The 230686-nt window shown below is 36.1% G+C and carries 227 protein-coding genes, 2 tRNA genes and 1 other RNA gene (2 of these 230 only partly in view); 116 read left to right on the top strand and 114 right to left on the bottom strand.

Annotated elements, in window-relative coordinates; genetic code table 11:
- The 3 genes in view from recO to acpS are tightly spaced (at most 8 nt apart) and all read left to right on the top strand, a layout consistent with a single transcriptional unit that may run on beyond the window.
- On the top strand, window positions 1–537 hold the 3' portion of the coding sequence (recO, locus tag W908_RS04390) for a DNA repair protein RecO (protein WP_053820084.1). The gene continues 150 nt to the left of window position 1, outside the view; the window shows 537 of its 687 coding nt (coding positions 151–687); its start codon lies beyond the left edge, outside the window; it ends in the stop codon at window positions 535–537.
- Window positions 538–545: 8 nt separating this feature from the next.
- The gene (gene pdxJ / locus W908_RS04385; RefSeq protein ID WP_053820083.1) at window positions 546–1277 is read left to right on the top strand and encodes a pyridoxine 5'-phosphate synthase; all 732 of its coding nucleotides are present in this window, start codon (window positions 546–548) and stop codon (window positions 1275–1277) included.
- Window positions 1274–1663, top strand: a complete 390-nt coding sequence (gene acpS / locus W908_RS04380; RefSeq protein ID WP_020024333.1) for a holo-ACP synthase — start codon at window positions 1274–1276, stop codon at window positions 1661–1663. The genes pdxJ and acpS overlap by 4 nt, the downstream gene beginning before the upstream one ends.
- Before the next feature lie 3 nt (window positions 1664–1666).
- Here the strand turns inward: acpS and ssb are convergent, their stop codons facing one another.
- Genes ssb through W908_RS04365 form a run of 3 tightly spaced genes read right to left on the bottom strand, consistent with a single transcriptional unit; the run spans window position 1667 to window position 4101 of the window.
- Window positions 1667–2134 carry a single-stranded DNA-binding protein gene (gene ssb, locus W908_RS04375; protein WP_020024334.1) on the bottom strand — a complete coding sequence of 156 codons (468 nt, stop codon included), beginning with the start codon at window positions 2132–2134 and terminating at the stop codon, window positions 1667–1669.
- A gap of 17 nt (window positions 2135–2151) precedes the next feature.
- Window positions 2152–3309 carry an MFS transporter gene (locus tag W908_RS04370; protein ID WP_053820082.1) on the bottom strand — a complete coding sequence of 386 codons (1158 nt, stop codon included), beginning with the start codon at window positions 3307–3309 and terminating at the stop codon, window positions 2152–2154.
- An 18-nt stretch (window positions 3310–3327) separates the two neighbouring features.
- Complete coding sequence (locus W908_RS04365) at window positions 3328–4101, bottom strand: outer membrane protein assembly factor BamD (protein ID WP_082345012.1); 774 nt, start codon at window positions 4099–4101, stop codon at window positions 3328–3330.
- Between the two features lie 141 nt (window positions 4102–4242).
- Here W908_RS04365 and W908_RS04360 point away from each other — a divergent pair, with 141 nt between their 5' ends.
- From W908_RS04360 to W908_RS04335, 6 genes are all read left to right on the top strand, one after another.
- A complete protein-coding gene (locus W908_RS04360) occupies window positions 4243–6348 on the top strand; it encodes a RelA/SpoT family protein (protein WP_053820080.1) in 2106 nt (701 codons plus the stop codon).
- Between the two features lie 76 nt (window positions 6349–6424).
- Window positions 6425–6622 carry a Fe-S cluster assembly protein IscX gene (gene iscX, locus W908_RS04355; RefSeq protein WP_020024338.1) on the top strand — a complete coding sequence of 66 codons (198 nt, stop codon included), beginning with the start codon at window positions 6425–6427 and terminating at the stop codon, window positions 6620–6622.
- Window positions 6619–7893, top strand: a complete 1275-nt coding sequence (gene tolB, locus W908_RS04350) for a Tol-Pal system beta propeller repeat protein TolB (RefSeq protein WP_053820079.1) — start codon at window positions 6619–6621, stop codon at window positions 7891–7893. The genes iscX and tolB overlap by 4 nt, the downstream gene beginning before the upstream one ends.
- A 10-nt stretch (window positions 7894–7903) precedes the next feature.
- Window positions 7904–8752, top strand: a complete 849-nt coding sequence (locus W908_RS04345) for an OmpA family protein (protein ID WP_053820078.1) — start codon at window positions 7904–7906, stop codon at window positions 8750–8752.
- Between the two features lie 46 nt (window positions 8753–8798).
- Complete coding sequence (locus tag W908_RS04340) at window positions 8799–9446, top strand: tetratricopeptide repeat protein (protein WP_236849171.1); 648 nt, start codon at window positions 8799–8801, stop codon at window positions 9444–9446.
- Window positions 9447–9450: 4 nt separating this feature from the next.
- Window positions 9451–10743: an aminodeoxychorismate synthase component I gene (locus W908_RS04335; RefSeq protein WP_053820077.1), complete on the top strand. Its 1293-nt coding sequence runs from the start codon at window positions 9451–9453 to the stop codon at window positions 10741–10743.
- 4 nt (window positions 10744–10747) lie between these two features.
- On the opposite strand, the gene W908_RS04330 is transcribed toward W908_RS04335, so the two are convergent.
- Entirely contained in the window at window positions 10748–12622 is a 1875-nt protein-coding gene (locus W908_RS04330) for an NAD+ synthase (RefSeq protein ID WP_053820076.1), read from the bottom strand.
- Window positions 12623–13057: 435 nt separating this feature from the next.
- Here W908_RS04330 and W908_RS04325 point away from each other — a divergent pair, with 435 nt between their 5' ends.
- The 10 genes from W908_RS04325 (at window position 13058) to W908_RS04280 (ending at window position 23518) form a co-directional block, all read left to right on the top strand.
- Complete coding sequence (locus W908_RS04325) at window positions 13058–14065, top strand: amino acid ABC transporter substrate-binding protein (RefSeq protein ID WP_020024344.1); 1008 nt, start codon at window positions 13058–13060, stop codon at window positions 14063–14065.
- Between the two features lie 124 nt (window positions 14066–14189).
- Complete coding sequence (locus tag W908_RS04320) at window positions 14190–15410, top strand: amino acid ABC transporter permease (protein WP_053820075.1); 1221 nt, start codon at window positions 14190–14192, stop codon at window positions 15408–15410.
- A gap of 2 nt (window positions 15411–15412) precedes the next feature.
- Window positions 15413–16561: an amino acid ABC transporter permease gene (locus W908_RS04315; RefSeq protein ID WP_053820074.1), complete on the top strand. Its 1149-nt coding sequence runs from the start codon at window positions 15413–15415 to the stop codon at window positions 16559–16561.
- A gap of 13 nt (window positions 16562–16574) precedes the next feature.
- Complete coding sequence (locus W908_RS04310; protein WP_020024347.1) at window positions 16575–17330, top strand: amino acid ABC transporter ATP-binding protein; 756 nt, start codon at window positions 16575–16577, stop codon at window positions 17328–17330.
- A 206-nt stretch (window positions 17331–17536) separates the two neighbouring features.
- Entirely contained in the window at window positions 17537–17920 is a 384-nt protein-coding gene (locus W908_RS04305) for an MORN repeat-containing protein (protein ID WP_053820073.1), read from the top strand.
- A gap of 51 nt (window positions 17921–17971) precedes the next feature.
- Complete coding sequence (locus tag W908_RS04300) at window positions 17972–18370, top strand: Fic family protein (RefSeq protein WP_053820072.1); 399 nt, start codon at window positions 17972–17974, stop codon at window positions 18368–18370.
- A gap of 370 nt (window positions 18371–18740) precedes the next feature.
- The gene (locus W908_RS04295) at window positions 18741–19610 is read left to right on the top strand and encodes a DMT family transporter (protein WP_053820071.1); all 870 of its coding nucleotides are present in this window, start codon (window positions 18741–18743) and stop codon (window positions 19608–19610) included.
- Window positions 19611–19775: 165 nt separating this feature from the next.
- Window positions 19776–22091, top strand: coding sequence for a class 1a ribonucleoside-diphosphate reductase subunit alpha (gene nrdA / locus W908_RS04290; protein WP_053820070.1), 2316 nt, complete (start codon window positions 19776–19778; stop codon window positions 22089–22091).
- Window positions 22092–22103: 12 nt separating this feature from the next.
- Complete coding sequence (gene nrdB, locus W908_RS04285; RefSeq protein WP_053820069.1) at window positions 22104–23240, top strand: class Ia ribonucleoside-diphosphate reductase subunit beta; 1137 nt, start codon at window positions 22104–22106, stop codon at window positions 23238–23240.
- A gap of 14 nt (window positions 23241–23254) precedes the next feature.
- Window positions 23255–23518, top strand: coding sequence for a 2Fe-2S iron-sulfur cluster-binding protein (locus W908_RS04280; RefSeq protein ID WP_020024353.1), 264 nt, complete (start codon window positions 23255–23257; stop codon window positions 23516–23518).
- Here the strand turns inward: W908_RS04280 and mnmH are convergent.
- The 4 genes from mnmH to W908_RS04260 all read right to left on the bottom strand — a co-directional run bounded on the left by mnmH (window position 23515) and on the right by W908_RS04260 (window position 26675).
- Window positions 23515–24603, bottom strand: a complete 1089-nt coding sequence (mnmH, locus tag W908_RS04275) for a tRNA 2-selenouridine(34) synthase MnmH (protein ID WP_053820068.1) — start codon at window positions 24601–24603, stop codon at window positions 23515–23517. The genes W908_RS04280 and mnmH overlap by 4 nt on opposite strands.
- Window positions 24600–25643, bottom strand: coding sequence for a selenide, water dikinase SelD (gene selD, locus W908_RS04270; RefSeq protein WP_053820067.1), 1044 nt, complete (start codon window positions 25641–25643; stop codon window positions 24600–24602). The genes mnmH and selD overlap by 4 nt, the downstream gene beginning before the upstream one ends.
- Window positions 25644–26294: a dUTP diphosphatase gene (locus W908_RS04265; protein WP_053820066.1), complete on the bottom strand. Its 651-nt coding sequence runs from the start codon at window positions 26292–26294 to the stop codon at window positions 25644–25646.
- Window positions 26295–26357: 63 nt separating this feature from the next.
- Window positions 26358–26675 (bottom strand): rhodanese-like domain-containing protein, encoded by a 318-nt coding sequence (locus W908_RS04260; protein WP_020028090.1) that lies wholly within the window; start codon window positions 26673–26675, stop codon window positions 26358–26360.
- 97 nt (window positions 26676–26772) lie between these two features.
- Between W908_RS04260 and W908_RS04255 the strand changes: the two genes are divergently transcribed.
- From W908_RS04255 to W908_RS04220, 8 genes are read left to right on the top strand one after another with little or no spacing between them, the layout of a single operon-like run.
- Window positions 26773–27033 carry a YbeD family protein gene (locus W908_RS04255; RefSeq protein ID WP_053820065.1) on the top strand — a complete coding sequence of 87 codons (261 nt, stop codon included), beginning with the start codon at window positions 26773–26775 and terminating at the stop codon, window positions 27031–27033.
- A 6-nt stretch (window positions 27034–27039) separates the two neighbouring features.
- Complete coding sequence (gene lipB, locus W908_RS04250) at window positions 27040–27651, top strand: lipoyl(octanoyl) transferase LipB (protein WP_053820064.1); 612 nt, start codon at window positions 27040–27042, stop codon at window positions 27649–27651.
- Window positions 27635–28582 carry a lipoyl synthase gene (gene lipA / locus W908_RS04245; RefSeq protein ID WP_053820063.1) on the top strand — a complete coding sequence of 316 codons (948 nt, stop codon included), beginning with the start codon at window positions 27635–27637 and terminating at the stop codon, window positions 28580–28582. The genes lipB and lipA overlap by 17 nt, the downstream gene beginning before the upstream one ends.
- 49 nt (window positions 28583–28631) lie before the next feature.
- Window positions 28632–29015 (top strand): DUF2177 family protein, encoded by a 384-nt coding sequence (locus tag W908_RS04240; protein ID WP_082345011.1) that lies wholly within the window; start codon window positions 28632–28634, stop codon window positions 29013–29015.
- A 7-nt stretch (window positions 29016–29022) separates the two neighbouring features.
- Window positions 29023–29979, top strand: coding sequence for a 4-hydroxythreonine-4-phosphate dehydrogenase PdxA (pdxA, locus tag W908_RS04235; RefSeq protein ID WP_053820062.1), 957 nt, complete (start codon window positions 29023–29025; stop codon window positions 29977–29979).
- Window positions 29969–30724 (top strand): 16S rRNA (adenine(1518)-N(6)/adenine(1519)-N(6))-dimethyltransferase RsmA, encoded by a 756-nt coding sequence (gene rsmA / locus W908_RS04230; protein WP_053820061.1) that lies wholly within the window; start codon window positions 29969–29971, stop codon window positions 30722–30724. Before pdxA ends, rsmA begins: the two co-directional genes overlap by 11 nt.
- Window positions 30702–31079: a Co2+/Mg2+ efflux facilitator ApaG/CorD gene (gene apaG / locus W908_RS04225; protein WP_020025433.1), complete on the top strand. Its 378-nt coding sequence runs from the start codon at window positions 30702–30704 to the stop codon at window positions 31077–31079. The genes rsmA and apaG overlap by 23 nt, the downstream gene beginning before the upstream one ends.
- A gap of 8 nt (window positions 31080–31087) precedes the next feature.
- Window positions 31088–31891, top strand: coding sequence for a symmetrical bis(5'-nucleosyl)-tetraphosphatase (locus W908_RS04220; protein WP_053820060.1), 804 nt, complete (start codon window positions 31088–31090; stop codon window positions 31889–31891).
- On the opposite strand, the gene dapF is transcribed toward W908_RS04220, so the two are convergent.
- Complete coding sequence (gene dapF / locus W908_RS04215; protein WP_053820059.1) at window positions 31888–32706, bottom strand: diaminopimelate epimerase; 819 nt, start codon at window positions 32704–32706, stop codon at window positions 31888–31890. The genes W908_RS04220 and dapF overlap by 4 nt on opposite strands.
- Window positions 32707–32791: 85 nt before the next feature.
- Here dapF and W908_RS04210 point away from each other — a divergent pair, with 85 nt between their 5' ends.
- The 15 genes from W908_RS04210 (at window position 32792) to fabF (ending at window position 47441) form a co-directional block, all read left to right on the top strand.
- On the top strand, window positions 32792–33160 hold the full coding sequence (locus W908_RS04210; protein ID WP_053820058.1) for a gamma-butyrobetaine hydroxylase family protein: 369 nt from the start codon (window positions 32792–32794) through the stop codon (window positions 33158–33160).
- 152 nt (window positions 33161–33312) lie between these two features.
- Window positions 33313–35628, top strand: coding sequence for an outer membrane protein assembly factor BamA (gene bamA, locus W908_RS04205; protein ID WP_053820057.1), 2316 nt, complete (start codon window positions 33313–33315; stop codon window positions 35626–35628).
- Window positions 35629–35635: 7 nt separating this feature from the next.
- On the top strand, window positions 35636–36133 hold the full coding sequence (locus W908_RS04200; protein WP_053820056.1) for an OmpH/Skp family outer membrane protein: 498 nt from the start codon (window positions 35636–35638) through the stop codon (window positions 36131–36133).
- Window positions 36130–37128 carry a UDP-3-O-(3-hydroxymyristoyl)glucosamine N-acyltransferase gene (gene lpxD, locus W908_RS04195; protein ID WP_053820055.1) on the top strand — a complete coding sequence of 333 codons (999 nt, stop codon included), beginning with the start codon at window positions 36130–36132 and terminating at the stop codon, window positions 37126–37128. Before W908_RS04200 ends, lpxD begins: the two co-directional genes overlap by 4 nt.
- Before the next feature lie 4 nt (window positions 37129–37132).
- Entirely contained in the window at window positions 37133–37579 is a 447-nt protein-coding gene (gene fabZ, locus W908_RS04190) for a 3-hydroxyacyl-ACP dehydratase FabZ (protein WP_053820054.1), read from the top strand.
- A 2-nt stretch (window positions 37580–37581) separates the two neighbouring features.
- Complete coding sequence (gene lpxA, locus W908_RS04185) at window positions 37582–38379, top strand: acyl-ACP--UDP-N-acetylglucosamine O-acyltransferase (RefSeq protein ID WP_053820053.1); 798 nt, start codon at window positions 37582–37584, stop codon at window positions 38377–38379.
- 16 nt (window positions 38380–38395) lie between these two features.
- Window positions 38396–39925, top strand: coding sequence for a murein biosynthesis integral membrane protein MurJ (gene murJ, locus W908_RS04180; protein ID WP_053820052.1), 1530 nt, complete (start codon window positions 38396–38398; stop codon window positions 39923–39925).
- Entirely contained in the window at window positions 39922–40188 is a 267-nt protein-coding gene (locus tag W908_RS04175) for an oxidative damage protection protein (RefSeq protein ID WP_053820051.1), read from the top strand. The genes murJ and W908_RS04175 overlap by 4 nt, the downstream gene beginning before the upstream one ends.
- Window positions 40189–40210: 22 nt before the next feature.
- A complete protein-coding gene (gene gmk, locus W908_RS04170; RefSeq protein WP_053820784.1) occupies window positions 40211–40834 on the top strand; it encodes a guanylate kinase in 624 nt (207 codons plus the stop codon).
- A 50-nt stretch (window positions 40835–40884) separates the two neighbouring features.
- On the top strand, window positions 40885–41712 hold the full coding sequence (gene rpoH, locus W908_RS04165) for an RNA polymerase sigma factor RpoH (protein ID WP_053820050.1): 828 nt from the start codon (window positions 40885–40887) through the stop codon (window positions 41710–41712).
- Window positions 41713–41755: 43 nt separating this feature from the next.
- Window positions 41756–42046, top strand: coding sequence for a co-chaperone GroES (locus W908_RS04160; protein ID WP_053820049.1), 291 nt, complete (start codon window positions 41756–41758; stop codon window positions 42044–42046).
- Between the two features lie 12 nt (window positions 42047–42058).
- Window positions 42059–43699, top strand: a complete 1641-nt coding sequence (gene groL / locus W908_RS04155; protein WP_020028069.1) for a chaperonin GroEL — start codon at window positions 42059–42061, stop codon at window positions 43697–43699.
- An 83-nt stretch (window positions 43700–43782) separates the two neighbouring features.
- Entirely contained in the window at window positions 43783–45666 is a 1884-nt protein-coding gene (parE, locus tag W908_RS04150; protein ID WP_053820048.1) for a DNA topoisomerase IV subunit B, read from the top strand.
- A gap of 183 nt (window positions 45667–45849) precedes the next feature.
- Complete coding sequence (acpP, locus tag W908_RS04145) at window positions 45850–46077, top strand: acyl carrier protein (protein WP_020024381.1); 228 nt, start codon at window positions 45850–45852, stop codon at window positions 46075–46077.
- A gap of 122 nt (window positions 46078–46199) precedes the next feature.
- Window positions 46200–47441 (top strand): beta-ketoacyl-ACP synthase II, encoded by a 1242-nt coding sequence (fabF, locus tag W908_RS04140; RefSeq protein WP_053820047.1) that lies wholly within the window; start codon window positions 46200–46202, stop codon window positions 47439–47441.
- Between the two features lie 6 nt (window positions 47442–47447).
- On the opposite strand, the gene W908_RS04135 is transcribed toward fabF, so the two are convergent.
- From W908_RS04135 to W908_RS04105, 7 genes are all read right to left on the bottom strand, one after another.
- Complete coding sequence (locus W908_RS04135; protein ID WP_053820046.1) at window positions 47448–47666, bottom strand: hypothetical protein; 219 nt, start codon at window positions 47664–47666, stop codon at window positions 47448–47450.
- A gap of 52 nt (window positions 47667–47718) precedes the next feature.
- Entirely contained in the window at window positions 47719–49647 is a 1929-nt protein-coding gene (locus W908_RS04130) for a M3 family metallopeptidase (RefSeq protein WP_053820045.1), read from the bottom strand.
- A gap of 93 nt (window positions 49648–49740) precedes the next feature.
- Window positions 49741–50706 (bottom strand): NAD(P)-dependent oxidoreductase, encoded by a 966-nt coding sequence (locus W908_RS04125; protein ID WP_053820044.1) that lies wholly within the window; start codon window positions 50704–50706, stop codon window positions 49741–49743.
- A 21-nt stretch (window positions 50707–50727) separates the two neighbouring features.
- Window positions 50728–51930 carry a mandelate racemase/muconate lactonizing enzyme family protein gene (locus W908_RS04120; protein ID WP_053820043.1) on the bottom strand — a complete coding sequence of 401 codons (1203 nt, stop codon included), beginning with the start codon at window positions 51928–51930 and terminating at the stop codon, window positions 50728–50730.
- An 85-nt stretch (window positions 51931–52015) separates the two neighbouring features.
- A complete protein-coding gene (betA, locus tag W908_RS04115) occupies window positions 52016–53713 on the bottom strand; it encodes a choline dehydrogenase (RefSeq protein ID WP_053820042.1) in 1698 nt (565 codons plus the stop codon).
- A 13-nt stretch (window positions 53714–53726) separates the two neighbouring features.
- A complete protein-coding gene (gene betB / locus W908_RS04110) occupies window positions 53727–55181 on the bottom strand; it encodes a betaine-aldehyde dehydrogenase (RefSeq protein WP_053820041.1) in 1455 nt (484 codons plus the stop codon).
- 175 nt (window positions 55182–55356) lie between these two features.
- The gene (locus W908_RS04105) at window positions 55357–56046 is read right to left on the bottom strand and encodes an IclR family transcriptional regulator (RefSeq protein ID WP_053820040.1); all 690 of its coding nucleotides are present in this window, start codon (window positions 56044–56046) and stop codon (window positions 55357–55359) included.
- A 212-nt stretch (window positions 56047–56258) separates the two neighbouring features.
- Between W908_RS04105 and aceA the strand changes: the two genes are divergently transcribed.
- From aceA to W908_RS04080, 5 genes are all read left to right on the top strand, one after another.
- On the top strand, window positions 56259–57566 hold the full coding sequence (gene aceA, locus W908_RS04100) for an isocitrate lyase (protein ID WP_020025409.1): 1308 nt from the start codon (window positions 56259–56261) through the stop codon (window positions 57564–57566).
- Window positions 57567–57633: 67 nt separating this feature from the next.
- Entirely contained in the window at window positions 57634–59427 is a 1794-nt protein-coding gene (gene aceK, locus W908_RS04095) for a bifunctional isocitrate dehydrogenase kinase/phosphatase (protein ID WP_053820039.1), read from the top strand.
- Complete coding sequence (gene rraA, locus W908_RS04090) at window positions 59428–59907, top strand: ribonuclease E activity regulator RraA (RefSeq protein WP_053820038.1); 480 nt, start codon at window positions 59428–59430, stop codon at window positions 59905–59907.
- Window positions 59904–62054: a malate synthase G gene (locus tag W908_RS04085; RefSeq protein WP_053820037.1), complete on the top strand. Its 2151-nt coding sequence runs from the start codon at window positions 59904–59906 to the stop codon at window positions 62052–62054. The genes rraA and W908_RS04085 overlap by 4 nt, the downstream gene beginning before the upstream one ends.
- A gap of 261 nt (window positions 62055–62315) precedes the next feature.
- On the top strand, window positions 62316–62738 hold the full coding sequence (locus W908_RS04080; RefSeq protein ID WP_020025405.1) for a GlcG/HbpS family heme-binding protein: 423 nt from the start codon (window positions 62316–62318) through the stop codon (window positions 62736–62738).
- A 10-nt stretch (window positions 62739–62748) separates the two neighbouring features.
- On the opposite strand, the gene W908_RS04075 is transcribed toward W908_RS04080, so the two are convergent.
- From W908_RS04075 to W908_RS04060, 4 genes are all read right to left on the bottom strand, one after another.
- A complete protein-coding gene (locus W908_RS04075) occupies window positions 62749–63300 on the bottom strand; it encodes a DUF924 family protein (RefSeq protein ID WP_053820036.1) in 552 nt (183 codons plus the stop codon).
- Between the two features lie 64 nt (window positions 63301–63364).
- On the bottom strand, window positions 63365–65137 hold the full coding sequence (gene xsc / locus W908_RS04070; RefSeq protein WP_082345010.1) for a sulfoacetaldehyde acetyltransferase: 1773 nt from the start codon (window positions 65135–65137) through the stop codon (window positions 63365–63367).
- A 24-nt stretch (window positions 65138–65161) separates the two neighbouring features.
- Window positions 65162–66280 carry an alanine dehydrogenase gene (ald, locus tag W908_RS04065; protein WP_020025402.1) on the bottom strand — a complete coding sequence of 373 codons (1119 nt, stop codon included), beginning with the start codon at window positions 66278–66280 and terminating at the stop codon, window positions 65162–65164.
- A gap of 34 nt (window positions 66281–66314) precedes the next feature.
- Window positions 66315–67676: an aminotransferase family protein gene (locus W908_RS04060; RefSeq protein WP_053820035.1), complete on the bottom strand. Its 1362-nt coding sequence runs from the start codon at window positions 67674–67676 to the stop codon at window positions 66315–66317.
- Window positions 67677–67791: 115 nt separating this feature from the next.
- Between W908_RS04060 and pdxR the strand changes: the two genes are divergently transcribed.
- Together pdxR and W908_RS04050 are read left to right on the top strand one after the other, a co-directional pair.
- Entirely contained in the window at window positions 67792–69276 is a 1485-nt protein-coding gene (pdxR, locus tag W908_RS04055) for a MocR-like pyridoxine biosynthesis transcription factor PdxR (protein ID WP_053820034.1), read from the top strand.
- Between the two features lie 5 nt (window positions 69277–69281).
- On the top strand, window positions 69282–70037 hold the full coding sequence (locus tag W908_RS04050; protein WP_053820033.1) for a sulfite exporter TauE/SafE family protein: 756 nt from the start codon (window positions 69282–69284) through the stop codon (window positions 70035–70037).
- 3 nt (window positions 70038–70040) lie between these two features.
- Here W908_RS04050 and W908_RS04045 read toward each other — a convergent pair whose 3' ends face one another.
- The 9 genes from W908_RS04045 to W908_RS04005 all read right to left on the bottom strand — a co-directional run bounded on the left by W908_RS04045 (window position 70041) and on the right by W908_RS04005 (window position 80285).
- A complete protein-coding gene (locus W908_RS04045) occupies window positions 70041–72509 on the bottom strand; it encodes a GcvT family protein (protein WP_053820032.1) in 2469 nt (822 codons plus the stop codon).
- Between the two features lie 39 nt (window positions 72510–72548).
- A complete protein-coding gene (locus W908_RS04040) occupies window positions 72549–73817 on the bottom strand; it encodes an ABC transporter permease (RefSeq protein ID WP_053820031.1) in 1269 nt (422 codons plus the stop codon).
- On the bottom strand, window positions 73817–74620 hold the full coding sequence (locus tag W908_RS04035; protein ID WP_020025396.1) for an ABC transporter ATP-binding protein: 804 nt from the start codon (window positions 74618–74620) through the stop codon (window positions 73817–73819). Before W908_RS04035 ends, W908_RS04040 begins: the two co-directional genes overlap by 1 nt.
- Before the next feature lie 114 nt (window positions 74621–74734).
- Window positions 74735–75730: a taurine ABC transporter substrate-binding protein gene (locus W908_RS04030; protein WP_053820030.1), complete on the bottom strand. Its 996-nt coding sequence runs from the start codon at window positions 75728–75730 to the stop codon at window positions 74735–74737.
- Window positions 75731–76028: 298 nt separating this feature from the next.
- Complete coding sequence (gene nusB, locus W908_RS04025; protein WP_053820029.1) at window positions 76029–76442, bottom strand: transcription antitermination factor NusB; 414 nt, start codon at window positions 76440–76442, stop codon at window positions 76029–76031.
- Entirely contained in the window at window positions 76439–76897 is a 459-nt protein-coding gene (gene ribH / locus W908_RS04020) for a 6,7-dimethyl-8-ribityllumazine synthase (RefSeq protein ID WP_020024403.1), read from the bottom strand. The genes nusB and ribH overlap by 4 nt, the downstream gene beginning before the upstream one ends.
- On the bottom strand, window positions 76897–77973 hold the full coding sequence (gene ribB / locus W908_RS04015; RefSeq protein ID WP_053820028.1) for a 3,4-dihydroxy-2-butanone-4-phosphate synthase: 1077 nt from the start codon (window positions 77971–77973) through the stop codon (window positions 76897–76899). Before ribB ends, ribH begins: the two co-directional genes overlap by 1 nt.
- Before the next feature lie 13 nt (window positions 77974–77986).
- On the bottom strand, window positions 77987–78580 hold the full coding sequence (locus W908_RS04010) for a riboflavin synthase (protein WP_053820027.1): 594 nt from the start codon (window positions 78578–78580) through the stop codon (window positions 77987–77989).
- A gap of 118 nt (window positions 78581–78698) precedes the next feature.
- A complete protein-coding gene (locus W908_RS04005) occupies window positions 78699–80285 on the bottom strand; it encodes an ABC-F family ATPase (RefSeq protein ID WP_053820026.1) in 1587 nt (528 codons plus the stop codon).
- Window positions 80286–80427: 142 nt separating this feature from the next.
- On the opposite strand from W908_RS04005, the gene ftsW reads away from it, so the two are divergent.
- On the top strand, window positions 80428–81555 hold the full coding sequence (gene ftsW, locus W908_RS04000) for a putative lipid II flippase FtsW (protein ID WP_082345009.1): 1128 nt from the start codon (window positions 80428–80430) through the stop codon (window positions 81553–81555).
- Entirely contained in the window at window positions 81548–82573 is a 1026-nt protein-coding gene (murG, locus tag W908_RS03995) for an undecaprenyldiphospho-muramoylpentapeptide beta-N-acetylglucosaminyltransferase (protein WP_053820024.1), read from the top strand. Before ftsW ends, murG begins: the two co-directional genes overlap by 8 nt.
- Here the strand turns inward: murG and bioB are convergent.
- From bioB to xerA, 5 genes are all read right to left on the bottom strand, one after another.
- Complete coding sequence (gene bioB, locus W908_RS03990; RefSeq protein WP_053820023.1) at window positions 82524–83507, bottom strand: biotin synthase BioB; 984 nt, start codon at window positions 83505–83507, stop codon at window positions 82524–82526. The genes murG and bioB overlap by 50 nt on opposite strands.
- Before the next feature lie 110 nt (window positions 83508–83617).
- Window positions 83618–85024 carry a type I glutamate--ammonia ligase gene (gene glnA, locus W908_RS03985; protein WP_020024396.1) on the bottom strand — a complete coding sequence of 469 codons (1407 nt, stop codon included), beginning with the start codon at window positions 85022–85024 and terminating at the stop codon, window positions 83618–83620.
- Window positions 85025–85200: 176 nt separating this feature from the next.
- Entirely contained in the window at window positions 85201–86100 is a 900-nt protein-coding gene (gene hemF, locus W908_RS03980; protein ID WP_053820022.1) for an oxygen-dependent coproporphyrinogen oxidase, read from the bottom strand.
- 37 nt (window positions 86101–86137) lie between these two features.
- The gene (locus W908_RS03975; protein ID WP_020025385.1) at window positions 86138–86689 is read right to left on the bottom strand and encodes an L-threonylcarbamoyladenylate synthase; all 552 of its coding nucleotides are present in this window, start codon (window positions 86687–86689) and stop codon (window positions 86138–86140) included.
- Window positions 86686–87600, bottom strand: a complete 915-nt coding sequence (gene xerA, locus W908_RS03970) for a site-specific tyrosine recombinase/integron integrase (RefSeq protein WP_053820782.1) — start codon at window positions 87598–87600, stop codon at window positions 86686–86688. Before xerA ends, W908_RS03975 begins: the two co-directional genes overlap by 4 nt.
- Window positions 87601–87638: 38 nt before the next feature.
- Here xerA and htpG point away from each other — a divergent pair, with 38 nt between their 5' ends.
- Window positions 87639–89495, top strand: coding sequence for a molecular chaperone HtpG (gene htpG / locus W908_RS03965; RefSeq protein ID WP_053820021.1), 1857 nt, complete (start codon window positions 87639–87641; stop codon window positions 89493–89495).
- A 46-nt stretch (window positions 89496–89541) separates the two neighbouring features.
- On the opposite strand, the gene W908_RS03960 is transcribed toward htpG, so the two are convergent.
- Window positions 89542–90300: an RNA methyltransferase gene (locus tag W908_RS03960; RefSeq protein WP_053820020.1), complete on the bottom strand. Its 759-nt coding sequence runs from the start codon at window positions 90298–90300 to the stop codon at window positions 89542–89544.
- A 5-nt stretch (window positions 90301–90305) separates the two neighbouring features.
- Here W908_RS03960 and W908_RS03955 point away from each other — a divergent pair, with 5 nt between their 5' ends.
- Window positions 90306–91106: an inositol monophosphatase family protein gene (locus W908_RS03955; protein WP_053820019.1), complete on the top strand. Its 801-nt coding sequence runs from the start codon at window positions 90306–90308 to the stop codon at window positions 91104–91106.
- Window position 91107: 1 nt separating this feature from the next.
- On the opposite strand, the gene W908_RS03950 is transcribed toward W908_RS03955, so the two are convergent.
- Both W908_RS03950 and W908_RS03945 read right to left on the bottom strand, forming a co-directional pair.
- Window positions 91108–91857, bottom strand: coding sequence for a YciK family oxidoreductase (locus W908_RS03950; RefSeq protein WP_053820018.1), 750 nt, complete (start codon window positions 91855–91857; stop codon window positions 91108–91110).
- Complete coding sequence (locus tag W908_RS03945; protein ID WP_020024630.1) at window positions 91854–92993, bottom strand: DNA recombination protein RmuC; 1140 nt, start codon at window positions 92991–92993, stop codon at window positions 91854–91856. Before W908_RS03945 ends, W908_RS03950 begins: the two co-directional genes overlap by 4 nt.
- Before the next feature lie 122 nt (window positions 92994–93115).
- Here W908_RS03945 and W908_RS03940 point away from each other — a divergent pair, with 122 nt between their 5' ends.
- A complete protein-coding gene (locus tag W908_RS03940) occupies window positions 93116–93820 on the top strand; it encodes a lysophospholipid acyltransferase family protein (protein WP_053820017.1) in 705 nt (234 codons plus the stop codon).
- 2 nt (window positions 93821–93822) lie between these two features.
- The gene (locus tag W908_RS03935; RefSeq protein ID WP_236849170.1) at window positions 93823–94335 is read left to right on the top strand and encodes a hypothetical protein; all 513 of its coding nucleotides are present in this window, start codon (window positions 93823–93825) and stop codon (window positions 94333–94335) included.
- Here W908_RS03935 and rnt read toward each other — a convergent pair.
- Complete coding sequence (rnt, locus tag W908_RS03930; protein ID WP_053820016.1) at window positions 94332–94931, bottom strand: ribonuclease T; 600 nt, start codon at window positions 94929–94931, stop codon at window positions 94332–94334. The genes W908_RS03935 and rnt overlap by 4 nt on opposite strands.
- 41 nt (window positions 94932–94972) lie before the next feature.
- Entirely contained in the window at window positions 94973–95365 is a 393-nt protein-coding gene (locus W908_RS03925; protein ID WP_053820015.1) for a GNAT family N-acetyltransferase, read from the bottom strand.
- 104 nt (window positions 95366–95469) lie between these two features.
- Between W908_RS03925 and ilvD the strand changes: the two genes are divergently transcribed.
- Window positions 95470–97134: a dihydroxy-acid dehydratase gene (ilvD, locus tag W908_RS03920; RefSeq protein ID WP_053820780.1), complete on the top strand. Its 1665-nt coding sequence runs from the start codon at window positions 95470–95472 to the stop codon at window positions 97132–97134.
- A 12-nt stretch (window positions 97135–97146) separates the two neighbouring features.
- Here the strand turns inward: ilvD and rnr are convergent, their stop codons facing one another.
- The 5 genes from rnr to hflK are packed head-to-tail and all read right to left on the bottom strand — an operon-like array spanning window position 97147 to window position 103781.
- The gene (gene rnr, locus W908_RS03915) at window positions 97147–99261 is read right to left on the bottom strand and encodes a ribonuclease R (protein WP_053820014.1); all 2115 of its coding nucleotides are present in this window, start codon (window positions 99259–99261) and stop codon (window positions 97147–97149) included.
- Between the two features lie 39 nt (window positions 99262–99300).
- The gene (locus tag W908_RS03910) at window positions 99301–100617 is read right to left on the bottom strand and encodes an adenylosuccinate synthase (RefSeq protein WP_053820013.1); all 1317 of its coding nucleotides are present in this window, start codon (window positions 100615–100617) and stop codon (window positions 99301–99303) included.
- Window position 100618: 1 nt separating this feature from the next.
- Window positions 100619–101746 (bottom strand): ATP phosphoribosyltransferase regulatory subunit, encoded by a 1128-nt coding sequence (locus W908_RS03905; RefSeq protein WP_053820012.1) that lies wholly within the window; start codon window positions 101744–101746, stop codon window positions 100619–100621.
- A gap of 8 nt (window positions 101747–101754) precedes the next feature.
- Window positions 101755–102612, bottom strand: coding sequence for a protease modulator HflC (gene hflC, locus W908_RS03900; protein WP_020024639.1), 858 nt, complete (start codon window positions 102610–102612; stop codon window positions 101755–101757).
- Entirely contained in the window at window positions 102612–103781 is a 1170-nt protein-coding gene (hflK, locus tag W908_RS03895) for an FtsH protease activity modulator HflK (RefSeq protein WP_053820011.1), read from the bottom strand. Before hflK ends, hflC begins: the two co-directional genes overlap by 1 nt.
- Before the next feature lie 231 nt (window positions 103782–104012).
- Here hflK and W908_RS03890 point away from each other — a divergent pair, with 231 nt between their 5' ends.
- Genes W908_RS03890 through W908_RS03860 form a run of 7 tightly spaced genes read left to right on the top strand, consistent with a single transcriptional unit; the run spans window position 104013 to window position 110663 of the window.
- A complete protein-coding gene (locus W908_RS03890) occupies window positions 104013–106265 on the top strand; it encodes an LPS-assembly protein LptD (protein WP_053820010.1) in 2253 nt (750 codons plus the stop codon).
- Window positions 106265–107143 carry a peptidylprolyl isomerase gene (locus W908_RS03885; RefSeq protein ID WP_053820009.1) on the top strand — a complete coding sequence of 293 codons (879 nt, stop codon included), beginning with the start codon at window positions 106265–106267 and terminating at the stop codon, window positions 107141–107143. Before W908_RS03890 ends, W908_RS03885 begins: the two co-directional genes overlap by 1 nt.
- Window positions 107144–107155: 12 nt before the next feature.
- Window positions 107156–107902 carry a 23S rRNA (guanosine(2251)-2'-O)-methyltransferase RlmB gene (gene rlmB / locus W908_RS03880; protein WP_053820008.1) on the top strand — a complete coding sequence of 249 codons (747 nt, stop codon included), beginning with the start codon at window positions 107156–107158 and terminating at the stop codon, window positions 107900–107902.
- A gap of 47 nt (window positions 107903–107949) precedes the next feature.
- The gene (locus tag W908_RS03875; RefSeq protein WP_053820007.1) at window positions 107950–108474 is read left to right on the top strand and encodes a YceD family protein; all 525 of its coding nucleotides are present in this window, start codon (window positions 107950–107952) and stop codon (window positions 108472–108474) included.
- A 3-nt stretch (window positions 108475–108477) separates the two neighbouring features.
- A complete protein-coding gene (gene rpmF, locus W908_RS03870) occupies window positions 108478–108678 on the top strand; it encodes a 50S ribosomal protein L32 (RefSeq protein WP_020025363.1) in 201 nt (66 codons plus the stop codon).
- A 7-nt stretch (window positions 108679–108685) separates the two neighbouring features.
- Window positions 108686–109708 carry a phosphate acyltransferase PlsX gene (gene plsX / locus W908_RS03865; RefSeq protein WP_053820006.1) on the top strand — a complete coding sequence of 341 codons (1023 nt, stop codon included), beginning with the start codon at window positions 108686–108688 and terminating at the stop codon, window positions 109706–109708.
- A 10-nt stretch (window positions 109709–109718) separates the two neighbouring features.
- A complete protein-coding gene (locus W908_RS03860; RefSeq protein ID WP_053820005.1) occupies window positions 109719–110663 on the top strand; it encodes a beta-ketoacyl-ACP synthase III in 945 nt (314 codons plus the stop codon).
- On the opposite strand, the gene W908_RS03855 is transcribed toward W908_RS03860, so the two are convergent.
- The 10 genes from W908_RS03855 to gltX form a co-directional block, all read right to left on the bottom strand.
- Window positions 110660–111535 (bottom strand): polyprenyl synthetase family protein, encoded by an 876-nt coding sequence (locus tag W908_RS03855; RefSeq protein WP_053820004.1) that lies wholly within the window; start codon window positions 111533–111535, stop codon window positions 110660–110662. The genes W908_RS03860 and W908_RS03855 overlap by 4 nt on opposite strands.
- Window positions 111522–111749, bottom strand: a complete 228-nt coding sequence (locus W908_RS03850) for an exodeoxyribonuclease VII small subunit (RefSeq protein ID WP_053820003.1) — start codon at window positions 111747–111749, stop codon at window positions 111522–111524. Before W908_RS03850 ends, W908_RS03855 begins: the two co-directional genes overlap by 14 nt.
- Window positions 111750–111762: 13 nt before the next feature.
- Window positions 111763–112578 (bottom strand): SDR family NAD(P)-dependent oxidoreductase, encoded by an 816-nt coding sequence (locus W908_RS03845; RefSeq protein WP_053820002.1) that lies wholly within the window; start codon window positions 112576–112578, stop codon window positions 111763–111765.
- Window positions 112575–113714, bottom strand: a complete 1140-nt coding sequence (gene pcnB / locus W908_RS03840; protein WP_053820001.1) for a polynucleotide adenylyltransferase PcnB — start codon at window positions 113712–113714, stop codon at window positions 112575–112577. Before pcnB ends, W908_RS03845 begins: the two co-directional genes overlap by 4 nt.
- Window positions 113711–114097: a preQ(1) synthase gene (queF, locus tag W908_RS03835; RefSeq protein ID WP_053820000.1), complete on the bottom strand. Its 387-nt coding sequence runs from the start codon at window positions 114095–114097 to the stop codon at window positions 113711–113713. The genes pcnB and queF overlap by 4 nt, the downstream gene beginning before the upstream one ends.
- Entirely contained in the window at window positions 114090–115256 is a 1167-nt protein-coding gene (gene lptF, locus W908_RS03830) for an LPS export ABC transporter permease LptF (protein WP_053819999.1), read from the bottom strand. The genes queF and lptF overlap by 8 nt, the downstream gene beginning before the upstream one ends.
- A gap of 39 nt (window positions 115257–115295) precedes the next feature.
- Window positions 115296–116558 (bottom strand): transcription termination factor Rho, encoded by a 1263-nt coding sequence (rho, locus tag W908_RS03825; protein WP_020027654.1) that lies wholly within the window; start codon window positions 116556–116558, stop codon window positions 115296–115298.
- Window positions 116559–116684: 126 nt separating this feature from the next.
- Window positions 116685–117011, bottom strand: a complete 327-nt coding sequence (gene trxA, locus W908_RS03820; RefSeq protein WP_053819998.1) for a thioredoxin TrxA — start codon at window positions 117009–117011, stop codon at window positions 116685–116687.
- Window positions 117012–117125: 114 nt separating this feature from the next.
- Window positions 117126–118064: an AEC family transporter gene (locus W908_RS03815; RefSeq protein WP_053819997.1), complete on the bottom strand. Its 939-nt coding sequence runs from the start codon at window positions 118062–118064 to the stop codon at window positions 117126–117128.
- Window positions 118065–118091: 27 nt separating this feature from the next.
- Entirely contained in the window at window positions 118092–119477 is a 1386-nt protein-coding gene (gene gltX / locus W908_RS03810; RefSeq protein ID WP_053819996.1) for a glutamate--tRNA ligase, read from the bottom strand.
- 148 nt (window positions 119478–119625) lie between these two features.
- On the opposite strand from gltX, the gene W908_RS03805 reads away from it, so the two are divergent.
- The 15 genes from W908_RS03805 (at window position 119626) to guaB (ending at window position 134235) form a co-directional block, all read left to right on the top strand.
- Complete coding sequence (locus W908_RS03805; RefSeq protein WP_053819995.1) at window positions 119626–119988, top strand: Mth938-like domain-containing protein; 363 nt, start codon at window positions 119626–119628, stop codon at window positions 119986–119988.
- The gene (gene rodA, locus W908_RS03800; RefSeq protein ID WP_053819994.1) at window positions 119985–121121 is read left to right on the top strand and encodes a rod shape-determining protein RodA; all 1137 of its coding nucleotides are present in this window, start codon (window positions 119985–119987) and stop codon (window positions 121119–121121) included. Before W908_RS03805 ends, rodA begins: the two co-directional genes overlap by 4 nt.
- An 83-nt stretch (window positions 121122–121204) precedes the next feature.
- Entirely contained in the window at window positions 121205–122347 is a 1143-nt protein-coding gene (locus tag W908_RS03795) for a D-alanyl-D-alanine carboxypeptidase family protein (protein WP_053819993.1), read from the top strand.
- A gap of 203 nt (window positions 122348–122550) precedes the next feature.
- Complete coding sequence (locus W908_RS03790) at window positions 122551–123435, top strand: amino acid ABC transporter substrate-binding protein (RefSeq protein WP_053819992.1); 885 nt, start codon at window positions 122551–122553, stop codon at window positions 123433–123435.
- Window positions 123436–123511: 76 nt separating this feature from the next.
- A complete protein-coding gene (locus W908_RS03785) occupies window positions 123512–124234 on the top strand; it encodes an amino acid ABC transporter permease (RefSeq protein WP_053819991.1) in 723 nt (240 codons plus the stop codon).
- Window positions 124234–124896 (top strand): amino acid ABC transporter permease, encoded by a 663-nt coding sequence (locus tag W908_RS03780; protein ID WP_053819990.1) that lies wholly within the window; start codon window positions 124234–124236, stop codon window positions 124894–124896. The genes W908_RS03785 and W908_RS03780 overlap by 1 nt, the downstream gene beginning before the upstream one ends.
- Window positions 124897–124910: 14 nt before the next feature.
- Window positions 124911–125639 carry an amino acid ABC transporter ATP-binding protein gene (locus W908_RS03775; RefSeq protein ID WP_053820779.1) on the top strand — a complete coding sequence of 243 codons (729 nt, stop codon included), beginning with the start codon at window positions 124911–124913 and terminating at the stop codon, window positions 125637–125639.
- 60 nt (window positions 125640–125699) lie between these two features.
- On the top strand, window positions 125700–126479 hold the full coding sequence (locus W908_RS03770) for an aminotransferase class IV (RefSeq protein ID WP_053819989.1): 780 nt from the start codon (window positions 125700–125702) through the stop codon (window positions 126477–126479).
- Window positions 126480–126556: 77 nt separating this feature from the next.
- Window positions 126557–126652: signal recognition particle sRNA small type (gene ffs / locus W908_RS08695), an RNA gene on the top strand.
- Window positions 126653–126680: 28 nt separating this feature from the next.
- On the top strand, window positions 126681–128300 hold the full coding sequence (dnaX, locus tag W908_RS03765) for a DNA polymerase III subunit gamma/tau (protein WP_053819988.1): 1620 nt from the start codon (window positions 126681–126683) through the stop codon (window positions 128298–128300).
- Window positions 128293–128598: a YbaB/EbfC family nucleoid-associated protein gene (locus tag W908_RS03760; RefSeq protein WP_053819987.1), complete on the top strand. Its 306-nt coding sequence runs from the start codon at window positions 128293–128295 to the stop codon at window positions 128596–128598. Before dnaX ends, W908_RS03760 begins: the two co-directional genes overlap by 8 nt.
- Before the next feature lie 20 nt (window positions 128599–128618).
- Window positions 128619–129203 (top strand): recombination mediator RecR, encoded by a 585-nt coding sequence (gene recR / locus W908_RS03755; protein ID WP_053819986.1) that lies wholly within the window; start codon window positions 128619–128621, stop codon window positions 129201–129203.
- Window positions 129204–129277: 74 nt separating this feature from the next.
- Window positions 129278–132025 (top strand): valine--tRNA ligase, encoded by a 2748-nt coding sequence (locus W908_RS03750; protein ID WP_053819985.1) that lies wholly within the window; start codon window positions 129278–129280, stop codon window positions 132023–132025.
- Window positions 132026–132107: 82 nt separating this feature from the next.
- Window positions 132108–132758 (top strand): TIGR04211 family SH3 domain-containing protein, encoded by a 651-nt coding sequence (locus tag W908_RS03745; protein WP_020027666.1) that lies wholly within the window; start codon window positions 132108–132110, stop codon window positions 132756–132758.
- Window positions 132759–132774: 16 nt separating this feature from the next.
- The gene (gene guaB / locus W908_RS03740) at window positions 132775–134235 is read left to right on the top strand and encodes an IMP dehydrogenase (protein ID WP_020025346.1); all 1461 of its coding nucleotides are present in this window, start codon (window positions 132775–132777) and stop codon (window positions 134233–134235) included.
- A 9-nt stretch (window positions 134236–134244) separates the two neighbouring features.
- Here the strand turns inward: guaB and W908_RS03735 are convergent, their stop codons facing one another.
- The 3 genes from W908_RS03735 to W908_RS03725 are packed head-to-tail and all read right to left on the bottom strand — an operon-like array spanning window position 134245 to window position 136042.
- On the bottom strand, window positions 134245–134556 hold the full coding sequence (locus tag W908_RS03735; RefSeq protein ID WP_020027667.1) for a DUF6172 family protein: 312 nt from the start codon (window positions 134554–134556) through the stop codon (window positions 134245–134247).
- Window positions 134557–134605: 49 nt separating this feature from the next.
- The gene (locus W908_RS03730) at window positions 134606–135241 is read right to left on the bottom strand and encodes a class I SAM-dependent DNA methyltransferase (protein WP_053819984.1); all 636 of its coding nucleotides are present in this window, start codon (window positions 135239–135241) and stop codon (window positions 134606–134608) included.
- A gap of 3 nt (window positions 135242–135244) precedes the next feature.
- Window positions 135245–136042: a HalD/BesD family halogenase gene (locus W908_RS03725; RefSeq protein ID WP_053819983.1), complete on the bottom strand. Its 798-nt coding sequence runs from the start codon at window positions 136040–136042 to the stop codon at window positions 135245–135247.
- Between the two features lie 106 nt (window positions 136043–136148).
- On the opposite strand from W908_RS03725, the gene W908_RS03720 reads away from it, so the two are divergent.
- The 3 genes from W908_RS03720 (at window position 136149) to W908_RS03710 (ending at window position 139813) form a co-directional block, all read left to right on the top strand.
- Window positions 136149–137267: a cupin domain-containing protein gene (locus W908_RS03720; protein ID WP_020027670.1), complete on the top strand. Its 1119-nt coding sequence runs from the start codon at window positions 136149–136151 to the stop codon at window positions 137265–137267.
- A 200-nt stretch (window positions 137268–137467) separates the two neighbouring features.
- A complete protein-coding gene (gene pnp, locus W908_RS03715) occupies window positions 137468–139558 on the top strand; it encodes a polyribonucleotide nucleotidyltransferase (protein WP_020027671.1) in 2091 nt (696 codons plus the stop codon).
- A 45-nt stretch (window positions 139559–139603) separates the two neighbouring features.
- Window positions 139604–139813 (top strand): SlyX family protein, encoded by a 210-nt coding sequence (locus tag W908_RS03710; RefSeq protein WP_020027672.1) that lies wholly within the window; start codon window positions 139604–139606, stop codon window positions 139811–139813.
- Here the strand turns inward: W908_RS03710 and W908_RS03705 are convergent.
- The 3 genes from W908_RS03705 to aceE are packed head-to-tail and all read right to left on the bottom strand — an operon-like array spanning window position 139810 to window position 143996.
- A complete protein-coding gene (locus W908_RS03705; RefSeq protein WP_020027673.1) occupies window positions 139810–140988 on the bottom strand; it encodes an MFS transporter in 1179 nt (392 codons plus the stop codon). The two genes, W908_RS03710 and W908_RS03705, sit on opposite strands and share 4 nt — an antisense overlap.
- Before the next feature lie 5 nt (window positions 140989–140993).
- Window positions 140994–141338 carry a HopJ type III effector protein gene (locus tag W908_RS03700; RefSeq protein ID WP_020027674.1) on the bottom strand — a complete coding sequence of 115 codons (345 nt, stop codon included), beginning with the start codon at window positions 141336–141338 and terminating at the stop codon, window positions 140994–140996.
- A 6-nt stretch (window positions 141339–141344) separates the two neighbouring features.
- Window positions 141345–143996 (bottom strand): pyruvate dehydrogenase (acetyl-transferring), homodimeric type, encoded by a 2652-nt coding sequence (gene aceE / locus W908_RS03695; protein ID WP_053819982.1) that lies wholly within the window; start codon window positions 143994–143996, stop codon window positions 141345–141347.
- Between the two features lie 133 nt (window positions 143997–144129).
- Here aceE and W908_RS03690 point away from each other — a divergent pair, with 133 nt between their 5' ends.
- Both W908_RS03690 and W908_RS03685 read left to right on the top strand, forming a co-directional pair.
- Window positions 144130–145503 (top strand): phosphomannomutase/phosphoglucomutase, encoded by a 1374-nt coding sequence (locus W908_RS03690; RefSeq protein WP_053819981.1) that lies wholly within the window; start codon window positions 144130–144132, stop codon window positions 145501–145503.
- 89 nt (window positions 145504–145592) lie between these two features.
- Entirely contained in the window at window positions 145593–146708 is a 1116-nt protein-coding gene (locus W908_RS03685; RefSeq protein WP_053819980.1) for a dimethylsulfoniopropionate demethylase, read from the top strand.
- Between the two features lie 2 nt (window positions 146709–146710).
- On the opposite strand, the gene W908_RS03680 is transcribed toward W908_RS03685, so the two are convergent.
- The gene (locus tag W908_RS03680; RefSeq protein WP_053819979.1) at window positions 146711–147724 is read right to left on the bottom strand and encodes an NADP-dependent oxidoreductase; all 1014 of its coding nucleotides are present in this window, start codon (window positions 147722–147724) and stop codon (window positions 146711–146713) included.
- A 111-nt stretch (window positions 147725–147835) separates the two neighbouring features.
- Here W908_RS03680 and W908_RS03675 point away from each other — a divergent pair, with 111 nt between their 5' ends.
- The 8 genes from W908_RS03675 (at window position 147836) to ehuA (ending at window position 156860) form a co-directional block, all read left to right on the top strand.
- Window positions 147836–148144: a winged helix-turn-helix transcriptional regulator gene (locus tag W908_RS03675; protein WP_053819978.1), complete on the top strand. Its 309-nt coding sequence runs from the start codon at window positions 147836–147838 to the stop codon at window positions 148142–148144.
- Window positions 148145–148306: 162 nt separating this feature from the next.
- Window positions 148307–149455, top strand: a complete 1149-nt coding sequence (locus W908_RS03670) for an ABC transporter substrate-binding protein (RefSeq protein WP_053819977.1) — start codon at window positions 148307–148309, stop codon at window positions 149453–149455.
- A 60-nt stretch (window positions 149456–149515) separates the two neighbouring features.
- On the top strand, window positions 149516–150547 hold the full coding sequence (locus tag W908_RS03665; RefSeq protein WP_053819976.1) for an ABC transporter ATP-binding protein: 1032 nt from the start codon (window positions 149516–149518) through the stop codon (window positions 150545–150547).
- Window positions 150540–151457 carry an ABC transporter permease gene (locus W908_RS03660; RefSeq protein WP_053819975.1) on the top strand — a complete coding sequence of 306 codons (918 nt, stop codon included), beginning with the start codon at window positions 150540–150542 and terminating at the stop codon, window positions 151455–151457. The genes W908_RS03665 and W908_RS03660 overlap by 8 nt, the downstream gene beginning before the upstream one ends.
- Window positions 151447–152277, top strand: a complete 831-nt coding sequence (locus W908_RS03655; RefSeq protein ID WP_053819974.1) for an ABC transporter permease — start codon at window positions 151447–151449, stop codon at window positions 152275–152277. Before W908_RS03660 ends, W908_RS03655 begins: the two co-directional genes overlap by 11 nt.
- A gap of 20 nt (window positions 152278–152297) precedes the next feature.
- Entirely contained in the window at window positions 152298–153728 is a 1431-nt protein-coding gene (locus tag W908_RS03650; RefSeq protein WP_053819973.1) for a gamma-aminobutyraldehyde dehydrogenase, read from the top strand.
- A gap of 35 nt (window positions 153729–153763) precedes the next feature.
- Window positions 153764–156049, top strand: a complete 2286-nt coding sequence (locus tag W908_RS03645; protein WP_053819972.1) for a molybdopterin-dependent oxidoreductase — start codon at window positions 153764–153766, stop codon at window positions 156047–156049.
- Between the two features lie 34 nt (window positions 156050–156083).
- Window positions 156084–156860: an ectoine/hydroxyectoine ABC transporter ATP-binding protein EhuA gene (ehuA, locus tag W908_RS03640; protein WP_053819971.1), complete on the top strand. Its 777-nt coding sequence runs from the start codon at window positions 156084–156086 to the stop codon at window positions 156858–156860.
- Here the strand turns inward: ehuA and W908_RS03635 are convergent.
- Entirely contained in the window at window positions 156853–157317 is a 465-nt protein-coding gene (locus W908_RS03635) for an Lrp/AsnC family transcriptional regulator (RefSeq protein ID WP_053819970.1), read from the bottom strand. The genes ehuA and W908_RS03635 overlap by 8 nt on opposite strands.
- A 138-nt stretch (window positions 157318–157455) precedes the next feature.
- Between W908_RS03635 and ehuB the strand changes: the two genes are divergently transcribed.
- From ehuB to ehuD, 3 genes are all read left to right on the top strand, one after another.
- Window positions 157456–158298 carry an ectoine/hydroxyectoine ABC transporter substrate-binding protein EhuB gene (gene ehuB, locus W908_RS03630; RefSeq protein ID WP_020027682.1) on the top strand — a complete coding sequence of 281 codons (843 nt, stop codon included), beginning with the start codon at window positions 157456–157458 and terminating at the stop codon, window positions 158296–158298.
- Between the two features lie 121 nt (window positions 158299–158419).
- Window positions 158420–159088 carry an ectoine/hydroxyectoine ABC transporter permease subunit EhuC gene (gene ehuC / locus W908_RS03625; protein WP_020025330.1) on the top strand — a complete coding sequence of 223 codons (669 nt, stop codon included), beginning with the start codon at window positions 158420–158422 and terminating at the stop codon, window positions 159086–159088.
- 2 nt (window positions 159089–159090) lie between these two features.
- A complete protein-coding gene (gene ehuD, locus W908_RS03620) occupies window positions 159091–159753 on the top strand; it encodes an ectoine/hydroxyectoine ABC transporter permease subunit EhuD (protein WP_053819969.1) in 663 nt (220 codons plus the stop codon).
- 37 nt (window positions 159754–159790) lie between these two features.
- Here ehuD and W908_RS03615 read toward each other — a convergent pair whose 3' ends face one another.
- The 7 genes from W908_RS03615 to hpf all read right to left on the bottom strand — a co-directional run bounded on the left by W908_RS03615 (window position 159791) and on the right by hpf (window position 163997).
- Window positions 159791–160210, bottom strand: coding sequence for a GNAT family N-acetyltransferase (locus tag W908_RS03615; RefSeq protein WP_026364821.1), 420 nt, complete (start codon window positions 160208–160210; stop codon window positions 159791–159793).
- 16 nt (window positions 160211–160226) lie between these two features.
- Window positions 160227–160856 (bottom strand): LysE family translocator, encoded by a 630-nt coding sequence (locus W908_RS03610; RefSeq protein WP_053819968.1) that lies wholly within the window; start codon window positions 160854–160856, stop codon window positions 160227–160229.
- A 19-nt stretch (window positions 160857–160875) separates the two neighbouring features.
- The gene (locus W908_RS03605) at window positions 160876–161286 is read right to left on the bottom strand and encodes a VOC family protein (protein ID WP_053819967.1); all 411 of its coding nucleotides are present in this window, start codon (window positions 161284–161286) and stop codon (window positions 160876–160878) included.
- Between the two features lie 13 nt (window positions 161287–161299).
- Window positions 161300–161920, bottom strand: a complete 621-nt coding sequence (locus tag W908_RS03600; RefSeq protein ID WP_053819966.1) for a LysE family translocator — start codon at window positions 161918–161920, stop codon at window positions 161300–161302.
- Between the two features lie 24 nt (window positions 161921–161944).
- Entirely contained in the window at window positions 161945–162250 is a 306-nt protein-coding gene (locus tag W908_RS03595; protein WP_082345007.1) for a putative signal transducing protein, read from the bottom strand.
- Window positions 162251–162267: 17 nt separating this feature from the next.
- On the bottom strand, window positions 162268–163623 hold the full coding sequence (gene mgtE / locus W908_RS03590) for a magnesium transporter (protein ID WP_053819964.1): 1356 nt from the start codon (window positions 163621–163623) through the stop codon (window positions 162268–162270).
- An 80-nt stretch (window positions 163624–163703) separates the two neighbouring features.
- Window positions 163704–163997, bottom strand: a complete 294-nt coding sequence (gene hpf / locus W908_RS03585; protein ID WP_020024694.1) for a ribosome hibernation-promoting factor, HPF/YfiA family — start codon at window positions 163995–163997, stop codon at window positions 163704–163706.
- A gap of 326 nt (window positions 163998–164323) precedes the next feature.
- Here hpf and W908_RS03580 point away from each other — a divergent pair, with 326 nt between their 5' ends.
- Together W908_RS03580 and argF are read left to right on the top strand one after the other, a co-directional pair.
- Complete coding sequence (locus tag W908_RS03580; RefSeq protein WP_020027689.1) at window positions 164324–165487, top strand: aspartate aminotransferase family protein; 1164 nt, start codon at window positions 164324–164326, stop codon at window positions 165485–165487.
- Window positions 165488–165496: 9 nt separating this feature from the next.
- The gene (gene argF, locus W908_RS03575; protein WP_053819963.1) at window positions 165497–166399 is read left to right on the top strand and encodes an ornithine carbamoyltransferase; all 903 of its coding nucleotides are present in this window, start codon (window positions 165497–165499) and stop codon (window positions 166397–166399) included.
- On the opposite strand, the gene W908_RS03570 is transcribed toward argF, so the two are convergent.
- From W908_RS03570 to W908_RS03505, 14 genes are all read right to left on the bottom strand, one after another.
- On the bottom strand, window positions 166396–167088 hold the full coding sequence (locus W908_RS03570; protein ID WP_020025321.1) for an epoxyqueuosine reductase QueH: 693 nt from the start codon (window positions 167086–167088) through the stop codon (window positions 166396–166398). The genes argF and W908_RS03570 overlap by 4 nt on opposite strands.
- On the bottom strand, window positions 167076–167483 hold the full coding sequence (locus W908_RS03565; protein WP_053819962.1) for a uracil-DNA glycosylase family protein: 408 nt from the start codon (window positions 167481–167483) through the stop codon (window positions 167076–167078). Before W908_RS03565 ends, W908_RS03570 begins: the two co-directional genes overlap by 13 nt.
- 2 nt (window positions 167484–167485) lie before the next feature.
- Window positions 167486–169018, bottom strand: a complete 1533-nt coding sequence (locus tag W908_RS03560; RefSeq protein WP_053819961.1) for a 2-isopropylmalate synthase — start codon at window positions 169016–169018, stop codon at window positions 167486–167488.
- A gap of 173 nt (window positions 169019–169191) precedes the next feature.
- Entirely contained in the window at window positions 169192–169950 is a 759-nt protein-coding gene (pssA, locus tag W908_RS03555; protein ID WP_053819960.1) for a CDP-diacylglycerol--serine O-phosphatidyltransferase, read from the bottom strand.
- Between the two features lie 33 nt (window positions 169951–169983).
- Window positions 169984–170988 (bottom strand): ketol-acid reductoisomerase, encoded by a 1005-nt coding sequence (ilvC, locus tag W908_RS03550; RefSeq protein WP_053819959.1) that lies wholly within the window; start codon window positions 170986–170988, stop codon window positions 169984–169986.
- A gap of 15 nt (window positions 170989–171003) precedes the next feature.
- Window positions 171004–171489 carry an acetolactate synthase small subunit gene (gene ilvN, locus W908_RS03545; RefSeq protein WP_020025316.1) on the bottom strand — a complete coding sequence of 162 codons (486 nt, stop codon included), beginning with the start codon at window positions 171487–171489 and terminating at the stop codon, window positions 171004–171006.
- Between the two features lie 3 nt (window positions 171490–171492).
- Window positions 171493–173226, bottom strand: a complete 1734-nt coding sequence (ilvB, locus tag W908_RS03540; protein ID WP_053819958.1) for a biosynthetic-type acetolactate synthase large subunit — start codon at window positions 173224–173226, stop codon at window positions 171493–171495.
- A gap of 122 nt (window positions 173227–173348) precedes the next feature.
- Window positions 173349–174260 (bottom strand): UDP-3-O-acyl-N-acetylglucosamine deacetylase, encoded by a 912-nt coding sequence (gene lpxC / locus W908_RS03535; RefSeq protein WP_053819957.1) that lies wholly within the window; start codon window positions 174258–174260, stop codon window positions 173349–173351.
- A gap of 3 nt (window positions 174261–174263) precedes the next feature.
- A complete protein-coding gene (ftsA, locus tag W908_RS03530; RefSeq protein ID WP_053819956.1) occupies window positions 174264–175478 on the bottom strand; it encodes a cell division protein FtsA in 1215 nt (404 codons plus the stop codon).
- Between the two features lie 10 nt (window positions 175479–175488).
- Entirely contained in the window at window positions 175489–176496 is a 1008-nt protein-coding gene (gene dusA, locus W908_RS03525; protein WP_053819955.1) for a tRNA dihydrouridine(20/20a) synthase DusA, read from the bottom strand.
- Window positions 176493–176966 carry a CinA family protein gene (locus tag W908_RS03520; RefSeq protein ID WP_053819954.1) on the bottom strand — a complete coding sequence of 158 codons (474 nt, stop codon included), beginning with the start codon at window positions 176964–176966 and terminating at the stop codon, window positions 176493–176495. Before W908_RS03520 ends, dusA begins: the two co-directional genes overlap by 4 nt.
- Complete coding sequence (gene pepN, locus W908_RS03515; RefSeq protein WP_053819953.1) at window positions 176966–179479, bottom strand: aminopeptidase N; 2514 nt, start codon at window positions 179477–179479, stop codon at window positions 176966–176968. The genes W908_RS03520 and pepN overlap by 1 nt, the downstream gene beginning before the upstream one ends.
- The gene (locus W908_RS03510) at window positions 179479–180273 is read right to left on the bottom strand and encodes an undecaprenyl-diphosphate phosphatase (protein ID WP_053819952.1); all 795 of its coding nucleotides are present in this window, start codon (window positions 180271–180273) and stop codon (window positions 179479–179481) included. The genes pepN and W908_RS03510 overlap by 1 nt, the downstream gene beginning before the upstream one ends.
- An 8-nt stretch (window positions 180274–180281) precedes the next feature.
- Window positions 180282–181373: a class I SAM-dependent methyltransferase gene (locus tag W908_RS03505; RefSeq protein ID WP_053819951.1), complete on the bottom strand. Its 1092-nt coding sequence runs from the start codon at window positions 181371–181373 to the stop codon at window positions 180282–180284.
- A gap of 74 nt (window positions 181374–181447) precedes the next feature.
- On the opposite strand from W908_RS03505, the gene W908_RS03500 reads away from it, so the two are divergent.
- The 3 genes from W908_RS03500 to aroE all read left to right on the top strand — a co-directional run bounded on the left by W908_RS03500 (window position 181448) and on the right by aroE (window position 185448).
- The gene (locus W908_RS03500; protein ID WP_053819950.1) at window positions 181448–182167 is read left to right on the top strand and encodes a pteridine reductase; all 720 of its coding nucleotides are present in this window, start codon (window positions 181448–181450) and stop codon (window positions 182165–182167) included.
- 260 nt (window positions 182168–182427) lie between these two features.
- A complete protein-coding gene (locus W908_RS03495) occupies window positions 182428–184626 on the top strand; it encodes an Rne/Rng family ribonuclease (RefSeq protein WP_053819949.1) in 2199 nt (732 codons plus the stop codon).
- Between the two features lie 6 nt (window positions 184627–184632).
- Window positions 184633–185448: a shikimate dehydrogenase gene (gene aroE, locus W908_RS03490; protein WP_053819948.1), complete on the top strand. Its 816-nt coding sequence runs from the start codon at window positions 184633–184635 to the stop codon at window positions 185446–185448.
- On the opposite strand, the gene pdxH is transcribed toward aroE, so the two are convergent.
- From pdxH to W908_RS03445, 9 genes are all read right to left on the bottom strand, one after another.
- A complete protein-coding gene (gene pdxH / locus W908_RS03485) occupies window positions 185426–186067 on the bottom strand; it encodes a pyridoxamine 5'-phosphate oxidase (RefSeq protein ID WP_053819947.1) in 642 nt (213 codons plus the stop codon). The genes aroE and pdxH overlap by 23 nt on opposite strands.
- A 10-nt stretch (window positions 186068–186077) precedes the next feature.
- Window positions 186078–187292 carry a 5-demethoxyubiquinol-8 5-hydroxylase UbiM gene (ubiM, locus tag W908_RS03480; protein ID WP_053819946.1) on the bottom strand — a complete coding sequence of 405 codons (1215 nt, stop codon included), beginning with the start codon at window positions 187290–187292 and terminating at the stop codon, window positions 186078–186080.
- Between the two features lie 28 nt (window positions 187293–187320).
- On the bottom strand, window positions 187321–187950 hold the full coding sequence (locus tag W908_RS03475; protein WP_053819945.1) for a tetratricopeptide repeat protein: 630 nt from the start codon (window positions 187948–187950) through the stop codon (window positions 187321–187323).
- A gap of 63 nt (window positions 187951–188013) precedes the next feature.
- Window positions 188014–189273: a peptide-methionine (S)-S-oxide reductase MsrA gene (gene msrA / locus W908_RS03470; protein WP_053819944.1), complete on the bottom strand. Its 1260-nt coding sequence runs from the start codon at window positions 189271–189273 to the stop codon at window positions 188014–188016.
- A 260-nt stretch (window positions 189274–189533) separates the two neighbouring features.
- A complete protein-coding gene (locus W908_RS03465; RefSeq protein WP_053819943.1) occupies window positions 189534–190253 on the bottom strand; it encodes a hypothetical protein in 720 nt (239 codons plus the stop codon).
- 106 nt (window positions 190254–190359) lie between these two features.
- Window positions 190360–190436 (bottom strand) — tRNA-Val (locus W908_RS03460).
- Window positions 190437–190448: 12 nt separating this feature from the next.
- Window positions 190449–191153: an orotidine-5'-phosphate decarboxylase gene (gene pyrF, locus W908_RS03455; protein WP_053819942.1), complete on the bottom strand. Its 705-nt coding sequence runs from the start codon at window positions 191151–191153 to the stop codon at window positions 190449–190451.
- A 45-nt stretch (window positions 191154–191198) separates the two neighbouring features.
- Entirely contained in the window at window positions 191199–192047 is an 849-nt protein-coding gene (locus W908_RS03450; protein ID WP_053819941.1) for an SGNH/GDSL hydrolase family protein, read from the bottom strand.
- A 19-nt stretch (window positions 192048–192066) separates the two neighbouring features.
- A complete protein-coding gene (locus tag W908_RS03445) occupies window positions 192067–192579 on the bottom strand; it encodes a hypothetical protein (RefSeq protein WP_053819940.1) in 513 nt (170 codons plus the stop codon).
- A gap of 140 nt (window positions 192580–192719) precedes the next feature.
- On the opposite strand from W908_RS03445, the gene W908_RS03440 reads away from it, so the two are divergent.
- The 3 genes from W908_RS03440 to W908_RS03430 all read left to right on the top strand — a co-directional run bounded on the left by W908_RS03440 (window position 192720) and on the right by W908_RS03430 (window position 194833).
- Window positions 192720–193340 (top strand): DsbA family protein, encoded by a 621-nt coding sequence (locus W908_RS03440; RefSeq protein ID WP_236849168.1) that lies wholly within the window; start codon window positions 192720–192722, stop codon window positions 193338–193340.
- Between the two features lie 34 nt (window positions 193341–193374).
- Window positions 193375–193451: transfer RNA gene (locus W908_RS03435), tRNA-Arg, on the top strand.
- A 185-nt stretch (window positions 193452–193636) separates the two neighbouring features.
- A complete protein-coding gene (locus tag W908_RS03430) occupies window positions 193637–194833 on the top strand; it encodes a tyrosine-type recombinase/integrase (RefSeq protein ID WP_053819938.1) in 1197 nt (398 codons plus the stop codon).
- On the opposite strand, the gene W908_RS03425 is transcribed toward W908_RS03430, so the two are convergent.
- From W908_RS03425 to serC, 8 genes are all read right to left on the bottom strand, one after another.
- Window positions 194806–195390 carry a YagK/YfjJ domain-containing protein gene (locus W908_RS03425; RefSeq protein ID WP_053819937.1) on the bottom strand — a complete coding sequence of 195 codons (585 nt, stop codon included), beginning with the start codon at window positions 195388–195390 and terminating at the stop codon, window positions 194806–194808. The two genes, W908_RS03430 and W908_RS03425, sit on opposite strands and share 28 nt — an antisense overlap.
- A gap of 127 nt (window positions 195391–195517) precedes the next feature.
- Entirely contained in the window at window positions 195518–195808 is a 291-nt protein-coding gene (locus W908_RS03420; protein WP_053819936.1) for a hypothetical protein, read from the bottom strand.
- Window positions 195801–195998, bottom strand: a complete 198-nt coding sequence (locus W908_RS03415) for a helix-turn-helix transcriptional regulator (protein WP_053819935.1) — start codon at window positions 195996–195998, stop codon at window positions 195801–195803. The genes W908_RS03420 and W908_RS03415 overlap by 8 nt, the downstream gene beginning before the upstream one ends.
- A 356-nt stretch (window positions 195999–196354) precedes the next feature.
- Entirely contained in the window at window positions 196355–196744 is a 390-nt protein-coding gene (locus tag W908_RS03410; protein ID WP_053819934.1) for a surface-adhesin E family protein, read from the bottom strand.
- A gap of 16 nt (window positions 196745–196760) precedes the next feature.
- On the bottom strand, window positions 196761–197279 hold the full coding sequence (locus W908_RS03405; protein ID WP_053819933.1) for a tetratricopeptide repeat protein: 519 nt from the start codon (window positions 197277–197279) through the stop codon (window positions 196761–196763).
- A 41-nt stretch (window positions 197280–197320) separates the two neighbouring features.
- Window positions 197321–198154 (bottom strand): SHOCT domain-containing protein, encoded by an 834-nt coding sequence (locus tag W908_RS03400; protein ID WP_053819932.1) that lies wholly within the window; start codon window positions 198152–198154, stop codon window positions 197321–197323.
- 316 nt (window positions 198155–198470) lie between these two features.
- Window positions 198471–199628 carry a phosphoglycerate dehydrogenase gene (locus W908_RS03395; RefSeq protein ID WP_053819931.1) on the bottom strand — a complete coding sequence of 386 codons (1158 nt, stop codon included), beginning with the start codon at window positions 199626–199628 and terminating at the stop codon, window positions 198471–198473.
- Window positions 199628–200707 (bottom strand): 3-phosphoserine/phosphohydroxythreonine transaminase, encoded by a 1080-nt coding sequence (gene serC, locus W908_RS03390; RefSeq protein ID WP_053819930.1) that lies wholly within the window; start codon window positions 200705–200707, stop codon window positions 199628–199630. The genes W908_RS03395 and serC overlap by 1 nt, the downstream gene beginning before the upstream one ends.
- A gap of 280 nt (window positions 200708–200987) precedes the next feature.
- On the opposite strand from serC, the gene serB reads away from it, so the two are divergent.
- The 5 genes from serB (at window position 200988) to W908_RS03365 (ending at window position 205820) form a co-directional block, all read left to right on the top strand.
- Complete coding sequence (gene serB / locus W908_RS03385; protein ID WP_053819929.1) at window positions 200988–201812, top strand: phosphoserine phosphatase SerB; 825 nt, start codon at window positions 200988–200990, stop codon at window positions 201810–201812.
- A gap of 120 nt (window positions 201813–201932) precedes the next feature.
- Window positions 201933–202367 (top strand): DUF2141 domain-containing protein, encoded by a 435-nt coding sequence (locus tag W908_RS03380; RefSeq protein WP_053819928.1) that lies wholly within the window; start codon window positions 201933–201935, stop codon window positions 202365–202367.
- Between the two features lie 28 nt (window positions 202368–202395).
- A complete protein-coding gene (locus W908_RS03375; protein WP_053819927.1) occupies window positions 202396–203040 on the top strand; it encodes an NAD(P)H-binding protein in 645 nt (214 codons plus the stop codon).
- A 112-nt stretch (window positions 203041–203152) separates the two neighbouring features.
- The gene (gene aroC / locus W908_RS03370) at window positions 203153–204253 is read left to right on the top strand and encodes a chorismate synthase (RefSeq protein ID WP_053819926.1); all 1101 of its coding nucleotides are present in this window, start codon (window positions 203153–203155) and stop codon (window positions 204251–204253) included.
- 25 nt (window positions 204254–204278) lie between these two features.
- Window positions 204279–205820: a SulP family inorganic anion transporter gene (locus W908_RS03365; RefSeq protein WP_053819925.1), complete on the top strand. Its 1542-nt coding sequence runs from the start codon at window positions 204279–204281 to the stop codon at window positions 205818–205820.
- A gap of 26 nt (window positions 205821–205846) precedes the next feature.
- Here W908_RS03365 and W908_RS03360 read toward each other — a convergent pair whose 3' ends face one another.
- Entirely contained in the window at window positions 205847–206515 is a 669-nt protein-coding gene (locus tag W908_RS03360) for a hypothetical protein (protein ID WP_053819924.1), read from the bottom strand.
- A 41-nt stretch (window positions 206516–206556) separates the two neighbouring features.
- Entirely contained in the window at window positions 206557–208542 is a 1986-nt protein-coding gene (gene uvrB, locus W908_RS03355; RefSeq protein ID WP_053819923.1) for an excinuclease ABC subunit UvrB, read from the bottom strand.
- 61 nt (window positions 208543–208603) lie between these two features.
- On the opposite strand from uvrB, the gene W908_RS03350 reads away from it, so the two are divergent.
- The 3 genes from W908_RS03350 to W908_RS03340 all read left to right on the top strand — a co-directional run bounded on the left by W908_RS03350 (window position 208604) and on the right by W908_RS03340 (window position 212710).
- Window positions 208604–209779 carry a pyridoxal phosphate-dependent aminotransferase gene (locus tag W908_RS03350; protein ID WP_053819922.1) on the top strand — a complete coding sequence of 392 codons (1176 nt, stop codon included), beginning with the start codon at window positions 208604–208606 and terminating at the stop codon, window positions 209777–209779.
- Window positions 209780–209858: 79 nt separating this feature from the next.
- The gene (locus tag W908_RS03345) at window positions 209859–211286 is read left to right on the top strand and encodes an aldehyde dehydrogenase family protein (RefSeq protein ID WP_020025287.1); all 1428 of its coding nucleotides are present in this window, start codon (window positions 209859–209861) and stop codon (window positions 211284–211286) included.
- A gap of 20 nt (window positions 211287–211306) precedes the next feature.
- The gene (locus tag W908_RS03340) at window positions 211307–212710 is read left to right on the top strand and encodes a M81 family metallopeptidase (protein ID WP_053819921.1); all 1404 of its coding nucleotides are present in this window, start codon (window positions 211307–211309) and stop codon (window positions 212708–212710) included.
- Here the strand turns inward: W908_RS03340 and W908_RS03335 are convergent.
- On the bottom strand, window positions 212700–213635 hold the full coding sequence (locus W908_RS03335; protein ID WP_236849167.1) for a serine hydrolase domain-containing protein: 936 nt from the start codon (window positions 213633–213635) through the stop codon (window positions 212700–212702). The genes W908_RS03340 and W908_RS03335 overlap by 11 nt on opposite strands.
- Window positions 213636–213935: 300 nt before the next feature.
- On the opposite strand from W908_RS03335, the gene W908_RS03330 reads away from it, so the two are divergent.
- Both W908_RS03330 and W908_RS03325 read left to right on the top strand, forming a co-directional pair.
- Complete coding sequence (locus tag W908_RS03330; RefSeq protein WP_020025284.1) at window positions 213936–214304, top strand: hypothetical protein; 369 nt, start codon at window positions 213936–213938, stop codon at window positions 214302–214304.
- A gap of 87 nt (window positions 214305–214391) precedes the next feature.
- Window positions 214392–215264, top strand: a complete 873-nt coding sequence (locus tag W908_RS03325; protein WP_053819920.1) for a DMT family transporter — start codon at window positions 214392–214394, stop codon at window positions 215262–215264.
- A 9-nt stretch (window positions 215265–215273) separates the two neighbouring features.
- Here W908_RS03325 and W908_RS03320 read toward each other — a convergent pair whose 3' ends face one another.
- Window positions 215274–215498, bottom strand: coding sequence for a hypothetical protein (locus tag W908_RS03320; RefSeq protein WP_020025282.1), 225 nt, complete (start codon window positions 215496–215498; stop codon window positions 215274–215276).
- 30 nt (window positions 215499–215528) lie between these two features.
- Entirely contained in the window at window positions 215529–215831 is a 303-nt protein-coding gene (locus W908_RS03315) for a hypothetical protein (RefSeq protein WP_053819919.1), read from the bottom strand.
- Window positions 215832–215991: 160 nt separating this feature from the next.
- Here W908_RS03315 and W908_RS03310 point away from each other — a divergent pair, with 160 nt between their 5' ends.
- Window positions 215992–216849, top strand: a complete 858-nt coding sequence (locus W908_RS03310; protein ID WP_053819918.1) for an alpha/beta hydrolase — start codon at window positions 215992–215994, stop codon at window positions 216847–216849.
- On the opposite strand, the gene W908_RS03305 is transcribed toward W908_RS03310, so the two are convergent.
- A complete protein-coding gene (locus W908_RS03305; RefSeq protein WP_053819917.1) occupies window positions 216846–217679 on the bottom strand; it encodes a phytanoyl-CoA dioxygenase family protein in 834 nt (277 codons plus the stop codon). The two genes, W908_RS03310 and W908_RS03305, sit on opposite strands and share 4 nt — an antisense overlap.
- Window positions 217679–218185, bottom strand: coding sequence for an RDD family protein (locus tag W908_RS03300; RefSeq protein ID WP_053819916.1), 507 nt, complete (start codon window positions 218183–218185; stop codon window positions 217679–217681). The genes W908_RS03305 and W908_RS03300 overlap by 1 nt, the downstream gene beginning before the upstream one ends.
- A gap of 72 nt (window positions 218186–218257) precedes the next feature.
- Here W908_RS03300 and W908_RS03295 point away from each other — a divergent pair, with 72 nt between their 5' ends.
- From W908_RS03295 to W908_RS03285, 3 genes are all read left to right on the top strand, one after another.
- Complete coding sequence (locus tag W908_RS03295) at window positions 218258–218674, top strand: tetratricopeptide repeat protein (RefSeq protein WP_053819915.1); 417 nt, start codon at window positions 218258–218260, stop codon at window positions 218672–218674.
- Window positions 218675–218820: 146 nt separating this feature from the next.
- Window positions 218821–219300, top strand: coding sequence for a pilin (locus tag W908_RS03290; RefSeq protein ID WP_236849166.1), 480 nt, complete (start codon window positions 218821–218823; stop codon window positions 219298–219300).
- Window positions 219278–219718 carry a type IV pilin protein gene (locus W908_RS03285; protein ID WP_020025275.1) on the top strand — a complete coding sequence of 147 codons (441 nt, stop codon included), beginning with the start codon at window positions 219278–219280 and terminating at the stop codon, window positions 219716–219718. The genes W908_RS03290 and W908_RS03285 overlap by 23 nt, the downstream gene beginning before the upstream one ends.
- A 35-nt stretch (window positions 219719–219753) precedes the next feature.
- On the opposite strand, the gene W908_RS03280 is transcribed toward W908_RS03285, so the two are convergent.
- The 7 genes from W908_RS03280 to W908_RS03250 form a co-directional block, all read right to left on the bottom strand.
- Window positions 219754–221004 carry a type II secretion system F family protein gene (locus W908_RS03280; RefSeq protein WP_053819913.1) on the bottom strand — a complete coding sequence of 417 codons (1251 nt, stop codon included), beginning with the start codon at window positions 221002–221004 and terminating at the stop codon, window positions 219754–219756.
- 13 nt (window positions 221005–221017) lie between these two features.
- Window positions 221018–222865, bottom strand: coding sequence for a GspE/PulE family protein (locus W908_RS03275; protein WP_053819912.1), 1848 nt, complete (start codon window positions 222863–222865; stop codon window positions 221018–221020).
- A 12-nt stretch (window positions 222866–222877) separates the two neighbouring features.
- Window positions 222878–224431 (bottom strand): type IV pilus secretin PilQ, encoded by a 1554-nt coding sequence (gene pilQ / locus W908_RS03270; RefSeq protein ID WP_158404001.1) that lies wholly within the window; start codon window positions 224429–224431, stop codon window positions 222878–222880.
- Complete coding sequence (locus tag W908_RS03265) at window positions 224421–224837, bottom strand: pilus assembly protein PilP (RefSeq protein WP_053819910.1); 417 nt, start codon at window positions 224835–224837, stop codon at window positions 224421–224423. Before W908_RS03265 ends, pilQ begins: the two co-directional genes overlap by 11 nt.
- Window positions 224827–225609, bottom strand: coding sequence for a type IV pilus inner membrane component PilO (locus W908_RS03260; RefSeq protein ID WP_053819909.1), 783 nt, complete (start codon window positions 225607–225609; stop codon window positions 224827–224829). Before W908_RS03260 ends, W908_RS03265 begins: the two co-directional genes overlap by 11 nt.
- Window positions 225599–227251 carry a pilus assembly protein PilM gene (gene pilM / locus W908_RS03255; RefSeq protein ID WP_053819908.1) on the bottom strand — a complete coding sequence of 551 codons (1653 nt, stop codon included), beginning with the start codon at window positions 227249–227251 and terminating at the stop codon, window positions 225599–225601. The genes W908_RS03260 and pilM overlap by 11 nt, the downstream gene beginning before the upstream one ends.
- Window positions 227252–227341: 90 nt before the next feature.
- On the bottom strand, window positions 227342–230686 hold the 3' portion of the coding sequence (locus W908_RS03250) for a PilC/PilY family type IV pilus protein (protein ID WP_053819907.1). The gene runs 159 nt beyond the window's last position; only the last 3345 of its 3504 coding nucleotides appear in the window; its start codon lies beyond the right edge, outside the window; it ends in the stop codon at window positions 227342–227344.

The raw sequence follows: 230686 nt of genomic DNA, 5'->3' as shown, positions 1-230686 counted from the left end.
TTTCAATGTTTAAGCATATCATACAAAGGAAAAGGCGATTTAAAAAGCCTGTCTCAATGGGAAATTTCAGACGAGCCAAGGCGCCTAATGGGTAACGATCTTGTTATGGCAATGTATGTCAATGAACTTATACAAAGACTTCTTCCCGAAGGTGATGAGCATAGTGAAATATTTGAATCCTATTGGTCTTATATTAGGAGTATTAGCTCATTAGATTCAAGTGCAAAAGAGTATACCCTTCGTGTATTTGAAAACCAATTGTTACAAGATTTAGGCTATGGTCTTGACTTTGAAGATGATATTGATGGCAATATCATTAATGACAATCTCCATTATGACTATATTGAGGATCAAGGCTTTGCGCTTAATGTTGAAGGAGAAATTCAAGGCAGTACACTTATTCACCTTTCAAAATCTAATGAGCCTATTTCTTCAACAAAAGAGTTAAGTATTTTAAAAAAAATGAATCGAAAAAGATTAAAATCCTTACTTGGGGATAAGCCCCTTAAAAGTAAAGAATTGTTTTTTGTGAATTAGGTTTAATGATGGATATATTTTTAGGTGTAAATATTGACCACATTGCTACATTAAGACAAGCAAGAGGTACTCGTTACCCCAGCCTGATTGATGCTGCAAAAATATGTGAGAGCTCAGGTGCAGATAGTATTACTCTTCACTTAAGAGAAGATAGACGCCATATTCAGGACCAGGATGTAGAGGAATTAAAATCTAGCCTCACAACCAAAATGAACTTAGAGATGGCTGCGACAGATGAAATGTTAGAAATAGCAACTAAAATTTTGCCTGAAGACTGCTGCCTTGTTCCAGAGAAGAGGCAAGAGCTGACGACTGAAGGAGGCTTAGATGTTCTAACTCAATTAGGCAGAATTAAAGAGGTTTGCTCTGAATTAAGCACAAACAACATTAAAGCCTCTTTATTCATCGATGCTGATAATTATCAGATTGAGGCGGCTATTGAATGCGGCGCACCAATTATTGAAATTCATACAGGTCATTATGCAGACGCCTCATCTGCTGCTGAAAAGCTTAAAGAGCTTCAAAAAATCTCAGAAGCTTGTGCTTATGCACATAGTCTTGGTTTACAGGTCAATGCAGGTCACGGTTTAACTCTTGAGAATACAAAAGCTATTGCTGAAATTAACAGTGTCGTAGAGCTAAATATTGGTCACTCAATTATCTCAAGAGCGCTTTTTGTTGGCTTAGGAGCTGCTACATCTGAAATGAAACAGTTAATACAAGAGGCAAGAGGGTTGTGATTTACGGTATTGGGACAGATATAGTAAACATAGAGAGAGTCCAAAAGATTTTGATCAAAAACCGTGATGGTTTTATCAATCGAGTGTTAACAGAGCACGAGAGAGCTCTATTTACTAATAAAGCTGACAGTGCGGCCTTTTGCGCAAAGAGGTTTGCAGCTAAGGAGGCATTTGCTAAATCCTTGGGAACTGGAATAGGAAGGGTGGTTAGCTTCCAAGATCTTACAATAAGAAACAACGAAAATGGCAAGCCTTACTTTATGCCAAGTGAAAAACTCAGACTATACCTTCTAGAAAAAGGAATTAAGCAGGGTCATTTGAGTATTTCTGATGAAAGTAATCATGCAGTAGCATTTGTTGTACTCGAGTCAGAATCAAGCTCTTAAGAACTAAAAAGGAATATCATCCTCAAATTCATCAGGTGCAACTGGAGTGATTGCAGGCGCCGGCTGAGAAGCTTGCTGCGCTTGAGGCTGAGATTGCTGCATTGGAGCACTTGAATTCATATCATCTCTTCTATCTAACATTTGAAGAGTCCCGCTATAACCACTAATAACAACCTCTGTAGTGTAGCGATCTTGTCCACTTTGATCTTGCCATTTTCTTGTCTGGAGCTTACCTTCTACATAGACCTTTGAGCCTTTATCAAGATATTGACCAGCTATTTCAGCTACCTTGCCAAACAAACTAACTCTATGCCATTCAGTTCTTTCTTGCTTTTGACCAGAACTTTTATCTGTCCAGGATTCACTTGTTGCGATAGATAAATTACTAATTGCGTTTCCATTTGAAGCATATTTAATCTCTGGTTTTGCTCCCAAATTACCTACCAAAATTACTTTATTTATCCCGGCCATTCTATTAATTTCTCCTGTTAAGTTTTAGATTTCAGTGGCATAAAAAGAATCAAAAGCCACCAGATTATTGCTACAAATATGGTAAATAAGAATACACTATTTAAATTGTAAATGTCATAAATAACACCGCCAATTGCTCCGCCAGTAAAGGTGCCAAGAAATTGTGATGTAGAGAAAATTCCCATGGCTAAACCTCTCTTTGAAGAGCTTGCAGTTCTTGATAATAGAGAAGGTAGCAAAGCCTCAATTGTGTTAAATGCTACAAAAAATATAGTTAAGGTAATTAAGAAAACCTTGAAGTTTAAATTTAAACTAAAGAAGATAATTTGACTTGATATAAGTAACAAAATACTAATTAATAATATGTACTTTGTCTTTTTAAATTTTTCAGAGATAATAATTAAAGGAATCATTCCTAAAAATGATAATAGGACAGCTGGAAGGTAAAGCTGCCAATTATCTAACATACTTACAATTTGATTTTCCATTATGAGAAGAGGCATCACAATAAATCCAGCAGCAAGAATTAAATGCAGTGAAAAAATACTAAAATCAAGGGCAAGTAGGTCTTTTGTAAAAGTCTCTTTAAATGCTTCAAAAGATAGCTTGTAGTATGTAATAGATTTAGTATGCTTTAAAGAGAGAACAATAAACATAGCAATCAAAGATAGAAGGGCAATTACCCAAAAAAGGCCTGAAAGCCCAATTCTTGATGAAATGATTGGCCCGATTAGAAGTGAGAGCATAAAAGCGACCCCTATTTGAAACCCAACGAATGCATTCGCCATTGCTCTGTTTTCTTCACTAATTGAATCAGCTAAAAACGCCATAAGAACTGCTGATATAGCGCCTCCACCTTGAAATGCACGACCAATTACAACAATGATAATATTTGAAGTATTAGCTGCTAAAATGCTGCCAAGAAGAAAGACTAGAAGGCCAACTAAAAGAATTGGCTTTCTACCAAACCGATCTGAGAGATAGCCAAAAGGAATTTGAAAGATAGCCTGTGTTAGGCCATATATGCCAATTGCCATTCCAATAAGAATAGGAGTTGCATTTTCATAATCACCGGCATAAACACTCATGACTGGAAACAGCATAAATAAACCCAGCATTCTTACCGCCATAACCAGTGAAATCTTAAATGCAAAGAGCCTTTCAGCAGAATTCATAAGTTAAAAAACTGACTATTATTCTTTAACTGAATAACCTGGCGAGTAATTTGGATAACTCGAGGCTAAAACTTTTCTAACATCAATTGCAAGCTGACCTGCATTAATCTTGTCATAATTATATGCCATAAGATGAAGGCTATCTGGAATTGAGGCGCTATTTGGATAATTTTCAATGATATATTTACTTCGATTAATTGCTGCAATATGAGCGTTAATTTCAGTATAGTAAATTGCTATATAAAATTCATGTCTTGCAAGAGTATTTCGAAGACCAACTAATTTAACTTTGGCGTCTTCTGAATATTTGGAATTAGGAAAAGCTTCAATTAAGTCAACAAAGTATTGATAAGCATTACTGACGCTTTCAACATCCCTTTGAGCACTATCAGTAACTAATTTATCAAGTATAGAGCTCGACTTGGCTTCAGCAACAACACCTCTTAAATAATAAGCATAAGGGGTAGGAGGAAGACTAGGATATCTTTCAATAAAGTCATCTAATACTAATATCGCTCTATTGTATTTTTTTTGCTTAAGCAAGTTATAGGCAATATCTAATCTTGCTTGAATGGCATATTTAGAACCAGGATATGATGATAAGATTATTTCATATTGATCAATGGCTTGCTCGATCAATCCACCATCCAACTTATCCTCGGCTTTTTCATACAGTTCTTTTGGAGTTAAGCCGTCAGCAACAAGCTTTCTTGTGTCCTTGTCGCCGCCCAAAAAAGAACAACCTGACAATAACACGATTAATGTTAGGGAAAATATAGAACGTCTATTCATTTTAAGTTTTGGTTAGTAACTGTAGAAAAGGAAATTATACTAGTGTTTTTTTATCTGGAAACCTTCATGCAAAGAACTTATAGCTCTCAACAACATGATTATATAATTACCATGTTACATCTTATTTAAGAATTAATTTTAATGGCTACTAATTTTTTTCAAATTCAATCTCAAGCAACCTTTTTGTATGGTGTTTTAGGTGACTACCTATCTCAAGAAGAAGTTAAATTAGTTAAAAAGGCCTATAAGATTGCAGATAAAGCGCATTCTGGCCAATTCAGAAAATCAGGAGAAGCCTATATTAGCCATCCATTATCAGTAGCTCTAATCCTAGCAGACCTAAAGTTAGACTATTTATGTATTGTTGCTGCGATTCTTCATGATTGTATAGAAGATACTTCTGTTACTAAGGATGAAGTTAGAAAACAATTTGGTGACCAGGTTGCGCATATAGTTGAAGGTGTATCAAAGCTTACAAACCTTGAATTTACTTCTAGCTCTCAAAAGCAAGCTCAAAATTTTCAAAAACTCATCTTAGCAATGTCTAAAGATATGAGGGTAATGATTATTAAGCTCGCAGATAGACTCCACAATATGAGGACCATTGATTCAATGACTGAAGAAAAAAAGATTCTTAAGGCAAAAGAGACTTCTGAACTGCATGCGCCTATTGCCAGACGCTTAGGACTTCATAGTATTGGAGTTGAGCTAGATGATCTTTGCTTTAAAACACTTCACCCAAGAAAACACTTAGTTATTGAAAGAAAAATAAAAAAACAATATGGCAATCAAAGAAAAACAATTAGTCTTATTAAATCTGAAATAGAGAGTAGATTAAAGTTTGAACAAATTAATGCAACAGTAGAAGGGCGTCAAAAGGAGCCATCAAGTATCTATAACAAAATGAAAATTAAGTCACGAAAATTTTCAGAAGTTTTAGATATGCATGCATTTCGTGTTGTAGTAGAAAATACGAATGCATGTTATCAAGCATTAGGTCATATTCATAGTTTATATAAACCAATCCCTCTAAAGTTTAAAGATTATATTTCAGCGCCTAAACCAAATGGGTATCAGTCTCTTCATACTGTATTAATAGGCCCAAGAAAAATGTTTATTGAGGTCCAAATTCGATCACAAGAGATGGATTTTATATCTGAATATGGCATCGCAGCCCACTGGCACTATAAAAATAAGGATGAGCCTTCAAAAAAATTAGCGCGCAATTGGATGGGCTCTTTGTTAGATATTCAGCAAAATACTGACACATCAATCGATTTTTTAGAAAGCACAAAATCAGATTTATTCTCTGATGAAGTGTTTGTTTTTACTCCAGGTGGAAAAATTATTCAGTTACCTTTAAGAGCTACAGTCCTTGATTTTGCTTATGCAGTTCATACAAATATTGGCAAAAAGGCTCAAAAAGCAACAATTAATGGTAATGAAGTAGAACTGTTAACGCGTCTCAAATCAGGACAAACAGTGGAAATTATTACTGGCAGATTTGTAAAGCCAAAGCCAAGCTGGTTAGATATTGTTGTGACTTCAAAAGCAAAAACTGCCATTAAAGCACACTTAAAAGATAACTCTAAAGTGGAACTTGCTAGACTCGGAAAACTGTTAATAGCTGATGCTTTAAAATTTCAAAATATTAAGATAAATGACGTTCCATTAGATAAATGGAATAAATGTTTTAAAGAGCTCAATTGTGTTGATTTTGAAGATTTATATATCAGGGTAGGTCTTTCTGAGATTTTTGTTGCTGTTGTTATAAATAAATTACTTCAAGACATAAATAATGAAACAATAAACACCCTAGCTATTAAGAAAACAAAGGGTATGGCTATTAATTTTGCACAGTGCTGCTATCCGATACCTGGGGATGAAGTCACTGGAGTCTTAACCTCGATACGAGGCTTAGTATTACATCGAACAAACTGCTCACAACTTGGACATATCAAAGAAAAAAATGCACAATGGATGGAAGTTGATTGGAAGTCAGATGGGAGTGAGCAATTTGAAGTAGCAATAAGCTGTTTAGTAGAAAATCGAAGTGGAAGGTTAGCAGCTATTGCAAATACGCTCGCAAATCTTGGAGTCAATATTGAAAATATAGAACAGCAACAAAGACCAGGATCAGATAGACTATTTTATATTACCCTTGTTGTGAGTAATATTATTGAACTTAATAGCGTTCTTAATAAGCTAAATAAGCTACCTCACCTTATTTCAGTAGGCAGACTTTAATTTAAAAAAATGTTTAAATCTAACACTTGAATTGATTAAAATTACTTAATTAAATTTAACTGTCCTTAAAAATATAATGATCTGTTGGACCGATTCATTAGAAATAGCAATCTCTCTGGCGGATAACTTTCCTGAAATTGACCCAAAAACAATTAACTTTGTCGATCTTCGTGCACTTGTATTAAATCTTGAGGATTTTGAAGAAGCTGATAGTAAATGTGGTGAAAGGGTTTTAGAGGCAATACAAATGAACTGGATTGAGGAAATCGAGTGAAAATTATCAAGTTTATAATCACTCTGAGTGTTTTTATTTCTTTATCGGCAAATGCACTTCTAGAAGTCAACATTATCAAATCAAGAGAAGCCGCTTTTCCAATAGTTATAGCCCCATTTGAGATTGTTGGAAATTCTAACAATGTTGATATTTCAAAAATTATTAGAGACAATCTAAATCGATCCGGACAATTTAACGCCTTAAGTACAGAAGCCCTGATAACTAATCAAATCGACTTTAGTTTTTGGCAAGAACATAAAAAAGATGCAGTGGTATTTGGAAAGATTGAACAAGTAAGCAATAAAGTTTATAACGTTTATATTTATATTTATGATGTATTTTCAGAGAAAAGTCTCTATCAAAAGAAAATAAGAGTCCACAATAGCGGTTTTAGAAGAATTGCGCATTTTTTAAGTGACAAAATTTATTATGTATTATTGGGGCAAAAAGGCTCTTTCGACACCAGGCTTTCTTATGTAACAGTAACTGAAAATAGCAATGGCGGTCGAACATATAAGCTACAAATTTCAGACTCTGACGGATTCAATCCTCAAACAGTAGTTAGATCCTCAAATCCTATTCTCTCGCCTGCATGGTCAAAAGACCAAAAGAAACTTGCATACGTCTCTTTCAAAAATAATAGATCAGAAGTTTTTGTAATGACTCCATTTTTAAAAACAATTCCAATTAAATTACCAAAATTTGATGGAATAGCATCATCACCAACCTGGCATCCTGATGGTGAGAGTATTGCACTAACTCTATCTAAAAATGGTAATAAGGATATATATTTGTATGATTTTAAGTCTAAACCAATTCCATTGACTACAAATATTGCTATTGATACTGAAGCTAGCTTTTCTCCTGATGGAACCAAAATTGCATTTACCTCCAATCGAACTGGGCAGGTGCAGATCTATATTAAAGATCTTAAATCAGGAAAAATTTCTAGGGCAACTTTTGAGGGCCGCTACAACGCAAAACCAGTTTTCTCTCCTGATGGTAAAGATTTAGCTCTTATTCATAGAGTTGGAAAAGACTATAGATTGGCTCTTCTTGACATAGCATCAAGAGACTTGACAGTTATGACGCAAAATAAATCAGATGAGTCACCCTATTTTTCTCCAAATGGTGGTATGATTATTTACTCAACTAATAGGGATAACAAAGGAATATTGTCTATAATTTCACTACATAATAATCAAGTTGTTGAGTTAATGCAAAAAGAAGGTGAAGTAAGAGAGCCTAGCTGGTCAAACTATTCAAATTAAGGAACCTAAAATGTCAAAAAAAATTCTATTATTATCAAGTGTAATTTTTCTAAGTTCATGTGCTGCAACCAATATATCTGAACTGGGAGATAAATTTCTTGATCTAATCAACCCATCAGACGATGCAACTGAAGTTGCTATGCTAAGTGGCGAGGAAAATCTTATTGCAATGGATGAAGCTGGAGGATTCACAATAGATGAACTTGAAGAATTATCCAATGATGAATTAATTGCGATTGCAAAAGAAAAAGGCCTAGAAGACCTAATACTTCTTGATGAAGATGGAAACCTTCTAAATAGAGACCAAATTATTAATGCAATTGTTGAAAGTGCTGCATTACTTGAAAGTAAATCTGAAGAATTAGAGTCAATGTCAGATGATGAACTTATTGAGGTGGCTGTTTCTAAGGGTTTAACTGAACTGATTGTATTAGATGCTGATGGCAACCTTGCAAATCGAGATGAGCTGGTTGAAGCATTATTAGAAAGCGCTGCTGCAACAGAGGCTGCAATTAGTGAGTTTGGCAATAATGCAGATTCATTTACGCTATATTTTGCCTATGATGATACTGAAATTGATGAAGTAGCGACAAGAACAATCATTCAACATGCAAACTTTATGCAAGAAAATCCATCTGTTAACCTTCGCTTAGAAGGGCATGCAGATGAGAGAGGAACTCGTGAATATAATCTTGCTCTAGGTGAGAATCGTGCACTAAGTGTAAAAGAAGTTCTTGGCCTGTATAACCTAGACGATAGAATCATCGTTGTAAGTTATGGAGAGGAATCGCCGATCCTAACTGGCAGCAATGAGGAGGCCTGGGAGAAAAACCGAAGAGTAGAATTCTCTTACTACTAAAAGCAATTTGTTTAAAAGCTACCTTAAATAGTTGTTTTATCGTCTGATGAAAAACTTTTCCTATAGTTCTGTACTTTGTGTTTCATTATTATCGATGTCGTTTGGAGCTTTCTCTGCTGAAGGCTTAAATGTAGATCTTGCAATACTTAAAATCAATAAAGAGGCAAAGTCCCTAAACAAAGAAATTCTTACTTTAAAGGATGAGATTGAAATCTTACGAGAAAATCAAAGACTTAATTCTGAAAAAATTGACGAACTTCTTCAGATGATTGAATTAAGCCAGACAACCAACAAGCAATTAGAAAAATCAGTTGAAATTAATCCGCAGCCCTCTAAGCTTTTTAGAGATGGAAAGAGTAGTTTTGTTCTTGGGAATTATGATAAAGCTATTGAGCTCTTTTTAAGTCATCTAAATTACTCTCCAAACGATAAAAGTTTGATAGACACACAACTATGGCTAGGGCGCTCTTACTTTTACAGCGAGTCTTATCTAGAGTCCAAAAATTCATATTTAGATTTTCAAGCTCTAGGGACTGAACATCCAAAGTATGCTGACTCCTTATATGAATTGTCTAGAGTTTATATAGAGCTCAATGAAGCCAGTGAAGCCAAGATGCTTTTAACCCAAATGCTTGAAGATTATCCAAATCACATTCTTTTCAATAAAGCTTCTGCACTCATTCAAAGCCTTTAAATAAGTGGCAACTATAGAAATTCAAAAAGTTGACTTGGCATCTTTTTGTTATCTAAACAAAGAAAGATATCCGTTTTTACTCGAAAGTGTAAATCATAATGAAAATAATAGGTATTCAATATTATTTGCTTTTCCAGAAGAAAATATTGTACTGAGAAATTTTGCAGATTTTGATTTTTTGAGTGAACTAGAAAATCAGTGTAAACAAATAAGTGATAATTTAAACCTCCCTTTTAACGGTGGGTGGTTTGTTTACTTATCATATGAGCTAATAGGGCAAATTGAACCTACTTTAGCATCCAAACTTCACAAATCTAGAATTCCAATTGCTTATGCAGTAAAAATACCATGTGCAGTCATAACTGACCACAAGCTCAAAAAAACATATGTCGTTGATGAGGATAATGATCGCACTCGCATTAATCAAATATTATCAGATATTAAAGCTATTGAAAACATCCCAGATGCGCCTCTAGATGGAGAAATTTCAGAGGAAAATAATGAAAAGTTTACTGATGGCGTCAAGAGAAGTCTGGATTATATTGTTGCGGGTGATGTCTTTCAGGTTAACTTATCGAGAAAATGGTCATACGCTCTAAGCTCAAAAGAAGATTCAGCAATAATATACAAACAACTTAAAAAGGCTAATCCAGCTCCTTTTTCAGCACTTGTTCAATATGAAAATTTTAGTATTATCTCATCCTCACCTGAGAGATTATTTAGTGTGAATGATGGTGTATTAGAGACAAGGCCAATTGCTGGAACACACCCAAGAGGAGAAGGGCGCTCAGATGACGCTCAAAAAGAGAACCTGATTAGCCATCCTAAAGAAATAGCTGAGCACGTTATGCTTTTAGATCTCGAAAGAAATGATATGGGAAGGGTGTGTGAATATGGAAGCGTTTATGTTAATGAGATAATGACTTTAGAGACCTACCCTTATGTTCATCATATCGTCTCAAACATAAAAGGTAATCTTCGAAAGCATGTAGGAGTTAAGCAAATTGTCAAAGCATTATTTCCAGGTGGAACAATAACAGGATGTCCTAAAGTTCGATGTATGGAAATTATTAATGAACTTGAGCAAATGCCTAGGGAGGCTTATACTGGTTCAGTCGGGTATGTGAGTCAAAATGGTAAAATGGACTTCAATATTCTTATTAGAAGCTTTATCCATCAGGGCGACAATCTAACTTTTAGAGCTGGTGCGGGAATTGTATTCGACTCTGATCCTTTGAGAGAGCTTGCTGAGACTCGTCATAAAGCCCAAGGATTGATTAAGGTTTTTGAGAAATAATATTCTAAGGTTTAAACTTTGACGTCATAGGGTAACGCCTTTCTTTTCCAAAGGCATTGCTACTTATTTTGGGCCCAGGGGCAGACTGTCTTCTTTTATATTCATTTCTTAAGATTAAAGAAGTAATCTTATTGACATCTTCTGAGTTATGGCCATTTTCTATAATTTCATTAACAGACTGTTTTTGTTCTACAAATCTCATCAAAATATCATCCAAGATATCATAAGACGGAAGTGAATCTTGATCAACCTGGTCGGGCGCAAGCTCTGCAGAAGGGGGCCTAGTTATTACCCTTTCAGGAATGACATCAGATAGGGTATTTCGATATTTTGCTAGTTGATAAACCATAGTTTTTGATATATCTTTGAGAGGTGCAAATCCGCCACACATGTCACCATACAATGTAGCATAACCAACAGCCATTTCAGACTTATTACCTGTTGCAAGAACAAGCTTATGAGATTTGTTAGATAAAGCCATTAAAAGGGTTCCACGGACACGTGACTGAATATTTTCTTCAGTAGTATCTCTAGAAGTATTTCTAAATTGATCACTCAGTGATAAGTTGAATGAGTCAACCATTGAATGGATATCGATACTAGAAAACTCAACACCCTGAGTTTCAGCTTGAAGCTCAGAGTCAGTTAAACTCATATCAGAGGTAAATTGATATGGCATCATAACTGCATGGACATTTTCTGCACCAATTGCATCAACAGCAATAGCTAAAGTTAAAGCAGAATCAATGCCTCCAGATAAACCGATTAAAGCACCGCCAAAAGTATTTTTTTGAATATAGTCCTTTGTTGCTAAAACAATGGCAGAATAGATTAAAGATACATTGCTAACCAAAGAAGGGGTAAATGTTGTGTCAATATGAGAAACGCTCAGCTCTTTAAAGGCTGGGAGTTGAAGGGACACATCTCCCTGATTATTAACTATGAAGGAGTTACCGTCAAATACAACCTCATCCTGGCCACCCACCATATTCACATAAATAAAAGTAATATCAAACTTTAAAGCATAATTTTTACAGATATTTATGCGCTCACTTTGCTTATTAAGTTGAAATGGTGAGGCATTAAGCGAAACCACAATATCAATATTCGACTGGCATAAACTTGAAATGGGACCTTCGACCCATTGATCTTCGCAAATTAACACACCTATTTTGGTATTTTGACATTCAAATACAAAAGAATCGACACCAGATGAAAAATAACGTTTTTCATCAAAAACACCATAATTTGGTAATTCCTGCTTGTTGTAAATATTAAAGATTCGATTATTTTGAATAAGATAGGCGCTATTAAAAAGAAAGTCATCAGTTTTGTTCGGTGCACCAAATAAAATTGAAATGTCTGAAGGCACCAAATTACAGAAATTTGTTATTTCCTCTTTGACCTGATTAGTAAATCCATCTCGAAACAATAAATCTTCAGGAGGATAGCCAGTCAAGGCCAACTCTGGAAATATAATTAAATGAGCTCCAGCATTATTAGCCTCAATAGACAAATCAAGCATTTTTTGTGCATTCAACTTAATATCCCCAACAATAGGGTTAAATTGTGCGATTTGTATTCTGATTGGTGAGGTTTCAGAAAATATTTTATTTAACTGTTCTTGCCAAAATTTGGCCTTCGAGTTATTACCTGTATTTATTGCGTGTTCAAATTTAGTATTTGCAACAACCTCAGCAGGGTCTATATCAAGGATATTAGCGATCAACCAAGCGTGTGTTTCGCTTAAAGCAGCCTTTCCAGAGCTATATTTACTAAGATTTGACTGATTAATGTCATATTCTTTAGCTATTTTATAATCAGAATAACCTGTTTTATCACGCACCATTGCTAGGTATTCGGTAGTTTTGATGATCATTGTGTTTCATTAATTAAACTATATATTAGTTATTTTATACCACTATAGGTAAAAAATAACTAAAATTACTTATAATAACAAAAATAATACATGTAAGATTTAACTAATTTATATATAACTCATTGAATTAAAACAATTTAATTTATAATGAATACATTAAGATTGTTAGCATTATCTAATCAAATTCTTTATAAAAACAATTTGTCAGCTAAATAAAAAGAATCTAATTACTTGAATTTAATTCAACTTTTCTAGATCTGAATTAGAGGATATTATCGCTTTAATAGCAAAAATCAAGCCATACTAGTTGAATTGATTTAAATTTTTTTTTAATAATTAATTTGTATTACTTGTTTAACTAGTGTTAAAATTTTCTGTGAACCTCATTCAATTGTGAAGGTTTTTTATACTTTGAAACTCATTAAGGAGATATATATGAAACAATTATTAAAATTGTCTGCTGCTTCATTGTTAGTTGTTGGTGCACTTAGTGTACAGGCTTCTACTTTGAGCGACGTTCAGGCTAAAGGACACGTATCTTGTGGTGTCTCTAAAGGTCTTGCTGGTTTTTCTTCAGCTGACTCGTCTGGTACATGGACTGGTATTGACGTTGATGTTTGTCGTGCTGTTGCTGCTGCAACGCTTGGTGATGCAACTAAAGTTAAATTTGTACCATTAACTGCTAAGGAAAGATTCACTGCGCTACAATCTGGTGAGATCGATATGTTGTCTAGAAATACGACTTGGACAATTACTCGTGACGCTTCATTAGGATTGAACTTTGCTGGTGTTAACTACTATGACGGACAAGGCTTTATGGTTAAGTCTTCTCTAGGTGTTTCTAGTGCTATGGAATTAAGTGGTGCTGCAATTTGTATTCAAGCAGGTACTACTACTGAATTGAACTTAGCTGACTGGGGTAAAGCAAATGGAATCGAGTACAACTCAGTTGTATCAGATACTAATGCTCAAACTCTAACTAACTATGACGCTGGACGTTGTGATGTATTAACAACTGATGCTTCTGGTCTTTACTCAATGCGTGCAGGTGCAAATGATCCTTCAGAGCATGTAGTACTTCCAGAAATCATTTCTAAAGAGCCTCTAGGTCCTGTTGTTCGTCAAGGTGACGATCAATGGTTCAACATTGTAAGATGGTCTTTAAACGCTATGATTACTGCAGAAGAAATTGGTGTTAACAGTGGTAACGTTGATGATGTTTCTAACAACCCAGAGCGTGAGCGCTTAATGGGTCGTTCAGGAAGCACTCATGAGTATGTTGGTCTGACTCCAGACTGGACTTACCAAATCGTTAAGCAAGTAGGTAACTATGCTGAAAGCTTCGAGCGTAACATTGGACTTTCTACTCCAATTGGTATTGCTCGTGGTGTTAACGCACTATGGTCGCAAGGTGGTATTCTTTACTCACCTCCATTTAGATAAGTAATTATCTAGTTAGAACCTAAACCAGACTGCTATACTTTAGCAGTCTGGTTTTTTTTTGATTTTTTCTAACTTAGAAACACTATATTTAGTAAAATATTCATATTCAAATTTTTAGCAATTTATGAAAAAACTTATCCTCGAATCCTTAGGAAAATCTCAACACAGAGGATCAAACTTTCGAGATCTACTTTATAACAACGAAGTCAGGTCTTTTTTATTCCAAGTCATTACCTTTGTTCTGGTAATAGGGCTTTTTTATACAGCAATAGGAAACCTCTTTCAAAATATTGAAGATAGAGGCATCCAAACTGGATTTACATTCCTAAAAAATAGAGCAGGCTTTGACATACTCCCTTTTTTAGGCAATATTGCGGTTGACTACACCCCTGAATCTTCAAACTTAACTGTTTTTTATGTGGGATTAATTAACACACTTGTTGTCGCCTTTATTGGAATCATTTTATCGACGCTAATAGGACTTCTTATTGGTATCGCAAGACTTTCAAATAATTATCTTGTTGCTAAGCTAGCAGGGAGCTACATAGAGCTCTTTAGAAACATTCCTATACTTCTTCAAATTTTATTTTGGTATAACTTATTTATTAATGTTTTTCCGCACCCAAAGCAAAGTCTATCATTTTTTGATCTTGCATTTCTAAATCAACGAGGTTTGTATCTGCCCAAACCAATCCCTGAAGAGGGTTTCTTATACGTAGTATTTGCATTCATCATTGGAATCATTGCAGCTTATTTTATTAAGAAATCCTATAAGAAGAAGCATGAACTAACTGGTATTCACACCAGTACATGGCCATATTCAATTGGTTTAATTCTTGGTCTGCCAATTCTTGTTTATCTGGTATTTGGATCTCCACTGGCATTTGACTTTGCCGTTCTAGGTAAATTTAACTTAAAGGGTGGAATGGCAGTTGTACCAGAGTTTTTAGCATTAACGTTTGCTCTTAGTGTTTATACTGCAACCTATATTGCTGAGGCCATTCGATCAGGTATTGAGGCAGTTGACAAGGGACAAAAAGAGGCTGCAGCTGCGATTGGCTTGACACCCGTTCAATCACTTAAACTTATTATTTTGCCACAAGCCCTTAGGGTTGCAATACCGCCAACAATTAACCAGTATTTGAATCTTACAAAAAACTCTTCTTTAGCTACCGTAATTGGCTATCCAGAGTTAATGAGTACTTTTGGAGGAACTGTTTTAAATCAAGTTGGCCAGGCAGTAGAAATTCTAGCCATGGCGATGCTTGTTTATCTAGTCATTTCACTATTTATCTCTTTATTGCTGAACTATGTCAATAAAAAGATGGAAATTCAGGGAAGATAATTATGCCAGTATTTGACCAACAAGCTACTAGAAAGCCGCCAATATCACAAATTGGTGCACTTGTATGGCTTAGAACCAATCTCTTCTCTTCATGGGTAAATTCAGCCCTTACCCTTGCATCGCTATATTTGCTTTACATTATGATTCCTCCATTGCTTGACTGGATGTTCTTTAATGCAAGCTTTAGTTTTGGAACTGTAAACCTTTTTGGCTTTGAAATAAAGTTTAGTGAGGAAATGGCAACTAATCAAAACTGTGGCAGAGTTGGGGCTTGTTGGCCCTATATTTATGAAAAGCTTTACATGTATACCTATGGATTCTATCCTCGAACAGAGACCTGGAGGCCTAATACAGTATTTGCACTAACTGGCCTGCTATTTGTCATAGTCCCGCTAGTAAAAAACTATAAGTACAAAAATAGAGTCACTTTATCATTAATCATCTTTTACCCATTGGTTTCCTATGTTTTAATTGCTGGTGGGTTTGGAATATTAATGCCTGTTTCAACTGATCAATGGGGTGGCTTATTGCTGACATTAATTATTGCATCAGTAGGGATTATCGTTTCTTTTCCAATAGGAGTACTTCTAGCCCTAGGAAGACAATCAGATTTAAAGGTAATCAAGCTATTCTCTACTTTGTTTATTGAGTTTATTAGAGCTGTGCCATTAATCACTATTTTGTTTATGGCCTCTTTTGTTCTCCCACTATTTTTAGAATCAGGAAATTATTTTGATAAGCTCTTAAGAGCGCTTATCGGTATTGCTCTTTTTCAAGCTGCATATTTTGCTGAAGTAGTAAGGGGAGGGCTCCAGGCTATCCCAAGAGGTCAATATGAGGCAGCTGATGCAATAGGCTTGAGTTATTTCCAAAAAAACGCACTAATTATTCTTCCACAAGCATTAAAAATATCAATACCAAATATTGTTGGCTCATCAATTTCTTTATTTAAAGATACAACGCTTGTTCTGATTATTGGACTATTCGATATGCTTGCTATGGTCAATCTAACTAGTAATGACCCATATTGGCTTGCCAGAGAAACAGAAGGCTTTGTATTCGTTACTATTGTTATGTGGGCTATACTATATACAATGTCCCGCTACTCAAAAAAATTAGAAATACGATTCAATACTGAAAATAAAAACTAAAGGTTATAAGAAAATGAGCAACGATAAAAATAAAACCAATATCATAGAAATATCTGACTTAAATAAGTGGTATGGAGACTTTCATGCCCTCAAGAACATCAATCTAGAGATAAAGGAAGGTGAAATAATTGTTGTCTGTGGACCCTCAGGAAGTGGTAAATCAACTCTGATAAGGTGCGTTAACTTCTTAGAAAAATTCCAAGAGGGCTCTATAGTGGTATCTGGTACAGAGTTGACCGATGATGCACAAAAAATTAGACAAATTAGAAGTGAAGTGTCTATGGTATTCCAGCACTTTAACCTTTTTCCTCATTTAACCATTGTTGATAATCTTACTTTAGCACCAATCTGGGTTCATAACGAAACAAAGCAAGAGGCTAGAGAAAAAGCCTTAAAGCTTCTAGATAGAGTAGGCATCAAAGACCAAGCAGAAAAATACCCAAATCAGCTGAGCGGTGGACAACAGCAAAGGGTAGCAATAGCGAGATCCCTATGTACCAACCCAAAAATTATGTTATTTGATGAGCCTACCTCTGCTTTAGACCCTGAAATGATATCTGAGGTATTAGATGTTATGGTAGAGCTTGCTAAAGAAGGAATAACAATGATTTGTGTTACCCATGAAATGGGCTTTGCAAGAAAGGTGGCAAACAGAATTATATTTATGGACGATGGTCAAATTGTAGAAGAAAATGATCCTGAAAAATTCTTTAATAACGCTGAATCTGACAGGCTACAACTATTTTTAGACCAAATATTAACGCACTAGTTTTAATTAAACCAGCTCTAGAATCAATTAGAGTAAGTCAAGCTGTAATATTTGCATCATTCCTGATCCTATCAGGCTCTGCTGACGCTGAGTCAAATATAGCTCTCAAAATAGAAAATAATCCAACTGAGCTCAAATTCCAGGATGGCAGTAAATATAGCGGCAATACTACTAAATGCACTATTAAATCGATAATTAAGAACTGTATGCAGGGAAAAGGGATATACACAACATCAAGTGGATATCGATATACAGGATCATTTATAAATAACAAGCCAGAGGGCTACGGTGAATTAATATCGCCGACTGGGCAAGTATATAAGGGGGAATTTAAGTCAGGTAGTCTGGAGGGAGAGGGGGAGATGCTATATCCAGATGGGAGACGCTATATAGGCTCATTTAAGGAAAACAATAGAGAAGGGCAAGGCACAATGAACTATCCTGCTGGAGAGCAATTTGGAGAAGGAAGTCAATACAATGGATTTTGGAAACTGAATAAAAGAAATGGTAGAGGAAAAATCATCTATTTTGATGATGGCAGGATATTAAAAGGGGAATTCAAAGAAAATATACTCGTTAAAAGGTATTAAAAAGAAGTGAATCAGTTATATAATTTAATTATTAAATAAAAACAATATCAAATGTTTAAGTTTTTAAAGAAGGAAGAGTCTAAAGAAGCCCCAGAAGTCACACAATCCGAAGACTGGACCAAGGATATAAAGCGCAGTAAAAAGATTGGCCAAGAAGTTGAGCAATTAACATTTATGTATGACTCTGAAAGTCATATTGATACTAAAGGGACTAAGCAGGGACTAAGTAGGGACCATCTAATAATTTTAAAAAAATGTAAGAATGAAAGTACTGCTTTAGAATTAATGAAGATTCTCAAAAGAACCAATAAGTCTAAGTTTAAAACTGCGATAATAAATCCACTTATCGATCATAAATTCTTAGAGTTAACTATTCCTGAAAGTCCTAAAAGTCCAAGTCAAAAATATAGGACAACTGGTAAGTTTGTTAAGAGAAGAGTCAAAGAGTAAGTAAAAAGAGCTCTAGTATTGTAGAAAAAGGGTTTTTTTATATCAGAACACCCTTTCACTCTAAATATTCGATTCAAGCTACTTTTATAATTTTAATGATAACTTTCCTGTGTTAGTTAATGAAGTGCTCTATATTTGTAAATTTGGGACTTATTATGTAACTCATTGTTTTTTAAGGATATTCTATTAAATTCCATGTTTTTTTTACGTATTATGTTCGTATAATTTATATTATGTTAAATAATACTTATTTTTTTCAACTTCAACATACTTAAACCCTATATTAAGAAATATGGATAATATATTTCTTAGTCCCACCCTACTAGTTCTTATATTGTCTTTTTTTTAACTTGGTCCCAATGTTTCTAATATGTCTATAAATAAAAGAAGTTATCAGCTTTTAGGCTTGCTTGTTATTGTGTGGGGATCCTCCTTTCTTCTTATTGATCGTGCGCTTTTATTTTTCACACCAGAGCAAGTTGTTGGTTACAGACTCGTCATTGGTGCTATTACTATGTTCGCTATTGCGCTTTATTATGGAAAATCTTTTCCAAGAACGATAACACCCTGGCTGCACTTTATTGTCTATGCAGTGATTGGAAACATTTTGCCATATCTGCTTATCGCAACTGGTCAATTAACTATTACATCTGGTATGGCTGGCTTACTTATGGCTTTTATGCCTCTAGTTACACTTGTCTTGGCTCACATTTTTCTTCCCAACGACAAACTCACTAGATTTAAAATTTTGGGCTTTATCATTGGTATTTCTGGAGTCCTTTTTATACTTGGACCTTCTATTAATAATGGCAACAATACTCTTTTTGGAGTTTTATTAGTTCTTGGTGCTGCTTGTGCTTATGCTATAAACACTATTATCGCCTCTCGACTTCCTTCTTATGACCCCTTAGTGTCAAGTGCTAGCGTTCTATTAGTTGCGAGCTTGCTTTCTTTCTTTATTTGGCCCAACATCTTCTTCATTAATTTTTCTAATATCCCATTTATTAGTGGTGTGAGTATTATACTATTAGGTGCCCTACCAACTGGGATTGCTGCTTTTCTTTACTTTATCATTATTAATACTGCTGGCGCTACATTTCTATCTAATATTAATTATTTAATACCCGTAGTTGCTTTTTTTCTTGGGGCTTTATTGCTTGGTGAAGACATTCTTTGGCAAAATATTTTGGCACTTCTCCTTATTATTTCTGGTATTTTCATTTCAAGAAAAAATACTTAGTTCTAGATTTTTTTCTCTTATAAATTTCTTGTTTTTTTTCAATTAGTTAGATATAAATTCAACATAATTAGCTTAATTAAATTTCATCTATATTATTTATTTTCTATATTTAGTGTATATTTATCACCGTAAGCACTAAATGTAGTACCTTTTTAGGAGTTGAGTTTGAACCAGGAAATCCAGGCAGTCAAAGACCAAGCTGTTGATCAAGAAATATTAGTTACCAAAAGAGATGGTTCAAAAGAGTCAATTGATTTTGAAAAAATCCATCGTGTTGTTCATTGGGCCTCCCAAGACTTGGAAAATATTTCTGTCTCTCAGGTTGAAATCAATGCTCAATTAGCATTTTTTGATGGTATTAAAACTGAAGATATACATGAGACTATTATTAAGTCTGCAGCAGATTTAATTTCGACAGATGTTCCTGATTATCAGTATTTAGCAGCTCGTCTAGCAATTTTTCATCTTAGAAAAAAAGCATTTAAATCTTTCACTCCACCCTCTTTAATTGATCATGTTACTAAGCTTACAAATTTAGGGATTTATGATAAAGATATACTAAATAAATATAACGCTTCTGAGTTTGAAGAGTTTAATAATTATATTGATCATTGGCGTGATATGAACTTTTCGTATGCTGCAGTTAAGCAACTTGAGGGTAAATATTTAGTTCAAAACCGTGTGACTGGTGAGATTCATGAGTCTCCTCAGATGTTGTACATGCTTGTTGGAATGTGCTTGTTTCAAGAATATAAAGGTAAGGCTAGAATTAAAATTGTTAAGCGTTTTTATGATGCCTCATCTAACTTCAAAATTTCACTACCAACTCCAATTATGGCTGGTGTGAGAACGCCTACTCGTCAATTTTCCTCTTGTGTTTTAATTGAAACAGATGATGATTTAGACTCTATTAGTGCTGCTTCTGGTGCAATTGTTAAATATGTATCTCAACGAGCTGGTATAGGGATTAATGCTGGAAAAATTCGTGCTCTAGGTAGCCCAATTAGAGGTGGAGAAGCAACTCATACTGGATGCATACCTTTCTTTAAGCACTTTCATACAGCGGTTAAATCTTGTTCTCAAGGTGGAGTTAGAGGTGGCGCTGCAACACTTTTTTATCCTTTGTGGCATTTAGAAGTTGAAGGCCTAATTGTTTTAAAAAATAATACCGGTACCGATGAAAATAGAATCAGACATCTTGACTACGGTGTCCAATTTAATGGCTTGATGTATGAACGTTTTTTAAAAGATGAAAATATAACCTTATTCTCGCCTAATGATGTTCCTGGCCTCTATGATTCCTTTTTTGCTGATCAAAAAAAGTTTAAAAAACTTTATGAAAAGTACGAGAAAGATGACTCTATTCGTAAACAGCAAATTAGTGCTCGTGAACTATTTGCAATGTTTATGAAGGAGAGAGCCAATACAGGTCGTATATATCTACAAAATGTTGATCATTGCAACACTCATGGTGCTTTTGACCCTTCACAAGCCCCAATTAAGCAATCTAATCTTTGCATGGAAATTACATTGCCCACAAAACCTTTATACTCTGTTCAAGATAAAGAAGGTGAAGTAGCCCTCTGTACGCTTTCTGCAGTTAACTTAGGGGCTCTTGAGAGTCTTGATGAACTTGAAGATATTACTGATATTATTGTGCGCTCTCTTGACTCTTTGCTTGACTATCAAGATTACCCACTAAAAGCTGCAGAGATTGCTAGTAATAATCGAAGAACACTTGGTATTGGAGTAACAAATTTAGCTTACTATCTAGCCAAGAATGGCGCTAAATACTCTGATGGATCTGGCAATGAATTAATCCATAAAACATTTGAAGCGCTTCAATATTACTCATTGAAAGCGTCAAATGAAATCGCAGAAGAGTTTGGCCCCTGCCCTCTTTTCTCAGAGACGCAGTATGCAAAAGGCATAATGCCAACCGATAGCTATAAAAAAGATATTGATGAATTCTGTAATACTGAGCTTGAGCTTGATTGGGACACTTTAAGAAAAAATATAAAAGCTAAAGGCCTCAGAAACTCAACCTTAACTGCTCTTATGCCTTGTGAAAGCTCGTCTCAAATTTCTAATTCCACCAATGGTATTGAGCCGCCCAGAGGCTTTATATCTGTCAAGCAATCTAAAGATGGAATTCTTAAACAGGTTGTTCCTGAGTATGAAAAACTTCATAAAAGTTATGAGCTGCTTTGGGATATCAAAGACAATGAAGGCTACCTTCAATTGTGTGCAATTATGCAAAAATTTGTTGATCAATCTATCTCAACAAATACTCACTATGATCCTTCGCAATATGATGGCAATAGAGTGCCAATGAAGCTTTTCTTAATGGACCTCTTAAAGGCTTACAAGTATGGCATTAAGACGCTTTATTACCATACAACTAGAGATGGAGCCAGTGATGATCAAAATGCTGCTATAAAAGGCGATGATGACTGTGAAGATGGTGTTTGTAAACTATAAAATTTATTAATTATGTCCTATAGTATATTTAATCAAAAAATTAATGACACGCTCAAACAGCCAATGTTCTTTGGTGATGCTGTAAATGTTGCACGCTTTGATCAACAAAAATTTGAGATGTTTGAAAAGCTTACTGAAAAACAACTTTCTTTTTTTTGGCGACCCGAAGAAATTGATGTGTCAAAAGACAAAATTGATTTTGGTAAGTTATTGCCAAACGAAAAGCATATTTTTATATCTAACCTTCAATATCAGATTTTATTAGACTCTGTTCAAGGACGCTCACCTAACATTGCCTTTCTACCGATTGTTTCTCTCCCTGAGTTAGAAAATTGGATTGAAACTTGGGCTTTTTCAGAGACCATCCATTCTCGCTCATATACTCACATTATTAGAGCAATTGTTAATGAACCAGGCGCAGTTTTTGATGAAATCATGAAAACTGAAGAAATTATTCAAAGAGCGACAAGCGTTTCTAAACATTATGATAAGTTAATTAATCATACGCAGGCCTACCTCCTCAACGGTGAAGGTGAGCATCAAATTGATGGAAAAACTCTTAACATTAATATGTATTCTCTTAAGAGACTTCTCTATTTAACAATAATGTCTGTAAATATTCTAGAAGCTATCCGCTTCTATGTAAGTTTTGCATGTTCATTTGCTTTTGCGGAAAGAAAGGTAATGGAAGGTAATGCAAAAATTATTAAGCTAATTGCTAGAGATGAAGCGCTTCATCTCACAGGCACTCAGCACATGCTTAATTTAATGCGTGATGGCAAGGATGACCCTGATATGCAAGCCATTGCCATTGAGTGTGAAGCAGAAGTTATTCAGATGTTTAAAGATGCTGCGAATCAGGAAAAAGAGTGGGCCGAGTATCTTTTCAGGGATGGCTCTATGATTGGACTTAATGCACAAATTCTTAAGCAATACCTTGAATATATTACCAATATTCGTATGTCGGCTCTCAATATGCAGCCGATTTTTGAACAAACTACGAACCCACTGCCATGGCTAAACCACTGGCTTGATTCTGATAATGTCCAAGTTGCCCCACAAGAGACTGAGATTACCTCTTATCTTGTAAGTGCGATTGACAATACTATTGACTCTGAAGACGAAGATTTTAGTGACTTTAAGCTTTAAGTGCTTAGCATCAAATGTTCAAAATTGATGTCGATAATATTAATGGAAAAACAGAGTCGCTCTATGTCTATGGAGAAGATTCTATACTCACTGAACTTGAGGCAAACAACGTCTTAGTTAATCATAGCTGTAGACAGGGTCATTGTGGTAGCTGTATTTTAAAACTTGTTAAAGGTGATGTAGTTCATCAAGAGTGTCTTGTACCATTATCTCAGGGTGAAATCTTAGCATGCCAATCAAGGCCAGTTTCTGACATAAAAATAACAACAAAGATTTAATTCTTTTCTAAAAATTTTTTCACTTCTTTGGAGTTTCCTTTAAATATAACTCTATGTTTTTTATTGTTTATTTGAAAATTATACATGGGGTCATAATAGTCAACTAAAAGTGATTCAATAAGTGGTAAATAATCATTGATATCAGCATTATTTTGATGATTTTTAAGGGCTAACTTTAACTGTGTTAAGAGTGATTGATATCTATCACCCCCTAGCCTCTTCTGGATTTTATATAGGCTCGTAAGCCAATAGTTTGAAAAATTTTCAAAACCTTTTTCTAAATTTATTGCTTTAAATTGTATTTCCATATCAATAACATAACTTTTTAGACTAATTCGCAATCTATCCTCAAGTGAAGCAGTCAATAAAATAATTTTAGAATCACGTGATTTTAATTTGATGGAATCAGGTATATGAATCATTCCAATATTGTTACCCTCATCTTCAATTAACAATTGACTAAAAGACTCTTTTTTAATTAATTCAATACTTAAATTATTTTCAAAATCAATTTGCTTAGGTTGAGGTGATACGTTATTCCCAAATGCAGATCCTCTATGGTTGGCAAGACCCTCTAAATCAATACTATTATCAATCTCATTCAATAGCATTGTCTTTCCACAGCCAGTTTGGCCACCGATCACAATAAACTCTTTATTGTTAGTAATTCTAACCATTTCATGAAGAAGAAATGATCTTAGAGCCTTGTATCCCCCCTTAATTCTTGGATAAGAGACCCCAGATTCCTCATAAATCCACTCTTGAGTTATCTTTGAGCGTAAGCCACCCCTAAAACAATAAAGTGCCCCTTTTGGGTTCTTACTAACAAAATCAAGCCACTTCTCAACTCTTTCTTGTTTTAATGTTCCATTGATTAACTCATGTCCAAGTTGAATAGCTGAATTTTGACCTTTTTCTTTGTAACAAATGCCAATTTGATGTCTTTCACTATCATTCATTAAGGGAAAGTTCTCCGCTTGAGGGAAAGAACCTCCAGAGAACTCGATTGGGGCTCTTACATCTAGTAAAGGGAGATTGGCTTTAAAGATTTTAGAAAAATTATCAATTTCTTCAAGATTACTCATTTCAAAACAATTGTTTTAGACTCATCATTCTTTTGAGTGATTTTTCCAATAGGATTTAAATTAAGTCCATTTAACTCCATAAGCTTATCAAATTCACCTAAAGCCTCATTTGAAACAGAAACAAGGAGACCGCCACTAGTTTGAGGATCACAAATAATTGATCTTTCAAGATTTGATATTCTGCTGAGCTGATCTCCATAACTATCAAAGTTTCTTTGCGTCCCACCAGGAACGCAATCATTTTCAATATATTTCAAAATATTTGGAAGCAATGGAAGCTTATCGAAACTTATCTCTGCAGATGTATTGCTTCCTTTGCAAACCTCTAGGAGGTGGCCAGCTAAACCAAAACCTGTAACATCTGTAACTGCATTAACCCCATGGATGGCTGCTAATTTATAGCCAATATCATTTAAAGTGCACATTTGTTTGACTGCAGTAGCATGATCATTAGTGCCCACAATCTTCTTTTTTTGCGCAGTCGATAAAATACCAATTCCTAATGGCTTAGTCAAAAACAAGGTGTCATTAACCTGTGCACCAATATTTCTTTTCAAATTTTTAATTTCTACAATACCAGATACCGATAGACCAAAAATTGGCTCTGGTGAGTCAATGCTATGACCCCCTGCAAGATTAATACCTGCTTGCTTGCATATCTCTCGGCCACCATCAATGACTTTTGCACCAACATCTGTGGAGAGCATATTAATGGGCCATCCAAAGATTGAAATGGCCATTAAAGGTTTACCGCCCATTGCATAAACGTCACTTAGAGCATTACTGCCAGCAATCATTCCAAAATCGAAAGGATCATCCACAATTGGCATAAAAAAATCAGTAGTACTTATGAGTGCCCTACCATCCCCTAGATCATAAACTGCAGCATCATCGCTTGATTCATGCCCTACCAATAAATTTGAATCGACAAAGCTATCCAGTTTGGTTCCTAAAATTTCTTTTAAAAGTTTTGGTGAAATCTTGCAGCCACATCCAGCGCCATGGCTGAATTCAGTTAGTTTTATATGTTCAGTAGTCATCTAGAGTTTAGAGTAAGCAGAATCCAGCTCATCATAAAGTTCAGTTGGGGTAATTTTAGGATTCATATTCATAATATCAAAAGCAACTACATTGTCTTCAACACCCCCCCAAATCTTTATATATGAGCCTTCTTTATAGCCATTTTGCTGTCTAAAGGTATTCAATTGATTCTTGACAACATAGCGCTTGTATAAATCCTCAACATCGATACCTAAGTGTGAAATTATGATGAAGAATATATCCGTGATCTCCCTAATATTATTAATTTCTTTATCGATACTAGAGGTAACAGATAATTTCAGCATCTTTTCCAATGAGGCTATCAATGCATCAGTATCATAATCTCCCTTAGCCTTCATATGCAGATGTTTATTGGCATAAGATTGATCTTTGATACGAATCGACTCAGACATAATAAAATGCCAAATATCAACCAGCTCTACCCTTATATTATCCCAATCTGGCTCATCATTAATGTTTTTCCAGTGCTTCCAATTAAACGAGTCAATTGCTTCAGCAACCTCCATATAAATCCCTCTATACCAGGATATTTCCCGGTTTTCTTTAGTATATCCTTTAATCCATACTTGGCCATTTGTTTGATCATTTAATTGCATTTGAAGCAAAAACATTTGTTCAATTTGATTCATATTTTTTTTAATTGGGGGATGTATAAATTATAAGAGTTTAATATTAGATAGTATCAAGAAAACTTAGTATCTTTCAACAGCATTATCAACCTCTCTGGACCAGGCATCAATTCCACCTCTAAGATTAGAAAGAGATTGGAAGCCTTTAGATAATAAGAAATTAGCAACTTGCATGGAGCGCATTCCATGATGACAATAAAGAGAATAACTTAAACTTGGATCTAGGTCAGAAAAAGTTTCAGTAATGGAACTCATAGGCATATTGATTGCGCCATTAATCTTGCAAATATCTAATTCGGATTTCTCTCTAACGTCAATGAGAATATTACCTTCATTTTCTATCGATTGTTGAAATTCTTGGGGAGTTAAGTCTTCTATCATTATTGTATTTATTTGATATTAAAAATATTAATTATATTTTATTATTAACAATTATGTCTAGGTAACTTTAATGGGTAAAATTTAGGTTGTGACTAACATGAATCAAGACGTTTTTAAATTTCCTTGTGATTATCCAATCAAAGTTTTTGGGCTAAGTCAACCTAATTTGATAGATACAGTCAGCACTATCGTGGAAAGATACGTTGGAAAACTCCACAGCAATCAAATCACTCTTAAGAAAAGCTCAAAGGGTAAGTATGTTTCTGTGACCATTAGAATTATTGCAACAAGTAGAAAACAGCTTGATTCAATAAATGAAGACCTTCAAAACTGCCCTCTGGTGTCTTATCTTTTATAAATTATCATGATTCAAATTCGTGAAAAAGGCTTACAAGATTACACCACAATCTGGAAAGAAATGGTCTCTTTTACTAATTCTAGAAATGCTGAGACTCCTGATGAAATTTGGCTTTTGGAGCATTACAGTGTATTCACTCAAGGCCTGACAGGCAGATCCGAAAATCTATTAGAGGAAACTGATATATCAGTGATTCAATCAGATAGAGGCGGTCAAATCACTTATCATGCTCCAGGTCAATTGATTGTCTACTGTTTAATTGACATAAAAAGACTTGGGATTGGAATAAAAAAAATGGTCAGTTTGATTGAACAATCAATCATTGACCTACTTGAAGAGTACTCGATCTCGACTCATAAGGTTAGCGGCGCTCCAGGTGTATATGTTGATGGGTCCAAAATTGCAGCGTTAGGACTAAAAGTCAGGCATGGAAGAACATATCATGGATTGAGCTTAAATATCGATATGGATCTCTCTCCATATAAGCTGATTAACCCCTGTGGTTTCAGGGATTTAAATGTTACCCAGATGTCAAATCTAACGGATAATACCCTTAAATTATCTGAGATCAAAAAACAACTAACTCGTCATCTTTCAAATTATGTCTCAAGAACTTGAAATTAAAGCCTTAAAAGGTGAATCCAAAATCAGTAGGCTGAAGATCAAGCCAGACTCTAAAAGAGAACCACTAAAAAAACCAAGCTGGATAAGAATTCGACATACAAACTCAAAAAAAGTTAATGAGTTAAAGAGTACCCTTCGAAGTCAGGAATTGTTCACGGTCTGTGAAGAGGCTCAGTGCCCGAACCTTAGTGAATGCTTTAACCATGGAACGGCAACCTTCATGATTATGGGTCAGATCTGCACAAGACGTTGCCCCTTTTGTGACGTTGCGCACGGCAGACCAAAGCCATTAGATACTAGTGAACCTAATCATTTAGCTGATACAATTTCTAAAATGGCATTAAAGTATGTTGTCATTACATCAGTAGATCGTGATGATCTTAGAGATGGAGGAGCTCTGCACTTTAAAGAATGTATCGACGCTATCAGACAAAAAACGCCTAAAGTTAAAATTGAAATACTAACCCCTGACTTTCGTGGAAGAGTTGAAAAAGCCTTAGATATTTTTCAAGATTGTCCGCCTGATGTTTTTAATCACAATTTAGAGACCGTTCCAAGCTTATATCCTAAAGTGAGACCTGGTTCAGACTATAAGCAATCTTTGGAGCTACTTAAAAACTTTAAAGAAAAACATCCATCTGTCAAAACTAAGTCAGGATTAATGCTCGGTGTTGGAGAGACAAAAAAGCAAGTCATAGACGTACTCAAAGACTTAAGAAAACATAAAGTTGATATGCTTACTCTTGGTCAGTATCTGCAGCCTAGTCGTCATCATTTGGCCGTTGAAAAGTATATTTCACCAGAACAATTTGAACACTACAAAACTATAGCTGAAGAACTCGGCTTTTCGCAGGTAGCAAGCGGACCAATGGTTCGATCCTCCTACCATGCAGATCTCCAAGCTAAAGGGGAGCTTGTTAACTAAACAAAATAAAATTGACCTTTCTCTAAACCTTTAAAAGTATACTAATATTATGATTAAAACATTCTTTATAGCGCTAATCTTTTTCTTCATTATCGATGTTTTTTGGATTTATTTTGTGGCGACTCCTATGTACAAACAAGAGGTATCGTCGCTTATGGAGCTCAAAATTCCTCCAGCACTCCTTTTTTATGTGATTTTCTTACTGGGACTCATATTTTTTGTCGTCAATCCTAATCTAGATAATACACTTTTAAACGTGTTTTTAATTGGTGCTTTTTTTGGCTTAGTAACCTATGGAACCTATGATTTAACCGTTTACGCCTCAATGAATATATTTAGTTTAAAGCTAGTTGTAGCAGATATCCTTTGGGGAATGTTCCTTTCAGGCGCAGTGGCAACACTTACCGTATTTACAATAAATAAATTAAACTGATTTTCCTATGACAATTGCACTTACTTCAGGCGAACCCTCTGGAATTGGGCCCGATATTGCAATCATTTATGCTCAAAAAGAAAGGACTGAAAATCTAAGGGTCTACGCAGACCCAGATGCTCTCATTGAAAGGGCTAAATTACTTAAATTACCACTTATTCTTAAAGAGAGTAGTACTAATAAGGCTGGTGAATTAAGTATTTTTCCAATTAAATCTAAAGAAAAAACCGTACCTGGACAGCTTAATCCAAATAACGCTGAGTATGTACTATCTATCATTAAACAGGCCACTCATGACTGCTTAAATAAGACGTGTAATGGCATTCTAACAGGCCCAATAAATAAAGCAGTGATTAACCAAGCAGGCATAAAATTTAGTGGGCATACAGAGTATTTAGCAGAATTATCTAATTGCCCAAAAACTGTCATGCTGCTCGCAACCACAAAACTTAAAGTAGCTCTTGCCACAACGCATTTAGCGCTCAAAGATGTTCCAAAAAATATTACTAAAGAATCACTGACGGAAGTGATTTCAATTATTAATAATGATTTTAAATATTTAGGGGTTAATAATCCAAGCATTCTAGTGTGTGGACTTAATCCGCATGCTGGTGAAAATGGATATCTTGGAGATGAAGAAATAAAGACAATAACGCCTGTGATTCAAACACTGAGTAAAAATGGTTTCAGGCTTTCTGGCCCTGTTCCAGCAGATACTGCTTTTACTGTTGACTCACTAAAAGATATTGATGTCGTCCTGGCAATGTACCATGACCAAGGCTTACCCGTTTTAAAAGCAAGTGGATTTAAGAATGCAGCCAATATTACGCTTGGTCTTCCTTTTATTAGAACCTCAGTTGATCATGGGACTGCGCTGGACTTAGCGGGGAGTGGCAATATTAGTCTTGGCAGTTTTAACTGTGCCTTGTCATTCTTTCAAAAACTAACTAGTAATGCCTCATAAACCTCGAAAAAGATTTGGCCAAAATTTTTTAGTTGATCAACAGATCATTAACCAAATTGTTTCAACAATCTCTCCTAAAAAAAATGATCATATCATTGAAATAGGGCCTGGAAAAGGCGCCTTAACATTCCCATTAATAGATTATTTGGAAAACATTCATGTCATTGAAATTGATCGAGACTTAATAGCCCTTCTTCAAAAAAAGAATAATATAAAAATAACTATTCATGAGTCTGATGCTTTGGTTTTTAATTTTGATCAATTTAAGCAGAAGGTTAGAATTGTAGGCAATCTTCCATACAATATATCATCTCCTTTGTTGTTTCATTTACTTAACTATAGGGATAATATTATTGATATGACATTTATGCTTCAAAAAGAAGTTGTAGATCGAATAGTAGCCCCTCCTGGAAGTAAAGTCTATGGAAGGATAAGCGTCATTATGCAAGCTTTTTTTGATACCGAGCTTATGTTTGTTGTGCCTAAAGAATCTTTCGATCCACAACCCAAAATTGAATCTGCTATACTTTATTTAAAAACTAAAAAACAGTCGCTCGTTCAAAACTCTAAGCCTCTTGAGGAGATCGTTAAAATAGCATTTTCTCAAAGACGAAAAACACTAAAAAATTGTTTAAAATTAGTTCTAAATCAATCTCAAACTGACATTGATCTATCTCAAAGAGCTGAAATGTTAAGTGTTGAAAACTTTGTAACTCTTATGAATGATTATGAAAAACAAAATTGAAATTAATGTAGAAGTAACCTACCTTTCGGATCAATCAGATATCCTTAATAAACAATATGCCTATGCCTATACCATTACGATTACTAATCAAGGTGATACTGGCGCTCAACTTAGGACAAGGCGTTGGCTCATTCAGGACGAATCAGGCGAAACTGAAGAGGTAATTGGTGAGGGTGTTATTGGTCAACAGCCACATTTATCACCTGGTGAAAGCTTTAAATATAGCTCTGGAGCAATTATTAGTACTGAGACAGGGACTATGAAAGGTTCTTATGGAATGATTAGCGACATAGGCCAAAGGTTTGATGCAGATATCCCTGAATTTACATTGAGCGAACCTCATACGCTGCATTAGAAAGTTATATGGATTATGCCATTGGAGATGTTCAGGGCTGCTTTAATAGCCTAAATGCACTGCTAAAAAAAATTAACTTTAATATTGATAGAGATCGTTTATATTTCTTAGGTGATGTTGTCAACCGTGGTTCTCATTCATTAGAAACACTAAGGTTTCTTCACTCGAATAAAGATAATGCAGAAATGGTCCTAGGAAATCATGATTTTCATCTATTGGTTTGCGCTCTTACAGATAGACATCCAAATAAAAAAGATACCTTTCATGACATTCTTGAAGCTAATGATAAAAATACTTTGCTAGATTATCTTATTGAGAGGCCTTTAGTAATCGAGTATGAGGACTCCTTAATGGTTCATGCTGGTGTTCCACCAAACTGGTCTCAATCAGATGTCATCAATAATGCTGCATTAGTTCACAGCCAGCTTCGAAATGAAAATCTAATTGAATTTTTATCTCAGATGTATGGTAATTTACCTCACACATGGTCAGAGACTCTTACAATCAAGGAAAAGTGTCGTTACACAATAAACGCCTTGATGAGGATGCGATTTTGCAAGGAAGATGGAGAGCTTGAGTTTGAACACAAGCTCAATGTTGATAAAAGTCCAGCAGGCTTTAAAGCCTGGTTTCTTCATAAAAATCGCTTAATGAAAGAGCAAAAAATCTTTTTTGGGCATTGGTCTTCACTAAAAAATGTAGATACCAAAAATATTTACCCTGTAGACCATGGATGCATCTGGGGCGGGCAGCTTACCGCATATAATTTAACAAACAATATTTATATTTCACAAGATTCAGTAGAAATCTAAGAGAATCCACTTCTAAGATTTACAGAGCCTTCATAAATAAACTTGCCAGGTCCAGTTAAATAGACCTTCTCTCCATCAAACTCTACAGTTGCATCCCCACCATTCAAGTGGACTATGACTTTAGAATCGAGTAGCCCCTGTCTTACTCCATGAATGACAGCAGCACAGGCTCCAGAGCCACAGGCATGTGTTTCTCCAACCCCCCTTTCTACCACTCTTAACTGAATTTCTCGTTTGTTTATAATCTTCATGAAACCAACATTGACGCCTTCAGGAAATAACTCGCTAGACTGAATTTTAGAGGCAATGCCATCAATATTATCAATTTCATCTTGAATCAAAATAGCATGAGGGTTCCCAATAGACAAGGATCCAATCATATGGCCTCCAACATTGTATTCTGATGATAATTGATTTAAGTTCAAAGGTATTTTAGAAGGCTCAAAATTAGGCATACCCATTTCAACTTTTACGGTGTCATCGCTATTTATATTGAGAACTAAAAGCCCTGCATTCGTTTCAACAGTTAAAGGATTTTTATAAGAAAGATTCTTTTTCTTTATATATAATGCAAAACACCTTGCTCCATTTCCACATTGACTGACTTCAGTACCATCAGAATTATATATAACATATCTAAAATCAGCACTTTTAGAAGTTGCTGGTTCAATCATCAAGAGCTGATCAAAGCCTATCCCAAAATGACGATCAGCCAATTGACGTATTTCTTCAACAGAAAGGCAAACATCCCCATCAAGATTATTCATCACAACAAAGTCATTTCCCAAACCATGCATTTTTGTAAAATTTATCATGAATATATTTTAACCGTTTGTATAGTAAATTTTTCAATTACTGCTATGATAAAATTTAGCTACTTTAAATTTCGATTAACTATAAATGACTCCTCCAAATAATATCACTCTTAGCAAGGATAAAAAGTTACTCACAGTTAGCTATAAAGATAATCATTATGCTTTGACTAGTGAGTTTTTAAGAGTGTATTCACCATCTGCAGAAGTCAGGGGTCATGGTCCTGGACAAGAAACATTACAACTAAACAAACAAGATGTATCTATATCATCACTTGTTCCAATGGGTAACTATGCTATCTCCATTCATTTTAATGATGGACATACTACTGGAATCTACTCATGGAGCTATTTACTTCATTTGGGGGCTGATAAAGAAGAGTTATGGTTGGATTATTGCAATCGGGTTAAAGAAAATAGTGACAATAATAAAAATTATCATAAAATTTCTATTTGAGCCAATAACTTATTTTTAATATTTTTTGTTAGATTAACAACTAACTAGGTTAATTTGTTAAAATCTTTTCTATAATATTTAATGTTTAATTTTTAATTTTTAATTATAAATTTTTTTGTAAAAGTGAAATTTAATTACTAGAGGTAAAAAAAATGAAAAATATATTAACTCAATTCTTAGCTCTTCTTTTCTTATTTTTTACAACTAAAGCATACTCAAATACAATAAATGAAATTAATTTTATTGGTCTAAATAATTCTTCAGAAAATACACTTTTAAATCAATTACCTTTACAAATTGGAGATGAATATACAGATTCTTCAAGTAATATTATTATTCAGTCACTTTATAAGACTGGGCTTTTTTCAGACATTAGTGTTATAAATTATGAAAACTCCTTAAAAATTACTTTAATAGAAAATCCTACTATCAAGTTTTTTGATATTAACCTTGATTCTGGCTCAGGGTTTTCAAACTGGATTAAAGGAGAAAAAATGCTAATTAGCAATGAACTCCTTGATGAAGAGCTTGAAAATAGTGAGCTTTCTACTGGTAATGCCTATACTAAGTATAAACTTGATGAATTTATACTTTTACTTGAGTCAAAGTATTCTAGCTCTGGTTATTACAATGCCGAAATAACTCCTAATATTTCTGTTGACTCTCAGAATAGAGTGGGGATAGAGCTTAATATCAATCAAGGGGATAGAGCTAAAATAGAATCATTTAGTATTAAAGGTGCTAACAAAATTTCTGAAGAAAACTTATTGGAATTATTCAAAATAGGTGAAGCTGATATGATGCTAGTAAATTACTTTACCAACAAAGACTTATTTACTGAAGCTGAGTTTTCGCAAGGAATAGATTCGATAACCAATACCTATTTTGATTCAGGTTACTTAGATTTTCAAATTTTAAATGTTGAAACATTACTAGATGAAAATAAAGAAAAAATCTCAATAACTATCGAAATTTTAGAAGGAATTCAGTATCAACTTGGCGAAATTACTTTTGATGGGGAGTATAGTGCTATTGGTCTAGAACAACTTAATGAGGCAATAAGTCTAAAAAAAGGTGATGTATTTAATCGTAACCTTGTAATCCAAGATATTCAAACACTCACTGATTTGTTTGCTGACGAAGGTTACGCATTTGTCAACATAAATCCTATAACTTCGGAATTTTTAAATTCAGTTAACATTAACTTTAATATCGCATTAAATAAAAAAGTATACATTAACAGAATAACTGTTTCTGGCAACACTAGAACTCAAGATGAGGTTGTTAGAAGAGAAATAGAGGTATCTGAAGGATCTCTTTATTCTAGAAGTACTTTAAGAGACTCTCTAGTTAAATTAAGACGACTTGGATATTTTTCAGATGTTCAAATTTCTACTTCAGAAGTTGAAGATATGCCTGATAAAATTGATATTAATTTTTCAGTGGAAGAAACACAAACAGGCTCAATAAGTTTTTCTGTATCTCATAGTAATAATTATGGAATTTCATTTGGAGCAGGAATTAAAGAAAAAAATGTTTTTGGCTCTGGAAATACCCTTAATGCTGATTTAAATGTTTCAGAATCATATAATAGAGTTAGCTTCTATTTTATGAATCCTAACTATAATGATGAAGGACACAGCGTTAGTATTGGTGCCTTCCGAAGTGAAATAAACGATGATGATATTGCAGCTAATTCATATGAAATTAATACAACTGGTGCAAGTATTGGCTATGGAATTCCTCTGAGCAATAATACAAGACTTAATACTGAGTTTGAATTCTCAACAAATGAGATTAAATGTAGTGCTTTATTTTCTGGATCGGGATATGAAGCTAGTCAATGTGCTTCTTCAGGAAATGATGAATTTAAACTCAATATTAACTGGAATGAAAACACTCTGAATGATTATCTTTACCCAACAAATGGTGTTAATAATTCTCTTTCTGCAGGTATAGCTCTTCCATTAGGAGATTATAGATATTTCGATTTAAATGCTGATCACACAAGCTACAGACCTGTAAGTAATTCCACAACCTTAAAATTTACAGGCAATCTTAATCTATCTAAAGGTTATAGTGGAAAAGCTCTGCCATTCTATAAAAGAAATTTTGGAGGTGGAAGTGGCTCAGTTAGAGGTTTTGGCAACAAAACACTTGGTCCACTTTATCCAAATGGTAAAGCTAAGGGTGGCGAAATTGCTATCCTTGGGAGTGCAAATTTAATATCACCAGCATTCTTTTTTGATAATAATGAAAAAATGAGAATGAGTGCTTTTATTGATGCTGGAAATATATATGAGAAAAGCTCAAATATCAAATTTGGTGACATAAGAATGTCTACTGGATTCGGTTTTGCTTATCTAAGTCCTATAGGTTCGATTGGAGCTTTTATATCAACGCCTATTATTAAAAAAGATGGTGACACTATTGAAGACTTCGGATTTTCTTTAGGAACAGGCTTCTAGATACCCTATGAGGGTTTTAGTAATATTCTGTTTAAGCGCTTTATGTTTTTCATCAAATGCACAAAGTTTAAAAATTGGTTTTATTGATACTGAGCAAATTGTATTTAACCTTAGTCAATATAAGCAGAGCATTGAAGAAATATCACGCGAATTTGATCCAAAAAAACAAGAGTTATTAGATTTATTCAGGCATATTGAGCTTCTAAGAATTAATATTGAGTCCAAAAATAATACTAACACTCTTGGTGCTAACGAAATAGAATTATCTAAACTTAGAGTCTTAGAAGAAAATTTTGAGACAGAAACTAAATTTTGGCAGCAGGAAATTAATAATAAAAAAATTAATCTTCTCAACAAGATTGAAACTCTTGTTAACAAAACTATAAATGAATTTGCCATAGAAGAGGGTTATGATCTCATTCTTTATAAAGACGTAGCCTTTGTGAGTAATGAGGTTAACATAACTCAAAAAATTATTGAAAAAATTGAAAAACTTTCACCATGATATTAACACTTAAAGAAGTTGCAGAGCTAGTTGGAGGGTCCATTGAAGGAGATTCCTCTAAATCTATTCAAGGCATTGGTACTCTTGATTCTGCCAATTCAAGGGAAATATCCTATGCAGTAAATTCAAAATATAAAGATTCTCTAAAAAACTCCAATGCTGGAGCTTTTATTATTAATAAAAGTCTTAAACTATTCTGTAAAGGAAACACTGTCATAGTTGAAGATGTTTATCTTGCTCTCTCAATCCTGTCACATAAATTTAAGGTTACTCAAAATATTGGACATTTTAAATATGGCCACCAATTAAGTTATCCTGATTCTAAGATTGCTGCAAGTAGCTTAATTGGTAAAAATGTGAAAATTGGCATTGGATCAATCATTGGAGTTAATTGTGTAATTGAAGATAATGTGAGTATTGGCTCTAACTCAATAATTGAGCCAAATGTTACTATTCAAAGAGAATGTCAGATTGGGAATAATTGTGTTATTTCTCCTGGTGCAGTTATTGGCTCTGAAGGATTTGGTAATGCCAGAGATGCTAATAAAAAATGGAGTCCTATTGCTCATCTTGGTTCAGTTCAAATTGGTGATAATGTATCAATTGGAGCTAACACAACAATTGATAGGGGCTCTATTTCAGATACAATAATTCATGAAGGTGTAAAACTTGATAATCTTATTCACATAGCTCACAACGTAGTTATTGGAGAAGGAACTGCTATTGCAGCTAAAACAGGCATTGCTGGGACAACAGTTATTGGAAAAAGATGTATGATAGGTGGTGCTGTAGGCATAGTTGACCACTTAAAGATTACAGATGATGTTGTTATAAATGCTACAAGCACTGTCAATAGAAATATTACTAAACCTGGTGTATATACTGGTTTCGTGCCCCTCATGCTTCATTCAGAATGGAAAAAGGTAAGTATATGGCTAACAAAACTTGATAAAATTGCTACCTTCATGAAAATAAAATTGAAAGATATTAGGTAATACTATGGATATGAATATAAACGAGGTTAAAAATTTTCTCCCTCATCGATACCCTTTTTTACTCATTGATAGGGTAATTAGTTTTGAATCAGGTAAAAATTTGACAGCCATTAAAAACATTTCTTTTAATGAACCACAATTTACTGGCCACTTTCCTGATCAGCCGATAATGCCCGGTGTTCTAATTATTGAGGCTATGGCTCAAGCAACTGGAATATTGGCTTTTAAATCAGAAGTAGGCAGACCTGAAATTGGTCAAATATATATGTTAGTTGGAGTCGATAAAGTTCGTTTTAAAAGAATTGTTGAGCCTGGTGACCAGCTTGAAATCTATGCAGAAGTTGTTACCGTTAAGCGTGGTATGTGGAAATTTAACTGCACGGCAAAAGTTGAAGGGGAGCTTGTAACATCAGCTGAAATCTTATGTACACAAAAAAAAGCAAATAGCTGATTATGCCTATAAATTCCTCAGCTATTGTTCATGAGAGTGCAAAAATTCATAAGGATGCCGTAATATCTGCATATGCCCTAGTTGGTGCTAACGTTGAAATTGGTCCTGGAACAGTCATTGAATCTCATGCAGTTATTGAAGGACCCACTAAAATTGGAAGAAATAATCATATCTACTCTTTTGCATCAATTGGAGGAGACCCCCAAGACATAACCTATCAAGAAGGTCAAGAAAGTAACCTAGTTATTGGCGATGACAACCTGATAAGAGAATTCTGTACAATCAATAGAGGCACTGAAAAAGAAAACTCTTTAACGAGGATTGGCTCAAACAATATGCTAATGTCATATGTTCATATTGCTCATGACTGCCAACTTGGAAATCATATCATTATGTCAAATAATGCCTCTTTAGCTGGACATGTTAGAATTTCTGATTGGGCTATTCTTGGTGGCTTTGCATTAGTAAAACAATTTTGTAATATTGGAAGACATACATATGCCGGTATGGGATGCCAAATAAATAAAGACATCCCTGATTATATGGTTGCTTCAGGAATTCATCCAAAAATTAGAAGCATTAACTCTGTAGGAATGAAACGAAGGGGCTTTAGTGCTAGTTCTATCTCTTCAATTAAAAGAGCCTTTAAGGTAGTTTATAGAGATTCTCAGGGAAGACTTCTGGATCAAGCTCTTAGTAAGCTTGAAGCATCAGAGTCTGATAACCCTGAAGTCATGCAATTCGTCAAATGCATCAGGAATTCAAGAGTGGGTATTATGCGTGGTCCAGCAGATGAGTAACTAATTACCATAAATCATGTCCAAATCATTTATAAGGTCAAGCAGCATCGTTTCTGCAATGACCTTTATTTCAAGGATATTAGGTCTAATCAGAGACTTTGTTATTGCAAGGCTTTTTGGGGCAAATGAGTTAACAGATGCATTTTTAGTCGCATTTAGAATTCCAAACTTTTTTAGGCGTTTGTTTGCTGAAGGTGCTTTTTCTCAAGCCTTTTTACCAATCTTAGCTGATACTAAAGCAAACCATAGTGAAGAAGAGGTTCAGCTAGTAATCAACCATATTGCGACTAAGCTCTTAAGTGTTCTAATGATTATTACTCTGGTAGCTGTAATTATTGCACCTCTTATTATCTTTTTATTTGCATGGGGATTCTACTTTAAGGCAGATCCTGAGCAGTTTCAGCTAGCTTCTGATATGCTAAGAATAACTTTTCCATATTTATTACTTATTTCTCTGACAGCTTTATCAGGATCAATTCTTAATACTTATGATAATTTTACTGTTCCCGCATTTACACCAGTTTTGCTAAATATTTCATTAATCTTAAGTGCAATTTTCTTATCAAAATATCTATCAACTCCAATTATAGCGCTTGCATGGGGCGTCTTAATAGGTGGTATCGCGCAGCTTGCATTTCAAATTCCTTTTTTAAGGAAAATTAAAAGACTACCAAAATTAAAATTTGGACATCATCAAGCTCTTATAACACTTAAAAAAAGAATGTTGCCTGCATTATTTGGAGTTTCAGTCTCTCAAATAAACCTTTTGGTTGATACTATGATTGCTTCAACACTTATTGCAGGTAGTGTTTCCTGGCTTTACTATTCAGATAGATTACTGGAGCTTCCATTGGCGTTAATTGGGATAGCACTTGCAACTGTTGCTTTAGCAAAACTAAGTAATTATCATGCTCAAAAAGATTCTAAGAGCTTTATCGAAACTATTGATAGAGCACTTATATTGGCAGTTTTATTTGGTATTCCAGCTTGTATTGGATTGGTTCTACTCTCAAAAGAATTGATTTTTACTCTTTTTCAATATGAAGCATTTGATATTAATTCAGCCATGAAAACCTCATACAGTCTTCAAGCATATGGTTCAGGATTAATGGCATTTATTGCTATTAAAATCTTTGCACCTATTTTTTTATCTAGAGGAGATACTAAAACACCTGTCAAGGCTGGAGTTGTTGCAATGGTTTCAAATATCATTTTAAACCTTATCTTAGTTCAATTTTATGGACATGTAGGCCTAGCTTTGGCAACCTCTATTTCAGCGCTGCTAAATGCCTTGATACTTTACTTTTTCTTAATCAAGCAGTCTATCTATAAGTTGCACACTAATCTATATAAAATGTTGTTTAAAGTTATATTTTCAGTCTTTATAATGTCCTTATACATTATCTATTTTGATTCGGATATTTATATTTATTATGAGTCCTCTATGATCGAAAGATCTGCACTCATTTTTAAGACGATAGTTATATCAATAGCTATCTATTTTTTGTCACTATTTATACTTGGAGTTAGATTAAAAAATTTATGAGTACAGTTTATTGCGTTAAATTAAAGATAGAATCAGAAGGTTTAGATAGGGCGCCCTACCCTGGTGAACTTGGAAAAAAAATATTAGATTCGGTTTCTAAGAATGCTTGGCAAATGTGGCTTGATCATCAAACAATGCTTATTAATGAAAATAACTTAAATTTATTTGAAGAGTCGTCTCAAGCCTACTTAAAAGAACAAATGGAAAAGTATTTTTTTTCGGATAATGATCTTGATCAAATCAAGGGATATATTCCAAAATAATGATAAAAAACTCTACCAAATAATGTCTAATTTATTCATTATTGCCGCTCCTTCAGGGTGTGGAAAAACAACCTTAGTTGATGCGTTACTCAACAACTCAGAACATTTATACTTGTCAGTCACTCACACTACGCGGAAACCAAGAGTTGGTGAAGTTGATGGCGTCAATTATCACTTTATCTCTAAAACTGACTTTAAAAAAATGATTCTTAATACAGAATTTGTTGAACATGCCGAAGTATTTGGAAACCTATACGGAAGCTCTCGAGAGAAAATTCAGGAAAATCTGAATAAAAATATTGATGTAATTCTCGAGATTGATTGGCAAGGAGCTCGTCAAGTTAAAGCAAATATGCCTAATGCCATTAGTATTTTTATATTGCCTCCTTCAAAAAAATCATTACTCGAAAGACTTAAGGGTCGTGGTCAGGATGATGATGAAACAATTAAAAATAGAATGTCTGATGCAGAAAATCAAATGAAACACTATGATGAATTTGATTATCTAGTGATTAATGATATCTTTGAAGACGCGTTATCAAATTTAAAAACCATCATTCATAATAATGAAAATTTCAATAAATCTGAATTTAAACTTGAAAAACAAGTTTTAAGACATAAATATTTACTTAAAGAATTGATATAAAACATTTTTTTGGTATAATTTAGCTCTGATTTATCGTACTTGGAAACTTAATGAGTGATTTAGCATTATCGATAAAAAAAGTATCTAGAGATCTAGAGGTACAAAAGTATCCGCCTATTCTCTCACCAGAAGAGGAATATAACCTTGCTCTCGAACTTTACGAAGATGGAAGCTTATCTGCAGCACAAAAGTTAGTCCTAGCTCACATGCGCTTTGTAGCGTTTGTTGCTCACGGCTATAAAGGCTATGGACTCGAGCAAGCAGATTTAATTCAAGAAGGCACAATCGGTTTAATGAAGGCAGTTAAACGCTTCAATCCTCATAAAAAAGTGAGGCTTTCATCATTTGCTGTTTACTGGATACGTGCTGAAATTCATGAATATATTTTCAAAAATTGGAAAATTGTGAAGGTTGCAACAACAAAAGCACAAAGAAAACTCTTTTTCAAACTCAAGCAAGCTAAGTCTAACATATTTCAATCTTTAACCAGTGAGCAGGCAAAAGTAATCGCAGAAGATTTAGGTGTTAGAGAAAAAGATGTTATTGAAATGGAATCAAGACTTCAGCTCAACGATGTTGCGTTTGAAGTAAACGATGATGAAGACACATACACTCCTGAGCACTACATATCTGACCCTGGTAAAAATCCAGAGCAATTAGTGGTCAGCAATAAAAGTCAAGAAGACCAACACAACAGGCTTTATCAAGCTCTTTCTTCTTTAGATGAGAGAAGTATCGATATTTTACAAGCTAGGTACTTGAAAGAAGAAAAATTGACCTTACATACTTTAGCAGACAAGTATGGTGTTTCCGCTGAAAGGGTTCGTCAACTTGAAAATAAAGCTATCAAAAAGCTTAAAGAACGTCTAGAAGAGTAATAACTTTTTTACGACAATTTTATGTGTAATACCAGGAGAAAACATGGAAATCCGTCCCCTACACGATCGTGTAATCGTTCGAAGAGTAGAAGAAAAGAAAACAACAGCTAGTGGTTTAATCATCCCTGATTCATCAACTGAAAAACCATCAAGAGGTGAAGTTGTTGCAGCTGGAAATGGAAGAATAAGTGCACAAGGAGACTTAATCCCTTTGGATGTTAAAGTTGGTGACACGGTAATGTTTGGTCAATATTCAGGTTCTGAAATCACTGTTGGAGAAGAAAAGCTCCTAGTGATGAGTGAAGATGAAATTGTCGCGGTAATTGAAGATTAAAGGAGATTTATAATGTCAGCGAAAGACGTAAAATTTAGCTCAGAAGCTAGAGATTTAATGATGTCAGGGGTAAACACCCTTGCAAATGCAGTGAAAGTAACACTTGGACCCAAAGGAAGAAATGTCGTTTTAGATAAATCATTTGGTGCTCCTTCCATCACTAAAGACGGAGTTTCAGTTGCTCAAGAAATTGAACTTGAAGGCAAATTTGAAAATATGGGTGCACAGATGGTTAAAGAAGTAGCATCTAAAACTAACGATATTGCAGGTGATGGAACAACTACTGCTACAGTATTAGCTCAAACATTAATATCTGAGGGTGTTAAGTCAGTAGCAGCTGGAATGAATCCCATGGATCTAAAAAGAGGCATTGATAAAGCTACTGCAGCAGTTGTCTCAAACCTACAAAAAGCATCCCAACCATGTAAAAACAGTGAAGCAATTGCGCAAGTTGCAACTATTTCAGCCAATTCAGACACGTCTGTTGGTTCAATTATTGCCGAGGCTATGGAAAAAGTTGGAAAAGAAGGTGTGATTACCGTAGAAGAAGGTTCAACTCTTGAAAACGAACTTGATGTCGTTGAAGGAATGCAGTTTGATCGCGGATACCTTTCACCTTATTTTATAAACAACCAGGAAAAAATGTCTGCAGACCTTGAGCATCCATATATTTTGTTACATGATTCAAAAATTGCAAATATTCGTGACTTATTGCCGGCACTTGAAGCAGTTCAAAAAGCTGGAAAACCTCTTCTCATTATTGCTGAAGATATTGAGGGGGAAGCGTTAGCAACTCTTGTTGTTAACAATATGCGCGGTATTGTTAAGGTGGCTGCTGTTAAAGCTCCAGGGTTTGGTGATCGTCGTAAAGCGATTCTTGAAGATATTGCAATCCTTACTGGTGGAACCGTTATTTCTGAAGAAGTTGGCTTGTCACTAGAAGCTATTACTGAAGAGCATTTAGGCACAGCTAAACGTATTGAAATCGGCAAGGACAATACTACAGTGATTGATGGTGCAGGTGCCAAAAAGAATATCACTTCTCGTATCGGTCAAATCAAAACTCAAATCGAAGCTACAAGCTCAGATTATGATAAAGAGAAGCTGCAAGAACGTTTAGCTAAACTTTCTGGCGGTGTTGCAGTGATTAAAGTAGGTGCGGCAACTGAAGTCGAAATGAAAGAGAAAAAAGATCGTGTTGATGATGCACTTCATGCAACTCGTGCGGCTGTTGAAGAAGGTGTTGTCCCTGGTGGAGGTGTCGCGTTTGTTCGCGCTATCTCATCATTGGATAAACTTAAAGGCGATAACAGTGATCAAGATGTAGGCATCAGCATTTGTAGACGCGCCTTAGAAGAACCTTTAAGACAAATCGTTACTAATGGTGGTGGTGAGGCCTCTGTTGTATTAAATGAAGTTTTAAAAGGCAAGGGTAATTATGGCTACAATGCTTCTTCAGAAGAGTATGGAGACATGCTTAAAATGGGTATCTTAGATCCTACTAAAGTATCGCGTGCAGCTCTTCAACATGCGGCAAGTATCTCTGGTTTAATGATTACAACTGAAGCAATGATAACTGATATGCCTCAAGAAAGCGGTCCTGCAATGCCTGATATGGGCGGCATGGGTGGTGGCATGCCAGGTATGATGTAATTCTATTTGTTTTATAGTGAAAAGCCCCATTTTTTGGGGCTTTTTTTTGGTATTATTATTGCCACTCAAACCCAATTCAAAATATGTCTAATTACGACGCATCTTCTATAGAAGTTCTTACTGGCCTGGAGCCAGTCAAAAAACGCCCAGGCATGTATACAGACACTGAAAACCCTAACCATCTTGCACAAGAAGTGGTTGATAATAGTGTCGATGAGGCAGTCTCGGGCTATGCTACCCAGATTAATGTTACGCTTCACACAGACAACTCTATGTCGGTCGAAGACAACGGTAGAGGAATACCAATAGATATTCATCCAAAAGAAGGAACACCTGCCGTTGAGGTCATCCTAACTAAACTCCACGCTGGTGGTAAATTTTCAAACGACTCGTACCAGTTCTCTGGTGGGCTTCACGGTGTTGGCATATCTGTCGTAAACGCCTTATCAAGCTCAATTGAAGTTTGGATTAAAAGAGATGCAAAGCAGTACTATATGAAATTTGAATCCAGTGTCAAATCCAATGATCTTGAGGAAATAGGCGCTGTTGGGAAGCGCAATACAGGAACTCTGATTAAATTTATGCCTGATGCGAAATTTTTTGATTCAGTAAAATTTTCAATAAAGAAGCTGCGACATAATCTTCGCTCTAAAGCTGTCTTGTGTCCTGGCCTAGAGGTTAATTTTAAAAATGAAATAGATGAAACTGAAGATACTTGGGTCTTTAAAGATGGCATAAAAGATTACTTGCAGGCTTCTTTGGATGCTCTTGAATGTATCCCTTCTATTCCATTTGTGATCTCTTTTGAAACCAAGGAAGAGCAACTAGATTGTGCTTTAACTTGGACTGAAAATACTAGTAATATTACTGCTGAAAGTTTTGTGAATCTTATTCCAACGATTGGTGGAGGAACCCATGTTAATGGTCTAAGATCAGGACTGACTGATGCACTTAAAGAATTCTGTGAATTTAGAAATCTTATTCCAAAAAATATTAAGCTTACTCCTGACGATGTTTGGCAAAGAATTGCTTATGTACTCTCAATAAAAATTTTAGATCCACAATTCTCAGGCCAAACAAAAGAAAGACTGTCCTCAAGAGAGTGCGCCTCATTTGTCTCTGGTATCGTGAAAGACTCCTTTAGTTTGTGGCTCAATCAGCATACCGATATTGCAGAAAAAATTGCTGAATTAGCCATCCTTAATGCTCAGTCAAGATTAAAAACTGCCAAAAAAGTTGTTAGAAAAAAAATTGTTAGCGGGCCAGCACTCCCCGGCAAGCTCTCAGATTGCACAAGTTCAGACCTTGAGCAAACAGAAGTTTTTTTAGTTGAGGGTGATTCTGCTGGCGGTTCAGCCAAGCAAGCAAGAGACAAGAATTATCAAGCAATACTTCCTCTAAGAGGTAAAATTCTTAATACGTGGGAGGTTGACTCATCACAAGTTCTTGCATCAAATGAAATTCACGATATAAGTATTGCAATTGGTCTCGAGCCAGATAACAATGATCTATCAGGATTGAGGTATGGAAAGGTATGCATCTTAGCTGATGCTGACTCAGATGGTCTTCATATTGCGACATTAATTTGCGCGCTCTTTGTCAAACATTTTCCTAAGTTAGTTAGCCAAGGGCATGTTTATGTTGCAATGCCTCCGCTTTATAGAATAGATGCTGGAAAACAAGTCTTTTATGCACTTGATGATAAAGAAAAAGAGCAGTTTGAAGCAAGGCTTTTAAAAGAAAATAAACGTCAAAAAATTCAGGTTCAAAGATTTAAGGGACTTGGTGAGATGAATCCTAAGCAGCTCCGAGAAACTACTATGCAGCCTGATACAAGGAGACTTATTCAGCTAACTCTAAATCACCCTCTGCAGATACAGGAGACCATGGATATGCTTCTTTCCAAAAAAAGAGCGTCTGACCGAAAATCTTGGCTAGAAACAAAAGGCAATCTTGCTAATGTCTAAATAATATCTAGTAACAGTGATTAGTGATATATTAAATTTAATTTCTTCTTAAAAACATAATTCCAAAATTCATCAATTTAACAGTACTAATAATTATCAATAAATATTTAAAAATTTAACGCTATTTAGTGTTTTTTGAAGATAAAATGTACACTTTTAAACAATTTAAGGATTTAACTCAAAATGAGTATTGAAGATAGAGTGCGAAAAGTTGTAAGTGAACAGTTAGATGTTAGTGGTGAAATTGATAACAATGCATCATTCATAGACGACTTAGGGGCGGATTCATTAGATACTGTAGAACTTGTAATGTCACTTGAAGAAGAGTTTGACTGTGAAATTGCAGATGAGGAAGCTGAAAATATTACAACCATTCAACAGGCAATCGATTACATCAACGCAAATACATAATATTCATCAATAAATCTATTAAGGCGTTTACTTTAAAAAGTAAAACGCCTTTTTTTTACTCAATTTTTTAATTTGTAAAAAACCTTAAAAATTAATTTATTAAATTTAATACTTAATCCATTATGAACAAAAGAAGAGTTGTGATCACAGGGTTGGGCATTGTATGTCCAGTTGGAAACAATGTAAATGATGCCTGGAAAAATATTATTAATGGCATTTCTGGTATTGCCCCAATTGACAATATTGACACTGAACTGCAAGCAGTTAAATTTGGTGGAGCTGTCAAAGACTTTGATGTCTCCAAATACCTAAGCCCAAAAGAAGCAAAAAAAATGGATGTTTTTATTCATTATGGAATGGCTGCTGGCATTCAAGCGTTTGAAGATAGTGGGCTTGAGGTTACAGAATTTAATGCTGAAAGAATTGGTGTTGCTATTGGAGCTGGGATTGGTGGTTTGACAACGATTGAAAAAACTGCAGACTTATTTAGAGAAAAAGGCCCAAAAAGGATTTCCCCATTCTTTGTGCCCTCCTCTATCATTAATATGGTCTCAGGTAATATGTCTATCAAATATGGCCTTAAAGGGCCTAATTTTGCCATTGTTACCGCTTGCACTACTGGAACTCATAATATTGGAGATGCTTCAAGAATCATTGAATATGGTGATGCTGACGTGATGATTGCTGGAGGAACTGAAATGTCTTCTACTAATTGCGGTTTAGGGGGATTTGCAGCTGCGCGCGCACTATCAACGAGAAATGATGACCCTGAAACAGCTTCAAGGCCCTGGGATGTTGACAGAGATGGGTTTGTTTTAGGTGATGGAGCTGGAGTTATTGTCTTAGAGGAATACGAACACGCTAAAAAACGAGGTGCAAGAATTTATGGTGAGCTTTCTGGATATGGAATGAGTAGTGATGCATACCACATGACGCTTCCTTCTGAAGGTGGTGAGGGAGCTGCAAGATGCATGAAGAACGCAATGAGAAATGCCAATATCAATGAAGACCAACTTGACTATATTAATGCCCATGGCACCTCAACACCTGCTGGTGATATAGCTGAAACAGATGCTGCCAAGTTGGCATTGGGCGCACATTCAAAAAATATTGTCATGAGCTCAACAAAATCGATGACTGGGCATCTTCTTGGAGCCGCAGGTGGAATTGAGGCAGTGTTTACGGCTTTAGCCATTAGAGACCAAATAGCGCCTCCAACGATTAATATTTTCAATCAAGATCCAAATTGTGACTTAGATTATGCAGCTAATGAAGCAAGAGAAATGAAAATAGATCATGCAATTTCAAATTCTTTTGGGTTTGGTGGTACAAACGGATCAATCTTGATTTCTAAAGGACCCTAGAGGCTCTTAACTTTCTTCCAATATAATTGAAGCCTTGTCAACTAGGTCTGTATCTGTAAAAAGACCTAATCCAATCTTATAAATTCTTAGGGCACCATTAGTGACGCTTTTGAAAGCCTCCTCTTTATGAACAATTATTTGCCAACTTTGATCATTAGACTGAAATGAAAAGGCGCCGCCAATAATGGCCAATGTAAGAATTGCACCTAATAAGTATTTAATCATTATTTTTTCCAGTTGAACTTTGCAAAAAAATTATATTTTACCAAGTTTCATATCATTTAATCGAAATTCCAGAAGCTTTTAAAAGTCCATCCATTTTGGGCCTGCTTCCTCTAAATTTTATATACTGGTCCATAAAATCTAAACTTCCCCCAATTTCAAGAATATGCCGCCTGAAATTATTGGATGATTTGGATCCAATTCCCCCACTCTCTTTAACAAATTCATAAGCATCTGCTGCCAAAACTTCTGCCCACTTATAACTAAAATAACCTGCTGCATAGCCTCCACTAAAGATGTGAGAAAATGAATTTAGAAAGCGATTTTCGGCTACTATAGGCATTAGGGCTGTTTTCTCTCTGACTTTACTGAGGATCTCATAAGTATCATCTTTTGATATGTGAGTACTAATATCCCATAAAGCAAACTCACACTGCCTAAGCATTTGAAGACCAGATTGAAAGTTTTTGGACTCAATTACCTTCTGAAATAGCTCTTCAGGCAGTTTTTCACCTGTCTCCCAGTGACCTGAAATTAAATTAACCACCTCCCTTTCATAACAAAAATTTTCCATGTACTGACTAGGAAGCTCAACGCCATCCCAAGGAACACCACTAATACCTGCAGCACAAGGAAAAGGAACTTTTGTTAAAAGATGATGAAGCGCATGACCAAATTCATGAAAGATAGTTACAATTTCATCAAAATCGAATAAAGCTGGCTTCCCCTCTGAGGGGGAGTTTAAGTTACAAACAACAAAAGCAACCGGCAATGATTCTTTGTAAAGACCCTGATAATCAGACATCCATGCGCCGCCCCTCTTATTCTCTCGAGCATAAACATCAAGATATACTCTTCCAATTACTCCATTATTATCCTCAAGCTTAATGACTCTTACATCTTCATGATAGGTCTTTTCATGAATTTCAGTTAGCTTAACATTGTAGAGATTTTGAATGGTTTCAAATAAACCATCAAAAACACTGCTTTCAGGAAAAAAAGGTTTTAAGTCAGAACTCTTAAATCTAAATGTTTTTTGTTTTAATTTTTCTGAGTAGTACATCAAATCCCAAGGCATTAAAGGATGGCCTGCAAAGCTTTCTAGATCTATTAATTCAGCTTTTGCTTGCGAGGTTGAAAGCTCTATAAGACTATTCAAAAACTCGATAACTGCATCTGGTGACTCAACCATTTTTGACTGGGTCGAGTATTCAGCATAATTTGAAAATCCAACTAATTCTGACATTTCTGATCGTAATTTTAAAATCTCATCCATAATAGGACGATTATTAAACTCTTTCGAAGTAATCCCAACATCTGAAGCCCTTGAAATATAGGCCTTATAAACCTCTTCTCTGAGATCATTACTATCAGCATAAGTCATAAGATCAATATAAACTGGCACTTGAAGACTGATCTCAAAGTGATCGCCCTTTTTAACCTTAGAAAACTCATCAGCGCCATACCCTTTTAAATCATTAGCTGAGACAGTTTTTTTCCATGAATTAGTTGATTGTAAAACATTTTTAGAAAACTGATTACTAAGAATACTTAACTGCTCTTTAATTTCTTTAAATCGCTCAGACTTAGCTCCATCTAGAGCAACACCAGAGAGTTCAAAGCTTCGCAAAGAATCATTCACAATATGCTGCTGTTGGACATTTAACTCAGTCTGACTAACTCTCTTAAATGCTTGGTAAAGATCTTTATTTGCACCAAGATCACTATAAAAATTTGAAATTAAAGGGAGTGTTTTTTCATACTGCGTGTTGAACTCATCTGTAAACCTAACTGAGTTCTCATGAGAGTTAACGCTCATCTCTTTTCCAATAAGATGCTCGGCCTCATCCAAAACTCCAACAACACTCTCCCAATCGACCCCATTGCTTGCTAGAGCTGAATAAGTCATTCCAATATTGATGACTTTGCTTATATTTTCAAAGATGTTATCAGGTTCAAAATTAGGTGTTAAGTCTGAATTCACAGGTTAGTTGTTTAATTAAAAAAGTCAATTATAAATAACAAGTTCGTTTATTAAATGAAGTTTTGAAGTTGATTCGAGAAAGATTGAGTGAAATTAGTTATCTTTCCTATTTTGAATCTCAACCTCGTAGCCTTTCTCTTCAGGCTCTTCATCGATCATCTCAGAAGGAAAACCACTACCCAAGACTTTAACATCTGCTCTCTCTTCAAGCCTTTTAATAATATTTGGAGATAGCTCACGTGATCCGTAACGTTTTTCGCCATCCTTAAAAATATTTACAATCATAGGTGCAATTTCCAATTCAAGCCCTTTTCGTTCAGCAAGCTCATTAAATATTCCTACGTCTTTAGATACTAGGTCCATCGTGAAGCTTATATCTCTACTTCCATTTAAAATGACCTGAGACTCTGTTTCATGAACAAACGAATTGCCTGACGAGGCTTTTATTGCTTCATAGGTGACATTCATATCCATACCAAGCACTTTCATCGTCGTAAGAGCTTCAGAAATTGACACTAGATTAACTGTAGCGAGGTAATTAGTCATTACTTTTAGTGTTGATGCTGTTCCCAAATCACCTGTATGAAGGACTCGTCTTCCCATTGTTTTAAGAATCGGCAAGGCTTTATCGAATGCCTCTCTTTTACAGCCAGCAAAAATTGAAATATTTCCAGTGTCTGCTCTATGACAACCACCAGACACAGGACAGTCAATTGGGAGGGCTCCTGTTGACTCAACGATTGTTCCTATTCTTCTTATTTCAGCCTCATCAGTTGTACTCATCTCCAGCCAAACCTTCCCTTCTTTGAGGCCAGCTATAACTCCATCTTCCGACTCCATGACCTCTGAACATGCCTTTGGTGATGGCAGACAAGTGATTACAACATCACAAAGCTCAGCCATCTCTCTTGGGGAGCTACTGCTCGATGCGCCACGATCTATAAATTCATTCACTAATGAGTTATCGAGATCTAGAACTGTAAGATCAAAACCATTTCTTAATAAGCTTCCTGCAAGCTTTCCACCTGCATTCCCCAGACCAATAAAACCTACCTTCATTCAATTCTCCTAAATACTAAATTAATCATCGTCAGCGTAATATGGCTTTTGATTCATAGAAAGGTGAAGTTTTTTTCCTTTGTAGGGTGAGTTTGAACTAACAACGTCAAAATTCAACTCGATACCTAAGCCAGGTTTATCTGATGGAATAATATTTCCATTACTCCACTGAATTGAATCTTTTAAAACTTCCGAGTGAAAACCATCCCAAGTCCTTACACTTTCCATAATTAAAAAATTTGGAGTTGCAGCAGAAAGCTGAATACTGGCTGCAGCACCAACTGGGCCATTGTAAATATGTGGAGCAATCTGAGCATAAAAAACTTCTGACAAACTCGCAATTTTTTTAGCCTCCAAGATTCCACCTACCCGACCTAGGTTCATTTGAATAATGGAGGCCGCATTATTTTTTAAAACATCATAAAACTCATACTTTGTTGTTAATCGCTCACCCGTTGCAACTGGAATCTTAGTTTTTTTAGCAACTTCACTCATTGCACTAGATTGCCCAGGTGGAACTGGCTCCTCAAACCATAGGGGATCAAATTTCTCAAGTCTCTTTGCAAGCCTTACAGCTGATGACGGAGAGAGTTGCCCATGCGTACCAATAAGGATGTCACAATTATCACCAACTGCTTCCCTAATTTTTAGAGTATAGTTTTCGCAGTGACTAAGTCTTTTTAGTGAAATTTGATGCCCAGAGTATGAAGAATAAGGGCCAGCAGGATCAAACTTAATTGCACTGAAGCCCTGCTCCATAAAACTAACGGCAGACTCTGCACCAAGCTCAGAGTCTTCATAATCAAGTACTCCATCTTTGTCTTTTGGATACAGGTAGGTATATGAACGAAGCTTATCATGTACTTTTCCTCCTATAAGCTCATAAATTGGCTTATTTGCAGCTTTTCCAATAATATCCCAACAAGCCATCTCAAGACCGCTTAAGACCCCCATCATCGTTAAATCAGGTCTCTGAGTAAAACCACTCGAGAAACACTCTCTATAAAAACGTTCAACGTGATGAGGATCATGGCCCTTGAGATATCTTTCAAACACATCTTTGATTCCTTTAACAACAACCTCAGGATGGAAAGATGCCGAGTAAACTTCACCAACTCCTAAAATTCCGCACTTAGTTTCAATAGACAAGAAAATCCAATACATCCCTCCAATGTGAGGTTCAGGTGTTGCAACAATATAAGTATTTAGTTTAGCTACTTTCATTGATGAAGAGGTTATGAGTAAGTTGAGTTAATTTTTATACGGATTTATACAAAGAAGCAAGTAATTTTTTCAACAATTGGAATAATTAATCCTGTGTTACTTTTCGCTTGGGATTACTCAGACGTTGAAGTTCCTTCCAGCTTGAATCAATCCATACATTCACATCGCTAGATATGAGGGGCTTTTTACCAAGGACTGAGTCTGCCATTTTTTCTGCCAACATTATGGTAGGGCCATTAAGATTACCATTTGGAATGGTTGGAAAAACTGAGGAATCAATGACCCTAAGACTCTCTATTCCATTAACCTGACCTTCATTATTGACGACCGTCATTGGATCATCAAGTGAACCCATTTTGCAAGAACATGATGGATGGTAAGCACTCTCAACATTTGCCCTCACCCAAACGTCAATTTCTTCATCACTGCTCACATCTATACCAGGACTTGCCTCTCCAGCATTAAAATCATCAAGTGCTGGCTGGCTTAAAATTTCTCTGGTGAGACGGATGCAGTCCCTCCAGTCCTGTCTATCTTGCTCAGTTTCCATATAGTTAAAAATAATTGTTGGCTTTGCTTTTGGATCTGAACTGTTTATCCGAACATGACCTCGACTAGTTACTTTATTAACGCCAGCATGAACCTGATAGCCATGCCCATCCATAGCCGCATTTCCATCATATCGCATGGCAGCTGGAAGAAAATGATATTGTATATTTGGCCATTTAAGGCCAGCACGAGAGCGAATAAAGCCACATGATTCAAAATGGTTAGTTGCGCCTAATCCGGTCTTTGCTAATATCCATTCAATGCCTATAAGCCCCTTACTGAAAAGGTTTAGCTTGCTGTTAAGAGTAATTGGTTTTTTACAATGATATTGGAAGTAAACCTCGAGATGGTCTTGAAGATTTTCCCCAACTCCTGGTAACTCATGCAAAACATCTACGCCTGCATCATCTAGAACTTTTTTTGCTCCAATGCCTGACAACTGAAGAAGCTGTGGCGATCCAATTGAACCTGCGCAAAGAATCACCTCTTTATTTGCCTTTAAAGCTTTTTTATTTCCATTTATTGAATACACAACGCCCGTAGCTATTTTATTTTCAAGTATGACTTTTTGAACAAGTACGTTAGTTAATATCTTGAGATTAGATCTATTTTTTGCTGGCTTAATGTAGGCATTAGATGCAGAAGAGCGAACTCCATCACCCACTGTCATATGCATTGGACCAAAACCTTCTTGCTGCTCTCCGTTATAGTCTTTAGTTTCTGGATACCCAGCCTCTTTTCCAGCCTCAATAAAGGCCTTATATAGCGGATTAAGCTTCATATTATTGCCATTCGAAGTTGAAACAGGACCATTTCCACCACGGTAATCATTCTCACCTTCGTGCCAACTTTCGCAGCGCTTAAAGTAAGGTAAGCAATCCTTATAAGCCCAGCCTTTAGCACCATGTTCCTCCCACTGGTTAAAATCTTCAGCATGTCCTCGAACATAAACCATTCCATTGATTGAGGAAGACCCTCCCATGACTCTGCCTCTTGGACAGTGCATTTTTCTGTTATCTAAAAATGGCTCTGGCTCAGTATGAAATTGCCAGGCATACTTATTAGTATTCATCGGATAAGAGAGCGCTGTTGGCATTTGAATCATGATATTTTTATCGCTACCACCGTTCTCTAGAAGAATCACACTGTGCTCACCTGATTCACTCAAACGATTAGCCAAAACGCACCCTGCAGAACCAGCGCCAACAACAATGTAATCAAAATTTATATTCATACTTTTTTATTATTTAGTAAGGACTATCAACATCATCAAGGCGAATAAAGACACTTTTGATTTGAGTATAGCTCTTTAAAGTTTCAGGGCCATTTTCTCGACCTATCCCTGACTCTTTGAATCCTCCAACTGGCATTTCAGCAGGAGAATCTCCCCAGCTGTTTATCCAGCAAATTCCGGCCTCAATTTCGTTAATGACTCTATGAGCACGACTAATATCTTGAGTAAAAACTCCAGCTGCAAGACCAAACCTAGTATTGTTTGCTCTTTGAATAACCTCAGACTCCTCTTCAAAGCGGAGTACAGACATTACAGGGCCAAAAATTTCATCTTTTACAAAACTTGCTTCATCTTCACAGTCAGCAAAAATGGTAGGTTCCACAAAGAATCCATTTTTTGTTTCATCCGATTTAAATCGGTTACCACCAGTTATAAGTCGTGCACCTGATTTTTTAGCATGATCGATATAACCCATAACCTTCTCAAGATGTTTAGAGCTAATTAATGCTCCCATTTGGGTCTCTATATTCGAGGGATTGCCAACTTTAATATTTTTAGTTCGCTGACATGCCAATTCAAGAAAACTGTCATAAATAGCAGACTGAACAAAAACTCTTGTTCCATTAGTACAGACTTCACCCTGCGTATAAAAATTTGCCAAAAGAGCTCCAGAAACGGCATTATCAAGGTTCGCGTCATTAAAGATAATTAAAGGTGACTTTCCTCCAAGCTCCAAGGTTAGCTCCTTTAATGAACCAGAGGCATCAGTCATTACCTTTTTCCCAGTCCCACTCTCACCAGTAAATGAAACTTTAGCAATTCTAGGGTGTCTTGTTAGGAATTGACCAACTCTATAGTCGCCCTGGACCACATTAAAGACACCTGGAGGCATTCCTGCCTCGGTATATATCTCAGCCAATTTTAGAGCACTGAGTGGTGTTTCTTCAGAAGGCTTAAAAACCATAGTGTTTCCAGCAGCAAGACATGCAGCGGACTTCCAGCAGGCAATTTGAATAGGGTAATTCCATGCTCCAATGCCAGCGCACACTCCTAAGGGCTCTCTTTTAGACATAAAAAAAGTATTCGAATCTAGGTCCTGCTGAGACCCTTGAAGAGTGGGTGCTAATCCAGCATAGTATTCAATGACATCAGCCCCAGTTTGAATATCAACACAGTTTGCCTCTTGGAGTGGCTTGCCGCTATCTAGAACTTCAAGTTCAGCAAGCTCATCATTTCTTTCTCGAAGAATAGAGACGGCTTTGAGAAGAATTCTACCTCTCTCAAATGCACTCATTTCACTCCAAACACTAAAAGCTTTCTCAGACGATAAAACTGCCTTTTCAACATCTTTTTCACTTGCCTGATCAACAATAGCAATCGTCTCTCCATTCGCAGGATTGATCGACATAAATGTTTCCCCAGAGGAAGACGCTAAATAATTGCCATCGATATATAGGTGGTGCTTCATAATTTAACAATAAGTAATAAAGTTATTCGGAAATAATCCAATAAGTAATGATACATATGAACAAGAGAAAATAAAAAAAATTAAGTGACTAAAATTAAGAAACTATTAGTTAATAATTCGTAGATATAAATAGAGAAATCACCTCTAACCAACTTAGTCCCATATCACCTATAGACTATGGCATTACAATATTGTCTAGTTGATCATTCAAAAGCTTTAATAATGATATTTTTTGTTGATCATCAAAGCGACTTATCGGCCCTGAAACTACAATCGCACCCACAAATTTATCACTGTTCGATAACACCGGTACTGCTAAAGCAAATAGAGATGCATTGTGTTCATTAATTGATAGGTAGTAACCTTGGTCACGAATATCTTTATAAAACCCTTTTTTATCTTTTTGTCTCCTGCCATAAGCCAAAATGATTCGTCCTGATGCTCCTCTATTGAGCTCTAATCGAGATCCTTGCTCAATATTATGTCTAATTTCATCACGAGAATGAGCCCTATACAAACAAATACGATTGTCATCCTCTTCTACAAAAAAGGATGATGTTTCACCAGATATATCCCTTATTCGATCAACAATAGGTCTGATTTGCTCAAGATGATTACTTTGAGTGTATATTGCACTCAAATAGAGTGCCTGAGTCCCAATGACATAGTCTTTATTTTTTAAGCGAGATACATAGCCATACTCCTCAAGAGTACACAGAATTCGATATGCAGTTGAAACGTTAAAGTTTAATTGAGTGCAAATCTCCTTGATAGAAAATTGAGTCTTGTCTAGAGAATACATAGATAGTATTTGTAAGCATTTTTCTATGGCATTGTAGTTCTTATCAATCGATCTTGGCTTCATTTAATTTCATATTATGAAAAATATATATTATATAGTGAAAAAAATAAACTTTCTAGATGTAATATTGGTATTATGAAAAGCTATGCAATTAGTAGTTTTATCAATACTTTAGGCCTGATATGTTAAACATGATATCTGTCTAAAAACTGACATAACACATAATATTTTAAAAGAATCTATTTCATAAAATAGTGATAACTAAGGAGAGAAAGGTGAACAGAAAAGAGCAAATTAAAGCATTAGAGAAAGACTGGCAGGATAACCCCAGATGGTCCAACGTCAAAAGAACTTATTCTGCTGAAGATGTTGTAAGGCTTCGTGGATCAGTTCAGCCTGAATGTACTTATGCTAGAAGAGGGGCTGAAAAGCTTTGGGATCTGGTTAATGGCTCATCCAAAAAAGGCTATGTCAACTGCATGGGAGCAATCACTGCAGGTCAAGCAATGCAGCAGGCAAAGGCTGGCATTGAGGCAATTTATCTTTCTGGGTGGCAAGTTGCTGCTGATGGAAATACCTCTGAAACAATGTACCCGGACCAATCACTCTACGCTTATGACTCTGTGCCTACAATGGTAAGAAGAATTAACAATACATTTAAAAGAGCAGATGAAATTCAGTGGTCCCAAGGTATCGACCCTAGTGATGATAAATATATTGATTTCTTTTTACCAATCGTTGCCGACGCAGAGGCTGGATTTGGCGGCGTATTGAATTCATTTGAGTTAATGAAGAATATGATTGCTAATGGTGCCGCTGGAGCTCACTTCGAAGATCAGCTGGCTGCAGTTAAGAAGTGCGGACATATGGGTGGTAAAGTTTTAGTGCCAACACAAGAAGCAGTTCAAAAACTGATTTCTGCTCGCTTGGCCTCAGATGTTATGGGTGTTCCTACACTTCTGCTTGCCAGGACTGATGCAGAAGCAGCAAATCTTCTTACTTCAGATGTTGATCCACATGATGCTGCCTTTATTACTGGAAAGAGAACTGCTGAGGGTTTTTATGTTGTTAAAAATGGCCTTGAACAATCCATCTCAAGAGGAGTTGCTTATGCCCCTTATGCTGACTTGGTATGGTGTGAAACGGGCAAACCTGATCTTGGATTTGCGCGCGAGTTTGCAGAAGCAGTTCTTGCAGAAAATCCCGGCCAACTACTAGCCTACAATTGCTCTCCATCGTTCAACTGGAAAAAGAATTTAAATGATAGTCAAATTGCCTCTTTTCAGGAAAAGATTTCTGAGATGGGTTATAAGTATCAATTTATCACTTTGGCTGGCATACACAATATGTGGTATAACATGTTTGACCTTGCTTATGAATATGCAAAAGGCGAAGGCATGAAACACTATGTTGAAAAGGTTCAAGAGCCAGAGTTTAATGCTGCAAAGAAAGGGTACACCTTTGCATCTCATCAGCAAGAAGTTGGAGCAGGTTATTTTGATGACGTCACAACTGTTATTCAGGGTGGAGAATCATCAGTAACTGCACTGAAAGGCTCAACTGAGGAAGAGCAGTTTAGTTAAGTCTTATCAGTAATAATTCTATGATGCCCTTCATATTTGAAGGGCTTCTACATATAACGAACTTAAAATGCTAAGCAGCTCATCTCAAAAAATCTCACTCTCAATTGCCAAGAAGATTTTGTTGGGATTCGAGCATCATTATCAAAACATTAAAAGTGCATCCATTGAAGCAAAAAGATGTTTTGAGGAAAAAGAATGGGAAAAAATTGAGAATGACTCTAAGCTGAGACTTAATTTCTATGATGAGCAGGTTGATGTTTTTTGTAAAAATCTATCCTCTGAGTTAAAAAAACAAACCCTTTATGGTGCAAAAGCTGAATTCAATGAGACTCAGAAGATGGATAAGTTTAATTCAGATTTTTGGAAAAACACTAAGCATGTTTATATTGAACTCATCACAGCACATAAGCAGCCTGAGCTTGCAGAAACCTTTTACAACTCAGTCTTTTGCAGGATATTTTCAAGAAGCTTTTACAATAATCAATATATATTTACTAAGCCCTGCGTCTCTCTTAACTATATCGACATGGATGAGCCAGTTATTGACAGCTATTTTGTTGATGATGGTCAACTTAAAGAGACTTTGACTTCAGTCCTTAATAACTATAAATTTAGATGTAAATTTGGGAATCTTGATCAAGACATCGAAAGGCTTCAAGAGCAACTTATCAAACAAATGCCAAGACTTCATTCTGAGGTATTTGAGCTTCAATTTATCAGCACTCCCTTTATCAGAGGAAAATGTGCCTATATTGTGGGAAAAATTGTCACCCAGCTCCATCCTGATGTTCCTGTTCTTATCGCACTATTGAATGATGAAAATAAAGGGCTGTATGTTGACAGTTTGCTGACTGATATTGGATCAATATCTATTATTTTTAGCTTTTCTAGATCCTATTTTTTTATAACTACTGATTACCCTTCTGCCATTGTAGAGTATCTAAAAGAACTTCTGCCGGGAAAAACAAGGGCTGTCCTCTATAGCGCAATTGGCCTTCACAAACAAGGTAAAACGCTTTTATATAGGCATTTCCTTAAATACTCAAAAATCACTAGTGAAAAATTAATTATTGCTCCGGGCATTAAAGGGATGGTCATGTCGGTTTTCACTTTTCCTATGTATCCTTATGTTTTTAAAGTAATCAATGATCAATTTGCACCGCCTAAGATGGGCACAAAAGAAATGGTCAAAGATAGATACTATTTCGTGAAAAATCATGTCAGAATTGGAAGGCTAGCTGATACCTGGGAATTTTCAAATGTTGCCTTTCCATTGAAAGATATCGATGATGCTTTACTTAAAGAATTAGAAAAAAAGGCGAGCTCCAATATTGAGATAGAGAATGACCTGCTCATAATCAAACATATGTACATTGAAAATAAAATGACGCCTCTAAATATGTATCTTGAAACTGCAAATAAAAAACAACAAAATCACATTATTAATGACTATGGAAAGGCTATTGACGAGCTAATTAATTCAAATATTTTCCCTGGAGACATGCTAACCAAAAATTTTGGTGTAACCCGCCAGAATAGAGTCGTGTTTTATGATTATGATGAAATTACATTAATGAGCACTCCTATCTTTAAAAAAATACCTAAAGCTAAAACATATGAACAAGAGATGGCCTCTGAGCCCTGGTATTACGTTGGTCAGAATGATGTATTTCCTGAAGAATTTAAATACTTTATGCTGCCAAATCCTTACATGAAGGAAGTATTCAATAAAAAGTATAAAAAATTACTAGATGCTGACTATTGGGTTTCAATTCAAGAAAAAATCAAACAAAATGGTGTGATGGATTATTACCCCTATGGTTCTGAAAAGCGTATGTGTGAAATTTATAAGGACAACTAAATGAAGTCAACCTGTGATATTTCAGATCAGCTGCATCCCCATGTTCAATACTTAGATCCCATATTTAAGAGCTATGGAGGTAAAACTGCTTTTTCAGGTCGCATTGTTACTATCAAATGCTTTGAAGATAATTCTCTCGTTGAAGAAGCTTTAAAAATGAATGGCAAAGGCTGCGTTTTAGTTGTCGATGCTGGTGAATCTTTGAGGTGTGCAATGCTCGGGGATAAAAGAGCATCAGACGCAATTAAAAATGAGTGGGAGGGGATTGTTGTAAATGGATCAATTAGGGATTCTGTAATGATTAATTCCATGGCTATTGGCATAAGAGCTCTAGGCGTTTGCCCTCGAAAAAGTATTAAAAAAGGAAATGGAAAAAGAAATTTAACTGTTGACTTTTCAAATGTAAAATTTATCCCAAATCATTATCTTTATGCTGATGAAGATGGTGTAATTGTAATTGAAAATAAGGTAAATTCATGAGCGCTGGCCAACAAATAATTCAAGATATTAAAGTTGATAAAATCTTCTTTGACTTTATTGATAACGAAGTATGTGATGGATTAGAAATCACTGCAACTGATTTCTTCGAATCGCTTTCGAAAATTTTGAGTGAACTTCAAGAGTCTAACCAATTACTCTTAGATAAACGTGATGAATTGCAATCACAAATAGATGAGTGGCATCTTCAAAATAAACGTATCGACCCTCAGAAATACAAAGAATTTTTGGAGAGTATTGGTTATGTCGCTGAAAAGCCAGATGAATTCTCTATTGAAGTAGAAGAGGTTGATGATGAAATTTCTCAAGTTGCAGGACCTCAACTCGTTGTCCCTATTACCAATCAAAGATTTGTCCTAAATGCTGTAAATGCAAGATGGGGTAGTCTCTTTGACTCACTTTATGGAACCAATGTCATACCTAATAAGGGTAGCATGAGTACCTCATTTGCGCATAATCTTCAAAGGGTTAATCGAACAGCAGAACTTGCTTGTGATTTTCTCGATGAAATTGCACCCCTTAAGGGCGCTTCATATCGACAAATTACAACTCAAGTTAAGTATAAGGGAACTTTAATTTTTAATTTGAATGACGGTGAAGTAGCAACCTTAATAAACCCTAGTCAATATATTGGGCTTACTGAAAATGGAAATATATTATTAAAGAACAATAATCTTCATATTGAGATTGTATGTGACCAAGAAAGGAGCCTTCATAAGAGTGGGATCTTTGATGTCATATTGGAGTCTGCTGTGACTACAATCGTTGACTTTGAGGATTCTGCATCCACTGTCTCAGACGAAGAAAAAATTCATGCATATCGAAACTATCTTGGACTCATGAAGCGTGAATTAAGCGCCTCTTTTGTAAAGGGTGGCGAAACTATTACGAGATCATTGAATAACGATAAGACCTATACTGATAGTCATGGAGCTATCTGTAAGCTTCCTGGAACAAGTTTAACGCTTGTTCGAAATGTAGGCATCCACATGACAACTGAAATGGTTACGAATAATGATGGATCACCAATCCCAGAAGGTATTTTGGATGCAATGGTTACTTCACTGATTGCCCTTCATGATTTAAAACTCAAAATGAATTCCAAAAAAGGTAGTATCTATATTGTCAAACCCAAGCTTCATGGCCCTAAAGAAGTTAAATTCACTATGGATTTATTTTCAGCAGTTGAGAAAGCACTGTCAATTAAGGAAAACACTCTTAAGATTGGGGTTATGGATGAAGAAAGAAGAACAACTCTAAACCTAAAAGCCTGTATTTACGAAGCTAGAAATCGCATCATTTTTATTAATACCGGATTTCTTGATAGAACGGGTGATGAAATACATACTTCTATGATGGCGGGAGCGATACGCTGTAAAAACCTCATCAAGGAAGAGGCATGGTTTTCTGCCTATGAAGAAAATAATGTCAGTTCAGGCCTTGAATCTGGTCTTTATAAAAGAGCACAAATTGGAAAAGGTATGTGGGCTCAGCCCGACCAAATGCGTCAAATGCTAGATAACAAAATGGTCCATTTAGAGGCTGGAGCAAGCTGTTCATGGGTTCCTTCACCAACAGCAGCAACTTTACATGCTACTCATTATCATCGTTTTAATGTATTTAGACAGCAACAAGAGCTCTTATCTAAGCACCAAAAACCAAACCAGGACGACCTGTATAAAATTCCATTTTTGAAGTTAGCTGATCAATTATCTGAAGAGAAAATTATTAAGGAAATCAATAACAATGCGCAGAGCATCTTAGGGTATGTCGTTAAATGGATTAACCAGGGGATTGGTTGCTCAAAAGTTCAAGATATCAATCATATTGGTCTAATGGAAGACCGAGCTACACTAAGAATTTCTTCACAACATATGGCAAATTGGCTTCATCATAAAATATGTACAAAAGATCAGGTAAATAAAGCATTTCAAGATATGGCTGTTATTGTTGATGATCAAAATAAACATGACCCTAACTATCTTGCATTGGCGCCAAACTTTGATAGTTTTGCTTATAAAGCCTCAATAGCGCTTGCATTTGAAGGTGCAGATCAGGCAAATGGATACACAGAAGATATATTAATAAGGTTCAGACGTAAATTTCTTGAAGCTAAGCAGGCAAAGTAGATAGATAGTCAATTTTCTTGGAAACAGGTAGCTCTTATCACCAATGGAACGCTACCTTAAAAGTAAATATAAAACCGCAATAGATGTGTCAGTTGATTTGACCTAAATCACCTTTGACAATTACTAAATCTACTCATTGAAAATGTAGCTATATTATTAAGAAAGTGATCAATATAAAGGGGTGATTATGTGTCATATTATCTATGAGCAAGTTAAACAGAGGTTGCAGCGAAATAAAGTAGCTGCTCTGCGAGTTATATTATGAAACAAGTACTAAAACTTACACTTGAAGACACAAAGAAAATGATGGACGGTGCGATTAATAAAGCAATTGAACTAGGTATAGACATGGATATCGCTATTGTGGACGATGGTGGCCACCTCATGTTATTTACAAGAATGGATAATGCAAAAATTACAAGCATTAATGTTTCTATCGATAAGGCATTTACTGCAGCGGCAGCTAGAAAGGCGACCTTAGATTATGGTAAATCTGTTATTAATCATGGGCCAGCATTTGGCATTCAAACCTCACATCAAGGTCGTTTTTGTGTAGTTGGTGGTGGCCTGCCTCTTTTTGTTGATGGTCAGATTGTTGGTGGGATTGGTTGCAGTTCTGGCAGCTCTGACCAAGATATAGTGGTTTCTCAAGCAGGGATTGACGCAATACTTTCTGTTAAATAAATACTAAGTCCTAACCTTTAAATGCGTTATCAGAGAGAAGATAGTCAAGCTCCTCCATGGTACTCATGCGCCCTAAAATTTCATTTCTATGTGGGAAGCGACCAAATTTTTTAACGAGATCTCTGTGATGCTTTGAAAACTCAAGGTTAAAGTTGTACTTATCAAACAAATAAACTTGTAAATTTTGATGATCAATATTTTCACTATGCATCAATGGCATAAACAGAAATAATAGCTTTTCATCATTGAGCTCCTCATCAAACCCATTATTGATTGCATTTAAAGCTACTTCAACTGCCATACTCTCTGTTTGAAAGCCTTTTGGATCTGATCTGAACATGTTTAGAGGTAGCTGATCCAAAATTACTATAAGAGCAACAGAGCCATCAGCTGTTTCTCTCCACTGACTATATTCTCCTTCCGCTGCTTTTTCCCAAACGCTTTCAAAACGTACTTTGATTTCGTTGTCTACTTGGGGGGTTGAAGCAAACCAGAATTGTTTGCTTTTTTCTGAAAACCAATAATCTAAAACATCAGATGGTGTTATCGAATTTTCATTCATTGTAAAAAAATTTATTCCCTCAGAGCGCAATAATATACCACTCTGAGGGATTGATAGTTAAGACTTATCGATGAGGAGATTTTTCACCAAAATCTTTATACTTGTCAAGGAATCTAACTGGCTTGCTTAATGCGTCTTTTCTGAACGGATCTCCAAGCTCCCTTGAGCACATAATTTCAATTATTGTTGTCTTTCTTTCATTCATTTGCATATCTATCGCTTTTTTAAGAGCTGGACCTACATCTTCAAGTTTATCAACTCGTATTCCTTCAGCACCCATTGATTCTGCAATATTAACAAAGTGCTGATCAGTAAGCTCAGCAGCAATAAAACGTCTGTCATAAAAATCTACTTGATTTTTCTTTTCAGCGCCCCAATGACGATTATGAAAAACAACTGCAGTCACTGGAATGTCATGACGCACACAAGTCATAGTTTCAACCATGCTCATTGCCCAAGCACCATCACCTGCATAAGAAACAGCGGGCCTGTGTTGAGCGGCTGCTTTGGCTCCAATAATTGTTGGAAAGGCATAACCACAGTTTCCAAAACTCATCGCTGCAAAAAAACTACGTGGCTTTTCAAATCTAAGGTAGCTGTTTGCTACAGAATTGATATTTCCAATATCAGTAGAGACCATGACATCCTCAGGCATAGCTTTTTCAAGTTCGCGTAGGACTTGTCTTGGATGAAGCCATCCTTCTTCTTTGTTAGCAATCATATCCATACTATAAGAGTCAGTTTCATGAATCCACTCATCAAGCTCGAGCTCCCAAGCTGATTTTTCCTCAGCAATTGTTGAGGCTCTTTCAGACTTAGTTGAATCACAGCTCAACGTTTCTAATTTTAGTTTTTGACATAGAACTTCAGCTACAGCTTTTGCATCACCACAGATACCAACATTGATAGGTTTTACTAAACCTAACATTTTGTGATCAGCATCAATTTGAATAATTTGAGCATCTTTAGGCCAATAATCCATCCCGTGCTGAGGTAGCGTACCAAAAGGACCAAGGCGAGTCCCTAGAGCAATAACCACGTCTGCTTTTGAGATTAACTTCATAGCTGCTTTTGAGCCTTGATAACCTAGTGGACCACACCATAAATCGTGACTCGCGGGGAAAGAATCATTGTGAAGATAACTATTAACGACCGGTGCACCAAGACGTTCTGCTAATGCAGCACATTCCTGAACGCCATCCGCCATAACAACACCACCACCTGAAACAATAACTGGAAACTTAGCCTTTGCAATTAAAGCAACAGCTTCGTTTAAAGTATCCTCGCCTCCAGATCCTCTATCAATTCTTCTTGGAGTAGGAATTGTAAACTCACCATCTGCATAAAAGTAATCTCTTGGAATGTTTAGCTGAGTAGGAGCCATTTCGCTCATAGCTCTATCAAAGCAACGACCCGTAAATTCAGCCATCCTCATCGGATTAACAACATGACCTTGGTACTTAGTAAACTCTTGGAACATAGGAAGCTGATTAGCTTCTTGAAAGCCTCCAAGGCCCATACCCATAGTTCCAGCTTCAGGAGTCACAATAACAACAGGACTATGAGCCCAGTAAGCAGCAGCAATAGCTGTTACGCAGTTGGAGATACCAGGACCATTCTGACCAATCACTACACCATGTCTACCACTAACTCTTGAGTACCCATCTGCCATATGCGCAGCGCCTTGTTCATGAACTACTGGAATAAATCTGATACCTGCTGGTTCAAAAATATCCATTGCATCCATAAAAGCTGAGCCCATGATGCCGAAGATATCAGTTACATCATTAGCGACCATTGTTTCAACGAAAGCCTCACTTGAGGTCATCTTTGCCATTTCTTTCTCTCCTATTTATATTATTTATTTATTGAGCATATCAAGCGCTGGGACATAATCATATCCCAAATCTTGAGCCACCTCAAGACAGGTTACTTGTCCGCTGTGGACATTCAATCCTGCTCTCAAATGTTCATCATCTAATAAAGCTTGCTTAACACCTTTATTTGCAATACTCAGCCCAAACGGCAATGTTACATTGTTCAGGGCATAAGTAGATGTCTTTGGAACGCCTCCAGGCATATTTGCCACACAATAATGAACCACATCATCAATAATATAAGTTGGCTCAGCATGTGTTGTTGCTTTCGAAGTTTCAAAGCAACCACCTTGGTCAATTGCAACATCAACAATCACAGATCCAGGCTTCATTGCCTTAATCATCTCTTTAGAAACTAATTTTGGTGCCTCAGCACCTGGGATTAAAACACCACCAATAACCAGGTCTGCCTGAAGCACATACTCTTCAACTGAGCTTTTTGTAGAGAAGACAGTATTTGTGCTTCTTCCAAACTGCTGCCAATGCTGCTCCAGAGTATCAGGATTGTTGTCCAGTACCCAAACATCAGCTCCCATTCCAACAGCCATATGGGCTGCGTGTGCACCAACAACACCACCACCTAGTATCACAACATTAAGTGGATCAACCCCTGGAACACCACCAAGTAGTGCACCCATGCCACCATTTGGATGCTCTAAAAAGTGGGCGCCAGCTTGGACTGCCATTCTTCCAGCAACCTTTGACATCGGCGCTAATAATGGAAGGCCCCCTCTTGGAGATGTGACTGTTTCATAGGCTATACAAATTGCACCACTTTCTACCAAACCCTTAGTTTGCTCTGGATCTGGAGCAAGATGAAGATAAGTGTATAGAATTTGACCTTCTCTAAGCATTGCAATTTCTTCTGCTTGTGGCTCTTTTACCTTTACAATCATTTCCGCTTTATCAAAAACTTCCTTCGCAGTAGATATGATTTCAGCCCCAGTATCTAAATATTCATCATCGCTTGCACCAATTCCAACACCTGCATTGGTTTGAACTAAAACTTTGTGGCCATGATTAATAAACTCCTTAACACTTCTAGGCGTTAATCCTACTCTGTACTCATGGTTTTTAATTTCTTTTGGAACACCAATAATCATAGTAATTCTCCTATAAATTTATTTATAAAGTTATTTATGTATTTGCTGAAATTGCATTATCAACAGCATTTACAATTAGATCAATTTCATTTTTAGAACATATGAAAGAAGGGCTAAAAAGCAGTACATTGTTATTAAATTCAAAACTACGATTGGTTCTTCCAATCATTACTTTATTTTTTAAACAATGCCCCGCAATAGCCATTGCAACGCTTTCATGAACTGGCTCTTTAGTTTGCCTATCTTTGACTAGCTCAACACCACAAAACAATCCTTTTCCTCTAACATCTCCAATAATTTCATACTTATCTTGAAGAGCGTTCAACTTATCCTTAAGATAGTTACCCATGTTTGTTACGTTTTCAAGGAGATTTTCTTTTTTGATAATATTCACCACCTCAAGCGCTGCTGCTGGACCAGCAGTACAGCCACCGAAAGTAGAAATATCTCTAAAGTAACTATCCGGATTAGTATGATCTTGCTTAAATCTTTGAAAAATTTCCTCAGATGTAATAGTTACAGATATTGCAGCATAACCCGCCGCCAAACCTTTTGCAGTTGTGACAATGTCAGGCTGCACATCAAAGTGCTGATAACCAAACCATTTTCCCGTTCTACCAAGTCCGCAAACTACCTCATCAATGTGAAGCAAAACGTCATATTTTTTACAGATCGACTGAATAATTGGGAAATACTCTGGAACTGGAGGAATCACGCCGCCACCAGCAGTAATAGGCTCAAGCACAACTGAACCAACAGTATCAGGGTCTTCTTTCAAAATAATATCTTCAAGAACTGTTGCACATTCAATATTGCATTCCCCATACTTTTTACCAAACGGACAACGATAGCAACAACAATTAGGCATTTCTACAAAACCTGGCGCAAAAGGCCCATACTGTTTCTTTCTTTGAATTTGAGCCGATGAACTCATAGCCCCAATAGTGGTGCCATGATAGTCACGATCACGAAAAATAATTTTATGTTTTTTTCCATCATTATCAAAATGTGCTAACTGACGGACCATTTTGTAACCCTTTTCATTCGCCTCAGAGCCTGAGTTTGAATAATAAACACGATTCATTCCAGGCATAAGAGATGTTATTTCTTGAGCATAATGAGACGCTGGCTCATTTCCAAAGGCACCAGCAAAGTATGGTATTTTTGAAAGTTGATCCGAGACTGTCTTAACCATGTCATCTCTTCCATAGCCGAGGTTAACGGTCCAAACACCTCCAGAGGTGGCGTCTAGATATTCATCACCCTTAGAATCTGTTATGATCATACCTTTTGCTTCAGTCATCACTAAAGGATCGTTCTCTTCAAAAGCTTTATGTTGGGTTAAATGGTGCCAGACGTGATCTTTAGCATTATCTACAACTGTAGTATTTGACATACTCCCTCCTCGTTCAAATTCAGTGCATTTTTCAAGAAACGAATTGTAAAATATAACTGGTCCTGATTTAATATATATATAGAACCAGGAAACTTACAATTAATAGGCCAGAATAATGGATGAAATGTGGAACCAGTTTTTTTCTCTTAGGCATGACAAGCCTCGGACCCTTCAACTTCAAATTCGCCAGCAGTTGATTGATGCAATTACAAATGGTTTAATTGGTCCAAATGAACCCCTCCCATCATCCAGAAATCTAGCAAGTGCTCTTAAAGTTGCTAGAAATACAGTCATTGCTGCCTACAAAGAGTTAGAGTTTGATGGCTATATTACTCCTCAAGAAAGGAGAGGGTATTATGTAAATGAGCAGTTTTATGAGAGCTACAATTCAAATGACAGCGAACAGTCAAGTAATGTTGAATCACCTATATGGCATGATAAGTTAATCACAAAAAAACCATCGACCCAAACAAATATTCATAATCCAGAGAACTGGCAAAATCTGCCCTATTCATTTACTATTGGTCAAATTGATAAAAGCCTAATTCCTTACTATGAATGGAGAGAAGTAGTCAGGCATTCATCGACACTTCCTGAAATTCAAAAATGGAATATAGATCATGTCGATAATGATGACCCCTCTTTAATTAAACAGATTCAATCTAAGGTACTTCCAAAGAGAGGTATTTGGGCAAATAAAGATCAAATTCTAATTACATCAGGAAGTCAGAATGCGATATATATAATCGCCAGCTTACTTACCAAGCAAGGCACTGTTGTGGGTATGGAAAACCCAGGATATCCAGATGTCAGAAATATATTTAGCTCAAAAACTGACAATATTTTCCCAATTAGTATTGATAAGGATGGAATTGTCATCAAAGATATCGACCCTAAAACTGATATTATTTTTACCACTCCAAGTCATCAATATCCAACCGGTGTCACTATGAGCATGGACAGACGAAATGAACTTCTATCAATTGCCAAAGAAAATCAAATGGTTATTATTGAGGATGATTATGAAGCTGAAATTAACTTTCAAAAAAAACCTCATCCTTCATTAAAAAGTCTTGATAAAGATAATAATGTCATCTATGTTGGCAGCTTCTCTAAAGCATTTGCGCCAGGCCTAAGGCTTGGATATATGGTAGCACCAGAGAGCTTCATAAAAGAGGCTAAAGCTCTAAGGCGTCTCATGATAAGACACATACCTGCAAATAATCAAAGGTCTGTTGCTCTATTTATTGGATTAGGTCATTACCATAATATGTTTACCAAAATACAAAAAACAAATAAAGAACGATGGGGGCTAATTAATGAAAAAATTCATCAAGAGCCACTATTGTCTTGTGCACCAACTCTTGGAGGCTCAACTTTTTGGGTTGAAATTCCTGAATCAGTTGATAGCGATATACTTTGCAAGAGACTATTAAAAAAAGGTGTTTCAGTAAGATCTGGAAATACACTATTTAATGAGAAAAACCCTCCTTCAAACTTTTTACACCTTGGGTATTCCGCTATAGATACAAACAAGATAAACAAGGGTATGGATATTATCATCAAAGAAATTAAATCTTTGATTCCTAAATCTCACTAAATTTAATGGAAGATTTCTTTAACTTTGTTCCTGATAATTATTTTTTAATTGTTATAGTTGTTGTTCTTTCTGGTTTTTTAAGAGGGTTCATTGGTTTTGGATCAGGGTTGCTAATGATCCCAATTCTATCCTATTTCTACTCACCAGTCTTTGCGATGGTTTTCAATATTGTCATCGAAATCCCTGCAACTATATACTTGACTTTTATTGGTGTTAAAAAATCTAATCTAAAGGAGATAACTCCTATGATGATAACCATGATGTTAAGTATCCCTTTTGGAATGATTTTTTTAGTTTCAGTAGACGAACAAATCATAAAAACCTTGATGTCTTCCTTCTTAATATTATTCGTTATTCTGATTGGCAGTGGTTGGCGAATCAAATCTTCAATAACTAGTCATGTTCTCACCTTAGGAGGTTTTATCAGTGGATTAATGCAAGGATCAACAGGGATGGGAGGTCCACCATATGTAACTGTTCTATTATCTAAGAATGACAGTGATGAGGTTACACGTGCAAATATTTTGGTTATAACCTCTGGTCTAGTAATAAGCGCTATTATTAGTCTTTACTTTTTTGGCCTATTTACAAAAAATATTCTCTTGACAGGCGCAATAACTGCCCCAATCTATGTCTTTTCTACATATTTAGGCACAAGGTTTTTTAATGTTTCTGGGAATAAATACTATAGAAACTCCTCTTTGATAGCACTTGGAATCGTTGGAGTAGCAACATTAATAGGCGTATTTATACAAAACTAACTATTAGATTCTAATTTTCTCATTTAGTGGATCATACATTGGCTTCAGAGAAACCTTACACTTCTCAATAACACCCTCTACCTCGATGGAGTAATCAGCGCTCAAGATATCCTCTTGGCTTTCATTAGGTTTACAGGGTATATAACCAAGACCGACAGCACTTCCCAGAGTATGGCTATATGTTCCGCTAGTTAAATGACCGACAATTTCCCCATTTTTTAGGATAGGCTCATTATGGTAAAGCATTAGATCTGAATTATTTAATAAAAATTGCATGACTCGCATATCATACCCAGCAGTTTTTTTTGATTGAACTGAGTCGTAGCCAATAAAATTTCCATATTTAGAAGGTTTTTTATCAAGCTTTACTGCAAATCCAAGGCCTGCATTAATGACATGGTCTTCATCAGTAATATCATGGCCAAAATGTCTATACGCTTTTTCAATTCTACAGCTATCAACCGTATGCATTCCAATCTGCCTGAGAGAGAACTCTATGCCTTTTTCATCTATTAACTCAGCAACATAGCTTGAAAATTCAATTGGAAAGTATAGCTCCCATCCTAATTCACCTACATAAGTAATTCTATGTGCTCTTACATTTGCCATACCTATCTCAATATTTCGAACATTTGCAAATGGGAAACTTTCGTTACTCATATCAGCATCTGTAAGGGATTGGAGTAAATCTCTCGAATTTGGCCCCATAATTGCAATACACCCCTCCGAACTTGTTGAATCAAACAATGAGCAGTTAGCGTCTTTCGGCATATTTTTTTGAAGCCAATGCATATCTCTATTAAGGCACACTGTTCCGCTCACTATAAGGTAATCATCAGATTCTAATCGGGTTACAGTTACATCCGCTTCAATACCGCCTTTGTCATTTAGCCACTGTGTGTAAACCATTTTACCTGGCTCAACATTAACATCATTCGCACAGACAAGCTGAAGGAAATCCATCGCGTCTGAACCCTTAACCCTAATTTTGGCGTATGAAGACATTTCATACATACCAACCGTTTCTCTAATAGCTAGTTGCTCAAGCTTGTGAAATTCAAACCAATTTTGCCTGCCCCAAGAATATTCATACTTTGGCTCAACTTTTCCAATCATTTCTTTAGGAACAAACCAATTAGGCCTCTCCCAACCTGCAACCTCTCCAAAACAAGCACCTCGTTCTTTAAAGAAATCATAAAGAGGTGTTTTTCTTAGTCCTCTTGCAGTCTCGTACTGGTGGTATGGAAAATGATTTTCATAAAGGTAACCCAGAGTCTCAGTTACTCTGTTGGCTAAATAAGTTTTATTGCTTTGAAAGGATTGATTTCTTCTGATATCAACATCCCATAAGTCACAAGGAGGCTCTTTTGCAATAATCCACTCTGCAAGATACTTTCCAGCTCCACCAGCAGCCTGAATACCTATTGAGTTAAATCCTGCTGCTACATAAAAGTTGCCTAACTCTGGAGACTCTCCAATTTGGAAATTATCATCTGGAGTAAAGCTTTCAGGTCCATTAAAAAGAGTTTCAATGCCAAGGCTTTCCATTACTGGAACCCTATTCATTGCTAACTCAAGATAAGGCATACAGTGATCTAAATCATCCTGAATTTGATCAAAACAAAAATCATCAGGGATTCCATTTTGAGCCCAAGGTTTTGCATTAGGCTCAAATAAACCAACCAGAATTTTTCCAGCATCTTCTTTGTAGTATGCTGACTCATCAGGGACTCTTACTACAGGCATATCTCCTAACCCTGGAACTGCTGAAGTTAGAAAATAAAAGTGCTCACATGCATGAAGTGGAACTGAAACACCAGCCATTTTTCCAACTTCTCTAGCCCACATTCCGCCGCAATTAACAACGACTTCAGATTGAATTTCCCCAAACTCGGTTTGAACACCAGTTGCTTTTCCATTCTCTTTAAGAATTCCAGTAACTTTTACATCCTCAAAAATTTTAACGCCTTTATTTTTTGCACCTTTGGCTAAAGCCATTGCAACATTTGCTGGATCAGCTTTTCCATCTTTTGGAATCCACGCACCACCAACTACATCATCAAGATTAAAGAAATTGACTTTATCTCTTAACTCATCAGTCGTTAAAATTTGAACATCTACACCATGCACTTTTGCAAGCGAGGCATTTCGCTTATATTCAGTAAGCCTTTCTTGATTAGTAGCGAGGCTCACAGAGCCAGTCCGTCTGTAGCCAGTTGCCATACCAGTTTCAGCCTCTAAAGTTTCATAAAGATTGCCTGAATACTTAACCATTTGAGTTAAATTGAGAGAAGAACGCATTTGACCAACAAGTCCCGCCGCATGCCACGTGGTACCAGAGGTCAATTTTTTACGTTCTAGAAGCACAACATCTGTATAGCCAAGTTTAGCGAGGTGATAGGCCACTGAACATCCAACAACTCCTCCTCCGATAATGACAGCTTGTGCTTGTTTGGGTAATATTTGCGACATTATTTATTCCAGTAAAAAAAAGTAAGAAATTATAAAAAGCTATTTACCTTTCCATGGGACAAGATAATTTTCTGAAATACGCATTAATATGTCAATTGCATATCCAATTACGCCAATGAGTACAATTCCCATAATAACTAGATCAGTCATCTGAAACTTAGAGGCATTAATAATCATCATGCCAGCACCCTTTTGAGCGGCAACAAGCTCTGCCGCAACAACAGTTCCCCAGCAGACACCCATAGACACTCGGGCGCCAGTAAATATCTCTGGCAAACTATTTGGAACAATAACTAATCTCATAATCTGCCACTTAGAGGCGCCTAAGGAGTATGCGGCATGTATTTTAGAAATTTTTACACCAGATACGCCTGCTCTAGCAGAAATTGTCATTATCCAAAGCGAAGCAAGGAATAGCAAAATAATCTTTCCTTGTTCACCAATTCCAAACCAGATGATGACCAATGGAATTAAAGCTAATGGAGGCACTGGTCTCATAAATTCAACTATCGGATCAAACCAACCACGAAACCATCCAGAAAGTCCCATTGCGTAACCTAAAGGAATTCCAACAATAGCTCCAGCCACAAAGCCAACAACAACCCTAAGCAAGGACCAACCTAGATGCTCAAAAAGTGTGAAGTTTTTAAAACCTTCATTATAAACTTTTAACAATCTTGAGCCGACAGCTTCTGGAGCAGGAAGCCAAACAGGCTGCATCTGCCATCCTTGTTCAGGTTTTACACTCAAGGTGCCCTTTGCAGTCATATAGATTCGGGCATTGTCAATAAAAAGCTCAGTACTTGGTGATATCTCTTGGCCATTAATAGCAATCACTTTGTAACCTTTTTCTTTGCCGCCAACATCATTTTTTTGGACTTTTACTAAACCACTTCTGTAAGTAATAATCTGGGCAGTATCGTTTAGAGCAAAACCTGAGCCAGGATCAACTTCTAGCTTATCTGGAATATCTCCAGACTGAACATCATAAACTGTAACTGTAACTTCAGCATCATCAGTTTGTCCTAATGCATTTATTGCAGTGTACTCAAACGAAAGTTCACCAATAAATGGCCCAGGAACATGAACTGGAATATATTTAGAGCCAGTAAACGCAGCCCAAATTGCAAAAATTGCAATAACTGAAATAATAGATGCAGCTCTATTGGGTGATACTGCACTTTCGTCACCAAATGTAACAGTCTTTAAACTTGTAAAATCATCTTTTACAGCTCTCATTGAACTGACTATCTTTACTAAGTAAAAAGCAGCTATGAAAATTAAAATATAAATAATTAAAATAGTCATTAGTTTTCGTCCGCCCTGCCCATAATTTCTTCTTCCATCTCCCAAATAATAGAGAGGATCTCATCTCGAGTTTCAGAATAGCCTTCAGATTTTTTAACCTCTCTCAAGTCCATATTGACTCCCATTTCAGCAAACGGCAACTTGTATTCTTTATGTATTCTTCCTGGTCTTGGAGCAAGAACCAAAAGTCTTTCGCCCAAAAGGACAGCCTCTTCAACTGAGTGAGTAATTAATAAAATTGTTTTTCCTGTTTCCTTCCAAAGTTTTAAAACCAAACCCTGCATTTTTTCTCTTGTTAGTGCGTCAAGAGCGCCTAAGGGTTCATCCATTAAAATGACATCAGGATCATTTGCGAGACATCTCGCCAAAGCGACTCTTTGTTGCATACCGCCCGATAACTCATAAACAGCTTTATCTTCAAAATCAGCTAATCCAACAATTTCTAAAAGGCGCTTAACCTTTTCATCTTGTTCTGCTTTTGGAGTTCCTTTCATACGAGGACCAAAAGCAACATTAGCACGAACATCCATCCACTCAAACAAAGCGCCCTGTTGAAAAACCATTCCACGCTCGGCTCCTGGACCTTGAACAGTTTGCCCATTAAGAACGACTTTTCCTTCCGTCGGCGCAAGAAAACCAGCAACGATATTTAATAATGTTGTTTTTCCACAACCTGAGGGACCAAGAACAGTAATAATTTGTCCTGCTTCAATGTCCAAAGATACGTCTTTGAGTGCTTGCACTGAAGAACCATTCTTCAAATCAAACCGCATCGATATATTTTCAATTGATAAACCTTTCAAAGTTAGCTCCGAATTCTTTAAATCATTAAAAAGGTGGCACACTAAAAGTGCGCCACCTTTTGTATAACTAATACATCATTAATAGACTTTAATTAAGCCTAATAACAAAGTACTTTATTGTTCTGCCAATCCTTCTAAACCATCAGTATTAATAGCATTAGCATATGAACCACGAGCACTTGGGATGTTTCCGCTACTAACGAATACATCTGCTACACCTTTAAGGAAAGCCGCACCTGAACCACCAAGCCAGTTATCACCAAGTTGGTTAGCAACTGAAGGGAATACAAAAGTAGCCATTGTTTCTGCTGTAGCATCTTCGTCCATACCAGCATCCTTAGCAATATGAGGTAGCATCAATGAAGTAAAACCTCCTGAGTTCCACATCGCGTTAGACGCTGCAGTAACACCTAAGAATGTTTGAAGAACTTCTGCATTTTCATCAGCAAATCCTGCTGGTACAGATGTAACGTCCCAAACTAAAATACCTAGTGCAGTTTTTTCAGCACCAGTTAGAAGTACATTACCATGATCTAGAGCACGACGAAGTGAACCACCCCATCCGCAAAACATATCAATACTTCCTTGAGCTAAAGCAGCCGCACCCTCTGGTGGAGCCATATCAACTACTTGCATCGAATCGACTGAAACACCAAAATGCTCCATTTGCTTTAAGAAACCATAGTGAGCAGCTGTTCCAATTGGAACTGACACTTTTTTACCAGCCAATTCTGAAGCATTGCTTGCATCAATTTCTAAACCTGAAGCTACAACACAGTTGTCGTTGTCTGCATAACTTACTGCCACATCAACGATTTGAATGTCTTGGCCAGTTGAAGCTGCCACGATAAACGGAGGAACACCTTGACTCACAGAGATATGAATATCACCAGAAGCCATTGCAGCCGACATTGCTGTACCTGTTCCAAAAGCCTTCCAGTTAACTTTCATTCCTAATGCTTCATCATATGCACCAATTTGCTTTGCATACTCAAAAGGCATTGGCCACTCTTCAAAATAAGCAACATTTAACTCATCTAGAGCCATTACATTGACTGTAGCCATAGCACTGACAATTGTTGCTCCAAGTTTTTTATAAATACTTTTCATTATTTCTCCTAAATTAATATTAACATTATTGTACCCTTTCTTTCATAAAAAAAATTTCACCAGGATATTAGTTAAACCTGTTAAAAAAATAGATAAATTTTTTATGGCCGAACTGAAATACTACCATGAAAAAAGATAAAATCAATCAATTTTTCAAGATCAGTTTAATTTATTTCAAGAGGGAATAAAAAAAGAACTATAGAACCAGCTTAAGATTTTTTAGTAGTCCATTTGAAAAAATTCATTTTTTCGCTTTGTATAAATTTACAAAAAAAATACTCTATTCAAATAAAGCAATTTAAGAAATCTCTAGTGATCTTAGCTCTGGGGCAATTTTATCAAGTGACGAATTAACAAGCTTATATGAACCATCTGCACCATAAAGTTTAGATAATTCGACAGCTTCATTAATAACTACTTTGTAAGGCACCTCTGGCTGGAACTTCAATTCATAAACACCTAAATATAAAATTGCCTTTTCTGTTGGGCCAAGTTCATCAATATCACGATCAAGTGATGGCTTAATAATTTCATCAAGAATAGTTATATTTTTTGGAATATTTAATAATAAATTTGAGAAAAAAGCTTTTGAAATCTTGCCTTCTTTTTGATTTAAGAATTGCAACTCTATGTCATTAATATTATCTCCAGAAACCAACCACTGATATAAAGCTTGGACTACTCTCGCTCTTGAACGCTGCTTAGGAGTCACAGTTTTTCTAGTAAATTGATCATTCTAATAATACTTTCTGCAGCCTCAGCGCCTTTATTTTCAGAAGTTCCAGAGCGCTCTATAGCCTGCTCAACTGTGTCAACAGTGAGCACACCAAAGGCAATTGGTATTTCATTCTCTAGTGAAATTTTGGATATACCTCTTACGCACTCTCCGGCAACGAATTCAAAGTGAGGAGTCCCGCCCCTAATTACTGCACCTAAAGCTACGATGGCATCATATTTACCAGTACTTGAGGCTTTTTTAAGGGCAAGTGGGATTTCAAAAGCACCTGGAACATAAATAAGATCAATATCTGACTCTTTAGTTCCACTCTTAAGTAAAGCCTCTTTGGCCCCACTAATTAAATGCTCAACTATAAAAGAATTAAATCGACCTGCGACTAAAGCCACTTTCTTATTGTTAATAGATAAATCACCCTCAATAGTCTTCATTACTTCTCCTTAATATTTACGTACTCAGTTATTGTGATACCAAAACCCTCTAGACCTGGCCATTTTCTTGGCTTTCCTAGTGACTTCATATTCGTAACACCTAAGTCAGAAAGAATTTGCGCACCGATTCCAAAAGTTTTTCCATCATCATTACTTCTATAGTCCTGGTTATCTATATTTTCAAGGATAGCCTGATTATCTTGTTTACGTAAAAGTAAGAAGACACCATTTTCAACCTCTGAAATCATGTCTAATGCACTATTGATACTAAAACCTCGATTATTTTCTTGTAAAACATCTTTAAAGATATTTTCCATATGGACCCTGACATATGGCTCAGTTGTTTCATTAATTTTTCCCTTTACAAGAGCAATATGAATATCGTTATGGATTGTATCTAAATATGAAAAAAGTTCAAATTGACCATACTTTGTTTTAAAAGGCCTTTGGCTTATTCTTTCAACTGTTTTTTCATTTTCAACTCTGTAATGAATTAAATCAGCAATATGGCCTACCTTAATACCATGCTTTTTCCCAAACTTATACAAATCATCGCTTCTAGCCATTGAGCCATCATCATTTAATATTTCCACAATCACTGATGAAGCTTCAAATCCTGCTAAACGAGCTAAGTCACAGCCCGCCTCAGTGTGGCCAGCGCGAATTAAAACACCACCTTGTTGGGCCATTAAAGGAAAAACATGGCCAGGCTGAACTATATCTATTGGCTTAGCATCTTTAGCAACAGCATCTAAAATTGTTTTAGCTCTATCTGCAGCTGAAATTCCTGTAGTGACACCTGATGCAGCCTCAATAGATACTGTAAAGTTTGTAGAATGAAGATCACTATTTTGAGACACCATTAAAGGCAAGTTTAGTTGTTGACAACGCTGCTGAGTCAAAGTAAGACAAATTAAACCTCGTCCATGCGTCGCCATGAAGTTAATATCTTCTTTTGTAACTTTTTCAGATGCAATTAATAAATCACCCTCATTTTCACGATTCTCATCGTCCATAAGAATTATCATTCTTCCTTGCTTATAATCTTCTATAAGTTCCTTTATTGAAGCATTCATAATTGTCTAATCTTTATCTGTAATTTTTAAGTTTTTCAACATATCTAGCAATTAGATCAATCTCTAAATTTACATTTGACTCAGTAGAAAGATCTCTTAGCGTAGTTACTGAAAAAGTATGGGGAACTATATTAACATCAAAAATATTATCCTTTACGCTATTGACAGTAAGGCTTACTCCATTGATACATATTGAGCCTTTTTTAGCAATATATTTAATAATATCACCCTCAACCAAAATCTTGAAGCGAAAACTATCTCCATCTTTATTAATGGATTGAATTAAACCAACTCCATCAATATGACCACTTACCAAGTGTCCATCAATCCCTTGATTCAGTCTAAGAGATTTTTCAAGATTAACATCATCACCTTGCGATAAATCTGAAAAAGTTGTGCAATTTATCGTTTCGTTTGAAACATCTGCAGAAAACCATTCACCTGAAATTTCGGTGACTGTTAAACATACCCCATTAACAGCAATACTATCTCCAATCTTAGAATCACTTATATCAAGGGTATTTGAATTAATTTTCAAATTAGCGCCATTATCAGAAGAATGAAACTCTTGAATACTTCCTATAGCTTGAATAATCCCTGTAAACATTTGACAAATATTTTTATAAGTTTAAGTATATTTATATTTAATATATTTCTAACAACTATTTAACCATCAATTAATAGATACAGTAATTAATAGATTTCTATGCACGCATTAATTTAATTCACACCTGAGTCAACAAGTAATCTTCATAATTTCCTGAATAGTAGTGAGCTCCATCATCTTTAAGCTCGATTACTTTAGTTGATAAAGAAGAAACAAACTCCCTGTCATGACTGACAAATACTAGAGTCCCTTTGTAATTGTCCAATGCCAAATTTAGGGCCTCAATAGATTCCATATCCAAGTGGTTTGTTGGCTCATCCATTAACAATATATTTGGCTTTTGCAACATAAGTCTTCCAAAAATCATTCTTCCTTTTTCACCGCCTGACAAAGATTTGACAGATTTTTTTACATCTTCCTTTCCAAAAAGCATTTTTCCAAGGACAGATCGCATAACTTGAATATCATCTTTTTCGTTTTTAAATTGTGTCATCCAATCTAAAACATTCATATCCTTCTCAAATTCTTCATTATGGTCTTGAGCATAATATCCAATATTTGAATTTTCACTCCATTTTGTAATTCCACCATCGGGCTCAATTTCACCAAATATGGTTTTAAGTAAAGTACTCTTTCCAATACCATTTTGTCCAATAATTGCAACCCGTTCACCAGTTTCAATCATAATATTAATATCTTTTAAAACTTGCTCATCATCAAAGCTTTTATTCAAACCTTGAACTTCTAGTACATTTCTAAATAATTCTTTGTTTTGATTAAAAATAATATATGGACTAACTCTTGAAGAAGGCTTAATATCATCTAATTCAATCTTATTTAGCTGTTTAAGACGGGATGTCGCCTGCTTCGATTTAGAAGCATTCGCAGAAAATCGCGACACAAAATGTTTTAAATCTTTAATTTTTTCTTCCTTTTTAGCATTATCGGAGCGCATCCTTTCTTGAATTGCAGTTGCGGCAACCATAAAATCATCATAACTTCCTGGGAATACATTTAGGGCACCATAATCTAGGTCAGCCATATGAGTACAAACACCATTTAAAAAATGACGATCATGCGAAATAATAACCATAGTTGATTTTCTTGCACTTAAAACTCCTTCAAGCCATCTGATAGAGTTTATGTCAAGGTTATTGGTAGGCTCGTCTAATAAAAGAATTTCTGGATCTGAAAACAGAGCTTGCGCTAAAAGAACTCGAAGCTTCCAGCCAGGAGCAATTTCACTCATTAACCCATAGTGCTGATCTAAAGGTATATCAAGACCTAGAAGTAACTCACTAGCTGATGATTCTGCTGAATAACCATCCATTTCAGCAAATTCCATTTCTAATTCAGCTACCTTTATTCCATCTTCCTCACTCATTTCAGGTAGACCATATATCCTGTCTCTTTCCTCTTTTATCTTCCATAGCTCTTTGTGACCCATGATTACAGTATCTACAACACGATACTTCTCAAAAGCAAACTGATCCTGAGATAGAACACCAAGTCTTTGGCCTTCTCCAACTAAAACAGAGCCATGAGTGGGCTTTAATTCTCTAGTCAATATTTTCATTAAGGTTGATTTTCCACAACCATTTGCGCCGATTAAGCCGTATCTATTACCAGCTTGAAATTTGACTGAAATATTCTCAAATAAAGGCTTTTCACCAAACTGCATGGTGATGTTAGCAGTAGAAATCATTGTTTAAATAAAAATTATAAAAAGACAAGATTATCCCATATAGACTCAAAAATAGCTCAACAATTAAACACATCAATATCTAGTAGAACTTTTCAATAAATAAAAGTATAAAATATATTTGCTTATGAGATTAAATCCGAAAATGCGAACAAGACAAATGCCTGACAAGTCATTATTGTTCACAATCTTGGCTTTGTTAATATTTGGTTGGATTATGTCCTTCTCCGCCTCATTGGCATATTTTTCAAGTTATTCTTATTTTTTTAAGCAAACCTTCTTTATTTGTGCTGGTTTATTTGCTGGATTCATTGTTCTAAATACACCCATTTCAGTCCTTCAAAAGTATTCTATTCCTTTATTTATACTATCCTTGTTTCTTCTTGCAGTTGTTTTTTTTCCTCCACCCATAGGTCATACAGTAAACGGTTCAACGAGGTGGATTAACCTAGTATTTTTTAAATTTCAGCCCTCAGAACTGATGAAACTATCCATGATACTTTTTATGGCGGGTTTTCTAATCCGCCAAGAAAAAGACATTAGAAAACCATGGAAGGGCTTTGTAAAAACACTAGTAATTATTGGTCTAGCTGATATTCTATTAATGCTTGAAACAGACTTTGGTGCTACTCTGATAATATCCTTAACTGCAATGTCAATGCTTTACGCTGCAGGGGTTTATCTAAAGCAACTAAGTATTGTCACATCTCTTTTATTTATTTTTGTTGGTATTTTTATTGCATTTAATCCAAATCGAATGGCTCGGTTGACATCCTTTTGGGTTGATGATTTTTGGGGAAGTACAGATCCTAAGGTACACCAAACTCAACAAGCCTTAATTGGGATTGCAAGAGGAGACTGGTTTGGAACTGGGATTGGCGCAGGTATTCAAAAATATGCTCTTCTTCCAGAAAGGCATACTGATATGATTTTTGCAGTTATTGGGGAGGAGTTAGGCTTTGTGGGAATGTTATTTGTTTTACTATCATTCCTTTTTATTCTCTTAAAAGGATTCTCTATTGCTAAAGTTGCTCTTCAAAAAGGGCGTCAATATAGCTCTTATGTTGTCTTTGGAATTTGTACTTGGTTTGCAATGCAAATAACAGTAAACATTGGAATGAATTTAGGTCTTTTGCCTCCTAAAGGCTTTACATTGCCTTTGTTAAGTTATGGAGGCACTTCTATGATTTTTGCAATTATTTCACTGGCGATTATTGTTCGAGTTGATATGGAAAATAGAACAAAGTATTCAAAACAAATAAATTATGTCTAAAAAAATTCTCATTATGGCTGGTGGTACCGGTGGTCATATTTTTCCTGCACTAGCTATTGCAAAAGAACTTAAAGAGAGAGGTGCAGTTGTAGAATGGCTTGGTGGCAAGAATGCTATGGAAAGTAGATTAGTTCCTAGGCACGGCTATAAATTCCATGGAGTCTCCAGTAGTGGCCTTAGAGGTAAAAATTTACTAGTTATTCTGAAAGCTTTTTTTCTTCTAGGCTGTGGGTTTTTTCAAACTGTTATTATTTTTATTAAGTATAGGCCAAACATTGTCATTGGAATGGGAGGATATGCCTCAGGAATTGGTGGTTTAATTTCTAAATTGTTTTTTGTACCTTTATTTATTCATGAACAAAACAGTGTTCCTGGAACAACAAACAGACTTTTGAGCAGACTTGCTTGCAAATGCTTTCAAGCTTTTGAAGATACTTTTCCTGAGAGTGCAGGCGCAATTACGACTGGAAATCCAATACTGTTTAATCCAATCCCTAAAAATAGGCCTAAATCAGTTAAAAACTTACTCGTTCTGGGCGGCTCTTTGGGTGCCAAAAAAATCAATCAAACCATTCCTAAGATTAAAACATGTGTAAACATTTGGCATCAGACTGGAGAAAATCATCTGGAAGAGGTAAGAGTATTGTATAAAAAATCACAGCATTATGGAGCAAAAATTGAGCCATTTATAGAAAATATGGCAGAAGCTTATGCTTGGGCAGACTTAGTAATTTCTAGAGCTGGAGCTATGACAATTTCTGAATTGATTGCTTCCAATTCACTAGCTATACTCATTCCATTTCCTTATGCCATAGACAATCATCAAAAAATTAATGCTGAGATTCTTTCTAAAAATGAAGCCGGTATTCTTTTAGAAGAAGAAAATCTTAATCCCGAAGCAATCGACAGAGAGTTAGAGGCTCTCAGTAAAGACAAGCTTCATGAGATGGCTAAAAAATTAGAATCACTTAAAGTGTCAACTCCTGAGCAACAGATTGCTGATAATCTTCTCCATTAATTCCAAGACGGCTAAAAAGGAGTTTGTCATTTGCGACCGTTGGGTTATCTGTTGTTAATAACTGCTCACCATAGAAGATTGAGTTTGCGCCAGCAAAAAAACATAACGCCTGCATACCCTCTCCCATATCGAGCCTTCCAGCTGAAAGTCTAACAACTGACTTAGGCATTAAAATTCTTGCTACAGCAATTGTTCGAACAAACTCACTTTCACTTGGTGGTTTAATATTTTCAAATGGAGTTCCTGGAATAGGAACAAGAAGATTTATTGGAACACTATCCGGATGTTGTTCAAGATTAGCTAAAGATTGAAGCATAGAAGCCCGATCCGTTTCAGTTTCTCCCATTCCTAGAATTCCACCGCTACAAACGCTAATATTGGCATCTTTAACCGCAGCTAGAGTGTCCAGTCTGTCTTGAAAAGTTCTACTCGTAATAACATTAGGGTAGTTTTCTTTTGATGTGTCAATATTATGATTATAGTAATCAAGGCCTGCCTCTTTTAGAGTGGAGGCTTGTTTTGGAGATAGCATACCTAAGGTAACACATGTCTCCATTCCCATAGCCTTTACACCTTGAATCATTGGTATGACTTTATCAAGACTCTTGTCTGTTGGGTTTCTCCAGGCAGCAGCACCCATACAGAATCTTGTCGCCCCCTTATTCTTTGCATTTTGAGCTTGCTGTAATACCTCATCAATTTCCATTAATTTTTCTCGCTCAAGGCCTGTGTCATATTTTGAGCTTTGGGAGCAATAAGAACAGTCTTCGGGGCATGCGCCCGTTTTAATATTAAGCAGAGAGCTCACTTGAACTTGATTTGGATCAAAGTTCTCTCTATGTATAGAATGTGCTTTAAAAAGAAGATCATTAAAAGGAATCTCAAATAGGGCTTTAATTTCGTCCAATTTCCAATCATTTCTTGCTTTAATCATTTTGTGTTTATATTAATTTTGAATAAATTAAATTTTACCGGATACCAACCAGCTTTTTAGATAATAAAAAAGCCGCAAGGAGCGGCTTTTTTTTCAAGATATTGATCTAATTAACAACTGTAATATAAATCAAATTCAAGTGGCTGAGGAGATGCCCTCATAGCAGTCACCTCTTCCATTTTGAGATTAATAAATGAATCAATAACTTCATCAGTAAATACACCACCCTGCTTAAGGAATTCACGATCATTATCAAGTTCTTCCAAAGCGATATGAAGCATTGAGCTTACTTTTGGTATCGAAGCATCATACTCTTCATATAAATCTTGGTCAGCTGGCTCACCAGGATGAATCTTATTCTTGATACCATCAAGGCCTGCCATCAATAAAGCCGCAAAAGCAAGATATGGATTTGCTGTTGAGTCGGGGAAGCGAACCTCGATACGTCTTCCTTTAGGATTTGTAACAAATGGAATTCTTATTGCTGCTGAACGGTTCTTAGCAGAATAAGCAAGCATTTCTGGCGCTTCAAACCCTGGAACTAAACGTTTATATGAGTTAGTTGATGGGTTTGTAAAAGCATTCAATGCTCTTGCATGTTTGATAATACCACCAATATAATAAAGAGCAGTTTCACTTAAGTTTCCGTATCCATCTCCATCAAATAAATTCTTACCATCTTTCGCAATCGACATGTGAACATGCATACCATTACCATTATCAACTGCAATTGGTTTTGGCATAAACGTTGCAGTCTTACCGTAAAGGTGAGCAACGTTGTGTACACAATATTTAAGAATTTGTGTTTCATCAGCTTTTTTAACCAATGTATTAAATAATGCACCTATTTCACATTGACCAGCTGTACCAACTTCATGGTGATGAACTTCTGTGGTGACACCCATTTCTTCAATTGCTAAACACATTTGAGAACGAAGGTCATGCAATGAATCAACTGGTGGGACTGGAAAATAACCCCCTTTCACTCTAGGACGGTGACCTTTGTTACCACCTTCTAAATCAATCTTTGAAGACCAAGCCGCTTCTTCCGAACTGATCTCATAGAAAGCTGTACCCATTCCAAAACCTGTATCCCATTTGACACTGTCAAAAACAAAAAACTCAGGCTCGTTACCAAAATAAGCTGTATCACCAACGCCTGAATCTTTTAAATAGGCTTCGGCTCTATGAGCTATAGAACGAGGATCTTTAACATAACCCTTCATATCTGAAGGTTCAATAATATTGCATCGAATGTTAAGTGTCACCTCTTCAGTGAAAGGATCAATAATCGCTGTATCACAATCTGGCATTAAAATCATGTCAGACTCGTTAATATCTTTCCAGCCTGAAATTGAAGAGCCGTCAAACATTTGACCTTCTCCAAGTTTTTCAGCATCAATTGTGTGTGCAGGAACACTTACATGTTGTTCCTTACCTTTTGTATCTGTAAAACGAAAATCTATAAACTTAACATTCTGTTCTTCGATTGTCTTCATTACATCTTTTGCAGACATAGCTATACTCCCTATAAAATAGTAAATTTAAAAAATGACAGGCATTGTCAGAAGTCTGCGTCGTTGCAAACGAATGTTGACTTACTTGAAATCAACATAAGATAATTCAAGCGTGGATTATATCCTAGTTTTTAAAACTTTAAAATAGAAATTAACTCAAGTCTAGTTGATCTGTATCAAATCCAATCTTTTGGTTTCAAAAAATAATTAGTTAGTTTGTCTTCTGCGCTTTTTGATTCAATTTTGTATTTGTAAGTCCACTTTACTGTTGGAGGTAATGACATCAGAATAGACTCAGTTCTTCCTCCACTTTGAAGCCCAAATAGTGTTCCTCTATCTTGAATTAGATTAAATTCAACATAGCGCCCTCGCCTAAAAAGCTGAAACTCTTTCTCTTTAGGAGTAAAAGGAAAATTCATTCTTTTTTCAACAATTGGAAGGTAGGCCTTGATGAAATGATTCCCAACACTTTGAAGAAATTCAAAGCATTTTTCAAAACTGCCTTCATTTAAATCGTCAAAGAATAGACCACCAATGCCTCGCTGCTCATCTCTATGGCTTAAGTAAAAGTAATCATCACACCACTTTTTATAATTACGGTATGTATTATCACCAAATGGCAGACAGGCATTTTTTGCAGTTTGATGCCAGTGAATTGCGTCTTCATCAAATCCATAATAAGGAGTTAAATCAAAACCTCCTCCAAACCACCAAATTGGATCCTTACCCACCTCCTCAGCAATGAAAAACCTTAGGTTAGCATGCGTTGTTGGAATGTAAGGATTATCTGGGTGGAGAACCAAAGAAAGACCTAGTGCAGTGAAATTTCTGCCTTCTAAATCTGGCCTAAGAGCTGTTGCTGATTTCGGCATTTTATCGCCGGATATAATAGAGTAATTCACCCCACCTTTCTCAAATAAGCTCCCATCTGAAATAACCCGTGTTATCCCACTCCCTCTTCCATCGTCCCTTTTCCATATATCGGTATCAAAATTAGAGATTGAATCTAATTTTCCAAACTCCTCACATATGTCAACCTGAAGATTAAGTAAGTATTTTTTAACTTGTTCAATCATTTACATTAAATTTTAATCAATAAAAATTCAGATAAACTCATCTTAATCGCTCACCAGTAATCAAATTAATAATTTTTGAAGGCTCTGAATTATACATATTAGGAGGAAGCTCGAATGCAAGGTCATTACCAAAGTACCTTTTTAACTCTAGCGTGCTTGAAGCAACCTTTCTACCCTGAAGATTGGCGCTTGTTGAAATTAATGCTGAGCCAGTATTTTCACAAAAGTAAGTAATAAGTGGGTCAGAGGTTATGCGAACAGCTAAGAGTTCATTATCCCCATTGAGTAGAGGTGATAATTCCTCTGACTTTGGAACCAAGTATGTAGTCGGAGTCTCTGTTGGTTTAGCTAGTTTTTTTAGAAGCTTGCTATTCATATTTGAATCAATATAAGGCATCAAAAAACTAATGTTTGAGGCTAAAAGAATGAATCCTTTTTTAATATCTCTTTTTTTTAGATTTACGATAGTTTGAATAGCGCCAGGATTATTTGCGAGACACCCTAGACCATAAATCGTATCTGTAGGATGAGCAATAACTCCAATCTTTAAATGATGCAAGGCAAGCTTTATTTTAGAGTTAATTATCATTTTTTTGCCCTTGGATGAAATTCATCATAAACTTTAGACAATTCTAAAAAATCAAGGTGCGTATAGACTTGGGTGCTTTTAATACTTTTGTGTCCCAAAAACTCTTGAACAGACCTTAAGTCATGGCTTGACTGCAAAAAATGTGTAGCTGCTGCATGTCGAAGCATATGTGGATGAACATTGATTGATACTCCCACCTCTAAAGCTCTTTTCTTAACAACATTCTGAACTGTTCTTGAAGAAATCCTTATATTCTTTTGATTTAAAAATAATGCATCTGAATTGCAACTAGGTCTCTTTTCTAGATATCTGTTAAGGACACCAATAGTTGTCTCTCCTACTGGAGAAAATCTTGCTTTTGCGCCCTTACCCATGACTTTAACAAAACCCTCATTCAGATCGAAGTCTGTAAGATTAATTCCTACTAGTTCAGATACGCGTAAACCGCAAGAATATAAAAGCTCTATCATTAAGACTGAGCGCAACTCTTTGTAGCTAGAAGTATTTAACGTCATCATGTTTGTTAAATCATCGAAGTTAATGGTTTTCGGTAATGAGCGTTCAAGCCTTGGAGTTTGAATAGACTGAGCAGGATTTTTTTGGAGAATATTATTGGCAATCAAGTAATTAAAAAAAACTCTTATTGATGATAAGTATCTTTTTAATGACTTGCCAGAAGCATTACCATGCCTAAGCTCCATGACAAAAATATTTAAGACGTCTGAATCAATTTCACTCCATTCTGATATGCTTCGGCCATTCAAGAAAGAACGAAACTTCAACAAATCCCTCTTGTAGGAAGAAATGGTATTTAAAGCATAATTTTTTTCTACCTCTAGGTACTCAGCAAATGCTTCAATTTGATCAATTAATATTTCTTGATCTGACTTGTTTTTTTCGTGACTGACCATATCTTTATATTTTAAGTTAAAACGATAGGGGATTTTGAATGAGTCAAAAACAAACACATGAATTTCAAACGGAAGTATCACAACTCTTACATTTGATGATTCACTCTCTTTATTCTAATAAAGAGATCTTTCTCAGAGAATTAGTATCTAACGCATCGGATGCGATTGATAAGCTCAAGTTTGAGTCTCTATCTAATGAATCACTTCTAGAGGGAAAAGAAGAGCCCAGCATCTATATTGACATCGATAAAGACGCAGGAACAATTAGCATTAGAGATAACGGTATCGGAATGACACAAGATGAAGTCATGGAAAATATTGGTACTATAGCTAATTCTGGAACTAGAAAATATCTTGAAAGTCTTGATAAAAATCAAACACAAGATTCTAATCTGATCGGACAATTCGGTGTTGGATTCTATTCCGCTTTTATTGTTTCAAATACTGTAACACTTCTCAGCAGAAAAGCTGGTGATGATAAAGCGAACGGAACTAAGTGGGTTTCCAAAGGTAAAGGTGAATACTCAATTGAAACCGTTGATATTGAAAATTATGGCACTACCATCATTCTTGATGTTAAGAAAGCTGAAAAAGAATTCGTTGATGATTATCGTCTACGTGGCATTGTTTCTAAATACTCAGATCACATTACCGTTCCAATAATGATGGTTAAGGCCTCAGAAGAAGATGAGAGTGAAATTGTCTATGAAACAATAAATAAAGCGACAGCTTTCTGGATGAAAGATAAAAAAGAATTATCTCAAAATGATTACGATGAATTCTATAAATCTTTAACCTATGACTTTGAGGGTCCATTGACGCAAATTCATAACAGAGTGGAGGGAAAACTAGACTACTCATCACTACTCTTTATACCCAAAAAAGCGCCCTTTGATATGTGGGAACCTAAAAGAAAAGGTGGTGTTAAGCTTTATGCTAAGAGAGTTTTTATCATGGAGGGTAATGAAGAGTTGCTTCCTCAGTACCTTAGGTTTATCAAAGGCGTAATTGACACTGCTGATCTTTCATTAAATGTTTCAAGAGAGATACTTCAAGGTAGTAAGGTTGTTGATACAATCAAGAAAGCCTCTGTTAAGCGTATTCTTTCTGAACTCGACAAAATGTCTAAAAACAAACCGGAAGATTATGCAACATTCTGGAAAGAATTTGGAATGGTTATTAAGGAAGGTGTGGTTGAGGACTTTGCGAATAAAGATAAAATTTCTAACCTTTTAAGATTTGCATCAACATCAACTGACTCCTCTGATCAAACAGTCTCCCTTAAAGACTATATTGGTCGAATGAATAAAGATCAAAAAAATATATACTATGTCACGGCTGATAATTATGATGCAGCTAAAGGCTCACCTCACCTTGAAATTTTTAAGCAAAAGGATATTGAAGTTTTATTGCTCTCAGACAGAGTTGATGAGTGGTTGGTGGCAAATTTTGGTGAATTTGAAGAACTCTCTCTGAAGTCAATTGCAAAGGGAGACCTTGAAGACCTTGATTCAAAAGAAGATAAGAAGAAAAAAGAGAAAACTGTTAAAGACTATGAAAAAGTTATCTCTAAAGCACAAGAAATTCTTGATAATCAAGTTAAAGAAGTTAAAGTTTCAAGTCGTTTGAGTGAATCACCCTCTTGTCTGGTTGCCGATGAAAATGAACTAGGTGGTAATATGGAAAGAATAATGAAGTCCCTTGGTCAAGATGTCCCAGATACAAAACCTATTCTTGAAATCAATCCTACCCACCCTTTGGTTATGAAGCTAAAAACAAAAGTAGACGAGGATGTTGTAAAAGTTCTATTTGACCAAGCTGTTCTCAGTGAAGGTGGTCAAATCAAAGAGCCTGCAGAGTTTGTCAAAAGGATGAACAAACTGATGCTTGGTTAAGCAAAGGCGATGTTAACGAAAAAGCCCGTTTTCGGGCTTTTTTCATTTATGGGTTATATGGGTTAATTTTATTAAGAATACCCCTTAAAATTGCAACTTCCTCTTTTTCAGGCATACTTCTTCCAAAAAGTCTCCTTAAGCGCCTCATTAACAAACTCTGTGGTTTCTTTGCATCAAAGTAATCAATATGCTCAAGTGCTTGCTCAAGATGCTTATAAAAGCTGTTTAAGTCATCAAAGTTTGCTAATTCTCCAGGAGTATTTTCAAACCCACCCTCTAGAGTGCTTACATAATTCTGATAGGCAAATACTTGAATTGCGGATGCTACATTTAGTGAGAAATACTCAGGATTTCCAGGAATTGTCATTAAAGTGGAACATAAATCTAGCTCTTCATTAGTAAGACCAGAATTTTCAGTTCCAAAAACAACAGCAACTTTCTGGTTTTCTTTGGAAGCGATCGATTGTATTTCACTGCATGTCTCAATAACATCCAGCTGCCTCCATTTAATATTTCTTTGACGTGCACTTGCACCAATTACGAGATTAACCCCCACCAAAGCCTCTTCGAGTGAAGAGCAAACTGTTGCGCTTGATAATACGTCGTCCGCACCACTTGCCCTAGCAGTTGCAACTGCTGATGGAAAATTAGATGGCGCAACAAGATATAACTCAGAGAGCATCATATTTTTCATGGCTCTAGCAGCAGCGCCAATATTCCCCGGTTCAGTCGTATTCACCATGACAATCCTTACTTTATCAAAACTCGTCAAGGTATAATTCCTCTCTTTATTTATTTCACTCATTTACCATGCATCCTACCGTCAATATTGCAGTTAGAGCTGCCAGAGCAGCTGGTGATGTTATTTTAAGGTATCACAATCAGGTCGACATACTTACCATCGAAAACAAGTCTATTAATGACTTTGTTTCAGAGGTTGATAAAACGGCCGAAAAAGCCATTATAAACGAGATTAAAAAGGCCTTTCCAAAACATTCTATTTTGGCTGAAGAGAGTGGTAAAACTCTTGGTGACGATGATTTTCTTTGGATTATTGACCCTTTAGATGGAACCACCAATTACCTGCATGGCTTTCCGCAGTATGCTGTCTCTATAGCGCTTCTTGAAAAAGGAGTGACTTCACACGCTGTCATCTATGACCCATTCAAGGAAGAGCTCTTTACAGCCTCTAAAGGAGAAGGCGCTTATCTCAATAATGAAAGAATTAGGGTGACCATATCAAAAGGATTAGAGGATACTCTCATTGGAACTGGCTTCCCATTCAAAAATCCGCAGCATTTAGATTGTTATCTTGACACATTTAAGGCAATTTTGCCTCACGTCTCTGACATTCGAAGAGCGGGAGCTGCTGCTTTAGATTTAGCTTATGTAGCTGCTGGCAGACTTGATGGCCATTGGGAGATTGGGCTTAACTCTTGGGACATGGCAGCTGGCGCTCTACTTGTTAAAGAGGCTGGAGGATTTATAGGAGATTTTTCTGGAAGAGATAAATACATGGAAACTGGGAACGTTGTCGCTGGAAATGCAGATGCCTATAAAGAAATTCTCAAGAAAATTCATCCACACCTTACGAGCGACCTTCAGAGGTAAATTAATCTGAGATTGTTAACTGTTCACCATTTATTTTTGGACTTGAGCTAGACAATAAGTGGACAATTGCTTGACTTTTTTCTTCTGGCAAAGGAACTGTTGAGGAGTCTTCAGCAGGGTATGCTGTCCTTCTCATCTCAGTTCTCAATTTTCCAGGGTTGACCGTGTTTACACTAATTTGGGTTTTTTCAAGCTCCTCTGAGAGAGTTTTTGCAAAACCTTCAATCCCAAACTTACTAACGCTGTAGGCACCCCAATAAGCCCTTGCCTTCCTGCCGACTGTTGAAGATAAAAAAATAATCCTGGCATCATCCGATTTTGATAGAGCAGGAATCAGGAACTGGGTCAGCATGAATGGAGCATTTAGATTAATCTGGATTGTTGAATACCATAATTTAATATCATACTGCTCGATCGGCATCTGAGTACCCAATATTGAAGCGTTATGGACCAGTCCATCTAACTTCCCAAACTCGTTAAGAAGGTTATCTTGAAGCTCTTGATAATTTTCAGGTGTTGCACCTTCTAAATCCAGAGGGTAAAGAATTGGCTCTTTCAGGCCAGAATCAACAACAGCGTCATAAGCATGCTCAAGTGAACCTAAATCCCTTCCTAGCATAATGACGGTGGCGCCAGCTCTAGCAAGGTCCATGGTTATGGCAAGCCCAAAACCCCTATTTGCACCCGTTACTAGAACGACTTTCCCCTCAAATTCATCTTTTTTTATATTGTGCTCTTTGGCAACTATCATTCACTAATTTCCTTATTTGATTTAACCCCAAGCGCTTTAAGTCTTTCTGCCCTGCTAATCAAATTACCCTTGCCTGTTGACAACTTATTCCTAGCACTTGAAAAGCCTTCCTTGGTTTTTTCAAGTTGATTCTCAATCTTATCTAGATCGTCAGTAAAAAGGGCGAGCTTGTCATACATTCCAGCAGCCTGTCGTGCAATCTCATCAGCATTTTTATTTTGTTTATCTGTTTGCCACATAAAGTTAACAGTTTTTAGACTCATACTCAGCATGGACGGTGAAACGAGCATAATGTTCTTCTTGAGGGCATCATCAAACAAACTATGTTTATGTTGAAGCGCAAGAAGAAGAGCCCCCTCAATAGGAATAAAAACAAAAATAAAGTCTAGACTCCTCACACCCTCAAGGTTCTCATACTCTTTGATACTAATGTTTTTTATTTGGTTTTCAATCGAGGCAATATGTTTCTTTAAAGCTAACTCATTTGATTGGTCTGCGACATAGTCGACATAATCTTTAAGCGACACCTTAGAGTCAATAACAACATCCTTTCCCTCTGGCAAATGAAGAATAACATCAGGCTTAAATTTTTCACCCATTTCATTTTTATATTGCTTTTGAAGATCAAACTCAACCCCCTCTTGGAATCCATAACTTGATAAAAGAGAGCTTAATATCTCTTCTCCCCAGTCACCCTGAATCTTATTGTCATAAGTGAGCGCATCTGTTAAATTCTTTGCCGACTGCTGTGTTTCAAGGTTTGCAACATGAAGAGACTTAATTTGCTCTTTTAAGGTCGTTCTCTCCTCAACCTGCTCCTTTGTAATTGTCTCAATCCTATCTCTAAAACTTTTAAGCTGAGTTTGAAGCGGCGTCAATAAGTCGGAATTATCGACCTTAAGCTTGTCACGGTCTGTCTTCAAAATTTCTGAGGCGATAGTCTTAAACTCACTATTTACTTGACTCTTTAGATGATCGACTAGCTGAATTTTTTCAGCATAATTCTTTTCTTTTTCATCCAGCTTTGTCTCGAGCTGAATATTTTTTTGAGAGATGGAAAACAATTTCTTATTCAGTACATAGTAGCTAAATGCAGCTCCCACGAGTAAAGAAACTATGCCAATGATAATATTCATAAGGTTAGATTTGAATCCATTATTAATGGGTGTTTTATAGCAATCATAAAATAGGCATACCGGTGTGTTGTAAACTTAGTAAAATTTTATATAGAATTATAACGCTTAGATATCTATAAGCCATGATACTTTTAAGATCACTATTGTACTTTGTTGGTTCAATTATTAGTTTAATTTTGATCACTTTGATTGGTTTTTTACTCGTTTTTTCAAGCTACCCAACTCGTCAAAAATTTCTATCTCAATGGGCTATATTTTGTATATGGTGGTTAAAAATAACTGTGAATATTAAAACTAAAGTCATTGGTCAAGAAAATATAATTAAATCTTCGTCCATCATAGTCTCTAACCACCAATCTACCTGGGAAACGTTAGCTTTTCAAACAATCTTCCCAGCCCATACTTGGGTCTTAAAACGTGAACTTTTATGGCTTCCTGTATTCGGATGGAGTCTTGCGCTACTAAAACCAATCATTATTAATCGTGGTGACAAACTAAACGCAATTAAAAAAGTCATAAATCAAGGGGCTGATCGACTAAACAAAGGCATCTCAGTAGTTATCTATCCTGAAGGAACCAGGCAGCCTTATGGTGAATTAGGAGCCTACCAAAATGGTGGCAGTGCGATAGCAAAGAAAACAGGACATAGCATTACGCCCGTGTATCATAATGCTGGAAGGCTTTGGCCTAAGGGCAGCTTTTTAAAAAAACCTGGAGTAATTACCGTCGTTATTGGTGAGGCAATACCCAATTCTAATTTAAAGACTTCAGAGGTTACAGATCAAATTAGGAAGTGGACCTTAGTACAAGAAAATAAATTTAAATAATCGTGATTAAAGAGTATAAAAATATGCCTGAAACAACCTATAAAATTTTCCATAATAGAACTGCTGAAAACATCAAGTTTGAAGTTACCAGATTAAGAGAATCCATTCTTAAAACGACCAACCAGTCAGATCAAAGTGATAACCTTGAATTCATCGAAACTTTGCTAAACGAACAAATCCTTGACTTTAAAGCGATAAACCCGTCTAAAGATCAATTAGCTACTAGAACAAATTGGCATGACTTTTTAATTAATAAAACCAAGTTAAGTTTTAATGAATGCCTTTTGATCCTTTTGGGCATTAATCCTATTCATGCTAAAAAGCTAGATTCTGATTTATTCAAAACTAAACTGAATGATGTAACCAATATGAAAAAAAGCTTATTAAATCTAATTTTTTTTCAAAGGGTAGAGAATCACCTTTTAAGGGAAAGATTCCAAAGTAACTCTATCAATAAAGAAGAGTTTATCAAGTGGGCTATGGATTACAAATATTTAAGAAAAATTGAAGACTAATCCTTCAGTTCAAACTTATGAGAATTAAATATTTGACAGAACAGCTCTGATGTTTTTTGCGTATCGTAGAGCGCTGAGTGTGCCTCATTATTATCCCACTCAATGTCCATTTTAGATATCGCTTTAGCGAGAACTGTTTCGCCGCAACAAAGGGCAGAAAGACTGACCGTATCGATCGTTGAAAATTGATGAAATGGACTTTTTAAGTTTGCTCTGAGCGTAGCCGCCTTTACAAACCCAAGATCAAAAAAAGCGTTGTGACCAACAAGGATAGCTCTCGAACACTCTTCAGTTTCTAGCTCCTTATTAATGTGATCAAATATTTCTGACAATGCCTTCTTTTCAGGAACAGCAAGCCTAAAGGGATTATCAATATCAATGCCATTAAATTTAATTGCCGAGGCTTCAATATTTGCCCCTTTAAAAGGCTCAACATGATAATGAAGAGTTGTTTTTGCAAAAAAAGAACCCTCTTCATCCATGCCCAGAATAATTGCACAAATTTCCAAGAGAGCGTCCGTTTGCTCATTAAATCCTGACGTTTCAACGTCTATGACAACAGGAAGGTATCCACGGATTCTATCTTTAAGTTTCATTAATTAGCAGGACTAAAATATATATTTAAATTAGAATAAATCTAGATTCGCCTAGAATAAATAATAGATTTTCTTAAGTCATCATAACTCTTTTGTCTTGAATCAGGAAGAAAACTTAATTCACTCTCAACAAACTCAAACCTAAAGAAGAATCTGCCGCCATACTTAGAGAGCGCAAAAATTGAACTTAGATTTAACTTAGAAGCTTTATCGATTAGTAACTCCATTAATCTTGTTGATGTATCTGTATTATGAAAACTCTTATTCACAACAAGTGCATATATTTCGCCAACGTTCTCATCTTGATATAGTTTTAGACCAGCACAGGCAATAATGTGATTATCTTTCTCTATGCAAACAAAGTCATCAATACGACTGTCAATGGTTTCATAGCTTCTTTCTAATAATCTACCTTCTTCAACAAAAGGTTGCATTAATTCGATAATTTGCCTTGCTTTACTCAACTTGAAGCCTTAATTGCTATTAGAAGCGGGTTATTTTAGTCTAAAATTTGTATTTTTTTGATAATTTAAAAGCAATGTCAAACACTAGAAAATATTCCTCAGTTGTAATTGATGGTTATGAGAGAGCTGCATCCAGAGCAATGCTTTACCCTGTTGGCTTTAAAAAAGAAGATTTTAAAAAGCCACAAGTTGGAATTGCATCAACCTGGTCAATGGTTACGCCATGCAATATGCATATCAATGATTTAGCTAGCGAAGCCGAAAAAGGCGTAAATAGTGCTGGAGGAAAAGCTGTTGTTTTCAATACAATCACTATTTCAGATGGCATCTCAATGGGGTCGGAAGGTATGAAATATTCACTTGTTTCTAGAGAGGTGATTGCTGATTCAATTGAAACAGTAACTGCCTGTCAAGGCTTTGATGGGGTTGTTGCAATTGGTGGATGTGATAAAAATATGCCTGGATGCCTCATGGGGCTTGCTAGACTGAACCGCCCTTCTGTTTTTGTTTATGGCGGAACCATTCAGCCTGGTGCTAATCATACTGATATTGTGAGTGTTTTTGAGGCTGTTGGTAAAAGAGCGAATAATGATATTAATGATATAGAACTTGAACAGATTGAGTCCACTGCCATTCCTGGCCCAGGCTCATGTGGCGGAATGTACACAGCTAATACTATGGCCTCTGCAATAGAGGCACTTGGAATGAGTCTTCCAAATTCGTCCTCTCAGGATGCAATATCTGATGACAAAAATATAGATTGCTCTAGGGCTGGTGAGGCTGTATTAAATCTATTAGAGAAAGATATAAAGCCGAGTGACATTATGACCAAGAAAGCCTTTGAAAACGCCATCACTCTCATTATTACACTTGGTGGATCAACGAATGCTGTGCTCCATTTAATCGCCATGGCGGATGCTATTAATGTTGACCTTACCATCGATGATTTTACGCGAATTGGTGCCAATGTCCCTGTTCTAGCAGATCTTAAGCCATCGGGCAAATACATGATGAGTGAACTGGTTCAAATTGGTGGAACATTGCCGTTAATGAAAATGCTTTTAGACGCGGGTATGCTTCATGGAGAATGCATGACAGTAACTGGTAAAACTTTAGCTGAAAACTTACAGAATGTTCAGTCGTATGATGCTGACCAAGAAATTATTATGCCTTTAGATAAGCCCATCAAAAAGGATTCTCACTTAAGAATTCTAAGGGGCAATCTTGCAACTGAAGGTGCTGTTGCTAAAATCACTGGCAAAGAAGGTTTAACTTTTAGAGGTAATGCTAAAACATTTGGATGTGAGGAGGACGCCCTTCAAGCTGTCCTGAAAGATCAAATTGTTGAAGGTGATGTGATTGTTATTCGATACGAGGGGCCTAAAGGAGGTCCAGGCATGAGAGAAATGTTAGCTCCTACTTCAGCTGTTATGGGGAAAGGTCTCGGCGGAAAAGTTGCGCTCATTACTGATGGAAGATTTTCAGGGGGAACTCACGGATTTGTAGTTGGGCATATTACACCTGAGGCATATACAGGTGGCACTCTTGCTGTTATAGAGGATGGCGATGAAATTCTAATTGATGCTGAAAATAATCGTCTTGAACTCATCGTGGACGAGTCCATTATCAGTCAAAGACTTTCAAATTGGAAGCAGCCCAAACCAAGGTACACAAAAGGTGTTCTTGCTAAATATGCAAAGCTTGCTCAATCGGCTTCTCGAGGCGCAATAACTGAATAACTTTGAAAATGATTAATGAACTGGAATGAATTCAATCTTCCTATCATCAAGATTGACTGAGGCCACTTTAACTTTAATCGTATCACCTAAACGATAAATTTTTCCGCCTCTTTGGCCCTTAAGTTGATGATGAACGTCGTCAAAATTAAAGTAGTCTTCCTTTAAATCGCGAACACTCACTAGGCCCTCAACAAAAATATCTGAAAGCTCTACAAATAGTCCAAATCCAGCAACACCAGAAATGACGCCGCTAAAGCTGTCTCCCACTTTATCTCTCATATATTCACACTTAAGCCACTGTTCAACATCACGTGAAGCATCATCTGCCCTTCTCTCAGTCATCGAAAGATGAGTACCCATTTCAGCCATTCTTTGAGATTGCTCACGTTTTTTATTTGATAAAGACCTTTTAATAGCCCTATGAACTAGAAGATCTGGGTAGCGACGAATTGGCGATGTGAAATGAGCATAATCTTCAAAAGCTAAACCAAAATGACCTTCGTTCTTGGGGGTATAGGTTGCCTGTTTCATGGTTCTTAAGACGACAGTTTTAATAATATTCTCATCTTCTCTGCCTACCGCCTTTTTAAGTAATTTGGCAAAGTCACTGGTGTCTGGCTCAAGCCCTCCATCCAGCCTAAGATCAATTGCAGTTAAAAATTGCCTAGTAATTTCTACCTTTTCAGGGGTTGGCTTTGGATGAACGCGATACAAAAAGTCTTCATTTTCAGTTTGAAGATATTTCGCAGCTGCCTGATTAGCCATCAACATACATTCTTCAATTAACTTGTGGGCATCATTCCTTTTGCGGGCAACAATGTTTTCAATTTTTCCTTTGTCATCAAATAGAATTTGGCTTTCAATTCTATCAAAATCCATGACACCTCTTTTTTGCCTTGAAATCCTGAGGGTTTGGTAAAGTCCATACAAATAGTCCACATTTTCTTTAATTCTGCTGTATTTCTTTCTGAGTGGACTCTCCTTATTCTCTAGCATCTCATTAACCTCTGTATAGGTTAAACGGGCATGGGATAGCATGACTGCTGGGTAAAACTTATAATTCAAAAGTGATCCTAAGGAATCAATCTCCATTTCACAGGCCATACATAGCCTTTCGACTTTTGGGTTAAGAGAGCATAGTCCATTAGAGATCGCCTCAGGCAGCATAGGGACAACCCTGTGGGGGAAATAAACAGAGTTTCCTCTCTCTAAAGACTCGCTATCAAGCTCAGTACCTTCTTTAACATAATGAGATACATCTGCGATAGCAACAATTAATTTCCATCCATTCTCTGATGGAATAGCATAAACAGCATCATCAAAGTCTCTTGAATCTTCGCCATCAATTGTGACCAGCTCTAAATTTGTAATATCAACTCGATTTTTTTTATCCTTTGGCATTACTTTAGTTGGAAGATTTGCTGACTCTTGTAGAGCTTTTTCTCCAAAAGTAGATGGAATTTGGTGGCGATGAATAGCAGAGTCAACCTCGACACCTTCATCTAAATAATTTCCAAGGATTGAAGTAACTTTTCCTGTGGCATTTTTTTCGAGGGTTGGAGAGGTTAATACTTCTATCACAACGACTTGGTTATCTTTACATCCCTCTAAAAGCTTCACAATCTGTATTTCGTGTTTGATACGCTTATCATCGACAATAACATAACTTCTTTGATGATCAATATGAAGTCTTCCAACGAGTGTACTAACCGTCTCTGTAACTTCAACAATTTCTGCATCGAGTTTTCGATTGAGAAGACGCACCTTGACCTTGTCCCCATGAAATGCCAACTTCATTTGTTGACTTGAAAGCCTCAAATCTTTGCCCCCTTTGTCCAATGCGACAAAACCAAATCCCTTAGGGTTAGCTATGACGGTTCCAGATAGAAGGCCTCTGTTAGAAAAAGGGCGATAAACGCCACTTTTGTTGCAACTTAACTGCTTATCCCTGACCATTGCCCTTAATCGTCTTTCAAAGGCTTTTTTTTGGTCATCCTCAAGAGACAGGAGTTCAAAAAGCTGACGTTTACTTTTGGGTTTTTCTTGAATAAAACTTAAAATATGTTCTCGAGATGGAATCGGGCTTTCATATTTTTCCGCTTCACGATGATAGTGAGGGTCTGACATAATGTGCTAAGTATAAAGCAAGCTTAGGATATTTGAAGATTATTCAAATGGATTTTTTAATATCAATGTTTCATCTCTATCAGGACCTGTTGAAAGGATGTCAACTGGAATTTGACTTAGCTCTTCAATTTTCTTAATATAGTTTTGTGCCTCCATAGGTAAATCATCAAAGGAATGTGTTCCAATGGTTGAAGTTTTCCAGCCTGGCATTTCTATATAAATTGGTTTTGCGGCATCATACCCTTCTGCAGAAAATGGAGGGATTGTAGTCTGCTGACCATCTATCTCATAAGCAATACAAATCTTAATTAAGTCTAAATCGTCCATTACATCAAGCTTAGTCAAGCAGATTCCGCTAACAGCATTAAGCTTGAATGAGCGATTTAATATGACTAAATCGAGCCATCCACATCGCCTTTGACGACCTGTTGTCGCTCCAAACTCATGCCCTTTTTTACAAAGCTCCCTTCCGATAGTGTCACCCTGGTCTGTATTTACATCATAATCAAGCTCTGTAGGAAATGGCCCCCCTCCAACTCGGGTTGTATAAGCCTTAACAATCCCCAATACATAGTCAATATCCCTAACGCCGACTCCAGAACCCGTTACAGCGCCTCCTGATGTGGTATTTGAAGACGTTACAAAGGGGTATGTTCCTTGATCAATATCCAAAAGCGCTCCCTGAGCTCCTTCAAATAGGATATTTTCAGAGTTTTTCATTTGTTGGTGAAGTTCATCAGCAACATCAATAATCATTGGTTTTATTGACTTTACCTGCTCCAGTGCTTCTGACAACACTGTCTCAAAATCAACCATTGATTGCTGATAATAATTTTTTAAACTGAAGTTATGATAGTCGACGACCTCTTTTAGTTTTACTGAAAACAACTCTTCGTCCAATAAATCGCCTACTCGAAGTCCCCTTCTAGCAACTTTGTCTTCATAAGCAGGACCAATTCCATTTCCTGTAGTTCCTATAGCAGCTTTACCTCTATGGGCTTCACGTGCGTTATCAAGTTCTATGTGATAAGGAAGAATTAATGGGCATCCTGGGCTTATTTTTAACCTAGACTTAACCTCAACGCCTGACTCTTCAAGCTCATTCATCTCTTTAAGAAGAGCAGTCATTGATAAAACTACGCCATGGCCAATATAGCAGTTAACATTACTCCTTAGAATGCCTGATGGAATAAGGTGCAATACTGTTTTCTTGCCATCTATCACCAAGGTATGTCCAGCATTATGTCCACCCTGAAAACGAACTACAGAGCTCACTTTGTCAGTAATCAAATCAACAATCTTCCCTTTACCTTCATCACCCCACTGAGTACCAATGATTACTACATTTTTTCCCATACTATTTCTTTAATCTCCATTTTCCATTTTCTTGAATAAAATCAACTTCAGTTGAACCATTTAAATCTGTTTTAATGATGTGTCCCTTTGATCTAAGGTCATTTATAAATTCAATAAAGTCTGGATTATCAATGTTTGGCGCATTTAGAGCCTTACTTTGATTAATTGAATGTTCTTGCTGATGAATTAAAAACTTAAGATCAAAAGAAAAGCCTGTAGCCTCTCTTTTAGAATCAAATGATTTACTTAGCGCATCGTATCTACCGCCTTGAGCAATCGCCTTAGAAAACTTATCACTGTATGCGGCAAATACAACTCCATCGTGATATTCATAGGCTTTCACTTCACCCAAATCAAACATTAAATCAAGGTTTTTATCTTTGAAAAAATCATTGAGTTTAACTAAATCATTAATTGCATCGACTATTGCTGGAATACTCTTAAATATATCATTAGCCGTTTCAAGTACTTTTTCATTGCCATCAAGAGAGATAAGGGATTTAAATTTATCAGCCTCTTTAATCTTTGTGCTGTGAAGAAAACTTTCAAGGTCTGGAAGTGACTTTCTTCTAAAAATATCTCTTAGCTCAGCAATCTCTTTACTTGGAAGATTTACAGAGGCGCATAGCGCATTAAAAATTGCTGTATTGCCAAGGCTTAATGTTATATTTTTTATATTTAAAAGCTCTAGAGATGAGAGCATTAAGACAATGACCTCTATATCTGCATCAATACCTTTGTGTCCATAAAGTTCTGCGCCTGCTTGAATGGGAGATCTGGATGCATAGAAGTCATCTGCCTTTGTTTGCAGAATTGCATTGATATAGCAGTAACGACTAATGCTATTAGGCGCTGCATGTTTAGAGTCAATTCTTGCAATTTGCGGGGTTATATCAGAGTGCACTCCAAGCATACGCGTTGAAGCTGAATCTAAAAATTTAAAAGTCTTATCATCTATAGACTTTGAATTTAAAACCAAGGTGTCTGAATACTCAATCATTGGAGGAACAACAATGTTGTACCCCCAACTTTGATATAAATCTAATAAATTTCTTCTAGTAGTTTCAAAAGCAATGGCTTCATCACCGGTGAGCTCGTCAATGCCCTCAGGTAATTGCCAATTACTCATAGCCCGAATTATTTAGATGGGTTGAAGTAACGGAAGAACTCAGAATCTGGATTAAGAACAAGGATATCTCCCTGATCACTAAACGATTTCTTATAAGACTCAAGTGAGCGATAGAAAGAGTAGAAATCCACATCTTGGCTATATGCCTCTGCATAATTACTCGCAGAGATAGCATCACCCTCACCACGAATCTTTTCAGAGTCACGATAAGCGTTGGCTAAGATGATTGTTCTTTCCTTGTCTGCAAAGGCTTGAATTTTTTCAGCCTCCTCAGCGCCCTCTGAACGGAATTTATTAGCAATACTTTTTCTCTCTGTTTCCATTCGACTATAGACCGAGTTTCTAACTTCCTGAGCAAGCTCAATTCGTTTAATACGAACGTCTATAACTTCAATACCAAATTCATCTTCAGCGATCGTTTTAAGCTTTGTTTTTACAGTTGCCATAATAGCTTCACGCTCGTCTGAGACTACCTCAATAATAGTTCGCTTTGAAAACTCAGTTCTTAGTGCATCCTGGTTGTTTTGAGCAAGCCTTAGGTTTGCTGAAGCCATTGCACCACCCGTTGAAATATAAAACTTCTCCGTATCGACAATACGCCATTTCACATAAGAATCCACAACAACGTTTTTCTTTTCAACGGTTAAGAATGATTCTGCTGCGGAATCTAGAGTTTGAATACGTTTATCAAACGAGACAACATTGTTGACAAATGGTGTCTTAAACTTCAGTCCAGGTTTATTTTCAACAGAGACAATTTCACCCAGTCTCAATTTAATTGCCACTTGAGTTTCATTAACCGTATAAAGACTCGATGAAAGAAGAATTACCAATAATGCAATTGCTATAATAATTAATTTTTTCATTATCTATTCTCCCTTGAACGTAAAACACCTTGATCATTTGAGCTTCCAGATGGTGTTTGCTGGAAAGAATTGCCTGTAGAAGAAGATTTAGGTGTTCTTGAAGAGTTAATAAGTTTATCAATTGGCAAATACATCATTGAATTTGAACTAGAATCAACAATCACTTTATTTGTAGAACTAAAGACATCTTCAAGTGTCTCTCTATATAAACGCTCTCTAGTAACATCAGGAGCTTTCGTATATTCAGTGAGTATTTGGTTGAAGCGATAAGCCTCACCTTCAGACTTTGAGACCACTTCAGACTTGTAAGCCTCTGCTTCTGCGAGAAGTCTTTGGCTAGCACCACGAGCTTTAGGAACAATATCATTTGCATAAGCCCTCGCTTCGTTTATGTATCTCTGCTCATCTTCCCTTGCCTTTACAACGTCATCAAATGCTGCTTTAAGTTGAATTGGGGGCTGAGCATCCTGCATAGTAACAGCAGTAATCATAAGTCCAGTATTGTATTCGTTTAACAGGGCTTGTGAAGCCACTTTAACTTCTTGAGCAACCTGCTCTCGTCCAGTTGTTAAAACATAATCCATTGTATTGTCACCCACAACCTGCCTGATAACGCTTTGAACCACATGACTAAGTGTCAATTCAGGTTGAAATACATTAAATAAGAATGCCTGAGCATCTGCAACCTTATATTGGACCGCTAACTTAACATCAACCATATTTTCATCTTTGGTAAGCATGAGTGATTCTGAACTTACACCACCACTGTAGGAATTTTGAACATTTCTAAAGCCGATTTCTGCAGAACGAATCTGTTCAACATTTATCTTGTATACCGATTCCACTGGATAAGGAATGTGCCAGTGAGGTCCTTGAGTAGCTGAAGTCTGAAAAGCACCAAAACGCAATACCACGCCTCTCTCAGCAGGATCAACAATATAAATTCCAGTTGCCATCCAAAGTATAAATGCAAGAATTATGATGTACTTAAAGCTTCCCTTTGCAGCTTTGCTAGCACCAGAATTACCTGATGAGCTCCCAGAAGATTTTCCGCCAAAAGCACTATTAAATTTGTTTTTAAAGTCTTTAATAACCTCATCAAGCTCAGGAGGAGTTTGATTATTGTTATCATTCCAAGCCATTGAGGCTCCTTTTTTATTATTATTCACGCAGTTTCCTTAAATAATTAAGTTAATGTAAAGATATGGTCAAAGATGAAAAAAACAAGTACTTTAATGTGTTAAACAAAAATTTATTAATCTCTTATTAAAACCAAAAATTTATTTTACCTAATAAAGGTTTCAAAAAGATAAATTTAGACTGCAATAAAGTTTGAAAATCTCATGTAGTTTCGAATTATATATAATGATAAAATAACATTTTCAATAGACGCTAACTTTATGAAGAAGCCCTTAATTTTTGTTTTTTTGATGTTAGCTCATTTATGTATTAATGCAGAAGGAGTAAACCTTAATTGTGCTCCAACTCAATCAGTTTGTGATAATTGTCCTCAATACCAGACACTTTTTCCGCTAGAGCAATTTTCAGAAAATACTGGTGCACTTGATATTGAGGCAGACAAAAGTGAAATTATTGAAGAAAAGTATCTTCTTTCAGGAAATGTAGAGGTAAATTCAGAAAACTTATATCTGTCAGCTAATGAAGTGGAAGTATCTTCAGCTGACCGCTCACTCTTAGCTGAAGGAAATGTAAGGTTTCAAGACGAATCTTATCTTATAACTAGCGCTACTCTCTCTTCATCAAGGAAAGATGATGAACTTATTGCTGTTGCTACTAACGCAAATTATCAAGATTATTCAGTTGGTCTTGGGGGTGCAAATGGCTATACAGAAGTTATTGAAAAAACGCCAACCAGCGTTCTATTAACTAACACAACTTACAGCCTATGCCCAGTAGATCAAAATGATTGGCAAATTGATGCAGATCAAATAGAATTAAATCTTAAAAAAAATAGAGGTGTTGCTGATAATGCAACAATCAAGTTTTATGGGGTGCCGATATTCTATACACCCAAGTATAGCTGGGTTCTTGCTGGTCGTGGCTCAGGATTTTTAACTCCAGAATACTCAACTTATAACGAGCCTGGTCAAAATGATGATGCTTATAGTCTTCGGGTTCCCTACTACTTCAATTTATCCCCTGATCGAGATTTATTAGTTGCACTGACTTATATGTCTAGTCGACGATTTATCTATGAAGGCAAATACCGTCAACTCATTGCACCAAAAATTTCTGCCGATCATCAAGACTCTATCTATTCAATTGAAGCAAAATATTTACCCGAAGATAAAATTACAGGTTTAAAAAGATGGCTTGTCAATTTTTCTGAAGAATTGGATTTATCTGACAATATTCATTTAAGTGCTCAATTTCATCGCGTATCTGATGCAAAGTATTTTAGAGAAATCTCTAAAACAGATACTGATTTAAAAACTCTTAAGTCATCATTAAAATATACTTATGAAGATAAAGAGAATAACTTTTCATTAGCAGTATTAACTGAAAATGAACAAATTGTTAATGCTGGAACTCCAGAATATACAAGAGCATTAGAGGGTTCAATGTCTAAAACGCTTAATGCAGATCAAAAAATACCTATACAGGTTGATTTAGTTAGTACGCGTTTTGCACATGAAACTGCCACTAAAGACTCAGGAACAAGAACTCATGGAAAATTTGGCATTTCTAGAGAACTCAATATTCAGTATCCAAAAATTACACCGCGTGCTAATATTGCTATTACTAATTATTCTTTAAAAAATAGCCCAAATATTAATAGAACTATTTTAGGCTCTGGATTGAATATTGACTTTACTGTCATTAATGAAACTAACCTTTTTAGTTATCAAGTTAACCATCGAATTAGCCCATTAATTACTTATAACTATAGGGCAAAAAAAGTACAAGGTAATATTCCACTATTTGATAGTACTGATAAATATGATGACATCATTAGTTTTTCTGATCTTACATCTGGAGAAAGATATACTGGTCTTGATAGAATAACTAATGCTAATGACATTACATTGAGTCTTGAATCAACTTATCGTAAAGTTGGTGCTTTGGAAGACGACAAAGATTTATTAAGTTTGAAAATTGCACAAACCTACTATACCGATGATGAAGTAGTAAGTAATATATCAAATACTAACTACGAAACAAGAAAATCATACTCAGATATTGCCGCTTCAATTGACATGTCGTTAAATAAATTCAATATTAGTTCAGCAGCTCAATTCAATCCAGATAAGTCTAAAGTAGTTAAAAAGGAAAATACAATTAGCTACAGCCCTTCCTCTAGACAATTTGTTTCTTTAAGTTTTATTGATGACGGCACAAAAGAAACAGAAAAATTTTATGGAGCTTATCCTCTAACTGACTCAATTCATGTCTTTGGAGGTATTGATAAAACCACTTCTACTGGCGTAACCAATGCTGAAACAACTGGAATAGCTTATGAATCCTGTTGCTGGGCATTTAGATTAGCTCATTTCAAAGAAGATAACTCCTCAGGTGGCCACAACTACAGCACTGGAATGGAGCTAGTTCTAACTGGTCTAGGGTCAACTTCATCTCCTCTTAAAGATAAAATAGAAAATAAAATTCAGGGGTATACAGCTAATCTAAGATAATGAAAAAAATCTTAGTTCTGCTCCTTTTTATATGTTCAAGTAGTGTTTTTTCAGAAAACACAATAATCGCCATAGCTAACAATAATGCTATTACATTAAATTCTTTAATAATTCATTTGGATAAAGCAAGCTCCAAGCAAGAAAAAATAAAGATTATTAATAATCACATTGACAATAAACTTCAAATACAAAAAGCTACTGAACTGAAATTAACTCCAACTAAGAGAGATATTGAAAACATATTAAATAATATTGCTCAAAGTAATAATCTCTCTTTGAAAGAATTAATGGGTTTTGAGAATTTTTCTTCAATTGAGAAAAAAGTTTTAGAGAATTTATCGATTTTAAATTTACAAAGATTTATTACTAAAGAGTTAAAGATTTCTGAAGAGCAAATTCTTACGTTATGCCCAGATAAGAAAGTTATTAAAGATGAAAAACAAATTAAGATTGCTCAAATAATTATTTCTGAAATAGATAATCAAAACATTGACTTAGCCAAAAAAAACCTATTGATAAAAGATTTTCTGAGCAAGCTTGCAGGTCATATTGAAAAAGGAGCTTCATTTGAAGCCTTTGCAAAACTCCACTCACAGCATCCAAGTTATTATAATGGTGGCATTACAGACTGGCTTAGAGTCGAAGGTCCAACTCTAAAGATGCTAGATTCACTTGGCATTAAAGAAGTTTCAGAAATTTATATGACTGATTTTGGACTTGCAATTGCAACAAAGGTTGATGAACGTTTTATTAGTAGTAAACTTAAAGAATGCAAAGAAAGAGCGATCTATGAGCATGCTGAAATGTATTATTCAGATTGGCTAACAAATCTCAGAGAAGAAGCCAATATAGAAATTTATTATGACAAATTACTTTAAAACATAATTTTAATGTCCAAATCTATTAATTTATTTGGCTTTCATAGCATTGAAAGCTTGCTTATAACTAATCCTGAATTGATTATCAAAGTTTCAATTCTAAATAATAGGAAAGATAAAAGAGTCAGTGATTTAGTCAAAATACTAACAATTCAGAAAATAGCATTTTCAATGACTGATAAAAATGATTTGAATCGTATTGCAAAAGGCGAAGTTCATCAGGGAGTTATTTCTGAGGTAATACTTCCTCCAGTTCTGACTGAAGAATTACTTTTTAAATCTATTAGTGAAAATTCATTAAAGCCTTTAATATTAGTTTTAGATTCAATTCAAGATCCAAGAAACTTGGGTGCCTGCCTAAGAAGTGCTAACGCTGCTGGTGTTGATTATGTGGTCATTAATAAAGATGGGTCTGCACCTATTAATGCGGTAGTTCATAAAACCTCCGCTGGAGCTGTAAATAGCCTTAAAATTTTTCATGTCACAAACCTATCACGAACAATCAAAGAGTTTCAAAAAAGAGGAATATGGGTTATTGGTTTAGATGGTTCATCTAAATCAACTATCTATGATGTAAATTTAACTGATGCAACTGCGATAGTAATGGGCGCAGAAGGCAAAGGTATAAGAAGATTAATTAAAGAAAACTGTGATCAAATTGTTACAATACCTATGTCTGGAACTATTGAAAGCCTTAACGTCTCTGTTGCCACAGGTATTGCTCTTTTCGAGAGTAAAAGACAAAGAGAATCCACTTAACATACATAAAAATTTTGGGTATAATTTTCGGCTTTAGAAATTAGATAATGGAAAAGAGTACGCAGCTTCCAAAAACTATAAAAGTATTTAACTTTGCTAAAAAAGAAGTTAATTTGCACGGTGAATATAAAATTGCAAACGTGCCTAGAGTTTCAGATCTAGCAAGGAATAATGAAGACAATTTAAAAGTGAATTTATCTTTTCATTTAGAAAATGGAAAAACCCCTTGCGTTAAGGGGATAATTAATTCTAAGATAGTTTTAGATTGTCAGCGCTGCTTAGACGCCCTAAATTTAGATTTAAAGGTGTTTTTTAATCTTGCCTTTGTAAGATATGAAAGCCAAGCAGAAGGACTAGATAAAGTTTACGAGGTATATGTTTTGGGAGAGGATGAAGAAATAAATACATTGGATTTAATATCTGATGAGCTTCTTTTGTCGCTTCCAATGGCACCATCTCATAAGTTTGATTGCAGTTTAAAAGTTGAATCAGAAATAAAGGTTGAAAAGGTTCATGAAAATCCTTTCGATGTTCTAAAAAATATTAAAATAGCCGATTTTGGCAAGGAGTAAAAAATGGCAGTTCAAAAAAGCAGAAAGACACCTTCTAAAAGAGGGATGCGTCGCTCTCACAATGCGTTAAAAAATCCTGCATTGTCTGAAGATCCAGAAACAGGCGAAACTCACCTTAGACATCATATTACCGCTGATGGATATTATCGTGGGAAGCAGGTAATTAAATCTGCTGCTGATGATATCGAAGAAGTAGAAGCCTAAACAATCCATGTCTATAAGGGTATCAATAGATGCCTCAGGTGGTGATTTTGGATTTTCAGTCACTATCAATGCTGGTATTAGTGCCTTAAAGACCTATGATGATCTTTTAATCAATTTTGTAGGTGATGAGGCTGGGATTAAGAATGAGCTGAATAAAAATTCTTCTTATTCAAATTTTGCTGATCGTATTGATGTCACTCATGCCTCAGAGGTTATCAATATGAGTGATTCTCCCTCTGTGGCTCTAAGACACAAAAAAGACTCCTCAATGAGGATTGCTATTAACCTAGTTAAAAATGGTGATGCTGATGCTTGCGTAAGTGCTGGCAATACAGGCGCACTCATGTCCATTGCACGGTTTGTACTTAAAACTATTGAAGGGGTTGATAGGCCTGCTATTATGTCAGCCGTTCCGACTCTAACTGGACCAACCCATGTTCTAGACTTAGGTGCCAATATTGACTCAAGACCTAGCACCCTTCTTCAATTTGCAATCATGGGCTCCATAGCAGTTCAAAATACTGAAAATATAGAAAATCCTTCAGTAGGACTTTTAAATGTTGGCTCTGAGGAATTAAAAGGAAATGAAAAAAGTCAAGAAACTTCAGAACTCTTAAAAAATTCATCCCTTAACTATATTGGATTTGTTGAGGGTGATGATATTTACAAAGGAAATATAGATGTCATAGTCTGTGATGGCTTTGAGGGAAATATTGCACTCAAGGCAAGTGAAGGAGTTGCAAAAATGTTCTCCTATTTCATCAAGAAGTCATTCAATAAAAACCTTTTTACCAAACTTGTCGCTCTAATAGCACAGCCAGTTATGAGAGACTTTAAATCCAAAGTTGATCCTGGAAAATATAATGGTGCAAGCCTACTTGGGTTAAAAGGTGTAGTTGTTAAGAGTCATGGTAATGCAGACATTGATTCATTTCTCCAAGCAATAAAAGAAGCCTATCTAGAGGCTCATGCTAAAATAACAGATAAAATCTCAACGCAATTAACGCGAGAATTAGAAGAGCATAAATAATTATTAGATCATGAAAAAATATGCAAGAATTACTGGAACTGGAAGTTATTTACCTACAAAAGTTGTCACTAATTTTGATCTTGAAAAAACCCTTGACACCTCTGACGAGTGGATTACTGCAAGAACAGGTATCAAGGAAAGAAGGATTGTAACTGGCCAAAATACTTGTGATCTTGCCCTTGAAGCAAGCATTAAAGCCCTTTCAATGGCGAAGATTGAGCCAGAAGAAATTGATCTTATTATTCTTTCAACAACAACGCCAGACAAAATTTTTCCTGCAACTGCAACAATGCTTCAAAATCGACTTGGGGCCTCATGCCCAGCCTTTGATCTTCAAGCAGTATGTGCAGGCTTTGTCTTCGCTTTAACAACCGCACAGCAATATATTGAAAATGGAAGTGCTAAAAATATTTTAGTAGTTGGCAGTGAAACGATGTCAAAAATTGTTGATTGGTCTGATCGATCAACGGCTATTTTATTTGCTGATGGGGCTGGAGCAGTAGTTTTAAGTGCAGATAACACAACAGGTATTAAACATTCAAAGCTTTTTAGTGATGGTAGCTACCTTTCTTCTCTTCACGTAAATAATAATGGTATTGATGAGCTTGGAACAATCCAGATGGAAGGTAATGAAGTTTTTAAAATTGCTGTTAATAGACTTTCAGACCTTGCAGAAGAGACCCTCAATGAATGCAATATGAGCTCAGAAGACTTGACTTGGATGGTTCCGCATCAGGCAAATATTCGAATCATCAAGGCTGTTGCAAAAAGAATCAAACTACCAATGGAAAAGGTGATTCAAACCCTTGATAAACATGGCAATACCTCAGCAGCGTCTATACCTCTTGCACTTGACGTTGGGGTTCGTGATGGAAGAATAAAAAAAGGAGATACACTGCTATTTGAAGGAATTGGTGGCGGCTTTAGCTGGGGAAGTGTACTCTTAGAGTATTAATATGACCTATTCATGAGTCTTGTTGTAAGCAAGCTTAATGGCCCACAATCAACGCTCAAATGAGACAATTCTTCTTGAGCATTTTGGTATAGATTTTCAAAAGTTTTGATGGACTCATTCAGGCCAATTATTGAAGGGTAGGAAGGTTTGTTTTTTACTGCATCTGAGTTTTGACGCTTACCCAATACTTCGTCAGAAGTAGTTACATCTAAAACATCATCTTGAATCTGATAGGCAAGCCCTAAATGACTTGCGAAAGACTCTAGTATTGATAAATCATTTTCACTTGCATTATGTAATAATGCACCAAATTTAATAGAACAATTTAGTAATGCGCCAGTTTTCTTTTGATGCATTTTATTAAGAATATTGAGATCAACTTTTTTGGAGACAACAGATAAATCAATTGATTGCCCCTCTGCCATAGCATAGGATGATTTAGCCATTAACTCTAAAAGCTTTATTTTTGTATCAGCATTAATAAGAGGGTCATTTGAAATTAAACTAAATGCCAAAGCCTGGAGACCATCGCCAGCAAGAATAGCTTGAGCCTCGCCAAAAACCTTGTGATTGGAAAGCTGATTGTGTCTTATGTCATCGTTATCCATTGCAGGTAAGTCATCATGGATTAGAGAGTAAATATGAATTAATTCAATTGCACTAGCGCATGAGTCAGCTTTTTCTATTTCTGAGTCATATAAACTAGCTACTGTATAGGTTAAGATTGGCCTAAACCTCTTTCCTCCAGCTAAAACGCTATACTTCATAACATCCCTAAGCTCTATATCAGAGTTAGGACTTGAAGGAATAGAGCCTAAAAAACTGTCCAAACAGGAGTTAACTCTCTCCCTATACTGGTCATGAATCTTCAAAAGACTTTTCTTCGTTGTAGTTATCGCTTTCACTTAAAACACTAATACGCTGCTCAGCATCCGTAAGCGCAGTATGGCATTGCCTATGGATTTTAACCCCCTCTTCAAAGTATTTAAGCGACTCCTCTAGGCTTAAATCACCCGACTCCATTTTGCTAATGATTTCCTCAAGCTTTAACAAGCCTTTATTGAAATTGAATTTTTCAGCCGCCATTAGAGTCTCTCGCTTATGATTGATTTAAGATATTATCCATCCATTTACTAGGGAATATTTTACCTAACAAAGAAAAAAGTTTTGTTGGAAAGGTGACTCGATAGTAATTTTTTGGATTGCTGGACTCTAATGCATGTATTGCACACTTTAAAACTGCCTCAGGAGGCAGAGTGAATTTAACATTTTGGCCTGACTTAAGCCTCTTTATCATTACTTTGTATTGAGTCTGGTAATGACTTTTAGAAATATCAATATTTTTCTTGAATGCCAAATAAGCGTTCTCTCTAAATTTTGATTCTATTGGACCTGGTTGTATTGAAGAAAGCTTGATATTTGTATCTCTCAGCTCTAATCGTAATGTGCCAACAAGCCCTTCAATAGCAAACTTTGATGCAACATATGCACCCCTTGAAGGCATTGCCACAAAACCCAGTACAGAGCTTATGTAGATAATTCTACCCGAATTAATATTTCTCATCCCAGGAAGGACTAAGTTTGTAAGCTCATGCCAACCAAAAACATTAGATTGAAACTGTTTTTCTAGAGTATCTCTCGAAATATCCTCAAGGGCGCCAGCTTGACCATAAGCCCCATTATTGATTAGTGCATAAACATTATCAGTCATTTCAAAAAGTTTAATTACTGCATCATTTATTGACTCTGATGAAGCTAAATCTAAAAGAAGAGACTCAAAACCAAGATTTTGAAGGTTTTTGACATCATCAGGAGATCTTGCTGAAGCAAAGACTCGATAACCTTTATCTTTAAGTCCTTTTGCTATACAAAGACCAATGCCACTTGAACAGCCTGTAATTAATACAGATTTCATTTTTGAATATTGGTCCAATACTCTGCTTTAGCTCTTAAATCTTTATCAATACTTTCAGATCTTAACACAAGAAAATCATAAGCCATCCTAAAACGAGGGTTTCTAATAAGTGCTTTTGATTTTTTTGGATTATAGTTCTCTAACTGATATTGCATTAACCATATGTCCTTGACTCGAGATGAGAGCCATCTAGGCATCATCACTTGCTGTGTTTGTTTCTTAATGACATCTTCAGAAGCCTGAAGCATTAACTCAATTCGAGATTTGTTTTTTTTACTTATTTGATTAAACCTTTTATTCACTGCAGACCACAGGAAAACTGCAAATAAAAAAGCAGGTGTAACACTGTTGCCATTCCTGATTCTTTCAGAGGTATTGATTAAAGAGGAATCAACAAATGGGTTTTCTTTAGTTTGTGAAAAAAGATGTCTTAAAAGACCCAGTCGATCAAGCTCATGGAATATTTCAATCGAATTTTCATTATGAAAAAGCTTAATAACCTCCTCATAAAGTCTTGCTGGAGGGATTTTTACAAGTAACTGAGAGTTTGCTTGAATTGCTTCAATAAGCTGAGATTCAATATTCGCATTCAATTTTGCCTGAAAACGAACTGCTCGAATCATCCTAACTGGATCTTCCTCAAAACGCTCTGAGGGGTCACCAATCATTTTAATTTTTAAAGCTTTTAGATCATCAAGCCCACCCACATAATCGATAATTTCAGATTTTTTAATATCATAATAAAGACCATTTACAGTAAAGTCTCTTCGAAAAACATCGTCTTCTAGGGCACCATAATAATTATCTCTAAGCACCAAACCATCATTTGAAGTTTGGACTTTACCAGCACGAAAAGTTGCAACTTCAATGAATTTTCTTGCTGAAAACATAATATGAACTAACTTAAAACGCCTTCCAATAATTCTAGAGCGTTTAAAAAGTTTATGAATTTGTTCTGGTGTTGCACTAGTTGCTATATCAAAGTCCTTAGGTTTGTGTCCAAGAAGAATATCTCTTATACAACCCCCTACTAAATAAGTCTCATGGTCTGATTTATTTAATTTTTTTAAGATCTTTAAAGCATCTTGATCTAATAATTTTTTGTCAAATTTAACCTTTTGACGAATTGGACTCATATACTAACAACTTCTCTTGGAGACCAACCTTCTTTTCTATGTTCGCATTCAACATTTGTATAGACCCCACCTCTAACATTAAAGACAGCTTTTAGTCTTATAAAACGAGGATCCATAACCTCAACTAAATCATCTAAAATCTTATTTGTTACAGCCTCATGAAAAGCCCCTTCATTTCTATACGACCAGAAATAATTCTTTAATGCTTTTAGCTCAACACAAAATTTATCTGCAATATACTCAATATGAATATCAGCAAAATCAGGCTGGCCTGTTAATGGACATAAACATGTAAATTCTGATGAATCAATTCGAATTACGAAATCTCTTTCAGAATTGGGATTGTCAAAGACTTCTAATATTTTACTTGGTGAACTAGACATTTTTTTTCTCTGGTTTAAATAAAATAAGTATTTTATCAATAAAATATAATAATTTTCCTTCTCTTAAGTGATACAAAAAAAGGAAAAATAAAATAAACAATAAATGAACTGACCATAAGCCTACCATAGGATTTAATTCTCCATTTTCAATTGAAGTTTTGGCTACCAATAATCCATTGTTATAAATCATAAAAATTAAAACACCAATTAACAAATTAATGCCCTTGCCATTTCTTGGAGAGGCTTTGCCCAAAAGAACTCCAATAATAGATAAAATTAAAATTGATATTGGCTGTGAAAAGCGCCACTGCATCTCAGCATTTGCTAGCAAACTATCATCAGTTAACAAATTGATTGAAGTTTTTTCTTCAACTTCAGAAAAATTAGAGAGCGACTTTTGAACTTCACCAGAAACTATCTCTAAATCATATTGATCAAAATCTAATATGTTTACATTTAGATTGCCAGGAAGTCCTTCATATCTAACGCCATCTTTAAGTCTTAAATAAATACTTTGATTTTTAGAGTCAGTATACTTTGTAGCTTCAGAAGCTAAAACAATAACTGGACTCTCTTTACTTGACACATAGATAAAGACTTCTTCCATATTTTGCTCACCTGCATTATCAATACCTGATGATTCTGAAGCATAAAAAATAATCTCACCATTTTTAAAATTTTCAAACTTTCCTTCAGTAATAAAAGAAAACTCAGAAGCATTAACAGTTTCATCCTCCGCATAACTCTTTTGCTGTTTTGCCCATGGAACAGCATAAATAGTAAGAAAAAAAACTACAATAAAAGAGAAGATAACTATTGGCTGAATATAATATATAAATGCTTTATCCCCCATACCAAAAGAATTCATAACAACTGCTTCTGAGCTTTTATACATTTGAGATATAGAAATTATAATTGCTAAGAAAAGAGAAAGTGAAAATATGACGGGTATATCGCGTAGCATATTAAAACCAACAATTGGCATAAGTTCCTGAAAAGGAATACCATGCTCAACACTTTCTTGAACTGTTAAGACAAATTGATTACCAAAAACGATAAGCCCAACAATAAAAAAAATAGATAAAAGAAAAATGATTAAATTTTTCAGTAGATATCTTGAAATTATTGTATTTGGAATATTAAAGATTTTATACAGCATAAAGTTAATTATAAATTACCCTTGCTGATAAGCGAGCCTTTACTTCTTTTGTTTCATCGAATCGAAAAACTCATCATTAGTCTTGGTGAATCTTAGTCTTTCAATTAAAAACTCAGCAGCTTCGACAGTATCCATTGGATGAAGAATTTTTCTTAAAATCCACATTTTTTGGAGTTCTTGTTCATCTGTGATAAGCTCCTCACGCCTTGTACCAGAGGCATTAATGTTTATAGCAGGGAAGATGCGTTTTTCAGACAATCTTCTTTCAAGATGAAGCTCCATATTGCCGGTACCTTTAAACTCCTGATAAATGACTTCATCCATCTTAGATCCAGTATCAACTAAAGCTGTTGCAATTATAGTAATACTACCACCATTTTCAATATTACGAGCTGCTCCAAAAAAACGCTTTGGCCTTTGGAGTGCATTAGCATCAACTCCGCCAGTTAGGACCTTCCCTGAGGATGGAGCAACTGTATTGTATGCCCTCGCAAGACGAGTTATTGAATCAAGCAGAATAATGACGTCTTTACCTTGCTCAGCTCTTCTTTTTGCCTTTTCAATAACAATCTCTGCAACCTGAACATGTCTTTTGGCTGGTTCATCAAAAGTTGAAGAAATAACCTCACCTCGAACTGTTCGCTCCATTTCAGTTACTTCTTCAGGTCTTTCATCGATCAACAATACAATTAATTCACATTCAGGATGGTTAACTGCTATTGAAGAAGCGATATTTTGCATAATCATTGTCTTACCTGCCTTAGGTGGGGCAACTAATAGCCCTCTTTGTCCTTTTCCAAATGGTGCAACAAGATCAATGACTCTTGCTGTAATATCTTCTGTACCACCATTTCCTAGCTCAAGTCCAAGTCTTTGATTTGGATGAAGTGGTGTAAGGGAAGAAAATGGGATCCGATTTCTAATATTTTCAGGTGAATCTTCATTTACTTCTGAAACCTTTACAAGCGCAAAATATTTTTCACCTTTCTTTGGGGCTCTAATTTTTCCAGTAACAACATCACCAGTCGAGAGATTAAATCGTCTAATTTGATTGGGTGAGACATAAATGTCATCAGGGCCAGAAACATATGAATCATTTGAAGATCTTAAGAAGCCATAACCCTCTTGTAAGATATCTAAAACACCATCTCCCAGAACCTCCTCTTCGTTATCAGCCTTATGTTTAAGAATTGCGAAGATGAGAGTTTGTTTTTTTGCTCTAGAAATATTCTCAATACCAAGAGATTGAGCAAGTTCAAGAAGTTCGGCAGGCGTTTTAATTTTAAGTTCTGATAGTTTCATATAGATTTATAAGTTTTTTTAAGAATTGGCATAATGCCATAGGAAACAAACAATAGAAATAAATGTTTGTTTAAAGAGTATTTAATTTAAGTTTTATATTATTTGTTTAGGAAATTGGTTTAATTATTAAATATTTGAATCCAAGAAAGCGTTTAGATTCGGCTTTGAGAGAGCGCCAACCTTTGTGGCCTGAACAGCTCCATCTTTAAATAAAAGCATAGTAGGAATTCCTCTTATGCCATATTTGGGGGGTAATTGAACATTTTCATCAACATTTACTTTAGCGATTGTAATTTTCCCTTCATATTCATCTGCGATTTCATCAAGGATTGGGGCAAGAGCCTTACACGGACCACACCACTCTGCCCAAAAGTCTACCAATACGGGTTGTGAAGAATTTACAACATCTTCTTCAAAAGAGGCGTCACTAACTACGATAATTTTGTCGTTCATGTACTAAAAAATGGAATGTATAAATAGAGTTGAAATAACCTATAAGTTACATTATAACACTTCTTTCAGGTAATTCTGTTTATTTAAAAAAAGATTAATTGTGGCAATTTTTTATTAAATAAATGCAAGTAATATCGGTATCGTGATGAAAGACAAAACAACTTGCGTGGTTATTATGCTAGTCATTAATTGATCGTCTGCTCCAAACTGTCTAGCAAGTGTATGAGAACTAACAGCTGTCGGCACGGCCGCAAAAATAACTGCAACTACCACTTCAATCTCACTGAGCCCTAAATAATTAGCTACACAAAAAGCAATCAATGGCAAAGCTAATAATTTGAGAAAATTGGATATTAAGATTGGAGTAATAGTTAAAGCCAAATCACGTACCTTAATCTTAGCGCCAATAGTTAATAACATTATTGGAAGAGCTGCAGAACCAAGCAAACCAGAAGTATCGATAATTACTTTTAATTTTTCTGATTGAATTATTGAAAATATTAGACCTGCAATCATTGAAAGGATAAAAGGATTTTTGCTTAACTCGACAAATACAGTTTTAAATTCATTATTTGATGTATTTTTTTTTGATTGGCCAAAATTCATTACCATAGTTGTTACTATAATAATATTAATGCTAGGAACATAGATAAGCATAAATATTGAGGCTATTTTTAAACCTTCATCTCCAAAAAGACTTCCAGTAATTGCTAAAGCAATAAAAGCATTTTGTCTGACTGCTCCTTGAAGTATTGATGTCCATCTTTCTGGAGGGTATCCAAGCAATTTGCCTAGAATAAGAACAGTCAATATTGCAATAAAAAATCCTACATAAATGATTATAGAATAGCTATAAAGCATTTCGGAAGATAAATTAATTTGAGATATATAGTGGAATAATAATGCCGGAATGAGAACCCAATAACATAACTTATCGTTAATCTCCCAAAAAGATACATCAGGTACTTTAATCCTTCTCAGAAAATTGCCAAGGATAATTAAAAGGAAGACTGGCGAGACCAATAGAAAGATTTGAAAGAAGTTTGAAAGCATTTACTCTTTTATATGAAATAGTATTTTCTAACTATTGCTATTAATCCAATCAATAGCTTTTTCTAATCTGGCCAAGGTTCTTTCTTTGCCAACAAATTGAGCGCTTATATCAATACTTCCAGACTTACCATTACCAGTTAGTGCCAACCTGAAAGGCTGACCAACCTTACCAAAACCTATATCATGCCCTTCACAAATAATCTTTATTACTGAATGAATGTTCTCAGCAGTCCAGCTATTAATTGAATTGAGATTGGCAACTAGATCCTCTAAAATTGGCTTAGAATTAGTATTGAATACCTTATTTGCCTGAACTGAATCAAACGCATCAAAATCACAATAAAACATGACGCAGCTCTGTGCCATATCAACTAGTGACCCTGACCTTTCTCTTAGAGACTCAGCCAACTCATAAATATTAGGGCCATTATCTAGATTAATATTTAAATTATTGAGATGCCATTTAAGATTTTCAACCAGATTATTGATTTCAGTGGACTTAATATAGGACTGATTAATCCACTCTAATTTTTCTTGATTGAAGCTAGCTGGAGAATTATTTATATTTTTTAGTTCAAAAAGATCAATCATCTCTTCTACTGAAAAAATTTCTTGGTCTCCGTTTGACCAGCCAAGCCTCACAATATAATTTAATAACGCTTCAGGTAAAAAGCCTTCATCCCTATATGCAAGAAGGTTAAGTGCTCCATGTCTTTTTGATAAACGAGAGCCATCTGAGCCAAGGATCATTGGAACGTGGGCAAACTCGGGCAAAGGCCATCCCATAGCTTTATAAAGATTAATCTGTTTAGGAGTATTATTGATATGATCATCGCCCCTTATTACGCAGTCAATTTCCATGTCATGATCATCAACCACAACAGTTAAATTATAGGTTGGAGAGCCATCTGTCCTTGAGATTATTAAATCGTCTAACTCAGAATTTGAAATTCTCACCTCACCCTTTACAAAATCATGAAATACTACTAATCCATCGTCAGGGTTAAGAAATCGAATGACGCCATTCTTTAGGGCTTTATCTCGGCAACATCCATCGTATTTAGGCTTCTCCTTTTTGGCAATCTGATTTTCTCTCATCTTTTCCAAACGCTCTTTAGAGCAATCACAATAATAGGCCTTGCCATTTGAAAGGAGTTCGTTAATGACCTCATTGTAGCGCTCAGTTCTATCACTTTGATAGATTGGGCCTTCGTCATAGTCAAGACCCAGCCACTCCATTCCATCTAAAATGGCGTCTACAGAAGTCTGAGTTGATCGCTCTTGATCAGTATCTTCTATTCTCAGTAAGAACTTACTGCTTGTTTTTTTAGCCCAAAGCCATGCAAAAAGAGCAGTTCTGGCGCCGCCAATATGCAAATAACCTGTTGGTGAAGGTGCAAATCTCGATTTCATTAATTACTCTTTAAAAAACAATAGAAGTAGCTTTTGAACATTATAAAAATAAATTGATTGTTATTGATCCCTTCAAACAAATCAAAATGTTAAGTTAATTTTACACTGTTATAATATTCCTCCAACACCCAAATATACTTGCAAATTAATGGAATTCACTCAGCAAAACGCGAATACAAATACCATTATTTCAGTTGACGAATCCTCAATAACAATCTCACATTCCAAATTAAATAGGCCGTGCTTTGTTTCAGCTAATAAAGCTAGTGAAGTTTCAATCAAAAATTTAGGGGATATAGGAATAGAATTTTTATTTCCACTAGTTGTAAAAGACCCCATTGATCTATTAATTATTGGTACAGGAAATTCGCCAAAATTTCTCTCTCCTAAGCAGCAAATTGAACTCTCTGAATTTGGCCTTGGTGTTGAATGCATGAATAATTCATCGGCATGTTCAAGCTTCAACCTGCTCTTAGGAGATCTTAGGAAAGTTGGTTTATTGCTTTTATGATTGCTTTTTTATTAAAAAAGTTAGTCATCTTTTATAAATTCTTCAAAATTGACACGCCTCTTCTTATTCTTCTTATACTTCTATCATCTTTTGGGTTATTGATACTATATAGTAGCTCGGGAGGCTCTCTAAGCCTTGTCTATAGGCAGATGGTCCATCTTGGCCTTGCCACCTCTGTAATGCTTGTAATTGCTCAAATTCCGCCTATCATCATGCTAAGGTTTGCTCCCATATTAATGCTTTTGGGCATTTTTCTACTAATACTTGTTCTATTTTTTGGAAGCTCAGGAGGTGGCGCCCAGCGCTGGCTCGACCTTGGATTTGTTCGGTTTCAACCCTCTGAGCTAATGAAGATTATTGTTCCAATGACTATTGCAGCGATACTGAGTGAAAAAACGCTGCCTCCAAGGGCATTCCCAGTCATTATTTCATTCATAACAATCGTAACTGTTGTGCTATTGATTGCAAGACAGCCTGACCTTGGAACCTCTTTATTAATTGGCGCTTCAGGGGTGTATGTATTATTCTTCTCTGGGTTTAGAGTGATGCTAGTTAAAAATATTTGGCTCAACCTCGTTATTTTATCAAGCGCTCTTACAGGGTCACTCTATTTTGCGTGGAATTACCTGTTGATTGCTTATCAAAAAAGAAGAATTCTCACTCTGTTTAATCCTGAATCAGATCCACTTGGATCGGGTTATCACATCATTCAATCAAAAATTGCTATTGGCTCAGGCGGCTTTACAGGTAAAGGAATTGTGAGGGGCTCTCAGTCTCAACTTGATTTTGTACCTGAACAGTCCACCGACTTTATTTTCTCTGTTTTAGCCGAAGAACTTGGGTTCCTAGGGTTCATATTATTGATCCTAATCTATGCGCTTATTATTTACCGATGCATGAGTTTATCTCTTAGCTGCGAAGACAACTTCTCCAGACTTCTCGGGGCGAGCCTGACCTTCGTATTTTTTACCTATATTTTTGTGAATATAGGTATGGTATCTGGCCTCTTACCTGTTGTTGGAGTTCCATTACCTTTAGTGAGCTATGGCGGCTCATCTTTGATTACTCTTATGGCGAGTTTTGGAATTATTATGTCGATTCATAAACATAAAAGTCCAAGATATTTACAGTAACTCGTTATAATCAAATTGTTGAATACAATTACTTAAATTAGTTAACCTCTTCAATCAATCAAATACTGGGCAAATACAATCTCATGAAATCAAATATCTTCACATTTTTAAAATCTTTCTTTTTAATATTAATATTTTCAAATGTCATTGCCGAGGAGCCCCGTTTTTACATTCCTGACTCCCCTCCAATCGCAGCTAAGTCTTATGTTTTGATGGATCATAACTCTGGCAAAATTCTTGCGGGTGAAAATGAAAATGAAAGAAGATCTCCTGCCAGTTTGACTAAAATAATGACCTCTTATGTAATCTTCAAACGAATAAAAGAAGACTTTATTTCTCTTGATGATGAGGTCAAGATAAGTGAAAAAGCATGGAAAACGGGGGGCTCAAGAAGCTTTATTGAAGTCGGTAAAATGATCAAGCTTGAAGACCTGCTTATGGGTATGATTATTCAATCAGGCAACGACGCCTCAGTTGCTCTCGCAGAGCATGTAGCTGGCTCTGAGGGCACCTTTGTTTTATTTATGAATGATTATGCTCAAGAAATTGGCATGACAGACTCGCGCTTTGAAAATTCCTCAGGTTTACCTCACAAAGACCAGTATACAACAGCTAAGGATATGGCCCTCTTATCTTCAGCAATCATTAAAGAATTCCCTGATTTTTATGAATGGTATGGCCAAAAAGAATTCACCTATAACAACATTAAACAAATTAACCGCAACAAGTTATTGTTCACGGACAGTACCGTCGATGGTTTAAAAACGGGCTGGACTGAGAAGGCGGGATACTGTCTTGTTACCAGTGCAAATCGCGTCGATATGAGGCTTATTTCAGTTGTACTAGGCTCTGCAAGCCCTGCCATCAGAACAGCTGAAACTGAGAAGCTGCTTGACTATGGTTTTCGCTTCTTTGAAACGCAATCAGTAAATGACATATCTCATCAGGTTCCTGTTTATAAATCCAAAATAGGAAACATTAAAGTGGGTATGGCTGACTCTAGCTACTTAACATTGCCACGAAATCAATTTAAATATACAACCCAAACAATCAACCTTGAAGGCGACTTAATCGCCCCAATTAACAAGGGTGATCAAGTTGGAACCCTTTCTATTAGCTTTAATGATGAAGATATCGCTACGCTTCCTCTTATAGCTTTAGAAGATGCTAATGAAGCTGGCTTTGTATCAAAAATGATCGATACTGTGAAACTTATGTTTAGGTAGTATTTATATCTTAAAAATACTAACCAAATCCTACAGTCGAGAAAATTACTGGAAGTTTTAACTTAACTTCCGTTAATTTTTAGAATAAATCACTTAAATCTATTTTTTAATTCAATTGAGTAAATATATTGATATACTAAGAATGTACTTTTAACAATTTTGATTAATCAAAAGTACAATATTAACTAATAGGAGTTTTAAAAATGAAAAAACAAATGATATTCATTGCAGCATTTATTTCTGCACTTACTTTTTCAGTGCCTGCAATTGCTGATGCTGGAGATAGTCCCACTCTTAAACGTATTCAAGATAGTGGTGTGGTCAATATTGGACATCGTGAAACCTCAATTCCATTTTCTTACATTGGTGCTAATAATGAACCTGAGGGTTATTCGATAGACCTTTGCCATAAAATTGTTGATGCAATTAAAGAACAACTTGGAGTCAGCAGTTTAGACATTAACTATGTTCCAGTTACTGGTCAAACACGTATACCTTTAATAGCAAATGGAACTATTGATATGGAGTGTGGCTCTACTACAAACAACTTGACTCGTCAAAAACAAGTTGAGTATTTGCCTACTACATTTATCACAGGCACAAAAATTGCCTCAAAAGTTGGATCTGGTATCAGTGAACTTGAGGATATGAATGGAATGGTTATTGGTATGTCAGCTGGCACTACAAATGAAAAAGCCATAAAGGCAGCAATTGCTGCTGGTGGTTTAGACATTAAAGTCGTAACAGTTAAAGATCACAGTCAAGGCTGGTTAGCTCTTAAAACAGACCGTATTGATGCTTATGGATCAGACGATGTACTTTTGTATGGTTTGATTTCTAAATCTGACAATCCTTCAAACTATCAAGTTACTGGTCGCTTTCTATCGTTTGACCCGTATGCTTTAATGGTTCAACGCAATGATTCAACTTTTGAACGATTAGGTCGTGCGACAATTGCTGGTTTAATGAGATCAGGTGAAATGGCTGAAATTTATGCAAAATGGTTCGAACCAGGACCAACTTCGATCAATATGCCAATGTCTTCAACATTGCGTGTTGCATTCCAAGTTCAAGCATTGCCAAATTAATTTAAACTTTTAAAAGTAACAAAAAACAAGGCGTGTGTTTTCACACGCCTTGTCATATTAAGAACTGAGGATAGGTATGAACTACAATTGGGATTGGGGCATTTTGTTTCGAGATCCATATCTAGGATGGATGATCTCTGCATTAGGCTGGACCATCCTAATATCAATCTTGGCTTGGATTATTGCTTTTTCCCTTGGCTCAATTTTAGGAATATTTCGCACTTCTAGTAAAAAATCATTAAGATTAATCGCCACCTGTTATGTTGAACTTTTTCGCAATATACCTCTTTTAGTACAAATTTTTCTTTGGTATTTTGTTTTCCCTGAACTTCTCACAGATGATTGGTCGAGATGGGTAAAAAGAGATATGCCTTATCCAGCATTAACGACTGCTATTATTTCAATTGGACTTTATACTGCATCAAGGGTTTGCGAACAAGTTCGTTCTGGAATAAATGCTGTTGGGGAGGATCAACGGCAAGCTGGCCGTGCAATTGGTATGACTGAAGTACAAGTCTACAAATATGTATTGCTCCCAAACGCATATAGAATAATTCTTCCGCCATTAACAAGTGAATTTCTCACAATATTTAAAAACTCATCTTTAGCTCTTACAATTGGGGTGATTGAACTAACGGCGATGACTCGTCAAATTGAAGAATACACTTTCCAAGGTTTTGAAGCTTTTACTGCTGCAACCATTATTTATTCTCTTGTTACATTTACTGTTATGGCTTTGATGCAACAAATAGACAGAAGAACGGCTCTTCCAGGTTCATTTTCAAAAGGAGCTTCATAGTGTTTGAGCTAGACTTCTCTGTTATTCCTGCTAATAGTTCGCTCTTATGGGAAGGCATTAAAATGACATTTCTTTTGACAGGACTTGCTATTGTAGGGGGTATTATCTTAGGAACATTTTTAGCGCTTTTACGTATCGCTAAAATACCAGTTTTATCTCAATTTTCTGCAGCATACGTCAATTTCTTCCGATCATTACCTCTTATATTAGTAATTTTTTGGTTGTTTTTTCTCGTGCCACTTATTGTTGGTCGACCTGTAGGTGCTTTCTCATCTGTATTAGTAGCTTTTATTCTATTTGAAGCTGCATACTACTCAGAGATAATAAGAGCTGGAATAAACTCAGTTCGACTTGGGCAACTTGCAGCGGCTAGAGCAATGGGCCTTACTTATATCCAAAGTATGCGCTATGTTATTCTTCCTCAAGCTTTTCGGGCAATGACTCCTATACTTTTAACTCAGGCAATTATTTTATTCCAAGACACATCATTAGTTTATGTGGTTGGATTAAGGGATTTTCTTGTTAGTGCTGAAATAGTTGCAAATCGTGATCAACGACTTGTTGAGATGTTCCTTTTTGTTGCACTTGTATATTTTGTATTTTGTTTTGCTGCCTCCCTAGGCGTTAAATATCTCCAAAAAAGGATAAACAATGAATTATGAATAAGAAAGATAATATGATTAAAATGAAATCTGTAAATAAGTGGTATGGCAAAATTCAGGTTTTGAATGATTGTTCACTAGAAGTTTCCAAGGGTGAAGTAATTGTTGTATGCGGACCCTCCGGCTCTGGAAAAAGCACTTTAATTAAAACAATTAATGGTTTAGAACCAGTTAAAAGTGGAGAGATAACAGTTTCTGGAATAAGCGTCACTAATAAATCAACTGACCTAGATCAAATGCGTTCAAAAATTGGAATGGTATTTCAAAACTTTGAACTCTTCCCACACATGAATGTCACTGAAAACATAAAACTTGGACAAATGAAAGTACTAGGACGCACAGATGAAGAGGCAGATCATAAAGCAAAAGCTTTACTTGAACGTGTTGGTCTAACAGAACATGCTGAAAAGTATCCTTCACAACTATCAGGTGGCCAACAGCAGCGTGTTGCAATAGCTCGAGGCCTAGCTATGGAGCCAATGGCGATGCTTTTTGATGAGCCAACCTCCGCTTTAGATCCAGAAATGATCAATGAAGTTTTAGATGTGATGGTTAAGCTCGCAAAAGAGGGGATGACAATGATGGTTGTTACTCATGAAATGGGCTTTGCTAGAAAAGTAGCTGATAGAGTCATATTTATGGATTATGGTAAAATTATTGAAGACGCTCCTTCGCAAGATTTTTTTGGATCTCCACGAAGTGATCGAGCTCAAGAATTCCTCTCTAAGATATTAAACCACTAAGTAATAATGGTATATCTGAACGGAAATTTTATCCCAAAAGATAAAGCGTATATACCAGTAATGGACCGTGGTTTTCTTTTTGGTGATGGCATTTATGAAGTTTTTCCAGTTTATGATAATACCGTTATTGGATTAGAGCCTCATTTAAATCGACTACAAGATGGTCTTGATGCAATCAATATAGAAAACCCTCACTCTAAAGATGAATGGATTAACCTCATCAACAAGGTTGTTACGCTCAATAATAAAAACTCAAGTCAAGCAATATATTTACAAATCTCTAGAGGTTGCGATGAAAATAGAAAACATACTTATGGGAAATTAAAACCAACCATTTATATTCAATCAAGCGGCATTGAACCTAAAGACAAAAGAGACCTAATAAAAGGAAAATCTGCCATCACCAGAGAAGATATTAGATGGCTTAAAAGCAATACCAAAGCAACCTCTTTACTAGCAAATACTCTTTATGCGCAAGAAGCTAAAGACAATGATTCGGAAGAAGCCATTCTTTACAGAGATGGAATCGTTACTGAAGCCTCAAGCTCCAATGTGTTTATTGTTAAAGACAACTGCTTATATACGCACCCAAAAGGACCAAACATTCTTCCAGGAGTTACACGAAAAATTGCAATTCAGTGCGCTGAAAATTTAGGCATTATGGTAAAAGAAGAGAAATTTACTAAAGAGGAACTAATGCAAGCAGATGAGGTATGGATTAGCAGTTCAACAAGAGAAATTCTTCCAATCACCAGTATTGATGGTATGTCGATTTCAGATGGTTATGCAGGTCCAGTATGGTCATTAGTATACGATCAATACCAAAAACTTAAATCTTAAATCTTAAAAAAAACATATCTAATCATCCAATATAAAATAATTAGAATAATCAATTCAAGTAAAATCTAAATTAGTGTCGAGGGTAAACCGACAATAAATAGTTATGAACCCCGCCAGGCCTGGAAGGGAGCAACGGTAATAATTTTTTTATGTGTTGGATTCTATTCTCGGCACTACCTTAATTCAATGACCTAATTAGCAATGAGTGAACACTACGAAGTTTTAGCTAGAAAATATAGACCTCATAATTTTAAAGAACTAGTTGGTCAAACTCACACCATAAGAACACTTGTAAATGCGTTAGACAGTGATAATCTACATCATGGATTTTTGTTTACTGGAACGCGTGGCGTCGGAAAGACAACAATTGCAAGAATTTTTGCAAAATCTGTTAACTGTGAGGAAGGTGTAAGCTCTAATCCATGTGGAAAATGTGCGACCTGTATTGAGATTGATAAAGGTCAATCAGTTGATTTAATTGAACTTGATGCTGCTTCTCATACCGGCGTTGACCACATGAGAGAGATTCTTGATAACGCTCAGTACACGCCCACCAAAAATCTTTATAAGATTTACCTTATTGATGAAGTCCACATGCTTTCAAAGAGCAGCTTTAATGCGCTCCTCAAAACTTTAGAAGAGCCACCCTCTCATATTAAATTTTTACTAGCGACAACTGATCCTAAGAAGCTTCCTATCACAATCCTTTCGCGCTGCCTGCAATTCAACTTAAATAAGCTTTCTCATGATGAGATTTTGAATCATCTCAAGTTTGTTATGAATGAAGAGAATCTTAAGTTTGATGACAATGCACTATCAAAAATTGCTGAATTTGGAAATGGCTCAATGAGAGACGCCCTAAGTCTTCTAGATCAGTCGATATCTTTTGGAAATGGTAGTGTTGTAGAAAAGGATTTAAAAGAAATGCTTGGACTTGTCAATCATGATGAGATCAGTAATCTTGCTTCTTTAGTGTGTGATCGAGATGCTGAGAAAATTTTATTATTTGTGAAAGAAATGGCGCATAAAGGTGAAAACCTCTCGAATGCACTAAAAGATTTAACCTCACTATTTCATAAAATTTCCATAGCTCAAATTATAAATGATGAAAAGCAATTCTCTCCAGAACTAATGGATCTTGCCAATCAATTTACTGCTCAAGATTTGCAGCTTTACTATCAAATAGCAATTAATGGACAAAAAGATATGAGTCTTTCCCCTAGTGAGCAAATTGGCCTTGAAATGACGCTTCTAAGAATGATTACTTTTCATCCAAATTTTGAAGTGGGTGAAAAAAAAACTCTAGATCTTAATCATTCTGTATCTCTGAAGAAAAGTCCAAGCAAAGACAACTCTAAGGCCTCCTCAACATCCTCAAATAAACAGAGTGATATTTCTATTAAGGAGGTCAATCACTTAGATATCAAATCCCAAGATGGATGGGAAAAAATCATAACTCAGCTTGACTTTAATGGTGCAGCGAAAATGCTAGTGAAAAATACAGTATTTAAATCATTAATTGATCAAAACCTGACGCTGACGCTGAGCGAGGAATTTGTTAACTTGCATACAACTAAAACTGAAGGGTCAATTAGAAATGCGCTGCATAAAATCTATCCAGCCCTAGTAGTAATGATAGAGCCAGGCGAGACTAATGGAAGCTCTTTATCACAAAAAGAGTCAGTGAAGAATAAACAAATACAAAAGCAAACAGAAAATCAATTTTTAAGTGACGATGGCCTTCAAGAGCTTCAGGAGGTCTTTAAATCTCAGGTTGATCTAAAATCTATTAAATCAATAAAGGAGTCTGACAATGTTTAAAGGTGGAATGGCAGGAATGATGCAAAAAGCCAAACAAATGCAGGAGGACATGGAATTAGTTCAAAAAGAAATTAAATCACTCACTTGTGAGGGTATTTCAGCCTCAGGGGCTTTAAAAGTAGAAATGAATGGTGACCATCAAGTTTCAAATATTTTTGTAGATGAAGCACTCATGTCTGACAAAGACATGCTGGAAGATTTAATTATGATGGCTGTAAATGACGCCTCTTCAAAGATAAGCGAAATTTCAAAAGATAAAATGAAAAATGTGACCGGTGGTCTTAACTTGCCTTTTTAGTTATTTAATTTGCCAATATTATGATTGAAAAACTAAACAAAGCATTCAGTAAATTACCTGGAGTAGGTTCAAAAACCGCACAGAGATTTATTTATCATCTCCTGGAAAGAGATCGCCTAGGAGGGTTGGAGCTTGCCAAGGCACTCACTGATGCGATGGAAAAAGTTAAAAACTGTGAGAAATGCAGAACATTAACTGAAAAAAATATTTGTGAAATATGCTCAAATGATGTTCGTGATGACTCACAGCTCTGTATAGTCGAAACTCCCTCAGACATCCACGTTATAGAGCAAAGTGGGGTTTACACTGGCAAATACTTTGTCCTTAGCGGCTATCTCTCTCCTATCGATGGGATTGGTGCATCAGAATTAGGACTGGATGAATTAGAAGTACTATTAAGTAATCAAAGTGTCAGCGAGCTTATCTTGGCAACAAATGCGACAATTGAAGGCGAGGTGACTGCACATTATATTCACAATCTTGCAAAAAAATATCAAATAAAGACCACAAGAATAGCGCACGGAATCCCCCTTGGCGGAGAATTAGAATATACAGATATCAATACAATTGCTCACGCCCTTTCAGGACGAAAAGATTATAACTAGCGAGTCTTTAAAGGGTTATTTCAATCCAAGTAGTTATTGTATAATATGTCAGTTTTATCCGACACATCGCCTTCATGGAAAAAACATATAACCCTGAACTTATCGAACAAAAGTATCGTGATTTATGGGAGACAGGCGACCTCTTCTCTTCAAAAACGAATTCTTCGAGTGAAAATGCATTTAGCATTGTCCTTCCGCCGCCCAATGTAACGGGTAGCCTTCACATGGGTCATGCATTCCAGCACACCATAATGGATGTCTTCACTCGCTACAATAGAAGCAAAGGCAACCAAACACTCTGGCAACCTGGAACGGATCATGCGGGAATAGCAACTCAAATGGTTGTTGAGAGACAACTTGGACTTGAAAATATATCTAGACACGATCTCGGTAGAGATAAATTTACTGAAAAAGTTTGGGAATGGAAGTCACAATCTGGAGGAACGATTACCTCGCAAATGAGGCGTCTTGGGGCATCTGTTGACTGGGAAAGAGAGCGCTTCACTATGGACGAATCTCTTTCAAAGGCCGTAAAGAAAGTATTTATTGATCTCTATAACGAAGGTTTAATATACCGCGGCAAAAGATTAGTTAATTGGGACCCTGTCTTACTCACTGCAGTTTCAGATCTAGAGGTCATTAGTAAAGAAGAGAATGGGTTTTTATGGCATATTAAGTACCAAGTCGCTGACTCTGAAGAAATACTAATTGTAGCTACAACAAGGCCTGAAACAATGCTTGGAGATTCTGCTGTTGCAGTTCATCCAGAAGATGAGCGTTATCAGCACTTGGTAGGAAAGTTTATAAACCTGCCTCTTTCAGAGAGAAAGATTCCAATTATAGCTGACGACTACGTTGATATGGAATTTGGCACTGGCTGCGTCAAAATTACGCCAGCTCATGACTTTAATGACTATGAAATTGGGCAAAGACACAAATTAGAAATCATTAATGTGTTGACTGATAATGCTTCAATAAACTTAAACGCGCCAACTAAATATCAAGGCTTAGATAGATTTGAGGCAAGAAAAGCAATTGTCAATGACCTAGAAAAGCAGAAATTAATTGAAAAAATAGATCCACACACACTAATGGTTCCAAGGGGTGACAGAACCAATAGCATTATCGAACCTTACATGACAGATCAATGGTTTGTTAAAGTAAAACCGCTAGCTGAGCCAGCAATTGATGCTGTTAAAAATGGAAGTATTCGTTTTGTGCCTGAAAACTGGGAGAAGACATACTTTAACTGGATGGAAAATATCGAAGATTGGTGCATCTCTCGTCAAATTTGGTGGGGTCATCGTATTCCTGCATGGTACGACAAACAAGGTAATTATTATGTCGCAGACAGCATCGAAGAGGCTCAAGAACAAGCAGGTGAAAATGTTGAATTAACACAAGATGAAGATGTACTGGATACATGGTTTTCATCTGCACTATGGCCTTTTTCAACCCTTGGATGGCCTGAAGCAACGCCCGAAATGTCGCGTTTTTACCCAACCAGTGTTCTTGTAACTGGATTTGATATTATATTTTTCTGGGTTGCTCGAATGATTATGTTTGGACTAAAATTTGCCAATGATGTGCCATTTAAGGATATTTATATTACTGGTCTCATTAAGGATGGCAATGGACAAAAAATGAGCAAATCTAAAGGAAATGTGCTCGACCCCATTGATTTAATTGATGGAATAAGCCTTGAAGCCCTTCTCGAAAAAAGAACTCAAGGCATGATGCAACCGAAACTTGCAGAAAAAATTCAGAAACAAACAAAAAAAGAGTTTCCTGACGGCATCCCTTCATTTGGTACTGATGCTATAAGATTTACATTCACCGCTTTAGCATCTTTTGGACGTGATATAAAGTTTGATCTAAAACGGGTTGAAGGTTACCGTAATTTCTGCAACAAACTATGGAATGCTTCTCGCTTTGTATTAATGAACCTTGATTCAAAATCAATAAATTTTGATGCAGAATTATCAAGTCAAGATAAATGGATACTATCCAGACTTCAAAAAGTTAAGACTGAAGTTGAAAAACATCTTGCAGATTATCGACTAGACCTCATGAGTCAAACGTTATATGAATTCGTTTGGCATGATTATTGTGATTGGTATCTTGAAATATCTAAGCCCCTTCTAGAGAATGAAAAAACTAAACAAGGTTGCGAAGCTACGCTATTAAAGGTTTTATCTGAGACTTTAGTTTTACTTCATCCAATCATCCCATTTATTACTGAAGAAATATTTGAGCAATCACAAAAATTACAATCTAATTCAACTGGCAAACTCATCTCTCAACCTTTTCCAGAGCCAAATAAGGACTTATTAAATACTGAGGCAGAGGCTGAAATAGACTGGTTAAAGGAATTTATATTAGGAATTAGGAAAATCAGAGGAGAAATGAATATTTCTCCTGGAAAGCCACTGCCTTGTTTTGTTAAGAGCTATAGTTCAAAAGATCAATCCTACATTGACAATAACAAAGCGATGCTATTTGCATTAGCTAAGCTTGATACTGTAGATTTACTCTCACAGGATGAGGAGGAGCCAGAATCTGCGATAGCATTAGTTGGTGAAATGAAAATTCTAATTCCACTTGCTGGACTTATCGATAAAGGGGCTGAGCGAGATAGGCTTAATAAGGAGATTGAAAAATTATCCAAACTTAAATCTCAGTTTGCAGCAAAGCTTAACAATGAAAAATTTATTAATGGTGCACCTGAAGCAGTGGTTAATAATGAAAAAGACAAGTTGGCATCTACTGAAAATGCTTTAAAAGACTTAAATCAGCAATTAGTAAAAATTTCTAAACTATAAAGGGAAAATTGTAATTCATTGAAAAAACACAATAAAAATATTTTAAATCCTGTCAACAAGATAGAATACTCACAAGTTTATTATGATTAAATTTATAGCACTCCCTCTGGCTTTGATACTCCTAACTCTTAGGGTTAGTGCTGAATCATATGTCTATATTACTGACCAACTTGATTTACCCATTCGATCTGACAAATCATTTAATAACAACATAATTCGTCTCCTACCCTCAGGGACTGAGCTCTCTCTTCTTCAGAGTACTGAAGATGGATGGGCTCAAATCCAGTTTGATGATACTATTGGTTGGATTAAATCGTTTTATTTATCCCCAGATCCCTCTGCAAGAGAGAAACTTAAAAAATTAACAAGGACTTATAATGCTAATAAGCTGCTTATCTCAAAACTAAGCGGTGAAAAAGAAGAATTAGAGAGTCAGCTTTTAACTGTTAAGCAAGAAAATACCGACCTAATTGTTCAAAGCTCAAAATCTCAAGCCGAAAAAGAACATATTGAACAAATCTACCAAGATGCGTTGAAACTTGAGCATGAGAATGAGAAGCTTATTCAAGAAAAATTACAGCTTAAAGCTGAACTCCAGTTAGCTGTTAATAACACTCAAATTCAAAAAGATACAAGCTCAAGAAACTGGTTTATTGTTGGCGCAATTGTACTTTTCTTTGGAATGATAATTGGTTTTATAGTTCCAGGACTTCTTAATAGAAGACGGTATTAAAATTTAGGAGAATAAAATGAAAGAATTAAAAAAAGCACTTACCTTTGATGATATTTTGTTGGTTCCTGCCCATTCTGAAGTGCTCCCGAAACAAGTCAGCTTAACATCTAAACTTACAAATAAAATTACCCTACAAACCCCAATTATTTCTGCTGCAATGGATACAGTGACAGAGGGTAAGCTTGCAATTGCAATTGCGCAAGAGGGAGGAATGGGTGTCATTCATAAAAACATGTCTATTAAATCTCAAGCCAAAGAAGTGAGAAAGGTTAAAAGATTTGAATCAGGAATTATAAGGGACCCTATCAGTGTTGATCCCTCTGCTACCATCAAGGATGTTTTTGACCTTCAAGCGCAACATGGCATTTCAGCTATGCCCGTTGTATCAAATAACATATTAGTTGGACTTATAACCAGTCGTGATGTTTTATTCGAAACTCGTCTTGATGAGACTGTACAAAATGTCATGACACCCCAGGAGTCTCTAATTACAGTCTCCGAAGGCACATCAATGGAAACTGTTCGAAAATTGCTTCAAAAACACCGCATTGAAAGGGTTTTAGTGACTGATAAAAAATTTAAGTTAGGTGGAATGATCACAGTAAGCGATATTAAAAAGACAAGTGATTTTCCTAAAGCTGCAAAGGATGATCAAGAAAGGCTTATTGTTGCTGCTGCTGTTGGAGTCGGGAAAGAGTCTAGTGAGAGAATTAGTGCTCTAGTCGATGCAGGTGTTGACGTTGTCGTAATTGATACCGCTCATGGCCACTCTCAAGGTGTCATTGATCGTGTAAAGAAGACCAAAAAAGACTTTCCAAACTTAGAAATTATTGCTGGCAATATTGCAACTGCAGAAGCAGCGATCGATTTAGCTAAAGCAGGTGCTGACTGCGTTAAAGTTGGAATTGGGCCCGGAAGTATATGCACAACTCGTATTGTAGCAGGTGTTGGCGTCCCTCAAATTAGTGCTATCTCTGATATTGCTGAAGCCTTAAAAGACACAAAAGTTACTGTGATAGCTGATGGTGGTATTCGTTATTCTGGAGATGCTGCTAAAGCTTTTGCAGCAGGAGCACATTGCGTTATGCTAGGATCAATGCTTGCTGGAACTGAAGAGTCTCCTGGTGAAGTTGAATTATTTCAAGGAAGATCCTATAAAGCCTATCGTGGAATGGGCTCTATTGGAGCAATGGGTCAAGCTCATGGCTCCTCAGATCGCTACTTTCAAGCAGAGCTTGCTGCTGAAAAACTGGTACCCGAAGGGATTGAAGGAAGAGTTCCTTATAAAGGCTCTATTAGGCCAATTATTCACCAGATGGTTGGCGGTATTAGATCATCCATGGGCTATACAGGTTGCAAGGATCTTGTCGCCATGAGAACTAAAGTCAAATTTGTACAGGTGACTTCTGCTGGAATGACTGAGTCTCATGTACATGATGTTTCAATTACAAAAGAAGCGCCAAACTACCACCAGTAGAAAATTCTTTTAGTCTTTCACTGGCGCCTCAGAAGTTTTGTAGGTTTTTTTGTGTCCAGGTTTGGCAAGAATCTCTAAATAAAATGATTCTAAATGTTCAGCCTCTGCCTCAGTAATACATTTACTAATCTCTGAAGTTAAAATAATTTCAGCTTTAGCTTCTGTGGGACCATACTTGCAATCAAAATCCCAATAATCAACCCCTTCAGGTAATGACTTTCTCTTCTCTCTTTTAATATATTTTTTCACGTCACGCCTGACCGCCTCAATAAGCCTAGCAGGTTTTATTTTAGGGTGAACTAATTGAAATGTCTTCTTCATGTTGATTAAGTTTAAAAAAAATTCATTTTAATGAATTAATTAGCATCATTTAGATTACTTCAGCAATACAGTAGAGACCTTTAACATTTTTTTTCATCATATAGTCCTTCTTACTCAGCTCTAATACCTTCCATACCCCAGCTAATTCTTGCGACTTAATTGCTTCATCAAAACCATAGGATTCATAAACATCCTCATTCACTGTAAAACATATTATTCCACCAGGTTTGACAATTCTTATAAGCTCCTCGAGCCGACTTGGACCAACATGGCCATGAGTAAAAACTCCAACACATATTGCCGCTTCATATTGATCACTCTCGATAGGAAGAGTCTCATTAAGGTTTCCAAGAAATAAAGATTCATAGCCTCTATCAATTGCAATATCAATCATTTCCTGTGAAAGATCTACACCATCAAAGTTTTTATATCCAAGTTTTTTAAGTTGAAGGCCAACCAAACCCGTACCACAACCAACATCAATTATGTATTTGGATTTATCTTTAACATATCTTTGAAAGATTTGAACAGAGTTCGGCTGAGAGACTGTTCCTAATTCGTCATCATTGTCTTTGTCATATAACGCAGCCCATTTTTGATAAATATCTAATAACTTTTTTTTATTTTTACTTTCTGAGAGATCAAGAGAGTCGTAGAGTTTTAATCCTTGAGTATTTTTTTTCATAAATCAATAAAGCTTTCCAAAAAAAGTCATTCTTGCTGACTCTGAAAGACTGACATCAGGTCTTGAGTTGTAAGCTAAAACTGACAATATTCGCGTTCTATCTCCAATTGTAGGGGTAACTCGGTGAATCGCATCCTTTCCTCTAAATAAAACAAGAGTACCGTTTTCCATTGTTAATTTTTCAGGAATACAATTACCGTTTAGTAAATTTAAGACACCATCATAATTGTTGTCTTTAATATTTGAATTTCTAAATTGCCTGATATATTCAAATTGACCTCCAGCTTTTGGCTTTTGTATTAAAAGAGTAATCGCAAATGAAGAATTGTCAAAATGCCAACCAAGCTCTTGCCCTTCTTTGGCGAAGTGAATATTGATTGAAGATAAATTATCATCGTACTTATATAAGACTGTTTCATCAAGTACATCACATAGAAAATCCTTGAACTTTAGCGAGTTATATAGAGCTCTTAGAGATGATTTTTTAGGAACTTGATCATCTGTTATACAGCCCTTTGAGCTGGTTACTGTTTTATTTCGAGGATGGTTTTTACTTAGATTTTTGTCAAATGGATTAAGGTAGACATTGTGCTCATTAACACAATAATAAGCTAAGTTCTCTTGTTTTTTCGCTTCAGAAAGGATACTTTTAATAGAACCCTCATACAGAAAATTATCTAGAACAAGCACGCCGCTTTTATCTAACTCAACTTTACATTTTTCCCTGTAATGATCATCATTAATGGGGTGCTTTTGCAAGTCAATAATTGTGGCCAAATTAATTTCTTCTTGAACCGCCATGCCAGTAAAAAATTGAAATAAAAATTATCTTTAAAAGATTAGAATAATATTCTAAATAAGACTATATGTTAATAGATAATTAAATAAAAAAAATATTAGAAATAAAATGATTCATTTTGGCGGCATTTCAAAAGAAGAATTCTTGAATGAGTACTGGCAAAAAAAACCAATACTTATCAAGAATGCAATTCCTAACTTCATTTCACCTTTATCTCCTAATGAGCTTGCTGGATTGTCGTGTGAAGAGGAATTTGAGTCTAGGATTATTAAGGGCTCCATTTTAAAAAATATATGGACTCTAGAGAATGGCCCATTCAATGATAACTCTTTTAAAAATACTCCCAATAATGAATGGACATTATTGGTTCAAGGCGTAGACAAGCATGTGCAAGAAATCTATGAGCTGATAGATGAATTCAACTTTATTCCGAGATGGCGATTTGATGACGTAATGATTTCGTTTGCCTCTTTAGGAGGAAGTGTCGGCCCTCATTATGATCATTATGACGTTTTTTTACTTCAAGGACATGGAAAAAGAAAATGGCAAATAAGTTCGATAGACTGTAATCCCAACAATTATGTTCCAAATAGTCCGCTTCGAATCATGGAAAACTTTGAAATAGAAAAGACTTGGGTGGCAGAGCCTGGAGATATAGTTTATATACCGCCTGGAATAGCTCACCACGGAGAAAGTATCGACAGTGAATGCATAACTCTCTCAATTGGTTATAGATCTTACTCAGCTAACGAAATGTTAGAATCCCTTGAGCTAACGATAGACAAATACAACAATTCCTATTATGAAGATCCATTATGGTTAAATTCTAACAGCTCGGCTGAAATACCCTATTCAGCTATTGAAAAATCACACAAATTATTACAAAATAGTGATTTACCTGATACGTTTTTTGGGTGTTTTGTGACAAAACTAGACCCCTTAGATGAAGAAAAATTAAACGAGATAGTTGCATTTGAAGACCCAGTAGTGATTAAAGAGTCTGTAACTTACAACCTCCATCCTTTAAGTCGAATTGCATATCAATTTATTGATAAGGAGTTAGTTGTATTTATCAATGGAAATACATTAAGAATAAACGATATTCTTGATGATTCGATCATTGATTTTTGTAACACTAGAAAGATTAAAGTTAACGATAAAAATAAGCCTCTTGCCATTCAATTTTCTTCGTTATCACTTTTAGAAGAAACACACCCTAAAATTTAAGCAAAATATGCTAATTAATAGCCATATTAAGCATTCTAACAACTAATAAATTAGTTTATCTGAGGAAAAAAATTAGGGGATAATTCAACTGTTTTATGGATTTAGGTAAGTTTTATCTCAAGCATACCTGCAAGGTATGTTTTATATAAAGCTTATTGCGTTAAACCATAAAACATTTTTTATTTTATTGGAGTAACACAATGGACATGAATATAGTTCAAAAAAGTTTTACGTTTGGCAATAGTCAAATTACTTTCGAAACTGGCAGGGTTGCAAGACAGGCGCATGGCGCTGTCTTAGCAAGCATGGATGACACACAAGTACTAGTCAGTGTTGTTGGTGCAAAAGAAGCAAAGCCAGGTCAATCATTCTTCCCTTTATCGGTAGACTACATTGAAAAAACATATGCTGCTGGAAAAATTCCAGGAGGTTTCCTTAAAAGAGAAGGTAGACCTAGTGAAAAAGAAACACTAACTTCTAGACTAATTGATCGCCCTATTCGTCCACTATTTCCAAATGGCTACATGAATGAAGTACAGGTAATGATCCAAGTAATCTCTGCTAACAAAAATGTTGATCCAGATGTTCTAGCTATGCTTGGAACTTCAGCTGCACTGGCAATTTCTGGTGTTCCTTTTAAAGGCCCAATTGGTGCTGCGCGTGTTGGCTTTAAAGATGGAAGCTATATGGTTAATCCAACCTATTCAGAATTAGAGACGTCTGAGTTAGATATGGTTGTGGCAGGAACTAAGGATGCAGTATTAATGGTTGAGTCAGAAGCAAGTGAACTCTCAGAAGAAGTTATGCTTGGAGGTGTCATGTATGCTCATGAGCAATTTCAAGTAGTAATTGATAACGTTGCTGAATTTGCCAAAGAAGTTGGTATTGCTCCTCGCGAATGGGTTGCTCCAGCAGACAATGAGACCCTATTGACATCAATCAAATCTAAATTTGAAAGTCAAATTGCTGAAGCTTATCAAACTGTTGATAAGATGGAGCGTTATGAAAAAATGGGTGAAGTTAAAGATGCTGCATTAGAAGAGTTTGTGAGTGAAGATGACTCAATAAGCCAAGATGAAGTTAAAAATTATATTAAAAAAATTGAAAAATCAACTGTTAGAGAGAGAATTTTAGCTGGCGAACCAAGAATTGATGGCAGAGATAACTCAACTGTTAGAGAGCTTGCAATCGAAACTGGGGTTCTTGAAAATACGCACGGCTCTGCTCTTTTCACAAGAGGTGAAACTCAGGCTTTAGTTGTTACTACTCTGGGGTCTAAGAGAGACGCGCAGTTAATTGAAAAACTGGAATCGAATGACCGAATTGAAGATCATTTCATGCTTCATTACAACTTCCCTCCTTACTGTGTTGGTGAGACGGGCAGAGTTATGGGCGTTAAGAGACGTGAAGTTGGTCACGGAAGACTTGCGCGCAGAGGCATCTCAGCGTGTCTTCCAAATTTAGAGGAATTTCCATACACTATCAGAGTTGTTTCTGAAATTACAGAGTCAAATGGATCTAGCTCTATGGCAAGTGTCTGTGGTTCGTCACTATCTCTGATGGATGCAGGAGTCCCACTAAAGGCACCAGTTGCAGGTATTGCAATGGGCTTAGTAAAAGATGATGAACGCTTTACAGTTCTTACAGACATCTTAGGTGACGAGGATCACCTGGGTGACATGGACTTTAAGGTTGCAGGAACCACAAAAGGTATTAATGCCCTTCAAATGGATATTAAGATAGATGGTATCACTGAAGACATTATGTCTATTGCCCTTAAGCAAGCCAAAGATGCAAGACTTAATATTCTTGGTCAAATGAATGAAGTTATTTCAGAGCCTAATTCGGCTTCCAAGAATGCCCCTAAAACTAAAGTTATCAAAATACCGACTGATAAGATCAGAGATGTTATTGGAAAAGGTGGTGAGACTATTAGAGGAATTGTTGCTCAATCTGGAGCTAGTGTAGATGTTGACGATGATGGAAATGTTAATGTTTTTGCTAATGACTCTGAAAGCTTTGAAAAAGCAGTTCAAATGGTCAAGGACGTAACTGCTGTTCCTGAAGTCAATAAAGTTTACATGGGCAAGGTTGCCAAAATAGTTGAATTTGGAGCTTTTATTACAATCATGCCTAATCAAGATGGCCTCTTACATGTTTCTGAAATTGCTCATGAGAGAGTTGAGAAAGTTGAAGACTATCTTAAAGAAGGTGAAGAAATTGAAGTTAAGGTTCTTGGGATAGACCGAGGACGAATCAAACTTTCGAGAAAAGTTCTAATAGAGAAGTAAAAATAAAAGCCACCGCAAGGTGGCTTTTTTATGGAGGATAGAATTATGTCAGATGAAAAACTAGTATCACTTGAAGAAAAGATTGCCTATCTGCAGAATATGATTGATGATCTAAATATGGTAGTATTTCGTCAAGGTGAGAAGATTGAGCAACTCAACTCCAAACTTAAAGAAACCAATGAAAAGTTGTTGAATAACTCTGACTCATCCTCTAATGACAGTCAAATCAATGATGATAAGCCGCCCCACTACTAATTACCAGAATTCACTCGCTTCATCATTACTAAAAGGGCCACTCCATTAAGGCCCCAAACAACACTTAATAGATACATATTGAACGTAAGGCTTAAGAATTCTGCCAAATAACCAACCAAAGCAGGCCCAAAAATAAAGCCAGCAAAGCCAAGGGTTATCAAATTAGCAACAGTTAGACTAATCGGTTCATCTGTGATACGAATTGCCAATCGAAATATAATGGCTATAAAATTAGCTGTTCCAAAACCAAATAGCAGCATTCCAAAAACGATAATATAGAAATTAGAAGTCAATATTGAAATAAATAACATCACTCCTGCAGCAATGCTAAGATACCCACCAACAATTCTTTCACTAGCCTTATTAATCATTTTTGAAGCAATTAACCTGGCACTTATCTCGCCAATATTAAATGCAAAAATTACTGCACCTCCCAGGTACAAAGGAACCAATAAATCCTTTGTCAGCCAGAGAGCAGACCAATCCAAAATAATTCCCATTGTTGCGTAATTAAGCATCATTAAAATGCCAAATATCAAAATTGATTTTTTAGGTAATTTAAATCTTGGTGTTTTCTCTAGATTTTCAAATGATTTATTAAGTCCAAATTTGTATATCAAAATTGCCCCAATTACTAATAAGGTGCCTGTTACTGAAAATATCAATATTGGATTATCTATATACCTAATAGTAAAAAATGCACTAAAAGCGCCCATTAGGGAACCAAAACTAAAAGCTGCGTGATAAAGTGGCGTTAGAATCCTGGATGTCTTGCTTTCAATCATTGAGATCTGAGATTGAGATGAGGGACTAAAAAGCCCTACAAAAAAACCAAAAGGCATAAACGAAATTAAAAACCAATAATAGTTTGGAGAAAGTATCAGAAGTAGAGGGCAATAGGCAATCCCCAAAAGACCAATAACAATTGTGTTTTTAGTGCCTATTTTTGGAACAATAAGGCGCCCTGAGATTTGGTTACCGATTAAATTTAAAATCCCAAAAGCAAACAATCCCATTCCAATTTCAGCTTCTGTAATTTGAAGTCTTTCGGCATTCCAAGGAATGTATACAAAATATATTCCAATTTGAAAAAGCACAAGAAAAGCACCAAGAAAAGTTGCATAAACGCCGTTATCATAGGCTTTGCTTTGTTCTGATGAGATTGCCTGATCCATGTTGATTAATTTTTGATCGTTAATGCGTCGTAATCAATTAACAATCCCTTCCAACTGTTTTCAATAAAACTTCTAATATTTAAATGGGATTTTGTATCCTCAGGAGACTCTAATACTGATTTATAGTGCTCTCCGAAGCATTTAAGTGTTTCCTGTTTAGAGAGTGAATGCATACGACCAAAACAAAATACTTTAGCAGAGCCTTGGTTTTCGTTGATTGAATTTAAGATATTGCCATTCTCAAATGCAATATTTGAGAACCAATATTCATTATCTATTAATTCAATAAAATCAGAAAAGCTTATTTCTGATTCTGATCGAATTATTTTAAGGCACTGTGCTGTATTCATTAACTCTTAAGAATGCATTGGATTTGACTTATCTTTATCAATATTGAGCTTCTTGATTGCTGTTTTTATTGTCTTGGGCTCTAGTAAGCCATCATCTACAAGTGCCTTAAGCGTTACAAAAACAATATAATTAGCGTTGACCTCGAAGAAATATCTAAGCTCTTTTCTTGAATCAGATCTTCCAAATCCATCTGTACCCAAGACCTCATAACGCGAGGGGATATATTTTCTGATTTGTTCTGCATAGTTTCGCATGTAATCAGTAGCAGCAATTATTGGACCTTTTGACTTACTGAAGCACTTCGTGATGTAAGGAGCTTGATTAGTTTTACTGGTGTTATAAAGGTTATCTCTGTCTACGCGTTGAGCCTCTCTTGTGACCTCATTAAAACTTGTTACACTCCAAACATGAGACATAACCCCCCAATCTTTTTCAAGAATATCAGCAGCTTTTTCAACTTCTCTAAGAATCGCACCACTACCTAATAGCTGAACCTCAATTTTAGAATTGCCAACAGTTTTTAATGGGTAAATTCCTTTAATAATTCCCTCTTCGACCCCTTTAGGCATCTCTGGATGCGGGTAGTTCTCATTCATCAAAGTAACATAATAGAAAATGTTTTCCATCTTTTCATACATGCGATGCATTCCATCCCTAAGAATGACAGCAAGTTCGTATGCATAGGTTGGATCATATGAAACACAGTTAGGTATTGTATTAGCAACGATCAAAGAATCTCCATCTTGATGTTGAAGACCCTCACCAGCCAATGTTGTTCTGCCCGCTGTTCCACCCATCAAGAAGCCCTTTGATTGCATATCTCCAGCAGCCCAAGCGAGATCACCCACTCTTTGAAAGCCAAACTTAGAGTAATAAATATAGAACGGAATCATTGTTACATTGTGAGATGCATATGCTGTAGCAGCCGCAATCCAATCAGAAATTGCTCCAGCTTCATTAATTCCTTCTTGCAATACTTGACCTTTGATATCTTCCTTGTACCACATCACTTTATCGGAATCTTCAGGCTCATAAAGTTGGCCTGATGATGAGTAGATGCCCATTTGTCTAAATAATCCCTCCATTCCAAATGTTCTTGCCTCATCAGGAACAATAGGAACAACCCTTGGACCAATCTCCTTATCCCTAATGAGAAGAGATAAAAAACGAACAAATGCCATAGTGCTTGACATCTCTTTCCCTTCAGTAGATTTTAGAAGGGGCTCAAATGTAATTAAATCAGGGATATTGAAAGACTCAAGTTCAAAGCTTCTTGTTGGTAAATAACCGCCCAATGCTTCTCTTCTTGATCTTAAGTACGTTAACTCCTCACTATCTTCAGCAGGTTTATAAAAGTTGAGCTCTTCAGCATCTTTCTGAGTGACAGGTATATCAAAACGCTCAGCAACACGGACCAGTGCATCTACACCTAATTTCTTTTGACTATGAGTGGTATTTTTTCCTTCACCAGCTTCGCCCATACCATAGCCTTTAACAGTCTTTGCCAAAATTACAGTAGGCTGGCCAATGTGTTCTTTAGCAGCTTTATAAGCCTGATAAACCTTGTTTGGATCATGGCCTCCTCGAGTAAGTCCAAAAATCTCATCATCTGACATGTGCTCTACAAGTTTAAGTGTCTCTGGATACTTCCCAAAAAAATGTTTACGAACATAAGCTCCATCTTTTGCCTTATAGGCTTGATATTCTCCATCAACAACTTCTTCCATTCTTTGTTTTAGAAGACCAGAAGTATCATTTGCAAGTAGCTTATCCCATCCCCTGCCCCAGATCACTTTAATAACATTCCAGCCAGCGCCTCGGAACATTCCCTCAAGTTCTTGAATAATCTTACCGTTTCCTCTCACTGGACCATCAAGTCTTTGTAGGTTGCAGTTGATAACAAATATAAGGTTATCGAGCTTCTCTCTTCCAGCCAATGAAATTGCGCCAAGTGATTCTGGCTCATCTGTTTCTCCATCACCAATATATGCCCAAACCGTTCTTTTGTCTGTTTGTATAATATCTCTGTGCTGAAGATACTTCATAAAGCGAGCTTGATATATCGCCATAATAGGTCCCAACCCCATTGAGACAGTTGGAAATTCCCAAAAATCTGGCATGAGCCATGGATGCGGGTAAGAAGATAAACCCTCTTTATTAGCCTCTTGCCTAAAATTTAACATCTGTTTCTCAGAAATTCTTCCCTCAAGAAAAGCTCTTGAATATATACCTGGAGCAATATGACCTTGGAAAAAAATTAGGTCCGCACCCTGATCTAAATCATTTCCACGATAAAAGTGATTAAAGCCAACCTCATAAAGAGTTGCGCTTGAGGCAAAAGAGGCAATATGTCCTCCAAGCTCTGATGAGACCTGGTTGGCTTTAACAACCATTATCATGGCATTCCATCGAATGATAGATTTAATTCGATGCTCAACATCATGCTTTACAATCAACTCACTCTCTTTTTCAACTGGGATGGAATTTAGATAGGCTGTATTAACACCCTGAGGTAAGCTCATTCCATCCTCATGTGCCATATCTGTAAGCTTTTGTAGAATATATTTAGCTCTATCTTCACCCCCAAAACGAGCAACGGATCTAAAGGCCTCTAACCATTCAATAGTTTCTTGGGGGTCAATATCTTTTTCAGACATAAATTCTCATTTTTGATAAAAATTAGGATTGCTATTATCCCTTAAAAAAGTTAAAAAAACCAATCAGGTCGTGTTGTATTTTTGAACTTTTTATTCTGTAAAATATTTCTCTTCTTAATAAATAAATTATTACATGAAAATCCCAAGTTCAATCTTTAAAGCCTATGATATTAGAGGAATTGTAGAAACAGAATTAACACCTGAAATTGTTAAATTAATTGGAAGAGCTGTTGGAAGTGAGTCAATTGAGAAAGGTGAAAGAGGAGTTGTCGTTGGAAGAGATGGGAGATTAACGGGCCCCGAACTTTCTGAAGCTCTTATTTCTGGACTCATTGAAAGTGGATGTCACGTTGTTAATATTGGAATGGTCCCCTCTCCAGTCGTCTATTTTGCGACTCACACGAAAGCTGCTACATCGGGTGTAATGATTACTGGATCGCACAATCCAGCAGAATACAACGGATTAAAAATTATGATTGCTGGAGAGACTCTATCAGCTGAAAAGATACAGTCACTTTATACAAGAATTTTAGAAAATGATTTTAAAACTGGATCAGGCACTTCAACCTCTATCAATATCGATCAAGACTATATAAACACAATCAAGTCAGACATTAATCTTGAAAAAGAACTTAATATTGTCATTGATTGTGGGAATGGTGTTGCTGGCAATATAGCACCTCAATTATTTGAAGCCCTCGGAGTAAAACTTTCAAAACTTTTTTGTTTGGTTGATGGAAGATTTCCAAATCATCACCCTGATCCCTCAAAGCCAAAAAATTTAGAAGATTTAATTCAAGAGGTTATTGAGACTAAATCTGATCTTGGCCTTGCCTTTGATGGAGATGGTGATAGGCTAGGACTGATCGACAATAAAGGTAAAATTATCTGGGCTGATCAGCAAATGATGCTCTATGCTAAAGACGTTCTTTCGCGTAACAAAGGTGCAAAAATTATCTTTGATGTTAAATGTACTTCACTTTTGCCTAAAGTAATTTCAGACAATGGTGGAGAGCCTATCATGTCTAGAACTGGCCATAGCTTTATTAAGAAAAAATTAAAAGAGACGAATGCTGCACTTGCAGGAGAAATGTCAGGCCATATTTTCTTTAAGGAACGTTGGTATGGATTTGATGATGCATTGTATACTGCAGCAAGACTCTTGGAAATTGTCTCTAAAAGTAATAAGTCATGCTCTGAATTATTTGATGAGTTCCCAGTTAACTTAAGTACTCCAGAAATTAATATTAACTTTGACAAACATGGTCAACAGTTTGAAGCAATGGATTCTTTATCAAGTCATATAGATTTTCCAGGTGCAAATATTAATACCATCGATGGTGTTAGAGTGGATTATGAGGATTGCTGGGGGCTCGTTAGACCTTCAAATACAACACCTTGTTTAGTTTTACGCTTTGAAGCAAAAGATCATACTGCGCTCATTGATATACAAGAGAAATTTAAAAAATGGCTTGAATCTTGTGATATTTCAGCAGAGAATTTATAGTTGGAAATTCTAAAACAATAGGTATAAAATACACTTTTTTTACCCTTGTAATACAATAGTAAACTTTATCTCGTAGACTTGGAGCACCAATGGAAGGACATGTCAACTTTACACTATCAGATCGCTTGAGAAAATCGCCTTATTATGAGGCTACTTTAAGAGCAGGTGCTAAAACTTTTACCATATACAATCACATGATTATGCCTACCTCATATGAAGGCGCTGAGGCAGATTACTGGAATTTGATGAATAATGTCACTATGTGGGATGTGGCAGCAGAACGTCAAGTAGAAATTACTGGAAGTGATGCCTTCAAATTTGTCGAATATATTACCTCAAGAGACCTTTCAAAGTTACAGATTGGGCAAGGGAAATACGCGCTAATTACTGATGAAGATGGAGGAATCATTAATGATCCTATCATTTTGAGATTAGGCGAGAGTCATTTTTGGCTATCGATTGCAGATAGCGACGTACTCCTTTGGACTCGAGGGCTTGCCTGTGGACTTGGATGGGACGTTAATATTTGTGAGCCAGATGTCTCTCCGCTTGCAATTCAGGGCCCTAACCATTTACCTTTAATGATTGACTTATTTGGTGACTGGGTTATGGATGTTAAGTACTTCTTTTTTAAAGAGTGTGAGCTAGAGGGAATCCCTCTTATTGTTCAAAAGTCGGGTTGGAGCAAACAAGGAGGCTTTGAGCTCTATCTTCGTGATGGCTCAAAAGGTGAAGAGCTATGGGACATTATTGCTAACGCTGGAAAGAAATATGACATTAAGCCTGGAACGCCTAATAATATTGAAAGAGTTGAGTCAGGACTGTTTTCATGGGGAAATGACATGGATATCAACAGTAACCCGTTAGAGCTTCCATTGGGGAATTTCTGTCAACTGGACAAAGAGGCTGAATACTTGAGCAGAGAGGCTCTTCATAAGATACGCTCTGAAGGGCCAACCAAAAAACTTGTTGGGCTCATTGTTGATGGCGATCCATTTGTTGGCGGTTGTGCCAGCCCATGGAAGGTCATGAGTGATAATCAAGTTTGTGGTAAAGTTTCAAGTGCGGCCTATTCACCGCGATTAAAAATTAATATGGCGATGGCAACAATTAACAATAGTCATAATGAGATCGACTCAGAGGTGATGGTTGAAACACCTTGGGGAACAAGGTCAGCAAAAGTGACCTCGATTCCCTTCAATTAGATTTAAATATCTTCTCTTATTTTCACAATAACTTTGCCTTTTGCGCGCCCTTTGGCTAAATACTCAAGGGCCTGTATGCTTTCATCAAAATTAAAAACTTTATCTATCAAAGGCTTGATTGTGCCTGATTCATATAGCTTTGCCAGCTTCTCAAGCTGATCGCCATTAGGAGACATAAATAGAAATCTATACATAGCATTCATCTTTGCTGCAGCTTTAGTAACTTTTCTTGCTTGAAAAGATAAGATCATTCTAATAAACTTGTTTAAGCCAAATTGTTCAGCAGTAATACTATCAATAGTTCCTGCAATAGATACTACTCTGCCGCCACTCTTAAGGACTTTAAATGAGTCAAGAGTGTAATTACTGCCCAGCGTGTCATAGACCACATCAAATACAGCGCCTTCATCAAGATAGTTTTGCGAAGTGTAATCAATAACTTTATCAGCCCCTAAGCTTTTAACAAATGAAATATTTTTAGTACTTGTGGTTGTAGTTACTTTCGCTCCAAGATGTTTTGCAAGCTGAATAGCAAACGTACCAATACCTCCAGACCCAGCGTGAATCAATATACTTTCTCCCTTTGAGAGTTTTGCTATATCTACAAGCGCCTGGTAGGAAGTAAGCCCAACAAGAGGGATGCTTGCAGACTCATCAAAGTTTAGATTTGAGGGCATCAGCGCTGTATCTTCATCATTAGTTACCACATATTCAGCCATAGTTCCGACAAAGCTCTCATTTGGTCTTGAGTAGACCTTGTCTCCAACCTTAAACTTTTTTACGCTCTTGCCAACTTCTTCAACAATACCACTTACATCTCTTCCAATTCCTATAGGGAAGGAGATTTTACCCATGGCTTTAAAATCACCTTTGACAACTTTGTAATCATATGGATTGAAACTTGATGAATATGTTTTGATTAAGATTTGATTTGCTTCAATTATTGGCCTTGTCACTTCTTGCTGCTCTAAACTAGAACTAATATCTCCATACTTTGTAATCATTAATGACTTCATATATTTACACCTCTAAATAGATTATTAATTTGAAAAGGATGTATTTTAGTGGTATATTATAATTTATCAAGTACAAACTTAATTAATACTACTAACTACTTTCATACTGTTATGCAAAAAATTAAAGGAAATGAATCCCCTACAACTGCGGCTATAAAGCTTATTGGAGGGAAGTGGAAACTTTGTATTCTTTGGCAATTGTCTCAAAAAAAAATGCGTTTTGGAGAACTTCAGAGAGCTGTTGGAGATATTACTCAACAAATGCTCTCTAAACAACTCAAAGAAATGGCAAAAGATAATCTTATAAAACGAAAAGTTTATGAAGTTATTCCGCCTAAAGTTGAATACTCCTTGACTGCGTTTGGAAAATTGGGAATTCCAGTCCTCACTGAACTTTGCAATTGGGCTAGTAAGAAGTAGCATTTTAAATTTATTTCTAAAAAAAAATCTTAGGTTTCAAATTGAATCCTAAATGAACTTTGTTATAAAAAAGTTCATTGTCTTATTCTTTTTATTCGTGTATATTGGATTTAGGGGTAGCTAAGTTTTTACAATAGTAATTACAAAATAAAGGGAGAAATTATGAAAATATCTAACTTAATGATGGGTGCCTTAGTAGCACTTGGATCAAGCTCAATTATTGCAGCACCTATAACTGAACTAGGCTCACCTGAAGGGGAACTTAATATTGTTGCATGGGCTGGTTATATTGAAAGAGGCGAGACAATGGAAGCTTTTGACTGGGTTACCTCTTATGAAAAATCTACAGGTTGTAATGTTAAAGTTAAGACTGCAGGAACTTCAGATGAAATGGTTGCTCTAATGAATCAAGGTGGATTTGATATTGTTACAGCTTCTGGAGATGCTAGTCTTAGAATGATTGCAGGTGAAACAGTGCAAGAGATTAATACAGACCTTATTCCAAGCTGGAATACAATAGACAAGAGGCTTCAAGATGCAGTTTGGCATACCGTTGATGGTAAACATTATGGAACGCCGTATGCTTGGGGTTCAAATGTATTAATGTACAACACCGATGCTTTTGGAGATAAAGTTCCAGATAGCTGGAATGTTGTCTGGGAAGAGCAAATGCTTGCAGATGGTAAGAGTAATAAAAATAGAGTTCAGGCATTTGATGGACCAATTCATATTGCAGATGCTGCAATGTACCTTATGTACCATAATCCAGAACTTGGCATTAAAGATCCTTATGAGTTAACTGAAGATCAATATCAAGCCTCACTTAACTTGTTACGACAACAAAGAGAGTTAGTTGGTAGGTATTGGCATGATGCTTTCATGCAAATGGATGACTTTACTAATGAAGGCTTTGTTGCATCAGGTTCTTGGCCATTCCAGGTTAACCTTTTAAAGCCAAATCTTCCAATTGCCAGCGTAATTCCTAAAGAGGGTGCGACAGGTTGGGCAGATACAACAATGGTTCATGCTGAAGCTAAAAACCTTAATTGTGCCTACCTATGGATGGAGCATCAGTTGAGTTCTAATCTTCAGAGTGATCTAGCGGCATGGTTTGGAGCAGTTCCAGTGGTGCCTGCAAAATGTGTTGGTTCTGACCTACTTGGACCTGAAGGATGCAAGATAAATGGTATAGACAATTTTGATAAAATTATGTTTTGGAAAACTCCTGTTGCTTCGTGCAAAACTCAGGAGAGTTGTGTACCATACTACAGATGGGTTACTGATTACATAGCTGTACTCGGCGGAAGATAAAAATCTAACAATTCAATAATAAATAAAGGGGGGGTAATGCTCCCCTTTATTTAATAATCTATGTTAAACGCTCTAAAATTAAGTGATATAAACAAGTCATATGGCCTCATTAAGGCCCTCATTAATATTAATCTAACAATAGAAGATGGAGAATTCTTCTCTTTATTGGGACCATCAGGGTCTGGAAAAACCACATGTCTAAAAGTAATCGCAGGATTTGAATCTCCAGATCAGGGTGAAGTTTCAATATTTGATCAAATTGTCACAAACATACCCCCATTCAAAAGACAGGTGAATACGGTATTTCAAGATTATGCTCTATTCCCTCATATGAATGTGCGTCAAAATGTTGGTTATAGTCTCAAAGTTAAAAAGTTAAAAGGAGAAGCTGTTGAAAAGGCTATCGATGAGATTCTTGAGGTTGTTAACCTTAATGGTTACGGTTTAAGAAAACCAAGTGAACTTTCAGGTGGACAAAGACAAAGAGTAGCCTTAGCAAGAGCTTTGATTAATAAACCCAAAATCTTACTATTAGACGAACCATTAGGAGCATTAGATCTCAAACTTAGAGAAAAAATGCAGATTGAGCTAAAGAACCTTCAACGACAATTTAAGATAACTTTTATTTATGTTACACATGATCAACAAGAAGCTCTTAGTATGAGTGATAGGATTGCAGTTTTTAATGAAGGGAAGATTGAACAAATTGATACTCCTGCAAATATTTATAGTAAACCAATAAATTCATTTGTAGCAGACTTTATTGGAACTACATCAATATTTAAGAAAGAATCAGCTTTAAAGCTCTTTGGTCTCGAGAAAGCTTTTTCCATAAGGCCTGAAAATATACTTATTTTTGAAACAGAAAAGGAGCTTGCTCGACTAAATAAAGATGAATATTTTGTGACGAGTGGAATTGTTGCTGACTGTCAGTTTCAAGGGTCTCATCTTAGGATAACTTATTCTATTGATGCAAAATCTAAAGTAAGCGCTTTTAAGTCACTAGAAGGAAACATTAATCAGAAATATGATGTTAATTCAAAACACATAATTGCCTGGAAAAAATCTGATATTACTTCTTTAAATGAATAAGCTTCTTGACTCTTTCTCTAATTTTGCATTTAGGAACAAAAATTTTATTTTTTTATCCTTTCTTATAGTTCCCTTACTTTGGTTAGGAATTGTCTATCTTGGTTCATTATTAATCTTTCTAGGTCATTCTTTTTTTCATCTAGATGGATTCACTGGTCAAATAGTTTATGAGTTTAGCTTTAAAACTCTTATCGAACTTTTTAGCTCACCTGCCAATATAGATATTCTTATAAGAACAGTTGGATTAGCAACCTGTGTAACCATTGGCTCAGCAATAATTGGGTTTCCTATTGCTTACTATATGGCAAAATTTACATCGCCAAAAGTAAAAATATTCCTTTTTATAGCAATTATGCTTCCACTTTGGTCAAGCTATCTTGTTAGAGTTTATTCTTGGAAGCTTATTCTAGCTAAAGAAGGAATAATAAATTGGTTTTTTGAAAAACTTAATCTTGAATGGCTTCTTGACTCTATTCTCTCTGCACCTTTAATTGGAGGCCCATCATTGTCAATTTCATATATTGGAATGTTTTTGGTCTTTACATACATATGGCTACCATTTATGATTCTACCAATTCAAGCATCTCTAGAAAGAGTTCCAAATTCTTTGATTGATGCCTCTCATGATTTAGGAGCCAACAAAAAACAAACTTTCTATACAGTAATTTTGCCTTTAGCCCTTCCTGGAATTATAGCCGGTTCAATTTTTACCTTTTCCCTGACTCTGGGAGATTACATCATTCCATATATCATTGGAACTTCAAAATTTTTTATTGGTCAAGCCGTATACACCCATCAAGGAACTGCTGGAAATATACCTTTAGCAGCAGCTTTTTCATTAGTTCCAATAATAGTTATGGTGATTTACATATATTTTGCAAAAAAATTGGGAGCATTCAATGCTCTTTAGAAAAGATTCTATTAATAAACTTAATCAAGCAGGCTTAGGATTAAGATTTGGTGCAATTGCAGGGCTGCTGTTTCTACATATACCGTTATTACTAATAATTCTATACGCGTTTACTACAGAGGATAAATCCTATCAATTTCCCCCTCCTGGATATACTCTCAAGTGGTTTGAAATAGTTTTAAATAGGCAGGACATTTGGAGTGCAGTAGCTTTATCAATGCGAATAGCAATTATATCCACCTTTTTTGCAATAATTCTCGGTACCTTAGCAGCTGGAGCACTTTACAAGAAATCTTTCTTTGGTAAAAATTCAATAACTATTTTAATTATTTTGCCTATAGCGCTCCCTGGAATAATAACAGGAATCTCGCTTCGAAGTACATTTGGGGTAATGGGAATCCCATTCAGCACCTGGACTATTATCATTGGTCATGCTACTTTTTGTATGGTTGTTGTATATAACAATGTAGTTGCAAGACTAAGAAGAACCTCGCCAAATCTGATTCAAGCATCAATGGATCTTGGAGCAAACAACCTTCAAACTTTTTTTTATGTTATTCTACCAAATATGGGTACAGCGATACTTGCTGGTGGAATGTTGGCTTTTGCACTCTCTTTTGATGAGGTTATAGTAACAACTTTTACTGCTGGACAACAAACAACATTACCGATATGGATGTTTTCAGAATTGATAAGGCCAAGACAAAGGCCAATAACTAATGTAGTAGCAGTTTTTATGATGTTTATAACTTTTATACCTATAGTTTTTGCAAGCTACGTTGCGAGCAAAACATCCGAATCTGAAGGATCAACAAAATAAATAATTTATTAGGAGAAATTATGAAAATACATCAATTAATTAACAATGAAATCGTTTTAGGCGATGGCCCAAGTGAAAAAATAATTAATCCATTTAATTCTGAGATTATAGTCGAAGTACCCCAATCATCTAATGAACAAGTTGAACTTGCCGTTCAATCAGCAAAGACAGCTTTTACCTCATGGTCTCGAACAACTCCTGGGGACAGGTCAGCTATGCTGCTTAAAGTTGCGGATTTGATTGAACAGAAAGCTGAAGAAATAGCAAGAATAGAATCCTTGAACTGTGGAAAACCATATCACCTTGTTCTCAATGATGAAATCCCAGGTGTTGCAGATGTTTTTAGATTTAATGCAGCAGCTTGCAGAACAATGCAGGGTTCAGCTGCTGGAGAATATCTTGAAGGATTTACAAGTATGATTCGTAGAGATCCTATTGGTGTTATTGGTTCAATTGCTCCATGGAACTATCCTTTAATGATGGCTGCTTGGAAATTAGCTCCAGCATTAGCAACAGGAAATACAATTGTCCTAAAGCCCTCAGAGCAAACACCTCTAACTACTTTATTTATAGTAGATATACTAGCTGAAATTTTTCCAAAAGGTGTTGTAAATGTTATTTATGGTATTGGGGAAACAGTTGGCTCAGCTCTAATAAATAATCCTGATGTTCAGATGATTTCACTAACTGGTGATGTTAGTACTGGTAAAAAAGTTTTAGAGGCAGCAAGCCACAGCATTAAAAAAACTCATCTCGAATTAGGAGGAAAGGCTCCAGTAATAGTATTTGATGATGCTGATATTGATTTATTAATAGAAGGAGTAAGAGACTTTGGATATTACAATGCTGGTCAGGACTGTACGGCTGCTTGCAGGATGTTTGTTGATAAAAAAATATACGAAAAAGTTGTTTCTGAATTAACCTCAGCCGTCAAAACGATTGGTTTTGGTAACGATGATGACAGCAAGAATGATATCCCACCTTTAATTACTGCAGAACATCGTGAAAGAGTTTCTAATTTTATTGAGAAAGCAAAATCCTCTAACAATATTGAAATTACCACTGGTGGTCACTCTAAAGAAGGACCAGGAAATTTTTACTCACCAACTGTCGTAGCAGGAGCAAACTATAATGATGAGATTGTACAAAAAGAAGTTTTTGGCCCTGTAGTTTCAGTCACCCCATTTTCTAATGTTGAAGAAGCTATTGGCTGGGCAAATGACTCCCAATATGGCCTAGCCTCATCAGTTTGGACTAAAAATATTACTAAAGGTATGGCTGCTGCTTCTAGACTGCAATATGGTTGTACATGGGTCAATACCCATTTCATGTTAGCCTCAGAAATGCCTCATGGTGGTGTTAAATCTTCAGGCTATGGTAATGATTTATCCATCTACTCACTTGAAGACTATACAAGTATTAGGCATGTAATGGTTAACATTGGAGCTTAAGTATTAAATATTCGGATATGCAATAGGTTAAATTAATGTCTAGCTTTGTCAGTACTCACTGGGGAACTTATAGATTTTCAGAAGATGCTAATAAAAAAATAAAGTTAGCGAATTGGAATCTAGACTCCTCCCCCACTAAATTCGGCTTGGGCTTAGCTGATGCTGCTAATGACAGTCTAAGAATTACTCAACCGTTTGTAAGAAAAGGATGGTTGGAAAATAAAGGCAAAAGTGATGGTAAAAGAGGTAAAGATGACTTTATCCCTATAAGCTGGGATAAAGCATTTGAACTTGCATCTGAGGAACTTTTAAAAACAAAAAATACGTATAGCAATTCAGCTATTTTTGCTGGCTCTTATGGATGGGCAAGTGCTGGCAGATTTCATCACGCTAAAAGTCAAGTTAATCGCTTCTTTAATTTATTTGGAGGCTTTAGTTCTTCTTTTCAAAGCTACTCTTATGCCGCAGCCCAAACTCTTCTACCCCATATAATTGGTGCGGATCTTTATTCAACATTAGAGGATCACACTACTTGGAATGCTTTATCTTCAGACTGTGAGTTAGTATTAATGTTTGGTGGAATGCCCTTAAAAAATTCTAAAGTTTCAGCTGGTGGAGTTGGAAAACACACCACTGAGTTAGGTATAAAAAAGTGCTTTGATAATGGGGTTGAATTTGTAAATATTAGCCCTCTGATAGCTGACTCTCCTGATTTTTTAAATGCTAAGCAAGTTCAAATTAGACCCAATACAGATACCGCTTTAATGTTATCTCTTGCTTTCATTTTGATCAAAAATGACTCTTACAATAAGGACTTTATTAGGGATTACACTGTAGGGTTTGATAGTTTTGCAGATTACGTATTAGGTAAAAAAGATAGCCAAGAATGCAGTCCTGAGTGGGCTTCAAGTATTACTAGTATTCCAGTTAAAACAATCTATGAATTAGCCGACCTAATAATTACAAAAAAAACAATGATTTCTATATCTTGGAGCCTTCAAAGAGCTTCAAGAGGAGAACAGCCATTGTGGATGGGAATTACTCTTGCAGCTATGTTAGGGCAAATAGGAACTGCAAGTGGTGGCTTTGGGTTTGGATATTCAAGCGTAAATAGTACAGGCGATTCATTTCAAAGGATGCCATGGAAAAGCTTACCTCAAGGAACAAACAAGGTAAAAGATTTTATTCCAGTTGCAAGAATAACTGACATGCTAGAAAGCCCAGGAGAAGAGTTTGATTATGATGGTCAGAAATTAAAATATCCTGACATAAAATTAATTTATTGGGCAGGTGGAAATCCTTTTCATCATCATCAGGATCTTAATAGACTTGTCAAGGCTTGGCAAAAGCCTAATACAATTATTGTTAATGAAATTTGGTGGAACCCGCAAGCTCGCCATGCTGATATTATTTTTCCAGCTAATACCGCCCTAGAGCGCAATGATTTAATGCTCAATCCAAGGGATCCAACAATTGTTGCCAATAAGTGCGCCATGCAAAGCTTTAAAGATTCAAAAACTGATTTTGAAATATTCTCTGGACTAGCGAAAAAACTTGGCTTTTTAGATTCATTTACTGAAAATAAAAGTGAAATGGACTGGATACAATATATATGGGAAAAAAGTTCAGAGGCTATTAAAGAAAAAAATTTAACTTTACCGAGTTTTGAAGAATTTTGGGAAAAAGGTTTCTATGAGCTACCTGCTCCAAAAATTGAAAATATTATGCTGTCTGATTTTAGAAAAGATCCAAATAAATTTCCATTAAAGACGCCATCAGGAAAGATCGAAATATCATCTAAGACTATTGAAAGTTTTCAGTTAAAAGATTGTTTATCTCATCCCCACTGGTTTGAACCCTATGAATGGCTAGGTAACATTAAAAACTACTCATTACACCTCATTTCAAGTCAACCAAAGCATAGGCTTCATAGTCAGCTTGATAATGGCTTGGATAGCCAAAATAGCAAAATAAATGGAAGGGAGCCTGTTTTGATTAACTCTAATGATGCATTAAACAGAGATATTGAAAATGGTGATATTGTTCTGTTATATAATGCTCGTGGCAAAGTTTTGGCTGGAGCAAAGATTTCTGACAATGTGATGCCTGGAGTTGTAGTTTTATCAACTGGTGCATGGTTTGATCCAGATTATGATTTAAACATTGAGAGACATGGAAATCCCAATGTACTGACTAAGGACATAGGAACTTCATCTTTAGGTCAAGGTCCTACATGTCACACAACTTTGGTTGAATTAAAAAAAGCAAACAAAGAAGAAATTATGGACGTCAACATATTTAAAAGTCCAGAAAAATTTTAAATAACTTAATTCAAATATTAATTAAATACATTCTATGGAAAATATTATAAAGTTTGAAAATGTTTCAAAGTCTTTTGGTGATTTACAAGTTTTAAACAATTTAAATATGGAAGTTAAAGATGGAGAAAAATTAGCCTTAATTGGGCCTAGTGGTTCAGGAAAAACAACAATTTTAAGAATTCTAATGACGCTAGAAACTATCGATGATGGTTTTGTTTCAGTTAATGACGAATATTTGTGGCATGAAAAAAGTGATGGAAAAATTATTCCTGCTTCTGAAAATCATTTACATAAGATGCGAGATCATATTGGTATGGTCTTCCAACAATTCAATCTGTTTCCTCATTTAACTGCAATAGAAAATGTGAAGCAGCCACAAACTTTAATAAAAAAGAAATCTGAAGCTGAGGCAAAAGAAAAAGCAGAAGAACTTTTTAATTTGGTTGGCCTGGGTGATAAGATTAATCATTATCCTCACCAATTATCAGGTGGACAACAACAGCGAGTAGCAATTGCAAGAGCGCTTGCTATGGATCCAAAAATTATGTTGTTTGATGAAGTTACATCGGCCCTAGATCCGGAACTTGTTGATGAAGTATTAACCGTTCTGCGCAAATTAGCATCCGATTCTGACACCACAATGCTGACTGTAACTCATGAAATGAATTTTGCTAGGGAGTTTGCTGACAGGGTATTGTTTTTTGATGGTGGTCAGATTGTAGAGTCTGGTGCTCCTGAAAATATGTTTTCAGATCCTAAAGAGAGGCGAACTAAAGAATTTTTAAAGAAGTTTATTAACAACGTTAATTAATTGGAATAGTCGAATTTTCTTTCACTTGGTTCATAACAACCATTGAGTTAAATCGCTTTATATTGGGGTCTTCCAAGAAATACTTTTTTGTAAACTCCTCATAGTCACCCATTTCCTCAAAGGTAGCAGTCAAAACGTAGTCATAATCACCCGTTACATAATAACACTGCATAACTTCTGGAGCTTTTTGCATTGCTTTTTTAAACTTATTATCATGCTCAGTGCTTTCAAAATCACTCAGAATCTGAACCACTATAGTTATTTTTCTATTTAGTTTATTTCTATCAAGAACTGAAACATCTTTTTTGATGACTCCATCCTTACGCATTGAATTTAATCTTCTTTGGCATGCTGAGGATGAAAGCCCTACATCTTTTGCTAATTTCTCAGAGGTAACTCTATTGTTACTCTGAACAATTTTTAGAATTTTTCGATCAAAACTGTCTAAAATTTTCATATATATCAATTATCACATAATTTATTTAAATAATCTTAAATTATGCGTTAATTATGCAAAAAATATCTTATTAAAATAATTCTAATCTTTGTGTTAATGTTAAACTTCATTTCCCAATTAATAAAAAAGGAGAAAGTAGTGAAAAAAATTATTACGTTATTTACCTGTTTTTTTCTTGTATTAGGTTTCACGCAGACTTCATCTGCAGAATCAGATACATTAAAAAAACTTAAGAAACAAGGTTATGCAACAGTTGCTGTTGCCAATGAACCTCCCTATAGTGATATCAAATCTGATGGATATGTGACTGGAGCTGCACCAGATGTTGCACGCGCTGTGCTTGCAGTCCTGGGTGTTCCAGAACTTAAAGCTGAAGTTATTATGTACGGTGCTATGATTCCAGCGCTTCAAGCAAGAAGAGTTGATATGGCAACTTCTGGTCTTTATATTAAGCCTGGTAGATGTGAGTCTATTATTTATTCTGAGCCTGATCTTTGTGGTGCAGAGGCGTTTGCGGTTCCAGTTGGTAATCCAAACAACCTACTAACTTATGAAGACATTGCAGCTAATCCTGCATTAAAAATGACTACTTGTGCTGGTTGTGCTGAAGAGAAATATGCTTTAGAGCGAGGTGTAAGTGCTGATCAAATTATTTATTTTGATGCACCTCCAAGTGGTATAAAAATGCTTCAACAAGGTAGAGTTGATGTATTTGCTCTATCTGGTTTAGGTACAGCAGATCTTCTTAACAAGACTAATGATCCAAACCTTGAATTAATAATGCCAGTTACTGGTGTTCCAATGGGTTGTGCTGGTGCAGCATTTAACAAGGATGATTTAGAGTTTAGATCTGAATACAATATGGCTTTGGCTATGTTGAAAGCTACTGGTGAATTTGCAGCTATAATTGAGCCTTATGGTTTCTCTGCAGAAGCAACTGCTAGTAAATCCTACTTGACACAATGTCCTGATGGAATGTAAATTGTTTTTATAATTTAATCTTCCCTGTAAGATACTCGGGGTAGGTCTAATTAGAATTTACTTTACAACCTAATCTGCCCTGTAATTTTTACAGGGCAGGTTTTTTTTAAAAATTTTTTTTATGAATGAAGTCTTAGAGTTCTACCCAATTCTTATTAAAGGAACGATTACAACAGTCCAGTTAACTGTATTAGGAGCTATATTAGCTCTAATTGTTTCTTTTATTGTTGGACTTGCAAGGATTTCTTCATTTGCTGCAGTTAGAGTAATTGCAATCATTTATTTAGAATTTTTCCGAGGCAGTTCTGCTCTCGTTCAAATGTTTTTTATATATTTCGTATTACCAATGTGGGGCATATATTTTGATGCCTTGACTGCTGGTGTAGTAGCCTGCGGCCTTAACGTCGGCGCATATGGTTCAGAGGTTGTTCGAGGAGCAATTCTTGCAGTTAGTAAGGAGCAACATGAAGCATGCAAAGCCTTAAACTATTCAAGCTTAAAAAAATATCGATACGTTATTATTCCTCAAGCAATCCCAATCATGATTCCTACATTTGGAAATTTACTTATTGAGCTTTTAAAATTAACAGCGGTTGCCTCACTGATTACTATTTCAGATCTTACATTTATGGCTCAAATAATCAGGGTTCAGACTGCATTAACATTAGAGCCATTTTTACTCATACTTGTTATTTATTTTATTATTGCTACGGTTTTGGTTCAGATAGTAGATCTGATTGCTAAAAAGTTTTCTAAAGGTAGAAATATTATGACCGCAGGAGACAAATAATTATGGAGTGGAATTGGGATCATGCATTCGCTGTTCTGCCGCAACTAACAGATGGTTTATTAGTAACTATTCAAGCTACTATTGTTGCTTCACTTCTTGCTTATGTATTGGGACTAGGGATAGCTATTGTCAAAATGTCAAAAAGTAAGCTTACACGTATTTCAATCTACTGGATTACTGAGTTTGTTAGAAGAACGCCAATCTTAGTTCAGCTTTATGTCGTATTTTATGTTCTACCAGACTTTGGAATATTCTTAGAAGCCTTCACATGTGGTGTCATTGTATTAGGCATTCATTTTAGTACATATACTTCAGAAGTCTTTAGAGCTGGTATTGACAATGTTCCTAAAGGCCAGTGGGAGGCAGCAAAGTCACTTAACTATAACCCACTTCAAACCTGGAAAAATGTTATCCTGCCTCAGGCCATACCACCAATGATTCCACCTCTTGCAAACTATCTCATTACCATGTTTAAGGAAACACCATTATTAGCAGCAATTACAGTAGTTGAATTATTTAGAGCTGCCGATCAGTATAGTAATAGTCATTACACCTATCTAGAACCAATGACCTTAGTTGGAGTGTTCTTTTTGATTGTTTCAATACCATCAGCAATGTTAGCAATGAAACTAGAAAAGAAGTTTAAGCAAGCAAAGACGGCGTAAGTCAATTTTTGACCAAACAAGTCTGATCTCAACCCCTCTAGAGAACTCTAAACATTTTGATATGGTCAATACCTGCTTCTTCGTATATCTCTCCCTCACATACAAAGCCAAGATCTAGATAAAAACTATGCGCATGCCATTGAGATGATAACCAAAGCTTTTCAAGATTGTTTTTTTGAGCCCATTTAATAAGCTCTTGCATGACGGACTTACCAATTCCAAGTCCGCGATACTTTTTTAGAACAGCAACCCTTCCAATGTGTCCATCAATTAATATCCTTCCAGTTCCAATTGGCTCATCATCAGAATAAGCCAGTACATGCTTTGCTTCATCATCTAATCCATCAATTTCAAGCTCTTCTGGCACATTCTGCTCATCAACAAAGACCTCAAACCTTATTTTGCAGATATCTTTTTCATTGCCCTTATAGTCGCAAATTTTGGATTCAATATTCATATTAATTTCATAATTATTAAGATACAAAAAATAAGTTAATTGCTAAAGCAAAATAAACGAATGCGGCTAGCTTATTTATATTGTTTCCAACTGATTTTGATTTTTTAAGAAAACTCTCAAGAAAACTTCCAAGAAATGCAATTGATGAGAAAACACATAGCGCACTTAAAATAAATAAAAGACCAAGTGTTAGGATTTGAATAGTAACACTGCCCCCACTAACATTAACAAATTGCGGCAAAAAAACCAGAAAGAAAAGAGCAACCTTTGGATTGGTCAGATTCATGATTATGCCTGTAATATAATAGGATTGATTGGTACTTTTTTCTTTGCTTTCACCAAGGACTAGCTCGTCATTTTTAAGAGACAGCCAACCTAAATAAAAAAGGTAGCATGCACCCAATATTTTTAACCCATTAAACGCAATAGCACTGGTTTGGAAAATAACGCTTACTCCAACAGCTACCAAGAGAGTATGCCCCATTAGCCCAGTACATAGCCCAAGAGTTGTAAAAAAACCTACCCTCCGTCCCCTTAATGCTGACTGAGTCATTACAAAGATATTATCTGGACCGGGCACAAAGCTTAGTACTATTGAAGCAGCGATAAAAGCAATAATTACCTCTTGACTCAAAATATCAAACATTATTCATTTTCATCATTATTTAAGAAAATACCTCAGAAGGATTTTTGTAAGCTTTAAATTCAAGTGCATTGCCAGAAAAATCTTCGAAAAACATAGTCACTTGTTCTCCAGCTAAGCCTTTAAATCGTACTGAAGGACTAATAATAAATGTCAACCCTTTGGATTGAAGCCTAGTCGACAAGTCATGGAAACTATTCCAATCCAATACACATCCAAAATGAGGCATTGGAACAGAAACATCATCCACCTTTGAGTTTGTATTACTTCTATAAATTGACTCGCCAACATGCAATGAAAGCTGGTGCCCAAAGAAATTAAAGTCAACCCAAGTGTCTGAACTTCTTCCCTCTTTACATCCTAAAAGCTCCCCATAGAACTGCCTTGCAGAATCAAGATCACTTACTGTATATGCTAGATGAAAGATGCTCATATCAATATATTAATCAGGAAGTACCCATCACTAATCCAACAAGAATTAATGTGGCACCAGTGAGTCTATTTTGCCATAATATTTTTTTTGGATCTGATAGTAAAGTTTTAGATAGCTCAGCAAGGGTTACATAGCCAGTCATTACTAGCAAATCTATTATAATTAGCGTTGAGATAAATATCAAACACGTAGATAACTTAAGTGCTGTAAGATCAATAAATAAAGGGATTAAAGCAAGAAAAAAAACTGTTCCTTTTATATTCGTTAGGTTAACAAAGAAACCTTGTAAAAGTGCTTTCAAAGGACTAAATGTGCCCTTTAATTGATTTTCTGTAGTTGCTATTTGTTCTATTTTTTTAAGCCATTGCATAAGTCCTAGAATGATCAAATAAGCCATACCAATGATTTTTATCACAATGAAAACTGAAGGGAACTGATCAATTAGAATTCCTAAGCCAAATAGCAAAAAAACAATCTGGCTCATCAAACCAAGCTGTAAACCAACTACAGCAATTAATGCTCTCTTAAAGCCGTTTTGTGTACCTTGGCTAATTGAAAATATAGCCCCAGGACCTGGAGAAATACTAATGAAAAGTGCCGAAGCCAATAAACCTAACCAAACTGTTAATTCCATTACTTTTTATACTTTTCAATTAAATTATTCATTTTCTTCATGGCACTTCCAACAGTAATCAAATGATTCATCATTCTCCTCCTGACATTTCTTGCACTCCCAGGCTGCTTGTATAGAATTATAAGATATGGATTCAATGATTTTTTTAGCATTATGAAAATCATCATCTTTCAATAACCAAACTTCAGGCCAGGTATCAAAGGGAGCTAACCCTCCCGATGCACTTGAAGCAAATTCATTATTAAGGGCGACATCAAATCCATGATTGATAAGCACATTTCTTATATTAAGCGCCATGATTCGATTTTCGTGGGTATAAATTAGCTTCATTTAGTATTGGTAACTTTCTAGATAAACAGAGCAGCGAGACCTAAAAAAGCGACAAAACCAATAACATCGGTAATGGTTGTTAAAATAACGCCACCAGCTAGTGCAGGATCAATTTTTAGTTTTGAGAGAAGTAGCGGTAAAAAAGCCCCTGAAAAAGCCGCAACAACTAAATTCGTTATGATTGCTAACGCAATAATTAGACTTAAAAGTAAATCTGCAAACCAATAATAAGTAATTAAGCCAATTACTATAGACCAAATAATTCCATTTAATCCACTTACAGCAACCTCTTTATTAATTAAAGTCTTAATATTTGCAGCAGTCACCCTTCCGGTTGCAATGCCTCGAGTCACTATGATTAAGGTTTGAGTTCCAGCAATACCACCCATGCTAGCAACAACCGGCATTAAAATTGCAAGAGCAATTTTCTGTTGCAATGTGGCTTCAAAAAGACCAATAAAATACACAGCTATAAAAGCAGTGACTAGGTTAACTCCAAGCCAAACGCTTCTTCTTTTTGAACTTTGAATGATTGGTGCAAACACATCCTCATCTTCATCCAAACCCACCATTGACATGACTGAGTGCTCTGCCTGATCACGGATGACATCAACAACATCATCAATGGTTATCCTTCCAACCAGCTGATTGTTTTCATCAATTACTGGAGCAGAAATCAGATTCCTTTGTTCAAACAAGAGAGCAACCTCTGTTTCATCAGTATCAGCACTAACTGGCTTGGAAAAATCATTGTTGATTAATGTCTCAACCATTCGCTCAGGTTCTTCAGTTAATAAGGAGGTTATTAATAAAGATCCAAGATAATTAAAATTTCGATCAACTACAAAAACTTGATCCGTATCAATAGGCATTTCTTTGAGCAATCTTAAGTATCTGATTACTGCCCTGATTGATACATCTGGTCTGACAGTTATAAAGTCAGTATTCATTAAACCACCGGCTGAATCTTCTGGATAACTCAGAATCTTGTTTAGACGCTCACGATGCTTAAAATCAAGTGTCAATAAAAGACTATGAACAGCAGACTCAGGCATATTAGGAACAATGTCAGCCAAGTCATCAGTATCTAATTTTTCAGTAGCTTTGACAAGTGAATCAACGGTCATCTCACTAATAAGTTGAGACTGAACATCCTCACTAACCTCTTTTAAAATTTCCCCTTGAATTGAAATTTCAATGCTTGGCCACAGGACCGAGCGATCTTTGGGCTGTATTGCTTCTAGTAAGAGTGCAATTTCTCCAGGATGGAGATCTTTAATTTGTTGTTTGGCCTCATCATAGTCAGACGCTTCAAGCGCAATCATCAAATTTTGGAGACTTACTTCGAAACTCGTCAGTTCAATCTCAGCCATATCTATTACCAGTTGTTTTGAGCTGCATAACAATCAAGAATTGGTATGCAGCTATTACAACATATTATAATTTATATGAGCTAAGCTCTGTGGTTATGTAGTTTTTCTTTATGTTTAATTATTTGAGAATCTAATTTATTGATTAGCTGATCTATAGAAACATACATGTCATTACTTTGTGCTTTTGCAAATAAGTCTGCACCACTGACATGAATGGTCGCTTCAGCAGTCTGAATATCTTTTTGAACTTCTAAAATCATATTGACGTTCATTACATTGTCAAAGTGATGTTTAATTTTGGAAAGCTTATCGCTTGTGTGTTGCCGGATGGCAGATGTAATATCGAGATGATGACCAGAAAGGTTTAATTGCATTTTTACTCCTTAGATTAATGAAATAAAATTGTTTTTCTTGCATTTATATTGTGTCATAAAATGCATCTCTTATTTAACTTTTTTATCTTTTATATTTAAACAATTACAGAAAATATCCCTACTACATTTAGGTTATAATATTTCTTTTTGGATTTATGAAACCCGAATGCCAACAATATCTTGCAAAACCAGACGACTCAATTCTCGAAGATCTTGTCTACAGTATTGTTTATTAATGGCGGCTAATTTGTCTTAAATCAAAAAAAGACCTAGTTTCAAAAGCCCCATTATGGGGCTTTTTTTGTTTAACTAATAATATAATATTTATGTCCAACTTAATGTCTAACTATTCTCCTCTCGAGGTGACCTTTGTCAAAGGAGAAGGATGCTGGTTAACTGACACAAAAGGAGATCAGTATCTAGATGCTCTTTCAGGTATTGGAGTTGTGAACCTGGGTCATTGTCACCCAGTTATAACAAAAAATCTTATCGATCAATCGCAGCAACTTCTCCATACTTCGAATGTTTATAGAATTGGAAATCAGGAAAAGCTTGCTAAGGAGCTCTGCACTCTTGCCAAGATGGACAAAGTGTTCTTTTCAAACTCTGGCGCTGAAGCCAATGAAGCAGCAATAAAAATTGTAAGGCTTTTTGCCAGAAGTAAAGACATTGAAAAACCAGTAATTCTAACCGCTAATCAAGGTTTTCATGGGCGAACAATGGCGACTCTTTCCGCAACCGGACAAAGTAAAGTTCAGGCCGGATTTGCACCATTAATGAGTGAATTTATTCATGTTAATTATGATGACATTGAGGCCATTAGTGATTATCAAAGTAATGCTAATGTGGTTGCTGTAATGGTTGAGCCAATTCAGGGAGAGGCTGGAATTATCATTCCAAAAAATGATTACTTAAATAAAGTTCAAGAGTTATGCAATAAAAATGGATGGTTGTTAATTCTTGATGGTGTTCAATCTTGCATGGGGAGAACTGGCAAACTTTTTGCTCATGAGCACAATCAAATTACTCCAGACATTCTATGTCTGGCCAAAGGTCTTGGCAATGGAGTTCCCATTGGTGCGTGTTTAGCAAAAGGAGTAGCCTCAAAAATGCTCACTCCAGGAACCCACGGCTCTACTTTTGGTGGAAATCCATTAGTGACCTCAGCAGCACTTGGCGTTCTTGATGTATTTCAAAACACTAATGTACTTGAAAACGTCAATAAAATGAGCGAGTACTTTAGGTCAGAATTTGACAACAAAATAAAAAATAATATTGCTGTTAAAGAACTTCGTATCAAAGGACTAATGATTGGAATTGGTCTTGATAGCAATATTATTGATTGCAGTCAACTAGTCAAAAAAGCTTTGAAAGACAACCTTCTTATTAATGTGACTGGAACTACTATAAGAATGTTGCCACCTTTGATAATTACGAAAGAAGAAATTGATATATTAATTAGCAAACTCATCAAGCTAATTAGCACCTAGGAAATAATTATGATTAAACATTTCATTAACTTTGACGATCTCAGCTTAAAAGAGTTACAGGGAATTATTGACCAAGCAATATCGCTTAAAAAAGAGCATAAAGCTCGTCAAATCAATGACACTCTAAAAAATAAAACATTAGCTATGATTTTTGATAAATCCTCAACAAGAACTAGAGTCTCTTTTGAGGCAGGAATGACTCAGCTTGGTGGCCAGTCACTTTTCTTATCTGAAAAAGATATTCAGCTAGGAAGGGGAGAGCCCATTACAGATAGTGCAATCGTTATTAGTTCGATGGTTGATGCAGTTATGCTCAGACTGTCTTCACATGAAGATATTATTGAGTTTTCTAAGCATTCTACAAAACCCGTCATTAATGCTCTGTCAGATGAATCGCATCCTTGTCAAATACTTGCTGACTTAATGACTTATCAAGAAATGTATGGTTCAATCAAAAATAAAAAGATTGCTTGGATTGGAGATGGTTGCAATGTCTGTCAAACCTATATGCAGGCGGCTGGAATCTTTGATTTTGAATTATCAATTGCAACGCCCAAGGGATATGAGCCATCTGAATTGTTCATTGAAAATTACAAAAAGAACATTAACTTTTACAGTGATCCTCTGATGGCTTGTGAAAATGCTGACATAATCGTTACCGATGTTTGGACTAGTATGGGCCAAGAATCTGAGAAAAAGCAACGAGAATTAGCCTTTACGGGCTTTCAAGTAGACCAAAATATGATGAATCAAGCTAAAAAGGATGCCATCTTTATGCACTGTCTACCAGCCTATCGCGAAAAAGAGGTTAGCTCTGAAGTTATAGATGGGAATCAAAGTGTTGTTTGGAGTGAAGCTGAAAATCGCCTTCACGTTCAAAAATCATTATTATTATATTTGATCGAGAACTAATCGATTTGAGAAAGCTTAAGCTTAGCCTCTTGATAGAACTTAACTCCTCGCTCAATCTTATTGCGCCCTTTGGCAATGCGCCAGTTATTTGTATCCCTTAAAGAATAGACGCACCCACAGTACTCTTGCTGATAAAAGTTTTCTTTTTTTGATAATTCAAGCATTCTGGAAGAGCCGCCTTGTTTACGCCAATTGAAATCCCAGTATGGAATTTTATGAGGCGCTGAAGATTTTGCACCGGACTCATTGATTTGATTCATATCCTTCCATCGAGAAATACCGAGTGTGGATGAAATAATATCAAAATCATTTTCAGATGCAAATTTAGCTGTTTTTTGAAATCTCATATCAAAACAAGTAGAACACCTCTCTCCTCTCTCAGGTTCATTTTCTTGACCTTTGGTTCTTTCAAACCACTCATCCCTATCATAATCTGCATCAATAATTGGCATGCCTAGTTTTTCTGCAAAGCGAATATTTTCATCTTTTCTGAGCTCATACTCATCCTTAGGATGGATATTCGGATTATAAAAATAAATCGTCGTATCAATATCAGAAGCCGCAAGCGCTTCCATGATTTCACCAGCACAAGGAGCACAACATGAATGCAGCAAAAGTTTTTTCTCGCCATTTGGCGTTTCAAGCTTTGGTCTTTTGTAAGATTTAAGTGAGTAATCTACTTGAGACATTGTTTTACCTTTTTTAAAATTTCCCAAGTTTCACGCTTAAGATGTGAGTCTTTAATAACATCTCTTGGATGGTATGTCGAAAAAAGAGATGACTTATCTGACTTAAATGTTGAATCCATAACCAAGACAACCTGAGCAGGATTATTGGCAATAAAACTGTCAAGATTACTTTTTTCAATCGAAGCCAGATGAACACTATTCAAATCGAGGCCAATCGAAGCCAACATTTTAACCAGCAAATCTCGAGTATTACCGGCTTCGCAAAAAGAGTCCTTTGAACTTAACTCTAATACCATGATGCATAGTGGAGATGAAATACTGGAAGTAGGATTGACTTTAGAGTACAAAAAGTCTGGAATTCCAAGCGCCTCGAGATAATCATTTCTTGACTGCATCTTTATATTTGTGGATGTGCGCGCTCTACATTAGCCATCACTTTATTCAGTGCATGAACATAAGCCTTTGCTGAAGAGGTAATAATATCGGTATCAACGCCTTGACCATTAAAGACTTTTCCTTCATGCTCTAAACGAACATTAACCTCTCCAAGTGAATCTGTTCCTTGAGTCACATTTGAAACAGAATACAGCTGAAGTTTTGGATCTATATCAACCAAAGACAGGACAGCATTAAAAGTTGCGTCAACAGCTCCCGAGGTTGAAGCTGAAGCACTATGCTCATCACCGTTTATTGAAAGTGTTACATTTGCAGTATTTACTTTTCCAGATTCAGCGGAAACTTTTAGTGAAACTAAACGAATAATTTCTGTTAACTCTGTTTGAGCCTCTGAAACAAGTGCCTGAAGATCCTCATCGAAAATATCATGCTTCTTGTCAGCCAAAGTTTTAAATCTAGAAAACGCATCATTGAGAGCTTCATCAGATTCAAACTCAACGCCTAACTCGCTTAATCTTGATTTAAATGCATTTCGTCCTGAATGCTTCCCCAAAACTAGAGAGTTATTATTCCATCCAACATCTTCAGCCTTCATGATTTCATAAGTCTCTCTGTGCTTTAGAACGCCATCTTGATGAATGCCTGCTTCATGAGCAAACGCATTCGCTCCGACAATCGCTTTATTGGGCTGAACCACAAAACCTGTAATTGATGATACTAGTCTAGAAGCAGCAAGAATCCCAGTAGCATCGATATTAGTATCGCAACCAAAAACATCCTGCCTTGTTCGAACAGCCATTACAACCTCTTCTAAGGAGGTATTTCCTGCTCTTTCACCTAGCCCATTAATCGTGCACTCTATTTGTCTCGCACCATTTAATACAGCCGACAGAGAGTTTGAAACTGCGAGTCCTAAATCATTATGACAGTGTGCCGAAAAGATGGCTTTATCAGAGTTTGGAATTCGCTCTATCAGCTCTTTCATAGTATTACCAAACTGGAAAGGAATACTGTACCCAACAGTATCAGGAATATTAATAGTAGTAGCGCCTGCATTGATTGCAGCCTCTATAATTCTACAAAGAAAATCCGTATCTGAACGTCCAGCATCTTCAGGACTAAACTCAATATTATCAGTAAACTTAGTAGCTCTTTTTACTGAACGAACTGCTTGGCTTACAACCTCATCAGGCGTCATCCCGAGCTTCATTTTCATATGAATATCTGATGTCGCAATAAAGGTATGAATTCGGGACGAGTTTGCATTTTTAATAGATTCGCCTGCTCGATCAATATCTTTATCAAGAGCTCTTGCTAGAGAACATATAGTTGAATCTTTTACCGCTTTAGCAACCGCCTGAACAGCCTCAAAATCACCTTTTGAAGCGATCGCAAAACCAGCTTCAATAACATCTACCTTCATCTTTTCTAAACTTTTGGCAATACGAACTTTTTCATCCTTGGTCATTGATGCACCAGGTGATTGCTCTCCATCCCTTAAAGTTGTATCAAATATAATTAGTTTTTCGGACATTGCTTGCTCCTTTTATTTTTCCGAATTTTATCTTAAGTTGTAGTGATAGACCTTCGTCTATTATGCGCGTTATTGCCTTACGGCAATAATCGTAACAAAGCAAAGAGCTTGCTCAGTGAAAGAGAAGTTAATAAATTAAATACTTTATTCATACGCCTAGATTATAGAGGAACTTAAGATGGTTTACTTTGTTTTTTCTCGATTCGCCTTTTATTGAGTCCAGTAATAGTGATAAAAGGACCAGAAAGCAAATAGAGAAAAAACCCAGTAAATAATATAATGTTTGGTTTATACATCAAAATGATTAGACTCAAAACAATCAATAAAAGGAATCTGAATGAGGCTTTTTTAGAATCAAGTTCTTTAAAACTATAGTATCGAACGTTACTAACCATCAAAATACCGCACAAGATTGTAATACCTGCACCAAGGTAATACCCTAAAGAAATGACCTCAGAATCAAAAGATGCAAATGTCCAAATCTTAAGCCATATCATGCTAGCAATTACGCCAGCAGCAGCAGGTGAAGGCAGTCCTTGAAAAAATCTTTTATCAGCTATACCAACTTGAGTATTAAATCTAGCAAGTCTTAAAGCTGCACACGCTAAATACACAAAGGCAGCGAGCCAACCAAATCTTCCTAGTTCATATAGCGACCACTCATAAACCAAAAGAGCCGGGGCTAAACCAAATGACACCAAATCTGCAAGTGAGTCATATTCAGCACCAAATGCACTCTGAGTATTGGTCAGTCGAGCTACACGGCCATCAAGTGTATCCCACATCATTGCAATCATGATTGAAATAGCGGCTATCGTGAATTCACCGTTGATTGAAGAGATAATTGAATAGAATCCAGCAAACATACCAAACGTTGTTAAAACGCTTGGTAATAGGTAAATTCCTCTTTTGCTTGATATTTTTTCAGTCATGACTTTTTAAAAAGCTGACATAATTAATGAGTATTAGTTTTTAGACTGATCAACTAATTTATTTTTGGCGATCCAAGGCATCATTGAACGTAAGCTTTCACCAACAGTTTCAATTTGATGTTTACGCTGAACATCACGACGACCTGGTAAGTCACCAACATTACTAACAAATTCTTTAGCAAAAGCACCACTTTGAATTTCACTTAAAATTTTCTTCATTTCGGCTTTTGTTTCTTCAGTAACTATTCTAGGGCCTCTTGTAACATCGCCATATTCTGCAGTATTAGATATTGAATAACGCATATTTGCAATACCGCCCTCATAAAGCAAGTCTACGATTAACTTTAACTCATGTAAACACTCAAAATATGCCATTTCAGGCTCGTATCCAGCCTCAACTAGTGTTTCAAATCCAGCTTGAACTAATGAAGTAGTTCCGCCACACAAAACAACTTGCTCTCCAAATAAATCAGTTTCAGTTTCTTCTCTAAAGCTTGTTTCGAGGATGCCTGTTCTTCCGCCACCAATTGCTGAAGCGTAAGAGAGCGCTATTTCTTTTGCATTACCAGAAGCATCTTGCTTAACTGCAATCAAATCTGGAATACCGCCACCCTTCACAAACTCTGAGCGAACAGTATGACCAGGCGCTTTTGGAGCAATCATAATGACATCTAGATCTTCTCTAGGAATAATCATGTCAAAATGAATATTTAAACCATGAGCAAAAGCCAAAGCTACGCCTTGCTTTAAATTGGGCTCTATATCTTTGGAATAAATACTTGCTTGGAACTCGTCTGGTGCCAAGACCATAACGACATCTGCCCATCCGCTAGCCTCTTCGACAGACATAACACCTAAACCAGCTTCTTTAGCTTTAATCGCTGAAGATGATCCCTCTCTAAGACCAACAACTACTTCTACTCCCGAATCCTTTAAATTGTTTGCGTGAGCATGCCCTTGAGATCCATAGCCAATAATAGCTACTTTTTTTCCTTGAATAATTGAAAGGTCTGCATCTTTATCGTAATATCTATTCATTTTATTTCCTATAATTTAGATTAGTTTTTTTCCTCTTGAGATCCCAGTAACTCCTGTTCTTGAGATTTCAATAATATTTGATGGCTCTATTGCATCCAAAAATGCATTAATTTTCTTTGTTTTTCCTGATACTTCTATGGTGTATATCTTATCTTTTACATCAACCACTTTACAACCAAAGATTTCCACCAGTTCCTTTAAGTCAACACCCTCTTTAGAAGTTGATGATATTTTTGCAAGCATTAACTCTCTCTCAACATGATCTTGACTCGTCAAATCACTCACTTTAACTACTTCAATGAGTTTATTAAGTTGCTTTACAATCTGCTCAAGAACGCGCTCACTTCCAGAAGATACAATTGTCATTCTTGAGAGCGTTGGATCATTCGTTTGAGCTACGGTAAGTGACTCAATATTAAAACCGCGTTGGGTAAAAAGACCTGCAACTCTTGACAGAGCACCAGCTTCATCTTCTAATATAACTGAAATAATATGTCTCATAAACTACACCGCATTAAAATCTGTTTCATCTTTAGATACCATTTCATCTCTACCTGCTAGCAACATATCACAGTGTGCACCGCCAGCTGGAATCATTGGGAATACATTTTCTGAAGGATCAGTAATAATATCAAGAAAAACAGTTCGATCTTTTTGATTAAAGGCCTCGATTAAGGCAGGCTTTAAATCCTCTTCTTTTTCAACTTTAACTCCAATATGTCCATAACTTTCAGCAAGCTTAACAAAGTCTGGCAATGCATCCATATAAGACATAGCATAACGCTTTTCATAAAAGAATTCTTGCCATTGTCTAACCATTCCTAAATATCCATTATTAAGATTAACAATCTTTACTGGGGTTGCGTATTGAAGCATCGTTGAGAGTTCTTGAAGCATCATTTGTATACTTCCCTCACCAGTCACGCAGGCAACATCTTTTTCTGGCCGAGCAAGCTTAGCTCCCATTGCTGCTGGCAAGCCAAATCCCATAGTTCCTAGACCACCAGAGTTAATCCACTGTCTTGGTTCATCAAAAGGATAATATTGCGCAGCCCACATTTGGTGCTGCCCAACATCTGAAGTTACAATAGCCTTTCCTTCTGTGACCTCATATAGCGCCTCGATAACTGACTGGGGTTTAATAACCCCTGGAGATTTAGCATAAGCCAGAGAGTCAACTTTTCTCCAGTCTTCAATTTGGGACCACCATTTCGAAATATCATCAAGCTGCATATCTTTTAATTCATTAGTTAAGGCTTGAAGAACTTTTTTTGTTTGTCCAACAATTGGAATATCAGCAACAACATTTTTTGAAATTTGTGAAGGATCAATATCAATATGAATGAATTTTGCAGTTGGACAAAATTTCTCTAAATTTCCCGTAATTCTATCGTCAAAACGAGCACCAATTGCAACAACACAGTCAGATCCGTGCATCGACATATTAGCCTCATAGGTCCCATGCATTCCTAGCATTCCTAGAGATTGCTTATCAGTCATTGGATACGCCCCTAAACCCATAAGTGTCTGAGTAATTGGGAATCCAAGCATGCGCGTAAATTTACGAAGTTCCTCTGAAGCGTTACCTATGACACAACCTCCTCCCGCATAAAGAATAGGCTTTTTTGATTTTGCAATTAACTCAGCCGCCTTTCTAATTTGACGACTACTTGGTTTTGTAGTTGGCTTATAGGAACGGATTTCAATTGATTCTGGGTATTCTTCCTGTTCCATTTTTGCAATCGTAATGTCTTTAGGAATATCAATAACTACCGGTCCAGGCCTACCAGTGGTGGCAATATGGAAAGCTTTTTTAACAGTAATAGCAATCTCACTAATATCTCTAACTAGAAAATTATGTTTTACGCATGAGCGGGTAATGCCTGTAGCATCAACTTCTTGAAAAGCATCCATGCCAATAAGTGGAGAGGGAACTTGACCAGAAATAACAACCATAGGTATCGAGTCCATATGCGCAGTTGCTATTCCTGTAACAGCATTAGTGATTCCAGGGCCTGAAGTCACTAGAACCACACCTGGCTTACCATTAGTTCTTGCATATCCATCTGCCCCATGGGCAGCGCCCTGCTCATGACGAACAAGAACATGGGTAATTTTATCCTGTGCTTCTATTGCATCATAGATGTGAAGGACAGCTCCTCCAGGGTATCCAAAAACATGCTCAACACCCTCTTTTTGAAGACAGTCTATAAGTATTTCAGCGCCATTTAATTCCATCGCTAATAACAGTGATTTAAAAGTTTTCGATTATACCCAAAGAATTTAACTCATAAAAGACTATGTTGCTGGCAGATTTGCTTTTAGAATAAGGGTAAAGAGAGTATAAATTAATTGTTTTATTAAAGGTCGTTTTGCCAATCTTCGGAATAAAATTGGATTGGAGAGTCTGCTTCTTCAAAAGTTTCAATAGTAAAGGCATCTGGCTGGGAAAGAATAGCTGATAGTAGCTGATCATTAAGCATATGGCCTGTTCTAAAGCCTTCATAGTGACCGATTACATTGCCTCCTAAAAGGAAAAGATCTCCCACAATATCTAAAATTTTATGTTTCACAAATTCATTATGATAGCGCATACCATCTTCATTAAGAATGTCATCATCTGAAAGTGCAATTGCATTATCTTTACTTGCTCCTAATGCAAGATTTTGTTTTTGAAGCATCTCAACATCTCTCTCATAACCGAATGTTCTTGCTCTGGATATTTCCTTTAAGTAGGACTGCTCTGAAAAATCAATCGTTAACTTTTGCCCACTCTCTTTTATCTTTTTATGATCAAAATCAATTTCTAATGTCACCTTAAAACCATTATGAGGTGAAACTTGTGCCCATGACTCACCATTCTCAACTCTAATAATATCTTTAATGACAATAAATCTTTTTGGAGCATTCTGTTCTTCAATACCTGCAGACTGAACTAAAAAAATAAATGGCGCAGATGACCCGTCCATAATTGGAACTTCGAATGAATCAAGCTCAACCAATAAGTTATCAATACCAAGAGCTGAAAGAGCTGACATTAAGTGTTCAATGGTAGATACTTTGACGCCTTGATTTTCAAGGCCAGTTGATAAAACAACTTCATTAACAAATGCACTATGCGCATGAACCTGCTTGCCTCCAGCATCTAATCTTTTAAAGACAACGCCATGATCTTCTGCTGCTGGAATCAATGTTAAATTGACTACCTTTCCACTATGGATACCAACGCCTCGAGCTTTAACTATTTTTTTAATTGTTCTTTGTTTAATCATTAATTAAAAATTACCTACAATCGCTTTCTTTAATTTACCTATCACTCCATTATCACCATTCGAAACGATAAATTTAGCTTTACTTAAATCTCCTTCATGCAAAAGGAGGCCAATACTTCCAGTGTATTTATAGTCCGTAAGTAAAGATTCCAATCCTGAAATTCTGGATCTTTGTATTGTTCCTATTTTAACTCTTTTAGAGAAATAACCTCTCACAAGTTCTTCTATTGATTTAATTTCACAACCACCACCAGAAAGAACAAAACCTGATTTGATGATGGAGTCTAAATTATGATGCTTAAGTTCATTCTTCAGTGCTTGAAAAATCTCTAAATAAGCCTCTTCAATAACTTCAGACAAATCAAGACTCGAGAGCTGATGCTGCTTCTTCAAACCCTGGGTGAAATCAATAAATTGATCCTCACTTTTAGCTATTGATTTAGCAGAACCATAATTTTCTTTGAGTCTTTTTGCCTCCTCTAAGGAGGTATCAAACGCATAGGCAATTTCTTGAGTTACTTCATCACCTCCTATTTTAATAATTCCACTATGCACTATGCCCTCTTCTTGAAATACAGAGTAGCTTGTTACTCCCGCACCAATATCAAGGAGGCATATGCCTCCATTTTTCTCCTCTTGAGTCAGAACTGCATGAGATTTAGCAATTGAATTGAGTACAATCTTATCAACCTCAAGATTACTCTGTTTGAAGCAGTTTTCAACGTTCCTAACACTTGAACTTGACACAGTAATAATATGAACTTTTGACTCTAAAACTTGCGCCTCCATGTCTATTGGATTATCTACAACAACTGACTCGTTAATCGTAAACTTCTTTTTTATGATATGAAGCTTTTCCTTATTAGTTGGCGTTGAAATGGCCATCGCAGACTCAAGAACTGATTCTAAATCTTCTGAGCTGACAAATTCATTGACAGGAACCTTTCCCTTTCCATCAATGCAAGTTAAATGAGTATCCGATATATTGACACGGAACAAAGCCAAGTCAACTCCAAAACTTTCTTGTGTTTGTTCAATTAATTTAGTAATTTGTCTTGATAAAGAGTCAATTGAGAAAATTGAGCCCCTTCTGACACCTTTAGATGGACAAACATTATGACCAATTATTCTTAGGTTATCGTCATCTTTTTCAGCAACCAGCAAAGCAATCTTTTCTGTGCCAATATCGATACTTGCTACAAAGTGATTGCCTGCCATATTAAATTAGTCAAAGAGTTTGCAAAATTTTACCAAACCCCCAAAAGCTTTTAATCTCAGTTGAGCTATTTTTTTTAAAATCAAGCCAATCATTCAACTGATATAGATCAACAATTTGTCCACTTAATAATCTTCTGAATAACTTAGCATTAGCTTCACCATGATATAAACCCAGTATATGGCGAGTCATTGAGCGAATGGGAGTACCATTTTTATTTTGTTTTTTAATGTAAGTCATATATTTTTTCAAAACCTGTTCTCGATTTATCAAATTATTTTTTTCATCAAATATTGTCTGATCTATCTCTTTAAGCAAAAATGGATTATGATAGATTGAACGCCCCATCATGACGCCATCAACAAGCCGAAGGTGCTTTGTTATAGCCTCACAACTCTCAACACCACCATTAATGGTAATTTGTAAAGAGGGAAAATCTTTCTTTAGTTGGTAAACCCATGCGTAATTAAGGGGAGGTATCGTTCGATTTTCTTTTGGACTCAAACCCTTTAACCAGGCTTTTCGTGCATGCACTATAAAGTGCTGGCAGCCCTTGCTACTTATTTGAAATACAAAGTCAGAAAGTTCATCATAACTCTCCATATCATCAATCCCTATTCTATGTTTTACTGTCACAGGAATTTCACACTTATCAGTCATACTTTCAACGCATTGGGCGACAAGACTAGGCTCTTTCATGAGACAAGCTCCAAAGCTTCCAGATTGAACTCTGTCTGATGGACACCCAACATTTATATTGACTTCGTTATAACCCCATTCTTGAGCAATCATGGAGGACGTGGCCATTTCTTTTGGGTCGCTTCCACCGAGCTGAAGAACAAGTGGATTTTCACTAGCATCAAAGTCTAAAAGTCGACTCTTATCTCCATTGAGGATTGCTTTTGTTGTTATCATTTCAGTATAGAGCTGAACATTTTTACTGATTAAACGATAAAAGTACCGACAATGCTTATCGGTCCAATCCATCATAGGAGCGATGGAGACTTTTGAAGCATTCATTCGATTTTTGATGACAACTCTTCTAATGCAAAGGCAATACTTTGCGAGACAATCTCTGAACGGGCGCCAGAGAAGAATTGAGTGGTCGTTTCAACGCTTCCATTAATAAAAAAACCAAAGCAGACCATACCTACTGGTTTTTCAGCAGTCCCTCCAGATGGACCAGCAATTCCTGTAATGGCAATGGATAGATTACTATTAGATTTTTCACCTGCTCCAAAAGCCATTTCAAGGGCAACTTTTTCACTTACAGCGCCAAATATCTCAATTGTCTTTGGATCAACCCCAAGCATCTTGACCTTTGACTCATTACTATAAGTTATAAAGCCGCAATTAAAATAAGATGATGCACCAGCAATTGAGGTTAAAGAGCTCGATAATGAGCCGCCTGTGCATGACTCTGCTAAAGCAATAGTAAATTGCTTTGAAAGCATTAATTCGCTCAAATGTTTAGCTTTTAAATAGGACATTAAGCTTTTCCTTTTAACGCAGAATGAATAATCTCATAAACATCCTTGGAAAGATTATCACTCTGGATAATTGAATTGAGTTGGCTCTCTTGAAGCTTAGAGTATTGCGCTGTAAACCTTCTCCAATGGTTATAAATTCCAGCAAACCTTGCAGCAATCTGAGGGTTTAGTTGATCGAGCTCAATTATAACCTCAGTTAAAAGCTGATAACCCTCTTGGCAATGAAATTGGATACTATTTTGACTGAAAGAGCCAATCACTGAGCGTATTCTATTTGGATTTGTCATAGAGAACAATTCATGCTGCATTAAGCTTCTAACATTCTCTACTGATGAAACCGATGAAATACACTGTGTACTAAACCATTTATCCATCACCTGAACATCTGACTGATGCTGCTTATAAAACTGAGTAATGACATCAACTCTATAAGGGTTTTCAGAGTCCAGAAGGCACTGAAATGCGCCAAACTGATCGGTCATACATTCTGCTTTAATGAATTGCTTATAAGCAATATCATATTCACCCAGTTTTGATAAATAACTCAAGCATTTATTTTTGAGTGCCCTTTCACCTATCGATTGTGTCGATAAATCAAAAGCTTTAGGAGTGTTTAATTGATCATACAACTCCAACAGCTCGTCTTTAAAAGTGCTCGCAATAGAAAGAATCGACTGATTACGCTGATTATGGACTTCCTGGACATTAATTTTTCCAACATTTTGATGGATAATTTGCTCTGATGGCAGACTAATCATTTCGGATAGGAGTGAATAGTCAGATTCATTATTAAAAAGATTTTTAATCATTTGAAATAAGTCTTTCTCAATAACTTGATCTGGATTAAGGACGTACTCCAGCCATAAACTTTGAGCACTATCCCAACGATTAAATGGGTCAGTATCAGATGAAGCAAGATATATTTTGTTTTGTATTGAAAGATCTGAGCTAAATTTAATTGGCGATGAAAAACCTCGAAACCATGAAGGAATTGGCTTACTCTTTATATTATTAAATGAAATTGTTTTAACAAGTTCATCAATAATGATAAGACCAGATTCAATCTCTTCTCCATCTTTATCAATTAACCCAAACTGATTTGGAATCATGTAGGGTGTTTTTTGATTTTTTTGTGTGAAGGTGGCGCTATAAGTTTGATTATTTTCATCATAGTCATCCTCTACACTTACTTCAGGGGTCCCAGCTTGTGAATACCAAAGCATGAAACTTTCAAAATTTTTATCATTTGCATTCGCCATGCTTTCTACAAAATCATCTATAGTTACTGCGTCCCCATCATGCCTTTCAAAATATAATTTCATCCCTCTTTGAAATCCCTCTTCTCCCAATATCGAATGGATCATGCGAATAACTTCAGCGCCTTTTTCATAAACTGTTGAAGTATAAAAATTATCCATTGCGATGTATGACTCTGGCCTAACAGGGTGAGCCATTGGCCCTGAATCTTCAGCAAACTGTCTAGTCTTAAGTTGAATAACATCTGTAATCCTTTGGATTGCGCGAGATCTTAAATCAGAAGAAAACTCTTGATCTCTAAAGACGGTTAATCCCTCTTTTAAACTCAATTGAAACCAGTCACGGCAGGTCACTCTATTGCCAGTCCAGTTATGAAAATATTCATGTCCAATAATGGATTCAATCCTAATAAAACTTAAATCTGTAGATGACTCTTGGCTTGCCAGAACACAGTCAGAATTAAAAATATTTAAACCTTTATTTTCCATGGCTCCCATATTAAAATCATCCACAGCAACAATCATGTAAATATCTAAATCATAACTCAGATTAAACCTTTTTTCATCCCACTCAAATGCCTTAATTAAAGACTCCATAGCGAAGGCAGTTTTGTGCATATTGTGCGGTTCAACATAAACTCTTAAGTCAACTTTTCTTCCTGTTGAAGTGATATATTCATCTTGAAGAAAATCTAACTTGCCTGCAACTAAAGCAAACAAATAGCAAGGTTTAGGGGCTGGATCATGCCAGATAGCTTGATTATTTGTTTCTTCAATTAAGTTTCCGTTACTTAGGAGAACGGGATAGTGTTCTCGATTTGCATTGATCTTGGTCGTAAAGACACTAAGCACATCAGGTCTATCCAGGTAATAGGTAATTTGTCTAAAGCCCATTGCTTCACATTGTGTGCAGAAATTACCACTGGATTGATATAATCCATTTAAATCTGTTTTGCTTTCTGGATGAATTCTAACCTTAACTTCTAAAACAAAATCATCTGGCGGATTTAACAAAAATAATCCATCCTCTTTTAGCTCATAACTTACATCCAAGCCGTCCACTTTAATTGATATCAGCTCTAGTGACTCTCCATTTAAGAATAGCTCATTAACTGAATTACTTACAACTGGGTTCTTGTAAAAGACAATACGAGATGAGACGATCGTCTCCTTGTCTCCAAGATTAAAGTCAAGCTCGGTTGTTAGTATGAGGTGACTGCTGGGACGATAATCTTTCCTAAAAATAGGCTCTGGCATTAGATTAGAAATAATAGTGCTCCTAAAAGAATTCGATAAACAACAAATGGAAGAAAGCCAATTCTCTCTACCAGTCTAATAAAAAAAACAATTGTAAGATATGAAGTTAGAAATGCAACAACAAAACTAATTAAAAGAATGAGCCAGTCAATTTGATTTGGCTCTTGGAACAAATCAATTGTTTTTAATATTGTTGCAAGAATAATCACTGGAATTGATAAAAGGAATGCAAATTTGATTGACAAGCCTCTGGAAAGACCTATGAAAAGAGCTGCAGTAATTGTAATGCCTGAGCGTGAGGTGCCTGGTATTAATGCCAATGCCTGAAAGCACCCTATAACTAAAATATCCATACCTTGAATCATTTCGCGACTTTTGCCTAGAGACCTGTTAACCCAATCAGAGAGTCCAAGCATAATTCCAAAAAAAATGGTTGCATAGGCAACAACCTCAAAACTGCGAAGGTGTGTCTCAATAGCGTCATTAAAAAGAAGGCCAGTTATTCCAACTGGAATTGTCCCTAGAAGAATGCCCCAAGCAAGCAATGAATCTCCTTGCATCCTTCTATTTGCAACTGAAGAGAAAAAATCAGCTCCAAGCATAACTAGAGTCGACCTATAGTATAAAACTACAGCGCATAGTGTAGCAAAATGAAGAATGACATCGAAAGCAAGGCCTTGATCAGGCCAATCTAAAAATTTTGGCAGGACAATTAGATGCGCAGAAGATGAAATAGGTAAAAATTCGGTAAAACCTTGAATGAAAGCTAAAGTAATTGCTTGAACAATATCCATATTAATTTTTATAGCCTTTCAGTTAAGTTCTGCTCTTTGAAGCCATCTAATTTTACTGATTGTTTCTTTGTAAGAGCCATAACTTTAAAAACCTCACCCATCGCCCCAGGCATCACTAGTTGTTTTATTTCTTGAGCAAGCTTGATTTTGTTTTCCTCATTCTCTTCATTAGCAAGGAAGCTCTCAATACCCATTGAAATTAAAAACATGGACTGAGTCGAATATCCACCGACCTTAAAGCCAGAATCAATCGAGCTTTTATAAATATCTGTAAAGTTAACTGAAGCTGTTATGTCTTGATCCCCTATTTGAATAAAGGGATTATTGTTTGATTTGTGTCTATAAAAACACTTCAGGGTGCCATCAGTTCGCTGGGGATGTAAATATTCAGATTGACTCATCCCATAATCAATTAATAGAACAACGCCTTCGCTCATAAGATCATATAGAGATTTAATCCAGCCATCGGATTGAAGACTTACTTCAGTGGTGTAACCCTCAGGCAAATTACCTCCATAGGTAGTTTCAGATTTTAAGTAAGGCTGCTCAAACCTTTTCCATTGAAAGCAATTATCAATATAGTCAACTCCCAATTCATAAAACTGATTGTTTGAAAGTGTGATTCTTTTGACAGGAAACGCATCTAGAACCTCATTAGCAACCACCACTCCCTTAAAGTTACTGGGAAGCTCAGTTAACCATTCAACACGATTATAAATTTCAGGTAAAGCCTTTTTAAGAGTCTTTTGCTGTGTTTTTTTAAGTTGGGCACTTAATTCAATAATAAAGTATTTTTCAGGAAGTGAGTTTTGCCTTCCCAATTCAAATAGAATTTGGGCGGCAAGTATTCCACTTCCAGCACCAAACTCTAGAATATTACCATTATTTAAGACCTGTTTACATTGCCTGGCGAGACAAAAGCCAAAAAGATCGGACGTTTCTGGCGCTGTAATGAAGTCACCTTTATGGCCAAATATCGTTTTATTTGATCGATAATAGCCAAACTGATGATGATACAAAGCAAGATTCATAAAAACATCAAAACCAATTGGATTGTTATTGTCCTTAATGGTTTTAGATATAATATCTTCGAGGCTCATATGTGGAAATATTTTATACTGTGATCGCTAGATAAATTTTATAAAACAACAAATACATTTTTTAAGAGAATTCAATGAAAACAGCATTAATTACCGGCGGTGCAGCAAGAATTGGCGCTCAGATTGTCAAAACCCTTCATCACAATCAATTTAACATTATTATTCACTGCAATCAATCAAAAGATAAAGCTCAGTTGCTATGTGATGAACTTAACTCAATTCGGGCTAATTCTGTAGAGATTGTCTTAGGGAATTTAAACAATATAGATGAACTCGACTCTTTAGTTAGCTCAATTAAGTCAATCGATTTATTAGTCAATAATGCTTCTGTTTTTTATCCAAAATCAGTCGAGGATAGTGAAATGAAAGATTGGGATGATGTGATAAATATCAATCTAAAAGCACCTTTTTTCTTATCCAAGGGACTAAGTAAAACACTATCCAAAAATGATGGCTCAATTATTAATATTATTGATATTCATTCTGAAAGGCCATTAAAAAAACATGCTATTTACAACATCTCCAAGGCAGGCTTAAAAATGCTGACTCAAACCTTGGCCAAAGAGCTTGCTCCCAGAATTAGAGTGAATGGTGTTTCCCCGGGTTCAATTCTTTGGCCTCAGGACAGTGCTGAGATCTCTGAAGATGATAAAAACCTTATGCTTGAAAGAATAGCACTTCATAGGCAAGGCTCTCCTCAGGATATTGCAGACACAGTATTATTTTTAGCAAACTCAAACTATATTACGGGGCAAATAATCAATATTGATGGGGGTCGCACCCTAAACCAGTAAATAGGATGTGTAGGTCAATATGTGGTATAATTATATTGTCAAACATTTTTTTGACCAACAAGAATTTTTTTATAATATTTCAAAAAATTAATAAAATCGAGATATTGTAACGAACTATTTTTTTATGGGCTTATTGATGCCACATACATAACTTATTTAGCAATTGATGAATCTTTTTAATCAAACCTTAATTCCTATTCAATACATAAGTATTGGGGATATGTACGCACTCAATAGTCCAGATATAACAGGACTTCATAATGAATCACATTCTCATAAATGCTACCCACAAGGAAGAGATCCGGGTTGCAATCGTCAGGAACCAAAAGCTTACTGACCTTAATATAGAAACAAGCCTTAACAGGAAAACTAAAGGCAATATCTACAAAGCCAAAATTTCACGCGTAGAGCAATCCTTAGAGGCTGCTTTCGTTGACTATGGTAAAGACAAGCATGGCTTTCTCCCCTTCAAAGAGGTGTCTCCTTTTTTTGCTGAAGGCATTAAACCAAAGGGTGACAAACTCACCATAAGTGATGTCCTTAAAGAAGGACAGGAAATTATCGTCCAGGTTGAAAAAGAAGAGCGAGGTAATAAAGGTGCTGCCCTTAGTACCTTCATCAACTTGGCGGGTGCTTATATGATTTTGACGCCAAATAACCCAAAAAGCTCAGGCATCTCAAGGCAAATTAATGCCTCAGATCGCCAAGACTTAAAAAATTTACTACCGAGCCTTAATGTCCCAAAACATTCTGGATTGATTATCAGAACTGAAGGCGCCGGAAGAGGGGTGAGTGAACTTCAGTGGGAAGTTGACCATTTAACTCAGCTCTGGAAATCTATTAAAACAGAAACTAAAAATCAGGATGGTCCTTTTTTAATCTATCAAGAGAGTGATATTACAATTAGAGCTCTTCGTGACTATTTGAGAGAAGATACTGATAGTGTCATTATTGATGACTTAGAAACCTACCAAAAAGCGCGTGACTTTACAAATTTTGTAATGCCTCACTATCTTGATAAAATAAAGTTCTTCGATGTAACTGACCACTCACTTTTTGCTCACATGAGCGTGGAGTCACAAGTTAAAAATGTCTTTAACAGGGAAGTCGCTTTAAGGTCAGGTGCAACTATTGTTTTTGATGCAACAGAGGCACTTACAGCAATTGATATTAACTCTGCAAGGGCAACTAAAGGCACTAGCATTGAAGACACTGCTTACAAGGCTAACCTAGATGCTGCCGAGGAAATCGCATTACAGCTTCAATTAAGGGATATTGGTGGCCTTGTAGTTATTGACTTTATTGATATGGCATCTGAGTCTCATAGAACAGCTATCGAAAAGTTAATGGAAAAAGCAACAGCGAATGATAGGGCTCGCGTTCAGATTGGAAACATTTCAAGATTTGGTTTACTTGAATTATCGCGTCAAAGACTCATGAACTCGGTTGCAGAATCAACTGGGAAAACCTGTTCAGTATGTAACGGAAGTGGAACCAACCCAACCATACCATCATTGTCATTAAGAATTATTCGCCAACTTGAAGACAATCTTAACTCGAACAAAAATGGTGGCGATATAACAATCCAGTCAAGCGTCGAAGTCATTACCTACTTATTAAATGAAAAGCGGCATAACATCATTGAAATGGAAGAGAAGCATGGCATTAAAATTACGCTACTTCCAAATCAATATATGCACTTTCCTCACTATACAGTGAACAAGCAGAAGGGAGATAAAAGATCGCACCATAAGAGCTTCCAAGGCGTATCCAAGCCTCAGGAAAATCCCAATGTGATTAATTATGTCGATAAACCTGATATTCCAGCAATATCAACTAATCAGCCATCAACGAAAATGCCTGAAAAGAAAGTCTCATTTATGAGCAAGCTCACTGAAATATTCTCTTCAGATAAAAAACCTGCTCCTAAATCTAAAAATACAAGAGCTCCAAGTCGAAATAGAAGTAGAAATCAGAATAGGAACCAGAATAGGAACCAGAATAGGAGCCAGAATAAGAGTTCACAGGAAAATCAGAACAACACCCAAAATCCAAAACCTACTGCTAATGAATCAAAGGATGAGGGTCAAAAAAATAAAAATAATAAAAATAATCAAAATAGAAACAGAAATAGAAATAGAAATCAGAAAAATACTACAAATTCTAACCAAAAGCCAAGTGATACAGTAAACAGACCTGTTGAGGTCGCTACGAAGCCTGTTGAGGTTGCTACGAAGCCTGTTGAGGTTGCTACGAAGCCTGTTGAGGTTGCTACGAAGCCTGTTGAGGTCACCACTAAAACAGACAAGAGTAAAGATCCTAAGACTCCAAAGAAAACAACTCGTAAACCAGCAAAAAAGGTAGCTTCTAAAGCCAAACCTAAAAATGCAGATATTGCTGTAAAGTCATTAGAGAATAATAAGAATTCAACAATAAAACCAGACGAAGAACCTTCATAAGATTTTATGCGTAAATTTGGTGTCATTGGAAACCCTGTAGATCATAGCTTATCACCTATGATTCATCATGAATTTGCAAAAGAATTTGATATTGAACTGTCTTATGAAAAAATTCTATCGCCAGTTGATGCGTTCAATTTGACAGCAGAAAAATTTATGAGTTCTGGCAGCTCTGGATTCAATATTACGCTTCCTTTTAAAATTAATGCCTATAACTTTGCAGATGACTTAACTGATGAAGCAAAAGCTGCAGGGGCGGTAAATACCATTAAGATCGATAACAACATCATTTTTGGGGAAAATACTGATGGCAAGGGTCTTGTTAATGATCTTGAAAGAAATTTAGAACAAACCCTTCGAGATAAAGAAATTTTAATTATTGGAGCTGGTGGTGCAACTCGGGGCATTCTCAAACCAATACTAGATAAAAATCCTGAGAAAATTTTATTAGCTAATCGAACTAAAGAAAAATCATTGAGATTGGCAAATGAATTTTCTGAGTATGGAAAGGTTTGTGGATTTGGTATTGATCAAATTAAATCCAAGCCTGTTAATATAGTTATTAATGCAACAAGTTCTTCCATAGATGGAACTATGCTTAATTTACCAAAAGGTCTTTGTGAGGGTGCTTTGTGCTATGACTTAATGTATGGATCTGAGACGCCTTTCATGAAATGGGCTTTAAAAGATTCAGCTCTCATCATTAGTGATGGATTAGGAATGTTGGTTGAGCAGGCTGCACTTTCATTTGAATTTTGGCTTGGTAAGAAACCTTCAACTAGGCCTGTAATCAATCTAATTAGGGAGAGAGTCGACTTATAGTCCATTCATTCTCTTGACGTTCATAAATAAATCGATCATGAAGTCGATTTGCCCTACCCTGCCAAAATTCAATACTTTGAGGCACAATCCTATACCCTCCCCAAAACTCAGGCAAAGGAATCTCACCCTTTGAAAATTTCTTTTTCATTGAAGCAAACTGTTCAATGAGCACTGACCTTGACGAAATTCTTGAAGATTGCTCAGAAGCCCATGCGCCTATCTGAGAGTCTTTAGGCCTTGAAGAGAAGTACTTAAAGGATTCTAGATTTGAGATTTTTTCAACTTTACCAATAATTTTGACTTGTCTCTCTAAAGCAAGCCATGGAAAAAGAACAGCAGCCTGTGGATTTTTTTGAATTTGTTTTGATTTTTTAGATTCGTAATTTGTAAAAAAAACAAAACCATTTTCATCAAAGTACTTAAGAAGTACAGTTCTGATTCCAATAGAATCATCCGACGTTGCAAGACTCATTGCAGTTGGCTCAATGATTTCAGCATCCATTGCTTGTGAGAACCACAATGAAAACTGCTCAACTGGACTACTTTTGAGATCTTCTCTTACAATACCACTTTGAAGGTACTCTTTTCTAAGACTACTTAAATCACCTGTTTTTGCCATAATAAGATTTTTAAAAAGGAATTAAATTGCTTTTTTTTGACTCAGTTAAATGTTTTGTAATTAATGATTTCACCGGTGGGAATCGATCTGCAAACTTTAGAACTAATTTACGAATTTGCTTCGCTTTTACGTCGTCATTTGTAAACAATGAAACTACTCCATTAGTCCCAAAATACATTAGCCTTGATAGGTGGATTTGTTTATTCTCAAATTCCCTTAAAACCGCATCAGATCCAATATCTACTCCAGATTTTAAAGCTTTAGCTATTGCACTAGCTAGAATATCTTGACCCCTAAGTCCTAAATTAAAACCATGCGCTGTAACAGGGTGCATTCCAACCGCAGCATCTCCAATAAGAGCAAAGCGAGTAGATCTGAACTTCTGAGCATAAACACCCACTAATGGGTATGAGTACCTCTCACCAATTTGTTTCATTACTCCTAAGCTACCATTAAAACCATTACTTGCAAGCTTACAAAATTTTTCTTTATCCATATTAAGCATTTCATCTGCTTCATCAGTAGGGACAGTTAAAACTACAGACGAAATATTACCATTCAGTGGCAACAGAGCTAGTGTATGCCCATAGTTAAAACACTCAAGTGCAGTTTGATCATGGTCTTTTTCATGAGAAACTCTTGTAATTATCATGACTTTGGAGAAATCTTTCATCGTAGAAGAAATGCCCATCTTACGCCTAAGTTCTGAGAATCGACTATCAGCAGCTACAACCAGTTTAGAGTGAATAACTTCTCCATTTGACAGAGTAACTTTAGTATCTGAAACATTAGTTTTAACTGATTCAACAGAAATTTCATTAATGATAGTTAAATTATCTGAAGATGATGCTTTTTTGAACAAAGCCAGTCTAATTAAATGATTGGGAACAAGATAACCGAGGGCATCAATTGAAGATTTTTTTGCAGCAAAATTTAATAATGAATCAGAATCACCATCAAAAACCTTTGCCTGCTTCAAAGGGCTGACACTAGTTTGGTCAATTAGATCCCATACACCTAACTTTTGTAAAATTTTTAATGAGTTATGAGTCAGAGCAGTCTCTCTTCCATCAGGCTTAGGATTTGAAATAGACTCCTTATCTGACTTATCGACAACTAATACTTTCAAATTTAGATCAATAAGTGAACAAGCAAAGCTAAGTCCGGCTGGACCAGCTCCAACAATTATTAAATCATAATTTTTTTTTGTACTTAATTGACTCATCTAAATCAAATATATATTAATAAAAGGATTATTGTTTTGCTTTTGAGGCTTCAATTTTCTTTAACCAATACGAACTTTTTTCAAGATCTTGATCTGTTCCACTTCCTGTTTTATACATTTCAGCAACTTTGATTTGAGATTCTAAGTTGTCTTGCCTTGCAGCATATATATAGTTTTCATATGCCATTTTATAGCTTTGCTCAACACCCTCTCCAAACTCATACATGACGCCTAAGTTATATTTAGCATCTAAATAACCTTGCTCAGAAGCTAAATTTAACCAATAGAAAGCTTTGTTTAAATCTTTTGTGACACCAGCACCTAAATAATACAGTGCGCCTAAAGTATATTGTGCCTTGGAGTCTGATTGATCTGCAGCAGTTTTTATATACTTATACCCTTTAGTATTATCTTGTTCAACACCGATGCCACCAATATACATCACCCCAAGGGCTGTCAATGCATCTAGATTTCCTGCTTTGGAGGCTAATTCAAAAGCTTTTAAAGCCTTTTCATATTCTTTCAGCTCAACCAACTGTTTGCCTCTTTCATATAGACTGTCTTCAGCATAGACAGATGTATGAAAAAATAAAGAAAAAGTTAATAAAAATAATAACTTTAGAAGAATAAATTTAAATGAAGTAGCTGTATTATCCATTGGATAGCAAATAATAATTGACAAGGAAAAACTTTAAATGAATATTTTACATTTTTTTAGATCTTATGCGTCATCACGTGGAATAAACTCTAGCACAGTTGCATTAATACAATACCTTGGCAAGCCATTGGGACCATCATTAAAGACATGTCCAAGGTGAATATCTGAACTGACTGAGCGAATCTCAGTTCGCGTCATTCCATAACTATTATCAACTACTTCATATACTTCGTTATTAACTGGCTGGGTAAAAGAAAGCCAGCCTGATTTCGAATCAAAACGGAACGCGGTATCAAATAAAGGTCTGCCTGAGAGCTTATCTACAAAAATACCTTCGGGAGTATCTTTAAATATTTCATATTGCACACAGAACCTCTTATCGGTTCCTTCATTAAAAGCTACCTTGTGAGCAGGAGAACCTACACCTAACTTAAAATCACCTAAGGCTTTGTAAAATTCCTCAGACGACATTATTCCTTGATGGGACCATACTTCTTTTCCATCTTCAACAAAAATAATTGTTGGTGTAGCCCAAGTCGGGATATCAATATCAAATCCCTTGAGAGCTGATGCAGGAGTTGACCTAAGCGGAATAGTTCCTTGATAGCTGGAGGTCACTTTTCTTTCAAACTCTAAGCAAAAAAGACACGTACCCTCTACCTCTGGGCCAATAACAATTATTTCATTACCTCCAAGTGGCATTATTTCTTGTCCAAAATCTTCATTTGAAGCAAGTTCGATAAACTTAACACCAGTAGAATGATCAGGGCAATAACCATTTGGGTTTCGTAAGAGGTAATCCTGATGATAATTTTCTGCAGGCCAAAACTTCTCTAATAAAGCCATTTCAGTAACAATATCACCATAACCTTTGGCATTCAATAATTTTTGGTATGCTTTGCCTGTATCTAAAGCAATGTTTTTTTGATCTTCATTGGTCCAATAGATTGCAGATCGATAATTATTGCCCACATCATTGCCTTGCCTATTAAATTGAGTAGGATCATGAATTTCCCAAAAATTCTTTACCAAATCTTCTGTGGAAACTTGACTAGAGTCATAGACAACTTTAACAGTTTCAGTATGATTAATTAAAGTATCTTTTTCTTTAACTTTTTCTTCATCAGATAGGCCAATGTTTTTTAATACAGACAAAAAACCTTCACTTTGAATCCTTCTATTTTTGAGGACATCTTCATAAGTGGGATCTTCATAACTACCCCCAGAATAACCCGAAACAACATCAATTACCCCCTCAATACTTTCAAAGTTTTTTTCAACCCCCCAAAAACAACCAGCTGCAAAGAAAATTTCTAAAATCACATCAAATCCAAAATCAAATCAAAAAAATTATTGTACACCCTACTTATGAATTTTTTGTGTTGAATAGATGAAGAATAAACACCCTAAAAAGATCTTATATTACCAAATTACCAATTGCTTGAGTGAATGCATTATTAGTTTAAGCTTCTCAAACCTTATTGCTATTTTGAACTAGGCTTTAAAAAAAAGATTGTTAAAAATAGCCAAGTCAAACAAGACTTTAGCTATCAAAAAAAATGAAAAAGGTATTTCAAAAAAACCTATTTAGCTACTTGAAGATAGCCCATAAGGTAGGCTTTTGAAACTTTAATTTTATTAGATTTCCGTTTTGCATTAAGACGTATTGTAAAACCTTTATTGATACTTTCTTTTAAGAAGTTATCTGTTAATTTTAAAGTCATTTCTTCTGTGAATTCACAACCCGAGGCTATACAATTTGTTCCTTTTGATGAAGTTACTATAAGTTCTTGAGCAAGAGACGTTGCACCCTCACATCGCATCCATTCATCACATAAATTTGCTGAAAGATAAGCTCTTTTATTTAACGAATTATGCTCTATGCTTATATTAAGTTTGTGTTGCAATAATCCATTTTCATTTCTAGAGCTAGTTAAGAAGTGAGTTTGAATTTCCACATCACTCTCAAGAACCCCTTTCTTGACTAAATTTATTTCTTTAGGCCCTACAAAACTTGAATTATTTCCAGAAATTGAGACCATTTCTGCATATTTGGCTGATTGAACTATATCAACCTGTTCCTGAATTTTTTCATCTCGAGCGTTAGTTAATTGAAGGGTAACCACTGAAATCATATGCTTACTAGGAAGTTTATTTGCCTCTTTTAGATTTTCTTCGTGAGACAAACCCATAGATAGAATTCGTTGAGTTTCTTCTGTAGAAGTTGAAACAGCTTCTAACTCTAGGGATGAGCAACCAAAAACTGCCAAGGAGAAAAGTAATATTAGGAGACGTTTTTTCATAATTACAACTATATTATTTAATAAATGGATTATATCTGATAAAACTTCAATTAAATCTGTCAGTAATAAATTAAAACATTAACAAGTGATTATATTAATAAGTAGATGGTAGTCGCGGGCAGATTCGAACTGCCGACTTCCACCATGTCAAGGTGACACTCTAACCAACTGAGTTACGCGACTAAGAAATCGAAATTATACTGATTCAAATGTTCTTTTGATAATCTTTTGAATATTACTTGCTGCTTCATACCGATTTTTAGCGTTCTTGATTGGCCTTCCAACTACAATATAGTCTGAACCACTATCAAATGCTGTAGCAACATCCACAACTCGTTTTTGATCATCATTATTTGCTACTGGTCTAATGCCAGGTGTGACACAAATCAATTTGTTATCAACAAATTCTCTAATAAATGGAACTTCTAAGCCAGAAGAAACTATCCCATCACAGCCTGCTTCAAATGCTCTTTTGGCTCTAGAGATCACTAAATCTTGAACATCACAAGAGAACCCTAAATCATCTAAATCTCCACGATCTAAACTCGTTAAAGCAGTAACAGCAAGAATTTTCAAGTTATTTTTGTTCTCAGATGCTTTTTCCATTAAAGTTTGATTACCATGAATTGTTGCAAAGGTTGCCCCATAGTCACTTAATCTTGCAATTGTCCTTCCAACTGTCTCAGGAACATCAAAAAACTTTAAATCTACAAAAACTTTTTTATCTTTCTTTATTAACCAGTCTAGCAACTCAAAATACTTTCCAGTCATCAACATTTCCATACCAATTTTATAAAAATTGACACTATCATCAAGCTCAGAGACAATATCCTTAGCTTCAGACACTTCTGGAACATCAAGAGCAAAAATTAAACGATCTTCAAGCTTAATATCTTTCACGTCAATAAAGGGTATAAAAAGGTAATTAATTATACGTTAAAAAAATTATTTCTTTGAGATTGCATTTTTAATAACCTTAAATACAATATTTGCAGCACGCTCGCCCAAATGAATTTGGTCAAAAAGTAACCACTGTCTCTTTGATCTTGCAATCTTATCCCAAGGCTGTTTAAAAATATAATGATGCATTACACCCCCATAGATTCTTCTCATCAATGGAATTGAATTTGGATTATAGTCATTGATGCATGAAAACTCTCTAAGGGCTAAATCACTCCAAAGACTTTCAGAGACTGGCAATATAGATAAATATCTCTCTTGAGCAGTTTTTCTAATAAAGTCATTAAACTTATTAACATGCTGGTTAACTTGCGAGTCTTTTATTTCTCCTATAGGAGGAAGAGTGCACAAAAAAACTTTATCGACACTAATGAGTTTATCCAGAAGTTCCAGGAATAGTTTTTGATAACTCTGAAATGAAGGAATATCTAGAAGGTTATTATTTCTTTTATAACGCTTTCCAGAATTAGAATTAAAAGAGGCCATAGCATCGTTACTTCCAATCATCAAAATGATAACATCTGGATTGCTCTTTAATATTGGCTCAAGTCTTTGGTGCACCTGCCAAACAACATCACCATTAATTCCTTCATTTAAAAATATGTCTAAGGGAAATTCTTTTCTTAATTTATCAACCCAGCTAACCCCTATATTTCCGTGAGTTAATGAATCACCAATGCATGCAACAATTCTTTGATTTTTTTCTGATTTATTTTTTAAATAGTCAATAGCTCTTCCTTGGGGAGGCAAGGAAATAATTCTAGAGACATAAAAAAAAACTGCCACAACAAGAGTTGCAGCAGCTATGATGACTATTAGGATAGGAATAGCCATTAAAATATGTTTCTATATTTTAATCTAATCCATCGACTGTAACTTCGACCTTGATTACGTCATCATAAGGTCTTCTTTTACTAGAGAATGAAACTTCAGAGCCATTGTAATCAACAGTAACTTTATAGTGACTTAATCTTTTTTCAATTTTCTGTCTGACTTTTTTCTCACAGACTTCTTGGCTGACGATAGTTTGTTTACCGTTTCCTGCAGCTTTTTCAGCATCATTTGCGATAGAGGCACCCATTAATATTCCTGCAAGTGTCATGATGTCGTTGCCATCACCTTTACCAAGTTTATTTCCAATTGCCCCACCAATTACACCACCAATAATCTCGTTAGTAGCACTTCCATCACCATTATTCTGAACCGTCTCTTTTATGTAGCATTCTTGGTAAGGCTCCTCAACTCTAACCTGTTTATAAACCTTGTCAACTGATACAACAGAGGCAGAATCAATAAAGGATCCAGCAAATGACATTTGTGTTAATGATGCAAAGAAAACAACTAATAAACTTTTTAAAATTTTCATAATAATGCTCCTATGAGTATTTATTTAATAATTCTACAGATTTCTTGATATTCAATTGTGTTTAATAAGTGAAGATTGAAATAGTAAAATAAAACCTTCAAACCCAACACTATAATTATATACTTTTTTAATTTCCTACTTTGAAATTCGCTAAAAACACTCTTTATTATATTCATGACCCAATGTGTTCATGGTGTTGGGCTTTTAAACCGACATGGCAAAAAATTTTAACTAACCTGCCACAAAATTTAATTGTTGAGTATTTACTAGGTGGTTTAGCTCCAGATAATGATATCCCAATGTCTTTAGAGACACGAAAACTTGTAATGGATAATTGGAGAAGAGTTCAAGATACAGTGCCTACAACAGAATTTAATTATGATTTTTGGCGCTTGAATACACCAAAAAGATCTACCTACATTTCATGCAGAGCAGTTATAAGTGCACGAATACAAAATCCTAAATTTGAAAGAGCTATGATTGAAGAAATTCAATATGCCTATTATTTAAAGGCTCAGAATCCATCAGAAGAGATGGTTTTATTTGACCTTGCAGATAATGTTGGTCTCAATGTTCAAGCATTCAAAAAAGACCTTAATTCTCCAAGAGTAAATAATTACTTAAAAAAAGAAATTGAGTTTTCAATGACGATGCCAATAAATGGATTCCCATCATTGGTACTATCAAAAAATGACACTCTCACTCAAATTAGAATTAACTACATAAATGCTAATTTTAATATTAATCAAATTATTGCTTGAATTAATAAAGATAACTAGCAATAATATACATCCTGCCTTGGTAGCTCAGCTGGATAGAGCACTCGCCTCCTAAGCGAGGGGTCGTAGGTTCAAATCCTGCCCAGGGCGCCATACATTTTTAATAGTAATCCTTATACAATAACCTTTAATTAATTTAAGTGCTTTATTGTAAGGGTTTATGCTATTTCAATACTATCTACTTAAATCTAATAACATCTACTAACATCTAGATTATTTGTGTATATAATTGTGTATATATACTTAAATTTGTAATATTATTACTTTTTATATACACAATGTTACTAACCACTAAAGCAATCGAGAATGCCAAGAAACGGGATAAGCAATACTTCCTTATAGATGGTGAAGGTTTGCGCCTAGCCATTAACCCAACTGGCTCCAAGGTATTCCAACACAGGATTAGATGGAAATTAAATGGCAAATGGAAAGAAGTAGTTAGAACTCTTGGCTCATTTCCTGGTCACTCTCTAAAAGAAGCCAGAGATTGGAGGGATAGAAATAATGATTTCAAGGCTAAAGGTACCCTTCCTCCAAAGAAATACGATGCTATTAACCAAGTTAATGATGATGTCATTACCTTCAAAGAGGTATATGAGATGTGGCTTAATAAGCAGAGGAATGGCTGGAAAGAATCTCATGCCATAGGTGTTCAGCAAAAAGCTGAAAAATATCTATTGCCTCCTCTTTCTAATCTACCTATTGACTCTATTGAAACCAAAATGCTTATAGATTTGTTGTTAATAATAGATGAGGAAGGTAAATTTGAAACAAGGGAGAAGGTTCAAAGCATAGTCACAAGAATAATAAGCCATGCAGTTGGTCTTCAACTTACTAGAACAAACCCTGCTAGAGAAATATCATCAGATATCTTTACAAAGAGAAAAGACCAACAGAACTTCAGTCATGTTTCTAGTCCGAAAGACATAAAACTTGTATTGACTATGCTCAAACAAGTGGTTGGCTCAACTCAAGTAATAACTGCACTAAATTTAGCACCTCATGTTTTTCTTAGACCTGGAGAATTAGTTGGGCTAAGATGGTCAGAAATCGATTGGGATGATGAATTGATAAGAATACCTGCTGAAAGAATGAAGATTGATAACAAGCCTCATATTGTGCCAATGAGCAAACATGTTATAAAAGTATTAACTAAGCTAAAAGATTCAAATATCGATTCCACACTATGCTTTCCATCACCATTAAAAAATGGTCGACCAATAAGCACCAACTCCATCCTCAAAGCTATGAGACAAGTTGGAGTTGATAAAGATTTAACTACTGTGCATGGATTCAGGCATATGGCGGTTACCAGCCTTAATGAAAAAGGTTATAACGCAGATGCTATTGAGTTACAGGTAGCTCATCAAATTAGAGGTGTCAGAGGTGTTTACAACCATGCAAAGTATTTAGAAGAAAGAAAACCAATGATGGAAGATTGGAGCAATTACCTAGATAATCTACTGACAGAATAGTTCTTAGCTTGAATATCCTTGTAACCTGTGCCTCTAGTTTTGCCAAGATAAGACAATCTATAAATTGCTTCACCTCTCGTTTGTTTAAAGTTACTTTTACTTTTATCAAGATAGTAGAAACAATCATCTGGAATCCAACAACGCCCATGCTTAAACCATTTAGCTTTGATTTGTCTTAGTAATTTTGAAGGGTATTGAATCTTATTCCCATCAATAAATAAAGCTACATGGTAATGTTGTGCTTTAGATGTTTCTCGTTCTCTCTTCCAAGCATGACCAATGTTTTTAACGCCATATGTTTTAAACATCCTTTGCTTTTGACGATTGATAAAGGTTGAGATAGCATGATTATCGCCAGAGTATTCATTCAGACTTAAATCAAACCTTACCACCAAGACTCTTTTGTGAATCGCTAGACAAGTATCTAACTGTTCAACTATCTTTTCAATAATGTTTGGGTAAACGCCTTTGGTTTCCGATGAGTTAATAAATAGCTCCTCCTCCTTGTAGTTGTAGAAGCAGTAATTATGCTCCTTCATTCTGCTTTTAGTTAGCATAGTAATTCCTCTATAAGATAATATGAAATACCGTTAACTAACACTCACCCCCAAGCACTACTTTTTTTAACTAATTCAATAGACTTAGGGGTTTGTATTTAGTCAAGATTAAGTGTGTGGAAACCGTTTATCTTGTAGAGTCATCTTTGCTAACAACCTTCTCTATATAGTGTGCTAGTTTCCTCGCAGAATCCTCGATTAGAGAGGAATACGAGGGGGTAGCAGACGAGTTCTTCAACAAGTCAACATCACCTTTAACTAGAAACATTCTTAGCTTGTAACCCACTATGAAGTTAGCCAATAGTTTTAGGTTTGGAAAGTAATGAAGTATCTCTTTTTTGCCTACATTCTTTTCTCTTAATATCCAGTTATGTTTATCAGAATCGATAGAGAATTTATCATCAATATAACTAGCCATGATTAACCTCCATCTCTCTTTCTTCAATCTTGGATTTGAACCAAGAATCGATATCTGACTGTAACCAACCAGAACCACGCTTGCCTATTTTGATAGGTTTAGGTAGGTAACCTTGCTTGACTAAATTGTAGACTTGCGACTTACATACATTGAGAAGTTCAGCGACTTCATTTAACTTTAATATTTTCATTTATCATCTCCTAGAATAGGATTGAATGTCTGAATTACAGACGAAAAGGATTTACGCTATGGTTTGCGTTTGCGATAAATGTTATCCATGTTGCCAATTTAAGTAGGCTAGGACATTTTGGGGCAAGTAAAAGAACTTTACTCACAAGATTGGGGCTGACTAGAGGTATCCCTTTCTATGCTAATATTTTAACATCTAATATAGAATATAAATAAGTAGATGTGTCTAGTAAGGACTAATAAATTCACACTAAATATAAAAATTAACTCTTTATCAAAAACTGATTCATCAGGTGCAGATGGGAGTGGCGAGGCTTTATAAACTGCTCTTTCTATTGAGTTCTTAAATGTTCTTACTCACCCATCTTGATTCAGATAATTACATACATAATTTGTGGTGACTCCAAGAAGAGACCCAGGAGCAGGATAATCCCACTCAGGCGGCGGATTATATGTTTCGCTCTCTCCCTTACCCATAGGTTGTTTATAAAAAATCATAGATAAAGTTTTTACTCTACCTACTTCACATTCCCCTTGCAAATATCTTGATGCACTCATGTCACCATCTTCTGTAGGTATAAGATAGTCAAGCATTACCCAGTAATAAACATAACCACCATGTTCCTTAACTGTATCTATTTCATAATAAGCGACATACCCTGCAGTGCTTTCTCCAACCCTAAACCACTCAGCGTGAGAATTAAATGAGAGCAATAAAGAGAAGAGCAGTACTAGTAGTTTTTTCATCGTAAGATTTTAGTGATTAATACTTCCAAAGTTCAAAATGATTCCAAACATCTTCAGCATATGGGTCGTTGTTGTCATAAGCTAATTTAGTCCAATATGCGGCTTTTTTTAAAGATTTTAGTGTACCTAAACCTTCGGCATACATAAGTCCTAAAAAGTACTGAGCCTCGGCATATCCTTGTTCCGCAGCTTTATTAAACCAACTAAAAGCTTTTTTATAATCTAGGGGAGCGGTATCTCCATTGAAATATATTACACCTAAATTATTTTGAGCACCAATATGTCCTTGTTCAGCTGCTTTAGTGTACCAATCTACCGCTTTCTTATCATTCTTAACTACACCTTTGCCGTGTTCATACATCCAACCTAAACTAGTTTGAGCACCATCATGTCCTTGCTCAGCAAGTGGTAACCATTCTTTATAGGCGGTAATATAATCTCCATTATTAAAGGCTGTATTTCCATCATTAAAGTCTGCATAAACAGAACTTATAAAGCCAATAGAGAGTAATAAGAGTAGAAAGAGTCTTTTCATAATAGAGTCATGTTCAGTTGATTAGGAATAGTTTTTTAATATTACATATTGTCGATTACCTTTTGCTTCATTTTTTTGAACTCTTCCTCATTAATAATCCCTGAATCTAGAAGTTCTTTTATCTTTTTAAGTTCTTCAATATAATCCATCGACTCTTCAACTATATTACAACTATTGCCATCTTTTGTGAAGCCAGTGTTGCATTTCCATCCTGAGCTAGTTGCAGTAGCATTCGCAGGGACGACTTGACAACTAGTGCCAATTTTTGTATAGCCGTAGTTACACTTCCAACTTGAACCAGATAAGGATGCATTTTTTGGTATATATATCTTATTACATTTACTGCCAACTTTTTTATAGCCAGTGTTACATGCCCAACTAGAGCCAGAAGAATGAGCATTTGTGGGAATTACAGTTTCTTTTATACATCTATCTCTACTTTTTTTATAACCAGATTTACACTTCCAGCTATTTCCAGATTTATAGGCATTTATAGGTATCGATATAGTAGTTAGTTTTTTATACAATTCAATATCAGCAATTTTATTGTTTACAAATAGGACTTGGCAATTTGAAGAGCCAAATTCTTTTTTACATTTAGCCAGAATATCTTGTTTTGCTAGAAGCCAACTTGGATAACTCCAACCCATATAGCTTCCGCCAATAGCTTTTCCATTATTTAAAACATCGATTACAAAGACTTTATTAACTGGCTTAGAAAGATAAAACTGCCTGTAGTAAATATCCAATGATTCATCACAATCTGCAATTTTACAAATATCTTCTACAGTCTTTCCACTAATAATTTTAGGCACCTCAGCATAAGAATTAAATGAGAGCAGGAGAGAGAAGAGCAGTAGTAGTATTTTTTTCATACTAGGATTATAAGTCAACTTGGACTAAAGTCCAAATTTCGTTTCATCTGAGAGGGAGAGTTTATATTTGTATAGATTATAAGAATAGGCTCCTACCCCATAGGGTTGAAGTCTGTATATATATGCGAGGGATAGTGGTAATATATATAGTTAAATCAACAAGTTAGATATTAATTAGTTATTATCTAATTAATTATCTACCAATTTCATTTGTGTATATATTTGTGTATATAATTTTATATAATAAATTGTAAATGCTTTATTATAGGGGGATATATACTTTAGTTCAAAGCCTGCCCAGGGCGCCAAACTATATTTAGAGCGCCCTTACTTTTAAAATTCCTTCTACTAGCTTTATATTGTCAATTATTGAGCTAGAAATCTCTTCCTCAACATCAATCAAGGTATATGCAAAATCTCCTCTAGATTTATTTAACATATCGACAATATTAGCTTCTTCTTCTGCAATTGCCTTTGTGATTTGTCGGACCATATTAGGAATATTTCGATGAGTAATTGCAAGGCGTTCACTACCTGCTCTAGGCATCTTTGCATCTGGAAAATTTACTGAATTAAGTATATTTCCATTTTCTAGATAGTCTTTAATTTGCTTTGCTATCATCATTGCACAATTCTCTTCTGCCTCTGAAGTAGATGCTCCAAGATGAGGAAGTGCAATGACTCTGTCATGATTTTTTTTCTCATCAATTGGAAAGTCTGTAACATAATACTTTACGCTTCCACTATCAAGAGCTTTTATTAATTCATCCTCATCAACTATACCATCTCTTGACATGTTGATTACAACGCATCCATCTGGGAGAAGTGCAATTCTTTTGGCATTTAATAAGTTTTTTGTAGCATCAACTAAAGGTACATGAAACGAAACGAAATCACTTTTGGAAAACAGCTCCTCTAAGGAAAGAGCCTCCTCAACATCTGAAGAGATCTTCCAAGCGTTCTTCTTTGAGATAGATGGATCGTAGCCAATAACATCCATTCCAAGTGTGCTTGCAGCATTCGCAATTTCAACACCAATAGCACCAAGACCAACAATACCAAGTGTTTTGCCTGGAAGTTCAGATCCAGAATATTGCTTTTTTCCATCCTCAACAGTAGCCTTAAGATTATCAAGTGGCAGATCATTAACATATCTCCATCCTTGACATATATTTCGACTTGCCAAAAGCATTGAAGAAATAACTAGCTCCTTAACTGCATTGGCATTCGCACCTGGCGTATTAAATACAACCACGCCATTATCACTCATCTTTTGAAGAGGAATATTGTTGACACCTGCACCAGCCCTCCCAACAGCCTTAAGGCTATTTTGAATTTCCATATCATGCATTTTTGCACTTCGAACTAAAATAGCATCTGGATTATCATTAGAGGTTGAGATCTTATAAGTATCTTTAGGAAACTTTTCTAAACCAAGGGGTGAAATATTATTAAGTACCTGTATGTTTTGCATTACCCAAAATCCTTTTCAAAATCATTCATAAAACTCACAAGTGCATCCACTCCTTCTTGAGGCATCGCATTATAAATACTAGCCCTCATACCGCCAACACTGCGATGCCCTTTAAGTGCAAGCAAGCCTGAATCTTTAGAACGCTCTAAGAACTTACTTTTCAACTTCTCATCTGCCAGTAAAAAAGGAATATTCATCCATGAGCGATATTTGATTGAGACTGGGTTAGAATAAAAATCTGAATTATCAATTGCACTATAAAGTGTCTCCGCTTTAGCCTTATTAATTTTTTGCATTGCGCTTAGCCCACCTTGTTCTTTTAACCATTCAAAAACCCTTCCAGCTACATACCATGGAAACGTTGCAGGTGTATTAAACATAGAATCATTATTGGCTTGAGTGGCATAATCAAACAGCTTTGGTTGTCCATTAACGGGATGACCTATCAAGTCATCTCTGACAATCACAATGGTAAGTCCAGATGGCCCAATATTTTTTTGTGCACCTGCATATATGACGCCGTATTTTGAAACATCAATCTCTCGAGATAAGATTGTTGAAGACATATCTGCAGCGATCGGCATGGAGACATCGGGAATGTAATCAAACTCTAGGCCTGCAATCGTTTCGTTTGGCGTGTAATGAAAATAAGCAGCATCTTCATCAACTTTCCAATCATGAAAATCTTCGATATCTGTGAAGTTGTTACCTGAACTATCAGTACAAATATTAACGTCACAGTATCTCTTTGCCTCTGCAATTGCCTTAACGGACCAGTGGCCAGTGTTTGCATAATTTGCTTTAGATCCACCCCTTAATAAATTGATTGGTACCATCGAAAACTGAGCTGATGCCCCGCCCTGAAGAAAAAGCACCTTGTAATGATCAGGAATTTTTAATAGCTCTCTCAAATCTTTTTCAGCCTTCTGAGCAGCCTCCATAAAATCAACCCCTCGATGGGATATCTCCATTACAGATGCTTTAGAATTCTCATATTCAATAAGCTCTTCTTGAATTCTCAGAAGAACTTCTTGAGGCAGCATTGCTGGTCCAGCACTAAAATTGTATGCTTGAGTCATATTAGAATATATAAATTATTTAAAAAAAAAACGCTCAGGTGCGCCCAGTTAACTAAGCCCATCTAAACGTCATTGTTTTTTTAAATAACCACCTTTGGTTATAAAGAAACATTATTATACCAACCTCCAAAGAAAACTTATCATTGGCTTTGTGACAAAATGTCACAACGTTATTTTTTTGTCTTTATTGTAAAATCATAATGTTTTGAGAATCATACAAATACTCCACTATTGTAAAATAGTTTTTCTTAATACTTAATTACACTTTTCTAATCTTTCAATGAAGACGCTTATATTTCATAGCCTTGAAACTTTATCAGCAAAAAAACTTGCATTAGACCTTGGTGGTGAGGTTGAACTTAGAAAAAATCACTATAGAATTCATACTAAAAAGGATTTTGATATAGAAAGTTACAGGCTCTCTAGTGACATAGACCTTAACATTTTTGACAACAATTTTGATTATCAAGATATCAGACTCATGGTTAGCGATATGGACTCCACTTTAATTACTGTCGAGACGATCGATGAAGTTGCCAAAGTGGTTGGATTAAAGGACGAGATATCTTTAATCACTGAAGCGGCAATGCAGGGACATTTAGACTTCACAGAGTCCTTCAAAAAACGATTATCAATTCTTAAAGGCACAAATAACTCAATCTTTGAGTCAGTTTATAGAGATAAAGTTAAATTCAGCCCGGGTGCAGAGGAATTAATCAACTACTTCAAATCAAATCAAATAAAGACAGCAGTCGTTTCAGGAGGTCTTAAATTTTTTGCTGAAAAAATTAAAAGTCAGCTTGGTGTTGAAAACTTCCGCGCTAATGATGTTGAGACAATCAATCAAACAATCACTGGCAACATAATAGGAAATGTGATTGATGCTAAAGAGAAAGCCAAATATATTGGCGAGTTATGTGATCAATACAAATTAAAGGAAAACCAAGTTATTGCAATAGGAGATGGTGCCAACGACATAGAAATGATGAAAATTGCAGGGCTATCTGTTGCATATCATGCTAAACCTATACTCAAGCAGTATTGCAGTATTCATATAAACTTTGGAAGCCTTAGAAGTTTAATTGATTTTTTTGAAGAATCCTAATCTTAATAATACAAATCTTGATTAACATTGAAAGTAGTTCATTTAAAAACCATAAATAATTCATTAAGTTTTCTTATCTATAAAATAGAATATAATCCTTAAAATTCATCTCGGTTTATTATGAAATTAAAATCAATATTACTAACTATATTCCTATCTTTATTTCTTTTAAGTTTCTTCAGTATTGCTAAGGCCGATGATCACCTTCATACTGTTAGTGGTTCAGTGACTGGCTGCTCGTCAAAACACGCTGTTCATGTTTTAGTTTATGAAGAGTCTGGATTCAAAGGCATGAACCATAGCCAAGAGAGTATTTATAATCCTGAGAAAGGCTCAGACTGTAATATTTCTTTCAGTATGCAGGTACCATCGGGACCTTACGCCCTAGCTTCTTTTGAAGATAAGAATGGTAACGGAGAATTGGACTTCTTTTTCTTTATCCCAAAAGAGCCAGCAGGCTTTTATCAGTTTAGCGGGATGGGTGCGCCCAAGTTTGATAAGATGAAGGTTGATGTCAATTCTGACATAGATAATATTGAAATTGTTCTACCTTAAAATACCTCATAACTCAGTAAATCATTAAATGACTACCTCAATCATTGCGGGATCTTCTGGACTGGTTGGTAACAATATCTTAAATCAGCTTTGCGAGAAGAATCATAAGGTTATTGCAATCACTAGAAAACCTATTTCAAGTCTTCCCCCTAATGCTTCAGAGCTCATCATTGACTTTGAGTCCTTTCTAATCGAAGGATCTTTACCAGCTTGTGACCATGTGTTTCTTTGTCTTGGAACCACTATGAAGATTGCAGGAAATAAAAATAATTTTCGAAGAGTTGATTTTGACTATTCTATTGATATTGCTAAAAAAGCGTTTGAGTCAGGCGCAAAAAAATTAACACTGATTTCTTCTGGTGGAGCGGATAGTTCTTCAAAAAACTTTTATCTTAGAGTTAAAGGTGAACTCGAGGACTCTATTATTGATATTGGATTTGAGAGTGTAAACATTTTCAGACCTGGTTTTTTAACAGGATCTGGTGGAAGAAAAAGGGCTACATCTGAAAAAATATTCATGAAGCTTGCAAAATTTCTTGACCTTGTTCTTATTGGCTCTACAAGTAAGTACAGAAGCATCAATGCTAAAGTTTTAGCAAAAAAAATGGTTTCCACATTGAAAAGTAAGCCAGGAGTTCATTATTATTATTACGAAGACTTCATAAAGCCCTAAACTTCCTGTACTCTATTAATCTTGAGTTCATTCAGTTTGAGTGAATATTATTAGACCTAAATTTTGTCACTGGTATAATGTCTGCCATCATAGCAAAGCATATCATTAGACAATGTCAGGCAACTCATTTGGAAAATTATTTACTTTAACGTCCGCTGGTGAAAGTCATGGTGAGGCGTTATTAGGCATTGTTGATGGCTGCCCTCCTGGGATGAAGCTCACTGAAGAAGACCTTCAGGGTGATTTAGATTTAAGAAAGCCTGGAAGCTCAAGACACACAACCCAAAGGAGAGAGTCAGATGCAATCAAGATTGTTTCTGGAACTTTTGAAGGGGTGACCACTGGAACTCCTATAGGTCTTTTAATAGAAAATACTGATCAAAGGCCGAGAGATTATACCAACATTGCAAACTCTTTTAGACCTGGCCATGCTGACTTCACATACCAACAAAAATATGGGTTAAGGGATTATCGTGGTGGTGGCCGCTCTTCTGCCAGAGAGACAGCCATAAGAGTTGCTGCTGGTGGAATTGCTAAAAAGTATTTAAATGAAAAATATGGTATTGAGATTCATGGTTATCTGTCTCAATTGGGTCCAATCACTTTTGATAACTTTGACTGGGCCGAGGTGCACAATAATCCATTCTTTTGTCCAGACTCATCAAAGGTACCTGAACTCGAAAAGTATATGGACAATCTAAGGAAATCAGGAGATTCCATTGGTGCAAGAATAAATATTGTTGCCAGTAATATGATTACTGGACTCGGAGAGCCTATCTTTGACAGGTTAGATGCAGATATAGCTCATGCAATGATGAGTATTAATGCAGTCAAAGGCATAGAGATAGGATCAGGTTTTGAAGTTGTCAATCAAAAAGGTTCAGACCATAGAGATCCAATTACTCCTGAAGGCTTTACCTCTAATAACTCTGGCGGAATACTTGGTGGTATAAGTTCAGGACAAGACCTTTTGGTTTCAATTGCTTTAAAACCGACCTCTAGTATTCGTCTCCCTACTGATAGTATTGATAAAAAAGGCCACTCAACGGAAATTAGTACAACAGGTAGGCATGATCCTTGTGTTGGTATTAGAGCGACTCCTATTGCAGAAGCAATGCTTGCAATTACACTTATGGATCACGCTCTAAGGCATCGCGCTCAAAATGCTGATGTTAAATCAGAAACGCCATCCATTCCTGCATCCAAGCAGTAATTAGACTTCAATTTAAAAGGAAATAATGTTTAAGCTTATCCATAAGCGCGTTCCTAGTAACGCGAAAAATGATGTTTTGTCAGGTCTCACCGTTGCACTTGCTCTTGTCCCAGAAGCAGTTGCATTCGCTCTTTTAGCTGGACTTAATCCACTTGTTGGGCTTTATGCGGCGTTTACAATAGGAATTGTTACATCAATCTTGGGTGGAAGGCCTGGAATGATTTCAGGAGCTACTGGAGCCATTGCTGTTGTTATTGGTACTTTGGTTGCCCTTCATGGTGTTGAGTATTTATTTGCAGCTGTAGTCTTAACTGGAATTATCCAAATTGTATTTGGACTCTTGAGAATGGGTAAATTTATACGACTCGTTCCACACCCAGTTTTTCTAGGCTTTGTAAATGGCTTAGCCATTGTCATTTTCCTCTCTCAGGTTAAACAATTTAAAGTGGGTGGTGAATGGATCACAGGAACTCCACTAGCACTTATGTTAGTGATCGTTGCAATCACTATGATGATTATTCATTTTTTACCTAAATTAACTCGAGCTGTACCCTCAACTTTAGTTGCAATAGTAATTGGAACTCTAGCGGTATTATTTTTAGGTTTAGACACCCGAACGGTTGGTGATATTGCCCCTATAGGCGGCGTTTTTCCTCCTTTTCATCTCCCTGATGTTCCACTGAGCATTGACATGCTCAAAATTGTTTTTCCATACGCCATAGTGATGGCACTAGTTGGCCTCATTGAGAGCTTATTGACACTTAATTTAATTGATGATTTAACCGAAACTACAGGTCAACCAAATCGGGAATGCATTGGGCAAGGAGTTGCAAATACGGTTACTGGTTTTTTTGGCGGAATGGGCGGCTGTGCGATGGTTGGACAAAGTTTAATCAATATTAAATCTGGAGGAAGGGGAAGGTTATCAGGCATTGTTGCCTCTCTCGTTCTTCTATTTTTTATTCTTTATCTCGCCAAGTATATTGAAATGATTCCAGTTGCAGTGCTTATAGGTGTGATGATGATGGTTGTCATTGGAACATTTGAGTGGGGCTCATTTCGTCTATTTGGCAAAGTTCCTTTACCAGATATTATTGTGGGAATTGCAGTTGCAGTCATTACTGTATTAACTGATAATCTGGCGCTTGCAGTTATAGCTGGCGTTATTATGTCAGCTTTATCATATGCATGGGAATCTGCAGGGAAGATTCACTCAATGGAAGAATATGAATCAGATGGAAAGAAAACCTATAGACTTCATGGTGCTCTATTTTTTGCTTCCATTAATACCTTTCACTCAATCTTTAATCCGAAAGAGGATCCAGGAAATGTTTATATTGACTTTAAAGATTCAAGAGTAATTGATCACTCTGCAATTCAAGCAATTGATAAACTTGCTGAACGTTATCAAAAAGTGGGTAAGACACTTCATTTAATGCATCTTAGTGAAGAGTGCAGGCTTCTGTTAAAAACAGCTAAGCAATTGGTAGAGGTTAATGTTCTTGAGGATCCTCAGTATCACGTTGCAATTGACAAAGCAAAAGATAGAATGGAAGGTAATCTATAGTTATCTTTTTGTAAATGCTTTACTTGTTATGGATAATTTATATAAATTAAAGGATTTATTTCACTATAAACACTATCAGTTGTGCCTTTGAAGACTATTTCTGCCTCATCTCTTCTTTTAAGGACTTTAGAATAGTAAAGGTATGGTTTTTCAGAAACAAATACAGCAGTGGCATCAACTTGAACTTCATTCCTACTATCACTTATAACTCTAAAGTTTGTTGAATCTCCTGGCAATTCAAATCCTAACATAAAATTGATATCAGTCAATTCACTGTTTAGCGCGTCTGCATAGTCAGTAGAACTTAGGCTAATTTCGATCTCATCAACGCCTTGAACCAAAAGAACGGCAACTCTATTATTGCTAGCTAAATAATTTTGTAAACTATCTAAAGTTCCCATCGGGATTGTTGTTTCAATAACAAGTGTCTCTCCCCAGTCACCTGATGATTGAGAAAAAATAGAATCTGGAGCAAGATACTTTTCAGCAATTTGACTAGCACTCTCTAACTCACCATCATCATCACTATAAAGTGAAAAAGAAGCCATAACTGGAACCTCTAAAACTTCTCCCTCTTGAGCAACATCAATATCAGTAGTATAAATAGACACTTCAACATTACTAGGTGAACATGAAGTTAAAAATACAATCAATAAAACAGGAGTTATAAGCTTTGAAATTATATTTATTTGCATGTTTATCAATTACTTAAAATTAATACAATATTATCATAATATTACTTGAATTGTCCATCTCTTAAAAATTTGATTTGATTTCTAATATCTGCCGCTTGTTCAAACTTTAACTCTTCTGCATACTGATACATTTCTTTCTCGAGTCGCTTCAACTCTTTAGAAAGCTGCACAGGTGAGAGTCTGACTTGAACATTTTCTGAAACTGCTTCCTCAATATCAGCCGCAGAGAGATCAGTATCGAGTATGTCAATAATTGGCTTTATAACACCTTTTGGTATTATTCCATTTTCCTCATTAAAGACTTTCTGCTTATCTCTCCTGGATGATGTGACATCCATAGCCCTTTGCATTGAATTGGTTATTCTGTCAGCATAAAGAATAACACTGCCATTGATATTTCTAGCAGCCCTTCCCATTGTTTGAATCAGGGAGCGCTCAGACCTTAAAAAACCTTCTTTATCAGCATCCAAAATTGCTACAAGTGAAACTTCAGGGATATCGAGCCCCTCTCTTAGAAGGTTAATTCCAACCAAAACATCAAACACACCTAGACGTAAATCACGAATAATTTCAACCCTTTCAACTGTATCAATATCTGAGTGAAGATATCGAACCTTGACATTATGGTCATTTAAATATTCACTAAGCTGTTCTGACATTCTTTTAGTGAGGGTTGTCACCAGAACCCTTTCTTTAATAGCAACCCTTTTATTAATTTCAGATAATAAATCATCCACTTGGGTCTCTACAGACCTCACCTCTATTTCAGGATCTAAGAGTCCGGTTGGCCTTACAACTTGTTCAGCAATAACGGTTGAAACCTCAAGCTCATAATTTGCTGGGGTTGCAGAAACTAAAATGCATTGGTTTAATCTTTCTGAAAATTCTTCAAATTTTAATGGTCTATTATCAAGCGCTGAAGGAAGACGAAACCCAAAGTCAACGAGTGTCGTTTTACGAGCCCTATCACCGTTATACATCGCCCCAATTTGACTCACTGTGACATGAGATTCATCTAATATAACAAGAGCATCATCCGGCAAATAATCAAAAAGCGTCGGTGGAGCCTCACCCGGTTTCCGCCCTGAGAGATATCGAGAGTAGTTTTCAATGCCTGAACAATAACCAAGCTCTCTCATCATCTCCATATCTTGAACAACCCTCTGCGAAAGTCTTTGATCCTCAACCAACTTGTTTTGAGAAAGAAGCTCTTTTTTTCTAACTCCAAGCTCAATTTTAATGTCATCCAGTATATTTTGAATCGTAGATTCAGGAGTAACGTAGTGTGTTTTTGGATAAATTGTTATTCGTTTAAGTGATTTAAGCTTTTCACCGGTGAGTGGATCAAACCAAGAAAGACTCTCCACTTCATCATCAAACATTTCAATTCTAATTGCCCTCTCTTCAGAGTCGGCTGGGAATATGTCAATAACCTCACCCTTAACTCTAAAATGTCCACGAATTAGAGTCACGTCGTTGCGGGTATACTGCATCTTTGAAAGTGTGGCAAGAATTTCTCTCTGATTTGTAATTTCACCGACCGTTAGATGGAGCAGCATCTTCATATAACTTTCAGGGTCTCCAAGACCATAAATGGCTGAAACGCTCGCAATAATAATGACATCTTTCCTCTCAAGAAGTGATTTTGTAGCAGAGAGCCTCATTTGCTCAATTTGCTCATTGATTGAAGCATCTTTTTCAATGTAGGTATCTGATGCAGGCACATACGCTTCTGGCTGATAGTAGTCATAATAAGAGACAAAATATTCAACAGCATTATTGGGGAAAAACTCCTTCATTTCACTATAAAGCTGGGCCGCCAGTGTTTTATTAGGAGCCATAATGAGGCTTGGCTTTTGACTTTTTTCAATGACATTTGCCAGAGTGAATGTTTTTCCAGATCCTGTCACTCCAACGAGCGTTTGATACTTCTCTCCAGACTTAATTCCATCAAGTAACTTTTGAATTGCAGTTGGCTGATCACCCTTCGGTGAAAAGTTTGATTTGAGTTGAAATTTTCTAGCCATTATTGGCAGTTTATGATTAAAATAAAACCCTTAATTTTAAACCATTTAAAGAGTACAGTAAATGTCATCAATCTTATCGAATCGTGTCCAAAAAGTTAAACCTTCTGCCACAATGGCGGTCAGTGATAAAGCCAAAGAATTAAAATCTCAGGGAATACAAATTGTATCTATGGGCTCAGGAGAGCCTGACTTTGATACACCAGCTAATATTCAGAAGGCAGCCGTTAAGGCAATTGGAGCCGGTGAGACCAGATACACGCCTGCTGATGGAACTCCTGAACTAAAAAAAGCGATCTGTGAAAAATTTAAAAGAGAGAATGGTCTTGATTATTCTGGTACTGAAGTTATGGTCTCTTGTGGAGGTAAACAGGTTTTTTATAACCTATGTCAAGCAATTTTAAATGAAGGTGATGAAGTTATTATCCCAACTCCGTACTGGGTGTCCTATCCTGACATGGCTATTCTGGCTGATGCAACCCCTGTTTTTATAGAGGCTGGGCTTGATCAAGATTTTAAAATAACACCTGACCAGCTTGAAGCGAGCATTACTCCTAAATCAAAACTATTTGTCCTTAATAGCCCTTCCAACCCAACTGGATCAGTCTACTCTAAATCAGAAATTGTAGCCCTTGGTGAAGTCCTTGAAAGGCACCCTCATGTGCTTACAATCAGTGATGATATTTATGAGCATATACGATGGGGCGAAGATGATTTTGTCAACATTGCTATGGCCTGTCCAAATCTAAAAGAGCGCGTTGTTATTTTAAATGGCGTCTCTAAAGCCTATGCAATGACTGGATGGAGAATTGGATACGCTGCTGGTCCCGAGGCAGTCATCAAAGCTATGAAAAAAATACAAGGTCAGTCGACCTCAAATCCAAGCTCTATTTCTCAGGCTGCTGCTCTTGAGGCAATCACTGGTGATCAGTCATTTATATCAATGATGGTTGAAGCTTTTGAGCGTCGCCATGAGTTTTTAGTCACTAGCTTAAATGAAATTGATGGCATCGAATGTCCAAGGTCCGGCGGAGCATTCTACTCATTCCCTAAAGTTCAAGGCCTTATCGAAAGGCTTGGACTTAAAGATGACGTTGAATTTTCAACTTTCTGCCTTGAAAAACTGAGCTTAGCTGTTGTTCCTGGATCAGCATTTGGTGCTCCAGGCTATGTCAGATTATCTTTTGCTACGAGCATGGACAATATTAAACTTTCAGTTGATAAATTAGCGAGTATCTAAACATTGATTTGTTTATGTTTTAGCTTGACATCTAAAATTTCTTAATATAACCTCTATTTTTTTGTAAGGAGATTAAATCATGCTTGATAAAAGAAAATTCTATATTAATGGTCAGTGGGTTGAGCCTTCTAAAAAGAATGACTTCGATGTCATCAACCCTTCTGATGAAACTGTTTGTGCAGTTATCTCGCTTGGTTCACAAGAAGATACTAATGCCGCTGTTACTGCTGCAAGAGAAGCACTACCATCTTGGTCAAGCTCATCAAAAGAAGATAGAGTTGCCCTATTAGAGAGACTTTATTCTATTTATGAAAGAAGGATGGATGAAATGGCTGAAGTCATTTCCATTGAGATGGGCGCTCCAATTGATTTTGCGAAAGCATCACAGGCACCTTCTGGAACTAGTGCCATTGAAGACTTTCTCAACCAACTCAGAAAGTTTGAGTTTGAAGAGCAGCTTGATGACTCAGATAACCAGCTTATATATGAACCAAAAGGGGTTTGCGCCCTTATTACGCCATGGAACTGGCCAATAAGTCAGGTTGCCCTAAAAGTTATTCCAGCCATAGCTGCAGGCTGCACGATGGTTTTGAAGCCCTCTGAAATTGCCCCTTTAGACTCTATGATCTTTGCAGAAATGTTAGAGGAGGCTGGCTGCCCAGCAGGGGTATTTAACCTTGTGAATGGTGATGGTGCTGGCGTTGGAAGTCAGCTTACCTCTCACTCAGACATAGACATGGTTTCTTTTACTGGCTCAACTAGAGCTGGCGCGTTAATCTCTCACAATGCTGCTGATGATTTTAAAAGAGTTGGATTAGAGCTTGGCGGGAAAGGAGCCAATATAATCTTTGCAGATGCAGATGAAAAGGCCGTTAAAAGAGGCGTTAGACACTGCTTTAATAATACAGGTCAATCCTGCAATGCGCCGACAAGAATGCTTGTTGAAAGATCGTTCTATGATAAAGCTGTAGAGATAGCTAAAGAGACAGCTCTTTCAACGAAGACTGATTTAGCATCAAAAGAAGGTAAACATCTCGGACCCGTTGTTTCACAGCTACAGTTTGATAAAATTCAAGCCTTAATTCAGGCTGGTATAGATGAGAACGCAACACTTGTAACAGGAGGTGTGGGCAAGCCTGATGGACTTGAAACTGGCTACTTTATTAAACCAACTATTTTTGCAGACGTTAACAATCAAATGACTGTTGCTCGCACTGAAATTTTTGGACCTGTTCTTGCAATGATTCCTTTTGATAGCGAGGAAGAGGCAATCGAGATTGCAAACGATACGCCTTATGGTCTAACTAATTATGTTCAGACTCAAGACCCTGCAAGAGCCAAAAGAATGTCCAAAAAACTTCTCTCTGGAACCGTTGAACTGAATGGCAAAGGTGCTGCTAGTGGCGCTCCATTCGGAGGATTTAAGCACTCTGGTATTGGTAGGGAAGGTGGCGAACATGGCTTTAATGAATATATCGAAGTCAAGGTTGTTACAGGCTGGAATTAAATTATTTAAACTAATCCGCCATGGCTATTAAACAAATAGCTATTGGCGGAATCAGTACAGAGTGCAGTAGTTACTCCCCTCTCTACCAAAATAAAACTGATTTTGAAACGATTCAAGGCCAGGCTCTGCTTGATCTAGTTGACTACCCTTTCAACGAATTTAACATAAAGACACATCCTTTATTTTTCAAAAAGTCAGTCCCTGGTGGCCCCATTGAAAAGCAATATTTTAAGGATGTTATGGAAGAGTTTATTAGTGAAATAAAGACTCTTGGAAGGCTAGATGGTATTCTACTTTTGATGCATGGAGCGATGTATGTTGACGGAATTGATGATCCTGAAGGAAAATGGATTGCCTCAGTTCGAAGGGCTGTTGGAAATGAATGCATTATTTCCGTTAGCTATGATCTTCATGGTCAAATGACTGATAAAATTATAAGCAATATTGATGCGTTTGCAGCCTTTAAAACAGCGCCCCATATTGACGTTATAGAAACTTACAGGCGATCTGCATCAATGCTTGCAGATGCAATTAATAAAAATATTAGGCCACAAGTTGTTTGGTCTCAAATTCCAGTACTCGTTTCAGGTGAAATGTCCTCTACCTTTGTTGAGCCCTGTAAATCAATTTATAAAGAGCTTGAGCTTTATAACCAGCAGAACGATATTATTGATTGCAACCTCATGGTTGGCTATGTCTGGGCAGACACCCCTAGGGCATCAGCATCATCAATAGTCACCTGCACTAATCAAATAACTGGCAGTGAGGTATGTAAAGCAATTGCTAAATCCTACTGGAGTAATCGATATCTTTTAGAATCAGACATGCCCACTGGGAGCATAAAAGATGCTTTGGCTTGGATGAGTAAGGACTTTTCAATCATCGCTGATAGCGGTGATAACCCAACTGCAGGGGGTGTGGGAGACAGAGCAGACATACTAAAAGAGGTTTTAAAGCAAAAGATCAGATACACACTATTTGCTGGAATCGCTTCAAAATCAGCCTACGAAGCGCTCAAAGATGGCAATGAATTTACCCTAGGGGGAACGTATGGAGGAGGAGGCCCATCACTCAAACTTAAAGCAGACCATGTCTTCTTTAAAAATGATTGCGCCGTTACTTCTGTATCAAACACAGTTGTCATAATCACTAAATTAAGGCGACCTTTTCACAATCTAAAAGACTTTACTGATCTGAATTTAGACCTTAAAGATTTTAAAACTCTTATTGTTAAGTCGGGTTACCTCTCTCCTGAGCTACAATCACTTTCTGCGCAAACATTTATGGCGCTCACCAGTGGTGCTGTAAATCAGGACATCAAGGGAATTGAAAATAATAACCGGATGCAGAAGATTTATCCTTTCCAAGACTTTAATGATTATTCTCCAGTTGTCAGCAATGGTGAGCATTTAATTAACCAATAGCATCTAAAATTCGACCAATTAACGCCTGCTCATTCCATTGATTAGGACCAGCTCCAACCCTAACAACTACCGCCTCCTTGGATGGAATCACGTAACATCTATTTGAGTTATAACCCTCCAATGAGTACATATCTTTTGGAAGACCTGGCCAGCGAGAGCCCTGGGTATTAACCCAAAATGTATAACCATACTCTAGATTTAAATTCTGAGAGGACTTGGTGGCCATATCAACCCACCAACTTGGAATAATCTGCTGACCACTCCAATAACCATTATTTATCAGTAAGTATCCAACTCTTGCAAGCTCTCTTGCTGAAATATGCATGCCGACATGTGCGCTAGTGTGCGGCCCAATGAACTCACCACCGCCATGAACATCCCAACTAGCATTCTCAACACCTATCTTCTTAAACACTTTCTCCTGCATATATTCATGCATTTCTTGTTGCATAATCTCTTTAAATAAAACCGATAAATGCGCTATTGCGGGATCACTATAATCCCAAACTGAACCTGGATCTCCTATAAGCTTATCAGTTTTTTTACCATAACGATTTTCTTGATAACCTAGAGCATGCTCGAAAGGCCCGCTATTGATTTTTGGAGGTATGCCAAAGGTCAATTGGCCTTCTCCTGGAATTCCAGAAGTCATGCTAAGCAAGTGACCAATCGTTATCTTTTCTTTAAGCTTGTCAGTCACTTTAAAAGATTCAGGAAGAAATGAGTATGCCAAACTATCTAATTTAACTTCTGCATTATTGGGCAATAATCCATTTTTGCTCTCTTCTAAAAGAAGGCCCCAAGCAATCCCTGTAAATGATTTTGTACAAGACCAAACATCAAACCTACTTCCAGGAAGGGTCATAAAGCTGTAGTGCTCCTTAATGATATATCCATTTTTGATAATGACTATTCCAGAAGCCAAATTATCAAAAAAATGTTTGTACTCCTCGATCGCATCATTGAGTAAATCAAAATCTACATCAGGGATAGAGCTCGAATTATTTTGATCAGAAAAACGTCATCCACCCTCTGATTCAGGCTGAGGAACGTAGTTATTTTTTAGATTTTGAGAATTTTTCATCACGCAATTGTACTTGGAAAAAATCAAAAGTCTAAAAAAAAATATGATGAGTTTATGGTAAGATTTGAGGCTATAAAACTCTAAAAATAAAAAATTTATATTAAAAAAAACTAGTTAATTCAATATTATAGGAGAAATATTATGACTTTAACTTTAGTGTATCGACTTAATGGATTAATCGGTCTTATATGGGCTGCATCCATGCTGTTTGGAACTGATATGATGGCTGCCTCTTATGGCTGGGAGGTGACTGCCCCTATGGTAACAATGGCGCAGTTTTTAGCCATGTCATTCTTTTTTATTGCTGTATTTTTTATTATGCTACCAAATTGGACATCTGAAGAGCAGCTAAAAAAAGCCACCAAAACACTCATACTAGTTCAAATGCTGGCGGTTGTGATGCAGGTTTATCATTTAACCTCAGGCGCTATTCCTTCAGGAGGTATGCCAATAAGTGGAATAGTCCTTAGCCTTGTCTTCATCATCCTTTTTTATTGGAAATCACGTTAAAAACAATCATAATATATTAATTTAATCTATTTTAATATTCAGAAGGAGGTCATAATTGACCTCCTTTTTTATTGTGAAAAAATAATATTGAATTCTAAACAAATTCTTTTAGCACTTATTGTCCCGATAACCTGGGGGCTAGGATTCACCCTAGCCAAAATTGGCATGGAGCAATTCTCTGCACTCCTCATTATGTCAATTCGTTTTGGAATTGCTGGACTTGTCTTGGTTTGGTTTACAAAACCACCATGGGGCCATATGAGAGAAATATTTGTTGTTGCCCTAATTGGCTCAACAATTCAGTACGCTTTAACCTACAATGGACTCAAAGGAATAGATGCATCAACAGCAGCTATTTTGGTTCAACTCGAAGGACCCATACTAGCTCTTATGGGAACAGTCTTATTAAAAGAAAAGCTGGGATTAACTCGTGCTTTAGGAATGGGATTTGCATTTTTAGGCGTCTTTATTATTGCTGGTGAACCAAGACTGGATGGGCATATTGATAGTGTTATATTATTAGTAGCAGGCTCAACAGTATGGGCTGTGGCGCAAATAATGATTAGTCGATTGAAGGGCCTATCTGGCATTACAATTCTCGCGTGGGTTGCGATTATGGCTACCCCTCAAATGTTAATAGCATCTTTAATTATAGAGGATGGCCAGTGGCAAGCAATTACTTCAGCAAGCCTTGTTGACTGGTCAATTATTTTTTATTTAGCCTTTATTATGACAGTTGTAGGCTATAGCGTATGGTATCACTTATTGAGTAGTGTCGATGTAAGTCAGGTTTCTCCTTTTCTAATGCTTCTTCCAATCTCCTCAATTATTGCTGGAATGGTACTTCTTGATGAAAAACTCACTCTGTCAATGATTATTGGAGGACTAATGATCATGACGGGTGTTGCCAGCACTCTCATTAATTGGCGCTGGCCCAAAAAACAAATCAACTTACCTTAGAATTAATAGTTACTTATAAAATGGATCAACTGACTCAAATTGAGAGGTTATCTTTCTTATCCATTTTGAAATTGCAATCCCTTTACTCAGCTGGAGCGAATTGTTTTCTGATTGTATATTCTTTGCTAATTTACCAGCTAAAGGAAGTTCCATCTGCTCTTGTAAATAATCAGTTTCTTTATCTAAATCCTTTCTTAAGTCCTTTATCTTACTTATGACACTGCTATCTGACATTAATCTTCTCTCCTAATAATTTTTAAACTTTTAATCTCTTTTTTGAGATTTCCCTTTTGAGACTTTTTTAGAAGCTTTGTATTTACTCTCCCACTTCTTATCAAGCTCCGTTTTTGCAACATCTTTATAGTCAATTCCACTGATATCCTTAAACTCAGATATTGCATCTTCCATTGCAGTCTCAAAAACACCAGAGAGAGACATGCTATAACCAAAATCTTTAGCAGCCATTGAAGCGCCCCTAAATGCATCAAAAACGGGCCTGCGAATTCTTACGCTGACCACTCTTTTCTCATCTTCTTCTTGATTTTTTTTTGTAACGTATTTGCCCATCTAAAGATCAATCAAAATCTATGTTAAAAGTTAGTATACACTTATTGTATACTTTTTGTAATTTTATTTTATTACTTTTTGTATACAAAATTAATAATTTTTTTAAGAAGTTAAAGCTATAATTAAAATCAAAAATATGTATCAAAAAAATTAGCTCAGAATGATTGATCTTAGTAATGTCGAAAAACAAATCAAAAGTGATGAAGACGAAGCCCCTAAACTTCGTCAAAATATTGGAAAGAAAATTTTGTGGGCTGGAAAGTCATCTCAAAAAACCTCTTTAAGTATCGTTTTTATTCATGGGTTTTCTGCGACCCGAGTTGAACTGAGTCCAGTGATTGAAGAAGTTGCAAAACGTATAGGAGCAAATGTTTTCTTCACGAGGCTTACTGGCCATGGTCAAGATGGTATTGCTTTAAGTGATGCCACCTTTGATGACTGGATTTCAGATACCAATGAGGCAATTCGTATCGGTGAAATGATTGGTGATGAGGTTATTCTTATTGGCTCATCTACCGGTTGCTCACTTATCCATTGTATTCTAGAAGTTCAGAAAAAAGTTAAATCTGTAATCTATGTCTCACCCAATTTTGGGCCAAGCTCCTATAAGGGCCACTTTCTTAGGTTGCCGGGTGCAAAGTGGTTTATTCCTCTGATTTTGGGAAATGAACACTCCTTTACTCCAAAAAATTCTGAGCATGCTCGCTGCTGGACAACTCGCTACCCAACAAAAGCACTTTTTCCAGTAAAGGACTCTGTGGTTGCTGCCTCTTTAGCAAATCACAGCAAAATACAACTGCCGATTCTCTTTTGGTTTTCAGATAATGACAAGGTTGTATCCCCAAAAGCAACGCGAAAAATCATTTCTAAAATGGGTAATAATGTTGAGATTTTTAACCCTATACTCTCATTAGAGGATGACCCCTCTAAGCATGGTGTTCTTGGTGACATTTTGAGTCCAACTAAAACTGAGCAAGGGGTTAATAAAATTCTCGAATGGATTAGAAAGAATATTTAATAGCTGCGTTTTGTCGCAGCACCTTTATAGAGAATATTGGATAAGTTTTCATTAGCAATTTTTCTTTGAGCAACGGTAACTGGATCCATATTATGCTTTGGACGTTCTAGCAACATCCCATCATCATCTTGCCTCTTTTGACCACGCACATGCGTCCATATGTTTTGACCCACAACTTGTTTGATCTTTGGAGACATATAGGATTGTAATGAAAAGCCAATTCTTCTTTGATTACTATTATTTGGCTGAGAGCCATGAATAATAGTGCCATGATGAATTGACATTTCACCGGGCTCTAAAATTAAGTCGACCGCTTTAGTTTCATCTACATTTTGAACCACCTGACCTCGAGTTAAAATATTGTCCTCAGCGTATGTATCTTCATGCTTTTGGAGTCTGAGTTTGTGACTTCCTGAAATCATGGTCACACATCCAGTGTCTTTATTGCTCGGGCTTAATGCAATCCATGGCGTTGGAAAATCCATGCTATCTAGGCCCATATAGGTTGCATCCTGATGCCAACTCACATAGTGCTTAGAAGAAGGCTCCTTTATAAACATGACAGACGCCCAAAGAGAAATATCAGGACCAATCAGATCTTCAATAGCATCCACAATAATTTTATTATGTGCAAGTGCATCTAGACAAGTGAATGAAAGGTGTAAGTTGTTTCTACTTTCTGAATTCATTTCTTCTGGAAATTCAGCCTCAACATGCTCTAATTCTTTTTTTATTGATAGCGCTTCATCTACAGACATAACCCTTACTGGAGATATAAAACCTTCATCATGGTATCGCTCAATTTGTTCACTTGTTAAAACTTTAGGCACTAGGATTTCTCCTCTTCTTCATCATTGTCTTTTGATACATTAAAGATGACCCTCTCCGTATGTCGATTTCTAATGACAACGGTTCCAGCTAGTTTGTCATGCCAGCTTTGGTTTCGACGATCGAATACAATCCATAGATATCCAAGACCAAAAATAACCATAGATAGAATTGTTGCAAAGTATCGACCAACTGCCTGTCCAGTGGATATTGAAAGGCCAGTTTTTTCATCAACAAGCCTTAATTGTGTTGCCATCTTTCCTGGTGTTGCTTGGAATTTAATCCAAAACCAAATAGTAACAATAAATGGGAGGAGGTATTGAAAAAATAATTCAAAAAAATCAAATGAGCTATAGCTATTTTGATAATTTACATTTTGCAAATAAAGGTCACTAAATAAGTACATGGACAAAATAGATAGAACTCCATAGACAACTACAAAGATAATTAAATCTATCAGATTAGCGCCTACTCTTATCCAAAAACCTGCGTATTCATCACCTTTCATATAAAATACTAACAATCAAAATATTGATATCTATTATAAATATCTTTAATTTATTTTCCACTTTATATCTTTATGAATTCAAAATTTACACTAATATTTATTGTACTTAGTTTTGGAATAGTTACTCTCAGTTCTGCCGATTATGCAACTGGTTTAAATGCCTATAAGAAAGGTGACTATAAAACTGCCTTAATGGAGTGGCAACCACTCGCAGAGAAGGGCTTATCTGAGGCGCAGTATAACTTAGCAGGCATGTTTGCTAAGGGGTATGGGGTTGTTGTGGATGATGAAAGGGCTGTTTATTGGTATAAAAAATCAGCTGAACAGGGATACCCTAAAGCACAACATAATTTAGCCTTAATGTATTTAATGGGAACTGGGGCCACGCAGTCCTATGAAAAGGCAAAACATTGGCTGCAACTCTCTTATGAAAATGGGATAGAAGCATCAGAGGCAGTATGGAATAAATATGAGCTCTGGAACTACTGATTATTTTCAACTCTAGAGCCTGCAATTTAGTCAAAATAACAAAAAAATTGTATTCAATATTAATTTAAATCTTTTGAAAATTATTAAGGTATACTGATAATTAATCGAATTTGTAATTAAGAAAGGATGATATGAAACCTATAAAAATGATCAAAACAAAAGTTGTCGAAATGAAAAAGAAAGCTTTTACTTTAATTGAGCTTTTGATTGTTGTAGCAATTATTGGAATTCTAGCCGGAGTTGGTGTTCCAATGTATAACGGCTATATGGCTACTGCCAAAGTGCAAAGTGCCACAACAAACCACAAAAACGTAAAATCTTTTGTAGCAGCAACGCTTACTAAATGCTCTACAGGTTCTCAATATGTTACGCTGGGAAGTAGTAACCGATATTGCAATCAAAATGCGAACACGTGGGCTAGTTATTTCAGAACATACTTTAACTCTATTAACAAGAACCCATATGGTGGATCGTACGTTACTACAACTACTTCAAGTCCTATATTAGGTGGAACTATGATTAGTTATTCTGGTAATCGCATTGTTTTAAGAACTAATATTGGCAATGAATCTGGTGGAAATGCCTACTCTCCATCTTCTGGCTATGATTATATTACAAAAGAGTAAGATTATCATTTTTAGAGAAAATATTAAAACCCGCTTTATCGCGGGTTTTACACTTATTGAGCTCTTAATAGTTGTTGCCATCATTGGGATCTTAGCAGGCGTTGGTATTCCCGCTTATAATGGCTATATCACAGACTCGAAAGAGGAGACAGCAAAGAATAATCTTAGGTCTATTGCAATGATGCAGTCCAGCTATTTCTCGGACAATAATAGCTATTATTTAGCCAGTAACACTAACTCAATTAATACGAATCTGTTTGGTAAAAGCACTTTAGATACATCAGGTGACTACGACTACAGGACAGTTTCTCATGCCTCTGGCTTTCAAGCAGTTGCAACACCTAAGTCTGGAAAGGGTGTAACTAAGTATTGTCTTACTCAGAGTAATGATCTAAGAAGTGCTGGTCAGTGCCCTTAGTTCAATGATAAAAAGAATTATTTAGATTCTTCCAACTAGAAAGTATCTCCCATAGCAAACATTGGCGTGTACATTGCAACCAGTATACCGCCAACAGTAACGCCCATAAAAACCATCATTATTGGCTCAAGCATCGCCGTTAGCTTCTCAATCACAACATCCATTTCACTCTCGTAATAGCTTGCAATAGATCCATACATCTCTTCCATATTACCGGTCCTCTCTCCAACAGAGACCAGAGCAACAAATGAGGGAGGAAATATAGCGGGCGTTTTTTCGAATAATTTAGATAATGGTTCACCAGAAAATACACCTCTTCTGACTTCAACCATTGCCTCTTTTATAATAACGTTATTGCTTGCACTAGCAGCAATATCTAATGCCTCCATTTCGGGAACACCTGCTGCCCTGAGGTTTCCTTGAATCATCGCAATCTTTGACAGTGATGACATACTAACTAAACCACCAAAGAGAGGGAGCTTAAGTACAAGTTTGTGCCAGGCAGTTTTGACCTTATAGTTTTTTCGGATGGCGAAAGACAATCCCATAAACGAAGCAACTAATAAAAATGCAACGACACCGCCCTTAAGAGGATCTCTAAGAAAATTGCTCGCATTAACCACAAACTGCGTCGCTGCTGGAAGTCCACCTGCCTTTCCAGCAAACATCTCTTCAAAAACTGGAACCACAAAAACGAGCATCAATGTTACAACAGCACCCGCAACAATCAAGAGTATTGTTGGATAGGTCATGGCTCCTTTAATGCTTTTTTTAATCTTTTCTTGCTTCTCCATATTAATCACTAATTTGGATAAGAATAATTGTACCTTTCCACTCGATTCTCCAGCCCTAAGAAGATTAATATAAATATTATCAAAGGCCCCTGGAAACTTTTCAAATGAGTCTGATAGTGTATTACCAGTCTCAACAGACTGGTGAATATCAGCAACAATTAATTTAAAACCTTTGTGCTCAGTTTGATTCTCAATCATTTTTATAGTCTCAAGAATAGGTAAGCCAGCCCTAACCATTGTCTCAAATTTTTTAGTAAAGGTGATGACCTCTTCGATTGGGACTTTTTTGGGGATCTTTGTTTTTTTCTTAGATTCTTTGACTTCCTTTTTTGCCTTAATAACTTCTTCCTTTCCAGACACTTTTTCCAAGGAAGTAATAATAATTTTATCTTCTTTGAGTTTAAAAGCAGCCTCATCCTTATTAATAGCAATAACCTTACCTTCGGTATACTTATTTGCCAGAATGCCTTTATATGCGTATGTGACGGCCATTAAAACCCTATGTTTAATCTAAAATTAAAATTCGCTTATATTCTTCAATAGAGATTGATCCATCTTTCAGAAAAGTTCTGCCAATCTCTTGCATGTTCAGGAAGTTATCTTTTTCTAGTGCTATTTTTTTAAGCTCAGGAGTCGTTTTTTCTTGCAGAATACCTTCAATTAAATTATCTGAAATCCTTAGGACTTCATAGACACCTTTTCGACCTTTGTAGCCAGTTCCGTTACAAATATCACACCCAGTACCTTTGAATACTGAAACCCTTGTAGCTTCTTCAGCTGAAAAACCAACAGATCTGAGTTGACTCTCGTTAACGCTCTCATCCTCAACCAGACAGTCATTACAATTTTTTCTGGCTAGACGCTGAGCAATAATCAAAGTTAAGGCGGATGTAATTAAATAGGGCTGGACGCCCATATTTAGAATACGAGTAATCGTGCTCACAGCATCATTCGTGTGGAGGGTAGAAAGCACTAAATGGCCTGTTAATGCAGCTTTGATAGCAATTTCAACTGTCTCTTGATCACGAATCTCACCAACCATCACCACTTCAGGGTCCTGTCTTAAAAATGACCTTAGCGCCGAAGCAAAAGTCATTCCATGGTCTGGCTTAACATGAACCTGTCCAACGCCATCAAGGGTAAATTCGACCGGATCTTCAGCAGTTAAGATATTAATATCTTCTTTGTTAATTTTATTTAGAGCAGCGTAAAGCGTTGTTGACTTACCCGATCCAGTTGGACCGGTTACCAGAACCATACCTTGAGGCGAGGTAATTGAGTCAATAAAGGCTTTTTCATCATCCTCATGAAAGCCAAGTTTTTCAATTGATAAATCTATACCATCCGTATCAAGAATACGCATTACAACCCTTTCTCCAAAGCTTGTTGGCATGCAGGAGACTCGAAAGTCGACTTCTTTGTCATCCACCTTAAGAGTGATTGCGCCATCTTGAGCCTTTCTTCTCTCAGCAATGTCAAGCCTTGACATAATCTTGATACGCGTAATAATCTTTGAATAGTTTTCAAATAGCACTTTGTTAGTGCCAGGCTCCTCCATCAAAACACCATCCAGTCTAAACCTCATCCTAGCAGAGTGCTTAAAGACTTCAAAGTGGATATCACTCACACCCTCTCTAATTGCTTTTTTAAGATTTGTATCAATAAACTGAACGACAACTGCAGAATACTGCTCACCATCTTCGTCATCTTTAGTAACCTCAGCTTTAGCCTTTTCTTGATTTAATTTATCTTGCCTCGCTTTTTTAGCAATTGCAGGATCAATTTTTGTTTCAGTCTTTATTTTTGCATCTAAAGCATTCGCTCTTCCATTAGCTTTAGCAGAAGAGTTAGATTTTGTATTAATTTTAGGTGTTCTTGGCGCTGAAGCTGAAGACGGATCAATAGAATTAAAGCTATCTAAAATTTCACTAATTTGACTGATTGTAACTAGGTATGGATTTACTTTCTTATCAGTTAACAAAGCAATGCTTTGCATTTGATTTAGAGCTGAAGGCTCTGAAATCGCAACATCGAGAGTATGGCCGTGAACACTGATTGGGATAATTCTGTTTTCAGCAATGTATTTTTTTGACAGAATATCAGATGAAGTGAAGTCAATATTGTCTGCACTGAGTTCAGGTAAAAATTCTATATCATAGCTGCCTGAAATCGCTGAAGCTATTGATTTCTCATCTGTAAACCTATAGTCAATAAGGGTTTCGATAAGGCACTTATCTCCCTCATCACTTGAAACCATAGCACTCTTTAAGTCAACTTCACTGATTAGACCGTTACTATGTAACAAACTTGCAATTTGTTCAGCTGACTCTGGTGGAACTCCTAAACTTGCCATAAACTTTTTTAATTAAATGATACGAGGCGCCAAGAAAACTAAGAGCTCTTTTCGAACATTCGTCTTCTCTTCACCTTTAAATAGATCTCCAACCAATGGAAGGTCAGCAAGGAATGGCGTTTGAGTTTTAGAGGATTTAGTAGACTCAGTAAAGACACCACCAATGACCACAATGGTCTCATCTTTGATTAATAGCTTGGTTGAAATCGTCCTTTTTGCAATCGGTGGGTTAGCTATAGTGGTATCTACGGTTGACTTTTCAACATCTACGCTAAGAATGATATTTCCATCACCCACTATAACAGGGGTTACCTTTAATGTAATTCCTGCATCTTTTAGCTCAATTGAAGTGACTCCGTCTTCCACTTTAGTATAAGGAACTTGATCAACTTGCTTAATTTCAGCTGCCTGACCATCCAGAGTAAACACTCTTGGATTTGATAATACTTTAGTAATTCCTTCATCTTCAGAGGCAGCTAGCGCTGCAGATAAGTTCTTGGTAGTAGTGCCAAGGATAAATGAAATAGCACTGGTACCGGCAGCTGGTGCACCTAAGGTCGAACCTGTTATGCCTAGAGCATTATCACCCCTAAAGTTATCACGAAATCCCAAGATATTAGTATCCGGGGAATTTATTGCAAAATCTGCTCCAAGAGAGCGACCAAGACTTTCAGAAGCTTCAACAATGAAAGCCTCAATTAATATTTGTTTGGTCCTAACGTCTAGTTCAGAAATAATACGCTGAATAAAATTAAGATCAGATTCAGTCGCTTTTACAATTAAATAATTCAGCCTTTCATCTATTGTAATTTCTATAGCAGAAGAAACTTCTTCACCTTCACCCGATTCTGGCCCATTAATAATGCTTTGAATTTCTGTACTAACATTTTTAGCTTCAGTGTAATACAACTTAAAAATTTCAGTATAAAGAGGCTGCACAGCGTCCTGAGCATTGCGTGTCTTTTCCATAGCTTGCATAATCTCAAGATCATATTTTTCCTGAGCTGCAAGCACTTCTTGGCTATGTATGCGAATAATATTGGCTTCTTCATCGACGTACTTTGCTAACTGCTTAACCTTAAGAATTGAGTCAAGCGCTTTATCCCATGGAACATCAGTCAGCTTAGCGGATACAAGACCAGAAACCTCATCTCCAATCATAATATTTCTTCCTGAGACCTCAGCAAACATGACCGACATATATTCGATCGGCATATTTTCAAAATTTACTGAAATTGGAAAGATTTCTTCTTTATTAGAGCCAGAGCTCACGTCTATGTTATTTTTAACTTCCTCTTTGTTGATTTGTTTTCTAATAGTGCTTTTTGCAATCTCAGCTTCAGAGGACTCTACATCAATTATGGGTCCACTTAAAGCTGTTGCAATAACGCGGTCTTGATTATCTGCAATAAAGCTTTCAGGCTCAATAATTAAAGAGCTTTTACTAACTTCCAATAACTCTGTATTACTCTCTTGCAACTCGACTGGAAATGGAGATCGATACTCATTTGGCTCACACGAGGATATAAAAACAACAAGAAGTGCTAAGAGAAAATTATTCTTCATTTTCATTTGCTACACTCCTATTTCTAACAGGTAATGATATAACGTCATCTGCCTGAGTAACTTCAATGCCAAAAGAATTGATATTTGTTACAGATCCATCAGCATTCCCCAGCATATCTCCAACTCCAATAAAATATTCTTCACCATCATAAGTTCTTATATAAGCAATTTTTTGAGCAGGTGAAATCATAACACCAATTATTGTATTCGAATCAACAGGTCTTCGAACCAAAGGATGAAGAGTTTTATCGACTGCCTCTATTGAAGAAGGAACAAAATCAGATGCTGCGGAGCCAGTATTAGTTGAAATAAGAGACCCAAACGCATTATCTGCAGCAATTGAACTACTAGAAAATAAAATAGGAATAATTATAAATATAAAGATCCTTGAAAATTTAACTGTCATATTCTTCCTCTCCTAACTCCTGATCTGGATCTGAACATTCTTCAGACTCATTTTTTGGCAATCGATACGTAGCAATTGAACTTCTTACCTTGACATCTCCACCAGAGCCACTCTCTGGGACTGTGATTGTCTCGTTATTAATGTTAATAATCTTTTTAAGTTCAGCTAAACCACTTCTAAACCTTGTAAACTGGTTATAGTTTCCGCTTAACTCAAGGTTCACTACAAATTCATAATACCCAACTTTTTGAAGTTCTACTGACATTTCATCATCTGAAAACTGCTCATCTTCTTCAAATTCATTTTCATCAGTCATCCCATTTGAACAAGACTCACCAGTAAAAACTGGCCTTTCAATGCCTTTTTGAATTTTTGTTATCATTAACTTATTTTGCATAGCCAGTAAACTAATTTGACCGTACAAATCTTCTAGCTCTTTATCTGTATGAAAGAGAGTTGTTCTTCTTTCGTATTCTTTTTGAGCAACCGCTAATACTTTTTCGGCTTCCACAATGTTCGTTGTAAGGTCTTCTATCTCATATTTAAGCATCTCAATTTGAGAAATTTTCTCATTTTTAACTTTTAAATCTGCTTGTGTTGGTAGATATATAAAATAAATATAAGCAGCAATAATAACTATAACCCCAACAACCCCTATTGCAGTCTTCGCGTGAGGGTTTGGAGGGTTTTTGGCGCCACCTTCTGCCTTTTCTTTTTTTGAAAAAAGGCCTTTAATGAGTTGGCCTACATCAACATTCATATCAACTGCCATCGTTTGACTCCCTGGAATCTATGGATTGTTGCGGAGCTAGAATAACTTTGACAACAAAAGTTTTTACTGTTTGATTTGAAATTGTTTTTACAGACATTGTTCCCAATGAGGCTTTATCTATAACATCAATTACCGTCAAATTTTCAATAAAGGTAAGAATATTGCCATCATTTGTTGACATGCCTTCAATTTGAATTTCACTATCTCCTTTGTAGTCTACCTTGACTAGCTTTAAGGATTGCCCTGGAATTGCAGAATTAATGCCCAGAAGGACTGAGTACATAAAGCCCTGGTTCGAGGTCAAGTCATTTGTTGCTTCCAGCGAGGTTTCCAAGGAATCTTTTTTTGCAATAAGATCAGAAAGTATCGTTTGCTTTTCGTCTCTAACTGGTTCGAGCATGTTGTACTCAACCATGAGCTCATCGACCCTATCGACCTCTTTACCGCTAGAGAGAAAATTCCAGGCACCCAAACCAATCGCTAAAATTGAAAATATCACAACTCCCCATCGTGACACAAACTTCATCTTCTCTTGACTCTTAACACTCTCCCTGTTTGGAAGTAAGTTAATATTATTAGTTCCAGTGACATACTCGTAGTAACCAAACACATCTAACTTTCTCGTAGCTAATCCTAATGACGATGAGAAAATTGAACTATTGAGCTCAGCAGTAGATTTCTCCTTCAAATTTTCAGGCACTTCAACATTCATCAGTGAATCGAAAACTTCGACTTCGATATTAGGTAGGGCTTCATTAAAATTACCAATGGTTCTTTCAAGATTCGGCAAAGATGATGAAATCAACAAGTTATTAATCGCCTGCGTTTTATATTTGGCAGTATAAGATGAAATCATCTGTGAAACCTGCATAGAAAAACGATTGCTAATTCCCTTAATTTGCTCATCAGTCGAGCCCTGATCCATGAGCGTATTACGATCTTTTTCTGACAAATAAATATCAGATATAAATGGTGAGTCCTTGTAAAGGATCAAAATATAATTTTCAAAAGCGCCAAACTCAACAATAGCTACAGGGGCATCGGATTTAGTTAAGTCTTCACGAAGGGCTAGTGCATTTCGAGTTGCAAAGCATCGAACATCAACCACAACTGGATTCAAACCTGCCTGCCTAACAATATCGAGATAGTTATCAATGTCATCTAATTTTGATGCAACAAACAAGATATGCATTAAGTTTTCAGCGGTATCCCTTTTTAAGACCTGCCAAAAAATAGAGTAGTCTTCAAGATTATCAGCCAACTGAACCGTGTTTTCCCATAGCGAATCAGAAGCTACAGCAACTTTAAGCTCCTCATCTGTCATCAGAGGGAGCTGCACTACTTTAATGATTGCACTACTAACTGGTATAGAGACAGCGGCACTTTTCGTTTTAATTTTTGAGGCAGTAATCAGCTGAGCAAGTTTGTTAACATAGTTCTCAGGACTTTCGATCAGAGAGTAGTTCGAACTTCCATCGATATATTTATAACCGAGTTTGGTTAGTGTCCACTTTTTTTTGCTTGATGATAGCTGAGAGACCCTAATACAGTTGGGCGTAATATCAACGCCAACAACATCTTCCTGTTCAACGGTAAGTTTACTGAGGTAACCAACAACCCCTTTAAGAACTTTCTTTAGCATAGTGATATTATATAGAAATTACTTTTAAAGTATATATATCAGGATGATCTATAAAGGCTGAATTTATAGAGCATCTTGAATGTTAAAAAATTAATAAATTTCACGCCATGACTCTTGTGAAATTTTTCCATCCCCTATTACCCCGCTACCTGATGGCGACAGAAGAATTATATTATCCTCTTTCTTACCTATTACATTGCCTTTACTATCCTTAATCTCTCCAGATCCGCCACCACTAATACCAATATAAACTATATTTTTGTGAATAACTGCGCCCGTTGCAATTCCCTCGCCTAACTCTGTTTTGCGGGATTCACTTCCACATGTCATGTTATGTTCAGACAAATAAGCCTTACCTGGAGAGCAAATTTGTCCCTGATTAGGGAGATAACGAGAGGCGTATACAACTTCGTTAAAAACGGCAAGTTTACCGGTAATTCTCTCATTAGAGCCCATATTAATATACCAACCTAGATCTGAACTAACAGGACATGAAGAACCTGCAGTAGACATATTTTTCATCGAGGAGGCTTTTGGCGTAGCGCCTGAAATGTTCGTATAGGTTGGAAAATTTTTATCTTTTATGCCAAAGATCCTGTTATCGATATCATTAGACATTCTTTGCAGTCTCTGCTGATTTCCAGTTCCATAGAAAGTCCATAAGTTGTCATCACTTCCTATGGAAGGTGTAATTTGGAAAAAAGACAATCGATCATTATCCGTTGTTGCTTCTGCGTCAAAGTGAGCAGTAAAGTCATAAAGAGTGCCTTGATCAGTCAGATTTAGTTGCCATAACTTACTCTCAAGATCTGCGCCATAAACCAGCGCTCCCTTGTATTTTGCTTTGCTCGTTGTATCTGGAGTAATTGATACCAGAGATGACGGCATAGAGTTAGCAGGATCCCCTGCAAGATCATTAAGATCAAATCTCTTTACTACTTTACCAGCGTCCTCTAAATCAACAACATAAACACTAGAACCGAAGTTCGTATTGATACCCGAATTATAGCCGCCGCCAAAAACAGCGACCCACTTACGATTATTTCCAGTTCCAACTGGTAATGCCACGATCACTGGAGTGGATAAGGTCTCGCCTATTTTTGAGTAATCAAATTCAGCAGGAATATTACTGGCGTAACCCAAGTCGGTCCTGGTTCCATTTGCATCCCAATGCGAAACCAGATTCAAGCTTGGCTTATTTTCAAAAGCGAATAGAAATGATGGGCTAGCTGAATTGGTCACATCTAAAGCAAAATATCCAAAACCTCCCCTACCCATTCCAGAAATTAAAACAGTTCGCCACTTATTATTATAAAAAATATCCTTAACAATTGGCGAGCCATCAACACCATAAATGGCATTAGAGCTATTTGCCTTTACTGAAATCATTGATTTTAAAGATGGAAGCATCATTGGTGGAATAAAGGCCCACAATTCTTTACCAGAACTAGAATCAAAGGCGTGGAGCATTCCGTCATTAGCGCCAACATAAACCACTTCGTCACGGACTGCGCAATTTACCCCACAGCTTGCTCCAGTTTTAAAGGCCTTGTAGCCATTTATATGACGATAGTATGCCTCAGTATGGTCTTTTGATGCACTAGAGGTGGTCTTACCCTTAGGAGGGCCAACTACGACCAACCTGGAGTTAAATATATCTCCAAGCTTCCAACGCTTGTCAGTGGTGCTATTGTCTTTGTTCTCATCATAAGAGTCGACACCACGAACAAAATTTATTAATTTTGTAGCTTGGGCATCTGTTGGATTTGTTCCACTGTTCTCCCAGAGTGCTCGCTTTAAGTTAACCACATTGGAGGCTGTAAAGTTATTGAGTGATGTGGAAACTCCAAAAGGGTTAGCAACAGTCCAAATATTTCTTGAAGACTCACTCCTTGCATCGAGTACTGCACCAGCATCCCACTGAATTGCGCCAACGCCAGCTTTAAATGAACCTGCATTATTTGATGTAAGCTTATATTTTGAAAGCTGACCCTCCCATTGGTGATTACTTTTAAAAGTAAAGGTTGACTGGAAGATATGATCACCACTACTGATATTAGGCATTACTACAGGCGCAGAAAAAGTAAGACGAGAGGAAATAGCCTGGCGAATAAAGGCAGACATCGTCTCATATAGCTGCTGCCAGTTATTTGAAAATAAAGGGGAGTCAGGGTGAGTGCCGCCAGCTTTAGCTAACTTTATATAATTAGTTTGATTTCCCCCTGAGTGAAAGCCAACAACCAAGGTCTGAATCCCCTTGGTCGCTAGAAGGCTTTTAGCAATATTCTCTGCTCGGCTTCCAAACCATTGGCCATCACTGATAACAATTAAAAAGTTTTTTTGACAACCTGCGTTAGAATCTATTGGCGAGTTGCTCCCGGTAAAGTATGACTGCGCTTCAGACATAGCACTGTCCAAATTCGTTCCACCACTTGGGCGATACCATGACGAGCCCTTGTAATCTGGATTGGTGATCAGTACTCCATTTTTCGTAATTTGTGGGGAAACACTCTTATTAATTTCTGCAGCACCATTAGAACTTATTTTTATTCTTTGAGTGGCAGAGCTAGCCCAATCCTGTAATCCAAAATTTGCACCTCGTGTTAGATCTGAGCTTGAGGTCAGCTTTTCAATAACCTTTAAAACCTCTGACATTCGCGTTTCACTAGATGGGCCTGCAGTGCTTAAGTATGTTCCATCAGAATCAAATTTTTTAATTGCATGTCTATAAAAACTAGCTCCATATATATTCCCGGAACTATCTGAAGCAATACCATAAAGATAATAAAATCCACTTGGGCTAGATGACGAAAAACTACCAAACTGCCTTTCATAAACACCACTGAGTGAGTATTTTTGAATTTTAGAGCAGTACCCTGTGCAGGCTACATAGATTCCATTCGAGGTAACCTCAACGTCTCCAGCACTAGTATTACTTGAAAGAGACCAGGTATTTTGAACTCCAAGTGCACTTGAATATTTCGTAATATTTTGAGTGCCCCTTCCGGCCGTATATAGAGAGCCATTATAAAAGTCTAAGCCGTTAAAGTATCCAGAGCCAGATGTGATATAAGAACCGCCACTCCCTCTCCATTTATAAACCGACCTTGAAGTTACGCCATAAACATCACCAGTTGAATCGTCTACAGCTACATCGATGATATTTGAAGCACCAGAATAACTTGTTATATAGCTGCCATTAGAATCATATTTTGAGACGCCGTTTCGATCCGCTATATAAAGATTATCATTTGAGTCTATATCCATTTTTGTTGGATAGTAGAAACGTCCAGCGCCACTTCCGTAGCTACCAAATGACTTAACAAAGTTTCCAGCAGAGTCATATTTTTTAATTCGGTGATAATAGTATTCAACTACATAAATATTTCCATTGGAGTCAACTGCTACATCTCTTGGGTAGTACATTCTACCAAC

This window comes from Candidatus Pseudothioglobus singularis PS1 (assembly GCF_001281385.1).
Classification (GTDB): Bacteria; Pseudomonadota; Gammaproteobacteria; order PS1; family Pseudothioglobaceae; genus Pseudothioglobus; species Pseudothioglobus singularis.
This window is presented reverse-complemented; position numbering and strand designations above follow the sequence as displayed.

Excerpts from the sequence above, each read along its gene's own strand:
- pdxJ (WP_053820083.1), top strand. The coding sequence starts at position 546 with ATGGATATATTTTTAGGTGTAAATATTGACCACATTGCTACATTAAGA.
- ssb (WP_020024334.1), bottom strand. The coding sequence starts at position 2,134 with ATGGCCGGGATAAATAAAGTAATTTTGGTAGGTAATTTGGGAGCAAAA.
- W908_RS04370 (WP_053820082.1), bottom strand. The coding sequence starts at position 3,309 with ATGAATTCTGCTGAAAGGCTCTTTGCATTTAAGATTTCACTGGTTATG.
- W908_RS04365 (WP_082345012.1), bottom strand. The coding sequence starts at position 4,101 with ATGAATAGACGTTCTATATTTTCCCTAACATTAATCGTGTTATTGTCA.
- W908_RS04360 (WP_053820080.1), top strand. The coding sequence starts at position 4,243 with ATGGCTACTAATTTTTTTCAAATTCAATCTCAAGCAACCTTTTTGTAT.
- iscX (WP_020024338.1), top strand. The coding sequence starts at position 6,425 with ATGATCTGTTGGACCGATTCATTAGAAATAGCAATCTCTCTGGCGGAT.
- W908_RS04345 (WP_053820078.1), top strand. The coding sequence starts at position 7,904 with ATGTCAAAAAAAATTCTATTATTATCAAGTGTAATTTTTCTAAGTTCA.
- W908_RS04340 (WP_236849171.1), top strand. The coding sequence starts at position 8,799 with ATGAAAAACTTTTCCTATAGTTCTGTACTTTGTGTTTCATTATTATCG.
- W908_RS04330 (WP_053820076.1), bottom strand. The coding sequence starts at position 12,622 with ATGATCATCAAAACTACCGAATACCTAGCAATGGTGCGTGATAAAACA.
- W908_RS04325 (WP_020024344.1), top strand. The coding sequence starts at position 13,058 with ATGAAACAATTATTAAAATTGTCTGCTGCTTCATTGTTAGTTGTTGGT.
- W908_RS04320 (WP_053820075.1), top strand. The coding sequence starts at position 14,190 with ATGAAAAAACTTATCCTCGAATCCTTAGGAAAATCTCAACACAGAGGA.
- W908_RS04315 (WP_053820074.1), top strand. The coding sequence starts at position 15,413 with ATGCCAGTATTTGACCAACAAGCTACTAGAAAGCCGCCAATATCACAA.
- W908_RS04310 (WP_020024347.1), top strand. The coding sequence starts at position 16,575 with ATGAGCAACGATAAAAATAAAACCAATATCATAGAAATATCTGACTTA.
- W908_RS04305 (WP_053820073.1), top strand. The coding sequence starts at position 17,537 with ATGCAGGGAAAAGGGATATACACAACATCAAGTGGATATCGATATACA.
- W908_RS04300 (WP_053820072.1), top strand. The coding sequence starts at position 17,972 with ATGTTTAAGTTTTTAAAGAAGGAAGAGTCTAAAGAAGCCCCAGAAGTC.
- W908_RS04295 (WP_053820071.1), top strand. The coding sequence starts at position 18,741 with ATGTCTATAAATAAAAGAAGTTATCAGCTTTTAGGCTTGCTTGTTATT.
- nrdB (WP_053820069.1), top strand. The coding sequence starts at position 22,104 with ATGTCCTATAGTATATTTAATCAAAAAATTAATGACACGCTCAAACAG.
- W908_RS04280 (WP_020024353.1), top strand. The coding sequence starts at position 23,255 with ATGTTCAAAATTGATGTCGATAATATTAATGGAAAAACAGAGTCGCTC.
- mnmH (WP_053820068.1), bottom strand. The coding sequence starts at position 24,603 with ATGAGTAATCTTGAAGAAATTGATAATTTTTCTAAAATCTTTAAAGCC.
- selD (WP_053820067.1), bottom strand. The coding sequence starts at position 25,643 with ATGACTACTGAACATATAAAACTAACTGAATTCAGCCATGGCGCTGGA.
- W908_RS04265 (WP_053820066.1), bottom strand. The coding sequence starts at position 26,294 with ATGAATCAAATTGAACAAATGTTTTTGCTTCAAATGCAATTAAATGAT.
- W908_RS04260 (WP_020028090.1), bottom strand. The coding sequence starts at position 26,675 with ATGATAGAAGACTTAACTCCCCAAGAATTTCAACAATCGATAGAAAAT.
- W908_RS04255 (WP_053820065.1), top strand. The coding sequence starts at position 26,773 with ATGAATCAAGACGTTTTTAAATTTCCTTGTGATTATCCAATCAAAGTT.
- lipB (WP_053820064.1), top strand. The coding sequence starts at position 27,040 with ATGATTCAAATTCGTGAAAAAGGCTTACAAGATTACACCACAATCTGG.
- lipA (WP_053820063.1), top strand. The coding sequence starts at position 27,635 with ATGTCTCAAGAACTTGAAATTAAAGCCTTAAAAGGTGAATCCAAAATC.
- W908_RS04240 (WP_082345011.1), top strand. The coding sequence starts at position 28,632 with ATGATTAAAACATTCTTTATAGCGCTAATCTTTTTCTTCATTATCGAT.
- pdxA (WP_053820062.1), top strand. The coding sequence starts at position 29,023 with ATGACAATTGCACTTACTTCAGGCGAACCCTCTGGAATTGGGCCCGAT.
- rsmA (WP_053820061.1), top strand. The coding sequence starts at position 29,969 with ATGCCTCATAAACCTCGAAAAAGATTTGGCCAAAATTTTTTAGTTGAT.
- apaG (WP_020025433.1), top strand. The coding sequence starts at position 30,702 with ATGATTATGAAAAACAAAATTGAAATTAATGTAGAAGTAACCTACCTT.
- W908_RS04220 (WP_053820060.1), top strand. The coding sequence starts at position 31,088 with ATGGATTATGCCATTGGAGATGTTCAGGGCTGCTTTAATAGCCTAAAT.
- dapF (WP_053820059.1), bottom strand. The coding sequence starts at position 32,706 with ATGATAAATTTTACAAAAATGCATGGTTTGGGAAATGACTTTGTTGTG.
- W908_RS04210 (WP_053820058.1), top strand. The coding sequence starts at position 32,792 with ATGACTCCTCCAAATAATATCACTCTTAGCAAGGATAAAAAGTTACTC.
- bamA (WP_053820057.1), top strand. The coding sequence starts at position 33,313 with ATGAAAAATATATTAACTCAATTCTTAGCTCTTCTTTTCTTATTTTTT.
- W908_RS04200 (WP_053820056.1), top strand. The coding sequence starts at position 35,636 with ATGAGGGTTTTAGTAATATTCTGTTTAAGCGCTTTATGTTTTTCATCA.
- lpxD (WP_053820055.1), top strand. The coding sequence starts at position 36,130 with ATGATATTAACACTTAAAGAAGTTGCAGAGCTAGTTGGAGGGTCCATT.
- fabZ (WP_053820054.1), top strand. The coding sequence starts at position 37,133 with ATGGATATGAATATAAACGAGGTTAAAAATTTTCTCCCTCATCGATAC.
- lpxA (WP_053820053.1), top strand. The coding sequence starts at position 37,582 with ATGCCTATAAATTCCTCAGCTATTGTTCATGAGAGTGCAAAAATTCAT.
- murJ (WP_053820052.1), top strand. The coding sequence starts at position 38,396 with ATGTCCAAATCATTTATAAGGTCAAGCAGCATCGTTTCTGCAATGACC.
- W908_RS04175 (WP_053820051.1), top strand. The coding sequence starts at position 39,922 with ATGAGTACAGTTTATTGCGTTAAATTAAAGATAGAATCAGAAGGTTTA.
- gmk (WP_053820784.1), top strand. The coding sequence starts at position 40,211 with ATGTCTAATTTATTCATTATTGCCGCTCCTTCAGGGTGTGGAAAAACA.
- rpoH (WP_053820050.1), top strand. The coding sequence starts at position 40,885 with ATGAGTGATTTAGCATTATCGATAAAAAAAGTATCTAGAGATCTAGAG.
- W908_RS04160 (WP_053820049.1), top strand. The coding sequence starts at position 41,756 with ATGGAAATCCGTCCCCTACACGATCGTGTAATCGTTCGAAGAGTAGAA.
- groL (WP_020028069.1), top strand. The coding sequence starts at position 42,059 with ATGTCAGCGAAAGACGTAAAATTTAGCTCAGAAGCTAGAGATTTAATG.
- parE (WP_053820048.1), top strand. The coding sequence starts at position 43,783 with ATGTCTAATTACGACGCATCTTCTATAGAAGTTCTTACTGGCCTGGAG.
- acpP (WP_020024381.1), top strand. The coding sequence starts at position 45,850 with ATGAGTATTGAAGATAGAGTGCGAAAAGTTGTAAGTGAACAGTTAGAT.
- fabF (WP_053820047.1), top strand. The coding sequence starts at position 46,200 with ATGAACAAAAGAAGAGTTGTGATCACAGGGTTGGGCATTGTATGTCCA.
- W908_RS04135 (WP_053820046.1), bottom strand. The coding sequence starts at position 47,666 with ATGATTAAATACTTATTAGGTGCAATTCTTACATTGGCCATTATTGGC.
- W908_RS04125 (WP_053820044.1), bottom strand. The coding sequence starts at position 50,706 with ATGAAGGTAGGTTTTATTGGTCTGGGGAATGCAGGTGGAAAGCTTGCA.
- W908_RS04120 (WP_053820043.1), bottom strand. The coding sequence starts at position 51,930 with ATGAAAGTAGCTAAACTAAATACTTATATTGTTGCAACACCTGAACCT.
- betA (WP_053820042.1), bottom strand. The coding sequence starts at position 53,713 with ATGAATATAAATTTTGATTACATTGTTGTTGGCGCTGGTTCTGCAGGG.
- betB (WP_053820041.1), bottom strand. The coding sequence starts at position 55,181 with ATGAAGCACCACCTATATATCGATGGCAATTATTTAGCGTCTTCCTCT.
- W908_RS04105 (WP_053820040.1), bottom strand. The coding sequence starts at position 56,046 with ATGAAGCCAAGATCGATTGATAAGAACTACAATGCCATAGAAAAATGC.
- aceK (WP_053820039.1), top strand. The coding sequence starts at position 57,634 with ATGCTAAGCAGCTCATCTCAAAAAATCTCACTCTCAATTGCCAAGAAG.
- rraA (WP_053820038.1), top strand. The coding sequence starts at position 59,428 with ATGAAGTCAACCTGTGATATTTCAGATCAGCTGCATCCCCATGTTCAA.
- W908_RS04085 (WP_053820037.1), top strand. The coding sequence starts at position 59,904 with ATGAGCGCTGGCCAACAAATAATTCAAGATATTAAAGTTGATAAAATC.
- W908_RS04080 (WP_020025405.1), top strand. The coding sequence starts at position 62,316 with ATGAAACAAGTACTAAAACTTACACTTGAAGACACAAAGAAAATGATG.
- W908_RS04075 (WP_053820036.1), bottom strand. The coding sequence starts at position 63,300 with ATGAATGAAAATTCGATAACACCATCTGATGTTTTAGATTATTGGTTT.
- xsc (WP_082345010.1), bottom strand. The coding sequence starts at position 65,137 with ATGGCAAAGATGACCTCAAGTGAGGCTTTCGTTGAAACAATGGTCGCT.
- ald (WP_020025402.1), bottom strand. The coding sequence starts at position 66,280 with ATGATTATTGGTGTTCCAAAAGAAATTAAAAACCATGAGTACAGAGTA.
- W908_RS04060 (WP_053820035.1), bottom strand. The coding sequence starts at position 67,676 with ATGTCAAATACTACAGTTGTAGATAATGCTAAAGATCACGTCTGGCAC.
- pdxR (WP_053820034.1), top strand. The coding sequence starts at position 67,792 with ATGGATGAAATGTGGAACCAGTTTTTTTCTCTTAGGCATGACAAGCCT.
- W908_RS04050 (WP_053820033.1), top strand. The coding sequence starts at position 69,282 with ATGGAAGATTTCTTTAACTTTGTTCCTGATAATTATTTTTTAATTGTT.
- W908_RS04045 (WP_053820032.1), bottom strand. The coding sequence starts at position 72,509 with ATGTCGCAAATATTACCCAAACAAGCACAAGCTGTCATTATCGGAGGA.
- W908_RS04040 (WP_053820031.1), bottom strand. The coding sequence starts at position 73,817 with ATGACTATTTTAATTATTTATATTTTAATTTTCATAGCTGCTTTTTAC.
- W908_RS04030 (WP_053820030.1), bottom strand. The coding sequence starts at position 75,730 with ATGAAAAGTATTTATAAAAAACTTGGAGCAACAATTGTCAGTGCTATG.
- ribH (WP_020024403.1), bottom strand. The coding sequence starts at position 76,897 with ATGAAGACTATTGAGGGTGATTTATCTATTAACAATAAGAAAGTGGCT.
- ribB (WP_053820028.1), bottom strand. The coding sequence starts at position 77,973 with ATGAATGCTTCAATAAAGGAACTTATAGAAGATTATAAGCAAGGAAGA.
- W908_RS04010 (WP_053820027.1), bottom strand. The coding sequence starts at position 78,580 with ATGTTTACAGGGATTATTCAAGCTATAGGAAGTATTCAAGAGTTTCAT.
- W908_RS04005 (WP_053820026.1), bottom strand. The coding sequence starts at position 80,285 with ATGATTTCTACTGCTAACATCACCATGCAGTTTGGTGAAAAGCCTTTA.
- ftsW (WP_082345009.1), top strand. The coding sequence starts at position 80,428 with ATGCGAACAAGACAAATGCCTGACAAGTCATTATTGTTCACAATCTTG.
- murG (WP_053820024.1), top strand. The coding sequence starts at position 81,548 with ATGTCTAAAAAAATTCTCATTATGGCTGGTGGTACCGGTGGTCATATT.
- bioB (WP_053820023.1), bottom strand. The coding sequence starts at position 83,507 with ATGATTAAAGCAAGAAATGATTGGAAATTGGACGAAATTAAAGCCCTA.
- glnA (WP_020024396.1), bottom strand. The coding sequence starts at position 85,024 with ATGTCTGCAAAAGATGTAATGAAGACAATCGAAGAACAGAATGTTAAG.
- hemF (WP_053820022.1), bottom strand. The coding sequence starts at position 86,100 with ATGATTGAACAAGTTAAAAAATACTTACTTAATCTTCAGGTTGACATA.
- W908_RS03975 (WP_020025385.1), bottom strand. The coding sequence starts at position 86,689 with ATGATAATTAACTCTAAAATAAAGCTTGCCTTGCATCATTTAAAGATT.
- xerA (WP_053820782.1), bottom strand. The coding sequence starts at position 87,600 with ATGGTCAGTCACGAAAAAAACAAGTCAGATCAAGAAATATTAATTGAT.
- htpG (WP_053820021.1), top strand. The coding sequence starts at position 87,639 with ATGAGTCAAAAACAAACACATGAATTTCAAACGGAAGTATCACAACTC.
- W908_RS03960 (WP_053820020.1), bottom strand. The coding sequence starts at position 90,300 with ATGAGTGAAATAAATAAAGAGAGGAATTATACCTTGACGAGTTTTGAT.
- W908_RS03955 (WP_053820019.1), top strand. The coding sequence starts at position 90,306 with ATGCATCCTACCGTCAATATTGCAGTTAGAGCTGCCAGAGCAGCTGGT.
- W908_RS03950 (WP_053820018.1), bottom strand. The coding sequence starts at position 91,857 with ATGATAGTTGCCAAAGAGCACAATATAAAAAAAGATGAATTTGAGGGG.
- W908_RS03945 (WP_020024630.1), bottom strand. The coding sequence starts at position 92,993 with ATGAATATTATCATTGGCATAGTTTCTTTACTCGTGGGAGCTGCATTT.
- W908_RS03940 (WP_053820017.1), top strand. The coding sequence starts at position 93,116 with ATGATACTTTTAAGATCACTATTGTACTTTGTTGGTTCAATTATTAGT.
- rnt (WP_053820016.1), bottom strand. The coding sequence starts at position 94,931 with ATGAAACTTAAAGATAGAATCCGTGGATACCTTCCTGTTGTCATAGAC.
- W908_RS03925 (WP_053820015.1), bottom strand. The coding sequence starts at position 95,365 with ATGCAACCTTTTGTTGAAGAAGGTAGATTATTAGAAAGAAGCTATGAA.
- ilvD (WP_053820780.1), top strand. The coding sequence starts at position 95,470 with ATGTCAAACACTAGAAAATATTCCTCAGTTGTAATTGATGGTTATGAG.
- rnr (WP_053820014.1), bottom strand. The coding sequence starts at position 99,261 with ATGTCAGACCCTCACTATCATCGTGAAGCGGAAAAATATGAAAGCCCG.
- W908_RS03910 (WP_053820013.1), bottom strand. The coding sequence starts at position 100,617 with ATGGGAAAAAATGTAGTAATCATTGGTACTCAGTGGGGTGATGAAGGT.
- W908_RS03905 (WP_053820012.1), bottom strand. The coding sequence starts at position 101,746 with ATGAGTAATTGGCAATTACCTGAGGGCATTGACGAGCTCACCGGTGAT.
- hflC (WP_020024639.1), bottom strand. The coding sequence starts at position 102,612 with ATGAAAAAATTAATTATTATAGCAATTGCATTATTGGTAATTCTTCTT.
- W908_RS03890 (WP_053820010.1), top strand. The coding sequence starts at position 104,013 with ATGAAGAAGCCCTTAATTTTTGTTTTTTTGATGTTAGCTCATTTATGT.
- W908_RS03885 (WP_053820009.1), top strand. The coding sequence starts at position 106,265 with ATGAAAAAAATCTTAGTTCTGCTCCTTTTTATATGTTCAAGTAGTGTT.
- rlmB (WP_053820008.1), top strand. The coding sequence starts at position 107,156 with ATGTCCAAATCTATTAATTTATTTGGCTTTCATAGCATTGAAAGCTTG.
- W908_RS03875 (WP_053820007.1), top strand. The coding sequence starts at position 107,950 with ATGGAAAAGAGTACGCAGCTTCCAAAAACTATAAAAGTATTTAACTTT.
- rpmF (WP_020025363.1), top strand. The coding sequence starts at position 108,478 with ATGGCAGTTCAAAAAAGCAGAAAGACACCTTCTAAAAGAGGGATGCGT.
- plsX (WP_053820006.1), top strand. The coding sequence starts at position 108,686 with ATGTCTATAAGGGTATCAATAGATGCCTCAGGTGGTGATTTTGGATTT.
- W908_RS03860 (WP_053820005.1), top strand. The coding sequence starts at position 109,719 with ATGAAAAAATATGCAAGAATTACTGGAACTGGAAGTTATTTACCTACA.
- W908_RS03850 (WP_053820003.1), bottom strand. The coding sequence starts at position 111,749 with ATGGCGGCTGAAAAATTCAATTTCAATAAAGGCTTGTTAAAGCTTGAG.
- W908_RS03845 (WP_053820002.1), bottom strand. The coding sequence starts at position 112,578 with ATGAAATCTGTATTAATTACAGGCTGTTCAAGTGGCATTGGTCTTTGT.
- pcnB (WP_053820001.1), bottom strand. The coding sequence starts at position 113,714 with ATGAGTCCAATTCGTCAAAAGGTTAAATTTGACAAAAAATTATTAGAT.
- queF (WP_053820000.1), bottom strand. The coding sequence starts at position 114,097 with ATGTCTAGTTCACCAAGTAAAATATTAGAAGTCTTTGACAATCCCAAT.
- lptF (WP_053819999.1), bottom strand. The coding sequence starts at position 115,256 with ATGCTGTATAAAATCTTTAATATTCCAAATACAATAATTTCAAGATAT.
- rho (WP_020027654.1), bottom strand. The coding sequence starts at position 116,558 with ATGAAACTATCAGAACTTAAAATTAAAACGCCTGCCGAACTTCTTGAA.
- trxA (WP_053819998.1), bottom strand. The coding sequence starts at position 117,011 with ATGAACGACAAAATTATCGTAGTTAGTGACGCCTCTTTTGAAGAAGAT.
- W908_RS03815 (WP_053819997.1), bottom strand. The coding sequence starts at position 118,064 with ATGCTTTCAAACTTCTTTCAAATCTTTCTATTGGTCTCGCCAGTCTTC.
- gltX (WP_053819996.1), bottom strand. The coding sequence starts at position 119,477 with ATGAAATCGAGATTTGCACCTTCACCAACAGGTTATTTGCATATTGGC.
- W908_RS03805 (WP_053819995.1), top strand. The coding sequence starts at position 119,626 with ATGGAATTCACTCAGCAAAACGCGAATACAAATACCATTATTTCAGTT.
- rodA (WP_053819994.1), top strand. The coding sequence starts at position 119,985 with ATGATTGCTTTTTTATTAAAAAAGTTAGTCATCTTTTATAAATTCTTC.
- W908_RS03795 (WP_053819993.1), top strand. The coding sequence starts at position 121,205 with ATGAAATCAAATATCTTCACATTTTTAAAATCTTTCTTTTTAATATTA.
- W908_RS03790 (WP_053819992.1), top strand. The coding sequence starts at position 122,551 with ATGAAAAAACAAATGATATTCATTGCAGCATTTATTTCTGCACTTACT.
- W908_RS03785 (WP_053819991.1), top strand. The coding sequence starts at position 123,512 with ATGAACTACAATTGGGATTGGGGCATTTTGTTTCGAGATCCATATCTA.
- W908_RS03775 (WP_053820779.1), top strand. The coding sequence starts at position 124,911 with ATGATTAAAATGAAATCTGTAAATAAGTGGTATGGCAAAATTCAGGTT.
- W908_RS03770 (WP_053819989.1), top strand. The coding sequence starts at position 125,700 with ATGGACCGTGGTTTTCTTTTTGGTGATGGCATTTATGAAGTTTTTCCA.
- dnaX (WP_053819988.1), top strand. The coding sequence starts at position 126,681 with ATGAGTGAACACTACGAAGTTTTAGCTAGAAAATATAGACCTCATAAT.
- W908_RS03760 (WP_053819987.1), top strand. The coding sequence starts at position 128,293 with ATGTTTAAAGGTGGAATGGCAGGAATGATGCAAAAAGCCAAACAAATG.
- recR (WP_053819986.1), top strand. The coding sequence starts at position 128,619 with ATGATTGAAAAACTAAACAAAGCATTCAGTAAATTACCTGGAGTAGGT.
- W908_RS03750 (WP_053819985.1), top strand. The coding sequence starts at position 129,278 with ATGGAAAAAACATATAACCCTGAACTTATCGAACAAAAGTATCGTGAT.
- W908_RS03745 (WP_020027666.1), top strand. The coding sequence starts at position 132,108 with ATGATTAAATTTATAGCACTCCCTCTGGCTTTGATACTCCTAACTCTT.
- guaB (WP_020025346.1), top strand. The coding sequence starts at position 132,775 with ATGAAAGAATTAAAAAAAGCACTTACCTTTGATGATATTTTGTTGGTT.
- W908_RS03735 (WP_020027667.1), bottom strand. The coding sequence starts at position 134,556 with ATGAAGAAGACATTTCAATTAGTTCACCCTAAAATAAAACCTGCTAGG.
- W908_RS03730 (WP_053819984.1), bottom strand. The coding sequence starts at position 135,241 with ATGAAAAAAAATACTCAAGGATTAAAACTCTACGACTCTCTTGATCTC.
- W908_RS03725 (WP_053819983.1), bottom strand. The coding sequence starts at position 136,042 with ATGGCGGTTCAAGAAGAAATTAATTTGGCCACAATTATTGACTTGCAA.
- W908_RS03720 (WP_020027670.1), top strand. The coding sequence starts at position 136,149 with ATGATTCATTTTGGCGGCATTTCAAAAGAAGAATTCTTGAATGAGTAC.
- pnp (WP_020027671.1), top strand. The coding sequence starts at position 137,468 with ATGGACATGAATATAGTTCAAAAAAGTTTTACGTTTGGCAATAGTCAA.
- W908_RS03710 (WP_020027672.1), top strand. The coding sequence starts at position 139,604 with ATGTCAGATGAAAAACTAGTATCACTTGAAGAAAAGATTGCCTATCTG.
- W908_RS03705 (WP_020027673.1), bottom strand. The coding sequence starts at position 140,988 with ATGGATCAGGCAATCTCATCAGAACAAAGCAAAGCCTATGATAACGGC.
- W908_RS03700 (WP_020027674.1), bottom strand. The coding sequence starts at position 141,338 with ATGAATACAGCACAGTGCCTTAAAATAATTCGATCAGAATCAGAAATA.
- aceE (WP_053819982.1), bottom strand. The coding sequence starts at position 143,996 with ATGTCTGAAAAAGATATTGACCCCCAAGAAACTATTGAATGGTTAGAG.
- W908_RS03690 (WP_053819981.1), top strand. The coding sequence starts at position 144,130 with ATGAAAATCCCAAGTTCAATCTTTAAAGCCTATGATATTAGAGGAATT.
- W908_RS03685 (WP_053819980.1), top strand. The coding sequence starts at position 145,593 with ATGGAAGGACATGTCAACTTTACACTATCAGATCGCTTGAGAAAATCG.
- W908_RS03680 (WP_053819979.1), bottom strand. The coding sequence starts at position 147,724 with ATGAAGTCATTAATGATTACAAAGTATGGAGATATTAGTTCTAGTTTA.
- W908_RS03675 (WP_053819978.1), top strand. The coding sequence starts at position 147,836 with ATGCAAAAAATTAAAGGAAATGAATCCCCTACAACTGCGGCTATAAAG.
- W908_RS03670 (WP_053819977.1), top strand. The coding sequence starts at position 148,307 with ATGAAAATATCTAACTTAATGATGGGTGCCTTAGTAGCACTTGGATCA.
- W908_RS03665 (WP_053819976.1), top strand. The coding sequence starts at position 149,516 with ATGTTAAACGCTCTAAAATTAAGTGATATAAACAAGTCATATGGCCTC.
- W908_RS03660 (WP_053819975.1), top strand. The coding sequence starts at position 150,540 with ATGAATAAGCTTCTTGACTCTTTCTCTAATTTTGCATTTAGGAACAAA.
- W908_RS03655 (WP_053819974.1), top strand. The coding sequence starts at position 151,447 with ATGCTCTTTAGAAAAGATTCTATTAATAAACTTAATCAAGCAGGCTTA.
- W908_RS03650 (WP_053819973.1), top strand. The coding sequence starts at position 152,298 with ATGAAAATACATCAATTAATTAACAATGAAATCGTTTTAGGCGATGGC.
- W908_RS03645 (WP_053819972.1), top strand. The coding sequence starts at position 153,764 with ATGTCTAGCTTTGTCAGTACTCACTGGGGAACTTATAGATTTTCAGAA.
- ehuA (WP_053819971.1), top strand. The coding sequence starts at position 156,084 with ATGGAAAATATTATAAAGTTTGAAAATGTTTCAAAGTCTTTTGGTGAT.
- W908_RS03635 (WP_053819970.1), bottom strand. The coding sequence starts at position 157,317 with ATGAAAATTTTAGACAGTTTTGATCGAAAAATTCTAAAAATTGTTCAG.
- ehuC (WP_020025330.1), top strand. The coding sequence starts at position 158,420 with ATGAATGAAGTCTTAGAGTTCTACCCAATTCTTATTAAAGGAACGATT.
- ehuD (WP_053819969.1), top strand. The coding sequence starts at position 159,091 with ATGGAGTGGAATTGGGATCATGCATTCGCTGTTCTGCCGCAACTAACA.
- W908_RS03615 (WP_026364821.1), bottom strand. The coding sequence starts at position 160,210 with ATGAATATTGAATCCAAAATTTGCGACTATAAGGGCAATGAAAAAGAT.
- W908_RS03610 (WP_053819968.1), bottom strand. The coding sequence starts at position 160,856 with ATGTTTGATATTTTGAGTCAAGAGGTAATTATTGCTTTTATCGCTGCT.
- W908_RS03605 (WP_053819967.1), bottom strand. The coding sequence starts at position 161,286 with ATGAGCATCTTTCATCTAGCATATACAGTAAGTGATCTTGATTCTGCA.
- W908_RS03600 (WP_053819966.1), bottom strand. The coding sequence starts at position 161,920 with ATGGAATTAACAGTTTGGTTAGGTTTATTGGCTTCGGCACTTTTCATT.
- W908_RS03595 (WP_082345007.1), bottom strand. The coding sequence starts at position 162,250 with ATGAAGCTAATTTATACCCACGAAAATCGAATCATGGCGCTTAATATA.
- mgtE (WP_053819964.1), bottom strand. The coding sequence starts at position 163,623 with ATGGCTGAGATTGAACTGACGAGTTTCGAAGTAAGTCTCCAAAATTTG.
- hpf (WP_020024694.1), bottom strand. The coding sequence starts at position 163,997 with ATGCAATTAAACCTTTCTGGTCATCATCTCGATATTACATCTGCCATC.
- W908_RS03580 (WP_020027689.1), top strand. The coding sequence starts at position 164,324 with ATGTCCAACTTAATGTCTAACTATTCTCCTCTCGAGGTGACCTTTGTC.
- argF (WP_053819963.1), top strand. The coding sequence starts at position 165,497 with ATGATTAAACATTTCATTAACTTTGACGATCTCAGCTTAAAAGAGTTA.
- W908_RS03570 (WP_020025321.1), bottom strand. The coding sequence starts at position 167,088 with ATGTCTCAAGTAGATTACTCACTTAAATCTTACAAAAGACCAAAGCTT.
- W908_RS03565 (WP_053819962.1), bottom strand. The coding sequence starts at position 167,483 with ATGCAGTCAAGAAATGATTATCTCGAGGCGCTTGGAATTCCAGACTTT.
- W908_RS03560 (WP_053819961.1), bottom strand. The coding sequence starts at position 169,018 with ATGTCCGAAAAACTAATTATATTTGATACAACTTTAAGGGATGGAGAG.
- pssA (WP_053819960.1), bottom strand. The coding sequence starts at position 169,950 with ATGACTGAAAAAATATCAAGCAAAAGAGGAATTTACCTATTACCAAGC.
- ilvC (WP_053819959.1), bottom strand. The coding sequence starts at position 170,988 with ATGAATAGATATTACGATAAAGATGCAGACCTTTCAATTATTCAAGGA.
- ilvN (WP_020025316.1), bottom strand. The coding sequence starts at position 171,489 with ATGAGACATATTATTTCAGTTATATTAGAAGATGAAGCTGGTGCTCTG.
- ilvB (WP_053819958.1), bottom strand. The coding sequence starts at position 173,226 with ATGGAATTAAATGGCGCTGAAATACTTATAGACTGTCTTCAAAAAGAG.
- lpxC (WP_053819957.1), bottom strand. The coding sequence starts at position 174,260 with ATGATTAAACAAAGAACAATTAAAAAAATAGTTAAAGCTCGAGGCGTT.
- ftsA (WP_053819956.1), bottom strand. The coding sequence starts at position 175,478 with ATGGCAGGCAATCACTTTGTAGCAAGTATCGATATTGGCACAGAAAAG.
- dusA (WP_053819955.1), bottom strand. The coding sequence starts at position 176,496 with ATGAATGCTTCAAAAGTCTCCATCGCTCCTATGATGGATTGGACCGAT.
- W908_RS03520 (WP_053819954.1), bottom strand. The coding sequence starts at position 176,966 with ATGTCCTATTTAAAAGCTAAACATTTGAGCGAATTAATGCTTTCAAAG.
- pepN (WP_053819953.1), bottom strand. The coding sequence starts at position 179,479 with ATGCCAGAGCCTATTTTTAGGAAAGATTATCGTCCCAGCAGTCACCTC.
- W908_RS03510 (WP_053819952.1), bottom strand. The coding sequence starts at position 180,273 with ATGGATATTGTTCAAGCAATTACTTTAGCTTTCATTCAAGGTTTTACC.
- W908_RS03505 (WP_053819951.1), bottom strand. The coding sequence starts at position 181,373 with ATGAGCCTCGAAGATATTATATCTAAAACCATTAAGGACAATAACAAT.
- W908_RS03500 (WP_053819950.1), top strand. The coding sequence starts at position 181,448 with ATGAAAACAGCATTAATTACCGGCGGTGCAGCAAGAATTGGCGCTCAG.
- W908_RS03495 (WP_053819949.1), top strand. The coding sequence starts at position 182,428 with ATGAATCACATTCTCATAAATGCTACCCACAAGGAAGAGATCCGGGTT.
- aroE (WP_053819948.1), top strand. The coding sequence starts at position 184,633 with ATGCGTAAATTTGGTGTCATTGGAAACCCTGTAGATCATAGCTTATCA.
- pdxH (WP_053819947.1), bottom strand. The coding sequence starts at position 186,067 with ATGGCAAAAACAGGTGATTTAAGTAGTCTTAGAAAAGAGTACCTTCAA.
- ubiM (WP_053819946.1), bottom strand. The coding sequence starts at position 187,292 with ATGAGTCAATTAAGTACAAAAAAAAATTATGATTTAATAATTGTTGGA.
- W908_RS03475 (WP_053819945.1), bottom strand. The coding sequence starts at position 187,950 with ATGGATAATACAGCTACTTCATTTAAATTTATTCTTCTAAAGTTATTA.
- W908_RS03465 (WP_053819943.1), bottom strand. The coding sequence starts at position 190,253 with ATGAAAAAACGTCTCCTAATATTACTTTTCTCCTTGGCAGTTTTTGGT.
- W908_RS03450 (WP_053819941.1), bottom strand. The coding sequence starts at position 192,047 with ATGGCTATTCCTATCCTAATAGTCATCATAGCTGCTGCAACTCTTGTT.
- W908_RS03445 (WP_053819940.1), bottom strand. The coding sequence starts at position 192,579 with ATGAAAATTTTAAAAAGTTTATTAGTTGTTTTCTTTGCATCATTAACA.
- W908_RS03430 (WP_053819938.1), top strand. The coding sequence starts at position 193,637 with ATGTTACTAACCACTAAAGCAATCGAGAATGCCAAGAAACGGGATAAG.
- W908_RS03425 (WP_053819937.1), bottom strand. The coding sequence starts at position 195,390 with ATGCTAACTAAAAGCAGAATGAAGGAGCATAATTACTGCTTCTACAAC.
- W908_RS03420 (WP_053819936.1), bottom strand. The coding sequence starts at position 195,808 with ATGGCTAGTTATATTGATGATAAATTCTCTATCGATTCTGATAAACAT.
- W908_RS03415 (WP_053819935.1), bottom strand. The coding sequence starts at position 195,998 with ATGAAAATATTAAAGTTAAATGAAGTCGCTGAACTTCTCAATGTATGT.
- W908_RS03410 (WP_053819934.1), bottom strand. The coding sequence starts at position 196,744 with ATGAAAAAACTACTAGTACTGCTCTTCTCTTTATTGCTCTCATTTAAT.
- W908_RS03405 (WP_053819933.1), bottom strand. The coding sequence starts at position 197,279 with ATGAAAAGACTCTTTCTACTCTTATTACTCTCTATTGGCTTTATAAGT.
- W908_RS03400 (WP_053819932.1), bottom strand. The coding sequence starts at position 198,154 with ATGAAAAAAATACTACTACTGCTCTTCTCTCTCCTGCTCTCATTTAAT.
- W908_RS03395 (WP_053819931.1), bottom strand. The coding sequence starts at position 199,628 with ATGCAAAACATACAGGTACTTAATAATATTTCACCCCTTGGTTTAGAA.
- serC (WP_053819930.1), bottom strand. The coding sequence starts at position 200,707 with ATGACTCAAGCATACAATTTTAGTGCTGGACCAGCAATGCTGCCTCAA.
- serB (WP_053819929.1), top strand. The coding sequence starts at position 200,988 with ATGAAGACGCTTATATTTCATAGCCTTGAAACTTTATCAGCAAAAAAA.
- W908_RS03380 (WP_053819928.1), top strand. The coding sequence starts at position 201,933 with ATGAAATTAAAATCAATATTACTAACTATATTCCTATCTTTATTTCTT.
- W908_RS03375 (WP_053819927.1), top strand. The coding sequence starts at position 202,396 with ATGACTACCTCAATCATTGCGGGATCTTCTGGACTGGTTGGTAACAAT.
- aroC (WP_053819926.1), top strand. The coding sequence starts at position 203,153 with ATGTCAGGCAACTCATTTGGAAAATTATTTACTTTAACGTCCGCTGGT.
- W908_RS03365 (WP_053819925.1), top strand. The coding sequence starts at position 204,279 with ATGTTTAAGCTTATCCATAAGCGCGTTCCTAGTAACGCGAAAAATGAT.
- W908_RS03360 (WP_053819924.1), bottom strand. The coding sequence starts at position 206,515 with ATGCAAATAAATATAATTTCAAAGCTTATAACTCCTGTTTTATTGATT.
- uvrB (WP_053819923.1), bottom strand. The coding sequence starts at position 208,542 with ATGGCTAGAAAATTTCAACTCAAATCAAACTTTTCACCGAAGGGTGAT.
- W908_RS03350 (WP_053819922.1), top strand. The coding sequence starts at position 208,604 with ATGTCATCAATCTTATCGAATCGTGTCCAAAAAGTTAAACCTTCTGCC.
- W908_RS03345 (WP_020025287.1), top strand. The coding sequence starts at position 209,859 with ATGCTTGATAAAAGAAAATTCTATATTAATGGTCAGTGGGTTGAGCCT.
- W908_RS03340 (WP_053819921.1), top strand. The coding sequence starts at position 211,307 with ATGGCTATTAAACAAATAGCTATTGGCGGAATCAGTACAGAGTGCAGT.
- W908_RS03330 (WP_020025284.1), top strand. The coding sequence starts at position 213,936 with ATGACTTTAACTTTAGTGTATCGACTTAATGGATTAATCGGTCTTATA.
- W908_RS03320 (WP_020025282.1), bottom strand. The coding sequence starts at position 215,498 with ATGTCAGATAGCAGTGTCATAAGTAAGATAAAGGACTTAAGAAAGGAT.
- W908_RS03315 (WP_053819919.1), bottom strand. The coding sequence starts at position 215,831 with ATGGGCAAATACGTTACAAAAAAAAATCAAGAAGAAGATGAGAAAAGA.
- W908_RS03310 (WP_053819918.1), top strand. The coding sequence starts at position 215,992 with ATGATTGATCTTAGTAATGTCGAAAAACAAATCAAAAGTGATGAAGAC.
- W908_RS03300 (WP_053819916.1), bottom strand. The coding sequence starts at position 218,185 with ATGAAAGGTGATGAATACGCAGGTTTTTGGATAAGAGTAGGCGCTAAT.
- W908_RS03295 (WP_053819915.1), top strand. The coding sequence starts at position 218,258 with ATGAATTCAAAATTTACACTAATATTTATTGTACTTAGTTTTGGAATA.
- W908_RS03290 (WP_236849166.1), top strand. The coding sequence starts at position 218,821 with ATGATCAAAACAAAAGTTGTCGAAATGAAAAAGAAAGCTTTTACTTTA.
- W908_RS03285 (WP_020025275.1), top strand. The coding sequence starts at position 219,278 with ATGATTATATTACAAAAGAGTAAGATTATCATTTTTAGAGAAAATATT.
- W908_RS03280 (WP_053819913.1), bottom strand. The coding sequence starts at position 221,004 with ATGGCCGTCACATACGCATATAAAGGCATTCTGGCAAATAAGTATACC.
- W908_RS03275 (WP_053819912.1), bottom strand. The coding sequence starts at position 222,865 with ATGGCAAGTTTAGGAGTTCCACCAGAGTCAGCTGAACAAATTGCAAGT.
- pilQ (WP_158404001.1), bottom strand. The coding sequence starts at position 224,431 with ATGAAGAATAATTTTCTCTTAGCACTTCTTGTTGTTTTTATATCCTCG.
- W908_RS03265 (WP_053819910.1), bottom strand. The coding sequence starts at position 224,837 with ATGACAGTTAAATTTTCAAGGATCTTTATATTTATAATTATTCCTATT.
- W908_RS03260 (WP_053819909.1), bottom strand. The coding sequence starts at position 225,609 with ATGGCAGTTGATATGAATGTTGATGTAGGCCAACTCATTAAAGGCCTT.
- pilM (WP_053819908.1), bottom strand. The coding sequence starts at position 227,251 with ATGCTAAAGAAAGTTCTTAAAGGGGTTGTTGGTTACCTCAGTAAACTT.